Genomic DNA, 222,949 nt, shown 5'->3' with positions numbered 1-222,949 from the left:
CCTATTACGAAGAAGCAAATCAAACCCGTGGACCGATCGAACGACTATCGCAGGGAACCCGACGGGCCGCACAGTACATCGGTGATAAAATTCCGGAAGAGAGTCCCGTTTACGAGCAAGCGAAACGGGCATACGACGCCGTATTGGGGGAAGGGTTCGAGTTCAAGGGATACACTAGTGCCGAAGTTCTGACCGATACTGCAAACGACTGGCTACAGAAGCAAGGCGACGATGAGTTTTTTCTGTGGCTGCACTATATGGAAGGTCATCGGCCATACGGAGTCCACACCAACAGTCCCGCATATCACGACGGGGTATCGGAGACTCGAATCCGGGAGTTAATGAAGAAAGCCGGAACGGATCCGGAAGCCGTTTCAGCTGCGGAACGGGAGACGCTTATCGACTTGTACGATTCCGATCTCCGCTATTGTTCACAGCATCTCTCGAGGCTGTTCGACGAACTCTCGAAATTGGACCTCTGGGAGGAAACTGCGATACTATTCTCCAGTGATCACGGCGAAGAGTTTGGGGATCACGGGAAGTATTTCCATCGGAATTACCCATACAACGAACTGATCCACGTCCCGCTGATCACCAAAACACCGGAAGAGAATCCGGAAACAATAAGCGACCAACGAGAACTTATCGATCTCGCGCCGACGATCTGTGCACTTCACGATGTCGAAACGGAGACGCTTCCGTTTTTGGGGACGAATCTCTTCGAGGGAGCCGAACGTGACGTGTACTCGATCGGCGCACAGTGTTCGCGGGAATCAGTTACCGCTGCTCGAAGTGACGGGTGGAAATACCTCTCCGTTGGAGACGATAAATCGTTATTCGACCTCGAAAACGATCCCACGGAGTCGAAATCGGTCGCGGACGAGCACTCGAAGGTCGTCTCGAGGTTCGAGCGGCAGATCCCGGCTCGACTGTTCGAGTCGGATCCCGAGCAGTTAGAGGCACCCGAGGACGAAGTCGACGAGGGACATCTCGAGGCGTTGGGCTACCTGGAAATCAAAGACTAGGCCGAGTCGATCGTTCGAGCGTAGATCTCTTTGAGGCGATCCCCGATCCGGTCCCAGCTGACCTCCCGGACGGCTTCACGACCGTTCGAGGGCGTGTCCGCATCGAGTACCGAGACCAGTTGTGCGACCAGTTCGTCTTCCGTCTCACCGACACCGGACGGGGAGACGTTTCGGAGCCGTGACCGAACGTCACCGACGTCCGTCGAGACGACGGGGAGGTTACACGCCAGTGCTTCCTTCACGGTATTCGGTGATCCCTCGTGCTCCGAAGTGAGCAAGAGCACGTCGGCAGCGTTCATATACAGTGGCACTTCCTCGTGACTGATACCGGATATCGTCTGGAGTTCGATCTCACTATCGACCCGTTTTCGGGTTCGCTCGACGACGCGCTCTGCCAGTGGATAGTTTTTCCGTTCGTAGTCGGGTGAGTAGGGGAAGAGAACGTGCGTCCGGTCGGTACTCCAGCCGACCTCCTCACGCGCCACACGGCTGTCGATCGGTTTGAATCGCTCGAGATCGACCCCACTGGGGATGATGTGTGCGTCGTCACGCCCTAGCAGTTCGCGCATCTCTTGACTTCGAACTGTCACGGCATCACACTGCCACGCACACGCCTTCGTCACCAGTCCATCAAATCCGACAACGTCCGATCCCCACAGCGTCAACACGACGGGGAGTTGAAACTGTGTAACTGCATACGGTGCAGTGAGCCCGTAGTTCGCGTGTACGAGGTCGTAGTCCCCACGACGCAACTCCCGACGGACGCGAGGGAAGTATTGGAGATACTCTTTCATGCCGCGACGCCCACCCATGTCACCGTCGATCTGTTCGGCTCCTGGAACGACACACACCGTACAGTCGATGCCTTTTTTCTGGAGAACTTCGATCTGTTGGTCGAAAAAGATCTCCCTCGCAGTGACTAGATGGAGAACCCGAAGGCTGTCGTCGGCTGTCATTCGATTACAGCAGAGTTGCCGCGGCGATTGGTTATACTCTTTGCTTGGCGTCCAACAGCATCGGTTCTCCTGACGAGACGTCTCCGAGACCCGATCCGACGGTTCGGTACTCGCTCTCGGACGAGACCCCGGAGCCGTATATCACGACCGTCGAACCAGTGGATCGTACCAGTCCTCGTTCTCTCGGTACCACCCGATGAACTTCCTCGTGCCCTCCTCGATCGAGACGGTGGGCTCGTATCCGATCACTCGTCGTGCTTTCGACACGTCGGAGTGCGTATGCTGGGCATCGCCATCCCGTGGGTCGGCGTACTCGATCCCGATCGACGGGTCGATTTCGTCCCGAATGACGTGGGCGAGTTCATCGATCGTAATTCGATCCGTCGATCCGACGTTCATCACCTCGCCGTCGGCAGCGTCGGTCTCGAGCAATCGCTTGTTCGCATCGACGATGTCGTCAATGTAAGTAAAGTCCCGCGTCTGTGATCCGTCACCGAAGATGACAGGCGGTTCGTCGTGGAAACACCGCGAAACGAAGTTCGTGAAGGCCATATTTGGTCGCATTCGTGGGCCATACACCGTAAAGTACCGTAGTGAGACAGTCGGAAGTCCGTACACCTCATTATAGACGCGGACGTACTGTTCGGTAGCGACTTTGGAGGCCCCATAGGGGCTTACGGGCGTCGTCGGATGATCCTCGTCATAGGGTAGATACTCGGGCTTGCCGTACACTGAAGAGGAACTTGCGTTTACGAATCGATTCACACCGGCGGCTCGAGCCGCTTCAAGCACAGTAAACGTCCCTTCGACGTTTATCCGGGTCGTCTTTTCTGGGTTTTCGACACTCGCGTGTACTCCCGCTTGGGCGGCTTGATGGAAGACGAATTCGACATCAGAGATAGCGTCCGTTACGAGGTCTTCGTCCGTGATGCTCCCCTCGAGAAAGGTGTAGTGACCGTCTCCTGTCGCCGCGGCTTCTCTGGCGACTTCGACGTTGCGTTCCTTGATACCGATATCGTAGAACGGTTCCAGAGAGTCGAGAACGACGACATCGTGTCCATCGCGAACGAACTGCTCGGCAAGATGGCCCCCGATGAACCCTGCGCCTCCGGTAACCAGGATTTTCATTGATTGTGTAAGCGAGCGTCCGAGTGAAAAACACCTCGGAACGGAACCGACCGATCAGTTACCGACACCAGTGTCCCGACCGGCTATCAATCGCGAGCGATCGACATCAATCAGTCCATAGAGGTAGCCAAAGCCGACCGCCGCGGTAAAGACGAAGATCGTCACGAGCTGTTTCACCTGTGGCATCGACGGCTTTCCAACGAGAGACGAGAGCCGGTCCGGAACGAACTCGAGCATGAGCTGACCCAAGTACTCGTTCTTGTCCCCCGAGGCCTCCGGTAAGAGCAGATCCATGATCCGCTTGGAATACCCCTGCCAGAAGGACCGAAACACGAGCCACTGGAAGTCGCCACGGTAGTCGAACAGCTTGTGGTGGACCACCGCGTCGGTGTTGTAGATCACGCCCTTCCCGTACTCGTTTGCCATTCGAATACAGATGGGCGCTTCGTGGGCCTGGATATGTCGATCGCCCTTTCGGCCCGTATTCTCGTCGTAGCCGCCGACGTTCAGGAACACGTCCCGCCGGAACGAGATGTTCGAACCGTACGTGTTCCGTAACTCCTCCATGTGCTCGCCCATTCCGCGCTCGTCACACCCGACGAGCCAGTAGAACTCTTCGGGGAAGAAATCGGGTTTGTCGGTGACCCAGTCGGGCGCGACGTGGCCGCCGACCGCGATCGCGTCCGTCTCGTCGTAGACCCGAGCCAGTTCAGCGATCCAGTCGGGCTCGGCGACAGCGTCGTCGTCGATGAACGCGACCACGTCCCCCGTCGCGATCTTCGCCCCGCGAGTTCGACTGTAGGAAATCCCCTGATTCTCCTCGTTACAGTGGAGGACGACGTCGTCGAGGTCGCCGTAATCCTCCTGGACGCGCTCGAAGACCGGCTCGTTGCCGTCGACGACGAGAACGATCTCGAGTGGGTCGTACGTCTGGGCGAGGACGCTATCGACACACTCCGAGAAGACGTCGTAGCGTTCCATCGCGTAGGTACAAATGACGACGGAGACCTTCATTGGGAAACGGATTTCGGAGAGGCCAGAATAAGCTTTTTCGTTCACGTGGGCTCGTTATAACGAGGATCACGGTACTGGGCTGAGCGAGGGGAGAGGTCTATCGGGGAGCGAGTGTCAGCGACTCCACGAGTATATAACAAGACTTATTCTTGGGTTGGGTCTGGTGCAACCTAATGAGTACCGACACAGAACACGTCGAGGACGGGACCGAAACCTCCATCCTCGAGACGTGGCGGGAATGGTATCATCTCCCCGTTCTCGGGGTCGTGATGCTGTTTATGGTCTGGTTGCGAACCCAGGCGTACGGGCGGTTCATCACCGACGACGGCACGCCCGCGCTGGCCGGGATCGACTCGTGGTATCAGTGGCGAACGATCAGCTGGACGGCCGAGAACTATCCACGGACGATGCCCTACGAGGTCTGGACGGGATTCCCGTCCGGAAACTACGTGGGGCAGTTCGGGACGTTGTTCGACCAGCTCATCGTCACCGCGGCGATGATCGTCGGGCTCGGCGATCCGTCCACCGAGACGCTGTACGCCGTTTCTCTGCTCGCGATTCCGGTGATGGCCGCACTCGTGGCGATCCCGGTCTTTTATGCCGGTCGCCGGCTCGGCGGGACGATCGGCGGCATCGTCGCCGTACTCGTCCTCGCGCTCGCGAAGGGACAGTTCCTCGCACGTTCGACGGTCGGACAGCTCGACCACCACGTCGGTGAGGTCCTGTTCATGGCGATCGCCGTCCTCGCGATGATGGTCGCGCTCACCGTGGCGGAACGCGAAAAGCCGATCTACGAACTGGTCGTCGACGGGGACTGGGACGCGCTCCGGACACCCGCCCTCTACAGCGGGCTCGCCGGCCTCGCGCTCACGCTGTACATCTGGGTCTGGCCGTCCGCGGTCCTGCTGATCGGTATCTTCGGCGTCTTCTTCACCGTACAGCTCTGTCTCGATTACCTCCGCGGGATCTCGCCGGATCACGTCGCCTTCGTCGGCGCGGTGAGTCTCGGCGTGACCGCCGTCCTGACGGCACTGTTGATAGAGCGACCCGGTAGTACGAGTTCGACGAGCTTCGGCCTCCTCCAGCCGCTGACGGCCCTTCTCGTCGCCGCTGGCTGTGTCTTCATGGCATGGCTGGCCCGCCAGTGGAACGACCGCGACCTCGAGCGCGCGTACTATCCTGTCGCCGTCGGTGGACTCATCGGCGCAGCGTTGCTGGTGATGTGGCTCGTCCTTCCGGGACTGTTCGACACCATCATCGGAAACGCGACCCGCCGTATGCTCCCGTTCGGTGGAGCGACGACCGACCTCACGATCCAGGAAGCAACGCCACCCGAGGACTTCTTCGGGAGCGTCTTCCGGGAGTTCGGCAGCGCGTTCTATACGATGCTCGCCGGCCTCGCATTCCTCGCGATCCGGCCGCTGTTCGACCGGAAATTACGTGCCGAGCACACCCTGATCATCGTCTGGTCGCTGTTCTTGATCAGCATGGCGGCGACACAGGTTCGCTTCTCGTACTACCTCCTGCTCGCCGTCGCAATCGTCAACGCTGCGTTCGTCGCGGAACTCGTCAGGCTCTTCGATCTGGATCTCACCGGGAGCCTCGAGTCGCTCCGACAGGTCGAAACCTATCAGGTCATCGTCGTCGTCTTAGTCGTGCTCCTCCTGTTCGCACCGTTGTTGCCACCGCTGGCCACGGCGACTGCATGGAGCACTGCCGAGAACACCGAACCGCATGGAAGCGCCACGACCTGGGAGGAGTCGAATCACTGGCTCGCGGAGAACACCCCTGCTCCGGGCAACTACGGCGAGCCGAACAACGCCGATCAACTCGATTACCACGGCGCGTACAGCCCTGGAGACGGTGATTACGAGTATCCGGACGGGTCCTACGGCGTGATGTCGTGGTGGGACTACGGCCACCTGATAACCACGCAGAGCGAACGGATCCCCCACTCGAACCCGTTCCAGCAGAACGCACGATCGTCGTCGGCGTACTTGACTGCGGGCTCCGAGGAACGAGCGGAACTGATCCTCGATGGGATCGCCGCTGGCGGCTCCGTCGCCGACAAATCCGACGCGGAACTCGAGAGCCTCGTCGACGGCAACGAGACCGACGAGGAGATCCGCTACGTGATGATCGACGATCAGATGGCCGGCGGGAAGTTCAGTGCGATTACCCGATGGTCCGGCCCCGAGTACAGGTCGTACGTCGGGAATGAACAGTACCAGGTCGGCAACAACACGAGGGAGTTGCCGAGCATGAACAGCAACTACGACAATACGACGATGGCGTCGCTGTATCTCGATGACGCCACGGGAATGGAACAGTACCGACTCGTCCACGAGAGCGACGAGTACGCGATCGTCGGGAGTATGATGGTACGTGGGACCCCGTACCCGCGGAATTCGCTGCAGCTCACGAGCTCGGGATGGAACAATCAAACGCAGGGGATCCAGCGGCAACTCGCGGCGGCCCGCAGTAACGATGCAGTCACACAGCTGTCCGGTATCCAGCTGTGGGACGCTCACGTTACGTCGTCGGTGAAGACCTTCGAGCGCGTCGAGGGAGCGACGATTACCGGGAGCATCGACGACACGAGCGGGATCGACGCCGCCAACGCGACGGTCGGGACCTCGGTCGAACTCCAGGCCGATACCGGTCGAACGTTCACGTACACACAGCAGACGGAGCTCGCCGAGGACGGTAGCTTCGAGGTGACCGTTCCGTACGCGACCAACGACGCACTCGGCGTCGACGACGGCCACACCAACAGCAGCGTCGAAGCGCTCGGTAATTACAGCGTCGGCGCTGTGGTGCCTGGCGACGATGGCGCTGTCCAGTATCGTGGCGAGACGAGCGTGCCCGAGACCGCCGTCGTCAACGGTGACACAGTCGATGTCGAGCTTTCGGAACTCGAGACGCAGGAGCCAACGGAAGGCAACGAAACGACCGGCAACGAAACCACCGGGACCGACGAGACCACGGAATCGAGCGACTCCGAGTCGACGACCGACGGTGCGACTACCACCGAAACGGCTGAATCGATCACACCCGCCGCAGTCGAACCAGCACACTAACGACGTCGGGATCGGCCCGTCGTCCCTCGAGTCCCGGTTCGGTCGACGCGTGAAGTGAGAAGCCTTTTGCTGCGGAACGAATACCCTCGAGCAATGCGGAAGTTTCTCACGGTGTATTGCAAGGGGTTCGCGATGGGATCGGCCGACGTCGTCCCAGGGGTCTCGGGAGCGACGATCGCACTGATCGTCGGCATCTACGATCGGCTGATTCGGGCGATTACGGCGATCGACCCCCGTTCGTTCCGACCAGCGGTGCGCGTCCACGAGCCGACAGGGCGGGAGGCGCTGCGGACGGAACTCGAGCGGATCGACGCGACGTTTCTGGTGGCACTTGGACTGGGGATCGGGACCGCCATCGTCGCCTTTTCGGAGCTAATGCATACCGCAGTGACCGAGTACCCGGTTCCGACCTATGGCTTCTTTTCGGGATTGATCGGCGCGTCGGCGATCGTGTTGTACGGTGAGATCGAGCAGTGGACGCGCCGCCGTGTCGGCGTCTCGGCCGCGGGGATCGTCGTCGCCGCCGCCGTGACGGGGCTCACCCAGACCACCGTCTCACACGGGCCGGCAATGATCGTGTTGGCGGGAGGGGTTGCGATCTGTGCGATGCTCCTGCCGGGGGTTTCGGGCGCGTTCTTCCTGTTGATACTCGGTCAGTACGAGTACATGACGGGAGTGCCGAGTGCGTTCATCGATGCGCTGGTCGGGCTGTTCGACGGCAACGGGCTCGCGCCCGTCGTCGAGGCTGGAACGGTCATCGCGCTCTTCGGGCTCGGTGTGCTCGTCGGATTGTTCACGATGGCACACGCCGTTCGGCGCGCCCTCGAGGCGTACCGGGCCGCGACGCTCGCCTTCCTGGTGAGTTTGATGGTGGGTGCGTTGCGGCTCCCGGTCACGGAGGTCATGACGAACCTCGGGACGGGACCGCTGGAACGGCCTCTGGTCGCCGTTGCCACGGCCGTCGTCGGTGTCGGTGCCGTGTTGCTGGTCGATCACACCACCGCCGGCCTCGAGTACGAGACCGGCGACACGTAGCGGCAACCGATAACAGGTCGAATCCGTCACTCGGGTCCGAGTTCGGTTCTATTATAATAATTCCTCTCCGGAAGTATAAGATAAATTTATTTCCATCGGCGACAACCAATGGAATGTAATGTCCGCGAAAGACAGCATGAAGGATTACCTCGCACAGCACCCACGAATGATCGGCGCCCTGTTCACCCTGTTCGTCCTGCTTAGTCAGGCCGGCTCGGTGGCAGCAGGAAGCACGTCCCAGATCGGACCGTAACGCGGCGACGAAAATTCAATCAGTTTTGTTCGAAGTGGCGACGAGACGTACCACGATAGCACGACCGGCCAGCAGCGACTCTCGCTTACTCGAGTAATCGCGTTCCGATCCCGTCGTTCCACCGGAGCGTTCCATCGGACAACACCGGCAGTTCGGTCCACGTGAAGTACTCACGAAGCGGTCCCTCTTTCGTTCGCGAAACCGGCGTTTGGCCCGGTGTCAGATGACGGTCCGAGACGGAATCGAGGGTCGAAGCGGTCGCCGTCCCTAATTTGAACTCCTTGGTCGAGTACGACTGGACTGCGAAGTCGAACTGATCTTCGCCACGCGGCTCGAACTCCACGAGCATCGGCGCACCGCCGTCGGACTGGGCGATATCCGCCGATCCGTCCCCGACGATGAGATACTGATCGCCGAGGCCCGCGTTCGTCCGTGCGATCTCGAGTGCGCCCCGGAGCGGGAAGCCGCGGTTGAGCAGGCGAGCCATCGTTTCGCCGGCCTCGACGGCGTTTTCGTTGATGACGTCGGCATACGTGCTGACGCCACCGAACGCCCCCTGACGGGTGAGCGCGAGGCCCTGTTCGTAGGAGCGACAGGCGTTCAAGAAGAAGACGCCGAGGTCGACCGATTCGAGGGTGCGGACGTCGAGGTCGCCGTCGGAACAGCGGAGTCCGTCCTCGACCGCGTGGCCGATGTAGTGAAAGAAGTCGTAGCCGCCGTCGGCCAGCAGTTCGGCGAGCCGATCCGAAGCGATCCCGAACTCCGAGTGGATCTCGAAGGGGAGGTCCGACCGGTTGCCGTAGGTTCCGTCGAGGAGGTCGTGTTCGTCGATCATGCGGGCGTCGTTACAGACGAGCAGGATTTCGATCGATTCGCTCCGTTCGTCGTGATCGAGTTGATTACGGTAGGCCTCGATGGTCGCCTTCGACGCCTGCTGTGGGATGCCGTCGCCGAACCAGGCGTGTTCGACGGACTCGTCGGTCACCGACGGAACGACGAACCTTGCGTTCTCCGCGACCGGTGACGGAGACCGGTACGTCGTCGCGGAGCGAACGAGCCCCGAACTCGGGTCCGGCTGTGGAACCGACTCCGACGTTCGGCCGCGGGGTTCGCGAACGATCCCGAGTTCGTTGACGACGAACGGCAACAGCGTGGCGCTTTCGGGGTCGGATGGAACGTGTGCGGTCAGGGGCCACCGCGGGACGTGGGGTTCGATCAGGTCGAACGGAACGTCGAGATACCGCTCCAGCCGGTGTGGGAGCGACAGGTCGTACGTGTCCGCGAGGTCGAAGGGCAGGTCGTCTTCGAGCGCTGACCGCTCGAGGAGGTCGTACTGGAAGACGCCCTCGGTGCGAGTCAGACAGTCGAGGAAGAAAAACCGTTTCAGAAGGGTGGCGATCTCGTCCTCGAGCGGGCGTCCAGTCGCCAGCGAGTAGTCGAACCGCGGCGTCTCGAGCATCGGTTCCGTGCCCGGCTGAATCGTGGCACCCAAGAAAAACGCGAGCGGGGCGGCCTGATACAGCGACGCGTAATCGGGCGGAACAGTGAGCGTACTGTTGCCCGTCGGTTCGTCGACGGAGTCGGGGATGTCGAGGCGGTCGCCGAGTTCGATCAGCGGCGGATGGCCGCGCAGGGTCGGCCACGTCCGTTCCGGCGAGGTCGTCTGCAAGGCGGAGGGAAGCGCGGAGACGGCGTGCATCATCGATTCGATGTCGGGCGGCGTCGTGATCGTACCGACCGGCTGGTCGTGTGGAGATCGAGCGCCGAGCTCGATCGACGTCGGGCGGTCGGTCGTTATCGTAATCGAGGTGACGCCGATGTCGATCGTTCCGGGTGCGTCGATTCGACAGTAGAGTTTGATCGGGCCGCTCAGACCGACGAACTGGGTTCGATTTTCGAGTCGTGCCGTCTCGCTGGCGTCGAACCTCGCCTCCGTTCGGCCGGTCTCGTCGTGAACCGTGACGGAGTACAGCTGCGTGACGGTGATCGAGTCGGTCTCGAGCCGACAGGTCGAATCCACCGGAAACCCGAACTCGTCCGGCTCCTTGGCGTCGTCGGAGACGGTCCCCGCGGTCTCGATCTGCAAGCGACGGTGTTCGATCGAGTCGTATATTTCGAGCCCCACCGTCTCTGCCATCTCTGTAAACTCGATCGTCATACCCGGTTACACTACTGTTAGCCAGGACTGACAAAATAGATTGCCCATCCACGAACGGCAGTTTATCAGGGCGACTGCGTTCCGGTTTGACTCAACGACCGGAACGCGATCGTCGGGAACCGCGGCTCGACGGTACTGGGCTGTCGACCGCTGCCGGTGTCGCCCGTCGGTACCGGAACCCGCTCGACGATACCCCGATCCGCGAGTTCGTACAGGAACCGTTTGACCGTGCCGGCGGTCAGCGACGATCGATCGGCGATCGACGCTGCGATGTCACGGATCGGGAGATCCGATACCCCGAGCTCGATGAGCGCCAGGAGGACCCGCTGGCGGGTCACCGAGAGCGCGAGCGGACGGCCGACGTGGACACCGTCGTCGGGAACGTCGTTTCGTGCTCGCTCGAGGTGACGGTGTTCGATCCGCTCCGTGTCGTCCCCGCTGGCGAGGACGGCAGCGCCGAACAGGGCCGCGAGCGCGTCGTGTGCGTTCCCGTCCGCCCACGTGGCGAGCCCGCGAACGGCGTCGTGATCGAGCGCCCCCGCGGCGAGCCCCGTCGAGGCGCGTTCGGTGACGACATCGACGAGTTCGTGATCGCGGTAGGCGGGGACGGTGACGGTCGGTCCTCGATGGTCGTCGGGTTCGTGTTGGCCGACTGCGACGGTCGCGACGGAGTCCTCGACCGGGGCCAGCAACTCGCGGACCCGATCGGTGCCGAGGGTTTCGGGCTCGTCGTGGTGATCGATCGCGACGATCGCGTGGTGATCGACGCGGGCGAGCCGATCGGACAGGCGATCGAGCAGTTCGTCGGTCCCGACACCGCTCTCGGGGACGTGGTCGTTCGAGAGCGCCGCCAACACGGCTCGGTAGAACGCGAACGGGCTCTCGACCTGGCGACCGTCGACGGCGACGAACCACGTCGCGGGTCCGGTGTCGCCACCTCGCGTCGTCGTCGCGATCGCGCGATTCGAACCGCTGAACTGCACGTTCAACGCGTCGAACAGCGCAGTCACCACGGCCGAGGTCCCCGACCCCGGCGGGCCGACCACCGCGACCGGCGGCGGTAACTCGCCCTCGAAGATCGGCTCGAGCGCATCGAGCAATTGTTCCAGGACGGGACCGCGACCGACCGGTTCGGGGCGGTGGACGGCGGGACTGAGCTGGTCGCGGTCGACGACGACCTGCCGACCCTGCCGTGCCGATCGCCGGCGAGCGATTCGCTCCTGTAAGTCCATTACTGGGGAGCCGTCTCCGTCCCGACGAGGGCCGCCTCGAGCACCTCGAGGGTGTGGGTGATTTCGTAGCCCGTTCCGTGTTCCATCTGCATCGAGCAGGTTGGACACTCCGTGAGTCCGGTTTTCGCCTCTGACGCTTCCATGTGGTCGAACATTTCCGACCCGATTTCCATGGAGGTTTCGTAATTCTCCGCCTTCCAGCCGTAGGTGCCGGAAATGCCAGAACAGGAGTCACCGACGTCGTGGGCGTCGACGCCGTCGATGGCGGCCAGTAGCTCCGTCGTCTGGCCGTCGAGTCCCTGATTTCGGGCGTGACACGGCGCGTGGTAGGCGAAGTCGTCGAACTCGTCGCCGACCGACGTTCCCTCGAGTTCGCCTTCGAGGTCCTCGTGGACACGCAGGTACTCGACGGCGTCCCAGGTGTTTGCCGCGACGTCTTCGGTCCCGTCGAAGTCGAACAGTTCGGGATACTCCTGGCGAAGCGACATCGAACACGAACTACAGGAGGCGACGATGTCCGCGCCGTCCTCGATGGCCGCGGCGAGTTCCCGGACGTTCGTCTCCGCCGACCGGCGCGCGTCCTCGAGCATGCCGTTGGCGAACATCGGCGTCCCCGAACAGTGCTGATCGGGGACCATGATCTCGTAGCCGAGGTGTTCGTAGACGCGGACCAGCGCTTTCCCCACCTCGGGCGTGTTGTAGTTCGAGTAACAGCCGTGGAAGTAGGCGATCCGCTTGTCCTCGCTCTGGACCTGTGCGCCGCCGCGTGCCGTCCACCACTCGCGGAACGTCTCCGTCGCAAACTCGGGGAACTCCCGTTCGCCCGCGATCCCGAGTACTTTTTCGCCCAGCCACTGCGTCGCGGAGAGGCCCATCACGAAGTTCGTCGTCCGTGGGAACATCGATCCCAGCGGCGCGAGCCGGCGGTAGTTCGCGAGGATCCGGTTGCGGACGTACTCCCGCGAGAATTTGTTCATCTGTTCCTCGACGTACTCCCCTCGAGCGGTGTTGTGCATCTGTGAGAGGGGCACATCGGAGGGACAGGCACTGTCACAGCGCATGCAGTTCGAGCACTTCATCACCGAGTCGTCGATGTCCTGGTCGTCCTGGCGTTTGAGTCGCCACTGCTCGGGTCCCTGGAACTTCGGACCGGGGAACTCGTCGTCGACCTCGGCGACTGGACAGTTGGTGTCGCAGGTCGAGCACTTGTAGCAGTCGTCCGCACCCGGCCGGAGATCCATCTCTTCGGCCTCCGGAAAGACCTGAATCGGCTCGAACTCGTCGTCGCCCGGTGCACCATCGTCGGTCGGCTGTTCTGCATCACTCATCGAATCACCGTTGTGGGTCGGTCGCTGTCGATCGCGTCGTTGGATCGTCGCGGGTCGCTCGTGTGGGGTCGCTCGTGTGGGGTCGCTGCCGGTCGCTCGCGCGCGATGCCTCGAGTCCGAGACGCGAGTCGCGTCTGCGGTCCGCGTCCCGTCGCTCGGCCGTCATCGCCCGGCCTCCGTGCCGGCACGCTGGCCCGCGACGTAGCCCGTCGCGAGCGAGACGCCCGAGCCGGATTTCTCCGCGGCGAAGTCGTAGCCGCCAAGCACCGCACCAGCCGCACGCAGGTTCGAAAACTCGGGTTCGTCGTCGGCGTCGAGCGGTCTGAGTTCGCGGTCGACGGGAAGACCGAACTGTGCGTAGGGGTGCTCGCCGAAGACGTCGTCGACGAACCAGTCGTAGCGGTCCGTCGGGTGGGGGACGTGGCAGTCGAAGATCGGTTCGAACACCCGCTGGCGCTCCGATTCGACGCCCTTGCCGACGAGTCCGCCCGTCGCGAGCACGTACTGGTCGGCACGGTGGGGAACGTCGGCACCGTTGCGGTCGACGACGACGCGGTCGATCCGTTCGGAGCCGTCCGCGTCCGTCCCGTCGACCGCGCTCTCGTAGTCGACCACGGGGACACCCGTCGTCACGCGGACGCCCGCGTCCTCGAGCGCGTCGTAGAGCATGTCTTCGAGTCGCATTCCGGGGAGACTCGGCGGCCCCATCGGAACCTCGAAGACGTCGACGCCGAGTCGGTCCGCGAGGTCGGCCCTGACCTCGTCGGCGTGGTCGTCCCCGAGGATCGCGGGGAAGCCGACGCGGGTTTCGTCCTCGAGATGCCCGCGGACGGTCTCGGCGAGGGCCTCACGGGCCGTGGACTCGCCCGTCGCCGTCGCCACGGCCTCGTCGCGGTCGAGCAGGTGTGCGTAGCGCGTGATCTTCGCGTCGTCCCGGACGATTCCCGGGAAGCGAACGGTCACGCCGCGGGCCGCGAAGGGTGCGCCCGCGGCCTCGAGATGCGATGCCGCCAGCGGGGCCTCGAAGTCCGGCAGCGTCTCGAAGCCGACGAGTACGGTATCGCGGTCGTCGCTCGCGAGGCCGGCGGCAGTCGCGACCGGATATCTGGCGGTCGGTTTGACCGTCCCGCCGTGGGTCGGCACGAGCGCGTTCGCGTCCGTGTGCGACCCGGCGTAGGCCTCGCCCGCGACCCCGTCGAAGAAAGCGAGGGCCTCGCGGACCGCCTCGCCCCCCACGCGCTCGTAGGGGTGCCCATCGGGGAGCTCCTCGAGCGCCGCGAACGGGTCGACGAGCGGGCCGTCGCCGTCCGGCGTGTATCCCAGCACGTCGATCAACCCGCTGGCGTGACGGAGCGTGCTCTGCTTGGCGGAGACGAGTCGTACCTGAACGTCCCGCTGTGCCGCGGCGAGCGCGGCAGTCGTACCGGCGAGGCCACCGCCGATGACGAGGACATCGTCCTCGATGGCCATCTAGCGGCCCCCCCGGGCGGTCTCGGCCTCCTCTCCGCTGGACTGGCCGCCGTCGAACGCGGTGAAGTCGACGTCCCCCGCCGCGCTCGCTGGATCCCGATCGCGGTTCATCGTGGTCGCGTGGAGCGCGTAGTTGAGCATCGCCTGCGAGAGCTGTTCGCCCCACAGCGCGTGCCGTTCGCCCTTCCAGCGTTCCTGAAAGAGTTCGTCGAGCGACGCCCGGACCGTCTCCTCGTCGTACGTCGGGTGGAGCTCGTTGGCCATGTTTTGACAGCAGAACCCGCCCTGGCAGTTCCCCATCGACGCCCGCGTCCGGATTCGAACCGCGTTGAGGTCCGATCCGGACTGTGAGATGGCGTCCTGAATCTCCGCGCGCGTCACGCCCTCACACTGGCAGATTACCGGGTTCGCGTCGTCCGTCTCGAGCACCTCGCTCGCCCGGCTTCCAAGCCGCTGTTTGCTCCGGCGGGCCACCGGCGAGCGCAGCCCGAAGTCGTCCATGCCCGCCTCGAGGGTTTCGATGTTCTCGCTGCCGGGAAGGGGCTCGTCGGCGGTCGCACAGGCGGCGGTCACGCCCAGTTTCTCGCAGACGTGATCCGATATCTCCTCGGCCATCGCCCGGTAGGTGGTGAGCTTCCCGCCGACGATGCTCGCCATCCCGGAGACGCCGTCGCGGTCGGCGTGATCGAGCAAGAAGAAGTCCCGCGTGATGTCGGTCGGGTCCTGCGTGCCGGTCCCCGGGGGCTCGTAGAGCGGGCGGACGCCCCAGAACGAGCGGATGGTTCGGGCCTCCGAGAGGATCGGCACCAGTTCCGAGAGCGTATCGATCATCTGATCGACTTCCCAGCCCTCCTCGGGGTAGTCGTCGGGATCCGAGACCTCCTCGTCGGTCGTCCCGAGGATGGCCGTCGTCTCGTGAGGGACGACGATGTCCGCGTCGCCTTTCGGTCGACAGCGGTTGATCACGGTGTCGACCTGCCGGACGTTCATGATCGTCATCACGCCCTTCGAGGGGCGGACCTCGACCTCGAGATCGGCCATCGCGCCGATCTGGCCGGCCCACGCGCCGGTCGCGTTGACGACGTAGTCGGCGGTGATCTCCTCGGTCGTGCCGGGCGTCTCGTGCGTGCGCTTGCCCGGCCCCGAGTCGTGGCGAACCTCGACCCCGTAGATCTCGTCGCCGTCACGCAGGAGGTCGATCACTTCGGCGTGGGTTTCGACCCTCGCGCCGTGGTTCTCGGCGTCGATCGCGTTCGCGACGCAGAGCCGGAACGGGTCGACCGCGCCGTCGGGGACCTCGATCGCTCGCTTCACGTCGCCCGCGAGGTGGGGTTCGACCTCGCGGGCTTCCCGACCGGACAGCACGCGGGCGGGAATCCCACACTCCCGACACCCCTCGAGTTTCTCCTGAAAGTAGTCGTCCGAGTCCTCGGGACGCTGGACGAACAGGCCACCGGTGGGCTCGACGCAGTGGCCGGCGATCTCCCGGAGGATCTCGTTTTCCTCGATACACTCCGTCGCGCTGGCCTGATCGGAGACGGCGTATCGCCCCCCGCTGTGCAACAGGCCGTGCATGCGGCCGGTCGTTCCGTCTGTGAGAGTTCCTCGCTCGACGAGCGTGACGTCGAGGCCGCGCATCGCCAGATCACGGACGATGCCACACCCGGTCGAGCCGCCGCCGAGAACGAGGACCTCAGTGTCGCGTGCCATTCTGTCACTGGACCCTACGGACACCCGCATCTTTATTTTATCGGCGGTAGGATAACGGCCATAACAATCGGTCGGGAGCGAGAATCACGGCGGTAGTTCGGACCGTCGTCGGACGATATCGGGATCAGCCGCCCCCGAAAATCGTTCGTAATGCACGATACAGTCAGATATAGTTACCAATATGATCTGTAATTTATGGCTTTGGAAACATTTATAATGATCGTAGGGGTTGTTTACTAGTGACACGCCCCCGGCAGTAAAGACGGCGCGTGGAAGTATGGGTGACCACCAATGACAGAGAATACCTACGTCGGCGCAGTAGACCAGGGAACGACGGGGACCCGCTTTATCGTGTTCGATCACGAGGGGCAGGTCGTCGCGAACGCCTACGAGAAACACGAACAGATCTACCCGGAACCGGGCTGGGTCGAACACGACCCGATGGAGATCTGGGAGAACACCAAAGACGTCATTCAGCAGGCGCTCGGGCAGGCAGGCGTCAGCCCGGACCAGCTCGAGGCCATCGGCGTGACCAACCAGCGCGAGACGACGCTGCTGTGGGACGCCGACTCCGGTCGGCCGGTCCACAACGCCATCGTCTGGCAGGACCGCCGAACCACCGACCGCGTCGAACAACTCGAAGAAGACGGGCTCGTCGAGACCATCCGCGAGAAGACCGGGCTCGAGGCCGACGCCTACTTCTCGGCGACGAAAGCCGAGTGGCTGCTCGAGAACGCCGATCCGATCAAACTCGAGCGCTCCCGCCCCGAGGACATCCGCGACCGCGCGGAGAACGGCGAGGTCCTGTTCGGAACGATCGACACGTGGTTGATCTACAACCTCACGGGCGAGCACATCACCGAGGTCACGAACGCCTCGCGGACGATGCTGTACAACATTCACGACCTCGAGTGGGACGACGACCTGCTCGCGGAGTTCGACATCCCCGCGGAGATGCTGCCGGAGGTCCGCCCCTCGAGTGACGACGCCACCTACGGCGCGACCGATCCCGAGGGCTTCCTCGAGGCCGAGGTTCCGGTTGCGGGTGCGCTGGGCGACCAGCAGGCGGCGCTGTTCGGCCAGACCTGTTTCGATGCCGGCGACGCGAAGAACACCTACGGGACCGGCTCGTTCTTCCTGATGAACACCGGTAGCGAGGCCGTCGAGAGCGATCACGGCCTCCTGACGACGATCGGCTTCCAGCGCTCGGGCGAAGACGTCCAGTACGCCCTCGAGGGATCGATCTTCATCACGGGCGCGGCGATCGAGTGGCTCGAGGACATGTCGCTGATCGACAACCCCGCCCAGACGGCGGAACTCGCCCGCAGCGTCGACTCGACGGACGGCGTCTACGTCGTCCCCGCCTTCACCGGGCTGGGTGCACCCCACTGGGACCAGCGCGCACGCGGTACCATCGTCGGGATGACCCGCGGCACGCGGAAGGAACACGTCGTTCGTGCGACGCTCGAGTCGATCGCCTACCAGACCCGCGACGTCGCGGAGGCGATGGAGGCGGACTCGGGCATCGAGATGCGCTCGCTGAAGGTCGACGGCGGGGCGGTCAAGAACAACTTCCTCTGTCAGCTCCAGTCGGACATCATCGGCTCGGAGATCGTCCGTCCGGTCGTCGACGAGACGACGGCGCTTGGCTCGGCCTACGCGGCCGGCCTCGCCGTCGACTACTGGAGCGATCCCGACGAACTGCGGAGCAACTGGCAGGTCGACGCGGAGTTCGAGCCGAAGATGGACTCGAAGACGGCCGACCGGCGGTACGACCGCTGGAGCGACGCCGTCGAACGATCGCGCGACTGGGCACGCGACGCGGAGGAATAATTCCATGTACGGGACGCTCCTCCAGGTACCAGTCATCGGCATGGAATTCGAGCGGTTCGCCGTGCTGCTCATCGCTTCCCTCGCCGGCGGCGCGTTCGGTGCGGCGCTCGGTGCGTTGCCCTCGTTCGTCTTCACGGGCTTCGTCGTCTTCCTCGGCGAAGGGATCGCCATTCTGCAGCGAGAAATCGGTAGTAGCCTCGACGTCGCCGGAGCAGGAGATATCGCGACCGGTGTGACCGGAACGATCGGCTTCGGCGCGGTCACCGGCCCCCACATCGCCTTCGCCGGCGGCGTCGCCGCGACTGCCTACGCCGGTCGGAAGTATCCCGAGATGGAGCCCGACGACTGGGATTACCACTTCGGGAAGAACATCCTGTACGCGTTCGGAACCAAACCCGACATCCTCGCAGTCGGTGCGATCTTCGGCGTCGTCGGGATGCTCATCACCCGGGTTATGGGCGGTCTCGGGTTCCCGACGGACAACATCGCGCTCTCGGTCGTCGCGACAGCGTTCCTCGCCCGCATCGTGTTCGGCTACCCGATCGTCGGCAAGGTCGGCGGCTCGAGCCTTCTCGACATGTCTCCGTTCGAACGCGAGGAGAAACGCGTGGCGGCCGACGGCGGCACCGAGACGAGTCGGCTGGCGACCGAACCCTGGCTGCCCCACCAGTACAAGTGGTCCGGCGTGACCGCGATCGGTCTCGTCGGGGGGCTGCTCGGCGGCTTCATCTGGCTCAGGACGGGGAGTATCTTCATGGGCTACGCGATTTCCGCGATGAGCCTGTTGTTCCTCAACCTCGGCGTGGAGAAGATTCCGGTTACCCACCACATCACGCTCCTGGGTGCCGTGGGTGCGGTCATCGCGATGCCCGCCATCGGCAGCGAGCCGGCCGCACTGCTCGCCGCCGGCGCGTTCGGCGCGATCAGCGGCCTCGTCGGCGAACTGAGTCAGCGCGTGTTCTACTCCCACTCCGGGACGCACGTCGACCCGCCGGCGATGGCGATCGCGGCGTTCATGTTCGTGCTCGGGCTCCTCTATCTAGCCGGGCTGTTGCCTAACGCGGGCTATCTCGCCCTCTAGACGATCTCGACCGGCGTGGCCGCTCCCGAGGCGATGGGACGGCCACCCGTCGAGACTCGCCTCGACGCAACCGACTCTTTTAGGGCACTCAGCCCTCGAGTACCGGCCATGAGAGCCGACCCGCCGCTCGTCCTCGACATCGACGGCACGCTGACCCGCCTCGAGGGGTGGGGAATCGATCCCCGCGTTTTCGACCCCCTCCGGGAGTGGGACGCGCCCGTCGTGATCGCCACCGGAAAGGCCTTCCCCTATCCCGTCGCCCTCTGTCACTTCGTCGGGATCCCCGAACTCGTCGTCGCGGAAAACGGCGGCGTCGTCTACACCGGCGACGACGTCTTCTTCACCGCCGATCGGGAGGCCGCCAGAGCGGTCGTCGAGGAGTACCGGGCCGCCGGCTACGACCTCGGCTGGGGCACGGAAGATACGGTCAACCGCTGGCGCGAGACCGAAATCGCCGTCAATCTCGAGCAGCCGATCGAACCGCTGCGCGAGATCGCCGCCGAGTACGGCCTCGAGGTGATCGACACGGGTTATGCCTACCACGTCAAGGACGCCGACCCGAACAAAGGCGAGGGGATCGCGCGGATCGCCGATCACGTCGGGGTCGACCTCGCGGACTGCGTCGCCGTCGGTGACTCGATCAACGACGTCTCGACGTTCGAGACCGTCGGTCGCGGGTTCGCTGTCGGAAACGCCGACGAGGCGGCGAAAGCGGCCGCAGACGAGGTACTCGAGGAACGCCACGCCGACGGGACCCTCGCCGTCCTCGAGCGGGTTCGCGGAACGATGTGACGGGGTTTCGGGGCCGCGAACCGCTGATTCACGGCCGCGAAATGCGCTCCTACTTTTATGTCCCTCCTGGAGACAATCCGAACTACCGTGTCCGCCCTTCCGAACTGGATCGACGACCGGATCGACAGGAACCTCGACAACACGTTGACCCAACAGCACGTCGTCGAGACGATGTTCGAGTCCGAGCGGCCGTTCTTCTCGATTCGACAGCTGCAAGCGCGCGTCAAGCCGGACATCAGCAAGGCGACCGTTCGGAACCGCCTCAACGAATTACAGGAGATCGACGTCGTCGCCACCGAGACGTATCCGGAGTCGGTGACGCTGTACTACATCGATTATCCGGAGTCGGACTGGCCCCTGTCGCCGGAGGGGAAACGGGCGCTCGTGACCGACTCCCCGCTGGACCGGCTCTCCACGCGGGACTTTCTCACGATGCGGGATACGGCCGGCATCCGGACGCTCGTGCTCGCCGGGTTCCAGTTGACGCTCGTGGCGTTCGCGCTCGGCGGCGTACTGACCGTCGTCGGCGCGGATATCGGCACGCAGAGCGATATCGTCCTCTGGGATACGGCCGCCGACCTGCTCGGGATCAGCCTCCTGTTGTTGCTCACCGAACGGCTGGCACGCTGGGTGCGTTCCCGAGACGGCCCGCTCGACGCGCTCTCGGCCGACTGAACCGACGAGATGACCGACCGACGATTACGATAGAGACACGATACGCATGTCCTCGAACACACAGACGCCGAATCACGGACCGGAACTGCTCGCTGACCGTTCGATCGCCGGAATCGCCGTCCATCCGCTGGCCCTCTTCACTGGGATCATCGGTGCCGGCTTCGTCTACGTCGTCTCGACGAACGAGTTTACGAGGGCGAACGCGCGAAACGCGCTCAACTGGCACCTCTCGATCCTCGTCCTCAGCGTCGTCGCCGTCGTGACGTTCCTCCTCGGTGCCGACGAGCTGACGGTCGCCGGCGAGGCGATGGAGTTGTCGGTGCTTCCCACACCGCTCGAGACGGTCGCCGGCCTCGTCGGAACGGTACTGTTGCTGGCAGCAGGGTTCGCGTGGCTGCTCACGGGCCTCTTTACGGCGATCGCCACGGTCAAAGCGATCTTCGGGACGCCGTGGGAATACCCCCTCGCACGCGACATCGTCACGGCCGACACCTGACCGAGACGAGCGGACACCGATAGATCGCCCGCGAGAGGGCAGTCGTCGGGTGCAACGACGCCACCACGAGCAGTATTCGATTACCGTACTCCCATCTCACGCACCGTTCTCCCACAAGGTTTTCACTCCAGCTGAAATAAGACCGAACGCATGTCTTCTCGTCGGTCACTACTCCTCGAGGAGATGGTATGGCCGGAGGTCGAATCGGCACTCGAAAACGGGACGCGGACGGCGATCGTGGCTATCGGCTCGATCGAACAGCACGGGCCACATCTGCCGCTGAATATGGACACGCTGGACGGGGACGAACTCTCTCGTCGGATCGCGAGGGAACTCGGCGATGCTCTCGCTGCACCCACGATCCGCCCTGGCTGTTCCGGCCACCATATGGAGTTCCCTGGCACGATTACAGTCCCTCCCGAAACGCTGATGGACGTGATTCGCTCGTATTGCCGCTCGCTCGACGAACACGGCTTCGAGCACATCGTATTGGTGCCGACTCACGGCGGCAACTTCGGCCCAGTCAAGACCGTCACACCGGATATAGCACGTGAGATCGACGCCAGCGTGATTCCGCTTGCCGACCTCGACGAACACATGCAGCTACTGAACGAGGGGCTCAGTGAGGCAGGCATCGAATACGACCAAGACGTGATTCACGCCGGGGCGGCCGAGACGGCGATCGTGTTAGCACTCGAGGAGGGGCTGGTCAGAACGGAGAACCTCGAGCGCGGTCACGAAGGGTCGATTGCGACCGCTCGCCTACTCAGCGAGGGGTTCAAAACCATCACCGAGAACGGCGTGCTCGGAGATCCAAACGAGGCAACCGCCGAAGCCGGCGAACGGATCATCGAAACGGTCGTGAGTTCGTACGTCGATCACGTCGAGACGGAACGAAAGACGGTGGGTTGACGTGTCGTCTCCGTACCGTCCGACCGCGCCTCGAGCGCGATCGCTATCCGACCCGTTCCGTCCGGCAGGAGGGCCGTCCCCCCACCAGTCTCGCGGCTGTCCCGGCAGTCCACGATCCCATTTCGGTCCGGAGTGCCCTCCACAGCGGGGACCTGCCCCGTCGAGGAGGAGTTCGGCTCGAGTGCCGTGAGCTGCCGTTTCGCGGCCGTGAATCGGCGGTTCGCGGCCGCGAAATTCGGATCCGGGTTTACGTATCCGTGACTGCTCGGGGCAACTGCAATGTTCGGACTCCGAAATCGGTCCCCCCGACAGCGCGATAGCGAGTCATCGACGACGACCACCGCCGTGAGCCGGCGGCGCGTCCTCCAGGGCGGTGCGGTCACGACAGTACTGACCACCGCCGGATGCCTGGGCGACACGCTCACTGCCGACGACGACGCGGCCGGCGACGACGGCTCGACTGATGACGGCTCGAGTAGCGACGACGACTCGACGAACGCCGAAGGTGACGACGCGGACAGCGACGAACCGGCGGCTCTCGAGGACGAACTGCGGCCACTCATCGACGACTATCTCGATGCGGCCGCCGCCGAAGACACCGAGACGATCGCGACGCTCAGCCACGGCTCGAGTCCGCTTCATCCCGGTGACTGGGAAGAGGCCGGCTGGGAGTTCCAGGGCGACGCCTACGCGGACGTCGACGGTTACGAGATCGAACGCGTGGCCGAGGACGCCGCCGTCGAGGACGTCTCCGACCTGGAGTTCGTCGAGTTCTGGTTCGAAGACGACGGGCTCGCCGAGGCGATCGGCTCGGAAGAGATCGCGATCGTCGAGGTTGCGTCCGACGACCTCGAGGCCGAAGACCTCGACGTGTGGGTGTTCGTCACGGAGGACGAGGAGTGGAAGGTCTTCTTCGTCGGTACCGAAGACGAGACGCCGGCGGATCCGACGGAGGCGTTCGAAGAGCCAATCGAAGACGAGGAGAACGACGTCGTCGCGAAGATCGACTGGGAGTTCGACCAGGACAATCTCGGCGAGGAGACGGAGTGGGCACGGGTCCACCTCACCGACTCCCCGGGCGTCGACGCCGACACCGTTCGCATCGAGTCGACGATCGCCGGCACGGAGATGGAATTCTACAACGACGAAACCGGCGCGGCCTCGTCGACCTGGGCGGGCGCGACCGGAACCGTCGAACTGAATCCGGACGGCGACCAGATCGTCGTGACCGCGATCGACGGGGACGACGAACGGGTCGTTCACCGCCAACACTACGAGCCCTGAGATCGGTCGCTTCGATCGACGACGGAATCGCTCTCGTTAGCTACTCCCCGTGCTCGAGTCGTTCCCGCCCGTGCTGTCGGCGAACTCGTCGGTTTCGTCCTCGGCCGAGGACCGAACGTCGTCCATGTCGAACCCGGTGCCGACTTGCTCCTCGTCGATGGCCCGATCGAGGGTTTCTTTCTCGGTGACCGCGCTCAGTCCCGTCTCCTCGACCGCGGACTGAATCTCACCGCCATCGATCGCCGAATCGACGGGGCCGTCGCTCGTCGACGATTTCAGGGCGCGTCGAACGATCAGATATCCCGCCAGCGCCGCGCCGCCCGAGGCGACCGCGCCCGGAATCCCGTATCGTTTGTAGCCGAAAGTGACCGCTTTCTTGCCGACCGTGTAGGCACCGATCATACGAGACGGTCGGGCCGGCGCGCGGAAGAACACGCGGCTTTCGTACGGAAGCGGGCACGGAACGGCGACGAGAGCGCTCGAGCATGCCGGTCACCGTCCACCGCCCTCGAAGCCCGATCTCGCGTCCGGAATCGGGCTGCAGACGCCGGTCCCGTATTCCCGGAGACGGGGCACCGGACGTGACTGGGCACGTCGCAAACGCGGCGAGCGACCCGGCGAATCGTCACACTGACTTACAGCCGGCGGTACGACTCGACTATGGGCACGCTACAGGCGGCCGCCGTCGCCGTCGTGGGGTTCGCGATCGTCCTCGGCTGTGGAGTCGCCGTCTACCGGGACGCGACCCGGCTCGCGCTCTCGCGACCGGGACTGTGGGCCGCCCTCGTGGTCGTCACCTGCGGGAGCGGGCTCGCCGTGTACCTGGGCCCCCCGGACGTGCCGATTCCCGGCTTACTCGTGATCGTCATCGCGGGCCCGGCGCTGTACCTGTTCGAGCGGGACGACGCCAGACACGGCGACGAGCCCGCCGATCCACACGCGCTCCCGAACGGTCCCGACGACGAGTCCTCGAGGGAGCGCCGCGGCGAGGAGTAGGTCGCCGGGCGCGACCGCCGATCGGGAGCCACCGACCACACGCCTTTTGCCCTCGCCGATGCAACGACTGGCAACATGAGCGACTCCGCGAATCCCGGGCGCGAAGGGGCCAGCGCCGATACCACTACCGACGCTGCCGACGGCGACGGTAGCGGAGCGGCACAGGTCTCGAGTCCGGACTACCACAGCGAGAACCACACGGCCGCCCAGACCTGTGGCTGGACGGCCAACGCCATGCGCGGCGAGGGGAAGTGTTACAAGAACATCTTTTACGGGATCGAATCCCACCGCTGTATCCAGATGACCCCCGTCGTGCGGTGTAACGAGCGCTGTGTCTTCTGCTGGCGCGATCATCAGGGCCACTCCTACGAGATGGACGACGTCCAGTGGGACGACCCCGAAGCGGTGGTCGACGCCTCGATCGACCTCCAGAAGAAGTTGCTCTCGGGCTTTGGCGGCAACGAGGAGGTCCCTCGCGAGGTGTTCGAGCAGGCGATGGAGCCCCGTCACGTCGCCATCTCGCTGGACGGCGAGCCGACCCTCTATCCCTACCTGCCCGAACTCATCGAGGCCTTCCACGATCGGGACATCACCACCTTCCTCGTCTCGAACGGCACCCGCCCCGAGGTCCTCCGCGAGTGTGACCCGACCCAACTCTACGTCAGCGTCGACGCCCCCGAGCGCCACACCTTCGATCAGGTCGTCGGCGCGATGGAGGACGACGCCTGGGAGAACCTCCTCGAGACGATGCACGTGCTCGCCGAGAAAGACGACACCCGAACCGTGCTCCGGACGACGCTCGTCAAGGGCGAGAACATGCACAATCCGGACTGGTACGCCGGATTCTACCAGCAGGCCGATCCCGACTTCGTCGAGTTGAAGGCGTACATGCACGTCGGTCACTCGCGGGGCCGACTCGACCGATCCGCGATGCCCGACCACGACGAGGTCGTCGAATTCGCCGAGGACGTTCGGGAACACATGCCCGGCTTCGAAGAAGTGATGGGCGTGCCGGCCTCCCGCGTCGCCCTCCTCTCGAAGACCAAAGACACGTGGGTCCCGAAACTACAGAAGGGCAGCGAGTTCTGGGAGCGCGACCCGGTCACGGGCGACTGAGTCCGGTTCTCGAGTCCGATTACGACCGAGTCGCTCGAGAGAGGGATCTCGTCCCGACATAGTTCGAGGAGGGGTACTCCCTCCTGAGCGGAGGGACGACTCATCGTTCTATCACGTGTCGAATCACTCACCGAGAGTGATAGCTGTGAGATCGATTACACCAGCGGAACGGCGACGATCGTGAATTCCCGCCGCAGATCCGCTCGGAAGCCCCGCTCCAACATAGGGAGCCCGAAACCTTTTTATATAACTTTCCTTAGCAGTCGTTGGATCATACAGATGGCACAACCTGATTCGTCAAGTCTCGCTGAAGTACTCGATCGCGTCCTCGACAAGGGCGTCGTCGTCGACGCCTTCGCACGGATCTCGCTGGTCGGGATCGAAATCCTGACCGTCGAGGCACGCGTCGTCGTGGCATCGGTCGACACCTTCCTCCACTATGCGGAGGAAATCGCGAAGATAGAACAGGCGGAACTGGCCGCAACGGCACCCGAAGCGTAGCGCCGTTTCCCTCGGGGGAACACCCGTTTTTTACTCATGAGTGTCTCACAAAAACGACGAGAGTACAGGAACCGACGCGGCTACCTCGAGACGACCCTCGAGGAGTTCGACGCCTACACCGCGGCGTTCGCCGCGGACGTCGAAGCGAAGCAGTCGTCGATGGACGACGCCCGCGAAGCGGCGGACGAACTCGCCGCGGAGTTCGCGAGGGCCGGCGACGCGTTCGACGCGTCGGTAGCGGCGTTCGCCGAAGACGTCGCGACCCGCCGGGCCGAGATGGAGTCGGCCGGAAACGCGTTCGACGAGTACGCCCGCGCCCTCGAGGAGGACCTCGAGGCGAACCGATCCGAGACGGACGCGCTCGCCCAACGGATGGCTGCCGACGCCGAACGGATCCGCGAGGAGGCCGCGGCGACGGGCGATCCGACCGCGTTCCTGGCCGACGTCGACGCGCTCGTCGCGGCGTTCGAATCGACGCGAACGGCGTTTACCGACGCGACCGAGCGCCTCGCGGCCGATCGCGAGGCGTTTCGGGAGGGCGTCGCGGCGAACGTCGAGGGAATCGCGGACAAACGGGCGGCGTTCGAGTCGTTCACCCGCGAGTTCTACGGCGAAGACGCCCTCGAGACGACGGCGTCGGCCGGAACGACCGAGAGGGACGGCGAAGGGTCCTCGAAGCCAACTCCCGACGATGGTTCGGCGACGGCCGACGAGGTGTCCGAACCGACGGAGGAAGAATCGACCGACGAGCAGGACACCGCAACCGACCAATTGGACGATGTCGAGCCCAACGCGACGACCACCGCGGCGTCGAGCGACGACACGGGATCGGCCGAGCAGCCCGACGGCAGCGACGCCGTCGGCGACGAAGCGGCCTCGGCCGAGGCGTTCGAGCAACGGCTGCGGGAACTCCAGTACGGCAAGCTCAAGCAGGCCGCAAACCGGGTCGGATACGACGGGAACCTCAACGCCGCCAAAAAGGACGAACTGGTCGCCTTCCTGGTCCACCACCGTGCGGAACTCGAGGAGGCATTCACCGATGATGGGACCGAGGACTAACGGGGTGAATCGATGACCGGCAGCTCGGATCGGCGGGTTCGGGGCGGGCGAGTCAGAACGTCCCGCGAGGAGAAACGCGGCCGCGAGCGTCGGGACCGTACCCGACGAACCGACGAACCCGCGCGCGATGCGTCGGCGGGCGAGGTGTCGGCAGGATCGCTCCCGACGCCGGATCCCGGACCGTTCGTCGAGACGCCGGCGGTCACGGCGGTCCGCGACCGGATCGATCGCTGGCTTTCGGTCGATCGCCCCGTCCACCTGGTCGGACCGACCGGGTGTGGGAAGACCGCACTGGCGCTGTCGGTCGCCCAGGAGCGCGATCGGCCGGTTGCGTTCGTCAACGGCGACGCCGACCTCGGGACGAGCGACCTCGTCGGGGATCACTCCGGCACCGAACGACACTCGGTCCGGGACAAGTACGTCCACAACGTCCAGAAAAGCACCGATATCGTTCGCCAGCGCTGGGTTGACAACCCGCTGACCGTCGCGGTCCGAGAGGGTGCGACGCTCGTCTACAACGAGTTTTCACGGACCAAACCGATCGCGAACAACGTCCTCCTGTCGGTTTTCGAGGAGGGGGTCCTCGAGTTGCCCGGCAAGACGGGCAGCGACCGCTACGTCGACGTCCACCCGGAGTTCCGGGCGATCCTGACCTCGAACTCGACGGAGTACGCCGGGGTCCACGAGCCACAGGACGCGTTGCTCGATCGGCTCGTTGGCATCCACCTCGACTTCTACGACGCCGAGACCGAGCGGCGGATCGTCGCTGCCCACGTCGACGACGTCGACGCAGAGACGATCGCCGCCGTCGTCGACACGGTCCGACGGTTGCGCGAGGAGGTCTCCGTCCCGGTCGGGACGCGCGCGGCGATCATGGCGACGGAGGGGTTCACCGCCGGCACCGATCGGAGCGCATCGACCCTCGCGGCGGTCTGCGTCGACGTGCTCGCGTCGAAAGTGCCCACCAGCGACGGCCTCGAGTCGCTTCGCACGGACGTCGAGCGGGTCGTCTCGAACGTGGAGGTGCCGACATGAGCGACGGGGGGACCGCCGACCCTGACGCTGCAGGCGAGATCGACCCGGATCGATCGATCGAGGACGACGCGCCGGACTCGAGCACCGAGGCGGACGCGTCGGGGGCCACGGAGTCCGCTGCCAGCTCGGAGCCGTCGATGGGTATCATCGAGGCTCGCCGACACGCGATGGCAGTCGCGAGCGAGTTGCTCGAGAACGACCCCGAGAGCGTCATCCGAGCGGAACGGACCGACCGCGGCTGGCGCGTGCTCGTTGAAGTCCTCGAGCGATCCGCCGTGCCGGACACCCAGGACATCCTCGGCCGGTACGAACTCGTCATCGACGGGGACGCCGTCGTCGAGTACGGGCTGACGGAACGGTACAAGCGCGGCGACTCGCGCGACGAGCTGTAATCGCCGCGAACGGCTGGCAGCGACGCTGCCCGACTACGACAGTTCTCTCGTCCCGTGGTCGACGGTCCGAACGGTCACGTCCCCGGTTGCCGTCTCGAACGTGACCGTCCGTCCGTAGTCACCGCCGGTGTCGGTCGCGACGACCGGCACGTCGAACGCATCGAGGCGCTCTCGAGCGGCCGCGACGTTCGCGTCGCCGATGCCGGTCTCGAGCTCCTCGAAGTCGATCATCTCGCTGCCACCGGCGAGGCGTGCCTCAACCCGGCCGACGCTCGCGCCGCGTTCGGCCATCTCGCGCAACAGGGCGTCGGTCGCCGCGTCGACGAACTTTCCGGTCGCCTCGCCCTCGCCGTGATCCCGATCGGGTAACACGGCCTGTGCGAGGCCGCCGACGTTCGCCTCCGGATCGAAGAGCACGATCGCGAGACACGAGCCGATGCCGTAGGCGATCAGCGTCTCGCCGTCGGCCGCGACGACGTACTCGGAAACGCCGACGGAGACGGTGTCGCCTCGTTCGGAGGCGGGCTCTGGATCGTCGTCGAACGTCTTCATCGGTCGGTCACCTCCTCGGGCGTCGCCAGTTCCGCGGGCCCTTCCCCGTCCGCGTCGGCGCGTGCGAGGTCGAACGTCGCCGTGACCGGCGCGTCGTCGATTCGGTCGACGTCGAGTTCGGCCAGTGCCCGCTCCAGGGAGTCCTCGTCGGGGATCGCGAACACGCTGACGTCGATCCGGCGTTCGGCGTCGGACAACAGCGTATCGAAGACGAACGCGAACTCCTGGTCGGTGCTCAGGCCGATGATCAGCGGATCGACGACGGACGCACCCAGGTCGTGCGTGTAGCGGGGCGTCGTGTGCTCGATCGTCGTCTCGAGGACGTTCGCCCAGCCGTCGAGGAAGCCACTGGCCATCACGTTGCCGAACTCGGAGATGGCGTCGCGCTCCATCGCGCCGAAGCGACCCTCGCTCGTGCTGCCGGGCAGCGCCGCCTCCATGAGCGTCCGCGCCGAGGGCTCGTCGAAGACGAACAGCAGGTAGCCGCTGGGCGTGCCACGGAACCGGAAGGCAACGCTCACCAGCCGCTCGTTGGGGATCTCGTCGGCGATCGTATCCAGCGAGAGGAAGTTGATCCGCCGGATCTCGGCGTCCATCGACAGCCCGGTCATCGTCTCCAGGCTGTTCGCCATCTCCGTCGATCCCCGCTCTGCCATCCGGTTGAATCCCGCGAGCTTGTCGAACTCGATGCCGGTCCCGCCCTCGCTGCTGCGCTCGAGCAGCGCCTCGACGGTCTCCCTGGTGGGGACGACGTACTGGTCGACGTCGACGTCGGCACCGACGGTCTCGATCCGGCTGCGAAACAGCAAGGCGAGATCACCGTCGACCGCGCCGAGGGCGCCAATAAACGGCGTCGGATCGGTCCCGGCCAGGTACGTCGGCGTCGAGGCGTCGATGCTGGTTCCGAGGATGTCGGCCCAGCCGTCGACGAAGCCGCTGGTCGTCACCTGGCCGACCTCGAGGAGGGCGCTCCGGGCGATGTTGTCGACGCCGTCGGCGGGAACGTCGGCGACGAGTTCGCGGGCGATCGTCCGGGCGCTGTCCTCGTCGAAAACCAGCAGCGAGTCGCCCTCGAACCCGCCGGAGAGTTCGATCGCGGTCCCGATGCTCGAGGTGCCGTCGTCGAGTTCGGCGCGCAGCTCCGACAGCTGCATGAAGTTCATGCGGGTAACACCCACACGGGTCGGAACGCCGGTCATCTTCGTCAGGCGACCGGCGGCGATGCCGGCACCCTCCCGTGCCATCTCGTAGAACGTGCCAAGCGTCGGAACGTCGATTTTCATCGTGAGCCTCCGTCAGTGATCGCCGTCACGTCGAGGACGTTCGCGAGTTCGCCGTCCCCGAGCAGCGTTGCACCGTCGATACCGGGCGTCTCGGCGAGGATGTCGTCGTAGGGCCGGACCACGACTCGTCGCCAGTCGCCGACGTCGTCACAGGCGATCGACCGACCGCCGCGATCATCGCGGACGTGGACGACGACCGTCGGATCGGTGTCGCCGTCGGCTCCCAGCCACTCCGACAGCCGGACGAGCGAGCGTCGCTCCGTCTCGGGCTCGTCCTCACCGGTGACGGTCATCGCGTATGCGTCGCCGTCGGCCCGTGCCGGGTCGAACTCCTCGAGGCGTGCGATATCGGCGGCCGGAATCGCGTACGGGCGGCCGTCGGCCTCGACGAACAGGACTTCCGTCGCGGCGACGGAGACGGGGACCCGAAGCCGGAACGTCGTGCCATCGCCGGGGGAGCTCTCGACCTCGATGTCGCCGTCCAATCCAGTGATCGTCTCGGCGACGACATCCATCCCGACTCCACGGCCGCTGACGTCGGTCACCTCGGCCTCGGTCGACAGTCCCGGATGGAACACGAGTTCGTGTGCCGCCTCGTCGCTCATCGCCGCCGCCCGCTCCCGACCGACGATGCCCTCCTCGATGGCCACACGGCAGAGTTCGTCGGCGTCGAGGCCGCGCCCGTCGTCGGTCACCGCGAGGACGACTTCGTCGGCGTCCTTCCGCGCCCGGATCGCGACCGTTCCGGTGCGCGACTTGCCCGCTCGCTCTCGCTCGTCGGCCGGTTCGATCCCGTGATCGACCGCGTTGCGGACGAGGTGGACCAGCAGATCCCCGAGGGCGGCGACCACGTCCCGATCCAGCTCGATCGACCCCCCGCTCGTCTCGAGGTCGACGCGAGTCTCGGCCTCCCGTGCCACCCGTCGTGCGGTCCGCTCGAGGCCCGAAAAGGCACGCTCGAGGGGCTGGAGCCGGACCGCAGTGACCGTCTCCTCGAGATCGGTCGCGATCTCGCGTAACTCGCGCATCCGGGTGGGCTCGTCGGCGCTATCGGAGGGGGAGCCGCCGTCGTCACGCTCGAGAGCCATCGTCGCCGTCGTCAGCCGCTCGGTCAACTGAAGCAGGCGATCAGCGGTCGTCCCCTCGACGGTGATCGTGCCGCCACGCTCCTCGCGGGCAGTCCCGTCGTCGTCGGACGACGGTATCGGGAGGACCGAGGACGGGATCGTCGTCACGGCGTCCGAAACCGCCCTGGTTCGGTCGTCCGTGATCGACCCGTCGAAGGAGTCCCCGAAGGCCGCGACGAACTCGCGAACGTTCGCGTCCCGGTCGAACGACGCGAGGGCGTCGTCGGGAACGGCCCGGTCGCTGGTCTCCGCCAGCGTTGCGTCCGATCCTTCCTGGACGTCGCCCCCGTCGACAGCAGCCGCCAGAAAGTCGCGTTCGTCGCCGTCGGTCACGGAGCGCTCCGTCGCCAAACCGGGATCGTCGTCGAGCTCACCGTCGCCGAGATCGGCCGCTCCGCCCGTGTCACCGTCCTCCTGGCTCGTCGCCACGTCGGTATCGAACACGAACGAGCCGGGATCCTCGGCCGGCTCGGCCGGCTCGAGTTGCTGGATGTTCTCGAGGAGTTGCTGGTCGTCGATGCCGGCAGCGTCCATCGCCCGTTCGGCCCGGTCAGCGGTCGACGCCTCGGCGTGTTGGGCCGTCTGTGACTCGGTGTATTCGGCCTGCTGTGGCTCGGCGCGTTCGCCACTCGTGGATTCCTCGTCCTCACCGGTCTGTGCTTTGGCACCGTCGGCAGTCGGTGACTCGCGGCGATCCCCGGTTGAGGAGGCAGGGCGCTCGGAGCTCGAGGGGCCGTCGCTGTCGTCGGTCTCCGCCAACTCGAGGAGTTCGGTCACGGTCACGTCGTCGTCGGCCCCGCCGTCGCCGAACTGGACCCCCTCGAGTGCGTCGTCCATCGTCCCCGCGTCGAGCGTCTCGACGTCGTCGCGGACGCGATCGAAGTCGACCGTCTCCTCGCGGCCGGCCCCCTCGGTCCCCGCGATCTCGACGTCGGATGGCTCAGTCGCCGTCGCAGCCTCGTCGGGAGTCGTCTCGTCCGCTGCCGGTTCGGGCTCGTCCGTGGCCGTCTCGCTCGTCGGTGTGGACCCCGCAGCGGGGCCGTCCGCAGCCACCCCTGCAGGCTCGTCACCCGGCTCGTCGTCGAACAGTTCGTCGAGGGATCCCGACCCCTCGAGAGTGCCGTCGTCGACGTCCGCGGACAGCGACTCGAGGTCGTCGAAGCCACTCGCCCGCTCGAGTGCCTCCTCCGCGGTCAATCCGTCGCCCGATCCGGGTTCCGGAATCGCCTCCTCGGCGAGCGTCGACGGCTGGTCCGTGTCGTCGTCGGCCGCCGGTTCCACTGGCGGGTCGTCCGTCGCCCGCGTCTCGAGCAGGGTCCGGATCGTCTCGACGGTCCCGTCGGGATCGATCCGTACGCGCCCGTCTTCAGCGATTTCGTCGACCATCGCGTCCAGAACGTCGGCGGCCACGAGCGTGGCGTCGACCACGTCCGGGTCGGGCTCGAGCCGATCGGCTCGGATCGCATCGAGGACGTCCTCGAGCGCGTGAGCGACGCGCGCCGGGGCATCGAACCCAGCCGCGCTGCAGTTCCCCTTGAGAGTGTGTGCGGTTCGGAACAGTTCGGAGAGTCGGTCCTCGTTTCCCCCGTCCTCGAGGGAGAGGAGTCCGTCGGCGAGCCGATCGATGCCGGATCGCGTCTCGCGAACGAACTGCTCCCGGCTCATGCGGAGACGCTCTCGATGGCCTCGAGCAGTTCCGCCCGGTCGAACGGTTTCGTCACGTAGCCGTCGGCACCGGCTTTCGCCGCGAGTTTCATCTTCTCGTACTGGCCGACGCTCGTACACATGATGACGCTGACCTCCGGGTCGAGCTGTTTGATCGCCGACGTGGCTTTCACGCCGTTTGCCTTCTCCATGATGATGTCCATCAGGACGAGATCGATCTCGTCACCGCGTTTTTCGTACGTTTTGACCGCTTCGACCCCGTCGCTGGCTTCCGCGACAACCGTGACGTCGTCCCCCAGAATCATCTTGATCCGGTTTCGCATGTATCCCGAATCGTCGACGGCGAGAATCCCCACTGACATTGGTTACTCACCACGGACGAACTGTACCCGGATAATGGACATTCCTACGCAGTTAGGGATCTCGACGGCAGTTCGGGGCGACGTGCGGTCGGCCAGTCGGCATCCGATAGCGGCAGCGATCCACTGCTCAGTCGGCGTCGACAGGGGCGACGGTCACCCGGGTATCAGCTCTCGACGGCGGCAGCGATACCGGCCGCGTCCAGGACGAGCCGTGGCGGCTCCGCAGGTTCCGCCGGCGTCACGGCGGCCCGGAGCAAGGCGTCGTCGAGCCCGCCGCCGTCCGACGGGACGGGACTCGAGGCGGCGGGATCGGCTGCGGACGGCTGCTCGAACCGCGAGGCCGGGACCGTCTCGACGCCGACGCCGCGCGGGGTTCGGAGCCCGATCGACCGCTGCTCGTCGCGATCGAGCACGATGAGTTCGTCCGTCTCGGTCGGCTCCCGTCCCTGCCCACCGAGCAACCGCGCGGCGTCGACGACCACCGTTACCCGTCCGTCGATCTCGGTAACGCCGTCGACCGCAGTCGCGCTTCCCGGCACGGGGGTCACGCCCTCGAACGACGTGACCCGGACGACGCGGCCGGACTCGAGGCCGTAGGTGAGATCCGGCAGCGACGCGGTGATCAACTCGACTGGCGGCTCCCCCTCCCCGCCGACGTCGTCGGCGGACTCGCGGTGTCCCTCCATGCATTCCTCGTTGGATTGCTCCGGCAAAAACCCGCCGTCCGTTCGCTCCCTGGGGGATCCGGCTTCGGGAGCGATCGCCACAGCCGTCGACCCGTCTCGCCGCCGAACCTATTGGCGTTCGTTTCGGTCACGATCCCTAACTATGGAGCCATTACGTAGTGAACGATGGCTTCGCACGTACTCGTACATGGAGCAAACACGGACCGTTAGTGGGGGAACACGAACGATCGCGACCAGGCTGACAGGGGTGCTGGCCGCTGCCGGGGTCGTAATCGTCGTGTTTGCGGGGTACATCTACGTACAGATCGTCGCGCCGATCGACGACCCGGCCGTTCGGTCGTCGGTCACGTCCGGATTCGCCGGGCTCGTCCTCGCGTCGGTCATCAGCCTCGTGCTGGTCGGCGTCACCTTCGGGAGCAACACCGCGATCACGCTTCGGCTCCTCTCGTCGAAGGCGAACGAGCTAGAGGAGGGCAACATGGACGTCTCCTTTCGCTCGAGCCGACGTGACGAGATCGGTCAGCTCGCGACCGGTCTCGCTGCCATGCGTGACTCGCTGCAAGAGCGCATCGAAACCGCCGAACGCAGACAACGGGAGACGGAACTCCGCAACGAGAACCTCCAGTCGACCGCGGAACACTACAACGAAGTGTTACAGGACGTCATGGACGGTGACCTCTCTCGACGGGTCGACGCGGAAAGCGAGAGCGAGGCGCTCACCGAGATCGGCGAATCGATCAACACGACGATCGCCGAACTCCAGCGGACGACGACGAGTATCTCCCGGGAGATGGACAACCTCTCGGCGACCGCCGAGGAGGTCGCCGCCTCCGCCGACGAGGTAGCGACGACGTCGGCGCGGGCCGCCGAGGCCGGGACGGTCGGTCGCGACGCGGCGGCGTCGGCGATCACGGAGATGGACACCGTCGAGTCGGAGATCGAAACGGCCGCCGCGGAGATCGAAACCCTCGAGGGGGAGGTCGAGGAGATCGGCGAGATCGTTCGGTTGATCGGCGAGATCGCCCGGAAGACGAACATTCTCGCGGTGAACGCACGCATCGAGTCCTCGCGGACCGACGAGAGCGGCCAGGGGTACAGCGTCGTCGCCGACGAGGTCCGCGAACTCGCCGAGGAGACCAAAGCGGCCGCCGACGAGATCGAGACGCGGATCGATCGGATCCAGTCCCAGACCGACGAGACGGTCGCCGGGATCCAGGCCGTCAACGAACGAACCGCCGACGCGTCGGTCACGGTCCGGCGGGCCCTCGACTCCCTCGAGGAGATCGCCGAACTCGTCGACGATCTCGATATGACGATCGAGAACATCAGCGACGCGACGGACGGACAGGCCGAAGCGATCCAGTCGGTCGCCGAACGGGTCGACGCGCTCTCGTCGATCGGCTCCGGCGAGGAGCCGGATTCCGGCGACAGCGACGGGTTCGACTTCGAGGCCCCGCAGGGCGTCACCGAGGGAACGGGGGAGAGCTGAGATGGTCGCCGTCAACGTCCACTACACCGTCGGGCTCGCGGTCATGCTCCTCGGAACCGCCGTCTTCGTTCGAGCGTTCGTCACGGACGCACGCAACCGGACCTACCACGCGATTCTCGTCGGTATCGCCGGGATCGCGGCGGGGGCGTACGTGTTCATGCTGCTCGGGATCGGGTTCCTGACCGTCGAGGGAAACGTCGTCAATCTCGCGAAGTACGGCCAGTGGCTCCTCGCGACGCCGCTGTTGATCCTCTATCTCGGATTGCTCGCCGGCCTCGACCGCGGCCGAATCGGCCTGCTGATCGTCCTCGACGTCGTCGTCATGGGCTCGGGGCTCGTCGGCGAGTTGCTCGCCGGCCCCGCGCTGACGTACGGCAGTTTCGCGGTGGGCTCGGTCGCCTACATCGCCCTGATCTACATGCTCACCGCCGGCATCCGCGAGGCGGTCACCGACCGACCGGGTGCGATCGTCGCCCTGTTCGGCAAGCTCCGGAACCTGACGCTGATCATCTGGACGATCTATCCCGTGATCTGGATACTCAGCCCGGCGGGGCTGGGGGTCCTCGAGCCGACGATGCAGGCGCTCCTGTACACCTACGCCGACCTGATCGCGAAGATCCTGTTCGGCGCGATCGCCCTGAACAGCCAGACGAGCCTCGAACAACTGCCCGAACTCGACGCCCTCTCCGGGTTCGGAGTCGGACCGAACTGAGAGCCAGATCTATGACCGATATCGACGAACCACGAATTCGCGCGATGGTCGACGCGGCCGACCACGACTCGGTTACGGTCGAGTTGCTCGCGGGCGGCGACCGGTACAGCCAGCTCTACCTTTACGACGAGCCGGTCGTCTCCTACCTCGAGTCGAACGAACAACCCCACTACACCTTCTTCAACGAGATGAAGGGGATCGGAATCGGCGGCAAGCGGGACACGATCACGCCGGACAGCGGCGGGCTGGCCGCGATCACGATCACCGACAGGCGAACGTTCATGATCGTCGGCAAGGAGGACGGCGACGAGTTCTTCGAAGTGCCCCACGGCGACGTGACCGGCGTCGAGTACAGTCGCGGCCTGATGAAACACCGGCTGGTGATCCGCACCGACGACACGACCTACCACTGCTGGATCGACTCCTCCTACGAGGAGTCGGCACTCGCCGCCGCCACCGACGCGTTGCGGCGGTATCGCGATCGGGCACGGTCGCCGGGCGACTCGATCGACGCTCGAGCCGAATCGCCGGCATCGCGCTCCCCGATGTCCTCGGACGGCGGCGAAAACGGTGACTCGGGCGGCGACGCCGCGCCGTCGGCGGCCGGCGGCACCGACTCGGCCGACGACCCCCTCGAGACGATCGAACGGCTCGCCGAACTCAACGAGCAGGGCGTGATCAGCGACGAGGAGTTCGAAGAGAAGAAGCGGGACCTCCTCGACCAGCTCTAATACTCGATCGTCGTCGTCCGTCAGCTGTCGTACGACTCCGCCCGGCGACCAGCGTCCCTGATGGCATCGTCGGCGTCCGCGAGTATGTCGTGGTCCCGCATCGTCGTCATGCCCGCGAGGAGCAACCGGAGCCGGAGTCCGATCAAGGGGATATCCGCGACGCTGATCACCACGTCCGCAGCGAGTACTGCGCCGTCCTCGAGCAACACGTCGACGAGGTCGACGACGGCGTCGTCGTTCTTCTCGGGTTCCATCACCGACCGCCCTCCAGATCGATATCCGGCACGAACGAGTACGGTGCCCACGGCCCGGTAAACCGAACGGCGACGCCCGATCGGTCCGCGATCGGATCGAGCCGGGCACCCAGGTCGTCCTCGCGGTCGTGATCGGCCAATACGGCGATCTGCGTGACCGTTTCCCGATCGTCGTCGCCCAGTCCCAGTCGATCGCCGTCGACCGACGCCGTGGCGACGGCGACCTCGTCGATGGCCGCCTCGAGGTCGGCCGCGAGGGCGGCTGCTCGCTCCCGTCGCAGTTCCGTTCGCTTTCGCTCGAGTTTCTTCTCGAGCAGGAAGGCCGTCCCCTCGCCGGCTGCCTCGGTTTGCTCGCGAAGCGCGGCGAGGTCGCCCTCGGGATCGGGTACCGTCGCGTCGGGTTCGAACAATAGTTCGATGCGATACTCCCGTCGGCCCGCGACGTCGGTGACGGCCGCCTCGATCTCGTCCGCGGCCGACTCGAGGACCGACCGCACCGTCTCGTCGCCGCCCTGGACGACGACGTCGAACTGGAACGGGATCGGCGTCCCGAACCGGTCCGTCGCGGCCTCGACGACCCGGTGGTGGGCGAGCAGCCAGCGGCGGATCGTCGCCGGATCGTCGCTGTCGTAGAGCGTGTCGGTCTCGTGGACGACCGCGGCGACGCCCCCGGCCGCGAGGACTCGCGGCGACTCGCCGTCGATTCCCTCGACGGGGAGCCTCGCGGGCGGCTCGCCCTCTGGCTCCACGAGACAGTACACGTAGCGGCCGTCAGCGAGGTCGTCCGCCCCGTCCGTCCGCTCCGGGACCGTCATCGGTCAGTCATCCCCGGTTTTCCGCCGTCGGTGCCGACGCCCGGAACGGCGTCGTCGTCGAACAGGTCCCAGATCGCGTCGTCGATCAGCGAATCCAGGTCCGATCGGAGGCCGGCGACGTCCTCCTCGATCCCCTCCTCGCGCTCGAGGCGCTCGATTTCGGCCTCGAGTCGGGCGAGTTGCTGGCCGAGTCGCTCGATCTCGTCGTCGTCGAGCTGGCCCGACTCCATCCGCCGGAGCGCCTCGCGCTCGAGGGAGTCCTCGAGGATCTCGACGATCGCGAGGACGAGCGAGAGCAACCCGGCCCGCATGTTCTCCCCGTCGCCGTCGAGGTCGATCGTCGACGTCATCGGTCGTCGTTCTCCCTGCCACTGGTGTCGGCCCCCTCCCGATCGTCGGGAGCGACCGCCTCACCGGCATCGACGGCGTCGATCGCCGGACTCGAATCGGTCTTCTCGAGGGTCGCATCCTCGGCTGCCTCGTCGGTCGTTGCCACCCGCGGTGTGTCGACGCCGGCGGCCTCGCGGACGCGTGCCATGTCCGTCCCGCCGGGGAACTCGAGGCCGTACTCGGCGGCCGTCTCGAAGGACGCGATCGCCGCCCGGATCTGGACGCCGAGCAACTCGGTGTCACCGACGGTCACCGCGATGTCGGCGTTGATCACGACGCCCTTGTCGAGCAGCGTGTCGAGCATCTGCGCGAGGTCGCCCTGATTCCGGGTGGGTTTGGGACCGCTCATTCGTCGTCCTCCGTTCCGTTCGCCCGTCGGCGCAGTCGGTGGCCGTACAGCCGCGGGCGATGGGGTGCCGTCGGCGTCTCGTCTCGCGTCGGCGGCCGTTCGGGCACCGACGACCACGATCCGGGCACGTCGTCCCGCGACGACTGCGGTCGACCCGCCCGATCGGTACCTTCGTCGCCGTCGGTTCGATCGCCACGCTCCTGCTGTGCCTGCCGTTCGGCCCGCTGCTGGTTTCGTTCCCGAACCCGCGCGAGTTTTCGGTGTTGCGTGAGCAGCCGAGCGCGAGCGGCGTCGCGCGTTTGCGAGATCCGTCGAACGATGCGTTCGCGGTCAGTCACCCTGCTCACCTCCGTCGACGACGACGGTCAGCAGGCCGTTGTGGAATCGCCGACGGCTCGGTCGTCCCGCGTGGTCGACCCGCTCGATCACCTCGCCGTCGACGACCACCTCGAGCCCGTCGCCTCGCCGGACCGCGACGTCCTCGGCGTCGACCCCCGGGAGATCCGCGACGAGCAGCGTCTCGTCGTCGTACTCGACGAGCCCGACGTGATACGCGTCGTCCGCGACGGTGCTCGAGCGAGGCGCTGCCCTGCCCGTCGTCTCGCTGTCGGCAGCGTTCGTTCGCCGCTCGAATCGGTCCCCGAAACCGATCGACAGCTCGTACTCGCCGTCGACCGACACGCCGTGGCCGTCGATCCGTCTCGAGCCGTCACGGCGTTCACCGGCCTCGAGGTCGTCGAGCGTTTCCAGGAGTCGACGGAGCCCCTCGAGGGGAGCGGACGCCTGCTCGTCTCCGTCGTGATCGTTCTCGCGGTCGGTGTGTCGGTCCGTTTCGCGGTCGGTACCCCGGTCGTCGTCAGTCATGGTGGTCCCCGTTCGTGATCATCCTTTCACCTCTACCTTGTCGCTGAGTTCGGCCCGAAGCTCCCGGGCCCGTTCCAGTTCCGCCTCGAGTTCCGCCTTGCGCTCGCGATACGCCGGTTCGGGCCGTTCGCCGATCTCGTAGAGCAAGCGGTTCTCCTTGAGATCGTCCCTGAGCGCCTCGACGTCGTAGAGCTCGGTCAGTGCGAGGGTGTGCAAAACGTCGAGCAAGGAGACGAACGGCCGCACCAGCAGGTCGTCGAACAGGAACATCAACTCCCCCTGTCGGCACCGATGTGGACGTCGACGAAGTTGTAGGGTGCCCACGGGCCGGTATACTGGACGGTGAGGGCGTCGCCGTACGCCTCACGGACGTCGTCGATCGCGTCGTCGAAGCGATCGCGCTCGTCCCGATCAACCAGATACGAGCGGTTGAGCACGAGCCGATCGCTGAACAGGTCGTCGTCCGTGTCGTTGATCGACACCTCGTCGAGCCGATCGCCGATCTCGGCCTGGACCTCGTCGGGATCGGCCTCGAGCCCGGTGTCGACGAGCTTGACGCCGAGCTCGACCGTGCCGTCGATCTCGGCGAGCGTTTTTCGGAGCGCCCGGTTCGCCCCCCGAAGCACTCCTTTGAGCGTGCGTGCGTTCTTGAACGCCATCCCGAAACTCATCGGGACGACGGTGTACCCCTCCTCGAGGACGGTCCCCAACACGTCGTTGTGCCGTTCGACGTCCTCGTCGGTCCGATCGGGATCCGTCGTATCGATCTCCGAGACGATCGCCGACAGCGATCGGTACTCGACCGTCCGGATCTCGGTTGCCCCGCCGACCCCCTCGGCCTCGAACGACAGGTCGGCGTCCTCGACGATGCCGTACACGTAGACGTGGTCGGCCATGTAATCCTGCCTCCACGTCGGGGTGGAACTGTAATAAGTAACGAGGCTACCAGTGATGGGACACTCAGTCGCTCCGACGTGATCGTGCCGGCTCCGTTCGAGAGACGGCACGATCGCCCGTCGGCCGGCTGACCGGTGAACGGAGCGACCACGGCGGAGCGAAACGCTAGAACTGCGTTACTAACCACACCGTTGAAAATAGCTTCACAAGAGCGGCCATTGACGCCCCCATCATGGCGGACATCATCGCGAAGGCGACGCAAGCGCTCACCGATCCGACCGTGGTCCAGCCGTGGTTCGAGTCCAATCGTCGCAAGGTCAATCGCTGGGTCCGGCGTCGGGAGATCGGTCCGCTACTCGGCGGCCTCACGGCCGGGACCCTCGACTGGAACGCGTACACGAACTATCTCGCCTGGCGAAGCGACGACGGGACCGTGGTTCGGGAAATCAACGGCAGCGAGATGGTCCTCGACCCGTCGATGGCCGGGATCTCGCGGGAGTTGCTCATGTACGGCGGCCGCGAAGAACTGTCGGCCAGCGTCTTTCGAGCGGAAATCGAACGGCTCGCGGGGCAGGTCGACTCGCCCGTGACGGTACTGGAAATCGGCGCGAACATCGGCTACTACGCGCTGCTCGAGGCCCAGGTTCTCGGTCCCGACGCTCGGATACTGGCGTTCGAACCCGACCCGAGGAACGTCGACCTCCTCTCGAGGTCGATCGAGCGCAACGGATACGGCGATCGGATCGACGTCGACCGCGTGGCGATCGGGAACAGCGACGACACGATCACGTTCAATCTATTGCCATTGAGTAACAAATCACACGTCAACGAGGACTCCTTTAACCGGGCCCATCGGATCGAACAGCAGATAGACGTTCCACAGAAGGCGGTTTCGACCGTCCTCGAGGAGCGGGAGCTCCCGCCGGATGCGATCAACGTCGTCCGGATGGACGTCGAGGGGTACGAGGCCCAGGTATTCGAGGGAATGGAAAGCGTCCTCGAGTCCGAGCAGCCGCTGGTCGTCTTTTTCGAACTCCACCGCTCCCGGTTGGACGACGAGACGATCGATCGGATGCTTCGAACGCTTGCAGCCGCCGACCTCGAAATCGTCGCCGTGACGGATCTGGTGGGTCCGATGTGGTACGAAGTCAAGCTTCCGTGGGACTCGTTCGACGATCTCCGCGGGATCGACGAGGATCGCTCGCTGCACCTGATTCTCAGACGACCGTCGTGACCGCGCCACACCGGTCACGACCCGGCGACGTCGGAGGGCGGAGACACCGCTACAGCTCGAGGCGCGAACTCCGAACGACGCCCTCGATCGTCACGCGGAGTTTCTGACTGATCGCGAGCAGGGCCGCCGAGTAGACGATCGCGCCGACGGAGACGATGGCGAGCAGCTGGTACCACTGGTCGATGGGGACGGTTCGCACGAGCGGGACGACCACGGCGAACATCAACAGCGCCGCGCCGACCTGCTCGAGGAGCGTCCGGGGGAACAGGACGACGTTCGGGAGCGCTCGTTTGACCACGAACGCGGAGAGGACGTACCGGAGCGTCTCGGCGACGACCGTCGCGACGACGACGCCGATCGCCCCGTAGGCGAGCGTCAGCGCGACGCCGAGGACGACGTTCACTGCGAGCGTCGCGACCGAGATGCGCGTGTTGCTCTCGGGCCGATCGATCCCGCCGATCGCGCTCGTGAGGGGACCACTCTGCGTGCTCACGATCTGGAACAGCGCGAGGCCGACCAGCAACGCGGCGGCATCGGCGTACTCGGGTCCAAACGCCGTCACGACGAGTTGCTCGGGCATGGAGACCGCACCGAAAAACATCGGAACCGCGACGACGCTCGAGAACGCGAGCGTGTTCGACACGTCGTCGCTGACGTCTTTGCCCTGGCTGTGGAGTCGGCTCACGCGGGCCATCAGCACGCTCTGGGCGGCCATCATCACGAACGTCGCCGGGACGGTGAGTTTCAGCGCGACTTCGTACTGTCCGGCCGCCGCGGGCGCGAGGAGGTAGCCGAGAAGGAGGATATCGAATCGGTCGTAGGTCTGCCCGAGAAACGAGTTCGGGATGCTGTACTTGGCGTAGGCCCAGAGACTCGCGAGCGTTTCGCGGGTCGGGGCCGTCGGTGTCGTCCGCACGAAGTACCAGAGCGCGGGCAAGGAGAGGAACGTCGCCGCGGCGAGCCCGTATGCCATGCCGGCAGCGCCGAGCCCGAGGAGGACGAGCGCGAGCTGGATGGGGAACGTCAGCAGCGACCGGAACGTGTCGATCCACATCGAGGCACCGACGAGTCCCCGCGCCTGGACGACCCGATCGGTCGGCTCGTAGAGCGTGACGGCACCCATCAGAACGACGAACAGCACCGGCGCTTCCGAGAGTCCCGTGTAGGAAACGAGCCACCGCGACGCGACCGCGGCGACCGCGCTCATGAGCACCAGCCATGCCGCCGTGAACACCAGTTGACCGCCGATCAGTTCCCGCTCCGGGGCCTCGATCTCCGAGAACCGCTTCATGATCGCCGTTCCCCACCCGTTGACCGCACGGTCGCCGAGTTTCACGAGCGAGAAGAGCAAGTAGTAGCCGCCGAAGCCGGTCGGACCGAGCACCCGCGCGAAGACGACGGTGCCAGCGAACCCGATTACGGCCATCACGAACTTCGCGGCCGTCGCCTTCACCGTCTCGCCGCCGAGACTGACCGACGTCGCGTCAGTCATTCGTCTCGAGCGAGGCGTGGCGTCTGGATGGCCCTGCCGGTCGACGTCGAGCGGTCGTCGCCGATCGACGCGAATCGGACGGTCGGAGAATCGTCACCATCAGCGAACGAGTTCCGTAGGGAGACACTGCATCAGCCGGGCATATCAGTGTACTGCCTGCCCCGGCCATCGAATCGTGCCCGTCCCGCCCACCGAACCGTGCCTGTCTCGGCCCACCGAACCGCCGCCCGTCCCGGCCGCCGGTTCTCGGTTCGTCCGCGACGGCGGGCGCGACGACCGTGCCGTGAAACACAGCCCCGGCGTTGAATACCCCGTTCGTGGTGAGGGTGGATATGACGACGCTGGGGATCGTCGCCCTCGACGCCGCCGACTACGCCCTCGCGCGTGACTGGGCGTGTGAGAACCTCCTGCTCGAGCGCCACTGCAACCTCGAGACGTTCGCTCACTCCGGGCGGTACCCGAACACGCTCGAGGTCTGGACGTCGGTCGCGACGGGCGTCGGGCCGACGGAACACGGCCTCGCATCGACCGGCGAACAACAGCAGTGGGAGAATCCGATCCTCGAGTACGCGAGCACGATCGCTCCCTACGTCCTCCCCAAGGAAGCGCGCATCACGCTCGGGACGTGGCTCCGCGGCGATGCCGGCGGCGACGGCAGCGACGGGGACGGCGGCGTCGACATGACGCTGCGACAGACGGCACACTCCCACCTCTTCCGGCCCGAGGCCCGCGCCGTGCGGTGGTGGCCCGGCGTCACGCCCGGCGAACACCTGAGCGAGACCTGGCACTGGCTCAACCTCGCCTCGAACGGCGAGATCACCGACGACGAGCTCTGGCGGCGACTGTACGGGAACGCGGGCCTCGAGGTCGGCTGGCTACAGGGGATGGGAGGGGCCGACGTGGCCGTCGCCGGGGTACACATGCACGTCCTCGACGCCGCCGGCCACGCGTTCGCGACGCACCCCGACCGCCTCCGGGCGGTGTACGAACGGGTCGACCGCCTGCTGGGATCGGTTCGCGAGCACGTCGACGACCTGTTGCTCCTGTCGGACCACGGCATGCAAGTCGCCTGGCTCGAGGACGATACCGAGCCCGGCTTCCACAGCTGGCGGGCGCTCGCGTCGACGACGCTCGACGACGACCCACCCGAGCACGTGTTCGACGTTCGCGAGTGGGTCGACGCACACGCCGACGACAGCGGCGGCACGCGAGACGACTCCGGGCCGGCGGTGATGGACACGACGGCGGAACAGCTTCGGGACCTGGGATATCTCGAGTGACGACGGTCGAATCGGCGGTCGCGCCGCGGTCGTCGCACGTCCGCCGGGATAGCAGCGATCAGTCGAGGTAGCCGAGTTCGCGGAGGTGATCGGTCGGGAGGTCGATGGCCTCGTCACCGGCCGCCGGCCCGGAATCGCCGACTCGAGTCCGACGTGTGCGGGACTCAACCCACTCGCGAACGTCGAACACCGACGCCGGCACCGAGTCCGTCGTCGAACTCGCGTACGCCCGCCAGGAGTGGGTCGCCGGGTTCTCGCCGGCGTCAGGTGGGTAAAACGCCGTGCGCATCCCGTGATCGCTGCAGACGAGGAGGTCGTCGCCCTCCTCGAGCGCGTCGGCGAGCCCCCGGACGAACTCGCCGACGCGGGCGTAGGCCCGCCGGAGCGCGTCCTCGTCGTCGGCGTAGGCGTGGCCGGCCGCGTCGAGCGCGTGGACGTGGACGCCGGCGAGCGAGACGGGGTGGCGAAGCATCTCGCGGGCCCAGGCGAACTGCTGGGCGCACTGCCCGAACAGTTCGCGCTCGAACTCGCTGCGGGGCATCCCCTGGGCGACGGCGTTCATCAGGTCCCACGCGCGCTGGAGCGGCCGGCCGTCGTCGACGCCCGGCCAGTTGTGGACGACCGCCCGATCGGCGTCGAACATCGATTCGGCGTCGGTGCGTCCGATCCGCTCGCGTTCGCCCGTCCGGGAGCGAACGACCTTCCCGAGCGTCCCGCGGGTCGACTCGTCCAGCCGCCCCGAGACGCGCGAGAGTCCCTCGAGGACCGGGTTGTCCCACTCGCTCGTGCCACCGCCCGTCACGCCGTGGTCCGCCGGCGGAAGGCCGGTCGCGACCGTCGCCCACACCTCCGGCGTGTACGGGAGGTCCTGCGTCCGCGCGACGGTCTCCAGCTCGCCGCTGGACTCGAGTCGGACGTCCTCGAGGTCGAAGTACTCGACGAGCCCCGCATCGAGCGCGTCCAGTGCCAGGACGATCACCGTCATCCGTCGATCCCTCCGTCCGGCGTCATCCGTCGATCCCTCCGTTCGGCGTCATCCGTCGGTCGGCTGTGAGCGTCGATCATGCGTATCCGAGGTCCTCCAGGTCTTCCCGCAGCGCGTCCTCTGTGACCACGTAGTCGGGGTCGAACCGCTCGAGTCGCCCCTCGAGCACGGGGTCGGTCGCCGGTTCGCCGTCCGAGAGCCGGACGGTGTGGTCGTCCGTCGCGATGTGCTCGGCGTTCATCGCCGCCGTCCGCTCGCCGTAGGCCGCGAAGGCGACCTCGCGCTCGAGGGTTCCGACGCCGTGCTCGCGTCCGGTGAGGATCGTCGGCACGTCGATCAGCGAGACGACCGCGCCGAGATCGGGCGCGTTTCGCGTTCCGAACGGCACGGTGAGCAGTTCCGGCCGCATCTCGCCGGGATGGCCCCACAGGCCGTCTTCGCCGAGTAGCTCGCCGTGGTCCGCACAGAAGACGACCCGCGTCTCGTCGGGGATGGCGTTCCAGAGTCGCGCCAGTTTCCGATCGAGTTCGACGATCTCCTGGCGGTAGAGGTCGCGAACGAGGGTTTCGTCGGCCACCGAGCCACGGCCCGCGAGCACGCGCCGGCTCACCCGCTGGGCTTCCGCCCGGCTCACGCTCGCGCCCTCCGGATCGTACGGATGGTGCGGTTCCATGAAGTGCAGCCAGCCGAACCACTCCTCGCGTCCCTCGCGTTCGGCGAGGAACTGCTCGATCACGTCCTCGGCCGGGCGAAACGACTTCTCGAGGTCGGTAACGCGGCTCCGAAGCGCCTGATACCGGTTCCAGCCCCAGCTGGCGATCGCGTAGGCGAGCGTGCCGCGCTCGAGCAAGACCGCCCCTTTCTCCTTGAGCGTCTCCCCGCCGCCTTTCGGCGAGGTAAACGAGTCGAACGCGTCGGCGTAGCCGTACGCCGCCGAGAGGAGGTGATTCGTCGTGATCCCGATCCGCCGACAGTCGAACGCGGTGGCCACGCTCGTCGCCTCCCCGAGGCCGTCGCCGGTCGCGTACTCGCCGCCGACGATCGCGGGGAAGCTTCCAAGAGTCGCCGTCGACGTCGCGAACGCCCGCGGATGCTGCGTTTCCAGATAGGCCTTCGTCCGCTCCATCTCGTCGAAGTGATCGGCGCGAAGCGAATCGACCGTGACTAACAGCGTCGTCCGTGCCGGTTCGATCGAGTCACCAGCGTCCGTGTTCGTCGTCATCGCCGACTCGCTCATCGCGGGCTCACCACCGGGAGTCGGTCGCTCACGCCCGCAGTCGCGGCCTCGAATCGCAGCCGTGCGTCGCGAACGTCCATCAGTTTCGCACCGAGCCACGTGGGGATCGGAACCGAGCCGTCGAGGACGGCGAGGGGTTTGTCGACGGACTGGTTCCCGAGCCAGAACTCGCGGGCGACGACCTGGTCGTAGCCCCACTTCTCGCGGAAGTAGGACTTGCTCGCGAGGAGTTTGGCGGGATCGAGTCGATTCGAGTCGTACTCGCCGCCGCCGCCGGGACGGTGGGGAAAGAGCACCGCTGGGCAGGTGCCAAAGCGCCAGTCGGTCGCCCGGTGGGCGACGAAGAAGTCGAGGTGCTCGCGGCCGATCACGTACCGTTCGTCCCAGCCTTGCTCCTCGAGACACGCCCGGCGGAACGTCGCGACGTTCGGGACGAAGTCGAACGCGACGAGGGGGTAGCCCGCCACGATCGCCGCCGTTTTCGAGCCGGTCTCCCGGACGAGCACGTCACCGTCATCGGACAGATCGTGACACAGCCCCTGTATCGTCCCGTGTTCGAGCAACAGCCCGCTGATGCCGCCGAACTCGGGACGAGCCTCGAGCTGTCGAACGAGCACGTCGGCGTTCGGCGGCACCTCGTGGTCGCTGTCGACGATCGTCAGGTACTCCTCGGTGAGCGCGTCGACGATCGCGTTGCGGCCGACGCCGAGCCCCGCGTCGTAGGGCAGGTCGATCAGCTCGAGGGCGAACGGCCACGCCCGTTCGTAGAGGTGACTGCGCTCCTCGGTCCGCCCGTCGTCGGCGACGTAGACGGTCTCGTAGTGGTCCCCGGGAACGGATTCCAGGAGGGTCTCGAGCTTTTCGGTCCGACTGAAGACCTTCACGCCGAGGGCGACTGCGGGGTCGCTCACGACGACCGCACCTCCGCCCGATTCGTTCCGCCGATCGTCTTCGGTTCTGGTGTCGTATGCATCGTGGTTACTCCGTGTATCCGAGCGACGCCAGGCGATCCTGAACGTCCGCATCGACCGTGCGTTCGTCGGCTGCCGATTCGGGGTCGAGCGTCGGGACCGTCGTGCCCTCGTCGCGGGCCTCGAGTTCGACCCAGGGGACCCGACGGATACTCGAGACGGGAGTGTCGGGGTGGCCCCAGATGCCGAGTTCGCCCATCGCGTTGCCGTGATCAGCGCTCAGCGCCAGCGTCCCGTCGACGTTCCGGCGGAGCGTCGCCACCGAGTGCAGCCCCGTTCGAAGGTTGTCGGCGTAGGCCCCCCAGACCACGTCTCGATCCAGTTCCCCGCGTCGAACGCGACCCCACACGTCCAGTCCGGTCTCGGCAGGATCGACGACCGAGTCGGGGGAGCCCCAGTAGTCCGGTCGATAGCCCGCGTGGAGATCCGGCCGGTCGAGAAACGGAACGTGGGGTTGCATGTAGTGGACGACGACGCGGTCGTACTCATCCGCCCGACAGACGTCGATCGCCCGGTCGGTGATCGGGTCCGGCCGGATCGAGCCGAGGTCGTCGTCCCAGGCGTAGCGCCACACTTCGTCGAGCAGTCCGAGCGGGTGATCGTCGCCGAGGACCGCCGCCGAGAACGGGTTCCCGGTCACGTAGGCCGTGTTCTCGAGTAGCTCCCTGTCTGCCGGTGTGAACGTCCGGCGCATCCACTCCTTGGACGACCCCGCGACCGAGTCGATCGCGGCCGCGTCGACGGCCTCGGACGAGGGAAGCCAATCGTACTCGGGTGCGACCTCGGCCAGCAGGTCGACCCGGCAGGCGTCCAGCAGGACGAGGACGTCCCACTCGCGCTCGAAGACGGTCTCGTCGGCGAACTCGCCCATCCACACCCGTCGGCCCACCCACTCGAAGACGACCTCGAGCGACCGGCGAACGCCGCGTTCGGGCATCTTTCGCACGAACCGGCCGACGCCCATCAGTCGACCACCTCCCGAAGCGTCGCCGAACCCGCCACCGCGAGTCGCCACGATGGCGTCCGCGAACGCGAGCGATCCGCCGCGAGTGAGGTCGGTGCGATCATGCGTATCCCAGGTCCTCGAGCTGTTGGAGTACCGAGTCGTCGAGTTCGATGTCCTCCTCGACGTCGGTGCGACGGTCGATCGCGTCGACGAGTTCCCCGAGACGAGCGCGGGGGTCCTCGTAGGGCGATTCGCCCCACTCCTCGAACCCGTCGAACGTCTCGTAGCCGAAGTACTCGCCCAGCGCGACCCCATCGAGCCACCGGGTGCGGTACTCGAGGTCCGCGAACCCCTTGCGCCGGAGGGCGTCGAGGTGCCGTTCGGGGAGGCCGTGGTACTCGACGAGCGTCTCGCCCTCGCGGAACGCGCCGTCGGGGCCACCCTCGTCTCCGTCTGGTCGTCCCGCCGAGTCGCGGTCCGAGATGGCGGTGAGGTCTCGTCCCCTCGCCGCGGGATCGGACTCGAGACCGGCGGCTGCGAGGACCGTCTCGTGGACGTCGAGGAGCGTCACCGGCGTCTCGTCGTACGTGACGTCCTCGACGGCCCCCTCGCGCGCGTCGAAGACCGACAGCGGCACGCGAGCGAGTTCGGGATAGAGACCCGAGAGGTGTTCCCAGCCGCCGTGTTCGCCCAGGAGTTCGCCGTGGTCGCTGACCGTCACGATCAGATCGAACGACGCGCGCAGGTGGGCGAACAGTCGCTCGTAGACGTCGGAGAGGTATCGGACGCAGTCGTCGTACGCCCGTTCGAGATCCGCCGGGTCGTCCGTCGGCTCGCCCAGCGAGGCGGCCAGGCCGTCGATGTCGACGTCGACGGTCTTCCACTCCGGGGGCGGATCGTACGGCGAGTGGGCTTCCATCAGATTCACGAAGAGGAACTCGTCGTCGCCGAACGTCGTCTCGCGGACCAACTCGAGGGCGGCCCTCGCACCGTCGTCGACGGCGTCGAGGTGGTGGCCGAATCGGGTGTCGCGCAGCTTCAGCTTCGCACCGTGTTTCAGGGACGGGAGCGTCCGGTCCTCACCGAACAGGACCTTGCCGAGCGCGAGCGCGTATCGCTCGGGACCGCGGTCGCGCGTCTGCGCGATGAAGTCGTCCCAGTCGAACAGTTCGTCGCCGTGGTGCTGGAGGCGATGGCTCTTCTCGAACTGGTCGAAGCCGCGGTCGGCGTCGAACACCGGGGAGATGTTGGGGTTCGCGCTGAACGCCCGCGTCGTGTATCCGGCCGATCGCAGTCGCTCGGCGAGGAGGGGGTCGGCGATATCGAACGTCTGTGCGCCGGCGTAGATGCCGACCTCGCTCGCGTACCGTCCCGTAAACAGCGACGCGTGGGCCGGCACCGTCCAGTGGCTCGTGCTCCAGGCGTGCTCGAAGCGCCGTCCGGGCACCCAGTCGAAGTGGTCCTCGAACGCGTCGTAGCGGAGCGTGTCGAGAACGATCAGTGCGATATTCGTCATGGATTCGATCGGTTCGTCCGTCTCATCTGTCGAGGCCAACGGCGTTTGGCAGGTCGTACCGGACCCTGTCGACGAGGTTCCAGACCCCCTTTCGCCACAGCCAGTCGTTGACCCGTCCCCGAAGCGTGTCGGGAACGAGTACCGCCTCGTAGCGGTCGGGATACTCCCGGCGCAGGCGCGCCTCGAGTGCCTCGTCGAGCGTCGCCCGTGGCGGCTCCGGGTGGTGCATCCGGACGTCGTCGCGATACGCGCAGCGACCGTCCGCGTCGCGTTCCATCCGCCAGCCGAACTCGGTGTCGTCGCGCCACCCGGCGAACGCCGGCCGGAAGCCGCCGACGGCGATCGCGGCCTCGCGGTCGAACGCGAGGTTGCAGCCGACGTATCGCCGCTCCCCGTCGTAGGTCCGGCCGCCGTGGACGGCCCCCTCCAGACAGACGAGGTCCGGGTCGCGATCGAACGCCGCTGCGACGTGTGCGAGCCAATTCCGGGGTGGCCGGCAGTCGTCGTCGGTCAGCGCGACGACGTCGCCTCGAGCGCCGAGGATCCCCGTGTTGCGCGCCTCACAGATGTCCAGCGCCGCGTCGTCGACGACGAGCACCTCGTATGCGGTCGCGGTCTGCTCGCGGAGGCAGTCGACGACCGCGTCGTGATCGTTCTCGGGGATGGTCGGCACGACGACCGAGACGGTCGGCTCCGGATGCTCGATCGGTCGCAACGGGGACCGATCCGACGCCGCCCTCACCGATCGGTCACCCCCTCGAGGTCGGGTTCGTCGGCGTCGGCGGCGCGCCGCGTCGGTTCGCCGACGGCCGCCGTCTGTTCGACGACCGCACGGAGCCCCTCCGCGAAGCGGTCGTACTCGTAGCGTCTCGCTTCGGCCCTGATCGCGTTCGAATCGAAATCGGCGGGATCGAACCGCCGAACCGTCTCGCGGATCGATTCGACGGTCGGCTCGAAGCACAGGCCCGTCCGTCCCTCCTGTACCTGATACCGCGTGAACCCCTCGTCGACACCGAGGAGGGGTTTGCCGGCCATCATCGTTTCCGCACCGACCAGGCCGAAATCCTCCTGCTTGGGCGCGTAGACGACCGCAGTGGCCCGCGCGACGAGGGATTCGATGTCCGCGACGTAGCCCCGCACCTCGATGTTGTCGTGGGTCGCCGCGATCGCCTCGAGTCGCTCGCGTTGCTCGCCGTCGCCGGCGATCACGAGCCGTTCGTCGAGTCCCGCGAAGGCTTTCGCGATCAGGTCGATCCGCTTCTCGGGAGCGAGCCGAGACCAGGTGAGGAAGTAGCCGTCGTCGCCGTCGGTTCGCCAGTCGCCGGTCACCGGCGGATAGACGACGGTGGCGTCGCGCCCGTAGAACCGCCGAATCCGATCGCGAACCAGTTCGCTGTTCGCCACGAAGCGGTCGACGTAGTCGTTTGCCTCCTTGTCCAGCGCCCGCCACGCCTTCGCGTACGCCTTGAGTCCGGTCTCGAGGAACGGGTACGCGAACGACGAGAGCCGATCCCGATAGAGGTCGTACAGCCACCGCGGCGGGCTGTGTGGATAGTGGACGATCCGCTGGTCGACTGCGGGGACGTAGGACTTCGACAGCGGCGCGCTCTCGAGGACCACGTCGTACTCGGTGAGCGCCTCGTGGGCGTCGGTCATATCGAGTGCCACGTGCAGCGTCTCGAGGGGGTTCATCCCCTCGTTCTTCCACTCGAGGACCGGCCGCCACGGCAGCGACGTGTATTTCGACTGCTGGAACGGGATCACCTCGACGTCGTCGGGGATGGCCGTCCCCTCGGCGACGTAGGCGGTGTAGATCGGCGCGTCGAGTACCCGCGCGGCCTCGAGTGCGAACTCTTCGCCGCCGCCGATGCCGGGGAACCGGTCGTGGAGGATCGCCACGTCGGTCACTGTAACACCTCCCTGAGTTCCCGGTCGGGCGACCAGGTGCCGTCGTGGGCGTCGTCGTCCCCGTTTGCTCGAGCGCGGAGCAGCGAGATGCTCGCCCGAAACAGCGAGATCTGGCTGTCGAACAGCGAGTACAGCGGCTGGAGCGGGCCGAGTGCGTCCCGGGAACCGAGTGCCGTAAACGCGAGGAGGGCGGCCGGAGTCGCCAGCCCGAACGGCCCCAGGGCGGCCAGCGAGCCCACCGTCGCGACGCCGATTCCGGTGGCGACGAGCCACGGCGAAATCACCATGAACCACCAGTTGAACGGCAAGACGACGCGCCCGTAGGCACCGTGACGGCCGAGCGCGTCGCGCTGTCGCCACAGGAGTCGCAGGAGCCCCATCGCACGCCGATCCTTCTGGGCCCGACGCTTGCCGAACGCGGAGTGAGCCGCTTCCCGGTAGTGGATCGCCGGATCGAAGACGACCCGCCCCCCGTTGCGCCGAATCTTGAGGGCGAGTTCGGTGTCGTCGGCGATCGAATCCTCGTCGATCGGGACGATCGCGTCGCGCTCGAACGCCGAGAACGGCCCGTGAAAGATCAGCGTCGAGTCGATGTGTGACTCGAGGATCTGAATGATCGTCTGGACGTCGCGGTACCCCCGCTCGACCTCGCTGTCGCCGAGAACCTCGGCGTTGCGTCCGGTGACGGCCGCGACGTCGGGATCGGCGAGGTTCGCGGCCGCTCTCCGCACGGCGTCGGATGCGATCCGGGAATCACAGTCGGTCTTGACGACGATGTCGTTTCCGGCGGCCGCGTAGGCCTCGTTCAGCGCGGGCGCGAGCCCCTCGCGTTCGGCCGTCCGGATGAGGGTCAGCTCCGGCTCCGGCCGGCCGGCGAAGAACGTCTCGACCAGGTCGGCCGTCCCGTCGTCGCTCGAGTCGACGACGACGATTTCGATCCGATCCATCGGATAGTCGAGTCCGACCAGTTCCTCGAGTTTCGACTCGACGATCGCCGCCTCGTTGTACGTCGGCAGGACGATACTCACCGACGGCTCCTGGGGCCACGTCCGGGCGGGGGTGCCCGAGGGCCGTCGCAGGACGTACACGCCGAGGTAGAGCAGATACGGAAGGCCCGTGAGTGCAACCAGTCCGAACAGAGCCTCGAGGAGGCGCTTCATGCAGGTACGCCTCAACGCTCAACGGTCCGCTGCAAAGCCGACCGGCTTGCATTGTGCAAGGACTGTTCTCCCGCTCCTTGCATACGCCTCGAGACGACGAACCGAGCACGCCTCGAGCGAGTCCCGCTAACCGGTGGCTTTTTCCACCCGCCTCGAGAGGTTGGAGTACGCGATAAACGTTCGTGAACACCATCACAGTTCCGTGATGCGTGCCACATTCGGTATGCTTTTGTCGGCGTAGGGGATACGTAGGTGTATGTCAGTGTCAGCCGAGTCCGCCGTCGGGCACGACGAACTCGCCGTGCTCAAACTCCTCGCACTCGAGGGCGGCCTCGAGGGGGACGTGAAGATTTCCTGTTCTCACCTCGCAGAACGCCTCGACGCATCGAACCAGACCGCCTCGCGACGGCTCCAGCGCCTCGAGAGCGCCGACCTGCTCGAGCGCGATACGGTCAGCGACGGCCAGTGGGTCGCGATCACCGACGACGGAGAGCACACGCTCCACGCCGAGTACGAGGACTACCGCCGCATCTTCGAGACGGACTCGCAGGTCGAACTCGAGGGGACCGTCACCAGCGGGATGGGCGAAGGTCGCCACTACATCTCGCTGTCGGGCTACAAACGCCAGTTCGAGGACCGACTGGGCTACGAACCGTTCCCCGGCACGCTCAACGTCGACCTCCGCGACGATAGCGTCCGCCGGCGCAGCGCCATGGCCTCGCTCGAGCCGGTCCCCATCGACGGCTGGGAATCGGACGAGCGGACCTACGGCCCCGCCGTCTGTTACCCCGCGACGATCGAGACGGCCGATGGCGAGGTCTACGACGGCGCATACACCATCGCCCCCGAACGCACCCACCACGACGACGACCAACTCGAGGTCATCGCCCCCGTAAAGCTCCGCGAGGAACTCGCCCTCGAGGACGGCGATCACGTCACCGTCTCCGTGGGTGATCGCGAATGACTGGCCACCACGCCGGTCCACAGTCGAACGCGGACGGCACCGGGGCGGGGTCGCCCTCGAGAACCACGGGTTCGACGAGCGCGTTCGAGCGCGCCCTCGAGTCGCTCCGGGCCGGCGAACCGATCCTCGTCCACGACGCGGCCGACCGCGAGGGCGAGACGGACCTGATCTACCACGCCGACGCCGTCACCCCCGAGGCCGTCGCCCGACTGCGCAACGACGCCGGCGGACTGGTCTGTGTCGCGCTCGGCCACGAGGTCGCGGAGGCGTTCGATCTCCCCTTCTACTCGGAGGCCGTCGACCACCCCGCGACGGACGACCACGAACTGGGCTACGACGAACGGTCGTCGTTCTCGCTGACGGTCAACCATCGAGACACCTACACCGGGATCACCGACGACGACCGCTCGACGACCATTCGGGCGCTCGGTGCCGCCGCCGCGACGCCCGACGAAACCGACTTCGCCACCGAGTTCCGGGTCCCCGGCCACGTCCACCTGCTCAAGGGCGCGCCCGACCTGCTCGCCCAGCGCGAGGGCCACACCGAACTCGGACTCGCACTGGCCGACGCCGCGGGCCGCTCGCCCGCCGTCGTCGTCTGCGAGATGCTCGACGACGAAACCCGCGAGGCGCTTACCCCCGCCGACGCTCGCGCCTACGCCGACCGACACGGCTTCGCCTACCTCGAGGGCAGCGAGGTCCTCGAGCGCTGCCGGTAACCGCTTCGGCCCGACTCGACGCAGACTCCCCTTGTTCCAGTCCCGAGCCAGCGACTCGAAGTCGCCCGCTGATAGCCGCTCCTCGAGGAGAACCGCGAACACTTAGTACAGTGGCTTGCAACACTGTCGATCATGGGATTCGACGAGATGGACGTCGACACGATCTGGATGGACGGCGAATTCGTCGACTGGGACGACGCGGAGATCCACGTGCTCACGCACGGGCTTCACTACGGGTCGGGCATCTTCGAGGGCGCGCGCTGTTATGACACCGAAAACGGGCCGGCGCTGTTCCGCTGGGAGGAACACCTCGATCGACTCTACCAGTCCGCAAAGCCCTACGAAATGGAGATCGACCACACGCCTGCGGAGCTCACCGAGGCGACGAAAGAGCTCATCCAGCGCCAGGAGCTTCCCTCCTGTTACGTCCGACCGATCGCCTACTACGGCTACAACTCGCTGGGCGTCAGCCCGAAAGACTGTCCGACGAACACCGCCATCGCAGTCTGGCCGTGGGGTGCCTACCTGGGCGAGGACGCGCTTGAAAACGGCATCGACGTGATGATCTCCTCGTGGCGGAAACACGCCTCGAGCCAGATCCCGACCAACGCCAAGACGACCGGCCTCTACGTCAACAGCATGCTCGCGGGCGAGGAGGCGCGGCGAAACGGCTACGCGGAGGCGATCGTCCTCAACAAGGAGGGCAACGTCGCCGAAGGCCCCGGCGAGAACGTCTTCCTCGTGCGCGACGACGAGATCTATACGCCCGGCCTCTCGGAGTCGATCCTCGACGGGATCACTCGAGACTCCGTCATTCAGATCGCCGAGGAACTGGGCTACACCGTCCACGACAACGTCTCGATCTCGCGAGGCGAACTCAACACCGCCGACGAACTGTTCTTCACCGGCTCCGCAGCCGAAGTCACCCCGATCAGAAAAGTCGACAACGTCGTCATCGGCGACGGCTCCCGCGGCCCGGTCACCGAGGACATCCAGCAGCGGTTCTTCGACATCGTCGAAGGGGCCCCCGAGGAGTACGACGACTGGTTCGAGTACGTCGAGATCTGAGACGGTCTCCTGTCCGTCAGTGCCGGTGGGACCGGGACCGCCCTGCGGTCCCACCGGGACATCGGGACGGCAAACCGTATGAGGGGGGCTTCCCGAAGCCGAAGCAACCGACCCTGATCGCACACAAAACGGGCGCATAGACGGGGAATCGACCGTCCTTCTGGACGCTTCTCTCACGATTGATTGCCGTGGCCGGGAGCGCGCCGCGAGTACTGCGAGGGGCGCGCGACTCGGGGGAGGGCAGGCGGTTCACCGACACTGCCGCGAGTGAGCCCGGAGGGCGAGCGAGCGGGCCGACGGCCGATGTGGAGAGCGTGAAGCGCTCGAAACGGAGAAGAGTGCTTGTGATCGAACTGTTACGCTACGGGCTCGCCCTCGGTAATATTTCGTTGGTTAGTCGTCGTCGGAGGGGAGCTGGTCAGTTCCCTCGCCGCCGTCGGTTCTGGCCCCGTCGACGACGTCGATCGAGACGCCCGCGTCCATACCGCGACGGTTGGCGTCACCGAAACCGGCGCTCAACACGCGGGTCAGCGCGTCCTCGACGTCCTCGTCGAGTTCGGTGATCCGATCGGACTCGACTTCGATGACGTAGCCGGTCGTGATATTCGGGGAGGTCGGCAAGAAGAGCACCTCGCGGCCGTCGTCGGTCACCTTGCCCGTCTTGAACGCCGTCATTCGAAGCCCCTGCCAGGTCTCGAGTTTGACCGGTTTCTGCAGCGATTCCTGTTCGCCGAAGGCCGTCTCGGCGGCCATCTTCGAAGCGTTGTAGACGACGCGGACCACCGGAACGCGGTTGGCAACGTTGTCGACGAGCCGTTCGACGAGCCCGCCGACGGTCGTCCGCATGAGGTAGCCGACCGAGAAGGTCAGAATGACGAAGACGGTCAGCGCGACGAGCACGCGGAGGAACTGCGCGACCTGCTCGCGGGTTTGGACGGCCTGGTCGCTCGTTCCCGAAATGAGCGAGCTGAGCGCGTCCGGATCGAGGATCAACCCGGGTGTGATCCCGGCGACGATCCCGTAGAGCCAGTAGACCGCATAGAGCGTAATGAGGATCGGGACCAAAACGATGAGCCCGCTGGCGAAATCCCGCTTCCACGAAGCCATGTCCTGAAACTCACACTACTGGCTAATGAGCCCTTCCCTTTGTCGTATCCCGCGACGGCCGGCCGCTCGGATCACGGTCCGGCACTCGACCCCGTGGCGAACGAAATTTCAAGGGCGTTCGATGAGCACTGAGACGTATGAGTCTCGAGCGGGAGCCAGCCGAGGAGGCCGATCTGCTGGATCCGTTTCGACAGTTCTTCGCGCTCGAGCGCGACGTGCTCGTCCTCTCGGCGGCGATGTTCGCGTTCAGCCTCGGCTTCCAGATGACCAGTCGGTACATGGCCGAGTACATGTACGCGCTCGGGGCGACGGGGGCCGTCGTCGGCCTGTTCGGGTCGTTCGGGAACGTCATCAGCGCCGTCTACCCCTATCCCGGCGGGGCGATTTCCGATCGGATCGGCTCGCGGTACGCACTGACGGCGTTCGGCCTGTGCTCGACGATCGGGTTCGGCATCTGGCTGGCCGCCCCCGCGCTCGAGGACGTGACGATCGGGCCGACGTCGCTTGCGATCGTCGCGGTCTTCCTCGGCTTGCTCCTCGCACAGGCCTGGAAGTCCTTCGGGCTGGGCGCGACGTTCGCGATCGTCAAGCAGGCGGTCCCGCCCTCGCAACTGGCCGCCGGCTTCGCGAGCACCGAGACGTTCCGCCGGACTGCCTTTCTCGTCGGCCCGTTGTTCGCCGCCGCGCTCTTCTATCCGTTCGGCTCGAGCGACGGGGAGATCGTCACCGCCTTCCAGCTCATCCTGCTCGTCGCCGTCGCGTTCGGCGCTCTCGGAACGGTCGTCCAGCACGTCCGCTACCGGCCCGACGAAGACGACATCGGCAAGGAGTTCGAGGGCGTCTCCCAGCTACTCGCCGACCTCCGTGCGATGCCGAGCGAACTCCGGCCCCTGCTGATCGGCGATACGCTCGTTCGCTTCGCCAACGGCATGGTCTACGTCTTTTTCGTGCTCGTCGTCACGCGCGTCCTCGAGGTCGGGCTCTCGGTTCCCGTTCCCGCGGTCGGAACCGTGTCCCTCTCGCCGCAGTCGTACTTCGGGGTGTTGCTGGGGATCGAGATGGTCGTCGCCCTGCTGACGATGATCCCGGTCGCCAAGGCCGCCGAACGGATCGGACTCAAGCCGGTCGTGGCCCTCGGCTTCGTCGTCTACGCGGTGTTCCCGATCCTGCTGATCAACGCACCCGCCGACGCGGCCGTTCTCGCGGGTCTCTTTGCCTTCTCCGGGCTGCGCTTTGCTGGCCTGCCCGCGCACAAGGCGCTGATCGTCGGCCCCGCCGAGCAGGGGGCCGGCGGCCGGGTGACGGGTGCGTACTACCTCCTGCGGAACCTGATCGTGATCCCGAGTGCCGCGCTGGGCGGATTGCTCTGGGACGGCGTTTCGAACCCGCTGACCGGCGGCGAACTGTTCGCCGGCGATCCGATCGTCGCGTTCAGTATCGCGACCGCCGTCGGGCTCGTCGGGACCGCCTACTTCCTGGTGTTCGGCGAGGAATTCGAGGCGTATCGCTAGCCGTACTGAGGGATAGACTGGGGCGGGAAAACGTCCCGCACGAGGGGAGAGGCACCCGACTCGAGGGATGTCGATGCTGAGACGGGGCAGAGAGCCTACCGATAACACGCGTGTTCGACGCGCTCGTCGTACAGTCGGGACAGCCGGGCCGTGATCGGGCCGCCGCCGATCTCGTGGCCGTCGATCGTCGCGATCGGTCGCAGTTCCCACGTACGGTTGGTGAGAAACGCCTCGTCGGCCGCGAGAACGTCGGCCGGCTCGTATCGACCCTCCCGAACCGGAACGCCGGCCTCGAGAGCGAGCTCGAGGACGATCCGCCGCGTGATCCCCGGCAGCACCGGCCCGTCGGTCGTCGGCGTGTGCACCTCGCCGTCGCGGACGAACCACAGGTTGCTCGTCGCGCCCTCCGCGAGTCGGCCCTCGCGGTCGCACATGAGTGCCTCGTCGGCGTCACCCTCGAGTTCCGCACGTGCGAGGGTGCCGTTCAGGTAGTTGTGGGTCTTCGCCGCGGCCGGAAGCGCTTCGTCGGGGACGCGTCGGGTTTCGACCGTCTCGACCGTCGCCGGGCCGTCCCAGACGGACTCGCCCTCGAGGCCGCCCCGCGGGAGCGGGTTCGCGTAGACGACGACCGTCGGGTCGACCTCGGGCTGGGGCGTCAATTTGCCCGGCTGGACGCCGCGCGTGATCGAGAGGCGGATGGAGGCGTCCGCGAGGTCGTTCGCCGCCAGCGTCTCGTCGATCCGCGTCCGGAGGTCGCTCGCGTCGAGCCCGTGTGCGAGTGAGAGAGCCTCGCAGGTCCGCTCGAGGCGCTCGAGGTGGTCGCCCCAGGCGAAGATCGTGCCACCGTAGGCGCGCATCGTTTCGAAGGCCGCGTCGCCGTACCGGAAGCCGCGATCGTCGACGCTGACGGTCGCCTCACTGGCAGGGACGAGATCGCCGTCGACGTGGTAGATGGAGTCGTCGGTCATGGCAGTGCGCTCGAGTCGGAGATATCTCGTCGTGGCACTCGAAGGAGTATGAACCCACTGCTCGTCGAAAGTGTCACCCTCGAGTTACATCGATTGCGTTCAGTTACATGGGTCGGATATGCCTATCGGCCTCGAGACGACGCTCACCGCGTTGCCGACCGCTCGTACGGCGACCAATCGACTCGACCTGGAAGATCCTGACGAGTGGGGTCCCGGTGTCGAGACGGACGGTGAAGAACGGTAGAGGTAGATTTCGCGTAGCGTGTCTCGGTAGGTGGCGCTCGTCTTTCCCGTACCCTCTGGCGAGAACTGCTATCGAACAAGCGTCTGAGGAGGGATTCTAGAATTCCGAGACTCCCTCGAGTTGCCCGTCGTTCGGACTCGTGTATTCGTACACACGACTCTCCGAGTCGTCATTTTTGACTTTCTCGAGTAGCCTATAAGCCCGTGAACGGGGGAAAGTATGTCGTCCGATTAAGCGATCGGCTGGTTCGTCGAGGCAATCGTCAATTGACATGCATACGCGGTTCGCATCTCGTGTGCGTATTCGTGGAATGGTATTCTTCGACGTTTAACTGTAATAGCCTCTGAAAGTCAATGCGCACTTGACCACATGATGGCGTCGCGGTCAGTGTGTAAATCGTTTCAGTGGCTACTATAAGGGGACAGTTGAGTCGAGAGGGTACTTTATTATCTTCTATCCACTCGGAGGTTGGCTGAACACTGCGATACCTATGTGTGCGTATTGATGACTCAAAGCCCACAAAACACATACCCTAATCAGATTACTCTTGCTCAATGAAATTTAAGAGGTTTTTGAGCGCTTCATTCATCATCGCCGTTCTCCTTGTAGGTGCTATCTTATTTCCGGGCACACTCATGAAACCGTATAACGGAGACAGCACACATTATGCCATCGCACATGAATCTTCAGAACATTATGAAGAGTACATCGAGCACGCCTCTCACAGAAGTGAGGGTGGTATTCCCGTTGAGAGCCTTTCTGAAAGCCAACGAAGAGGCGAAGCAACAGGACCCACTCAGTTCTGGGTTACGGTCATTAGGGAGACCCCCTGTGTGCAGCCCCGGACTACTCCTGTGCGATGAATATGAGAAGTTTCCACATCCTGTTAATGAAGGAAGTACTGAATATGGACATTTTGCTGTAGAAAATTCGACTGGGGATCGATTCTTGATCAAAATCGGTCAAGCAGGCGCAACCTGGAGGCTATACCCGTTTTTCATTTACCTCACAAAATGTGTAGTTTTTGGTCCTTATGCCCTCTTTCTGTTATATCGTAGGTTGTCCGCCCGTTCAGCTGAACCGACATTCTTTTCTGTAGGGTATGGTGCTACCCTCCTAACGGTTGCAGTTGCGTATCCGTATATTCTGATGGTCACAGATATCTCTCCCCCGTCATGGCACCTCCCGTTCTTAGCTATAGTGACATGGAGTGTGATACTTGCTGAGGTCTGGCGGGGTCGAAACAAAGACCAATCAGAACCAAGTCACATCTCCAAGTGGGGGAATTGAAGAGATTCCTTCCTCCGAGGAGAACATTTCTTTTACACTTCGATGTCGGTCGAGTTGCTAAGTACTCCACCTGTACTTACCGCTCGGTCATAGCCTATTCGCTCCCTCCTAAGCGGACTCGACAACATTCGGGATGGAGTCCCATTCTCTCCTACTGGTGGAGCAGTACGGTTGTACCGTCCCGAATCGGCCAACCTGACTTTTCGCTAGCGCGGCGCGCAGTTGCTCCCGTAGGGGCGTCCCGGTTTTGCAGAGAGGAAGGACGAACCGTGGCCGTAGTCCCGTCTCTCGAGCCCCCATCGACGCACCTAACCAGTCAATATCCTAACGTTCTTTAGGGTAGATTGCGTAACGCACAGACGCGCACGAAAGTGCGCTGAGCCGGAGTCCAGCCACCAAGCTTACACTCCGGCTCACACGCTGCCCCCGCGTCGCGGGAGCAATCCACCATTGACGTTGGCGAAATAAAGAAGTGCCGACGTCCCGCCGACCAGTCGCTCCTGTCGCCGACTCGCTCGCTGGGTTGTGTACCGCCGCGTCGGGGCCACACGGAACGACTCATGGTCTCGAGAATCACCATCCACTGCGACTGTGGTACCGACATTCGTATCGCACCGACCGAGGACCCGGCCACCTGTCCGAACTGCGAGACGACGTTCGCGGTAACGGTCTTCGAACTCCCCGACGATCACCATGCACCCAGCACTCGCCACGGCACTCACGTGTATCGCGGCCCGTGAGGACCGTGCCGTGACGGGCCTGCCACCCCTGTCCGAGACGGTCGACGCCGAGGCACTCACCGCGGTCCTCGAGTCGAGCGCACCCGTCACTGTCCGCTTCGAGTACGAGGGCTACCGTGTCGTGCTCGGTCCCGGACCCGACGAGGTAGCGGTGATCGATCGGGAGCGGTGACGGGCCGCCGATCGGCCCGCTCGAGCGACGATTCGGGCGGCCCGATCACGCGTCGACTCGAGCGGCGAACCGACAGAAGTTCGCGATCATTCGCTTACCGACCGACAGCGAGATGCCGTCGCCGTCCGCGGCGTCCACGTGCCCGCGCGTGAGGATGCTTTCGGGATGGAACTGCACCCCGAGATGCGGTTTCTCGCGGTGGCGGACCGCCATCAGGACGCCGCGCTCGTCTGCCGTCCGGGCGGTCTCCGCGAGCGTCGCGGGCAGGCCAGCGCGCTCGACCGACAACGAGTGGTAGCGGCCGACCTGAAGCGTCTCCGGCAGTCCGTCGAAGATCCCCGTCCCGTCGTGGGTGATCGTCGACGGCTTCCCGTGGACGACCTCGGGGGCGTGGATCACCGGCGCGCCGGTGGCCGCACACAGGGCCTGGTGGCCGAGGCAGACGCCAAGAATCGGGAACTCCGTCTCCGCGAACAGGGGAATCGAGATGCCCGCTTCCTGTGGGGTTCCGGGTCCCGGCGAGACGACGATGCCGGTCGGCTCGAGGTCGCGAACGCCCGCGAGATCGATCTCGTCGTTTCGCCGGACGACCACCTCGTCTGCGACCTCGCCGACGTACTGGACGAGGTTGTACGCGAACGAATCGTAGTTGTCGATCACGAGCAGCCGTTCGCTGCGGTCGCTCGCCGACGCCCGGTCGCCGTGCTCGTTACTCACGCCGTTCACCTCCGCGTTCCGCCTCGAGTCCCAGGTCGGCCCGCTCGCCGAGCGCGTCGTCGACCGCCGTGATGAGCGCGCGGGCCTTGTCGAGAGTCTCGTCGTACTCGCGGTCCGGTTCGGAGTCGTGGACGATCCCCGCACCGACCCGCAGGTGGTACTCGTCGGCGTGGCGGACCAGCGTCCGGATGACGATATTGAGGGTGGCCCGGCCGTCGAAGCCGAAGATGCCGACGCTGCCCGTGTAGGGACCGCGCCGGGTCGCCTCGAGTTCGTCGATGATCGCCATCGTCCGCGGTTTCGGCGCGCCGGTGATCGTCCCGCCGGGGAAAGTGGCTGCGATCGCGTCAGCGAGCGACGCCGACGGGCGGAGTCGACCCGTCACGTTCGAGACGAGGTGCATCACCTCGGAGTAGCGGTCGATCCGCCGGTACTCGTCGACGGCGACGGAGCCGAATTCGCAGACCTTCCCGAGGTCGTTGCGCTCGAGGTCGACCAGCATCGCGTGCTCCGCCCGCTCTTTCTCGTCGGTGAGCAGGGCCTCCTCGAGGGCGGCGTCCGCCTCGGCCGTCTCACCGCGGGGTCGCGTCCCGGCGATGGGCTCGGTCCGGACGAAGTCGTCGTCGCGTTCGAGGAGGAGTTCCGGGCTCGCGCTCACCAGGTCGGCCGCGCGGAACTCGAGGAGACAGGAGTAGGGGGCTGGATTGACCCGCCGCAGGGCGTCGTAGGCGGCGACGGGGTGGACCACGGCGGGCGCGACCAACCGCTGTGAGACGTTCGCCTGAAAGGTGTCCCCCTCGCGGACGGACTCCTTGACCCGACGGACGCGGTCGGCGAAGGCCGCGCGGCCACAGTCGCTCTCGAAGGTCGCTTCCGTCCCCGAGACGGGCGGCTCGCCGATCTCGGGATCGCCGTCGCGAACGGCGCGGGCGAGTTCGAGCGCCCGCTCGCGGCCCCGTTCGTAGGCCGCCTCGAGGTCGCTTTCCGTCCGCGCCGTGGGGTCGACGCCGACCCGCGGACAGGCCGTGAGCCGCAGCGTCACCGCGCCGTCGGTCGGTTCCTCCCAGGCGGCGAGTCGATCGTAGACCGCGAGTTCGAGGCGGGGCAGTCCGCGGTCGTCGACGGCCGAGTCGGGCAGCGTCTCGAGTTCGCGGGCGACGTCGTAGGCTACCCAGCCGATAGCTCCGCAGGGATAGGGAACGTCGCAGTCGCCACGGCGGAGCCGGTCGCTCGCGAGTAGCCCTTCGAGTGCGGCGAGCGTCGGCGACCGACCGTCGTCGGGTCGGGCGACCGCATCGGGGCCGACGGTGAGCCGATCGACGGGATCGACGCCGAAGTAGCCCCAGCCGGGCTGGCCGCCGGTCGTCTCGAGGAAGGCACCCCCCTCGCCGTCGCGTGCCCGACGATAGGCGCGAAACGGATCGTCGACGGTCACGCGAATCTCGACGGGGATGCGACAGTGGGTGCGCGCCGACTGGCCACGCTCCGCGCCCGCGACACTGTCGCGAGCGGCGGCGCGAAACGAATCCAGCGTCGTGACGACGCGCGGATCGCTCATACCCCTCGAGAGGGGGGCGGTAACTAATCCTCTTGCGATTTCGGGTCTCGACGGGAACGCCGAGACGGGGCGTCTCGAGGAAACAGATGGAGAGTCGGGAGGTGGACGATGGGTCGTCGCGGCTCCGTTATCGGAGTTCGGCGCGATCGATCCAGCCCTGGATGCGCTTTTCGGAGAGGTCCGTCTGGGCTGCCAGTTCGGCGGCGTCCGCGGCGGCGAGTTCGCCGACGGTGTCGACGTCGGCGTCGGCGAGGCGGTCGGCGTAGGCCGGGCCGATCCCCTTGATCGAGTCGACGGGGTCGTCGTTGATTTCGGCGTCGGCGGTCCGGTCGGGTTCGGCGGGCTCGTCGTCGGTCTCGACTGCGTCGGTTGGTTCGTCGGCGGTTCGGTCGGGTTCGGCTTCGTCGACCGGTTCCGCGGGACGGTCTGCCTCAGTCGGCTCGTCGGCGGCCTGCCCGGCCGTTTCCGCAGTCGGAGCCACGTCGTCGGTCTCCGACTCGGTCGATTCCGCCGGTTCGGCGGCCTCCTCCGGTGTGTCGGTCGGTTCCGCTGGCGACGCCGTCGATCCCCCACCGCTCGAGTCGGCCGTGGTCGACCGTGGCGGTTCGGTGGGGTCGCTGCCGTCGTCGACCGACCCTTCCCGCTCGACCGTTACGCCGACCTCTCGAGTGCCCCCGCGCTCCGAGTCCGACTCGTCGAACCCCAACAGGGACTTCAGTTTTTGGAGGAGTGCCATTATCGGCGTGTAGTCGGTTCCAACACTTAAATTCGTCTGATACTATCGGACTACTGCGGGTTGCCGATCGCTTCGGACGTCGGACGGCCCTCAGAGCCGGGCCCGAAGCGCCTCGTTCATGACGTCGACCGGCGCGTCCCGACCGGTCCAGATCTCGAACGCCTCGACGCCCTGATAGAGGAGCATCCACGCGCCGTCGACGGTCGTCGCTCCCGCGTCGGCGGCGTCGGCCAACAGCCGCGTCTCGAGGGGCCGATAGACCGCGTCCAGGACGGCCAACTCCTCGTGGAGCGCGTCGGCGGGAACCGGCGTCGCGTCTTCCTCCATGCCCACGCTCGTCGCGTTGACCAGCACGTCGGCGTTGGCGACCAGGCCCTCGAGTTCCGCGAGGCCGTGGCCGCTCGCGCGGGGGACCTCCTCGGCCAGCGCGTGTGCCCTCGCCTCGGTTCGGTTGGCGATCGCGACCCTCGCGCCGGCATCCGCGAGGCCGAAGGCGATCGCCCGGCCGGCACCGCCGGCACCGACGACGACGGCTCGCGCGCCATCGATCCCGACGTCGTGATCGCGTAACGCACGCAACGCGCCGACGGCGTCGGTGTTGTAGCCCGTCGGCGGCCCCGACCCCGAGAAGTCGATCGTGTTGACAGCGCCGATTCTGGTCGCCAGATCCTCGGGGGCGACGATCTCGAGGGCCGCCTGCTTGAACGGAATCGTCACGTTCAATCCCGCGATACCGAGCGCGTCAGCGCCGTGGATCGCGTCTTCGATATCGCCTTCGTCGGGTTCGAAGGTCACGTAGCGGGCCTCGAGGCCGCAGTCGTCGTAGGCGGCCTCGTGCATCGGTGGCGACAGCGAGTGGCCGACCGGATTGCCGAGCAGTCCGTAGACGTCCATAGCCATTTGTCTTGCTGCCATTCGGTCGGGGGAGCCTATAATGGGTCTGGCTTCGGCGACGGACACCGCCATACCGGCGTCGTGTGCCGCTGGGTGCCGGGCCGACCCGACGCGCCTGCCGACAGCGTCCGTTTCGCGTCGCTTTTAGGGCTCTCCTGAGTAGCCGCCGCCATGCTCTCGGGAACCCCGCTCGATCTCCTCCTGGTGGCGGGTGGGATCGTCGCGCTGTATGCCGGTGCGGAGTTACTGGTCGCCGGTGCGGGGCGGTTGGCGCTCGGAATCGGGCTCCGGGCGACGACCGTCGGCGTGACAGTAATCGCGTTCGCGACGACAGCGCCGGAACTGTTCGTCTCGACGATCGGTGCGCTGAACGTCTCGAGCGATATCGGGCTCGGGACGATCGTCGGCTCGAACATCGCGAACATCGGCCTGGTACTCGGAACCGCCGCGTTGATCAAGCCCCTGCCGATCGCGGAGCGAGTGCTCCGGCGACACGTCCCCGTGATGACACTCGCGGCCGTCCTGCTGGTCGTCCTGGGTGCGAACGGGCGGATCGGCCGCCTCGAGGGCGTGGTCTTCCTGCTGGTGCTTGCCGGATTCACTGCGTTCTTGCTGTACTACGCCAGCGCGGACCCGCCGTCGGTCGCCGAGGATCACGACGCGGGAGCGGGCGTCTCGGTTCGAGACGTTGCGCTCGTCGTCGGTGGGTTGATCGTTCTCGTCGTCGGCTCTCGGTGGCTCGTCGACGGTGGGACGGGACTGCTGTCGGCACTGGGCGTCTCGGATCTCGTGATCGGCCTGACAGTCCTCGCACTCGGCACGTCGCTGCCGGAACTGGCGGCCTCGGTCGTGGGTGCGATCCGCGGGCAGGCGGAGTTCGCCGTCGGAAACGTCGTCGGCTCGAACATCTACAACATCGTCGCCGTCCTGGGGATCGTGGCACTGATCACGCCGATCGAGATCCAGCCGGCCACGCTCCGGTTCGAACTCCCCATCATGGTCGCCTTTACCCTCCTGCTGGTCGGGATGATGGGATACGGCCGGCGGCTGACGCGGATCGACGGTGCGATCCTCGTCGTCGGCTACGCGGGATTTCTCTTCCTCCTGGTTCCCTGATCGAACCCCATCGACCGGTTCGTCGCCGCCGAATCAGATCGAGAGCGGCGTCCCGTCTTTGGCGTCACCCTCGGTCGTGAGCCGATCCAGCCGCGGACACATGTGTTCGCACACGAGCGAGACCAGCGCGTTGCGCCGTCCGTGACCGGTGATCGCACCGATTCGCGGCTCCGTCTCCGAACGAGCGTCGTCCACCGTCACGATCATCGCCGTCGTTCGGTCCGCGAAGACGATACGGCCGTGGTTCCCCCGTTCGATCGGAAAGTTGAGCCAGTCGAGTCGTGGCTCACACACGGTCGCCTCTGGAACCGCAGATCGGATGGTATCGCGAACCCGCGGGGAATGGGAGCCGACGTACACGTCGACCCCGCGCTCGGTGGCCTTCCGCCAGTGCTCGAGACACGTCTGTTGAATCAGGTCGGGATCGGGAACCGTCACGAACAGTTCCTCGTCGGCGTTGTCGGCGATCTGGAGTCCCGCCGTGACGACGGATTCTCGGCCCCTGATCGTCCGACAGCTGTTGACGCACGCGTCTTCGCTTCCGGTACTCCCCTCCGTGGCCGGGTCCGTCGTCGCTGGCCCCGCGCTGGCAGGACCGCCGGTGCGGTCTCGAACCGTTCGGATGGGGTCGGCAGCGTCCGCGAGCGGCCCCGTGAGCAGCCAGTCGGCCCCCCACTGTGGTGCGTCGGTCGCGAGTCCGACGCGTCTCTCGGCGTCGTCGTACGCGACGAGCCCTGCGTCCGAAAGCGCGGGCAGCGCCTCGTGGACGAGCATCGTTGCGGCAGCCGTACACGCCGCCTCGGTGACGTCGACCAGCCGCGTCCCGTCACCGTCCTCCTGTGCCACGACCAGTGCCGCGAGATCGGCGACGGAAACGGTCCCGCGCTGCCTCGCGAGGACGGTACAGACGGTTCGGTAACGCGGGCGACGCAGGGCCTCGAGCGTTCGGTTCAGCGTCGCCTCGGGGGCGGGGAACTCCTCGCCGGTCGGATCCGCGAGAAGCGCCCGTACCCACTCGGTCTCGAGAAGCGGGTGATCGGCGAGCGCGACCGCGGTCGTCTCCCCGTCTCCACGTCGAGTCAGGATACCGTGGTCGATCAACCGTGGAATGTGGGTGTGAACCAGCGTGGTCAGGGTTCGCTCGCGCTGGTCGTCGGTGACGATCGGACAGTCGCGTTCCGTGGCCGCAACCTCGGTTGCGAGCGTGGCGACCGACATCGACTCCGACGTCGCGTCGGGTGTGGACGTGTCCTCGCGCCCGAGTAGCGTGGCGAGCAGGTATCGCCGCCGTGGCTTCGCGAGGGCCGTCAACGCAGTCGTTGTCGGCGCAGTGTCGAGGGCCTGACTCATTGGTGGAGCAAGACGACGAGCGGGGGAAAGGGGTGTACCAGCATGCTCTGGTATCGTCGATCGTCGTCAGTCGCTCGCGCCGAAATACGCCGAGAGCAGTTTTGCCTGCGCGACGCGGAGATGCTGGTGGAACGTCTGGCGAGCGATGCCGAGCCGGTCGGCGATTTCGCTGGCGTCGCTGTTTCGCGTCGGCCACTCGAAGTAGCCGCCGTGGTAGGCTGCCTCGAGGGCCAGACGTTGTTTTTCGGTGAGGTTCGATTCGACGGTCTGCCGGAAGTCGCCGCGTGTCTCGACCGGCCGATCGACGGTCCGTTTCGAGACGAGTCTGGTGTTGGGGTAAGCCGACGTGATCGCGTCGACGAACTCCCGGAGGTCTACGTCGGGACTCACCTGAACCGTCAGCGATGCGACGCCGTCGCGAACGACTTTCGACTGCAGCCGCGCACCGTATCCCACGAGCAGTTCGCTGATCGTCGACCCGCGGACGACGACTTCCCAGTAGCTTTCGTCCTCGCTGACGTCGATGCAACGCAGTTCCGTGATCGCGGGTAAATCGGCCGCAGCGTCGCGAACCGCACCGGGATCGCTGTCGGGTACGGTAAGGTAGTAGACGAACACGTCGTCCAGGGGCAACACGTGGTCGACCGCGATAGTCGTGGCAGTCTCGGCTGAGAGGGCGATACAGGCGTCCCCACGATCGGTGGACTCGAACTCGAGTTCGATGACCGAGTCCGTATAGAGGAGCCGTCGGATCGCCGTCGCGTTGATCGCGTGGCCGATGGTAACCCCGAACTCCTGTAACACCTCACACTCTCGATCGGCGAACGCCGACGGGTCGTCGGCGGCGATCACGAGCACACCGAAGACCCGATCGGTTGCGACGATCGGAACGACCGCGACGGAACCGTAGCCGCGCTCGCGAGCGTCGGCTTGCCATTCGTCGATGGCACTCTCCTGGAGATGTTGGTACCGCTGGACGCGCCGCGTTTCGAACGGCGACGCGCCGGCCGTGTCGGTTGGCGGGTCGATGAACGACGCGAGGACGTCTCCGACCGACGTCGAGTCGATTCCCGCCCAGACCGCGGGCCGCCACGAGTGGCCATCGCTCGTCAGGACAGATCGTTCCCGCCCGATACCCGCGAAGCAGTACCCGTCGGCGGCCGCGAACTCCTCGACGACCGCGGTCTCGATTCGGTCCCGGGACTCCGCCGCGACCATCGTCTCGTCGATCCGCCGGACGATCGCGTTGAGCCGCTCGAGCCGCTCGAGTTCCCGTTCGCGGGTCTTCCGCTCGCTGATGTTGCGACCGACTCCGGTAAATCCCAGCACGGTCCCGTCGTCGTCGGTGATCCGAGCGCTGTTGAACTCGTGTGGGATCCGAGCGCCGTCCTTCGTGAGGATCCGTCCCTCGGCGGTCACGCGCTCGCCCTCCTCGAGGATTCGTTCGATCGCGTCGCCGATGTGGTCTCGGTCGGTCGGTGCGATGAACCGAAGGGGATGCATGCCGGCGAGTTCGTCCGGCCGGTAGCCGACCACCCGTTCGAACTGCTCGTTCCACTCGATCAGATTCCCCGCCGCATCGAACGCATAGAGGATGTCCGGTTGCACCTCGACGACTGTCTCGGCGACGGCTTTCTCCTCGCGGAGTGCCCGCTCGCGCTCGTGTTCGTCGGTACGGTCGGAGACGTACCAGATGTATCCCGCCGGTTCGGCGTCGCCCGCGTTTGCTCCGAGCTCGCCGTCGTCGCCGAGCGCGGCGAGTACCTCGCGGACCCAGAGCTGGCGTCCGCCGCTCCCGACCCGCACTCCCTCGTTCTCTACGGCACCGTCCGATCGCGCCCGCTCGAGCAACCGCTCCGGGCGTTCGGCTTCCCGCGCGTCCGCCGGGAAGAACGTCCGGTAGTGCGATCCGAGGATCCGTTCCTCGTCGTATCCCACGAGTCGCTTTGCCCCCTCGTTCCACGAGGTGACGTTCCCTGTCGAATCGAACAGCGCGACGGCGTGATCGCTAACGAGTGCGCTGAACTCGTCGACAGCGAGGTGATGGTCCATGAACTGGTCGGTTCCCGTTGCGCCGCGTTCCGTCTCGGTGGACGACGCCGTCACGTTCGACCGATGATCGCTCGTCGCGGTCGTCAGGTTACTACGAGATATGTTATCTCCCCACAATGGAAAAGCTATGGGACGCTCTCGCAACGAGTATTTACCAGTGGGAACGCTCCGTTTCGGCTGCTTTCGAGAATCGGTGACGGCGGCGTCGACGAGACGTCCGACCTCGATCCCACGAAAGCAGTCGATCCGGAGACTGCCGCGGGTCCGACCTAGATCGAAAGCGCAGGGTATTCGTCTCACCGCCACCGACGCCCGCTCGTGATCGCCATCGTCGAGAGCCGCGCCGACCGCGCCTCCGAGCACATCTGTGACAGGCTCCGCGAGCGGACCGACTGGGACCGACGGACCGACGACGACCGCCCGACAGCCGACGGCGGCGGCACCTACTATCGGACCGATGGTGCCGAACTGCGCTCCTTCGACGACCTCCACATCGAACTCGAACGCCCCGCCGACGCCTTCGACTGCGATCCCGATCTGCTGGTCTTCGCGTCGCGACACTCCGGCGACACCGGACCGTTACTGACGGGTCATTTCACGGGCAACTTCGGCCCGGCCGAGTTCGGCGGCGAGCCCGATTCGCTGGCCGAAGCTGCCCCCAACGCGCTGGCCCGCCTGCTCGCGGCCTTCGGCGAGTACGCGCCCGACGAGTACGACGTGGGGATGGAAGGAACCCACCACGGCCCCTCTGTCGTCGGCTGTCCCTCCCTCTTCGCCGAACTCGGTAGCGGCGACGAGCAGTGGGACGACCGTGCCGCTGCCGACGCCGTCGCTCGCGCCATCCTCGAGCTTCGCGACGTCGACCCACACCGCCCCCGACAGGTCGTCGGCTTCGGAGGCAACCACTACGCCCCGCGATTCGAGCGCATCGTTCGCAACACCTCGTGGGCGGTCGGCCACGTCGCACCCGACTGGGCGCTCGAGGCGATGGACCATCCCACGGCTCACCGGGACGTTCTCGAGCGTGCGTTCGACGCCAGCGACGCCGAGATCGCGCTGCTCGACGGCGAGTGGCCGGTTCTCGAGGAGACGCTCGCGACCATCGATTGCCGGATCAAAAGCGAGACGTGGCTGCGCGAGGTCGACGACCGCCCCCTCGAGGTCGTCGACGCGGTCGAGTCCGATCTCGGTGCCGTCGACGACGGGATCCGATTCGGCGATCGGCTCACGGCGTCGTTTAGCGTCGTGGAACTGCCGGCCGACCTCCTGGGTACCGCACAGGGGCTCGACCCCGACCGCGTCCGGACGATCGTCGAAGCGAACACCGTGGCCTTCGCGACCGACAACGGTGGGAGTAGAGTCGGCTTGCGGGTCGCAGCTCCCGACGCCGACGTCGGGGCCGACTCCGATACCGGGAGTGAGCCGCGTGCGAAGATCGTCGAGGGGCTGGCCGCCGTCCTCGAGTCGAAGTACGACACGGTGACGGTCGAGGACGACGCCGTCGTCGCCGAAGAGACGGCTTTCGACCCGGATCTGGCACGGAAAGCCGGCGTGCCGGCCGGACCGAAGTTCGGGACGCTCGCCGAGGGCGAATCGGTCGTCGTCGACGGCGAAACTATCAGCCCTGAGATGGTTCGGACCGAGCGGACGCGTCGATTTCCGATCTGATCGGTTCGTAAATCGACAATAATCCCATCTTACTCGCTTCAGTCCGCCAGATTCGAATTGTAGACACACATATAAGTAATATCATAATAATATGTCAGACACGTGGCTGACGTGTAGGGGAAAGGTAATTATGCTCCATTGTTTAGACAGGAGCAAGAATGGACTCCATAATCGACGACGCAATCGACGAGGCCGAAGACGGGGAGGGAACGATCCCCGACGACGCCGCGTCGGACGACGGGAACTCCCCCGACGGTGACGTATCGGACGGTCGGCAGACAGGGACGATGACCGACGACGAGCTGGAAGACGTCCTACAGGACCTCCAGACCGACATCACGGTCGTCGGCTGTGGCGGTGCCGGCGGGAACACGGTCAACCGCATGCACGAGGAAGGCATCCACGGCGCGAAACTCGTCGCCGCCAACACCGACGTGCAACACCTGGTCGAGATCGACGCCGACACCAAGATCCTGATGGGCGAGGAGAAAACCGGCGGTCGCGGTGCCGGCTCGCTCCCGCAGGTCGGCGAAGAGGCTGCCCTCGAGAGCCAGCAGGACATCTACGACGCCATCGACGGCTCCGATATGGTCTTCGTCACGGCGGGCCTGGGCGGCGGCACCGGGACCGGCTCCGCACCGGTCGTCGCCAAGGCCGCCCGCGAGGCCGGCGCGCTCACGATTTCGATCGTCACGACGCCCTTTACCGCCGAGGGTGAGGTCCGCCGGACCAACGCCGAAGCCGGCCTCGAGCGCCTGCGCGACGTCTCCGACACCGTGATCGTCGTCCCCAACGACCGACTGCTCGACTCGGTGGGCAAACTGCCCGTTCGGCAGGCGTTCAAGGTCAGCGACGAAGTACTGATGCGCAGCGTCAAGGGCATCACCGAACTCATCACGAAACCCGGCCTCGTCAACCTGGACTTCGCCGACGTCCGCACCGTCATGGAACGGGGCGGCGTCGCCATGATCGGTCTCGGCGAATCCGACTCCGAAGCCAAAGCCGAGGATTCGGTCAAGACCGCGCTACGCTCCCCACTGCTCGACGTCGATATTTCGGGTGCGAGCTCCGCGCTCGTCAACGTCACCGGTGGCAACGACATGGCCATCGAGGAGGCCGAAGGCGTCGTCGAGGAGATCTACGACCGGATCGACCCCGACGCCCGCATCATCTGGGGGACCTCCATCGACGAGAGCCTCGAGGGCAGCATGCGGACGATGATCGTCGTCACCGGCGTCGAGTCCCCCCAGATCTACGGCCGGCCCGACGGGGAAGAGCCCGTCCAGCCCGAAGCGCCCGCGGAGGGCGAGGACATCGATTTCGTCGAGTAACACCGATCGCAGCAGCCACGCGTCGGCGATTCGAGTCCAGTTTGCGGTCGCACCCGATTCGTTCTCTCTCCGGTCGAGACCGTTCCGTGGCCCCGGCTCCGGTTCGGGGCCGACGATCCGAGCCGAGCCACGCCGCTCAACAGATCGGCTTCGGATCGAGCCCGAGTTCGTCCAGCGAGTCCGCGTACGCGTCGTACGCGACGTCGATCACGTCCTCGGCGACCGTCCGTGCACGATCCCAGTCCTCGTTGCCCGCACAGACGTCCGCGAGCAACTCGGCCGCCCGGTCGCCCTGTGTGGCCGTTTCGGTCCGTAACTCCCGGAAGCAGTCGGCCCGTTGCTCGTCGCCCTCGTTGACGAAGAACCCCACGAGCTGGAGGTGCGTTCGATCACTGACCAGCGCCCGACCGACGAGCCCGCCGAGGCGAGCCGTCGGTGTCTCGAGCGATCGAAGCCGTTCGTGCATCGGATCGACGCTGCCAGCGTCGACTTCGCCGTCCTCGAGCATGGCCGTGATCCGGTCGTAGTGTTCGCGTTCCTGGTCGCGAGACGCCACGAAGAACTCGCGTGCGTCGTCGTGGTCCTCGTCGTCGATCCACGTCTCGAGGGTCTCCATCGCAGCCCGTTCGCTCCCCGCAGCGGTCCGGAGGACCGTCTCCTCGGTGAGGGTCGCGTCGGTGAGCGCGACGAGAAGCTTCGACGAACCGAGTCGCTCGAGTTCGACGGCGTTCGATTCCTCGACCGTCTCCTGAAATTGGGCAGCGTCCATACCGGGACGACACCGCGAGGCGTGTTGAACGTTGGTGGCCGTTCGAGCCAGCCGCGGCTTTAACCGGCACGAACGCGTACCGATCGCCATGAGCGACCGGAGCGATGCCGGCGACCGAGCGGCCGACGATCCCGCCTCGATGGCTCCCGAGACACTGGCCGACCGGCTGCGATCCGGCGATCCGATGACCGTCCTCGACGTCCGCGACCGCGACGAGTTCGAGCGCTGGCACCTCGAGGGCGAGGGGATCGAGGCCGTCCAGATTCCACATATGAAGTTCATCCAGGCGGAGGCGACCGGTGGCGTGACCGACCTCGTGGCCGACCTGACCGAGCCGATCCTCGCGGTCTGTGGCCACGGCGAAGCGAGCGGCCACGCGGTCGACCTCCTGCGGGACGCGGGCATCGACGCTCGAAACCTCGCCGGCGGGATGGACGCCTGGGCGGACCACTATACGGCTCGCGAACTCGAGGTCGACGCCCCCGCGACGGTCCTGCAGTACGATCGTCCCTCGAGCGGGTGTCTCGCCTACGTGATCTACAGCGGCGGCGAGGCAGCGGTGATCGATCCCCTTCGAGCGTTCGCCGACCGGTACGCCGAGGACGCCGCGGAACTGAAATACGCCATCGACACGCACGTCCACGCCGACCACGTCAGCGGCGTCCGAACGCTCGCGGACCGAACCGACGCGACGGCGGTCGTCCCCGCGGGCGCGACGGAACGCGGCCTCGCGTTCGACGCCGCGACCGTCGAGGGCGCGGCAGAACGAAGTTCCGCGAGCCCTGCTTCGCAAGCTCAGCAGGACGGGGACGAACTGCGCGTCGGCGAGGCGACGCTGACCGTGCTGGCGACGCCGGGCCACACGACCGAATCGGTCTCCATTCGTCTGGCGGGCGGCGACTCGGATACCCTGTTCACCGGCGACACGCTGTTCCTCGAGGGCGTCGGCCGGCCGGATCTGGAGCGCGGCGACGAGGGGGCAGCCGACGCCGCGCGACAGTTGTACGAGAGCCTTCAGGATCGTGTCCTCGAGTATCCCGACGAGACGACGATCGCCCCGGGTCACTACAGTGATGCCGCCGAACCGCGGGCGGATGGAACGTATACGAGCCGACTCGAGCACCTCCGAAACCGGCTCGCTGCGCTCTCGATGGACGACGCCGAGTTCGTCGACCACGCGACGGAGGACCTGCCACCGCGGCCATCGAACTACGAGCGTATCGTGGCGACGAATCTCGGACTCGAGACCGTCGACGAGGAGACGGCGTTCGAACTCGAACTCGGGCCGAACAACTGTGCAGTCGCCGACTGACGGCGCTCGGACGATCCGCTGTCAGTCAGTGATGGTGTCTCCGCGAACGGTCTTGGCGGACCACCAGTAAATCGGGTCAGGAGACCGTCTCAGTCGTCTGCGACCGCGCCGTCGGTCGCGCCGCCGGCGAGATCGCCCTCGATGCTCGGTGGGTACTTCCCGCGCTCGAGTTTCAGATCCGACTGCGGTCGCGCCATGCAGGTCAACGCGTAGTTCTCGGCCTCTTCGTCCGTCAGTCCGCGAGCGGCGGGCTGGGTAACCTCGCCCTCGAGAATTTCCGCGGTACACGCCAGACACATCCCGACCCGGCAGGAGTACTCCTGTGCGATGCCCGCCTCGAGACACCGGCTCAGGATCGTCTCTTTGTCGGAGCAGGTGATCGTCTCACCCGTCCCGACGAACTCGATGGTGTACTCTGTCATACGGAGGCGTACGACCGACCTCACTAAAACTCTTTATTTGTGACGGCTACGCCGATCGAAACAGCGCACTGACTGCGGCGGCTGGCCGTTTCCGCTGTTACTCACGCTCCCGATTGGTCGGTAAATATTGTTATTAATCATCGTAGTTTTTATTTTCAAGGAGTGGAGAGGGTCGTAGCGATGCCATCGAGACGCAAACAGGTAGGATTGCTCGTGCTCTCGCTGCTGCTCGTCTTCAGCGGGAGTGCACTCGCCCACTGGGGGCAGACGGCAGGGGGAGAGATCGACGTTCGACAGGTCGAAATAGAGACGGACGGCGGCGGGACGATCGACGGCTACCTCTACGTTCCCGACGGGGTCAGTTCGGACGACCCCGCACCCGGCGTCCTCGCGATCCACGGCTACATCAACTCCAAGGAAACCCAATCGAGTTTCGCGATCGAGTACGCACGACGGGGTCACGTCGTCCTCGCGATCGACCAACCCGGCCACGGCTACTCGGATCCGCCGGCGTTTGCAAACGGCTGGGGCGGCCCGCCGGCACTCGAGTACCTCGCCGATCACGAACTCGTCGACGAGAACAACGTCGGGCTCGAGGGTCACTCGATGGGGGGCTGGGCGGCTGTCTCGGCCGCCGCGGAACATCCGAACAGCTACGAATCGATCGTGCTCGTGGGCTCGTCGACGGGCTCGGCCGGTGCGCCGGAGGGCAACGAGACGTTCCCGCGGAACCTCGGCGTGGTCTTCGCTGACTACGACGAGTTCCACTGGCTGATGTGGGGGTCGGCGACCGGGCCGGCGACGCCCGAGAGCGAGAAACTGCAGTCCGTCTTCGGCACCGAAGACGGGATCGACGAGGGGGAGGTCTACGGCTCGATCGATGACGGCACGGCGAGGGCGCTGTACACGCCGCAGACGACACACCCCGGCGCACACCACACGCCGAGCGCCGTCTCCGACACCGTCGGCTGGACGCAACAGACACTCGAGGGAGCCGACGAAGAGCCGGGCGATCACGTCTGGTACTGGAAGGAGATCGGAACTGCGATCGCCCTGCTCGGCGGGTTCCTCTTCCTGGTTCCCGCCGGCTCCGTGCTGACCGGCCGGGAGCCGTTCGCCGACGCGACGCGGACGGTGCCCGACGCGGTCACCGAGCGCGACCGCGGCTGGTACGTCGCGGCCCTGCTCGCGGCCGTGATCCCGGTCGTTCTCTACTACCCGACGATGCTGATCGGCAGCGGATCGGTGCCGGTGACTCCGGTCACGCCCCAGGGCGAGACGAACGGCATCGTCCTCTGGGCGCTCGCGAACGTCGTCGTCATCGCCGGTCTGTTCGGGCTGTGGCACCGCGATGCCGGTCGGTCGCTCTTCGACGAGCGATACGGGCTCGATATCGGCGACGGTGCGCGGACGATCGCGACATCGCTCGCGGTCGCGGTCGGCGCGGTCGGCGGCCTCTACGTCCTGCTGTGGATCGTCGACACGCTGTTCATGACCGACTTCCGGGCCTGGGTCCTCGGGCTGAAGCTCATGTCGGCCGTCCACGCCCGGATCTTCGTGACCTATCTCCCGGCATTCCTCGCCTTCTTCGTCGCGCTCGGGGTCCTGTTGCACGGCCGGCTCCGAACGCCGGAGACGACGCGGTCGCTCCCGCGGGCGATGGCGACGAACGCGGTGATCCTCACCGGTGGGTTCGCGCTCCTGCTCGTGATCCAGTACGGCACGCTGTTCGCCACCGGCGCGCTCGCGATCCCGATCACGGCGCTCCAGACGATCATCGCCTTCCAGTTCCTCGCCCTGCTGCCGGTCATCGCGGTGGTGTCGACGTACTTCTTCCACCGCACCGGCCGGATCTGGACCGGCGCGTTCGTCAACGCCCTCCTGATCACGTGGCTGATCGTCGCCTCGCAAGCGACCCACTACGCGTTCTAGGAACCGCCGGGTCCCGAGTCGGGATTCGACCCGTCTCGCGACCGGATCGACCATAAAACGTTTTCTTACCGCGGTGTCCAGAGTGTTGGTATGAGTACGCAGGAGCAGTCGGCCGCCGGCGCGACGACGCGGTCGCCGGACGCCGTCGTCGTCGGTGCCGGAACGTCAGGGTGCTACGCCGCAGCGACCATCGCCCGGGAGGGGTACGACGTCGTCGTCCTCGAGCGAAAGGACGAGGAGGAGGCGGGCCACATCGCCTGCGGTGACGCCCTGAAGGGTGCCGACGCCTTCCCCGAGGCGATCCCGAAGTCGAAACTCGAGCCGGCCTTTACGAACACCGGCGTCGACCACGGCCGTTTCGAGATCCCACAGGAGGATACCGTCCTCGAGATCCCGGTCCCCGGCGAGCTCGCCGTCATCGATCGCTGGGAGTACGGCCGACGGATCATCGACGGTGCCGAGGACGTCGGCGTCGACTTTCATTACGATACGGTCGTCAAAAACGTCGTCCAGGCCGACGACGGCCGCGTTACGGGCGTCGAGGCGATCCGCACGGGCGACCCCCTCACCTACGAGGCCGACATCGTCATCGACGCCGCGGGCTCGCTGTCCGTCCTGCAGGACAACGTCGACTTTTCGGACTCGACGTTCGACACGAACGTCAACTACAGCCACTTCTGTTCGGCCTACCGGGAAATCGTCCACGTCGAGGAACCCGTCGAGTGGGACGACGCGCTCGTCTTCAAGCCGACCGAGCGCGCCGCGGGCTACCTCTGGTACTTCCCGCGGACCGACACCGAGATCAACGCCGGCCTGGGCTTCCAGATGACCGAGGAACCGATGCAGCTCGTCGACGATCTCAAACGCGACCTCGAGAACCGCCCCGAGTTCGACGGCGCGGAAGTCGAGGACAAACTCGGCGCGGCGCTCCCGACGCGGCGACCCTACGACTCGGCCGTTCATCCGGGCTACATGGCCATCGGCGACGCCGCGGGCCACGTCAACCCCACCACCGGCGGCGGCATCGCCGGGGCCGCATACGGCGGCAAGTACGCCGCCGAGCGGGCCATCGAAGCGCTCGAGACCGGCGACTACAGCGAAGACGTCCTCTGGGAGTACAACCAGAAGGTGATGGACCACTTCGGCGCGCGCTACGCCGCCCTGGACGTCTACAACATCCTCTCGACGGCCGTCGACGTCGACGACCTGATGAGCTTGCTCGCCGCCATGCCCGGCGACAAGCTCGCCGAGGCGCTGTACTCGGGCAGTACCGACATCGGGCTCAAACTCAAACTCGAGGCGCTGGTCAAGAGCCGCGGTCACTGGGGGACCATCTGGAACCTCTACCAGACCAAGCGCCGGGCCGACGAACTGCTCGCCCACTACGAGAACTACCCGACCAGTCCCGAGGGGCTGGCGGGCTGGCAGGCTCGGCGCGACGAGTTGATGGAGACGGTCTACGAGACGACCGGAGCCGAGCCCAAGTACTAGAGACGAAGTTTTACTCTGCGAACGCGGCGAAGCCGCGCTCTCGGTAAAATTTCGATCAAAAGCACTCCTCCTTCCCCTCCATTCACTTCGTTCATTACGGGTCAGTCGTCGGCCCGCTCGTTCGCTTCGCTCACTCGCGGTCGGTTACTGGGCAACGGCCTGCCCTTCCCCGTTGAGCGGAACCTTCGTTTCCGCGATGTTCGGAAGAGTTTGCTCTTCCGTAGAGTCGCGGACTCCTCGCGTTGCTCGGAGCCCGCTCCCGGCCACTCCCGCTCGAGATCGGTCGAGAACGTCTCGATCAGGTGTGTCGACGGCTAATTCGCTCGATTGCTCCCGCGAGTACGTCGATCCCGTGGCCGATGCTGGCCTCGTCAACGTCGAACGTCGCGGTGTGGTGGCCGCCGGGGTGGTCGGTCCCGACCCCGACGTAGCAGGCCGTCCCGCCGTTTTCCTGTACTTCTTTCATCAGGAACGTCGCGTCCTCGCTCCCGCCGAGTTCGTCGCGCTCGAGCACCCGCTCGATCCCTGCGGTGTCGCCTGCCACGTCGGCCACGATCGAGACGAGTTCCGCGTCGCTGGTTGCGCTGGGAGCCTCGGCCCCGGTCTCGATCTCGACCTCGCAGTCGTGCATCTCGGCGGCGCTCCGGAGGACCCGTCGGGTCCGTCGCTTCATGTACTCCATCAGTTCGGTCGTCTCGCCACGGACTTCGGCGACGATTCTGGCCTCGTCGGGGATGACGTTGGCGGCGCTCCCGCCCTCGACGACGCCCGCGTTGACCCGCGTCGTGCCGTCGTTGTGCCGAGGGATGGCATAGAGGTTCTGGACGGCCGTCGCCATCGCCTGCACCGCGTTTCGTCCCTGTTCGGGGTGGCCGCCGGCGTGGGCCGACTCGCCCGTGAACTCGGCCTCGAGATGAGAGACTGCCAGAAAGCCGTCGATGCCGGCCACGACCTCACCGGTCGGGTGATCGAGGCCGATGTGGACCGCGAGCAGGGCGTCGATATCCCGGATGTGCTCGCTTTCCGCCATCGACTTGCCGCCGCCGACGACCTCCTCGGCGGGTTGGAAGAACACCTTCAGCGTGCCCCGGAAGTCACTGTCCGCGACGGCCTCGAGGACGCCGATCCCGATGGTCGCGTGGGCGTCGTGGCCACAGGCGTGCATCGCACCCTCGTGTTCGGACCGAAAACCCTCGGCGACGGGCCAGTGGGCGGGGTCGTCCGACTCCGGCCGCGGCAGGGCGTCGATGTCGACCCGGAGGCCGACGGTCGGTCCCTCGCCGCGCTCGAGGACGGCGACCGCACCCGTGTACCCTCCTTCGAGTCGCTCGAGGACGGCCTCGTCGACGCCCGTCTCCCGGGCCCGTTCGTACCAGTGGGTGAGTTCCGCGTCGTCGGGGACGGCCATCCGCTGGTCACCCGCGATGGCGTCGGGACCGACGTGGAGGGCGGCGAGGTCGTCGCCGAGTCGGGACTCGAGTTCCGCGACGATCCGTGCGGTGGTATAGAACTCCCGCCAGGCGGGTTCGGGTTTCCGGTGAAGGTCTCGGCGCAGCGAAACGAGGTCGTCTGCGGTCATATCCTGTCCTCGACGGGAACGATAAAAAGCCCTGTCGCCGTCTCTCCTCGAGACGATCGGCTTGCGGGGCCGTCTCCGGCAGTTCAGTTCCCGCGACCCGCGCCGTGGATCTGTTCGACTTCGGCCTCGATGTGGACCGAGTCGGGGAAACTCTGTGCGGCGATGTTGCGTGCGAGGCTGTCGTGGCCGTGGATCTCGAGTTCGCGGGTGAAGACGGTGTACTCCCACGAGGAAAACTGTCGGTCGTCGTCGGCATGGAGCCGACAGCGCTGTGGAACCGAGAACGTCTCCGGTGGGTGGGAGTGGGGACCTTTCAGCGCTGCCCCCTTTCGTTCCGCGTTGGTTTTGATGTCCTCGACGATGCCATCGAGCGCGGCTCGATCGCCGCTTTGGAGGGTGAGACGGGTGACGAAGGTCATAGCTGGTGTTGTCGCATACGTCCACGGTGGGAGCGTAAAAACCTGCTGAGACGGGACGATCGCGTCCACAGTCGGTCATCGACGGCGCTCGATCGCCCGGTGACCGGCGGGGATCCGGCCAGGAATCAGTATACGCTGGACGAACAGTCCGATATTCTCTTAACGTCGCACCTGTTAGCCCACGTAATGGCAGTCGAAGCTACGAGCGCAGGCGCGATCCTCTTCCGCGATACGCGGGGCCGGCGCGAGTATCTTCTACTCAAGAGCCGCCCAGGTGACTGGGAGTTTCCCAAGGGCGGTGTCGAAGGAGATGAAGAACTACAGCAGACGGCGATCCGCGAAGTAACGGAAGAGGCAGGTATCGAACAGTTCCGGCTCCTCGATGGCTTTCGCAGGGACTACGACTACGTCTTCGAAGCGAACGGGAAAACAATCCACAAAACCGTTCACCTCTTCGTCGCGAAGTCCTTCGAGGCGAGCGCGGAACTGTCAAACGAACATCGCGACCTCCAGTGGCGCGATTACGAACAGGCGATCAACACCGTCACGCAGGACGGCCCCAGAGAGATCCTCGAGGAAGCCCACGAGTTCCTCGACGAACGTGAGGAGGACGAAGAGTAGGCACGCCATCGGAGCGATCAACGATCGTCAATTCGGTCCCGCTGGTCCCCGCCGTCGGCGGAGTACTCCTGTCGTTCGTCGGATTCGACGCGAACGTTGCGATCTTCCGCGTGTTCGGCAAGGCCCCCGCGGCGGTCAGCGCGACCGAGACTCGCAGTCAGCCACAGCGCCGACATCTGTCTGAAATCGGAGCGAAAACCACCGAAATCGGTCACTGTCGTTCTAGCCCGATTCTGCGTTCCGCCGTGGCCGGGTCGGAAACGGACGAACGCACCGGAGCACACATAGTGGCCCTGACCCTACGAAGAACAGTGACTCGAGACCCCGAGAGCGAATTCGCGTTCGAGTTGCGGACCTGCCGGTGGGCCGAACTCGAGTGGCCGCCCGGGAACGACTCCGTCGGCGACGACACCGTGGTCATCGTCGCTCGCCAACTCGGGACGAAACGCCGTCGCTGGGACACGATCGTCCTCGAATGCAACCGCGACGGCCTCCGCCAGCGAGCGAACTTCGGCCTCGAACGACTCGACAGCGATCTCCGCCACGTCGTCGGCAACGCTCCCGGGGAGTGGACCTACTACCGCGATGCCCTGCCACAGCCAGGCTACCCCTGGCGATACGTCCGCGAGGCGATCCACCGCGCCGACGACCGGGGGATCCTCGAGACCAGAAAGCGGGGCAATCGGATCGAGATCCGGCGGGAGTGGACCTATCCCGACTGGCTCGAGCGGGTCGTCGCCATCGAGAACAAGCCGGACTTGGACGCCAGCGCCGCCCGCGCGCTCGGCTCGCAACTCGAGTACGACGTCGCCGTCGGGCTGGCCGACGAAGTCTGGGTTGCAACCCGACAAACGGACGAGCGCGTCGAACCCGCGCTCTTCGAGGACCTGCCGGTCGAGGCAGGGATCCTCACACTCGAGCCCGACGACCTGACCGCCGAGGTCGAGTGGCACCCCCGATCGCTCGCGATCGACGAGCCGGGGAGTCGAATCCTCGACCGTCCCGACGGCGGGGAGCGGGACGACTCTGCCGCCCGGTTCGAGTACGTCGATCCCGATTGGAAAGCCGCGAAACGGCTCGCGATCGCCGAACGGGCCTACGAACGCGGCTGGCGGTCGTTCGTCGACACGATGCGTCCCGACTGCCGATACTTCGAGTTGTGCGCTCGAGACGGTGTGCAGGCGCGCCCCCACTGCGCCGCCAAGGGCTGCTCCCAGACGGCCGCCGAGTGTTCCGGCACCTGTGACGAGTTCGAACCCGAGCCGCCGGTCTGGCGTACCCGCGGCTGGCCGATCGAGGGCGGGCCCGGAAAACGGGTCCAGCAACTCCTCGCGGAACGCCGGCGGCGACGGCGACCGGGGGTATAACGCGTCCCGACCGAGGCGTCAATCGGAGACGGCGACCTCGAGGTCGTCGCGCTCGACCACCAGCCGAAACGTGGGGACGGTGCGGTACTCGACCTCGACGACGCCCTTCCGGCGCAGGCTCTGGAGGCCCGAACGGACGGCCTCGGCCTCGGGATCGACGTCGTACTCGTCTCGGAGCTTGTGGAGCACCGAGACGACGCTCTCGGATCGCTCCTCGGGACCCGCCAGTACCGCGACGATCCGGGCCTGTAGTTCGGGCACGCGGATCTTGGAGGGGACGCCGTCGGACTCGGGATCGCTCTCGATGCCCGGTTCGACGTCGACCAGATCGGCCGCCTCCGCGGTCGCGCGGATCAGGCTGTTGTCGTCCCGGAAGTAGTAGTCGCCGAGTTCGTTCTCTAAGTACTGGTGGACCTCGCTGCCGCTGTCCATTCCCCAGCGCTCCTGGAGTTCGGAATTCTTCGTCGGCTGTAGCTCCACCACGTCCGCCAACCGGTCCTGGGCCTCCTCCGAGAGCGTCATCGTCGAACCGTATGCGGATCCGCTACTTTTGCGTTGCGTCCCGGCGCGGGCTCGAGGGCGCTCGCCTCGCCTCTCTCAGTCGAACTCGCCGAGAAACGACCGCAGGTCGTCGACGAAGAGATCGGGAACTTCCATCGCCGCGAAGTGGCCACCCTCGGGCATCTCGCACCAGTGACGGATATCGTAGACCGCCTCCGCCCAGGCGCGGGGCGTCTTGTACACTTCCGCCGGATAGCGGGCGTGGCCAGTCGGCACGTCGACGGCGTCCGGCGTCGCCGCTCCCACGTCCGTCTCGTAGTAGATCCGCATCGAGGAGTTGATCGTCCCCGTGAGCCAGTAGACGCTGAGGTTGTCGAGCAGCCGGTCGCGATCGAAGTGAGCGTCGAGGTCGCCGTCGCAGTCGCTCCAGGTCCGGAACTTCTCGACGATCCAGCCAGCGAGTCCGGCCGGCGAGTCGGTGAGTCCGTACGCAAGACTCTGTGGTTTGGTCGCCTGAATCTCGTGATACGCGGTCTCTCCGTCGCGGAACTCCGCGGTCGCCTCGTAGTCGGCCCACCCTTGCTCGTCAAGGAGTTCCGTCGGGTCCTCTGCCTCGAGCGACGACGGATTCACGAAGAGCATGTTCGTGTGAATCGCCTCGACGCGGTCGGGATAGTTCGCACCCAGCAAGGCGGTGACCAGCCCACCCCAGTCGCCACCCTGTGCGACGTATCGGTCGTAGCCGAGCCGATCCATCAGTTCGGCGACGGTGTCCGCTACCCGCGGGACGTCGTACCCCTGCTCGCTGGTGGGGCCGGAAAAGCCAAATCCCGGGAGCGACGGCGCGACGACGTGGAACGCGTCCGCCCGGTTGCCGCCGTGGGCCGCCGGATCCGCGAGCGGCCCGAGCACGTCGAGGAACTCCGCGACCGAACCCGGCCAGCCGTGGCTCAGGACGAGCGGCGTCGCGTCCGGCTCGGGCGAGCGAACGTGATAGAAGTGGACCCGCTGGCCGTCGATCGTCGTCTCGTACTGCTCGAATTCGTTGCACCGATCCTCGAACGCCGCCCAGTCGAACTCCTCGTGCCAGTACTCGCAGAGTTCCCGGAGCGACTCGCGTTCGGTCCCGTATTCCCACCCCGAGTCGGGGAGTTGGTCGGGCCAGCGCGTCCGTTCCAGCCGCCGCCGGAGGTCGTCGATCTCGTCTCGATCGACCGACACCTCGAACGGGCGGATCGAGTCGTCGTCGGGGGGTGTCGTCATGGCGATCCCCCGACTCCGAGAGTATTGGTCTGTACAGTGGTGATCGACCACATACACTCCCCAACTCGGGCCGTCCTCAAAGTAGTATGGCGACGCGCCCCCTCAATCGCTTCCCACGACCGGAACGGAGGCCGTCGTCTCGAGCGTCTCTTCGACCTGCGTATACACGAGAACCACCCCGAGCACTGCGAGTGACGTCCCGAAGACGAATGGAACTTCGAAGCCGTACCCGACCAGCGCGCCCGAGGAAAGCGGCCCGAGGGCGATCCCGTAGCCAAACGCCATCGTCAGCACCGACAGCTTCGACCCGGACTCGCCCGGACCGGCGAGGTCGCCCACCAACGCCAGCGACGGGGCAAAGACCATCGCGGCGGCGATGCCCTGGAACAGCCGGGCGAGGAACATCAAAACGGACGAGAAGAGAAATCCCTGTACGAGCGTCGTCGGCACCAGCAACAGCATTCCGACGACGATGAACGGCCGTCGGCCGTACCGATCGCAGGCCCGCCCGATCGGCGTCTGGAGGGCGACCTGCGCGATGATGAACGCCGCGAACTGCAGCCCGAACCAGGTCGATCCCTGCTCGAGGCGGGCGTTGACCTGGGGCTGGATCGTCGCGAACAGCGCGATCGCGGTCGCCATGAACAGCGACGCGACGCCGAGCGTGAAGACGGGATCGAGCAGGTTCGTGCCCGACCGGTCGAGGATCGGGATCGAGAGGTCCGCGCCGGCGTTGGCGGCCGTCGATTCGGGGTCGGAGACGAGGACCGTCACCATGACGTAGCTGATCGTGGCCGTGATCGTCGCGATATAAAAGGCTGCGTCGAAGCCGTCGATCACCGCCCCGCCGGGAAGCGCGTACGGGCCGCGACTGACGACGGCACCGGCGACCGCCGGGCCGGCACCGAAACCGACCAGCCGAAAGGTGTTGTAGACCCCCATGTTCCCGCCGCGATCGCCCGTCGTCGCGAGTTCGTTGACCAGGGCCACCGACGACGGGATGATGAAGGCGACGCTGACGCCCTGTAACCCGCGGATGACCAGCAGCGAGACGTACGTCTCCGCGAAAACGTAGGCCACGTTCGTCATCGCGAGCCCGGCGAGGCCGACCAGAATGAACGGCTTTCGCCGCCCGATGCGATCCGACAGGCGGCCGGTAGCGGGCTGAAAACTGCTGTTGAGGAAGCCAAACAGCGAGAGAACAAGCCCGATGATCATCGACTCCCCGAGACCGAACGCCGTCCCGCCGACGACGCCGCTGGTCACGTACAGCGGAATGACGATGATCAGAAACGAGTTCCCGATCCCGTCGGCCATCCGGGCACCCGCCAGCGCGAGCACCCGTCGATCCACGGCAAACGGCGCGACGAGCCGCTCCACGAGTCTCCGCATGGACAATACCTGTGTTATCTCGCCCGATTATAGTTTCGAATCGAAATGTCACGTGAGCGGATGCTCCGTTCCAGCAGGGCGACACTACAAGCCACTCCGGCGCGTCAACCTACCCATGTCCGACGTCAAACTCAGTCGAATCGACGCTGTCTTCGCGGACCTCGAGTACCCGATCTCGCAGGACGACGCCGCCACCGAACTCGAGGACGTCACGCTCTTGCTCGCCGACGGCGAGCGGAATCTGGGGGCGCTCGTCGAAAAAAGCGAGCGCGACCGCTTCGAATCGATGGACGACCTCCGGGCGGAACTCCACAACGTCCTTCCGCGGGAGGCCGTCGGCGAGCCCTACCAGTCGGAGGGAGAGGGCTAGCTCGCGGGGGCGACCCCGCGGCCGGTCGGCGAGCCTAAACAGGTCTCTTAAGTCACTCGACCCCCGTAGCCCGGACAACGATGGAATTTTGCGACGAATGCGGTTCGATGATGAAAGCCGAGGACGGCCTCTGGGAGTGTGGTAGCTGTGGGTTTACGAAACCGAAAGGCGACGCGGACCAGTATATCGTCACCGACGATCAGGAGGCCAGCGAGGTCATCGAGTCCTCCGGCGAGACCTCGCTGCCCGAAACCGACGCGATCTGTCCCGAGTGTGGCAACGGCCGCGCCCACTGGTACATGCAACAGATCCGGTCGGCCGACGAGTCCGAGACGCGCTTTTTCATCTGCACCGAGTGCGAGCACAAGTGGCGCGAGGACGACAACTAACGAAATTTTGCGCTGCGGTCTATCGCGAGCGAGGCACTGAGCGCCTCGCTCGCGATGTCCCTCGGCAAATTTTTTGAATAAAAGTCCTCGTCCTCTCTTGCCAGTTTTGCAGTGTCGTTTTCGTTAGTAGCGTTGCTTCTCGATTGATAGCGCACTCTTCTTTGGGTACCAGAATACAATAGATATAATTTAAATATTAAAATAATATAAGATAAAATTGATATATTAGAGATAACAGTAATGATTACTTTGTTTCTATACATTAATATTATTTAAGTTTAAAAATTCTAATTATCTTAAATAAAAAAATATATGTATGTGTTAATTGAATATAATTATATGAGGAGAAGAAAGGTGCTGACGAGCGGGATTGCTCTAACAAGTATGGGGATTATCCCTTCCAGTAGTGCTGCACGGTTGAGCGAGGATCAGAACCATGAATACCAGGGTATGGAATATCTTGGTCAAGATAAAAATAAGTGGTATTATCAATTTGAGCAGAATGATGAAAGGAAGCTGAACATAATTGAAAAAGACACGAGAAAAGTATACGTGAAAGAATATTCGAACGAAATTCTGGACGGGGTTATAAAAAAACCTCACGGAAAAAGACGTTCGAATGATATCCCGAAGAGAAGGGGAAAAAAGGCCTACAGAAAAACCAGTCAAATGATAATGATGATGAACGAGGATTGGTTTATGATCCCAATGCTCAAGACCAAGAAGCTGACCTAATTACGAATGATGTAGCCATACAAGCATCAGACACCCCTAACGTGATAGAAAGGGTTGGGGATAAGCGGGTGTATCTCGATTCCTGCACATTTGATTGTCTTAAGCATAGCTACCATGTGGCGTGTGTTGAACTGAATAAACATGCTGCTACAGTATCAAAGGCAGTACTTGTTGGGCAGGTTATAAAATCAATGGCTAAAAAAGTCCCTAAGGCATTTGCTAAGATCCTGAAGCGAGATTCTGTTGCTGATGCACTTGGAGCAGTGATTAGTGCTGCCGCCGGTAACGTTGTCTCGATGGGTAGTTTAGAATGGGATCAAAGCCTCCCCCATGTTCGGGATCAAAAAATGTGGACATTTAAAGGTGGGATGACCTCTTGGAAACCTTCTCGAGATGCAGCCGGTCTGACGACATTCTTTGCCCTACCCGAGCATAGCTATTGCCCTGACTTCTAATATAAATACTCCAGCCGTTAAATAACCGGATATTATATGCGTATAGGGCACAGAATCAAAAATAACTGAGTCACATTTGGAAAATGGAATTAACAATGGATATGATAAAGTCTTTATTAGGGGCACCGATTATTGCGCTTATTCTCGTCTACGTAGATAGTAATCTAGTAAACCTATCGATATATTGGATCGTAGTTTCTGGAATTGCTATATCTATATTGATGCACGAACTAGTTCCAAAGGGGATACAGAGAATTCGCGAACAAAAAGATATGTGAATTTATGTGGCTCTATTCGTTCCGCGCGATCGTCAGATACCCGGTGTGACCGACGGGCGCGGTCGAGGGCCGCGAGCCCCGTTCGTCGAACTGCATCTCGCGTTGAATCGTCTCGCGGGTCGTGATGTTCGCGAGGCCGACCTCGCGGGCGGTCTCGGCGACCTCGCGAGTCGACTCGATGAACGGACTGTAGACCGCGACGAACCCGCCGTCGACCAGGAGGTCGGGCGCGTGTTCGACCATCGCGGGTGCGTCGGCCGTATCGAGGGTCAGGACGTCGAAGGACGACGGCTCGAGGGCGTCGACGTCCTCGAGGACGTCACCGGTTCGAACGTCGACGGCGTCCTCGACGCCGCCAAGCGCCATGTTCTCGCGGGCGACGTCGGCGAATTCCGGGTCTTGCTCGTAGGTCACGACCTCGGCACCGGCACGCGCCATCAGGGCCGCGAGCACGCCGGTTCCGGTCCCGGCGTCGAGCACGCGGTCGCCGCCGGCGATTCCCGTTTCGCCCAGTACCAGTCCGATGTCACGGGGGACCATCGGCGCGCCAGTCCGCTCGAAGTGATGAAAGAGGTCCGGGCCGCGCAGTCGACGGACCTGAAACTCGTCGCCCAGATGCGTCTCGAGGGTATCGCCCGAGTGGACGTCCTCGGGGACCTCGAGCACGCCGAGGTCGGTCCCCATCTCGTCGCCGGGTTCGACGAGGTACTCGCGGTCGCCGCGGACGAGCAAGACCGGAACGCGGTCCCGGTCGGCGTCGCTCTCGGTCCCGGCGTCGGCGTCGTCGTCCGCGCGCTCGTGGTCGCTCACCCGAGTCACTCGAGGGAGCCGACTGCCGCGGCGAGATCGCCGTCGTTCGCTTCGAGGGCCTCGCGGGCCTCGTCCTCGCTCACGCCGGCGCGCGTAGCGACGAGTTCGACGTCCTCGTCGGGGATCGACGAGCCGGCATCGGAACCGGACTCGTCACCGGCACTGCCACCGGCCGAGCCGGCTTCGACCTCCTCGGGCGAGCCGATGACCTGGTAGGTCTCCTGCCCGCGGGCATCCATCTTGGTGACCTCGGCGTCGTCGAAGACGAGGTCGTACTCGTCGGTACGGATGATGACCTCCTCGGCGTCGATATCCTCGACGTCGATACCCATCTGCTCCATCATCTGTTCCATCTTGCGCGGATTGAGTCCGCCGCCGCCTCCTCCAAACATACTCGACACGTCGCCACGGGCGACCTTTTACTTTGTCGTTCCTCGAGGAGCGACGAGCCGACTGCTACGAGAGGGGTTCGGCGCTCGGGGATCGCCGGCGGCAAAGACTCGAGAACGGCGATCCTTCACCGGGCTCGGACGCGACTCGTCACCGCGAGTACTCCGGATCGAAGATCTGTGCGGACATCGGTGCCGGATCTCCCTCGGTGAGGTTGTACCCCGAAAAGTCCTCGACGCCGGCCTCGCGGAGGAACTCCTCGTCGTAGATGTGGTTGCCGGTGAACTCGGCCGGGTCGCGTGTCAGCATCTCGAGGACGGTATCCGAGACGATCTCCGGGGTGCGCCAGTCGTCCTCGGTCCCCATCTCGAAGTAGCGAGTCGCGCGCGTATCGATAGCAGTCACCGGCCAGAAGGAGTTACAGCCGATGTCGTCGCTCGCCAGTTCCTGGGCCAGCGACAGCGTGATAAACGACATTCCCATCTTCGACCACGAATAGGCCGCCTTCCCCGGCGCGCGGTCGATCTCGACCGGCGGCGCGTTCGTCAGGATCCAGGCGTCTTCCTCGACGTCCTTCAGGTGGTCGATGAAACCCCGCGAGATCAGATAGGTGCCGCGCACGTTGACCTCGTTCAAGAGGTCGTACCGGTTGGCCGGAATGTCCTCGACGTCGCCCATCTGGATGGCAGAGGCGTTGTTGATGACGATGTTGATCTCGCCCATCTCGTCGATCGCTTCCTCGATGGCCGCGTCGACGTCGTCCTCGTTGCGAACGTTCAACTGGAGCGCGTGCGTCTCGACGTCTTTCGCCGCACACTCCTCGGCCGTCTTGTGAATCGTTCCCTCGAGGTCCGAGTCCGAGTCGTCGACGGTCTTGCCTGTCGAGACGATGTTACAGCCCTGTTCGGCGAGTGCCAGTGCGAGTTGCTTCCCGATTCCGCGCGTCGTCCCCGTGATGAACGCGGTCTGGCCGCTCAAATCCGGTTTCTGTAGCATTCGTGTTTGGGAGACGTTCCCGACACGCAAAAAGGCAATTCAAACTCCCGAACCGTCGATCGACGTTTTCAATTTGCACCGACACGTGACGCGGTACAATGGCCGAGGAATTCGACGCGTTGCTCGAGGCGGTCGAACTGAAAGACGAGCGGCGAACGGGATGGGTCCTCCGCGGGATCGAGTCACCGGAATCGGTCGCGGCCCATACCTGGGGGATGGCGACGTTGTGCCTGCTGTACGCCGACCGAGGGGGCGACGATGTCGACCGCGAACGGGCGATCTCGATGGCGCTCGTCCACGATCTCGGGGAAGCGCGGACGGGAGACGTCGCGACGCGGGCCGAAGACGGCACGCAGCGGGTGTCCGGCGAGGAAAAGACGGCTCGCGAGCGGGCGGCGATCACCGACCTGCTCGAGCCGTTCGACGATTCCGACGGCGACTTCCTCTCGCTCTGGGAGGAGTACGAGGCGCGCGAAACGCCGACTGCACGGTTCGTCAAGGACATGGATCTGATCGACAACTGCCTGCAGGCACTCGCATACGAACGCGAGGATCGCTACGATGAAACCGAGCGAAACGACGCGTTCTCCGAGTACGAGAACCTCGACGAGTTCTTCGCCACGGCTAGCCCGCGGATCCGGACTGGGGTCGGCGAGTCACTGTTCGAGGAGATCAAAGCCCGATACGAACGGGAGATCGGGCGAGCGTGTCGACTCTAGTGGGTCGTCAAGCCTGCTCTCGCGAGTGGAACCAATCGATCGGTGTCCGGTTCCGCTCGCGAGCGACGGGTGAGGGAGTACTCTAGGGACACGGCTCGACGGGTGTCTACGTTCCCGCGGGCGCGCCCTCGCGGACGTTCACTGCCATCCCCGTCTCGAAGTCCCGAATCGCGCCGGCGTCGAGCTGTGCCGTCCCGACGGCGAGCAACTCGCCGCGCTCGTGGACGACCAGTACCTCGTCGCCCGGTCGAATCTCGTCGCCGACTTCGAGGACGAACTTCGCGAAGACGTTCTTTTCCTCGCGGACGAAGGGTTCGCTCTCGTCGTCGACGACGACGCGATAGGCAGGGTGAGAGAGCGCGGCCGCGAGCCGGCGACCGCCCTCGAGGCCGAGCGTGAACCGGCCGTCAGTGCCAAAGGAGACGATCCGGCCCGCATCCGCGTGGACCTGTTGTGGTCGTCCCGAGGTCGTTCGTTTGACCGTCAGCGGTTCGTCGGGCGGGAACAGCGCCACGCCCGCACCCGCGCCGAACTGGTAGTCCGCGATGGTCCGAAGCTGGGGCAGGCCCGCACTCCCGTCTGCTGGGTCGCTCATTGGCCGAGGTTCGTCGTGACGGGTCGAAAGCCCTTCGACCTGGTCCGCCCCACTGCGGATATCCGGCCAGCTGTGGCCCCGCTTCGGGACAGTCGGACGCGAGACTGTCGGGACGCGTATCGCCCGGCGCGTTCGTCAGATAGCTATACTTTTCTACCGAACAACCGATTCACCGATCGATGGCTCCCGAGAGCACCGAACCTCACGCCGACATCGCAACCCGATTAGCCGGTCAACTCGTGGTCATCGTCGCAGTCGCAAGGTTCTGTACGTGGATGCTATTGCCGTGGCCGTCGGTTCTCTCGGTGCCGCTGGTACTGGCCGTCTACCTGATTGCGCTCTGGTTCGGGGTTCACTACCTGTTCGCGGCACTAAACGACCTGCTCGAGGTCAAACTCGAGGCGAGCGACCGGTCCCTGGGAACGGACGAGTGAGGGAGACGAGCCCGCGGATCGGACGCGACTCGAGACGCGGCAGACGGCTACCGAGGTCGCCAGAACAGTGAGCGTGGTTACAGTTCTTCGATGCTTCCGTCGGCCTCCCGCTCGCGGAAGACCTGTCCTTCGAACAGGGTGACGACGACATCGTCGTTCTGCCAGGCTCCCGGTGCGAGTTTCGCTTTTCGGCACGTCCGATCGAGGTACTCGCGGGCGCTCCAGTCGTTCTCGACCGGCACCGTCGGGTAGAGCCAGCCGCCCTCACCGCCGTCGATGGCGACGCCGTGGGTACCGAGTTCGAGGTCGGCGAGCGGATCGTCGGTCAGCAGGACGTTCTTGACGGTACAGACCGACACCGTCAGGTTCGGCAGCTCAGAGGGGCTGACCTCGGAGCCACAGGAGTCCTCGCTTGCGGCCTCGATCGCCGCGTCGACGATGACGTGGCCGAGTTGGTCGCCCGAGCGATAGCCCCCCGCACAGCCCCGCAGGCTCCCCCGGCCGCGGGTCGACTCGAGGCGGACGAACGCGCCGGTCCGCTCGTAGAAGGCTTCGCGCATGCTGCCCGGTTGTTCTCGTTGCCCGTGTTGTACGTACGCTTCGACGGACTCGCGCGCGAGTTCGACCGCGCGAGCACCGTCTTCGTAGGAGAGGTCGACGCCCTGTCGCTGGGACATACAGGTGGACAAGGGGATAGTCGTCCTAAAACGCTTCCATTCGTCACAGGGCGGTTTCGAGCCCCCGACCGAGGGACTTATTCGCCCCACGAGCCTATATCGAGTGGGAGAGAGAGCCTGGCCGCCGCGATGGTCACGCCGGCGACGGCGCGACCACTCAACGCGGGCCACCCCTCCGGGGTGCCCCGCGCCCGCGAGGAAAGTCCCCCCACCCGTTCGGGCAGGTGACCGGACACAAGTCCGGAGCGGGAGACCGCTGGCTCTGGAACAGAAACGACACGTCTCGGCCCGACCGATGATGCGTGCGAACCCGACCGAGAGGAAGGGGAGTCAACCCGCAGAGGGAGTGTCGTCGACCGATCATGGTTCGAACCCATGGGTCACGCGTGGCGTGATCGACCACACAGAGACGGCCGAGGATCGATGGAACGGCGAACCCTCACCGGTGCAAGTCCGCGCCGTGGTAGCCCGAACGCCCCGCGGTCTCGCCGCGGACGGCGCGGACGCTCAGCCGAATGCCGGGTCGAACAGAAGGGGGCTTACTCCTCTCACCCATTTTTCGTCCTCGAGTGGCGACGCCATCGTCGCTCCTGGTCGCCGAGCGGACAGGTAGTCTTCTCGAGTTACGACAGCAGATAGGCGAAGATGACGCGAGCGTGACGTTCTAATTTGGCGTCGATCTGTACTGGATGTTTCATGACTGCTATAAATCAAAAGCGTCCTGACGGAGTCCGCCGCGAACGAAGTGAGCGGCGGGCATGTCAGGACCGAACGACGCAGCGAGTGCTGAACGACGTGAAGCACTCGGAAGGAGTGAGCGTCCTGACGGAGATTTGAACGCGGGAAGACGGTCGGCCTCGCTTCGCTCGGCCACTGCGACTTCCCTGCTCAAATCACCGGGTCCGTTTTCCAAACACGGACGACTCGCTTCGCTCGTCGTCGTAGTGTTTGGAAAAGCGTCCTGACGGAGATTTGAACTCCGGTCCCTGGCTCCGCAAGCCAAGAGGATAGTCCACTACCCTATCAGGACTCATCTCTTCATACCCCGGTGAACATTAAAGCCCTTTCGAAAGGCTCCCGTCGCCGCCCCGGAGTTTCGCCGTCGATCGGCACGGCGATCGCTCGCGTTCGACTCACGGATGACTCCTGCGGTCCGGATCCAAACGGCGAGTCCGACCTCGTCACTACGAGGCGACGAACGGAAGAAAACTGATCGATCCGCGGCGTCGATTATGCGGCGCGGGGCTCTTTGGCTTTGGGACGGAGCTTCGTGTACCCGCACTTGCGACAGCGGGTCGCTCGCTTGGAGTTGCGAGCGTTACAGCGCATGCAGATCATCTTCTCGAGCATCCGTTTCTCAGCGGCGTCGAAACTGGCCATACCCGCCCTTTGCTCGTGGGGCATTTAGTCGCTGTGATTCGGCCGACCACCACGGCGGACGGCCGACTCGGTCACTCCTCGTCGGCCAAGTAGTCGTCTTGGACCGCGACGACCTCGCTCGAGTCAGCACACTCGCTGTACCGGGTCAGTGGCTCCTCGTTGAGCGTCAGGAACGTCTCGCCCCAGCGGAACGGCTCGAGCAGGTCCGCCGCCAGTTCCCACTCGTCGAAGAGACAGGCCGCGGCGGCGAGCGCTTCGACGGTGGTCAGCCGGAACGGACGGCCGTAATTGATCGGGTTGGCGGCGACGAGGAAGGGAAGTGCCCGATGGACGCCACGCATCTCGAACGACGCCGCTTCGGCGGACTCCCACGAGCAATCGAGGGCGACCAGCGTTCCGAGTCCCTCGGCGAGATCGGCCGGCGAGAGCGCCTGCTCGGCGTGGGGGTTCAACACGACCCCGTAGGGTACCTGTCCCATCGACCGATGGAGGATGGCTTTGTCGAACTTCTCGAGGCGACGCGCGGTACACTTCTCGGGGTCGTCGTCGCCCTCGTAGTAGACGTGACACTCCACGGCGTATCGGTACGCGGAGGCGGAAGAAAAGGAACGTGGAACGCGATTCCACGCCCGTCGCGAGAGCCAGTCCGAGAGGGCGGCTCCAACGAGACCCCCTCCTGGGAGCGCGGACGGATGTGCATCCCAATGGATCGACATGCATACGGGTATCGCGCGGGAGCCGCTAGTATGCTCGAGACGGGAGCGACTGCACCGACGTTCGACGGGCCCGCAGCGATCGACGGCGAGGTTCGTCAGGTCACGTTCGAGGAACTGATCGGGGGCAGCGGGGTCACCGTGCTCCTCTTTTATCCGGCCGATTTCAGCCCGAGTTGTACCGAGGAACTCTGTTCGCTTCGCGACTTCGACCTGGTCGGGTTGCAAAACGACGTCTCCATCGTCGGCGTCTCGACGGATACCGCGTTCACTCACCGGGAGTTCGCGGACCGACACGACCTCGGCTTTCCGCTCGTTTCGGACGGCGACGGCTCGATCGCGGCGTCCTACGGCGTCCTCGAGGACGAACTGTTCGGCGGGCATCGACAGCTCGCCAGGCGAACGGTGTTCGTCCTCGACGAGCAACGAACGGTCCACTACGTCTGGTCGAACGAGGACCCGTTACGGCAGCCGGACCTCGAGGCGATCCGCGCGGCGATCGAGGGGATCTCGGACGACGATGCAGCCGTCGAGCGCTACCGAGTCGCAACCACCCACTACCGCGAGGGTAGCGAGGAGTACGAACGGGCCCGGGACGCGTTCGCCGGCGAGGACTGGGTGACCGCCGCCGACGCGTTCGACGCCGCAGTCGAACCGCTTACCGCTGCCCTCGAGGCCTTCGACGCCGCCAGACGATACGCCGACGACGACGCGGTAGCCCGAGCGGCGGAACGCGCGAACGAGCGTGCAACGGACCGACGGAACGCGGCGAAGTGGTACGCGATGGCGGCCGACCACTACGCGCGGGGCGACGAGACCGCGGCCGAAGAACCCCGCGCGGACGCAGATCGCGCCCACGCGAGAGCCACCGACGGCGAGGACCTGCCCGCTCCGGACGACCTCACCGACGGCCGGGACGTGCCGGAACAGTAACGCGGGGCCAGAGCCGCGACACCAGCCCGGCCAGTCAGGAGAGTCACATCCTTTTGAGGGTCGGGACGAAACGTCGAGCATGGACGCCGTCGCCCTCGTCCGGCGATACTACGACGCGCTCGACGACCACGACTACGACGCACTCGAGGAGCTCCTCAAGCCCGAGTTCGTCCAGCATCGCCCCGATCGGACGTTCGCGGACCGCGAGGCGTTCGTCGCGTTCATGCGCGACGAGCGGCCGAACCCGGCGACGAGCCACGAACTCGAGTCGGTAATCGCCGGGGACGGTCGCGTCGCGGTTCGCGGCCGAGTGATCGAGGACGAAACGGTGCTGTTCGAATTCGCCGATTTCTTCGACATCGGCGACGGACGACTTCGTCGCCTCGAGACGTACTCGCGGTGACGGTGGGCGCACGTCCCGATATCGATGGCTCGTCAGGCCGACAGCGAGACCCGACTCACCGGCAACTTGTCCGTGCCATCCCAGAACTCGAGTTCGCTCACCGTCCACCGGATCGGTTCGATCTCGCGCTCGGCCAGCCGTGTTGCGGCCTCGAAATCGCCGCCCCGAGCCAGCGTGACGTGGGGGACGTAATCGTCACCCTCGAGTCCCGCGACGGTCTCGAAGGATTCGGTGAGGTCGGCGTGGATCGCCTCGAGTCCGGGACTCTCGACGGCGAGATAGACGACCGGCGTGGAGCCAAGCGGGGGGTCGTCGAAGTAGTCGATTCCCGTGATCTCGGCGTCGACGGCGGAAACGCCCTCGAGCGCGCGGTGGGTGCGGTGTTGCAGTTGTGAGACGTGGTCGACGTCCCCGAGTCGCTTGAGCAGACACGAGTGGTCCTCGCGGACGGTCTCGAACCCGATCAGGTCGGGGTGGAGCCGGTTCGCGAGCTGGCGAACGCGACCGGGGACCGGAACGTTGACGCTGTACACTTCCGCCGATATACCGTCGGTGTGGGTATCAGTCTGGTGGTCTCGGACGGACGGCGGCCGTTCGATGGACGGATTAGAGGCGATCGAGCAACCAGAGGACGATCAGCACGGCGATCGCGAGCTGGACGAGAACGAAGAACGGACCGAGCAAGACAGCGATACTACCGATCACGGCCTCGAGGATTTCGAGGACGATCAGAACGGCGACCAATCCGAGGACGATCTTCAGCAGCGTTTCGACCTCGAGTGTGGCGCGCGTGTCGATCATACGTTCACGGGAGCGTGACTGTGTGAAAAACACACCGTCTCGTCGTCGGAAAGACCTATTTAGACGGCCCCGGCATGTCATAGTAATGGACGTATGGGGGCTGCGAGCACTGGTTTGCGTGCTCGTAGTGGTGGGCTGTTCGGTCGCGTTCGTCACGGCACCCGGCGTGGCCGGGGCGGACGCCGGTACTCAGTCGGCAGCCTTCCAGGAGGAGGGGGACCGATCGCTGGAACTCGAGGACGCCGATCGAATTCACATCGACGTCTTCATCGCCGAGAACGGCACTGCGAACGTGGTCGTCGATTATCAGTTCCATCTCGACGACGGAAACAGTTCCCCGGCGGAGTGGGAGCGGCTCCGGGAGGACATCGAATCGAATCCGGAGACGTACACTGCTGCCGAGCGGGCGAAGTGGAACGAAACCCTCGCCGAGGGCGAAAATCGGACGGATCGGGAGATGAATCTCTCGAACGTCTCGATCAGCACGGAAACGAATTCCGCGCCACGGGAGGTCGGCCACGCAGTCGTCACGTTCCAGTGGTCTAACTTCGCGCTCGTCGTGTGGAAACAGATAGAGGCGGGAGCCGCGCTCGCCGGGCTGACGCTCGACGACGGGACGGAGTTACAGTTCCACTGGCCGGAGGGGTATACCGTCTATCAGAACGGGGGCGAACGGCAGATCGACCCACCGCCGAGCGAGCCACTCGACGGCTCGGCCATCTGGCGGGGTGAGTCGACGTCGTTTACCGAGAATCAGCCACGGATCACCTTAGTCGAGAGCGGAAACACGACTTCGGAGTCGGAGCCGACCGACCAGGGTCCGGCGATGCCGTGGACGATCGTCGTGCTGGCGCTTGCGCTGCTCGCGACCGTCGGCACGGTCGGCTGGCTGGTCGGCCGCAATCGTACAGACACCGCAAGCGACGACGGCTCCGGACCCCCACAACGGACCGACGGCGCAACTGCCACCCAGTCGGATTCGCCCGGCGGTCCACCCCCGGAACTACTGAGCAACGAGGAGCGGGTGCTGCGTCTGCTCGAGGAACACGGCGGCCGGATCAAACAACAGGCAGTCGTCTCGGAACTCGAGTGGACCGAGGCCAAGACCAGTCAGGTCGTCGGTGAACTGCGTGAAAACGACGAGATCGAAGTGTTCCGGATCGGGCGGGAGAACGTCCTGGCGTTGCCCGACGAGGAGTAGCGGCGAACGCGAGCCGGTTCGTCGCCGGGGCGGCTCTCGATCGGTTCCGATCGAGATCGACAGTGTGCCGTGCTGACGGCCCCGACAGAACGATGTAGCAGCTTTTAATACCGTGGATCCGCACCGTTTCAGCAATGAGCGACTCCGTCGGTACCGCATTCGCTGTGGCCGATACCGGCGGGGCCGTTGCTCGGCGGCGACCGCGGCGATTCCGACCGGGCCTTTGAGCCCGTACTCTACCTCCTCCCCTGACCCCGGTTCGTTCCAACGTTTCCGAAATCGCATTATTTTCGGGTAGCAGCGCCTCTATCCACAAATTACGTAATCTAAACCAATGAGCTTAAGTCTCTCCTGGGATTTCACTCGAGTACCATATGACCCGCGTGGCACTTGCGTTTTCGGGGGGCCTGGACACGACCGTCTGTGTCCCGCTGCTCGAGGAGGAATACGGATACGACGACGTGATCGGCGTTACCGTCGACGTCGGCCAGCCGGCCGAAGAGTTCGACGAAGCCGAGGAAACCGCCGAGGCGCTCGGCCTCGAACACTACGTCGTCGACGCGCGAGCGGAATTCGCGCAACTCTGTCTCGAGAGCGTTCGCGCGAACGCGACCTATCAGGGCTACCCGCTGGGAACGGCGCTCGCCCGTCCCGTGATCGCGGAAGCGATCCTGAAGGTCGCCGAGGAACAGGACTGTACAGGTATCGCCCACGGCTGTACGGGCAAGGGCAACGACCAGCTCCGTTTCGAGGCCGTCTGGCGAAGCTCGGATCTGGAAGTCATCGCCCCCGTGCGCGAACTCGGTCTCACCCGCGAGTGGGAACAGGAGTACGCCGCCGAGCGAGATCTGCCCGTCGAGGGCGGCAGCGGCGGCGACTGGTCGATCGACACCAACATCTGGAGCCGCTCGGTCGAGGGCGACGACCTCGAGGACCCCAACTACGTCCCGCCGACGGATATCTACGCGTGGACCGAGGATCCCACCGACGAGACCGAGGAGATCGAAATCTCCTTCGAGAACGGCTACCCCGTCGCCGTCGACGGCGAGGAGTACGAGCCGGTCGCACTCATCGAACACCTCAACGACCTCGCCGGGAGCTACGGCGTCGGCCGCACCGACATGATGGAAGACCGCATGCTCGGACTGAAGGTCCGCGAGAACTACGAACACCCCGGCGCGACGACGCTGCTCAACGCCCACGAGGCCCTCGAGGGGCTCGTCCTCACCCAGGAGGAGCGTCAGTTCAAGAACCAGATCGACCAGCAGTGGTCCCAGAAGGCCTACGAGGGCCTGATCGACGCGCCGCTCGTGAGCGCGCTCGAGGGCTTCATCGACGAGACCCAGAAGCGCGTGACCGGCACGGTCACGATCCGCTTCGAGGGCGGGCAGGCGCGTCCGGTCGCTCGCGACAGCAAGTTCGCGGCCTACTCCGCGGAACACGCCTCCTTCGACACCGAGACCGTCGGGGAGATCAAACAGGAGGACGCGACCGGCGTCGCGAAGTACCACGGCTTCCAGCGCCGCCTCGCGAACGAGGCGATCGCTGCGAACACCGCGGAAGACGACGAGTAATCATGACCGAGGAGAGCACTCAGGATGGCGGCGAGCGGTCCGCCGGATCGGAATCCGCGTCGGATCAGAGGTCCGACGGCGTCGTCCGCCGAGACCGTTTCAGCGGCGGCCCCGCCCGGAGTTTCCTCTCCTCGCTCGCGGCGGACGAACGGATTTTCGTGGCGGATCTCGAGGTCGACCGCGCACACACGGTCATGCTCGCCGAGCAGGACATCGTCGACGACGACGTGGCCGGTGAGATCCTCACGGCGCTGGACGCGATCGAGGTCGACGGCCACGGCTCGTTGCCGGACGGCGAGGACGTCCACGAGGCCATCGAGACGGCCGTCATCGACCGCATCGGCGCGGACGGCGGCAAGATGCACACCGCGCGCTCGCGCAACGACGAGGTCGCGGCCTGTATCCGCTATCGCCTGCGCGAGGACGTCCTCGAGGCCATCGAGACGACGCTCGCGCTTCGCGAGTCGCTGGTGGCCGTCGCCGAGGAACAGACGGAGACGATCATGCCCGGCTATACTCACCTCCAGCCCGCCCAGCCGACCACCGTGGCTCACTGGGCGCTGGCCTACGAGGGGGCCGTCCGCCGCGACACCGAACGACTGCTCGCGGCCTACGACCGGATCAACGAGTCGCCGCTGGGCGGGGCCGCGTTCGCGGGAACGACGTTCGATATCGACCGCGAGCGTACGGCCGAGCTGTTGGGCTTCGACGGTGTCGTGGAGAACTCGATGGACGCCGCCTCGAGTCGGGACTTCCTGCTCGAGACGACGCAGGCGCTGTCGACACACGCGACGACGCTGTCGGGACTGGCCGAGGACGTGATCGTCTTCGCGAACCGCGGCTTCGTCGATCTGGCGGACGACTACTCCTCGACGTCGTCGATCATGCCCCAGAAGAAGAACCCGGATACGCTGGAACTCGTCCGTGCGGTCGCGGGCGACGCGGCCGGCGGCGTCCAGGGGCTGACGACGACACTGAAGGGACTGCCACGCGCGTACAACCGCGATCTGCAGCGGGCGACGACCCACGCCTGGGAGACCGTCGACGCCGTGACTGAAGCGAGCGAGGTCGCGGCGGGCGCGGTGGCGACGGCCGACTGGAACGAGGAGACGCTGGCCGCGGAAGCCGGCGAGGGGTTCTCGACGGCGACCGGCGTCGCGGACCTGCTGGCAGCCAACGGGCTGCCGTTCCGGACCGCACACGAACTGGTCGCGATCGCCGCCGAGAATAGCGCGGAACGCAGTTCCGCGGAGAACGCGAGCGGTGACGAACCGCGAGCGACCGGTGCGGACTACGACGCCCTCGAGGCCGCGGCACAGGACGTCCTCGGCGAGTCGCTCGAGGCCGTCGTCGATCGCGCAGCCGTCGAAGACGCGCTCGACCCGGTCCAGAGCGTTGCGAGCCGGAACTCCCAGGGCGGGCCAGCCCCCGAGGCGGTCGAGACCCAACTCGAGTCGGCCCGCGAGGCACTCGCGACCGACGCGGACGCGCTCGAGGAGCTGAGCGGCCCGCTCGAGTCGGCTCGCGAGGCGCTCCGGTCGGAGGTGAACGGGTATGTCTGAGTGGGAGACTCGAGCACGGGGGATCGGGCGGCCACCGCTGTCGTGGGCCGTCGAACGGCCGCTTCGGCGACGATCCCCGCGAGGGGATTAATTACCGACTTCATGATATGTCAAAGTAGACCTGCGGTAACGTAGCCTCCACGGACCGTTAGAGTGGCGTGCAGTTAGTATAATTTTGCTGTTAAGTTCGAAGGCTTTAAGGGAGCCGGGCTCCCACGTGCGAGTACAATGACCGAATGCGTCGAGTGTGGGGCCGAACTGTCCCTGCACGACGATCTGGAAGCGGGAGAGATCGTTGACTGTACGACCTGTGGAGCAGAGCTTGAAGTCGTCGACACCGAGCCGCCAGTCCTCGAACGAGCGCCCGAGCTCGAAGAGGACTGGGGTGAGTGACCTTGCAGACGGGCACGACACAGGCCCGCGTTGCGTCCACGACTCGAGGGACTCGTAGCGCGCCGCTCGTCACAGCCAGGAGGTGGCTCGCGTGAACGTCGGCGTACTCTATTCACGGATCCGCAAAGACGAGAAGCTCCTGCTGAGCGAGCTTCGCGAGCGCGATCACGAGGTCACGAAGATCGACGTTCGCAAGCAAACCTTCGACATCTCGGACGCACCCGCGGCGTTCGACGGCCTCGACATCGTCGTCGACCGCTGTCTCGCGACGAGCCGGAGCCTGTATGCCACGCAGTTCTTCGAATCGTACGGGATCCCCGTCGTCAACAGCCACGAGACCGCGGACATCTGCGCCGATAAGGTAAAGAACAGTCTCGCGCTCGAGAAGGCCGGCGTTCCCACGCCCGCCACGAAGGTCGCCTTCACGAAGGAGACGGCCATGGAGGCCATCGAGGAGTTTGGCTATCCCTGCGTCCTCAAACCCGTCGTCGGCTCGTGGGGTCGCCTGATGGCCAAGATCGACTCCGAGTCGGCCGCAGAGGCCATCTTGGAGCACAAGGCGACGCTGGGCCACTACGAGCACAAGGTCTTCTACGTCCAGGAGTTCGTCGAGAAACCCGGCCGCGACGTTCGCGTGCTCGCGATCGACGGCGAACCCATCGCGGGGATGGTCCGGTCGTCCGATCACTGGATCACCAACGCCGCCAAGGGAGCGGAGACGGACGTCTTCGAGATCGACGACGAGGCGAGAACGCTGGTTCGGAAGGCGAGCGACGCCGTCGGCGGCGGGCTCCTCGGTGTGGACCTCATGGAAACCGGCGATTCGTACACGGTCCACGAGGTCAACCACACGGTGGAGTTCAAAGCACTCGACGGCGCAGTCGAGACCGACGTCGCGGGGACCGTCGTCGACTGGCTCGAGACGAAAGCGCAGGCGGCGGATCCGGAACTCGAGGTGAGCGCCTGATGGCAGTCGACGCCGAACCCGGGTCGGCCGAGAGCGCCGAGACGGTCACCGCGAGCGTCATCGGCGGCTCCGGCTTTACCGGTGGCGAGCTCCTGCGACTGCTCGCCGGCCATCCGAACTTCGATATCGCGGAGGTCACGAGCCGTTCGAAGGCCGGCAAGAGCGTCGGCTCCGTCCACCCGCCGTTGCGGGGGACGGACCTGCGCTTTACCGAACCCGAGGACCTCGCGTCCGTCGACGTCCTGTTCGCGGCGACGCCACACGGCGTTTCGATGGGTCAGATCGACGAGTTCTTCGAAGTCGCGGATACCGTGGTCGACCTCTCGGCGGACTTCCGCCTCGAGAACGAGGCCCAGTACGACGAGTGGTACGACGGCCACGAGGCTCCCGAGTACCTCGAGAAGGCCGAATACGCCCTTCCCGAGATCAATCGCGACAACCTCGAGGGTGCCGAACTCATCGCCGGCGGCGGCTGTAACGCCACCGCGACGATCCTCGGGCTCTACCCGCTGTTCGAACACGGGATCTTGGAGGGCGGCGAGCAGATCGTCGTCGACGTGAAGGTCGGCTCCTCCGAAGGGGGTGCCGGCGGCGGCGAGGCCTCGAGCCACCCCGAGCGCTCGGGCGTCGTCCGCCCCTACGCGCCGACGGGCCACCGCCACGAGGCCGAGATCGAGCAGTTCCTCGACACCTCGGTTTCCTTCACCTGCCACGCCGTAGACATGATCCGCGGTGCCAGCGCGACGAATCACGTCTTCCCCTCGGGCCCCGTCTCGAAGGGCGACCTCTGGAAGGCCTATCGGGGCTGCTACGAGGACGAACCGTTCGTCCGCATGGCCGCCGGCGGCTCCGGCGTGTATCGGTATCCGGAGCCCAAGGCGGTCGCCGGAACGAACCTCGCCGAGGTCGGCTTCGAACTCGACCCCTCGAACAAGCGCATCGTCGTCTTCTCGGCGATCGACAACATGATGAAAGGCTCCGCGGGACAGGCGGTCCACGCCGCCAACGTCGCGCTGGGCTTCGAGGAGACGGCCGGACTCGAGTTTACGGGACTGCACCCCGTGGGGGCACCATGACTGTAGTGGTCAAGATCGGCGGCGCACGCGCCGTCGATCCCGAAGGCGCACTCGCGGACGTGGCCGCACTCGTCGAGGACGGCGAAGACGTGGTTCTCACCCACGGCGGCTCGACGGCCGTCGACGAAACCCTCGAAGAGCTGGGCGAGGAACCCACCTACGTCGAGACGCCCGGCGGCGTCGTCGGGCGCTTTACCGACGAGGATACGATGGACGTGTTCAAGATGGTGATGCCTGGCAAGCTCAACACCGATCTGGTCGAGAGCCTGCACAACGAGGGCGTCGACGCCGTCGGCCTCTCGGGCACGGACGGGAAACTGCTGGAAGGCAAGCGCAAGTCCGCCGTCCGCGTCGAAGAGGACGGCAAGAAGAAGATCAAGCGCGGCGACCACTCGGGCACGATCGAGTCGGTCAACGCCGACCTGCTCGAGACGATGCTGGCGGGGGGCTACACGCCCGTCGTCTCCGTCCCGGTGCTCGGACGGGAGAAGGAAGGCGGCTACACCGCGGTCAACGCCGACGCCGACCGCGCCGCCGCCGCAGTCGCGGGCGCGCTCGAGGCCGATCTGGTCGTCCTCACGGACGTGTCGGGTATCTACGAGGATCCCGACGACGAGTCCACCAAGATCGAGTCGGCGTCGACGCCCACCGAGTTCGACGCCGTGAAAGACGCCGCCGAGGGGTTCATGACGAAGAAGGTCATGGCCGCCGAGGAGGCCCTCGAGGGCGGCGCGGCGTCGGTGATCGTCGCGACCGCAAACGCCGACGAGCCGATCACAGCCGCGTTAGCGGGCGAGGGGACGACCCTCGAGCCCGGCGTGCTCGCGGACGCAACTGACGTGGAAACGGAGGCCACACGATGAGCGACCTGGATTTCGTCTCCGGTAGCAAGCCGATCGGTCTCGAGAAAGGCGAGGGCCCGTACCTCTACACCGCCGACGGCACGGAGTACTTGGATGCCGGTGCGAGCTACGCCTGCACGCCGCTGGGCCACTGTCACCCCGCGGTCGTCGACGCGGTTCAAGAGCAGGTCGGCGAGCTGACCTTCGTCGACTCCTCGTATCCCGTTCAGGCGCGCGAGGACGCCTACGCCGCGCTCGTCGCGGCCGCGCCCGACGGACTCGAGGGGGCCTGGTTCTGTAACTCCGGGACCGAGGCCAACGAGGCCGCACTGAAGTTCGCCCGGTCGGCGACCGGCGAGTCGAAGATCGTCGCCGCGACCCGATCGTTCCACGGGCGGACGATGGGATCGCTCGCCGCGACCTGGAAGGACAAGTACAAAGAGCCCTACGAGCCCCTGGCCGGCGACATGGAGTTCGTCCCCTACGGCGACGACGAGGAACTCGCGGCTGCCGTCGACGACGAGACGGCCGCGGTCATCCTCGAGCCGATTCAGGGTGAAGGCGGGATCAACGTCCCGCCCGTGGGGTATCTGGAGACCGCCCGCGAGGTCACCGACGAGGCCGGCGCGGCGCTCGTCCTGGACGAGGTCCAGACCGGCATGGGCCGCACCGGCGAGATGTGGGCCTGTCAGAACGCGGGCGTCACGCCCGACGTACTCACGACGGCGAAGGGGCTGGGCAACGGCCTGCCCGTCGGCGCGCTCGCGGTGCAAGACTGGATCGCCGACGGCGCGGCCTCGCACAACGCCACGTTCAGCGGCGGCCCCGTCGTCGCCGCTGCGGTCCACGCGACCGTCTCGACGCTGGTCGAAGAGGACTGGCCCACCCACGCCGCCGAGATCGGCGACTATCTCGTCACCGAACTCGAGGCGGCGCTGGGCGAGGCGGTCCGTGAGGTCCGCGGCGAGGGCCTCCTCGTCGGCATCGAGTTGAAACGCGGCGCGAACCGCGTCGCCCGCGATCTGGCGATGAACCACCAGATCCTGGCGCTTCCCGCCGGCCGGACCGTACTGCGCCTGCTGCCCCCGCTCGTGATCGGTGAGGACGAAGCGGACCAGCTCGTGGACGCACTGACGGCGGTCATCGCACCTGCAGCCGACTCCGAATCATGAGCGCGACCATGGAGGACACCGCCGACGTCTCGCTCGAGGCGGCCCGCGACCTCCTGATCGATCTCGTTTCGACGCCCTCTCCCTCCGGCGAGGAGGATGGGGCAGCACGGCGGCTCGTCGAGTTCTTCGATGCCTACGGCCGCGAGGCCTGGATCGACGACGTCGGCAACGTTCGCGCGCCGGCCGACGACGCCGTCCTCCTGACCTCGCACGTCGACACCGTCCCCGGTGAGATCCCGGTCCGCGTCGAGACTGCGGACGCCGCGGACGAGGACGCCGAGGTCGCCCACGAAGGCGAGGAGATCCTCTGGGGGAGAGGCAGCGTCGACGCGACCGGTCCCCTGACCGCGATGGCCGTCGCGGCCGTCCGGACCGGCGTCTCCTTCGTCGGCGTCGTCAAAGAAGAGACGAGTTCGCTGGGGGCCCGCCATCTCGTCGCGGAACGTGAGGCCGAACCCGATGCCGTCGTCAACGGCGAGCCAAGCGGTGCGACGGGCATCACGCTGGGCTACCGTGGGTTCCTCGACGGGACCTACGTCGCGACCAGCGAATCGGGCCATACCTCTCGACCCGAGCCAAACGCCATCCAGCACGCGACGAACTGGTGGAGGAGCGTCGAGGACGCGTTCGAACAGGACGAGTACACGCCGGTCTTCGAGCGCGTAACCGCCAAACCCGTCGCCATCGACGGCGGGATCAGCGACGACGGCCTCTCCGTCGAGGCCACCCTCGAGGCCCAGTTGCGGGTCCCCCCGTCGCTGGACGTCGAGACGGTCCGCGAGACGGCCGAAGCGGAACTCGAGATCGGGACCGTCTCCTGGGACGAGCCGATCCCGCCGGTGATGGAGAGCCCCCGTACCGAAGTCGCCCGCGCGTTCCGGGCGGCCATCCGAGCGGAGGGCGGCGACCCGCGTCTCCTCCGCAAGACCGGAACCAGCGACATGAACCTCTATGCCGACGCCTGGGACTGTCCGATGGTTACCTACGGTCCCGGCAACTCGGCGCTCGATCACGCACCCGACGAACGGCTCTCGCTGCCGGAGTTCGATCAGTCGGTCGCGGTGCTCGAGCGGGTCGCGACGACGCTGCGCGGAGGGGACGACGAATGACGGCGACGGCAACGCGCCCGCTGCCAGCAACACGAACACGCGGTGATCAGTAATGACGACCGAGCCGACACACTTCCTCGACATCGACGACGTTTCGCGCGACGAACTGCTGACGATCCTCGAGCGAGCCGAGGCGTACAAACGCGCCCAGCGAACGGGTGCGGACCACGCCGATCTCGACGGGCAGACGCTGGGAATGATCTTCCAGAAGCCGAGCACGCGAACCCGCGTCTCCTTCGAGACGGGGATGACCCAACTGGGCGGCCACGCGGTCTTCCTGGGGGAAGACGACATCCAGCTCGGGCGGGGAGAGCCGCTGAAAGACACCTCGCGGACGCTCTCGCGGTACGTCGACGCGGTGATGGCCCGCGTGTTCAAACACGAGAACATCGAGGTGCTCGCGGAGTACTCCTCCGTGCCGATCGTCAACGGACTCACCGACGACGCCCATCCCTGCCAGACGCTCGCGGACCTGCTGACGATCCGCGAACACGAGGGCGGGTTCGAGGACGTCTCCGCGGTCTGGATCGGTGACGGCAACAACGTCGCCCAGTCGTTCGCGCTCGGCGCTGCGCTGACCGACATCGATCTGACGGTCGCGACGCCGGCGGGCTACGAGATCGACGACGACGTCCTCGATCGCGCCCGCGAACTCGGTGGCGATCCGACGGTCACAACCGATCCCGTCGAGGCAGTCACCGACGCCGACGTCATCTACACGGACGTCTGGATCAGCATGGGACAGGAGGACGAACGCGACGTCCGAATGAACGACTTCGAGGGGTTCCAGGTCGGTTCGGACCTGCTCGAGCACGCCCCCGAGGCGTCGGTTATGCACTGCCTTCCGGCGCATCGCGGCGAGGAAATCACCGACGAGATCATCGAGAGCGATCGGTCGATCGTGTTCGATCAGGCGGAAAACCGGCTGCACGCCCAGAAAGCGCTGTTGAGTTGGCTCCTCGAGTAAGCAACCGAACGCGAACATCGTGAGCGTTCGGCTTTTTGGTCCAGATTTTTTCGAGCGGTTCGACCGATGCGCGGTTCGGAGCGAAGCGAGAACCGCGAGAAGCGAACGGCGTCGCCGTGAGCGAGCGGAGCGAGGGAGGACCCGAAGAAAAAAGGTGGCTGTAGAACCGGCTACACGCCCAGAAAGCGCTGTTGAGTTGGCTGCTCGAGTAGCTGGTTCGAACACCGGCCAACCGGGAGCCAGGGTGCCGTCCCGCTCGAATTCCCGCCGACGCGGCGAGGAAATCGGTTGTTTCGTCGATCAAGACGGTGTTTAGACGTGGTAATGACTGTATAGAAAATTGAACAGTATTCGAGTATTATATCTCACTCGATCGGATCGTCGATCGAACCATGTCATTCCGACTGCTACTCGCGACGATCCTGCTGTTGTCGGGGCCAGCGGCCCTGTTCGCGATGCTGCTACTATAGGGACGGAGTATCGGCTACCGATCACGGATACGATCGTCCGGGTTGCGGTTCGAAGACCGGACTCACTCGAGGGCTGCGTACACTGTGCCAAGGACGAGTCCGTACGCCGCGTGGCCGAGGAGGCTTTCGATGGCGATGTTCGGAACGCCGGGTGCCATTCCGAACCCGACCGCGGAGAGCCAGACTGGCATGACGAGGACGGCCAAGACCGCCCAGATACCGATCCCGTAGGCGAGTCCGACGCCGATGGTCGGAACGAAGCCGAGATCGGCTCTGCCTGCCGCGACGAGCAACGCCGCGAAGACCACGCCGAGAACGGCCCCGTGAGAGACGTGAATGACCATCCCCACGGTACCGCCGTCGAGTCCGTACAGCGCCGGGATCGCGGCCTCGATCACGCCGGGCGTCTGCATCGTCATCATCGCACCGAACACGATCGCGCCGACGATACCGCCAACGGTCCCCGCCTGCCAGGGCGCGAGTGTGGTTGCAGTTCGTTCCGATCGCCGGGTCATCGTTTCTGATGCCATATGGTACCGCACGCCATACATCAGTGTAGTGGTATCGCGGTCTGGCGATAGCCGTACACAGTCGGTTTTCCGGACGGATCGGTTCGGTCGGCCGGCACCCGACTGTTCGACGGGGCGAGGACGCCGTGGGTGCAGGGGAGACGCGAAGGTTCTTTGAACCAGCCCGCCCAATTCGACCCGATGTCGAATCCGCTCCGTGCTTCGGCCGGGGAACTCGAGCTAGAAGCAATCATGTCCGCGATTCAAGACGGCCGACGGGTCGTGATTACGACGACGACCGGGCAGACGGAGTCCGAAGTGACACTGCGGTACGACGGCTCGGTATACTACTGTGATACGCCGACGCGGCTCCACCGCCACGAGAGCGAAGGGGACATGCGACGGTGTATCCGGAAGATGGGGTACGGCGCGGGAGCCGAAGACACGTGACGATCGTGCACATCGTCCCGATCGACTGCGGCGGGTATTTTTACGCTCACGTCCGTACGAACGGGTATGGCCGAGACCCCCCAGCACCGCCTCGGGGAGCTGATGGAGCAATCGAATCCGGCGTTCGAGGAGGTACTGAGCTGCGTGTTCGGTATCGAAGGGCACGAGACCCGCACCTATCTCGTATTGTGTGACCAGCCCGGCAGTACGATCGAGGAGCTAGCGAGTACCCTCGAGCGCGACCGAAGTACAGTCAACCGTTCGCTGTCGACGCTCCACGACCGGGGCCTCGTTCGTCGAAACCGACGGTTGCTCGACGGTGGTGGCTACGTCTATCAGTACACCGCCATCGCGTTACCGGAGGCAAAGGAGATGCTCCACGAGGCACTGGACGCGTGGACGGCGACGGTTCACGACGTGATCGACGAGTTCGACGGCGGGGACGACTGAGACGTCCCACCGCCGAATCCACTCACTTTTTCCCCTTTGCGGCCTTCCCGACGGACAATGAGTCTCAGTCTCTCGGCCGACCAGCCGGAACAACCCGCCGACGCCGACGACGGCGTCTGGCTCGAGTGCATCGAGTGTGGCGAGACGTTCGCTCCCTTCGACGACGTCCGATACACCTGCGACGACTGTGACGGACTGCTCGAGGTCCGCTACGCCGACCTCCCGACCTTCGACGATTTCGAGGGACAGGGCGTCTGGCGCTACGCCGACGCCTTGCCGTTCGAGGCCGGCGTGTCGATCCAGGAAGGGGCGACGCCGCTGTACGAGGTCCCTCGACTCGAAGACGACATCGGCATCGAAGCCCTGCGGATCAAACACGAGGGGATGAATCCGACCGGCTCGTTCAAGGACCGCGGGATGACCGTCGGCGTGAGAGTCGCGAAAGAACTCGGCGTCGGCCGACTCGCGTGTGCATCCACGGGCAACACCAGTGCCGCGCTCGCAGCCTACGGCTCTCGTGGCGGCATGCAGACGCTCGTGCTTCTTCCCGCAGGGAAGGTCGCCGCCGGCAAGATCGCCCAGGCGAGCCTCCACGGTGCGCGCATCCTCGAAGTCGACGGCAACTTCGACGCCTGTCTCGACATCGTCCAGGAACTCGCGGGCCAAGGCGAGGCCTACCTGCTGAACTCGCTGAACCCGTTCCGGCTCGAGGGTCAGAAGACGATCGGTCTCGAGATCCTCGAGGGGTTCCTCGCGGACTACGACGCTCCGCCGGATCGGATCGTCCTCCCCGTCGGAAACGCGGGTAACACGTCGGCGCTGTACAAGGCCTTCCGCGAACTCGTCCAGGCGGGCGCACTCGACGAGGACGACGTCCCGAAGCTGACCGGCGTCCAGGCGGACGGGGCCGCACCGATGGTCGAAGCGATCGAGAACGGAGCCGACGAGATCCGCCGCTGGGAGGACGTCGAGACCCGTGCGACCGCGATCCGGATCGGGAACCCGGTCAACGCGCCGAAAGCCCTGCCCGGTATCCGCGAGACGGGTGGGACCGCCGTCGCAGTCTCCGACGAGGAGATCACCGAGGCCCAGCGCGACATCGCCGGCGAGGGCATCGGGGTCGAACCCGCGTCCGCCGCCTCCGTCGCCGGCCTCCGAAAACTCCGCGCTGAGGGCATCGTCGACGACGACGAACGCGTCGCCTGTCTCACCACCGGCCACCTGCTCAAGGACCCCGACGCCGCGGCCGCCGCCGGCAGCGAACCCGAACCCGTGCCGGCCGACACGCAGGGCGTGCTCGAGCACCTCTCGGAGTGACGTCGGTCGAACGTGCGACCCGCGTCAGACGCGTCTGACACCCGACTGACTGAGCTTTTTGCCGGTCCGTGGAGAACTCCGAAACGAGCCATGTCCGCCGAACAACGAGGTCCCGATTCTTCCGTCGTCAGTGACGAGCCGACTCGCATCACTCCACAGAATCCGACTGCTGGCTCGAGTATCCGGAGCCGACAGCCGCCCCACCGACCTACCGGTTCGGAACTGCGGGAACCGCCGCTTTCGTACCGCATCGAACGAACCCGACTCCGAACGCGGATCGCCGCCCTCGAGGACGCGTTAGCGGCGAGCAGAACCCGTCGACAGGCCGTCGTCGATCAGTACGAACGCGTGCTGTCCGATCGGGACGACTCGAACGATCCGTCGCTTGCGTCGTCCGACTCTCGATCGCGGTCCCTGCTGGCGCGGTTACTCGACCGGTAGCCGGCCCATTTCGTCTCCCGTTTTCGGCCCTTGGTTCATATCCCCAACAATTTAAATACCAGGGGTAGACAACTGAACGTAAGGAATAACCAATGGCAGATACCGATTCATGTGCAATCTGCCCGGAGTGCAACGGCAGATTACGGCGGAACGGTTCTGAAATCATCTGTGAGGAATGCGGACTGATCTCCGCCGAAGATCGGATCGATCACGGCCCAGAATGGCGGTCGTTCGAGGACGACGACACCGATCGGCGACGGACCGGCGCACCGCTGACTCGATCGAGACACGACCGGGGACTCTCGACGGAGATCGGCTACGGCTCCGGTTCGGAGTCGGGATATAGTTCCCGACTGACCGGCCGCAAACGCCGACAGATCGCCCGCTTACGCCGGGAACACAATCGCGCGCGTATCTCCTCGAAGGCCGAGCGGAATCAGGTGTACGGATTCGCCGAAATCAGACGGATCACTGCTTTGCTCTCGCTGCCGGACTCGACCAGAGAGCAAGCCTGTGCCCTCTTCGAGTCCGCTCAATCCGAAGACCTGCTTCAGGGACGGTCACTCGAGGGGTTTGCTGCTGCCGCGATCTATGCGACCTGTCGAACCCGTTCGGTCCCCCGGACGACCGACGAGATCGCCGACGTCGCACGAGCCGACGGCGACGAGCTTTCGGTCGCCTACGACGCGTTGAACCGGGAACTCGGTCTCCCGACGGGGCCGATCGACCCCACGCAGTACCTGCCCCGGTACGCCTCGAAACTCGAGGTCGGATCGGCCGTCGAGCGTCGCGCCCGCGAACACGTCACCGCCTTGCTCGAGGCCGGGCTGATCGGCGGCCGCAATCCCAGCGGCGTCGCTGCCGGCTGTCTCTACAAAGCCGCGGGCGAACGTGAGGAGTGGCCGTCACTGACGCAGGCCGCGGCGGCCGAGGTCGCCGACGTCGCGCCAGTGACGATTCGATCGACCGTCACCGCACTGCGGAAACTCTGAGATGCGGTCCCGAGAACGGTCTCAGTCGGGCGTAGTTGGGGATCATTAATAGTCCGCTCAGAGGCACTCCGAGTCTTTCGATTAGACTACATAACAGTCATAAGTTCGTATAGTATCGTCTACGGGGACCTCCGTACTATTAATCGACTTGTCGGTATTTGCATATGTGATCGTAGACGGCCAAGCAGCGGACTGGGTCTGATCTGTCCGTAATCGGATTCGAACCATTTCTTTAAATTATAAAATTTAAATTATATAATAGTCGTATTGATGCTGTGGACATGGATAGAAACCGACTTGCCGCCCTCTCCATCACGGTGCTCGTACTCGTCTCCATCGGTGGACTCAGTGGTGTTACCGCCGCAGAGAGCGACTTCCATCGCCTCCAAGACGACCCCGGCACCGAGTCCATTGCGAGTCAGGAGACGAACGAAACGACTAACGGAACGCTCACCGGGACAGTCGCTGACGAAGACGGAGACCCGATACCGGACGCCACACTCCACTTATCCGGCGCGTCTCTCACGAACACGGATGACGACGGCGAGTTCGAGGTCGACCTCGAGCCTGGAGAGTACACCGTCATTGTCACGATGAGCAGTCCAAATCGCTACACCGATCAGACAGTAACGATCGAGGCAAACGAGACGACGAGGCAGAACTTCACGTTGAACACCTCGGCGATCAACGAAACGCCGACAGGAACGCTCACCGGCACGATCACCGACGAAGACGGTGATCCGATACCGAACAGTAGAGTTCGTTCAATCGGAACGTTCACCGCCACTGCGAACGACGACGGCGAGTTCGAGATCGACCTCGAGCCCGGCGAGTACGACGTGACTGCGATAGCACACGACAAAGACCGCCGTACCAATGGGACAGTAACGATCGAGGTAAACGAGACCACGACGCGAAACTTCACCCTCGATACCTCAGCGACCAACGAAACGCCGGACAACGAAACTGTCGAGAGTAGCGTCGATACCGACGACGAAACGACTGCTGAAAACGAAACTGATACCGATTCCGGCGACGAGAACGACAGCGGCGAGGATACCGTCCCCGGATTCGGTGTGACGGCTAGCCTCGTTGCCCTTCTCGGTGCGTGCTTGGTCTTGCAGCGATCCTGACGACCGCCCCCCTTGCGCTTCGGCACTGCCATCGACAGCCATCTCAGCTATGGCTTCGTCGATCTCGAGCAAAACGACGGCCCGATCGCGCGGCCCGCGATAGGTGCATGGCAGCTACGTCGTCCGAAGCGTGTCCGTACTCGGCTCGTAGACCTCGCCTTTCTGTTTGAGTTTGTCGATCTCGTGTTCGGCCTTGGAGTGGTCCATCCCGACTTCCTCGGCTCGCTCGAGGACGATATCGACCGGCGCGCCGTCGTCGTACTCCTCCTCGATATCGCTGATCAGCCCCTTCAGGTTCTTGATCCGATCGCGCTGGGACTTCGAGGTCCCGGCCTCGACGATGTCCGCGTCGAACTCGCCGGTCTCGGGATCGACCCCGACGTCCTGGAGACACGAACGTACGATCTCGATGACGCGCTCGGCGTCGTCTTGCTCGACCGTATCCGACAGCCGAACGCGGGCGCTCGCCTCCGAGAGCCGAACCAGCGCCTCGAGCTTGCGGGCCGTGACGGGGACCGCTGCGTCCTCGTCGGTCCCCTTCGAACGCAGATCGACGTAGAAATCCCGGATCGCGTTGCGGGCCGCCTCGGTCATTCGCGGGTGGCAGTTCTGTTTGGCGTAGGCGATGTACTTGCGCAGGAGCTCCGCGTCGATCTCCGGGTCGACCTGCTCGGTCATCTCGTCGATCTCGTCGGTACTGACCTCGAGGCTCGACATCTCCTCGCGCTGGGTCGTCAACTCGCCGGCGTAGTTGGTCGTGATGATGTGTTCCGCGAGGTTGCGGTCTTTCTCCTCGTCGGGCGTGTCCGTCACCGTAAAGATCAGATCGAACCGCGAGATCAGCGCCGGCTCGAGGTCGATCTGCTCGCTGATCGGCTCGTACTGGTCGAAGCGACCGTACTTGGGGTTTGCCGCGCCCAGCAGCGAACAGCGGGACTTGAGCGTGGCGTTGATCCCCGCCTTCGAGACCGAAATCTTCTGTTGCTCGAGGGCCTCGTGCATGGCGGACCGGTCCTCGGAGTTGTGGACGACCATTCCGTTCGCGATGAAATTGTGCGTGCCTTCGACGGTGAGATCGTATACCCGCGGCTCCGCCCGCCGCTCGATTTTTCCGAGCAGTTCTGCGATTCGCTTCCGTTTTATCTCGAGCAACTCGCCACAGACGGAGCGGACGGTATCGAAGTTTCCGATATCGACGGTCCCGGTGAACCATCGTGAAACCGTGGACCCGTCGACGTCCATCTCCGCTGCGACTCGCCGGAACGAAATTCCGTATTCCGCCAGCTGTTTCCGCAGTCCGTCCCACGTTTCGGCTACTTCGTCCGTCTCGGTCAACGACCGTGCCCGTTCCTGAACCGAGTCGACGGTCGTCGCTCCGATTTCGTCGGCGAGTCGCTGTTCGAGCACCTGTACTCTAGTGTCGGTGTGATCTCGCGATGCTATCGATCGAACGTTCGCTACGCGGCGCCACTTCACGTCGGCTTTGATGAGGTTTCGGAGCGGTTCGAGATCGACCGACGCCGGCGTGGCGAGCAGCTCCCGTAGCCGTCGTCGAACTCGTTCTCGGAGTTCAGTATCGCTCCCCCAGTGGGTCGAGAGATGCGACTGAGAGAACGATAGCTCTGCCGTTAGCTCCTGCTGTGACACGTGGTATCGCTCACGGAGTACCTCTAGCCGCGCCCAGGACGTCTTGGACGCGAGTTCGTCGTAGTGATCGCCTGCAGTCGCTTTTCTGTCTTCGAACGCCTCGAGAATTCTCTCCGAGAGCCGCAGCGATGCGTTCGCATCCTCGTTCTCGAAGTTGCAGTAAGTCGAATCGTTGTCGAGGCCGCACTCGGATTGGTAGAGACGAAGTGCACCGCGTGCCTGTTCGAACAGCTCTCCACACTCCGGAAGTACGTCCAAAATCGTTCGAGTTCCGGTCGTTCGTTCGCTTGCTCGTTTCAGCGCGCGCTGCTTTCGCTCGAGCGTAAATCCGATATGACGATCGAAGGCCTCCAACGATCGGTGGGACGTGATTGCGAGGACGAACAGATCACGCTGGTCTTCGTACGTTCGTGTTTGGATCTGACTCGAGATACCGAACTCGAGCAGGAGCATTTTCGTCCCGAGCAGTAGCTCGTAGCTCGATGAATGGATCTTGACGGCGCGTTCGTCGACCGTCCCCTCCGAATCTGCGAGGGCGCAGGCGAACGCGGCTTTCGTTTCTCTGGACGCCTGGGTAACTGCCTCCGGAAGTCGTTTCCCGTCGTACGTCTCGAGGTTTGCACCCGCGTCGAGAAGTTCGTCGACGTACTGTTTTCCGTGGATGCGGACCGTTTCGACACCGTCGTCGCGTTGTTCACTCGGGTGGCGGACGGGTTGTGTATCGAACGCTTTCGTACAGGCCTTTTCGAAGTCGTTCAGAAGCTCTGCTTCTTTGTTCGTAAAGCGGAAGCCGTAGCTTCCATCGTCTCGATTGTAGATGACGTTTCCATCACCGGCGATATATCCCAAAATTGCACCGTGGGCGGCGGTGAGATGCTCGATATCTGCATCGCTCTCGGAAGCCGGCAACACGCTCACGCCACCGTCTGTGACTGCCGCCGGAACCGTTCGAGGAACGTATACCCAATCGCCCTCGCTGAGGTGCTGGGCGTGGCGTTCTTTTCGCTTTCCATCCTCCAGAACGAAGAACGGGTGGTCGGCTGTCGTCGCTAGCCGTTCCCCGCTCTCCAGTTCGATTTCACGGAGTTCATCCGGTGCGTCGTATTCGTGGATCGCACGGACGTCGCGTTTGGTTACGGCCCCGTCCGCAGTCATCGTCCAGACCTCTGTATCGACATCTCGGATCGTCCGGCCGTTCTCGAGTGATTCGATCGAGCCGTCAGTAACCGATTCGTGCGCGAGTTCACGGATCGGTTTGATGCCGTTACCAGTGTAGACAAGTGTATCACCTGTCACACACCGCATCTTGTCGAGTTCGTCGATGGCGGCGATCCCCCGATCTGCGAGGACGAGCGCGCCGGCCTCGAGCGTCCACTGCTGTCCGTCCCCGAAGTCGTCGCGAACGGCCGCAGCCGTGAGACCGGCCGAGGACGACCCTTTCCCGGAGGTGTAGACGGCCCGCGGCGCGATGTTCTCGATGTATGCGAGCATCTGGCTCTTCCCGGTACCCGGATCACCGATGAGAAGCATATGCAGATCCCCGCGAATCCGCGAGCCGTCGGGCAGTTGTTTCGTCACCCCCGAGAACAGCTGCAGGATCATCGAGAGCTTCTCCTGATCGTAGCCGTAGATCGAGGGTGCGATGGAGGCGACCATCTTCTCGTAGACGTCGTCCTGATTGGAGATATCGTAGATCGCCTTCTTGTCTTCCTCGGTGATGTCCATGTCCTCGAACTGCTCTTCGTCGATCTCGACGGCCATCCCCTCCATGTAGAAGTCGAAGACCGGCGACTTCTCTTGCTGGTCGCCCTGTTGCTCGAGTCGAAGGACGCCGGTCGCGGAGACGTGATCGCCGGGCGTGACTTCGCCGGTGATGTCGTCTTCGATGTTGATGTCGAGTGCCTGTGGCGTTTCGCCGCCGCGGAGTCCCTCGGGGCTCTCCTGGACGCGGATCTTCTGGGAATCGACGAACTCGGATTGATCGAAGTTGACGCGGAAGGGGCCCTGTCGTTCACAGCCCTGACACTCGTGGGGCTCCTGAAAGTCGCCACTGGACTGGGGGACCCGGGAGAGGGTCCCACAGAGCTGGCACTCGAAGGCCGCTTCCTCGATCTTCGGGCGGACGTCCGTCGCCTTGCGGACGATGCCGTGAACCTGGACGAGGGAGTTCATGTCTCGAGCGCGGATCTCCCGGATCTCGGGGGACTCGGTTTCGGGGAGGTTTCGGATCCGAACGTGGGCCTGCCCGAGGCTCACGTCGATCGGGAGGTCGTACAGTCGGAGCGCCTCTTCGGCGTAGCGCTGGAGTTGCTCGGGCTGTGCGATGAAGTCGTCCGCGAGATCGGGATCGAATCGGTAGAGGTCCTGCCAGTCGACGTGGATCGACCGCTGTTCGTTCGGATAGCGCTGGGCAAGCTGCTTGATCTCGTTGTCGTAGTAGTTGCGGAAGAACTGCTCGAAAGCGTCGACGAGTTCGGAATTTCCCGCTTGCGCCATTGCACCCTCCTAGGGCTGCCATCCGGTATAAATGGTCGTATACCGGGGTGGAACTGATCCGGTCACCCGTCGCCGCCGAGACTATCGGCAGCGACCCCGAGCGTCGCGATCGATCGGAACGCCTCCTCGACAGTGAGATCGACTTCGTGGACGTTCTCGGCTGGCATGTGCATGACGTACCCGTTCGTCGCCGGGTTCGGGGCGAGCGGTACCATGATCGTCACCATCCCGGCTTCGCCCGCACTGTCTTCGACCACGGCCGGCGTCTCCGCGGTGAGAAAGCCGAGCATGTACGCTCCCTCGTGGGGAAATTCGACCAGCTTGACCTCCTGAAACTGATCCGTTTCGTCGTCGGCGAGAAGCCTGCTCGCCCGTCGAACGCTCTCGTAGACGGTACTGACGCCGGGAATCGTCTCCATCGTCGCGTGGACCCGCTCCGAGAGATACGTTCCGGGAGTGTACTCCGCAACGAGACCGACTACCAGAAAAAAGCCGATCACGGACAGCAGCGTCGCGAACTGGATCACTGCCACCGGCGGTTCGTCGGGCCAGGCGTACGTCACACCGGAAACGATCGGCGAGAGCACGCCGAGGATGAAATCGAACACGACGAGGACGACGAGTAGCGTCGCGACCAGTGGAATCGTGATCACGACTCCATTGATGAGCAATCGCTGGAACCTCGAGACGAGCGCAGCCATGTGGGTCGGCAATCGACCGACTTGTGAAACCGTTTGGCTTGCAGGCAGGCGATCGATCTATGCCGACCGATCCCGTTACGCTGCCCCTCGAATACGATTCGAACACAAATCATTGTCATGGCAGATAAAGAAATTAAAATATTGTATTTTGATCCATTTGATACCACATACGACCCCTAATATTGGTCGTTGTATAGCTATTGCCCTATCGAAAAGCTTTATTATTGGACAGCGTGTGGTGAGTGGTGTGGAGGTGATGACACACATTAACACAAAACGACGATCCACGAACACCCACTGTGGCTATTGTGACCCATACCTGTGCGTTCCCTGCCATGGCGCACGCCGGCCGATCGTGTTCCGGCACCGACATGCCCGATCCTCGACTCCCGTTTTCACCAGTGCCAAAGCGGTGGACGCTGTGACTCTCTCACGATACTGTCGGATCCCCCATTGATGTCGGTCGTTTGATGTATAGGGCAAGAATCCGACTTTCGAGTTCGGACAGTCGACTCACCAGAATAGCTCCCTCACGCGACTACCGCCAGAAAGCGGCCGCTAACCGGTCTGAGAACGTCTGAAGTAAAGCGGCAAAAGCGCCCGCTTTACTTTTATACCGTATGGGATCGCCCGGATTTGAACCGGGGTCACGGGCACCCAAGGCCCGAAGTATACCAAGCTAACCCACGATCCCGTACACACCCCTTCCGTCCGCACGTCATAAAGGGTTTCGTTACGATCCGAACGGTTTTGCCCACCAACGTGGTAGCCTCGAGTATGACGACCCTCGAGATCCTGCTGTTAGTCGCCGTTCTCGTGGGTGTTCTCGTCGTGGGATGGCTCCTGCAGGTGATTCGGCCCCTCATCGTCAACGCGGTGGTCGGGCTGGTCGTATTGGCTATCGCACAGTTCGGCTTCGGACTGCCGGTGGCCGTGACGCCGATCGTGCTGGTGATCGTCGCGATCGGTGGCGTCCCGGGATCGTTGCTCGTCCTCGCGCTGTCGCTGTTCGGTGTCGCGTTCGTGCCGTGACCTGCGAACGGCTGTGGACGACGAATCGAGGAGGGCGAGGGAGGGCTACTCGAGTCGGTTCGGACCGCTCACGTCGGGCGCTCCCGAGACCGAGTCGTTACTGGATGAGTGGACGGTCAACTCGTCTCCGTCTCGGAGTCGTCGCCACCCCAGTCACGCGAGACGGGCGTTTCGCTCGCGTTGATCGTGTCTACCAGCCAGTCGCGCGCTCCGTCCAACTGCGCGTCGTCCGTCGCGGTGATCTTCAGCCGGTTGTGTTCGGCCTCCCGGTCGGGATAACAGCCGACCGTGACCTCGAAGCGGTCCATCACGTCCTCGAGCGCCCAGACGATGTTCGCCTCCGGTTCGATCGTGTAGAGGAACGTCGAGCGTCGGTCGCCCGTAAACTCGTCGGCGACCGTCGCGAACATGGACTTCAGTTCGTCCGGAATCCCCGGCAGGACGTAGACGTTCTCGAGAACACAGCCCGGTGCGAGACCCGCGTCGTTCAACAGCGGTCGGCTTCGCTCCGGGATCGCGGCCTCGGCTGCGACGTCGACCGAGAGCTCTCGGTCCGGGAGTCGTTCCTCGAGGGCGTCCAGGTGACGTTCGACGGCCGATCGGGTCACGTCCGGCACGCGCAGTTCGCGGTCGAAGGCGGCTGCGACCGCCTCCATGGTCACGTCGTCGGGCGTCCCACCGATCCCGCCAGTGACGATGACGCCGTCGAACGCCTCGCTGTACCGCCTGACGTGGTCGACGATGACGTCGTGGTCGTCCGGGACGGAGACGATGCGCGTAACCGTGACGCCGCGGTCGGTCAGTTGCGTTGCGACCCAGTTCGCGTTCGTGTTGACCGTGTCGCCGGATAGCAGTTCGTCGCCGACTGTTAGCAGGGCAACCTCCATCGTCTACGGATATGCCGGACGAGGGTTAGCTGTTACTCCGATAGCGCTCGCTCCGTGTGGGGTACGCGCCGATCAGAACTCCTCGGTCGGCGGCGCGATTCCCTCGTCGCTGCCCTCGAGTTCGAACTCCTGGCGAACCTCGCGAATCCGATCGCGGATGTCGGCGGCCAGCTCGAACTCGAGATTGCTCGCGGCCTCTTGCATCTGGGCTTCGAGTTCGTCGATGTAGCGGGCGGCGTCGTCCTCGCCCTCGAGGTCCCGGCCCGAGACCTCGCTGGTGTCGGTCTTGCTGCCCGGCAGGTTCGTCTCGCCGATCTCCTTCTCGATCGTGGTGGGCTCGAGGCCGTGTTCCTCGTTGAACGTCTGTTGAATCCGACGGCGGCGCTTCGTTTCCTCGATCGCGGACTCCATGGCGTTCGAAGGCTCGTCGGCGTAGAGGACGACCTCGCCGTTGACGTTCCGGGCGGCCCGGCCCATCGTCTGGACCAGCGTCGTCTCCGAGCGGAGGAAGCCCTCCTGATCGGCGTCGAGGATCGCGACCAGCGAGACCTCGGGGATGTCCAGCCCCTCCCGCAGGAGGTTGATCCCGACGAGGACGTCGATCTCGCCCAATCGGAGCGAGCGAATGATCTCGTGGCGCTCTAAGGTGTCGGTCTCGTCGTGCATGTAGGCGACGTCGACGCCGGCTTCCTCGAGATACTCGGTCAGGTCCTCGGCCATGCGTTTCGTGAGCGTGGTGACGAGGGTGCGCTCTTCGCGCTCGATGCGGTCGTCGATGCGGTCCATGAGGTCGTCGACCTGACCCGTGGCGTCGGATACCTCGATCGCCGGGTCGACGAGGTGGGTGGGTCGAACGATCTGCTCGACGATCCGATCGCTCTCCTCGCGCTCGTAATCACCAGGCGTCGCGCTCACGTAGAGGGTCTGGTCCGTCTTTTCCTCGAACTCCTCGAACGTCAGCGGCCGGTTGTCGTAGGCCGTCGGCAGCCGGAACCCGTTCTCGACGAGCGAGTCCTTGCGGGACTTGTCGCCGGCGTACTGGCCCCGGATCTGGGGCAACGTGACGTGGGACTCGTCGACCACCGTCAGGAAGTCGTCGGGGAAGTAGTCGAGCAGCGTGTAGGGGGCCTCGCCCGATTCGCGGTCCGCGAGGTAGACCGAGTAGTTCTCGATCCCCGAGCAGTAGCCCGTCTCCTGCATCATCTCGAGGTCGAACGTCGTCCGCTCCTCGATGCGCTGGGCGGCGATCATGTCGCCCTGGCGCTCGAAGTACGAGATTCGGGAGTCCAGATCGTCCCGGATCTCGTCCATCGCCTCCTCGAGCGTGTTTTCCGGGATCGAGTAGTGCTCTGCAGGGTGGACGAGCACCGCCTGCTGGTCGCCCTGCGTTTTCCCCTCGAGGGGGTCGACCTTGACCATGCGGTCGATCTCGTCGCCCCAGAGTTCGACGCGGACGGCGTAGCGGCCGTACATCGGGTAGATCTCGATCGTGTCGCCCCGCACCCGGAAGGTACCCTGCGTGAAATCGACGTCGTTGCGCTCGTAGTTCAGGTCGACCAGTTGCGCGAGCAACTCGTCGCGGCCGATCTCCTCGCCGACCTCGAGGCGCAGCGACATGTCGATGTAGTTGCGCGGATCCCCGAGGCCGTAGATGGCGGAGACCGAGGCGACGACGATGACGTCCTCGCGGGTCAGCAGCGACCGCGTGGCGGAGTGGCGTAAGCGATCGATCTCGTCGTTGACCGAGGCGTCCTTGTCGATGTAGGTGTCGCTTTGCTCGACGTAGGCCTCGGGCTGGTAGTAGTCGTAGTAGGAGACGAAGTACTCGACTGCGTTCTCCGGGAAGAGATTGCGGAACTCCTCGTAGAGCTGGGCCGCCAGCGTCTTGTTGTGGGCGATCACCAGCGTCGGTTTCTGGATCTCCTCGACGACCCACGAGACGGTGTTGGTCTTGCCCGATCCGGTCACGCCCAGCAGGGTCTGTTTGTCCATCCCCGATCGGAACCCGTCGACCAACTGGTCGATCGCTTCCGGCTGGTCGCCCGCGGGCTCGAAGGGGGCATCGACTGCGAACGGCCGGTCGACGTCCGGACGGTCCGGCTCGAGGGGGCCTTGCGCGTCACTCATTATCGGAGTCAGGGGTTCGAGCCACTTGACCCGCTCGCATATCCTATCGGCGCTCCTCGAGGGAGTGCGTCGTCGCGATCGGTTGGACGGGCCCCACGCTGTGATGGAACGCGTACACGGCACGCGACCCGCCGCCTGGCGGGGGGTGCCCTCCGGACGCCTCGATACCGCTCGTCGGAAAACAGTGCGAAACCGGCTGTACCGACTCCGCTAGTGGTGGTCCAGCCTCACTGCCGCGTCGAATCCGGCGGTCTGATCCCCGCCGACCCTGCAGTCGACGGGTGGACGGTACTAGTCGTGATTGCCGTCGTCGGCCCCGGCGGCGTCGGCCATCGGCCCGTCGACCGTCGTCTCGACGGTGAACGCTCGATCGGTCGCGTCCGCCGGCGGCTCGAGGTACCCGATCGCGTAGGCCGTGTAGGCCGTCCCCTGCTCGAGCGTCACGTCGAAGGACGCGACGGCGGACGCCGAATCACCGCCGGCCGGTCGGACCGAGACGGTGCGTGCGCCGGCGGGGACTGCGACGTAATCCGTCGAATCGGTGAACGAAACGTCTTCGAAGACCGGCTCGCCGTCGGCGTACACGTCGACGGCGGGTGCGTCGGGTGTGGCGTGAACGAGGCGGACGAGTGCCGACCCGGCGTCCACGAGCACTGCCGGCTGGAACGTCTCGGCACCGAGCTCGCCGATCGCGGCGACGGTGTAGAACGCGGCTCCGAACGTGACGTCGCCCTCGAACGCGACCGTCTCCGGATCGCCGGCGGCCGTAATCGTCACCGTGTACGTTCCCGGCTCGATCTCGAGGTGCGGCGAGACGTCACCGTAGGCGACGTCCGCGAGCACGCGATCGTCGTCGACGTAGACGTCGACGTTCGGTGCGTCCGGAGAGAAGTGCGCGACCCGGATGGCCGCACCCGGAACGGCCGCCGGATCCGTGTCGTCGGTCGATTTCTCGTCGTTGGTCGGCCGCTCGTCGTGTTCGTATTCACCGGCGGCCAGAACGGTGCCACTCGCTGCAGTCAGTCCACCTGCGATCCCCATCGTCTTCAGGGCAGTTCGTCGTGTTACTGGCATGATGCACCCGAGTCGGAGGACCACGGTCGAAAAAAGCCGATAGTTCGTCTCACGAGTAGTGCTTCCGTTTCCGATCCGCGGCGGTCGTGTATGCGTTCCCTGTCGCCGGAAGGACGCGCATATCGCGACGCGGCGGCGGTTTGAGGGACCCTACAGCCGCCGATCGGATCCCCGCTCCCCGTCGTCGCAGGACCGACCGGACGTGGCCATTGCTCGCCCAATCGTTATGCATCGGGTCGGCGAGGTATCGCCCATGACGGAGCACCTTCAGCAGGCCCGCGACGACCTCGAGAAGGCGGCGGAGTCGGCCGACAGCGACGACGTTCGCGGGGATATTCGCGAAACGACGGACGCGTTCGCCGACTACGTGATGGGCGATACTGCACCGGATCACGCCATCCTCGACGCGCGACTCAATACGCTCCGACAGGTCCGCGAACGGGCGGACGGCACCACCGCGGACAAGGTCGAATCGGCGATCGAAACGGTCGAAGACTATCGCGAAACCGTCGAGCAAGCGTAACGCCGACGCTCACGGCACAGTGCCCGCCTGGCAACCGCCCCACGCCGTCGGCATCGGCGGCCGCCTCCGCGAGCAACTCGTCGAAGCCGTCCCGCTCGAACCGATCGACGACCGGCCCGCGTTCGCTCTCGGCGACTCGTTCTCGAAACATAGATTTAGCAATAGCTCACAGACACGAGGGTATGACTGGTGACGGGCTACCGGACGGCACACGATGATCGGCGCGGCGCTATCGGGGGGCGTGCTGGTGGTGTTCGGTCTCATCGCCGTCGCCCTCGTCCTGTTCGTTTCCGAACTCATCCCCAACGACGTGACGGCGATCGGGATCATCGTCTCGCTGGCGGCACTCGAGCCGCTGACCGGCGTGGGCCACCGGGCGGCGATTTCGGGCTTTGCCAACACCGCGACGGTGACGATCGTCGCGATGTACATGCTCAGCGCGGGGATCCAGCAAACGGGTGTTGTCCAGCGACTCGGCCTCTCGCTCGCTGCGTTCACGGACGGCGACGAAACCCGAGCGCTGGCGGCGACGATCGCCACGACGGGGCCGATCGCGGGCTTTATCAACAACACGCCGGTCGTCGCGATCTTCATTCCGATGATCTCCGATCTCTCCGACGAGACCGGAATCTCGCCGTCGAAACTGCTCTTGCCGCTCTCGTACGCGGCGATCCTCGGCGGCACACTGACGCTCGTCGGGACCTCGACGAACCTGCTAGCGAGCGAGTTCGCCGCCACCCTGCTCGATCGGGGGCCGATCAGCATGTTCGAGTTCTCGGCCCTCGGGCTCGTGATTCTGGTCGTCGGCCTCGCCTACCTCATGACCGTCGGCCGGTGGCTGACGCCCGCGCGGATCCCGGCCGACGCGGATCTCGTCGAGGAGTTCGATCTCGAGGACCACCTCACGCAGGTCCGCGTCGACGCCGATTCGACGCCGATCGGACTCACGGTCGAGGAATTCGAGGAGCAGATCGGCGCGGACGTGCGCGTGCTCCAGCACCGTCGGGACGGCAGCCACGAAGACAGACCTGCCGCGAACGAGCGCGTACTCGAGTACGATGGCGACGACGATTCGGAGGCCGGCGTCGACGGGGCGGAGCGTGAGACGCAGACCAACCCCGAGAGAGCCGTCGGATCACGAAGCGACGTGAAAGCAAAGAGCCAGCAGCGTGTCCGGGCGGGCGACCCGACCGCAGTGCTCGAGTCGGGCCGGCGGATCCGGGAGGGCGACGTACTCACGGTACACGGCACCCTGCAGGCGGTCAATCGGTTCGTCGAGCGCCAGACCCTGCGGCAACTCCATCGCGAATCGGTCACCGAGGAGACGTTCGACGAGTCCGGGGGCGAGGAGCAACTCGCAAAGACGATCGTCCCGCTCGAGTCGCCGTTCGTCGGGAAGACGCTCTCGGAGACGCATCTCCGGGAGTTCTACCAGCTGACCGTGCTCGCGATCCGTCGCGACGGCGAACTGCTCCGAACCAACCTCGAGGAGCGGACGCTCGAGGCCGGCGACCTCCTGCTGGTCCAGACGGTCCCCGAGACGATCCAGCATGTGACCGAGACCGGCGATCTCGTCGTCGTCGACGACGCCTCCGACCGACTGCTCGAGGAGCGGGTCGAGGAAATCGCGCCGCTGTCGCCGAAGACGCCGGTCGCGCTCGCCATCATGGCCGGCGTGGTCGGGACCGCCGCGCTCGGTCTCGTCTCTATCGTCATCGCGGCGTTCGCCGGGGTCTTCCTCATGATCGTGACCGGCTGTCTGTCGACGAGCGAGGCCTACGATGCCGTCTCCTGGAACATCGTGTTCCTGCTGGCCGGCGTGATTCCCCTCGGCGTCGCCCTCGAGGCGACCGGCGGCTCGCAGGTCATCGCCGGTGGGCTGGTCGCCACTGCCGAGTTCCTCCCGCTTGTCGCGGTCCTGTTGCTGTTTACCATCGTGACCGGACTGCTCGCGAACGTCATCACGCCGGTCGCGACGGTGGTCCTGATGATCCCTATCGCGGTCGACGCTGCGGGGAGCCTGGGCGCAACACGGTTTTCCTTCCTCCTCGCGGTGATGTTCGCCTCCGCGACCTCGTTTATGACGCCGGTGGGGTACCAGACGAACCTGATGGTCTACGGCCCCGGCGGGTACAAATTCACCGACTTCCTGAAAGTCGGCGGACCGCTACAGCTGCTGCTCGCGATCGTGACGACAGTCGGGATCACCGTCGTCTGGGGCGTCTGAAGGGGATTCGCCACGGAATCGGCTTCGGCCGGGGATCACTCGAGTCGGTCCAACACCGCCTCTTTCTCGTAGGACAAGGAGAGCGACCGCGAGCGCCCCCGGCCGTCGACGTCCGCGTAGTCGGCGTCGATGAGCCCGAGTTGATCGAGTTTGTTGACGATCTCGGAGTAGCGTGTATAGCCAAGTTCGGTCCGGTCGTGGAACGCTTCGTAGACGTCGCCTGCCTGTTCGCCGTCGTACTCGGCGATCACCTCGAGCAGTGTCCGTTCGGTGTCGGTCAATCCGGAGAGGCTTCGCGAGAGGTTGATGTACTTGGACTTCTCGTAGGCGTCCTCGACGTCCCGGCGCTCGACGGTACGACTGGCTCGCATCTCGGCGTTGAGTCCCGCGCGGCGCAACAGGTCGATGCCGACCCGCAGATCGCCGCTCTCGGCGGTGAGTTCGGCGACGTACTCGAGGGTGTCCCGGCCGATGACGCCCTCGTGGAAGCCGCGCGTGATGCGTTCCTCGAGGATGTCGACGATCTCGGGCTGGTCGTAGACCGGGAAGTAGACGTCCTCCGGTCTGAAGACGCTCTGGACCCGCGAGTCGAGTTCGTCGATCACGTCTAGTGCGGGGTCCGAGGAGACCACGATAACGCCGATCTTCGCGCCGGGATACTCCTCGTGGGCGCGCAACAGCGAGTAGAGCGTATCCGACGCTTCGTTCTCGTAGAAGAGGTAGTTGATGTCGTCGAGCGCGACGACGAGGACCCTGTCCTCCTCGACGAGTTTCTCGGCGATCTGGCCGAACAGTTTCTTGAACGAGATCCCTGACGAGGGCGGTTCGTAGTCGAACGTCCCCTCGAAGAGCCGCGAGAACACCGAGTACCGGGTGGCGTTGACCTGACAGTTGACCCGGATCGTCCGAACGTCGCTCGTCTGGGCCCCCACCTCGTCGAAGAGCTTCTGGATCGCCGTCGTCTTTCCGGTGCCCGGCGGTCCCCGAACCACGACGTTCAGCGGTCGCGACCCCCGCACCGCCGGACGCAAGGCGTAGGTCAGGCTCTGGGTCTGGCCCTCGCGGTGCTTGAACGTCTCGGGGACGTAGTCGATTTCGAAGACGTGCTCGTTGCGGAACACGGATTCGTCCCACGACAACATCCCCTCCTCGGGGTCGTCTCCCATCACTTTCACCCTGCTTCCGCAGCGTCTTAATGGTTCGGTGGCCCGTTCTGCGCTCGGACGATCATGGTATAGGTTACAATACGACACGCCCACAAGACTCAATATACATTATATTAATTTAGGGAATACCGATGACATCACCGACCCCACCGGACGTGATTCCCGACTTCTTGAGCGAGCAGTTCGACGACCTCCCGCCGGAGACCCTGCGAGGAATCGGCGACTACGCCCGGAAAGAAACGTACGTGGCACCCGACGGGATGCCCGATACGACCAAAGAGGCGTTCGCGCTGCAAGACGCGGAGACGCTCGAGGCCGTCGCGGCGTACGTCGACGAACTCGCCGCGTTCCTCGAGGACCAGGATGCCGACTCGCTCACTGAGGTCACCGGGCAGTCGAGCGACGAGGACGAACAGTGGGGGAAACAGCGGATTCTGGACTGGCACGAATGACAGCGACGACGACCGATCGGTGGGACCGTCGGGAAGTCACGTAGCACCGGGACGCGAAGGTTACTCGAACTTCTCGAGCGCGCCTTCTCGACGACGGCTTCGACCCTGTTCGTACGCGCGCCCGTCGAGCCTTCGCCGTCGACGACGAGTCGGAGGGCGACATCGATGGAACTGACAAAAGTACATGCCAATAGAACGATATAATTACTCAGCAGAACTATGAATGGCACCAGTAATACCCCCTCGTTCCAAAACCGCTACATGAGGGTGGATGTACTCCTCGGCATTGCCTCGATACCGTTCACGTTGATTCTGACAGCAGACCCGGCGATAATCAACTTGAGTCCGGTTGTCGTAGCCGGGTTCGCGTCTGGGCTATATTATGGAACGCACTCTGGCTCTGTGAAACGTGCCGGCCTTCGGACTGGGGCCGTCGGTGGCTTACCGGTAGTCTGGTCCTCTGGGGATCTCGTCGCATCAGAGCTTTCAGCATCGCTTGACATTCTGGCTCTCGCGGTCGTGGTGGGAGTGCTGTGGTCTCTCTTCGCGATCACAGCCAGTGCGTTACTGGCGGCGCTCTGTGCACTCGCCGGGGGCAGGGTATCACGAACGGTCATGGGCGTTGCACAGCGAGGGGACTGACGGCCGTTTCCCAGTGTGGACAACCGAGGAAAAAGCACGGTGGCCGCGTTTTTGCACAGACCACCGTTTCGGACCACTACGTCGGTGGCGTCAAACCGACCTCGACACCAGCGCGTCTTTCGTCGCTCCGTCGCAGGGCGTTACTCGAACTTCTCGAGGAGTCGATCGTAGAAGACGGGTTCCGGATCGCCCCCGTCGTCGTCCGGCACGCCGCCGTTGGCTGCGAGGTCCGCGTCTCGCGCTTCGTCTGCCAGTTTCTCGACGATCAACTCCGGCGTCGACCGCGCGAGGTGATCCTTGACCGGCGAGCGGTTCACCTCGAGTTCGCCGTCGACGAGTCCGACGGCTTCGATCCCGTCGATCGTCACGTCGAACCCGGCCATCTCGCGGATCTCGCCCGCGAGATGCGAGACGAACACCGCCGTCGCGCCGTTCTCGGCGAGCGCCTCGAGGATGCCGGCGATGATCTTCGCCGACGCACCGGGCTCGGTGATGCTCTCGAGTTCGTCGACCAGTACCAGCGAGCCCTCGCCACCCTGTGCGAGGTCAGCGAACTCCCGGACGGTGGACTCGAACGCGCCCGCATCGAGCGTTCCCTGGGTCTTGGCGTGATAGTGCAGGTCGTCGAACCGGCGCAGGCGAACGCCCTCGGCGGGGACGGGCAGTCCCATGTGTGCCAGAATCACCACACTCGCGACCAGATCCAGCGTGGAGGTCTTCCCGCCGCTGTTGACCCCCGAGAGCAAGGCGACGCCCGAGACGTCGTAATCGACCGGATCGATGGCCTCGAGCGGTTCCTCGAGCAGGGGCGAGCGACCGCCCTCGATCGCGAACCCCACGTCGGCCACGGTATCGTCAGCGACGAATTCCGGCATCACACACTCGAACTCGCGGGCAAAGCGGGCGATGGCGAGTTCGACATCCAGCTCGAGGGCGTCCCGAACGAGCTGGCGGGCCCCCTCGCGCTGGTCGGCGAGATCGGCTGCGAGTTCGCGTTTGAGCCGGCCCGCACGGCGATCCTTTGCCGCGGTGAGTTCCTCGCGCAGCCGCCCGACCACGTCCTCGTCACGTTCGACCGGAAACGTCGGCTCGTCGCCGAACGTCCGGCGGGCGATCTCGGCCTCGCCTTGCTCGAGATCGAGCGCGTCGACCAGGTGATCGCGGGCGGCCTCGATCGCCGCGGCGTACTCGTCGGCGAGCTCCCGCGAGAGCAGGGAGTCGACGCCGGCTCCGCGCTCGACCAGCGAGAGCAGATCCGAGCCCTCGATCGTCACGTCCTGTTCGCGGATCGCCGCCCGGAGGTGATCGTTGGCGACGCTTTCGGCCGCACCCGCCGCTGCGTCGAGGTCGTCGACGGCCGTCGTCAGCCGGTCGAGTTCGTCGTCGCCCGCGACCGTCCCGTCCTCGTCGAGCCGCGAGAGGCCGGCCTCGAGCGCATCGAGGTCGCAGGGCGTCTCGAGCCCGGCGGCCCGATGGACCGCGGCGGCCGCCTGCAGCCGGGTTCGATTGCGCGCGAAGAAGGCGAGGGGCCGCTCGGGAACGATCTCCGCCGGGGTGTCGAGCGCGTCGGGTCGGACCTGTACGTCGCCCTCGAGGGTGACGCCGGCGAAGGACTCGTCGAGGGCGATGACGGTCGCGTACCCTCGTGCGAGTTCGGCCAGTCCCTGTGCGTCCTCGACGATCTCGACGGAGAGTTCCGGGACCGCCTCCCGGGCCGCCGAGTACCGCTCGGCGTCGGTCGTCGCCAGACACCGCTCCCGAACCCGCACGTCGCCGGGCTCCCGGAGCGGTTCGACCCCCTCGAGGGCCTCGAGCACGTCGGGATCGGGGTCGCGCTCGAGCGCCTCGCGGACGAACGCCTGTACTTCGTCGATGCGCGAGCGCCGCGAGCTCGGATAGATCGTCTCGAGTCGCTGGGCCGCGTAGTCGGTTACGGTGCGCTCCTCGAGCAGTTCGAGGAGGTCACGGTAGACCTCGCGCGCCCGATCGGTCGCGAGAAAGCCGCCGGGATCGTCGTGCTCGAGTCGGATCGCACCGCGTGCGATCCGGGCCGCTCGGCCCTGCGAGATCCCCGGCGCGGTCGCGATCGCTTCCACGTCACCCGTCCGCAGCGCGCGCTCGGGATCGTCGAGTTCGGCCAGCGCTCGGGCCGTCTTCTCGCCGACGCCCGGAATCGACTCGAGGTCCATGTTCTCGAGGTGCGTATCAAACCGGAGCGAGAAAAAGTTCCCGCCCGGGCGTTTCGTGGCGGACGTGGGAGAGTAACAACTGCAACTGTTTACACACTGATCGCACAGCTGTGGTGCGATCAGGTGTGTATTGACTTGCGGTGGCTACTATAGCCCGACGCATGCCAGTCGGCGCGCTCGGGGTACACGCGCTGACGAGGTTGTCACACTTTTATACGGCCGCACGTCGCCCCATCGAGCATGCAGCCGAAACGGCAGTCCGGCCGCTCGGACTCGAGACGACAGTCGCCGACAGCCTCGAGGTGTCCAGGGAGCCGAACACGGTCGATCGGCCCCGCAAACCGGATCAGGATCCGTCAGGAGCGGACGCATGGAGTATGAGCGATCCGACGTCGTCGTCGACCGCCTCGAGTTGCTCCGGGCCTACGGCTACGGGCTCTGTATGGGGACGGCCGACGCCCTCCCCGGCGTCTCCGGCGGGACCGTCGCACTCCTGCTTGGCTTCTACGGTCGGTTGATCGCCGCCGTCACCGCGTTCACGCCCCGTCGAGCGCTCGCCATCCTCCGGGGCTACCACCCCGAGCGCCGAACCCGGGCCCGGGAAGCGATACTCGAGTTGGATCTGGGGTTTCTGGTTCCGCTGGGCGTCGGCATGGTCACTGCTGTCGTGCTCATCGCGGACGTCGTCTCGTCGCTCGCGGGGACCCACCCGATCGCGATCTTCGGCTTCTTTACGGGGCTGATCGCCGCCTCGGCGATCACCCTCGGTCGGAGCCTCGAGTTCGCCTCGCCGACACACGTCGGTGCTGGAGCCGTGGGCACGACGCTCGCGTTGCTCGTCGCCGCCGACGTCGTCGGGCTACCGGGCGGCGGGCCGGTCGTGATCTTCCTCGCCGGCGCGGTCGCGATCAGCGCGATGATCCTGCCGGGGATCTCGGGCTCGCTCATCCTGATCCTACTGGGCCAGTACGTCTTCCTCTCGGGGGAGCTGAGCGCGTTCGTTCGCGCCGGCGCGGACCTGCTCGGGGGTGGCTCGCTCGGGGCCGTCGTCGATCCGGGAACGACCGTCGCTCTCTTCGTCGCGGGCGGGATCGTCGGCCTCGTGACGATCGCCCGCGTCGTCCGCGCCGCGCTGGCCCGCAACCGCGGGGTGACGCTCGTCTTCCTGGTGAGCCTCATCGCCGGCTCCGTTCCGGCACCGTTGCACAACATCGCCGAGGCCCACGCCTGGACGACGGAGACGATCGCGCTGACGGCCGCGTGGGCCGCGGTCGGGGTGATCGCGCTGTTCGCACTCGAGTACCTCGTCGGCGGCTTCGATCCAGAGTGAACGAGGCAAATCGACGTCCCGTTCGGCACGAACGGGCTTGCGGCCGCCGGGAAACTGGGGCCGCGGACTCCTGTTGCTCGGCCTTCTCGTTCTCGTCCGATCGGCAGTCGTGAAAGCCTCGAGTCGGGCACTCGGCAACGGCCGTCTCGAGAGACCGGGCGATCTCAGTTCCCGTCGTCGTACTCGTACTCCCGTTCGGGGTCTTCGACGCCCTCGGTTCGGGAGCCGACCCAGGCTCCCAGCGAGAGTCCGTAGACGAGATGGCCGGCGTGAAAGAGCGCGAGTTCGTCGGCCTCGAGGCGGATATCGAGCAGTTTCTGGAGCATGACCTGGACGCCGAAGGCCGACAGGACCATGCCGTAGACCGAGCCCCAGACGAGCCCGCGCTGTTCGGGTTCGATGGATCGACCGGCGGTGTACAGGGAGAACAGTCCGCCGAAGAGCGCGCCCGAACTGACGCCGTAGAACAGGTGCAACGCGAGCCCCGCGATCGGATGGCCGTCGGGATCGTCGCCGGTGACGTACTGGGACCAGAAGTTCGCCGACGGCGGCAGCGATCGCAGGAGCGGGAGGCGAAAGGCGGTCATGAGCAGCGTCGCGACGAACCCGCCCTGGATCCCGCGGGCCACCGCGTCGGCGACGTGTTCCTCGCGGGAGTGGGCGTCGACGCCGCTGGTGTGCCCCTCCGTCTCGGTGATCGATCGCAGGCGTCGTAATCGATCGGAGACAGCCATAGTACTCTCGATGACAGCGGTACCACGGACGGTCTCTTAATCGCTTGGCACGCTGTTTACTGCAGGCGGTCGTCTCCGAACTCGGCGGCCGCTCGCAGCGCCACGGCTGAGGCAACTACGTCAACGGGACGTGGATCGCTGCGTCGACGACAACGTCCTTTTGCCCGCTCGGTTCGAACGACGGTCCATGACAACAGTCGAGGCGAAACTCGAGGCCGCCCGCGAGGATCTCGCGGCCCGTGACGGGGTCGTGATCGCCTTCTCCGGCGGGGTCGACTCGAGCGTGGTGGCCGCGCTCGCCCACGACGCCCTCGGCGAGGACGCGATCGCCTGTACCGCAAAGAGCGAGACGCTCCCTGCCGCCGAACTCGAGGACGCCGAACGGGTCGCAAACGAGATCGGTATCCGCCACGAGATCGTCTCCTTCTCGGAACTCGAGAGCGACGCGTTCGTCGAAAACGACGACGACCGCTGCTATCACTGCCGGACGATGCGACTCGGCGAGATGCTCGAGACCGCCCGCGAACTCGGGGTCGGCACAGTCTGTGACGGGACCAACGCCGACGATCCGGGCGCGGGTCACCGGCCCGGTCTCCGGGCGGTCGACGAGTTGGCCGTCCACTCGCCGCTGCTGGCCCACGACATCACGAAAGCGGAGGTCCGAGAGATCGCCACCCGCTACGACCTGTCGGTCGCCGACAAACCGTCTATGGCCTGTCTCTCCTCCCGAATCCCCACCGGCCTCGAGGTCACGGAGGATCGACTGACGCGGATCGAGCGGGCCGAGGCGCTGCTCCGACAGTGGGGGTTCGACCAGTTCCGCGTCCGCGACCACGACGGCCTCGCCCGCATCGAGGTCGCACCCGACGAACTCGAGCGCGCCCTGGAACGGGAGTTCGTCGAGACGGTCCGCGCGGAGCTCTCGACGCTCGGTTTCGATCACGTCACGCTCGACCTCCACGGCTACCGGACCGGCAGCGTCAGTCCCGAAGCCGACGAGGAGTCGGTCCCCGGAGCGGAGTCCTCGAGCGACGATTGACGACGCGCCGTCTCCAATCGGCGATGAAGATCGCCAGCCGATCGCGGGACACGAACGAGGAACCGCTCGCGAGAGAGCATCCGATTCGTCGTTCATCCGAATAACCCGATCGATAGCAGACGTTTGTCCAGAATATAATCCTCTTACAGGCATCGAACCCACCAATATTCGAGTAACTGGACCATCGTTCGATAATATTGCTCGTTGCGATACGAACGTAGCGCTCCGGAGGGTACGAGTGATCGATGGAAGCCGACGTGCCGCTCGAGTGGAACACCGAAGAGTGTCGGACCTATACGTCTGCCGACACTGACCGGGAACTGCAGTATCGGACGTATCTCCACGAATCAGGTGATCTGCGGTTGAAAGTCGCGCCCGCCTCGCTCGACGGTGCGGATCACCCCGGCTACACGTTGACGGCGACGAGCTATCCGGGGCTCGATCTCTCCGAGACGATACAGGTCCGGACCGTCCTGACGTTCGAGCGGTGCGACCGGATCGCCGCCGAATTCATGGACCTCTTTTCGGCCAGCTACGACGGCCCCGGTTCGCTCGAGGATGCGCTCGATTACGCCTACGAACGAACGCGTGAACACCGATAACCGAACGCTCCCGTGAGCTCGCTGGCGCGTTCGTCGACCCACCTCAAGCGTCCGCAGACGGACCGCTGTCAGACAGTGCCGGCGACCCGCGGACTCGTCCGTGGGGTCGCCGGTAAATCGTTACGGCAACCCGTCTCAGCGGATGACGGTGACCGGGACCGGGGCCCGTCGGACGATCGTTTCCGCGACGCTGCCGAGCAGGACGCGGGAGAGACCGGCTCGGCCGTGGCTTCCGATGACGATGTGCTCGATGTCGTCGTTCTCCTCGGCGAACGAGACGACCTCCCGTGCGGGTTTCCCGACGGCGGTTTCGGTCCGAAACTCCCTGTCGGGATCGCTGATCAGGTCCGAAATCTCCGTTGGCAGTTCCGTGGAGACTTTCTCCTCTCGCTCCCGAAACACCTCCTGTGCGAGTTTGATTCCGGCTCCCGTCGATCCCTCCGCCGCTTCGATCACACGCAACAGGACGATCTCTTGGTCCGGATAGGTCGTAAACGCGTGTTCGACCGCTTCCTGTGCGGGCGCGGAGCCGTCGTATGCGACGAGTATTGCCATACCTGTGATCGACCGTTCAGGAGTATAAACCCGCCCGATACTTCCCGCTCGAGTCGTGGCGACAGTCGGTTACCCGTCATCGGACGACACATCGGACCCACCGCCGACGGCGAGCGGCCGGGCTGAACGAGACGAGACTCGAGCGGTCGCCGCCGCCGGCTGCTCGAGGCGGTCGCGCCGATCAAACGTCATCCGAGAACCCGTCCTCGAATCGGAACGTTCCGTTCCGCTGGACCACTTCGCCGTCGACTTCGATGAACGAATCGCTCCGAACTTTTTCCGCTCGGGTCGCTTCGCGACCGCTCGCGCAAAAACTTCGATGAAAAATGCCGCGACTCACGACCGTTCGTCGCGGCCGCTCCTCCTCGCGGCTCACGACGCTCGCGTTCGATAGCTCGAGGCGGTCGCGCCGATCAAACGTCGTCCGCGAACCCGTCCTCGAATCGGAACGTTCCGTTCCGCTGTACCACTTCACCGTCGACTTCGATGAACGAATCTTCGCTCATGTCGACGATCATATCGACGTGGACGGCGGAGTCGTTGGCCTCGTTGCCCTCGCCGACGGTGTCGTCGTAGGCCCGGCCGACGGCCATGTGGACGGTGTCGCCCATCTTCTCGTCGAAGAGCATGTTGTAGGTAAACCGGTCGATGTCGCGGTTCATCCCGATGCCGAGTTCGCCGAGTCGACGCGCGCCGTCGTCGGTGTTGAGCACTTCCGTCAGCACGTCCTCGTTCTTCGCCGCCGAGTGGGAGACGACCTCGCCACCCTCGAACTCGAGGAAGACGTCGGTGATCTCCCGGCCCTGGTGGTACAGCGGCATGTCGAAGAGGACCTCGCCCTCGACGCTGTCGGGCTGGGGTGCGGTGAAGACCTCGCCCCCGGGGAGGTTGTGTTCGCCGTGGTCGTTGATCGTCGGATTGCCGTCGATCGACATCGTCACGTCGGTCGTGTCGCCGCTCTTGATCCGGATCTCTTCGGCGGGATCCATGAGTTCGACCATGTGTTCCTGGTGTTCGCGCTGTGCCTCCCAGTCCTTGTTGACGGCGTCCCAGACGAAATTCTCGTACCCCTCAGTGCTCATCTCGGCGAGTTGGGCGTTTGCGGGTGCGGGGTACTGAGTGAGACACCAACGTTTGGAGAGGCGTTCCTCGAGGATGGGACGGTGGGCCTGCTGGTGGGCCGCTTGCGTCTCGGGATCGACATCGCTGGTCTGGGTGACGTTGTCCGTGGCGCGGATGGCGATGTAGACGTCGGTGTTCCGAATGAGAGCGAGTTCGTGTTCCGGCGTGTCGAACTCGTCGTCAGCAGCCCGGAGATACGCACGCTGCTGTCGTTTCCCGGTTCGCTGGCTCGTCGTGATCGGGTTCGCGCCTCGGTCGCCGATCACTTCGTGGAGAGCAACGACCAGGTCCTCTGCGACTGGATGGGCGTCGACGACGACGTTGTCGCCTTCCTCCAGGTCGACCGAGTGATCGGCGATGATCTCAGCGTGTTCGCGGATTCGCGGGTCCATGCCCCGGTATTTGCAGGGGGAGGAAAAAACGGTTCGTGATTGGGAATCCGTCGTCGGCGTTCGATCGGGTCGGTCGTGGTCGCTCAGTCGCTCGCCCAGCCGTATTCGTCGGTCTCGTCCGTTCCCGGGCGGCCGTTTCTGGGACGACCCGTCGATTCGGGACGGTCGCTCTCGAGGAACTCCCAGAGGAACGAAATCGTCGCAGCCGTCAACACGAGTCCGAGCGGTGCCGAACCGATCAGTGCGAGCAGGAAGCCTGCGCCGCCGGCGCTCACGAACAGTGACAGCACAAGCGAGGAGACGATCCCGACGGCGAGGTGCCAAAGCGCGAAGCTCAGCACCGGCCCGCCCGCGGTCGTGAGCCGGACGGACTGCCGAAACGCCGCACGGAACGGTGCGTCGTCGACGACGAACAGGAAGGGAACGGGATAGAAGACGTAGCCGAGGAGCACGATGACCGGAACGGCGAGCAAGAACAGCAGGGGGACGAGGAACACGATCGAGACGCCCAGCAAAAACGCGCCGGAGACGACGAGATTGTACAGGACGAGTCGTGGCGCGTAGGCGACGAGACACGAGCCGATGGCGATCGGCTCCCCGCGGAGTCGCCGGTCGATCCCGCCGAGATAGCCTGCCAGCAGTATCCCCGAAAGCACTGCGTACACGGCGAGCACGAGCCCGATCCACGCGATCGTCTCGGGTCCGATCGCCTCGAAGGGGATCTCGAGGGGTCCGACGGGCGTCTCGATCGTCAGGTCGGTAGCGCCGGATCCAATCGATCCGGTGGGTGTCGACGAGCCGCCACTCGGTGTCGACTCGCCGAACGAGGAGGAGCCAAACGGCTCGTCGCGCGGCGATCGCGTGGTCACGCGCGGCGGATCCGGCGGCTTGGCGAACCGCCACAGGGTCACGAGCGGACTCGGGAACAGCAACTCGAGGTTGATCGAGAACCCGCTCCCCGCGGGGCCGAGCGCTCGTCCCACCTTCTCGAACTCGAGCAGCGAGACGATCAGGGGCACGACGGCGAACGGCCAGAGATCGTCGAGTCGATCGATGACGCGGGACACGTGCCGCTGGAAGGGGCTCGAGCCGTCCGTGGTCGTCGGTGGACCGTCGTCGGGGGGCGACCCGGCACCGGGGGCGGGGACCATACGAACCTGTTGGTGAACGTGAAGTTAAACCCGCCCGTTCCGTGCGCACACGTCGAACCGATCGACCAGCGGCTATTTCCGCCCTCCGGAGCTACGGCGACGTATGATCGACCTGCGTTCGGATACCGTCACCACGCCCGACGAGGCGATGCGCGAGGCAGCGGCCACCGCCGAAGTCGGCGACGACGTCTACGGCGAGGACCCGACCGTGAACGAACTCGAGGCCCGCGTCGCCGACCGACTCGGGACCGAAGCGGCGCTGTACGTCCCCACGGGGACGATGGCGAACCAGATCGCGGCCCGTGTCCACACCGAGCAGGGACAGGAGGTGGTCGCCGACCGGCAGAGCCACGTCGTCAAGTACGAACTCGGCGGGTTGGCGCAGCACTCGGGACTACAGGTGCGAATGCTCGATACCGACCGCGGGGTTCCCGCCCCCGAGCAGGTCGCTACGGCAATAGTCGACGAGGACCTGCACCGGCCCGGCACCGGACTGCTCTGTCTCGAGAACACGCACAACGCCCGCGGCGGACTCGCGATCGACCCCGGTAAAATCGACGCGGCGGCGACGGCGGCTCACGAACGCGACGTCCCGGTCCATCTCGACGGCGCTCGGCTGTTCAACGCCGCGACGGCGCTCGACGTGCCGGTCACCGAACTCACGGCCCCCGTCGACTCGGTCATGTGTTCGCTCTCGAAGGGGCTGGGCGCGCCCGTCGGCTCGATGCTCGCGGGCAGCGAGTCGTTTATCGATCACGCTCGTCGCACGCGAAAGTTGTTCGGCGGCGGCATGCGACAGGCGGGGATCATCGCAGGCCCTGCTCTCGAGGCCCTCGAGAACGTCCCCGTCCTCGAAACGGATCACGAGAACGCGCGCCTCCTGGCCGAGGGACTCGACGACGTCGACGGGTTCGAGGTCCAGGAGCCGGAGACGAATATCGTCCTCGTGGACGTTTCGGGAACGGGACTCGAACCGCCGGCGGTCCTCGAGTCCCTCCGCGACCGAGACGTGCTGGCGACGCCGTTCGGACCGACGACGATCCGCTTCTGTACGCACCGCGATATCGCTCGCGAGGACGTCGAGCGGGCGCTCGAGCGGATCGAAGCGGCCGTCGCCTGAGGAGGGACGGTCGGCTACCGATCCCCACGCATCCCGTCGCGGAACTCGAGGACGGTCCGCCGGAGGAGGAGATAGGCGAAGAAGACCAACCCGAGCAAGATCAGGACGACCGCAATGATGACCGGATCGTCGGGGAGGAGACCGGTGATGAGGTCCAGCATACGCGGCGAGTACACTGTTAGCGTGGTTAACAGTTTCGACCTCGAGCGGTGGAATCCTGCCCCCGCTTCGGTAACTAAAACCGTGATTTCAGCTTGCGCTGACTATAACGTCGGCCGGCTCGTCCGTCGATATGTGCCTCGATCGTCGGCCCACCTCCCCTCCCTACCCGTTTCGAGGGCCGGCCTCGAGATCGGGGCCAGCTGCCCGAATCGTCCCACCGCCGATCACGCTGTCCGTGGATCCGTTCGCCTCTGACACCCGAACTCCCACGGTCGCTCTCCGTTCGCCAGTCTCCCGCCCGACGTCCCCGCTGGCGCTGTCCTCGAGTCGGGATGGCTTCGCTACCCGTCGAGCACGAGCCACGCGCCGACTGAGCGAGCCACTGGAAACTCCTACTCGCCGTCGTTCAGCCCGCCGAGCGTTCGCTGACTCGTCTCTAGGTCTCACTCCGTCCCAGTCCGAACGTCGAACGTCTCGATGACGGTCCCGTTCGGCTCGCGAATCGTTCCCTCGAGTCCGCCCGTCCCGTCGGCCGACGGCTCGAGGGTAGCGAACCCCGGTCGATTCCCGCGCGGATCGGCGTGGCTGCCGGGGTTGAGCAGGACGACGTCCTCGGTCTCGACGACCGTCGGCCGGTGGCTGTGCCCGAAGACGACGACGTCGGCACCTCGCGAGCGACCGAACATCGCGAGTCCGGTCTCGCCGCCGTCCCGGCGGTGCGTGACGGCGATCCGGACGCCACCCGCCTCGACGACGCGCGCCGTCGGCAGACGGTCGCGTACCGCCGCACTATCGGCGTTTCCGTGGACCGCGAACAGGCGGTCACACTCCCGTTGGAAGGCCTCCAGTGCCGCCTCGCTGGTAAAGTCTCCCGCGTGAACGACGGTGTCGGCTTCGCGGGCCGCGGTCACGGCCGCTCCCTCGAGTTCGTGGCCCCGGCTGCTGTGCGTGTCCGAAAAGATCGCGATCATGGTCGACGTTCGCTCGGCACTGACAGGTTCCTTTCGGATGCGATCGCCACTGCGGGCCGGGTCGGGTGTTAAAGTCAGCGATGGCACCGAACTGCGGAGCGGCCGGCTCTAGAACCGCTTACACTTTTAGGGAGCCCCTTCGTAGTCGCCGTCGATGGCCAGTAGTACTTCCGTCGTTCTCGCGGCATTGTTTGCGAACGGCGCAATCGCGGTTCTCAAATTCGGCGGTTTCACACTCACCGGGAGCCCCGCCATGCTGTCGGAGACGTACCATTCGATTTCGGATACGGGCAATCAAGTCCTTCTGCTGGTCGGGATCAAGTACGGCGCACAGGAAGCGACTCGAGAGCACCCCTTCGGCCACGGGAAGGCGCAGTTCTTCTATAGTCTGCTCGTCAGCGTCATGCTCTTCGGTATCGCCGGCTGGGAGAGCGCCCGTCACGGTCTCAGCGCGCTGAGAGAAGGCGGCGTCCACCGGGCCAGCGAAGACATCACGTTGCTCGGAGCGACGTTCGATCCGGTCTACGTCAACTACGCCGTGTTGCTCGGGGCGATTCTCTTCGAATCCTACGCGCTCTGGAAGGCGTACCAGGGAATCAGTCGGCAGATGGACGTACACGGCTGGACGAGCCTCCGCGAGGCGTTCGCGAAGACCAGCGACGTGACGACGCTGACCGCGCTCACCGAGGACACGATCGCCCTCGCCGGTGCCGGGTTCGCGCTCTTCGGCGTCTACCTCACACGAACCACCGGAAACCCCGTCTACGACGCCGGCTCGGCTCTCCTTATCGGCATCATGCTGATGGGCTTTGCCCTCGCGCTCGCCTGGCAGAACAAGCGGCTCATCCTCGGCGAGAGTCTCCCGAAAGCCGACGAGGACGAACTCCGCCGGATCGTCGCCGACTGGGACGGCGTCACCGAACTCGTCGACCTCCGAACCGTCTACTTCGGTGCCGAGGAACTCCTCGTCACCGCCGACGTCGCGTTCGAGTCCGATCTCGACACCGGGACGATCAACGAGCGGATTACCCAACTCGAACGCGCACTGAGGGATCACGACGATCAGGTTCAGAAGGTCTACATCGAACCCGAGACCTAACCGCTCGCAGCCGTCTCCCGTCGCACTGTTCCGTCTGCTCGTTCTCTCGTTCGATCAGTCCGTCGATTCGTCGCTCTCCGCGCCCCGATCGTCGTACCCCGCGACCACCGTCGAACCCGGCGGGCGGTCGTTCAGTACCGCCGTCACCGTCGTCTCCTCGAGATCGACCGTCGACTCGAGTGGGACCCAGCCGTCGTCGACGGCGTCGCTTTCTGCTCGTTGCGTCTCCGACCCACCGCCGGTTTCGACGGCGACCGCGACGTCGGTCGGGCTCGCACCGGGCGGCAGTTCGGCGGGATCGTAGACGAGCGCGATCCGGATGGCTTCGACCGCCTTCAGCTCCTCGAGTGCCACGAGATCGACGGGATCCGCGAGCGCATCGATCGGCGGCTGGCGACTGCTCTTTGCGAGGTCGAACGAGTCGGGGACGACGCCCGCGACGACGGCGACGCGGGCACCCACCTGTTCGAGGGTATATTCGGCGACGCGACTCGGATCGTAGCCGGGAATAGCCATACCGGGGCGAGGGGCTCGAGACACATGGCCCTGTACCGCGCGTTCGCCGGCCGGCGGTCGTCCTCGTCGGGTCGCGTTCGACGCGAGCCGAGTCCGTCGGCGTTCGAGGTCATCCCTCCGGTCGGCTCCGCCATCGACGATTCTCGACAGCCGGACACGGGAGTAGCGACTCCGAGTTTCCGCCGAGTACCTACGCGTCCGCGTCGGGTTCGTACTCCTCGTAGATTCGGTCCATCCGGGCGGCCATCACGAAGTCGGTCTTGTGAAGCCCGTCGATCTTGTGGGTCCACATCTCGATCGTTACCTCGCCCCACTCGAGGCCGATATCCGGGTGGTGCCACTCTTCCTCCGCCAACTCGCCCACCTCGTAGGTGAACTCGAGGGCGTCACGGAAGTCCTCGAACGCGTAGGTTCCCTCGAGGTGGTGATCGTCGACGACCGTCCAGACGTCGTCGCGAATCTCCGCGCGGTAGTCGGCGTATTCCTCGGGCTCGAGGGGGTCGTCTTCGCTGGTACAGGCCTCACACTCCTGGTCGGCGAGCGCTGACTCGGACATAACTGCTATTACGCCCTCAAGCGACGTGAAGGTTTACTCGAGGGAGACTCACTGACGCTACCGGCGGACGAGGATCGCCGTCCACACGCGAGATTCCTCGCCGCACATCGAGAACGCCACGGGTTCGAATCGATGTAGATCTCGTTCACGTTCTCGATTGGGTCATCCGAGACTGTACCACCGCGGGGTTATTCTGTATCGCTCTCATCGCTAGTCGCCCCACGCTGGCGCTCGAGTTCGGACTCGAGGGACTCCGCGTCCGGCCCGAGATAGGCGGTCGTGAACGAGCGCGAGCGATCGGTCGGCGACGAATCGCGGTCGGGATCGTCACCCGGCCGGTAGGGGATCATCGCCTCGGGACCAACCAGTAACTGCCCAACCTGGCTGGCCTCCGTCCTGATCGATCGGGGCCTTCAAGGGCTCGCGAATTGTAGTCGGACATGGCTTCTGTAGCACTGATACGGGAGGTAGCGCAGTCCGGTGCCTATACACTGGACTGCATTTTGCCACGGATCAATCGAATGGACCCGTATATCGTTCCCGTGACAAACAGTATTGTTTTCATCCGAATCAAAACTAACGACAGTTCTATTGTTCATCGAACTCTATTGTCTCTAGCAACTACGCAATGAAAATAGTCAAACGGGGAGAGAACGTCGTGGCTCCAGATACGCCCGAGGTTAGCCGACTGGATGACGCCGGTCGATAGAGATATTATCGAGTAACTCCACAACGACGGGGGAGTGCACGAACTCGTTCCCCCCAGCTCATCGCAGAGAATATCCTGTACGACGCGCAATAACGGCCATTACAGGAGTAACGCATATAACACGCGCTACAGTAGTCTCGATCATGTCCATCGATCGGGAGACGTTTGACCACTCGAGCGAGGACGAACTCGAGGAACTCTCCAGCACGGAGCAGGTGCTCGGCTTTCTGGCTGCGAACGACGATCGCGCGTTCAAGGCGACGGAGATCGCGGCCCGAACGGAACTCGACGGCGGGACGGTCAGCACGGCACTGACACGGCTGAAAAACCGCGAACTGGTCGAACACAAGGGGACGTACTGGGCGATCACGAGCGATGCACAGCGACTCGAGCGATACGACGGCTACAGCCGTGCGACGCGCCTGTTCAACGAGCAGTTCGGAGCCGAGGAGAAAGCGGCGTGGAAAGAACACGCGCCGTCGGAGCCCCATCCGAGTCTCGAGGAGGACTCACAGTGAGTGGCAGTGAGCCGATTTACCAGCGTGGAGACGTCGTTTACGGTGCTGATCCGTACAAGGGGGACGATGCAGCGCGACCGTGGCTCGTCCTTTCGAACCACGACGGACGGCCGTTCCACGGCGAGCAGTACATCACGCTCTCACTCACGACCAAAACCTGGATGGATGGACTGATCGAAATTCCTGCGAATGCATGGATTCGTGGCGGCACTCCCGACGATAGTCGCATCGTTCCGTGGGGCGTCCAGTCGATTGCACGAGACGATATCGATACTGGCAAGGGCGAATCGAACGCAGGCTCGTGACCGAGGCAACCGACTCTCTCGTCAGTTACGTTCGCTGACAGTCTCGTCTCCTCGAACTCTGACAACGTCTGACCACCGCTGCACCGACATCATTTATCACCACTGTCACACCCACTCTCCCCCCGCTGGCGCTCGAGGGCCTCCGCGTCCGGCCCGAGATAGGCGGTCGTGAACGAGCGCGAGCGATCGGTCGGCGACGAACCGCGGTCGGGATCGTCGCCCGGCTGGTAGGGGATCACCGCTTCGGGGCCGACCAACAACAGTCCGACCCGACTGGCCTCCACCCTGATCCCGCGGACGTGTCGCGCGGCCTCGAGACGGCTCTCGTGGGTGGTCGTCCCGAGGTCCGTCTCGTCATCCGGATGGACGCGAGCAAGGTGCGCGTGAGGTAGTCGATCGACGCGAGGCAATCGCGGACGGACTCGTTTTGTGTCCCGCCATCGGCGCGGACTCGAGCGTTCGACATCGATGCACCTGATCGGTCGGGGCCTTCAAGGGCCCGCGAATTGTGGTCGGACATGGCTTCCGGAGCTGGAATACGGGAGCTGTCGCGGCTCGGTGCCTACACACCGGACCGCTTGTTTCTGGCAGGCCTACCGATTAGTCTGCCAGTTTCACTTTCCCGTAATTCAACGGCTCTGTTGCCATCCTCATAAATCTAATCACTAATACATGATCTATGGGTAGGATATTGATGACTCGAATGTGATGGACCGATAGGCGTAAGAATCTATTCAGGAACACCCATACGATGCGAAAACCCGGCGAATGGATGCAATTGCCAACTGACGAGCGCATTCTCGAAGTCCTCGACTCGTCGGGTCTCACCCTCTCACCGGCCGTTATCGGGAAGAATATCGACAAAAGTCGAGAACAGGTCAATCGTCGTCTCTCCGTCCTCGTCGACTACGAACTGGTCACCCGCGTCGAACGAGGCTACTACGAGATCGACGACCTCGGAGTCGCGTATCTCGAGGGACAACTCGATGCCGACGATCTCGAACCGGCCGACGAGTAACGGCCACGCTTGTCCATCTACTCGCTCGCAGTGACACTCGAGTACGCGATAGCAGGTGCGCCAAACCACCGCTGGGTGGCTAGCGATACGCGCTTTCGCACGGTGACGTCTCGAGTACTCGGAACCAAACCAGCTCAGACCGGCTCCCGAAGCGCCCAGACGTCCTCGAGTGGCTCGAGCCGACTCGGTTCCGCCCCACGGTGAGTGAGAATTCCGCTGTGGTACAGCATCGCCTTCAGTTGGAACACCGTCGGCGAGTGGTAGACGGAGCCGTCCTCGAGCGCCGCAGGCCGGAGCTCGCCGTCCTCGGTCAGCACGCGACGCCGGACGCCGTCGGCCCCGCGGAGGAACAGTTCGACGGTGAACGACGGGTGCAACTCGTGTAAGTACTCCACGACGTCCACGAGCGACGGCTCCGTGATCCCGTCGTCGTGCATGCACTGGAGTTCGCGGACGAGCAGCGCCGTCGCCTCGTAGTCGAACAGCACGCGGCGGGCTAACTGCCCCCACGCCGGCGCGAGATCGACGAACCGTTTTCCCGACCGATACCAGGTCTCGAACTCCTCGAGGGCCGCCTCGACGGATCCGTAACGGCCCGTCGCGAACCGGACGACTTCCTCGCCCAGCGAGGTCAGTTCGACACTCGCGCTGCCCTCGACACCGACCCCCTCCTCGATCAGTCCGAGGAAGGCGGCTCCCTGCCGGGCGCTATCGACGGCGCTTACGACCTTGTACTCCGACAGCAACGCCCCGGTATCGCCGGCCGCGTAGTGGGCCAGCGGATACCCCAGATAGTTCTTCGGATGGTTCAGGCCGAACGACGCGTCGGCGACGCCCTGCGCGCTCGCCTGAAACCGCAGCGCCGTCGCCTCGGTCGTCGTCCGATTCCCGACGACGCGGGGCACCTCGAGTGCATCCACCTCCCCCGCGGAATCGACCCCGAGTACGCCGACGTTCAGTTCCCGCGCGAGCGTCCGGTCGGTCTCGGAGATCGCAGTCGCGGGCGCGGCGAGATAGGCCGCGTTCGCCTCGTGGAGCCGATCGTAGGCCTGGAGGATTCCGCGCTGCGTATCGACGCCGCCGCTGGTCTCCCCTTTCGCCTCCACGGCGATCAGCGGCGGTTCCTCGCCCAGCCGCTCGACGGCGAGGAGGTCGGACTCGAGGGTGCGAACCCCCACGAGGTCGGGATAGCCGCCGCCGATCCGAACGTGGTTGAACGGTGCCAGACAGTCCCGAACGGCGGGATCGACTGGCCGGCCGGGGAGCCACTCCGCCATCGAGAACTGGGTGTCGGCCACCGCGTAGGCGGTCGACTCGTCGGCCGCGGGAAAGAGCCGCCGCTTCGTGTGAGCCAGCACCTGCGGTTCCGAGAGCGATCGGGCCGCACTACTCATGCCTGCTCATCGGACAGCGGTCCCAAGAATGTTCTGGCGACCGTAAAACGGGTGGGCTTTATTTTCGGCGGGCCGTCTGGGGGAGTATGAACGCAGATGCCGTCGTCCTGGACATCGACGGCGTGCTCGTCGACGTCGCCGACTCCTATCGGCGCGCGATCGTCGAGTCCGTCGAAGCGGTCTACGACCGGACGATCCGCAAAGCCGACATTCAGGAGTTCAAAGACGCGGGCGGGTTCAACAACGACTGGGAGCTGACCGACGCTGCCGCCCTCTACGTCCTCGCGGCCGCGGAGGGCTACGACCGGTCGCTCGAGGCGTTCACCGACGAGATCGCCGCCGCGGGTGGCGGGTTCGAGGCCGCCGAAACCGTCGTACGCGACGCGATCGGCGCGCGGGCCACCCAGCGCGTGACCGGGCGGTTAGACCGGACGCGGCTTCGGGACGTCTTCCAGCAGCTGTACCTCGGGGACGAACTCTATCGCGGTCTCGAGGGCGGCGAGCCGGACCTCGACCGCGAGACCACCGGGTTCATTCACGACGAGCCGGTCTTGCTCGAGGCCGACGCCCGCGACCGGCTGCTCGAGGGGTACGACGTGGGCGTCCTGACCGGCCGGCCGGCGGCCGAAGCCGAGATCGCCCTCGAGCGGGTGGGACTCGACGACGCGATTCCCGTCGCGCACCGCTTTACGATGGACGACTGGGAGGAAGGGAAACCGCATCCGCGCGCGCTGACGACGCTCGCGGAACGATTCGAGGCGACAAGCGCCGTCTTCGTCGGTGATACCTTGGACGACGTCAGGACGGCAGTCAATGCCAACGAGGCCGATTCGGATCGGGAGTACCACGGCATCGGCGTCCTGACCGGGGGGCTGACCGGCGAGGAGGGCCGGCGGAAGTACGAGCGCGAGGGCGCGGCGGCGGTCCTCGAGTCGATCAACGACGTTCCCGACTGGCTCGAATCGTAGGCTCGGCGGATTCGTTATAGTGGTCACCGAAAGTCACTGCACACCCGACCGAATGACGGCGTTGCGATCAATGTATCAATCGTTTCAGTAGCTACTACAGGTCCGGTCGGCGGGAAAGCGGACGAACGTCAGCCAGAAGTCCTCGAACGATCGGCCGAGCTCGACGAACTCGTCGGGCTCGATCGGTTTCCGGACGTACGCGTTCGCGTGGAGGTCGTACGAGCGGGCGATGTCCGCTTCGGATGCGGAACTCGTCATCACGATCACGGGGATCGATCGCAGCGCCGGTTCCGCCTTGAGCTCCGAAAGGATATCGGCACCGTCGACGTCGGGGAGCCGGAAGTCGAGCAAGATCATGTCCGGCCGCGGGCTGTCTGCGTGCTCGTTGCGCTGGTAGACGAAATCGAGCGCCGTCTCGCCGTCGGCGGCAGCGTGGATCTCGCTCGCGACGTTCGCATCGGCGAAGGACTCGGAGAACAGCCGTGCGTCGCCGGGGTTGGGCTCGATTAGCAAGATCGTAATGGCATCGTTGATAGGTGGAGACATACCCTAGGTTGGAGTGAGTAGTAAAAGAAGGGCGCGGTAATTTATACTTGAACACCCATACAAGTGGGTAGAAAGCTGGACGAACGGCCACTATATCCAGGTGGCGTCACGCGGCGGGATCGTCCAGTCGATTGCACGACTCGAATCGATCGTCGGTCAGGTAGACCGTTCCGTCGCGAACCGCGACGGCGATCGACTCGAGCGCGTCGCCACGACACGGCCCGGCCGTACAGACGCCGTCGCCGCACTCGAAGCGCGCGCCGTGTTCGTGACACACGAGCTGGTCGTCCGTGACGATCGCACCGGAACCAGGATCGAGCCGGACGTCCGGTTTGTGGGGACAGGAATTCCGCCACGCGACGGCGTCCTCACCCTGCCGCTGGAGGATCAGTTCCGTCCCGCGAGCCCCGGATCGGGCCTCACACCGCAACGTGCCGTTCGCGGGCACGTCGGCGAGCGGGGCGATCCGACGCGGCTCGTCGGTGGCGGTCGCGTCGCCGTCGAGGGCGTCGTGATCGATCTCGTCGCCCTCGCTTCTACCCGTCACGCTGAATCGAAACGTCGCGTTCTCGATCGAGACGTCCCCTTCGTCGTCGTAGACGCGAGCGGATGTCGATTCGTCGTCTCCCTCGAGCGTTACCCGGACGGGATCGGTCATACCCACTGTTTTCGGCCAGCCTAAAAGTATGTTCCGGGAGAGCGCCGGTCGGTCCCGACTCGATGCGCGCCGTCGATCCTCGAAATCCCGCGATATTCCTTTAGGGGAGCCCGGCGAAGGACCGATATGGACGAAGAAGTCACCGTCGACGTCGAGGTCGAAGTCGAAGTGGACTCCACCGAACTCGAGATCGAGGTCGGCGACGAACGCGAGTTCGAGGGCGAACTCGAGGCCGGTGGGCTGACGATCGAAGTCGAAGCCGAAGTCTCAGTCGAGGGCGAAGCGACCGACGACGAAACGGCCGAAACGACTGACGACGGGACCGGCGACGGCGAAACGGGCGAAGCGACCGACGACGAGGCGACCGACGACTGACGTCGCCGCCGACGGCTCCGAGACGGCAAGAGTGAGAGTCGGTTTTATAATCACACCATGCCAATGCCTGTCCATGTATCGCGTGTTGATGCCGGTCGATACCAGCGAGGACCGTGCGCTGGCACAGGCCGAGTACGTCGCATCGCTTCCGAACGCCGCGGACACAGTCGAAGCGTACATTCTGTTCGTCTTCACCGGGGACAGCGAGGAGCTCCCCAAGGAGTTCGAGAACTTCAAATCCGCCTCGCGGATCGGCTCGGTCCGCCGCGCCCAGGAAGCCCTCGAGGAAGCCGGCGTCGACGTGACGATCCTCGAGGACAGCGGCGACACTGAGGAAGACATCCTCGAGGAAGCCGAGGCTTCCGACGTCGATTCGATCGTCCTCGGCGGTCGGAAACGCTCACCCGTGGGGAAGGCGATCTTCGGCAGTACCACGCAGGGCATTATTCTCAATTCCGACCGCCCGGTCGTCGTTACCGGGAGCGGCAACTAACGCTCGTTGTACTCGAGGGGGACCCTCCCGTCCGACGACCGCTGTGGCTCGCGACTGCTGTCGAATCCGACGGCCGGCGAACACCAGTCTCTCCGACCCGGGTCGCTGCACGTCTCCGATCCTGGCGGTACTCGAGGCGAATCGCTCACCCAGCAGGCTCGAGACACACGACGGGGACTCGACGGTGGCCGACGTACTGACTCTCGCTTCGAGTCAGCCCAGACCTCCGCATGTACCCGCCGGCAGCCATCTTATCCGGATCGATACCCACTCACCGGTATGGAGATTCGGGAGCCGGAGTCGGCGGAAGCCGAGCGAATTCGAGCCGTCGTGGACAGTTCGATGACGACCTCGTTCAGGCTCAGCCCGGGCCGGATCGACGGTATTACCGACGGCCAGTTCGACGACGACGCCGTCACGGAGAAGATCGACGACGAGGACACCGTCCTCTACGTCGCCGAGAGCGGCGAGAACATCGAGGGCGAGACCATCACCGGCTTCGTCGAAGGACGCCTCGAGGACGAGTGGGGCGAGGTAAACTGGCTGTTCGTCGATCCGGAGCATCGAGGACAGGGCATCGGGACGGCGCTATACGACGCCGCGACCGAAACCCTCCGCGATCGCGGTGTCGATCACGTCTGTGTCACCGTCCTCGAGGCCAACACCGAAGGCCACGACTTCGTCGAACGGTTCGGCCTCGAGCACGACGGCGATCTGCGTATCGAAGTCGCCGGCGAGTCCCTCGTGAAGTACGTGTACACCGATTCGGACGTCGACGTGGATCTCCCGACGGAGTCGAGGGAGACTGATTCGGCGGCCGGGGAGAACGCGGAGCCAGCGACGTTCCCCGAAACGGAGCGGACGGACGGGCACCTGACGGCAACTGCGGGCGACGAAACGGTGTACGTCGACCGGGGGGAAGAAGAGTCGGGGACTGCAGCACCGTTTTTCGGCACCTACGAAGACGAAGCCCACACCGAACAGTACGGATACTACTGTGCGAACTGTGGCTCGCTCGACGTCTCGATGGACAACATGGAACGACTCGAGTGTAGCGAGTGTGGCAACTCACACGCGGAGCGCTCCGAGGAGTCGTACGACAGGTCGCATCTCTGATACGCGACCACTGTACGGCCAGCCCGTCGCTCCGGCCGTTCCGAGTCGGCCGATCGAACCCGAACCGCGTCGCGGTCACTTCGCGAAGATGCTGTCGGCCGTCGCCGCACCGACGACGCTGAACACCGATCCGACGGTCACCGCTTTGAACGAGGTCAAGACGAGTTCACAGGAGGTTGCGGCGTTCTCGAGGACCGGGTCGGGCGCACGAAACAGGCCTACGGGGTTGCAGGCGGTCGTGGCACCCTCGAGGAACGTCTCGGGGGCACCGAACAGGAGGGCGAGTGCAGTGACCGAGCCGAACGTGACGACCATCAGCGAGATAAAGCGGACCGGAACGCCGGCGACCTCCTGTTCGTCGTCGAGGTCGCGGGTCGTATCCGCCTTGTACAGCGCCGCGTAGCCGATCGCGAAGACGATAGCGACGATCGTCAGCGCCTGCAGAACGTGCATGTTTCCGGCGAGGACCCAGACTTCTTCCGTAACCACGAACGGACCCGCGAGCAGGAACCCGCCGACGATCTGCTGGGCCGAGTCCGCGAGCCGAAAGTCGCGCGGACGGCGCGGGCGTCGAAGTTTCATAGCAGGTGATTATACCGGAACGGCAAAACGGTCCCGTTCGAGGAATTCTCGACACCGCCGATATCGATCGCATCGAGACCGCCCGTCACTGCTCGAGACGACGCGACCCTCGCACTGTGAGGCCGGCTCCTATAATCGGGAGTCGCTCACACGAACAGCAACAACGCTGCGTAGCCCGCTGCCCCGACCGCGAACGACCAGAACCGGCTCTCGCGGTCGGCGGGCAACTCCTCTTTGATCACGTTGAGAATGATTCCACCCGCGAGGAACGGAACGAACACCGCGATGAGGAGGCCGATATCCTCGAGGGCGTAGCCGCTCGCGAAGCCGGCGATCACCGCCGCCGAGAGGAGCCAGCGGCCCCGACGGTGGTACGTGACGCCGTGGTGCGTTCGGAGCGCGTCGTCGATACCGACGAAGTGCAGTGCCATCGCGACGACGTAGAAGAACAGGTTGCCGAGCTGGCGATCCCAGAGGAGATAACCGACGATCGCGTTGTAGGCGGCGAACGAGCCGACGTGAATCCAGAACACGCCGGTCCCGGACGACTCCTCGTCCCCGTTCGAACCGGTGTTCGCTCGTCGGGCGAGTTGCTCGAGACCGTAGAAGACGACGAACCCGAGCAGGGCGATCAGATAACCGTGGTGTTCGGCGAAGGCGGTCGACGTCCCGTAGGCCTCGAGTGTGGCCGCGGCCGCCCCGACGTCGGGGAGGAGGTGGACGAACACGTAGGCGACGGAGACGCCACCGGCGGCCGACAGCCAGCGGCTCCGGGGAATGCGGCCGCCAAACCCCAGCCGGCCGGCGAAGAGGTGAACGAGTCCGAGGGCGATCGCGAACACCAGCCTGAGCATCGTCTCGGGACCCAGTGATCCGATCGGGACCATCGTTCGATGTGAGCCACCATCGGCTCCCCCATAGGTCTGTGGCCAGCCCGTTCAGACGGACCGCTGTCAGGCAGCGCCGGGACCCCATAGCCGTCTCAGTCGTCGGCGCTGTGGGGGTGCTCGCCGCCGGTCGACATCGCATCGCCGACCGTCCCCGCGGTTCGCCGGACGAGACGGCCGAACGCTCGCCGCCGACTGACGAACAGCGCCGTCCCGAGCACGACGTAGATCCCACTGTAGATGAGCAACAGGTCGGTACTCGAGACCGGCAACGTGGCCAACTCGCGGATGATGACGAACTCGAGGAAGACCTGCGAGAGGAACAAGGAAAGTAAGACGACCGCTTCCCCGACCGAGATCTCGAAGCGGAGCAACAGGGAGACGGCGAAGAACGACTGGGCGGCGGTCAGCCAGATTTCCGCCGACTGCTTGAAGTCGAACGCGAGGACGCCGTACTGACCCAGCGCGATCGAGTGGACGACGACGAGGGTGCCGATGAGCAGCGTCCACTGGTTGAGCTTCGAGGAAATGAGCGCGTTGAAGCCCGCGGTCGAGCGGGCCTTGTTCACCAGGTAGACGACGACGATGAGTTCCGGCGCTTCGGAAGCCAGCGGCGCGATCCACTGGATCATGAAGAAGGAAGGAATGCCGACGCTCTCGCCGAGTGACTCGAGGCCGTGAGCGAAGGGTTCGACGGCCGTGAAGATCATCACGCCCGAATAGGCAAAGAGCACGAAGACGGTCGCGATCCGGGCCGGTTTCGACAACCGCTGTAGGTACGCCGGGACGCCGACGTGGTCCATGTCCGGTTCGACTTCGCCACGGAGGATGACCGCGATGTAGCAGACGTAGAGCCCGACCAGAAACAGCATGTCGAAGATATCGATCCCGCCGTTGAGCGGGACGAGGAACGCCCAGAGCGTCGCGATCAGCAGGAACACGACCTCGAGGCCGATCTCCCGATCGAGGACGACGACATCCGAGAGGCGGCCGTCGCGTTTCTCGACCGAGGGATCGGTCGACGAACCCCGCCGATAGATCGTAAAGAGGGCGACGCCGGCCCAGCCGATGCCGATGAGGATTCGGTTCGCGCCGGTCATGTTGGCGACGGCCAAGTTGCCGGCCTCGATCCCGCGTTCGGTCCCGGCGAACACGCCCGCGTTCCAGGCGTAGAGCGCGTCGACGGCGTACTCCGGGGCGACTGCGAGGACCGCCAGAACGGCGATCGCGAACGCCTGGGGCACGTCCTTCTCGGCGGTTTCAGCCGCCCACGCGAGCAGAAACGCCGACCCCAGCACGGCGAGGCCAGTCACGAACACCGTCCACAGCGTCGACAGCGATCGGAGCAGGGCCGGGGCCCGATACTCGAACCCTGTGGCTGTCGCGAGCCAAGGGAGGATATCGGTGGCCCCGATCACGGCGACCCACGGCAGTGTCAGTGCGACCGCGGCCGAAATCGCGCCCAACGCCTGTCGTCTCATGGAAATCGTCTCCGACCGCGTACTGGTCGGCGACTCCTACGTGGGACGGTGCGATGTGGCTCCTGCCTGCTACTGCTGTGGTGTTTGCTCCTCGTAGGGCTGGACGACGACGAATCCGTCCGAGCCCGTAAACTCGAGCTGGTAGGTTTCGTCGGAGGATTGGCCGATCATGTTCGAGAGGGCATTGTCGACGTGACTACCGGGAGTCGTCCCGCTCCAGGCGACGGTCGCGCTGGGATCGGTCCTGACGGGTGGTTCCAGGACGAGTGGCTCGCCGTGGGTCGTGATCGCGACGCTACCGGGTCCGACGAGCGAGACGTTCGTCAGTCCGCCAGCGGAGAAGCCAGCGATACTATTGATCGTCCGGATTTCGTAGTCGACCGACGACTCGAACGCGAGGACGTCGTTGCCGTTGACCGAAATCTCCTGTCCGGGATCGAGATCGAGCACCTGGATCTTCTTTTCTTGATCCGCGAGGTAGAGATGGCCAGTTCCGGTCGCCTCCATAACGGGCGTCCCCTCACTGGTCGCTTTCTCCTTGAGGAATCCCGTAATCCCGCCTTCGGCCGAGGACTTCCCCTCGAAGGAGATGTCCCCGTCGTAGGCGATCATCGATCCGGCTTTGGCGATGATGGTCCCGTCGAGGGTGATGTCGAGCAGTTTGCCGTTCTCGAGTTGAAACGTTTCGCCCCCATCCTTCGGTTCGTTCGCGGTAACGAATTCGTCGACGTTCATGGTATACCGAGCCGTGAGTCGGCTCTACCGGTCCTATTGGGGAAGTCAGGTGAAATAGTTGTTCATCTGCTAATTTCAGCTCGACGGGTACTGATCGACCGCGGTCACGTCCCGCTTCGAACGAAATCGGCCGCCTTCTCGGCGATCATCGTCGTCGGCGCATCCGTGTTGCCGCTCGGAATCGTCGGCATCACCGAGGCGTCGACGACGCGCAGTCCTTCGAGGCCGTGGACCCGAAGCCGGTCGTCGACGACGGCCATGTCGTCGTCGCCCATCTTGCAGGTGCCGACCGGGTGATACAGCGTTTCGGCGGTCTCGCGGATGTGTTCGATCAGTTCCTCGTCGGTCCGGACGTCCGATCCCGGCAGTAGCTCGGCCCCGCGATACTCGTCGAACGGCTCGGCCCGCAGGATCTCCCGAACCAGTTTGACACCCTCGAGCAACACCTCGAGGTCCGCCCCCTCGGTCAGGTACTGTGGATCGATGACCGGGTCGTCGAAGGGGTCGGCCGACGCGAGCGCGATCCGACCGCGGCTCTCCGGTCGCAGTCGAAGCACGTTCAGCGAGAACCCGTGGCCATCGGGGTTATCGAGCCCGTGTTCGACGAAGTGCGACGGGGCGAAGTGGAACTGAACGTCCGGGGTGTCGGCCGTCTCGGAGACGGTCGCGAACCCGCCGGCCTCCCCCACGTTCGAGGTCAGCGGCCCCCGCTTCAACAGCAAGAATGTGAGGAGGTTCCAGATCGAGTCCGCGTCCGCGAGGCTGATCGGTCGTTCGCACTCGTAGCCGACGCCGGCCTGCAGGTGATCCTGCAGGTTTCGACCGACGCCCGGGTGGTCCGCGACGACGGGGATGTCGTGTTCCGCGAGGTGGTCGGCCGGACCGATACCGGAGAGCAACAGTAACTGGGGCGAGTTGACGGCCCCGGCCGAGAGGATGACCTCCTGGGCTGCGTCGACCGTCGCCGGACCCCCGTCGGCATCGGTGCGAGCGTACTCGACGCCGACTGCCACCTGGCCGTCGAATCGGATTCGGGTCGCCTGTGCCCCCGTCTCCGCAGTCAGGTTCGGGCGGTCCAGTACGGGCTTCAGGTAGGCGTCGGCACCGCTGTGGCGACGACCATCCTCCTGTGTCACCTGATAGAGCCCGACGCCCGCCTGGTCGCCCGCGTTGAAGTCCGCGTTGTGTGGCAGTCCCGCCGCTTGCCCGGCCGCGACGAACGCCTCGCTGAGTTCGTTCGGCGACTGGGGATCCGCCACGTTCCGCGGCCCGCTGATCGCGTGATAGTCCGAGGGGCCGCGCTCGTTGTGTTCGGCCCGCATGAAGTACGGCAGCACGTCTTCGTACCCCCACCCCTCGTTGCCCAGCTCCGCCCAGTGGTCGTAGTCCGCGGGCTGGCCGCGGATGTAGATCATCGCGTTGATCGAACTCGAGCCCCCGAGGGTCTTCCCGCGGGGCCAGTAGAGGTCCCTGTCGTGAAGTTCCGACTGCGCCTCGGTGTGATAGTTCCAGTCGACGGTCGACTGGAACAGCTCCGAGAACGCCGCCGGAATCCCGATTTTGCGCTCCGTATCGGGTTCCCCGGCCTCGAGCAACAGCACGTCCGTCTCGGCGTCGGCCGACAACCGGTTCGCGAGGACACAGCCTGCCGGCCCCGCACCGACGATGACGTAATCGTACGTCTGCCCTGATACTGTCATGGTATCTCACACCATATCACGGAACGTTCATAAACGTTCCAAAAGGATTCGGACCAGTAGTCTCGAGACGGCGTCCCCGTCGAACGCTCGAGACCGGGTTCCCTCGGGGATCACCTCGCGGCGAAAGAGCAATCGAAAAGCGCGCCACAGGGGGTGATCGCTCCGGACGGGCGTCGGCAGTCGAGCGGGTACCGGGCGTGACTCGTCGGTTTCGACGACTGTCCCCGACCACCGATCCATGGTCGTTGACAAACATTTACCTCCGGCGGGAGTATACCTCTAGTATGGTCGAATCCCTCGTGGGGAACGTGCCGCTCCTGCTGTTGGTGGCGGGGCTCGTGTTGATGGTACTGGAGGCGATTTCGCCCGGAGCCCACCTCATCGTCATCGGCATCGCGCTGGTTGGGGCCGGCCTCATCGGCGTCCTCTTTCCGCCCGCAGCGAACGTCCTCGTACTGGCGGCGCTGACGCTCGGTATCGGGATGGTCGCGGCCTACATCTACCGGGAGTTCGACTTCTACGGCGGGAAGGGGACCGCTCAGACGACGGATTCGGATTCGCTGTCCGGCAAGACGGGGTACGTCACCGAACCCGTCACGACCCGCAGCGGCGAGGTCAAACTCGACGAGGGCGGGTTCGCTCCCTACTACAGCGCGCGGACGACCAGCGGCACGATCGAGGAAGGCGAGGAGGTCATCGTCCTCGATCCGGGCGGCGGAAACGTGCTCACGGTCGAATCCCTCGACGCGCTCGGCGAAGACGAGATCGATCGCGCGCTCGCACGCGATGCGGCAGCACGGAGCGAGCGAGACGAATCGGATCGCGACGACGACGGATCGATACCCGGGATCGACACCGAGCGGGAAACCGAGAAATCGAGCTAAGGACACCCAGCCGTGCCGACGAGTCCACTCCGGCCGCGCCCGTCGGCTTGAGCCCCACAGCGGGGACGGGCTCGAGTGCGCGGTCGACACGGTGACACGGGGGCCTGCTGTGCTACCGGACGACATATGTCGCCGAAACAAGGGAACGTTTTTCTCCCCACCGCCGTAAGTCCGAAATATGGTGGTACAACTGTTCCCGATGCAAACCGTCGGCGGTGCCGTGCTGCTCGTCGGTGCCCTCGCCCTCGTCGTCGTCGTCGCCGCGCTGTTGAGCGCGATCGAGATCGTCGACGCCTACGAAAAACGAACCCTGACCGTCTTCGGCGAGTACCGCAAACTGCTCGATCCGGGGATCAACTTCGTCCCGCCGTTCGTCTCGAACACCTATCGGTTCGACATGCGAACGCAGACGCTGGACGTGCCACGACAGGAAGCGATTACCCGCGACAACTCGCCGGTGACGGCCGACGCCGTCGTCTACATCAAGGTGATGGACGCCAAGAAGGCGTTCCTCCAGGTCGACGACTACAAGCGTGCCGTCTCGAACCTCGCCCAGACGACGCTGCGTGCCGTGCTGGGTGACATGGAACTCGACGACACGCTGAACAAGCGCCAGGAGATCAACGCCCGCATCCGCGAGGAACTCGACGAACCCACCGACGAGTGGGGGATTCGCGTCGAATCGGTCGAAGTCCGCGAGGTCAACCCCTCCAAGGACGTCCAGCGTGCGATGGAGCAACAGACCTCCGCCGAGCGGAAACGCCGTGCCATGATCCTCGAGGCACAGGGTGAACGCCGCAGCGCCGTCGAGAAGGCCGAAGGTGACAAACAAAGCGAGATCATCCGTGCCCAGGGTGAAAAACAGAGCCAGATCCTGGAAGCACAGGGTGACGCGATCTCGACGGTCCTGCGTGCCCGCTCGGCCGAATCGATGGGCGAACGCGCCGTCATCGACAAGGGGATGGAGACGCTCGCCGACATCGGCCAGGGCGAGTCGACGACGTTCGTCATGCCCCAGGAACTCACCTCGCTGGTCGGGCGCTACGGCAAGCACCTCTCGGGCAGCGACGTCGAGGCGGACGGCCAGGAACTCGAGAGTCGCGAGTTCGACGACGAGACGCGCGAACTGATCGGCCTGGACGACATCGCCGAGATCATCGGCGAGATCGACCAGGAAGCCGATATGGACGTCGAAGCGATGGAGCAAGAAGCCCAGGCGATCAAGGAGGGCAAGGACCCCGCGGAGATCTCCGATCCCGACGAGGTCATCGAGGAGATGGATCAGGACTTCCAGAGCCAGGCCGACGGCGGGACCGACATCCCGGTCGACGAGACGGACGCCGACAACCCCTCGACCGGCGAGTAACGAGTCTTCGCCCTCCCGACCGACTCGTCCCGCTCCCCTTCGCTCGCCGGACTTCACGTAGGCCGACCCGAGATGTGGCCGCAAGAACGCGAGGGTTCCGGCTCGGGACACTGACCGGGGACGACTCGCTGTATCACGGGGCTCGTATTGAATTCGTAACCAGTCGTATTCGGTGAACAAAGCGGAGCGAAACCTGTTTTACGGGTCGTGCCCTTGTAGACGGTAGGTAGAAATGACGAAGCCCGATGGGGTCGACGACGAGAAACGCGCGACCCTGCGCCGATTCGCCGCCCTCGGTGCCGCCTCCCCGCTGGTCGGCCGCGCCGACGCAGCGGCGGCTGACACGGGCGAGAGCGACGCGCGCGATGCGATCGCGGGCTATCTCTCCACGACGCCCGGCGCGCACTTCTCGAAGATCCGTGACGACCTGCAACTCGGGACCGGCGAAACCCAACACCACCTCCGCCGCCTCGAGGAACTCGACGCCATCGAGCGGTACCGCGACGGCGACTACAAGCGGTTCGTCACGGCCGATCGGTTCGACGAGTTCGAAAAGCGAGCGCTTGGCTATCTCCGCCGGGAAACGCCCCGCGGCATGCTGATCGAACTGCTCTTGCAGTCGGACGCGACTGCCGGCGACCTCGCCGAGGCGCTGGACGTCTCGGCACCGACGGTGAGCAAGTACGCCGGTCAACTCGAGGACGCCGGCTTGCTCTCCCGGGAAGACGGCTACGCGGTCGAGCGACCGGAGACCGTGTTGGTCCTGGTCGTCCGCCACGCGGACTCGTTTGGCGACCGCGCGCAGACGCTCGCCAAAGACGCGGACCAGTTCCTCGAGTACCAGGGGTAAGTGACCGTTACTCGAGGGAAAGCGGTTTCCGTCCGGCCGACGCCGATTCTGGCGATTCGATCAGCGGCGGCAGTTCGGCCAACGACTCGAGTTCGTAGGTCGCGTCCGCCGGCAGTTCGTGGTCGCGATTGTGCGACCGCCGGAGGAAAGCGGTCTCGAGGCCGGCCGCTCGGCCGGCCGTGACGTCTTTCGGGGAATCGCCGACGTAGAGTCCGTCGGTGACGCCGAGGGCCGCGAGCGCGTCCTCGATGTAGTAGGGATCCGGCTTGCGCCGGTCGTACCCCTCGAACGTCGGCGCTCGCCCCCGAACGACGTCGAAATCGATTCCGACGAACCCCGCGACGAATGCCGCGGTTTCGTGACGATTGTTGGTGACGAGCCCGATCCGCGTCCGTTCGGCGAGATCGCGAATCGCGTCGATGTCGTTGTAGGTGGCACGCTCGCCCGATCGAAGGCGATCGTGGGTCCCACTCGAGGCGTAGCTCTCTTTCAGTTCCCAGAACCGGGCGGGATCGATCCCGAGTTCCGCACACCGCGTCCGGATCAGTTCGTGGTCGTGCGTTCTGCAGTCGCGACGCTGGGCCGGCGTCGGATCGGCCTCGAGCGCGGCGAGCGCGGCGTCCGCGGCGTCGGCGTACACCTGCGGGTCCGTTCGCGGGCCCTCGAGGACGACGCCGTCCATATCGAATAGTATCACCGTCATTCAGCGACGATGTAGGGAGCGCCGAACCAAAGGGTGTTCGGCGCGCGATAGTAGTCACGTCGTTACGATCAGTAAAAGACGACGTCGCCGGACTCGTGTCGCGCCAGTCCCATCAACAGTTTACTTTCCAGGTGGTACTCGAGGAATACCCCCATTTTTCGATCTCGACATCGTAGTCGCCCTCCTGAAGCGCGGTGATGTTCGAGCCGACCTCTTTGGCCGTCATACCGAGCTCTTGGCCGATGAGGCGGGATTTGAAGTACGTCTTCGTCGCCGCGTTGTTCCGGAAGTACTCCAGAATCCGCTGTTGTTTGCTCGTGAGGTCGGGGGCCATTGCAGTGCTCATATTCGTCCAGATGACAGGAACACCCTTAGGGGGTTTGGTACGTGCGGTTAACCCGTCGCCTTCTTGCGGTTTTGCTGGCAAGTAATTCGGTACTAACTGGACGGAAAGGTTTCGTTGGTACGGCTGGTTAATATATGTATTCCGGCGAGTGTCTTTTGTTCGTGAACGTTTCCGGTCGACGGGGGCAGCGACTCGACTCGAACGGAGACGCGCGAGGAAAACCGCTCGCCATCGCGGACTGTTAGGGTTCCGTCTCGTAAGCCGTCGTTACCAAGGGGCCAAACGAACACGCAACTGCCTCGCCGAGCGCTCGCGTCCGATCGGTCAAGCCGTCGGTGAACACGCCGGCGGCTCCCGCCCCCGTAGCGACCCCCGTCGTTCCGAGTACGTCGTCCATCACCGGCCCCAACTCCGCACCGTCCGCGAGCCGCTCGGCGACGTGATCCGGAAGCCGAAGCGTCGGGCCGCCGCCTCGTTCCGTCCGCTCACCATCCGTGGCCACACCCCACATGATCAGTGACAGTCCCGGCGTCGCTCCGAGTCGGGCGACGCCGCCCTCGAGGCCGATCCCGTAGTCCGCGTCGGTCGCCGCGAGCGCTCGTCGCGCGCGGTTCTCGGCACCGGTGACGGTTTCCGCGATCGACCGTGGCTGTTCGTCGACACCGGAATCGACGTCGACCGCGGTTACGGTCGGCTCGTATCGCTCGAGGGTTCGCTCGACCGCATCGATCTTGACCGGATTCGTGCTGCCGACTGCGAGGTTCATACCGGCCGTTCGAACGGAACCGAGTTGGGACCTCCGTTTCGAAGCGAGATCGTCGGCCGGCTCGAATCCCGATCGGCCCGACTGTGCGGGCCGACCGTCGTCGTGAGCGATCGGTGACGGTTTCGTTCTATTCTTGAATGTTTCTATTTGTCATACTCGTTCGTCCGAATTATCCGTTTTCGGAGCATATTGGATCCGGATTCCGAAACCGTTAAACCTTGAGTCTCTGAACGTGGGAGGTAACGAATCCGTCCGGGCTTTTACGATCGGTTCGGCCGGGAGCACTTGCCATCGTATGACTAACGCACCATCGAATACGAGAGTACGACGTAGCGAACCCGAAACGAACGAACAGGAGACCGAAAGCGAGCAGGAGGATCTTGCCTGCCCCGAGTGTGCGGGTAACCTCGTCGTCGACGACGAACACGGTGAGACCGTCTGTGAGGACTGTGGCTTGGTCGTCGAGGAGGACTCGGTCGACCGCGGTCCCGAATGGCGCGCGTTCGACGCCGCCGAGAAAAACGAGAAGTCCCGCGTGGGCGCGCCGACGACGAACACGATGCACGACAAGGGCCTCTCGACCAACATCGACTGGCGCAACAAGGACGCCTACGGGAACTCCCTTGGCTCGCGTCAGCGCGAGAAGATGCAGCGCCTGCGCAAGTGGAACGAGCGCTTCCGCACCCGCGACTCCAAGGAGCGCAACCTCAAGCAGGCACTCGGCGAGATCGACCGGATGGCCTCCGCGCTGGGGCTGCCCACGAACGTCCGCGAGACGGCAAGCGTCATCTATCGACGCGCGCTCGACGAGGACCTCCTCCCCGGTCGCTCCATCGAGGGCGTCTCGACGGCGTGTGTCTACGCCGCCGCCCGGCAGGCTGGCGTCCCCCGGAGCCTCGACGAGATCGCCGACGTCTCCCGCGTCGAGAAAAACGAGATCGCCCGCACCTACCGCTACGTCGTCCGCGAACTCGGCCTCGAGGTCCAGCCGGCCGATCCCGAGAGCTACGTCCCCCGGTTCGCCTCGGGACTCGAACTCTCCGACGAGGCCGAGCACCGCGCGCGAAGCCTGCTCCAGAACGCCAAGGAGAAGGGCGTCCACTCGGGCAAGTCGCCGGTCGGCCTCGCAGCCGCCGCGGTCTACGCCGCCGCACTGCTGACCAACGAGAAGACCACGCAGGCCGCCGTCTCCGACGTCGCCGACATCTCCGAAGTCACCATCCGAAACCGCTACCACGAGCTCCTCGAGGCCGAGGAGACCATCGGGATGGCCTAACTCGGAACAACGACGACTGAAACTCGCCGGAACGATACCGTTTTTGCCACGCTCGTCCGCAGTGGGTAGCAATGGAACTTGACTTCGACTCGTTCGTACTCGCGGCGTCGACGGCGGACCTCTCCGAGGAACCCACGGCCCGCGAGCACGCGGACGCGATCGAGTTTCGAATGGACCTGACCGACGAGCCACTGGCCGCACTCGAGGCCTACGACGGCGAGCTCCCGCTCCTCGCGACGAATCGAGCCGACTGGGAGGGCGGTGACGCCGACGAGGACGGCCGACTCGAGGCGCTGACCGAAGCGACCGGGTTCGATGCCGTCGCCGCGATCGACGTCGAACTCGAGTCGATCGTGGACGGCGACGCCGAGGAGACCCTCGAGACGGCTCGCAACCGGGATGTCTCGATCGTCGCGTCGGCCCACGACTTCGAGGGGACGCCGCCTCGAACGGGGCTGGTCCGGACGCTGACGGAGGCGGGCAAGTACGCCGACGTCGCGAAACTGGCGGTGACTGCGGACTCGAAGGCCGATACGCTCGCGGTGTTGTCCGCGACCGAACAGCTGACGGCCCACGGCGACACGGTCGCGACGATGGCGATGGGCGACGTGGGGAGTCACACGCGTGCGGTCGCACCGGTGTACGGGTCGAAAATCGGCTACGCGCCCGTCGATCCCGCGGCGGCGACTGCACCGGGACAGTACGACCTCGAGACGCTCTCGGAACTGGTGACACGACTCGAGTGAGTCGAAAACGAGGAGAATCGGAATGTTAAGGGCAGGGGGCCCCTACCATCCCAGTACAATGACATGGCTCCGTGCGCTTCTCGCCGCCGGCCTGTCGGTGATCATGCCCGGTGCGGGCCACGTCCTCGTTCGTGACTGGCTCCGCGCTGCCCTTTTTGCCGGGCTCTTCCTCTCGGTGAGTGCCTTCTTTCTCCCGATCGATCAACTCACGGCGGCCGGTCCGATAACGAGTTACGACGAGGCCTTCGAGCAAGCGACGATCATGGCCGAAGAAACCGACGTGATGGCACAGTTCTTCCTCTCGTTTATCGCCCTGTTCGCCGCGGTCGATTCGGCCTTTCGCGCGCTGGGCTACCTGCCCGGCGGTAATACGGAGACGGACGAATCGACCTGCCCCGAGTGCGGGAAAGAAATCGACGAGGACCTCGCGTTCTGTCACTGGTGTACGACGCGACTCGAACCGGCAGAGCCCGAGGCAGAGACGAACGATATCTGAGGACGGTCTGCTGGAAGTCATCGACGGTACACCCCCAAGACAGGTCGCGGTTGCATCGGTACGGGAGACCGTACGAGCCGAGCGGGCGAGGAGCCGACGGGGACCGCTACTTCTCGATGATACTTTCTTCGACGGCTTCGCCGAAGTGGCGAGCCGTATCCTCGTAGTACAGCAACATCTCGTCGCCGGCCTCGAGGTCAGTCACCGCTTTGCGTCCGTCGGCGGTGGCGACCTTGATCGTCTCGGCGTTCTGGAGCAGGGTTTCGACGCGGTCGCCGTTCGCGGCCTCGAGGGCGATCCGGAACATCGGTCGCTGTTCGATCTTGACCCGACCGACGATGGCCTCGCGGGTGTTGCCCTGAAGATCGACGACCTGGACCTCGTCGCCGCTTTGCAGTTCCGAGAGGTACTTCGTCCCGCCGTCGGGCGTGCGGACGTAGGCGTGGACCGCGCCCGCGTTCACCCGGAAGGGACGGGAGGCGACGTACGGTGATTCCGCGGTTTCGCCGTGGACGAACACCAGCCCGCGGCTCATCGACCCCACGAGCATCCCCTCGTCGTGCTCGAGCAGGCTGCCGGTATCGACACAGACCCGGTCGGCACTGCCGGCCCGTTCGACGTCGAGTACCTCGGCGTACTCGAGATCGAGGCTCTCGCGGGCTGCCTCGTCCCGGACCTCGACCGTCTTTCGGATCTCGTCGGGATCGTCGGAGTCGAGCAAGACGGCATCGGAGCCGATCTCGAGGGTTTCGAACGCCGTCTTGGCCTCCTCGGCGCTGGTCACGCCCGCGACGAGGTCCGTCTCCTCGCCGATACGCGCGATCAGGTTTTCGAGGGGGATGATCGTCCAGTCCTCGCCGACGACGATCGTGTGGTCGGCTTCCTCGGCGGCGGTTTCCGCGAAGCGTTCGTACTCCGTGCCGAGAATGCGGACGTACGCGCCCCGGTCGAAGTCGCCGTCCCGTCGCAGCGTCGAGAGATCCGCCGAGCCCGAGAAGTCCTCGGGCAGGTCGATCGTCGCGTCGCCCTCGCCGTTTTTGCCGACGATAATCGCGTCGGCCTGCGAAGCAGGGTCGTCTTCGCTCTCGGCGTCGTCGACCAGGGTCACGTCGCCATCGGTTCGAAACGCCGCGACGTTGATGTCGCCCAGTTCGCGGACGCGTCCCACGTCGTCTTCGTCGACCAGTACCCAGTCTGCACCCGCTTCGAGCGCGGTGGTGATCCGCGCCCGGCGGTCGTTCCAGTCGCCGACGGTATCGTCGGCTTTCACCCAGACAGCTCGCGTCATGAATCGATCCTCGAAGGGGACCGGCTTGAACGTGGCGGATCGGGCAGGGCCGGCGGATCGATCGGTCCAACGGATCGACGGCAGCCGTTTCCGGGTCGTCGGGCCCGATACCGCCGGTCGAAAGCCGTAATAGAACAGATAGTACCAACACCCGCGATAGTAAGGATAGTACGGACACTTTCTCAGAAGTTGATAAGATATCTCCGGGCGATCGATCGAACATGGGTCAGCGTCACCTCGAGATGGATGCAGAACCGTCGATCGACCGCGCCGCCCGCCGTCTCGAGGCGGAGTCCACGGCCACGATCGCGCGAGCGGTCTACGATCACGCCGGCGAGCTGGCGGTCCTCGAGTACGGGCAGCCGGCTGCCATGCTGGGCGCGATCCGGCTCGCCGCTCGCCGGACCGGCGTCGGCGAACCGGACCGTGAACGGCTCGCGGCGGAGTTCGACGTCGATCCGGACCGCGTCGTCGCGGCCGACGAGTTGCAGTCGCGGTACCTGACGCCGCCCGCGGACGACGACGAGATCCGCCGGCTCCGGCGGCGGCTCATCGTGGCCAGAGAAGTGCTGGCCGCGGTCGAGCGCGGCCGTGGCGCTGGCCCCGAGCTGCCGGGCTCGCACCTCGCTGACGCCGCGCCCTTCCTGCTCGCACGCGCGAGCAGCCACCTCGATTCCCGCACCGACCGCGAGTTCCCGGGACTCGACGCGGCGGCGCTTCGAGACCACGTCGAGCGACTCGAGGCCGACCTCGAGTTCGCCCGGCTGGGGACGAAACTGTACAGGCTGGTTCACGAGGAGTGAACTGGCGACGCGTGTGCTGGCCGACCGCCGTTCGGACGGTCCGGTGTCACTGGGTCCCGACCCACCCACACAGCGGGTCCCGGTCTCACCGGCAAATCGGGACAGCAAACCGTCTCAGGATTCGGTATCGTCACCGATGAGTTTGTGCCGGAACGCCCGGTAGGCGTTTTCGCCTCGCTCGGTCAACTCGACCACGCGCCGGCGGCCGACCGACTCGATCGTGACGTAGCCGTCCTCGGCGAGAGGCTCGAGGACGTGGGTATCCAGCACGCGGAACGCGCCCTTGTCCTCGCCGGAGCGCTCGTCGGGCGAGCGGCGGTCGGCGATAAAAGAGAGGTCGTGGTCGCGCGCGTACTCGATGAGGTCTTTCTTCTTCGGCGGGGCCGTCCGATCGTCGTGAAATCCGTCCCACGCGGGCGGATCGGAGAGGAACTCCATGATCGCGACCTGGTCACGCGACGGCGACTCGATCGGATAGGTCGGGACCTCCTCGATCTCGTCGAGCCCGAACGAGACCGGTTCGTCGGTCCCGTCGTGGGCGTACTCCGCGGGCTCGACGTAATAGGCGTGTGCGTCAGTCGAGACGTCCATACACGCGATCGTCGCACCGATCGCCGGGATCGTCCCGGCCCCGGAGACGTTGACGTACACCTGATCGTCTGCGTGCTCGTCGGCGATCGTCGTCACGTCTCCGAGCACGGCGTAGACGTCCGTCAGATCGCACTCCCTGGTCCGAACCTCGGGGACGATCGACTCGAGTTCCGCGCGCAACTCCTCGTGGTACTCGGCGGCTGCCGTGGCGTTTCGCTCGGTCGTTCCGTTCCGCTCCCCTCCGTTGCCGTTCCTCCCCCTGCCGCCCACGCCGTCACCCTCGAGCAGATAGACGAGATCCGCCCGCTGGTCCCGGATCGGCTCGAAGATCCGATCGAACTCGTAGCCCAGCGGCACGACGTGGACTCGCTTGACGACCTCCATACGCCGAGAGGCGTGTCAATAAGAATAACTGCTACGGAATCGGTAGGCGACTCTATACAGAGGCTCGAGTCGGCCCCGATCGGCCGGCGAGGTCGGCTCCCCGGTCGAACAACCAGTCTGGCGGGATTGAACGGGACTTTCAGGCAGTTCTCGTCGGTGACGATACCCTCGTCTCGAGTGGGTAGGACCTCGGCGAAACGTTGAGAACGCCCCCGCCCCTACACGGAAACAGATGGCCGCCTACGACGCGATCTGTTTCGATCTGGATTCGACGCTCTGCGAATCGACCCAGGATGCCGCGAGCCTGCTCGAGTCGACCTTCGAGCGGGCCGGCTGTGACCCGTTCTGTACGCCGGCGGATCTGCGAGCCGCGGTGCCCGACCTGCCGACCGCCGAAACGGATCGGGAGTTCTACGAGCACCTCTTTACGGAAGTCACACGGCGGGCCGGCGTGGCTCCCGATCTCGCGCCGACGCTCGCGGCGAACTACCTCGACGTCCAGGAGCCGACCGCCGTCCGGTTCCGGCCCGGCGCGCAACCCGCACTCGAATACGCCCGCGAGCGTGCATCCGTCGCGCTCATCACGAACGGTGGCCGGAAGACACAAACCCGGAAACTCCGATCGCTGGGTATCGAGGACGCGTTCGACACCCACGTCTTCACGGAGCCAAGCGCGGGGATCCTCCCGAAACCGAACGCGGCCCCTTTCGAACGCGCACTCACCGACCTCGACGTGACGCCGGACGCGGCGATCCACGTCGGCGACTCGTTACACGCCGACATCGCAGGGGCCAACGCGATGGGCCTGGACTCGGCCTGGCTCGACACCGGCCGCGACGACGGCCCCAGCGAACACGAGCCGACCTACGAGCTCGCGTCGCTCGAGACCTTCGAAACGATCGTCTAGTGGCGGTTCGAACCCCTACTCGTCAGGCAGCAGATCCGTGTGAACGACGGCCCGATACTGGGTGTCCGTCCCTTCCTCGAGTCGCTTGAGCAGCGCCGCCGCGTTCGGGAAGCTCTCGGGGAGTTCGAACGAGTCCGACTCGTCCTCGTCGCGGTCTTTACAGCGCTTGACGAACTCGACCAGGACTTCGAGGGTCCCGCGACGGGCGTAGACGACGCCGATGTCTCGCTCGAGGGTCTCGCTCCAGGTCCCGATCACCGACGCGGCCGCGTTCTGGGGCCGTTGCAGCCGCTCGACGAGCGCGTCGGTATCGATATCGGGACCCTCCTCGCCCCCCACGTCGTCGATGACCGCCTGGAGTTCCTCGGGATCCGTCTCGGCGGGCGACCCGTCGCCGGCCGCCTCGAGCAACTCCCCGAAGGCCTCGACCTCCTCGCGGCGAACCGCGATCGGATAGACGAAGTCGTGGGTCTCCTTCGGGAGCGTGTACGATTTCCCCTCGATGCCCTGTTCGCCGGGGCCGGACGAACCCAGCATCAACTCGAGTATTCCCATACCTGACACAGGCATGGTGAGGCGAATAAGTGTTCCGCGCTCGACCCGTCGCTCGCCCGATTCGCGCACCGATCGCACTACCACTCGTCGCCGAGGGCCGCTTTCGCGCCGCCGTAGCCGCCGGCGGTCGTCCACGTCCGGCCGCTTTCCGCGTGCTCGACCTCGTAGGGGCCGCCACAGGCACCACAGCGGTACTGATCGGGCGATTTCACGGGCGTGGACGCACGGTGGCGCGTTGCCCGCCAGTCACAGCCGTCGGTGAGACACCGGAGGACGTATCGGGGCTCCGCGAACGCCTCGCAGTAGCGCGGGGCCTCGAGCGCGCCAGCCCGGTCGCGAAATCGCTCCCCGTGTCCGGACTCGCCGAAGTGCTGGAACTCCCAGGCGTGGACGAGTTCGTGGCGGACGATCCCCGCGAACTCGGGCCAGTCGTAGTGGTCGTACGCCCGGCGGGCGAGCACGATCGTCGCGACGCCGCTGTCCGCGTTCCACCTGCAAAGGCCCGCCCGGCGGCGCGCTCGCGGGGAGACCGTCCACTCGAGGGCCCCGAGGTCGACGGCCAGTTCGTACTCCTCGCGGACCTCACGGGCGTGAATCCGCGCGCGGGCGACGATCTCGTCTGCGAGCGTCAGCTCCTCGCCGTCGGTCACGGGCTCGTACTAGGTGGCTCCCGTCGAAATCGTTCCGATTCGGTCCCGTTCCGGGTGAGAAGCGGCGATGCACCAGACACGTTTTAATAACTTAGCCAGGTATTTTTGCTGCGATTAGTATAGAAAACGGCGTCTAATAGCAACTATATTAATAAGATCGAGGGACCGAGTTCGACGTACGATGCGTCAACACGAGTCGGCGCACGCTCACGACGACTCGCACGCAGGCGACGACCACAGCCACGGACGGGGGCACAGCCACGGCGGGGATTCGACGAGCAGTCGCAAACTCGCCGCCGTCTCGCTGATCAACGTCGTCGGCTTCCTCGTCGAACTCGCGGGCGGGCTGGCCTTTGGCTCCGTCGCGTTGATCAGCGACGCCGTCCACATGCTGTTCGACGCGCTGGCGTACGTGATGGCCTTCGCCGCCGCTCACGTCGCCGAACAGTACGGCGACGGCGAGCGCTGGTCGTACGGCCTCCACCGTCTCGAGCCGTTCGCCGCGTTCCTCAACGGGCTCCTCCTCTTGCCGATGGTCGGGTTCATCCTCTGGGAGGCCTATCAACGCTTCCTCGAGCCCGTCGCCATCGGTACCGGCCCGACGATCGCCATCGCGACGGGGGGCCTCCTCGTCAACGTCGGCTCGGTGTACGTCCTCCACGGCGACGCGATGAGCCTCAACGAGAAGGGTGCGTTCTACCACTTGCTCGGCGACGCCGGCGGCTCCGTCGCCGTCATCGTCTCCGTGCTCGCCATCGAGGTGACCGGCATCCGCGTCGTCGACCCGATCACCGCGGCGCTCATCGCCGCCGTGGTGACCTGGTCGGCGGTCACCGTCTTGCGCGGCAGCGGCGAGATTTTCTTCCTCAAGACGCCCCTCGAGAGCGCCGACGTTCGCTCCCACATTACCGGGATCGACGGCGTGGATCGAGTCGACGACTTCCACGCGTGGCAGATCTGCAGTCAGATCACGGTCGCGACGGTCCACCTCGAGACCGGCGTCGAGACGATGGCCGAGGCCGAATCGGTCGTCGCTCGCGTCCACGACGAACTCGCCCGCCACGGCGTCGATCACGCGACCGTCGAACTGAGTCCCCACTATGCGGACCGTGACGTGTATCTCGATACGCACTGCCACTGACCGCGAGGGGTATCGCGGACGCTACTGCGGTCGACAGCGAGAAGAGAAACGAAGGGCCTCAGGCCTCGAGTGCCAGCCCCGACTCGGCGAGTGCCTCGTCGGTCGAGAGGTCCTCGTGGACGACGCCGGCGACCGCCCGCGCGATGGCTTCCGGGTCCTCGTGCTGGAAGATCGATCGGCCCATCGAGACGCCGGCACCGCCGGCGTCCATCACGCCCCGGACCATCTCGATCGTCTCGCGGTCGGTGCCCTTCGAACCGCCGGCGATGACGACCGGCAGTCGGGTCGACTCGACGACGTGCTGGAAGCTCTCCGCGTCACCGCTGTAGCCCGTCTTGACGATGTCCGCGCCGAGTTCCTCGGCGAGTCGGACCGCGTGGCCCAGCGCTTCTGGGTCCGCCGAGTCGACGCCGGGACCGCGAGCGTAGGCCATCGCGAGCACCGGGATGCCGAACCGCTGTGCCTGCTCGGTGACCTCCGAGAGCTGGCTGATCTGGTCGGGTTCGTGGTCGGAGCCGACGTTGATGTGGAAGGAAACGGCGTCGGCACCCACTCGGATCGCCTCCTCGACGGTCCCGGTCATCCGTTTGTCCTGTTCGTCGGGTCCGATCGTCGTCGAGCCGTTGAGGTGGACGATGTACCCCTTCCCGTTCTTGTTGTCGTGGACGCGAGGTGCGACGCCCTTCTGCGTGAGGACGGCGTCCGCCCCGCCGCTGGTCACGCCGTCGATCGTCGATTCGATGTCTTTCAGTCCCTGGACCGCACCCATCGTGATGCCGTGGTCCATCGGGATGATCACGTACGATCCGTCTGTGCCGATTCGCTCGAGTCGTGCGTCAGTTCCTGTGGTCATTGCGGGAGTCTAACAAGCTTGCCGTTATGGCTGTTCTGGTTCCGGTCGTTCTTCCGGATCGACCGTGAGGGAATCCGCGCCGCGACGTGCGCCCCGTTTGAGCTCCGCCGCTTTGGCCTCGAGTGCGTCGACCGCGTCGCCGGGCGTCTCGCTCGAGGAAATGATGTCGATGAGAGCACTACCGACGATGACGCCGTCGGCCCCTGCCTCGACGATCTCGGTCGCGTGTTCGCCCTTGCTAACGCCGAAGCCGACGGCTTTGGGGACGTCGTACTCCGAGAGCCGCGCGAGGCTGTCGTGGGTCGCACCCGAGACGTTCGCTCGCGCGCCGGTCGTCCCGAGGCGGGCCTGGACGTAGGCAAAGCCCGAAACCTGGGACATGATACTGTCCAGTCGCTCGCCCTCGGTCGTCGGCGCGATGATGAAGACGAGGTCGAGCCCGTTGTCGTCGCAGGCCTCCCGAAGCGGATCGGATTCCTCGGCAGGCAAGTCGGGAACGATGATTCCCGAAAGGCCGGCTTCGGCGGCCCGCTCCACGAACGGCCGCACGTCGGCTTCGCTTCCATACTGCAGTATCATATTATAGTACGTCATCACCAGCAGCGGTGCCTCGGTCTCGAGGTCTTCGACCAGCTCGAAGAACCCGTCGGGGGTCGTCCCGGCCGCGAGCGCGCGGTTGATCGCGGCCTGGATCGTCTGCCCCTCCGCGATCGGTTCCGAGAACGGGAGCCCGAGCTCGATCAGATCCGAGCCCCCGCGATCCAGGGCCTCGACGTACGCCTTCGTGTCCTCGAGCGAGGGGTCACCCGCGGTGATGTAGGTGACGAGCGCGGGGTGGTTCTCACGGATGGCCGCTTCGACGTCGCTGTCGTACGCCGCGTCGTTCTCGGATCGTGCTTCGTCGGTCACTGGTCGAACACCTCGACGTCCGGTGCGGCCTCGAGCTCACGCTTCTCGGTCTCCTCGAGCACCGTCTCGAGGTCCTTGTCGCCGCGACCGGAGACGTTGACGACGACGAGGTCGCCGAGTTCGTCGTGTTCCTCCTCGAGATACCCGAGCGCGTGACTCGACTCGAGCGCGGGGATGATCCCCTCGAGTCGCGAGAGCCGGTGGAAGCCGTTGAGCGCGGCGTCGTCGTCGACGTTCGTGGGCGTGACCCGTCCGGTCTCGACGAGGTGGGACAGCTCGGGACCGACGCCGGCGTAGTCGAGCCCCGCGCTGACGCTGTGGGACTCGACGATCTGGCCGTCACCGCCCTGGAGGAGCTTCGTCATCGCGCCGTGGAGGACGCCGTCGGTGCCCGTCGAGAGCGTCGCGGAGTTCGGCGCGAGTCCGGCGTCTTCGTCGATCTCGAGGCTCGAGCCGCCGGCCTCGACGGCGTAGAGGTCGACGGCTTCGTCGGGAACGAACGCGTGGAACGTGCCCATCGTGTTCGAGCCACCGCCCGCGCAGGCGACGACGCTGTCCGGGAGTCGGCCCGCCTGCTCCTGTATCTGATCGCGGATCTCCTCGCCGATGACCGCCTGAAAGTCACGGACCATCTGCGGGAACGGGTGTGGCCCCACGACCGAGCCGATCACGTAGTGGGTCCGCTCGACGGTCGTCGCCCAGTCGCGCATCGTCTCGTTGATCGCCTCCTTCAGCGTGGCGCTGCCGGCCTCGACCGGGTTCACCTCGGCCCCGTTCATTCGCATTCGATAGACGTTGGGTCGCTGGCGGTTGACGTCCGTCCGGCCCATGTAGATCTCGCAGGGCATGTCCAGATGGGCCGCGGCCATCGCCGTCGCGGTGCCGTGTTGTCCGGCACCGGTTTCGGCGATGATCCGCTCTTTACCCATGTACTTGGCCAGGAGAACCTGTCCGAGCGCGTTGTTGAGCTTGTGGGCCCCGCCGTGGAGGAGGTCCTCGCGCTTGAGGTAGATCTCGCGGTCGTAGCGCTCGCTCAGCCGATCCGCGCGCTGCAGCGGCGTCGGCCGCCCGCCGAAGTCCCGCATGCGCTCGCGGAACTCGTCGAGAAATCCGTCCTCGTTTTCGAGAACGTAGCGCTCGTAGGCGTCCTCGAGTTCCTGCAGCGCCGGCATCAGCGCCTCGGGGACGTACTGACCGCCGTAGTCGCCGAAGCTGCCCGTCCGTCCGGATTCGTACTCGCCGTCCCGTTCGCGTTCCGTGCTCATGTCTGTGTCTCTCCGTCGTGCGCTCGTGTCGTCTCAGTCGTCGTGCTCGATTCCGCTCGCGTGAGTCGCCGCGTGTTCGCGGTCACGTCGCTGTCGCCCGCGCCGTGGTCCATGATGGCGCTGCCAACCAGGAGAGCGTCGGCACCCGCCTCGCGCATCCGCCGGACATCGGCCGGCGACGAGACCCCGCTCTCGGCGATCAGGGTTACGTCGTCCGGAGCCTCGGGTGCGACTGACTCGAAGGTTTCGAGGTCGACCTCGAGTCGCGCCAGATCCCGGTTGTTCACGCCGATGATTTCCGCGCCCGCCTCGAGGGCGGTCTCGAGTTCCGCTCGATCGTGGACCTCCACGAGGGGTTGAAAGCCCCGCTCGCGGGCGGCGGTGACGAGCGCCTCGAGATCGTCCACGAACCTGACGATCAACAAGAGCAGGTCCGCCTCGACGACGTCCATCCCGGCCTCCTCGAGGACGAAGTCCTTGCGAAGGACGGGGACGTCGACGGCCGCCCGGATGCGGGAAAGCGCCTCGGGCGAGCCGCCGAAGTGGGTCGGCTCCGTGAGTACCGAAATCGCCGCCGCGCCGCCGTCGACCATCGCCCGTGCCAGTTCGACCGGGTCGTCGGCTCGAGTGCCAGCCGCCGTCGGACTCGTCGGTTTCACCTCCGCGATCACTGGGACTCGCCCCTCGGCCTCGGCGTCGGCAAGCGCGTCCGACAGCGAGCGCGCGTCGACGTCGACGACGCCCTCACCACCCGACCGCTCCCGTGCCGCCTCGAGGATCGACTCCACCGCGGGAGCGAGCTCCGTATCGGAGTTCATTATTGTACATCGACGTACTCATATGTACATAAGGCTTGCGTCATGGCGGCACGTGGGAGCGGAGAAAAGAAGGGAGAACGCGATCTGCCCACGTGCAGTGGCGCGCGCTGTGCCGCGGTGAGGACTGCGAAGCCTCCGAAATACGAACGTCGACTGTCGGAGCCGTGAGTAGAAGTCGGCTGGGGAAGGCGTGGTGTTCCTCGTCAGTGGAGGCGAGACTCCCGGCGAGTCCGGACGAGAAGAAACCGAGGACCGGCGACTATTCAAGCCCCGATGGTCTAGGCCTAGCTATGGAGGACGTTACGGATGCCGGAATCTACGCACGGGAATCGCCGTACCTCGACCGGTACGTCCAACTCGGTGCCGCGAGCGGGCGGGTCCTGAGCGTCTCGTTCCCCGAGATCCCCGACGACGACGCCGAGGACGACCATCCCGTCCTCGATCGAATCTTCGAGTACCTCGACGGCCTCGAGGAGATCACCTTCGACGACGTGCAGGTCGCGATGACCATGCCGACCGACCAGCGGGCGGTCCTCGAGGGCGTCCAGGGGATCCCCTACGGGGAGCAGGTCAGCGTCGAGACGCTCGCCCGGATGACCTCCGGGCTCGATCACGAGGACGACGACGACATCATCCTCGTCCGGACCGCACTCGACGAGAACCCGGCCCCGCTGTTGGTCCCCGACCACCGCGTGCGCGACGGCCCCAGCGCCGCGCCGCCCGACGTCGAGCAGAAATTGCGGTCGCTCGAGGGGCTGTGACCCACGATCGATTCGGACGGTCCCCTGTCGCGAGTGACCGCGACCCCACGGGTCCGTTGGTCGCCGCCACTGCCTGACAGCGGTCCGTATCACTCCGTTCTCGACCTCTCCGAGAGGTAACTCGATTTCGGGACAGCCACGGGTGACGAGGGACGGTCGAGGCAGTTCGGGAGGCAGTGCTCACGGAGGGAAACCACGGCACTGCGGTACTCGACGGAATATTCAGCGGAAACTCCAGCAATTCGGCGAGTAACCGACTAAAAATCCGACCGATCGACCTTCTCTGGTGCTTCGAAGTCGGTCGCCAGCTCGAGCAGTTGCACCAGGATCCGGCCGGTCGCGCCCCAGACGGTGGCACCGTTTACGTGGAAGTAGTGGATGACGATCTCGCCGTAGTAGGGGTGAGATCGGCGCTCGTACTCGTAGTTGTCCGGATCGAGCAGCCCCGACAGCGGCAGGACGACGATCTCGGCGACCTCGCTCTCCTCGCGGACGTACTCCCGATCGGGCACGCGGGCGACGAACGGCGTAACGGCGTACTCGGTGACCGTTCGAATGTCGTCGAGTTGGCCGACGATTTCGGCCTCGCTGGATTCGAGGCCGATCTCCTCGTTTGCTTCACGGAGCGCGGTCTCGAGGATGGTGTCGTCCTGTGGCTCGGCTCCGCCGCCGGGGAAGCTCATCTGTCCGGGGTGTTCGCCGAGGTGGTCGGCCCGCCGGGTAAAGAGGAGGTGGTCCTCGCCGTCCCGATCGAGTATCGGCGCGAGAACCGCGGCGTCGTACTCCTGGTCGCCGATCTCGGTGGGGTCGTACGCTGCGACGGGATCGAGCGTCAGTCTCCTCGCCATCATTCGTCGAGAGCGTCCTCCAGTCGCGTCCGTTCGTCCGTGAGATCGACCGGTGCCCACGACTCGACGTCGTAGCTGACGTCGATCAGGACCCTGATCCGTTCGCTCTCCTCGGCTTCGATGGCCTCGTCGGCAGCCTCGCGGACACGCTCGCGGGTCCGCTCACCCAACAGGTCCCGATCGAGCCGTCGTCGCTCGACGTCGAGAATGTGGGGGACGTCTTCCGCGTCCGCCGGCACGGTCGGAAAGGCCGTCGGGCCGGCGACCAGCAACGCCTCGCCGTCGGCCATCGACGCAACGTCCTCGTCCGCGGGATCGTACCGAACGAGCGTGAACGACTCGAGCGCCTCGTCGATCGCCGCCTCGAGGGCCCCGTCGTCGACCGATTGCCCGTCGGCACGGTAGGCGGCTTCGGCGAGCGCCCGCTCGAGTTCGGCACGGGTCAACCCGCCAAAGAGATCGACCACGCCGGCAAGTTCGTCGGCGGTCGCGTCCATACGCGGCCCAACGGCCGATAGGGGGATTAGTCTTGCGAGCGCGAGCCGACGCGTCGCTCCCGCCAGGGCTGGGTTACCTCGAGCACGTCGCCCGGCGCGAACGGCGCGTCGATCCATCGCGGCAGGCGCGTGTCGTCGGGCCCCGGTGGGACGATCGACTCGGCGTAGCGAGCCAGCTGCTCCCGTTCGTCCGCCGGATCGTACGCGAGCCCGTTGATCGCCGCGTCGGCGCGGTACTGCTCGATCAGTTCGTCGCCGACGGTCCGATACCGCTCGGGCAGCGTCCCGTAGTCGGGGTCGACCCCGTGCTCCTCGAGGAGGGACAGGAGCGTGGCGGCCACCTCGCGGCTCATCCCCTCGAGGCCGGTCTCGCCGGCGACGGCGCGGTGGTCGTGTTCGTGCCGGCCGAGGTCGACCTGTGCACTGCCGTCGAAGCCGGCGATCTCGTAGGCGTCGCCGAGGGTTCCGACCTCGAGCCCCCACGTACGGGGGGCGCGGAGCCGCCGGGCGAGGTCGGCGGTCGCGGCGAACTCGCCGGCCAGCGCATACCGGAACGCACCGAGGTAGTCGACGATCGGCGCATCGTGAGCGTCCGCGAGGGTACGAACGAGCGGTTCGTAGAACAGTCGGCAAAGCCGCCCGTAGAGTCGACCGCGCTCGACGCGGGCGTAGTATCCCTTCGAAAACTCGAACTCCATCGTCAGCGGTGCGAGCAGGCGGCGAACGTGGCCCGCCTCGTAACTCCGAGCGTCGGCGTCGTGGACGACGACAGCGTCGGCGACGTCGGCGGCAGGACCGAGCGCGAGCCAGACGTCTCGGCCCTTTCCGAACTCGCCGCCCAGTCCGGCGTCGGCGAGGAGCGTCTCGACGCCGGGCGCGTTACACCAGAGGACGCGAATCGGCAGCTCGAACCCCTCGAGCCAGTTCCGAAACGGACCGATCCGATCGGGCTCGGCGCGAACGGGAACGAACACCGCGGCCGGTTCCGGCTCGAGGGTCTCGAGTTCGCCGAGGACGCGTTCGGCGGCGGGGCTCTCGTACTCGCGGCCGGTCATCGGGACGACGACGGCCGTCTCGGCGACTGCCGCGGTGGCCTCGCGGGCGAGGTCGGTCCGCCGCCCGTCCCCGTCGCCGAACTCGTGGAGCGTGGCGATCCGCTCCTGGACGTACTCCATCGGTGGGGTGTTCGAGCGGACCGGTAAAACGGCCACGGATGCGGCCAGATAGACACCACGGACCGCTCTCAGCAGTGGCGGCGACCCACGGACCCGGCCGCGGGGTCGCCGGTCACTCGAGGCAGGGAACCGTCCTGCCACCGGCTCCCGTAACGACGGCGACGACACGGCGGCAGCGACTCGAGGCCGGGAAGCATTGGTCTTTTTCTTCCCCACCTGCCTACAGGGTGAACATGAGATCAGTCCGGAAGGCACTCCGTGCCGGCGAACTCGAGAAAGACACCTACGATCGGCTCGTCTGCGGTGAGTGCGAGAAGCCACTGAAGACCGAAAACGACCCGGATGAGATCAAGACGGTCCGTATCTGTCCGGACTGCAAGTCCGAGTGGAAAGAGATCCGATGACGGCGGGTGACGACGGGCACTGAGACGCCACCGACCGACTCCGAGCAGGGTCGTCGTCACCGTTCGCCCGCCATCGCCGAGAAGAGCCGTTCCTCGAACTCCGCGCGGCCGATCCCGTCGGAGGGACCGATCCCCTCCATGTGATCGACCGAGAGTTGGCCACCGCCCATTCGTGCGTGACCGCCCGCGCTGGCCATCGGTATATCGCTGATCGCGTGGCGGAGCGTCTCGCCCATGTGGACTCGGTCGTCCCGGGACCGCCCCGAGAGGTGAAGCGTCCCGTCGTGTTCACCGTAGACGACGACCGCCGTGACGCCCTCGAGGTGCATGAGTTCGTCCGCGGCCTGTGGAATCGCGTCGACGTTGCCGATCTCGCCGACGCCGCAGACGGCGAATGGGCCTTCGATCCGTTTCTCGGTGATCGCCTTCGCCTTGATCTGTAACACGTCGTCGCTGACCTGCGGGTTGGCGATCCGGTCGAGCAGGTCCTCGTCGATCCCGGGAAACAACGTCGCACAGGCGTCGAACTCCGCCCGGGAGCAGCCGTTCGTCAGATGGTTCGTGTCCGACTGGATGCCATAGAGAAGGCCCGTCGCCAGCTCCGGCGACACCTCGAGCCCGCCGGAGCCGTCCTCGGCGGCCATCGTCGCGCCGATATCGTTCAGGTACTCGACGATGATCGTCGAGGCCGCACCGTAGTCGGTCCGGACGTCGGTAAACTTCTTCCCGGCCCCGTTGCCAGGATGGTGATCCACGACCGCGATCGGCTCGACGGTCTGTGCACCCGTGAACCCGCGGGGGGTGTTGTGATCGACGAGGACCACCGGGTTCGACGCGAGCTGTGAACTCGCCTCGATGGACTCCATGTCGAGATCGAGGACGGTTCGGAACGCGCGGTTCTCCTGGTGGCGGATCTCGCCCGAGAACTGCAGCGTCGCGTCGGTGTCGACCGACGCTGCGATCGCCGCGACGCCCATCGCACACGACATGGCGTCGGGATCCGGGTTCGGATGCATCAATACCGTCACCTCGTCCTCGCCGGCGAGGACGCGCTGGAGCCGGACGCCCGGCGGTCGTCGAACCCATCGAACCGCCCACCACCCACCGAGGACGAGCGCGACGGCGACGAGAACCAGCAACGAGAGGACGAGCGGCTCGAGGGATCGGACCGAGTCACCGAGCGACTCGGTTACCAACGGATTCGCCCCGAGGAAGGCACCGCCCCTCGAGGCGCGCCGATAGCTCATACCGAGGAATCAAATCGAACCACCAAGAGTTTTCCGACGGTTTGTCCGCTCGAGAAGGGCCGTCGATCGTCACGAACCGTCAGTCGACGGCCTCACGACGGTATCGCAGTCGTTGAAACGAGTGACACACCGCGTACGGCCCACGGTCAGGACCGGAGTCGTGGTTCCCGGTTCACGAACGAGTGAGTACTGATTATCCCCGACGGCGATAGCTCTCGATCGCCTCTCGATACCCCTCACGAAAAGTGGGATAGGCGAACTCGTAGCCCAGTTCCCGAAGCCGGTCGTTCGAACAGCGTTTACTCGTCAGGATCCGGCGTCGGCCCGCCTCGGAGAGATCGTCGTCCGCGAGCCGTTCGGCTTTCGTCTGCGTCGGCGGCCCCTCCCGACCACACTCCGCGGCCAGCCAGTCCGCGAACGCCCACTTGGAGGCGGGTTCGTCGTCGACTACCTGGACGACCTCCCCGCGTGCGAGGTCTTCCTCGAGCAAGTATCGGACCGCACCGGCGGCGTCGTCCCGATGGACCATGTTGAGATACCCCGCGGTCACGGGCCCCTCGAGATACCGCTCGAGACGGTATCGGTCGGGGCCGTACAGCCCGGCATACCGTGCGACGGTCCCCCGAAAGCCGTACGCTTCGGGGCCCTCGAGCGCGATCCGTTCGGCCTCGGCGAGTACCGCCGTCTTCTCGGTCGTGGGATCGAGCGGCGTCTCCTCGTCGACCCAGTCACCGTCGTGATCGCCGTGAACACCGGTCGAGGAGGTGTAGACCAGTCGTTCGGGCGGGTGCTCGCGTTCGCCGAACGCCTCGATCGCCGTTTGCAGCCCCTCAACGTACACGTCGCGGGCGGCCTCGGCACCCCGCCCGCCGCTGCTCGCGGCGAAGACGATCGCATCGACGTCCGGGACCGCCGCGAGGGCCTCGCGATCGGTGACGTCCGCTCGGACCGCCTCGAAGCCCGCGTCTTCGATCCGCTCGATTCCTGCCGCCGACCGCCGAACGCCGATCGGCTCGTGCTCTCGTGTCGCGAGCTGTCGGCCCAGCTCGATGCCGACGTACCCACAGCCGAGAATTGCAACGTCCATACCGGGACTCGTGGTCGAATACGCATAATTTCACCGCTCGAGGCGGCGTTCACTGTCTTTTGGACAGTATTATCGAACGGTGTGTACGGCGATCCGTCCCGGCGGGGGAGATCGACGCCCGAAGTACGCGGTGCCGAGAGCGACGCCACTACACGACCGTTCGCGAAACCCGAAAATTCGGGGAGAAAAGCCGCGGTAGACGGAATCGAATTAGAGCAGTCCCGTCTTCTGGAGTTTCATCAGGTCCTCGGTTTCGAGGGTTTCGCCTTCCTTGAACTTCTGATAGATCTCTTCGGCCTCCTCTTTGGCCTCCTCTTTCTTCTTGTCGCGCTCGGACTTGCGCTCTTCCTCTTCTTTCTTGTCCAGTTCGCGCAGGCGCTTCTGGACGCGGACGAAGTCCTCGTGGTGGCGGTCGGCGGCCTCCTGGGCTTCGACGAACTTCTCGTGCATCTCGTCGGCCTCGTCACGGACATCGTCGGCCTCGCGATAGGCCTCGATCATCTGGTTGTGATGTTCCTGGGCCTTGTCCGCCAGCTCCGTGACCTTCTGGTGGTGCTGGGAGGCTTCCGATCGCACTTCTTCGGCTTCCTCGACGAGCTCCTCTAAGTCCTCGTTCTGATCGAGTTTCTGTTTGCGCTCCTCGTACTCCTCGCGCTTGCTCTCGATCTTCTCGATGAGTTCCTTCTCTTCCTCGCTCGAGAGGACCTCGGTCTGCTGTTTGAACTCGAGTTGCTCGATCTCCTCTTTGAGCTCCTCGAGGTCCGTGCCCTCGTCGAGCTCCATGTCGGACTTGAGCTGTTCGACCTTGTCGAACAGCTCGTTGGCCTCGGCGTTGAGCTCGTTGCGGCTTTCCTTGTGTTCCTGGACTTGTTCGTTGAGCTCGTCGCGTTTCTCGCGGTGCTCTTGGGCTTCGTCGACCTTCTCGCGGGTCTTCGCGTTGAGATCGTCACGCTTTGACGCCCGCTCGGAAGCCATCTGGTTCAGGTCGTTTCGCCGGTCTCGGAGTTGACCGGCCATCTTGATGAGCTGTCCTTTCGATTTGTTTTCTAAGTCGTCCTCTGTCAGTTCGATGTTCTTCGATTCGTCTACCATGTTAGTTAAACCTCTGTGCCATACCCGCACCGGGGAACGGTCGGTCGCCCACTCGAGTCGGTCGCCGACGGCTGGGCGAGCGACTCACGGGCAGCAAGCCGACCGTTCGAAGCGACTGCTCACGATCTGCGAAACCTCGGTGAATAAGATTTCCTGTCATCGTTCGTCGAGCGATACGCGCCCCGGTGGCGTTCTGGTGACGACAACTACTGTCGCCTATAGTTTAAATCTACCGGTCCCAGATACCCTGAAAACGGTTCACAGGAGCCTCTACCCCCGTGTTAGCTGATGACAAGCGGGTGGCCGGCGAACATAAATAGAGCCGGCTTTGACCCGGCGGATTGGACGCCCAGTTCGAAGCCGGGCCGCCGACGCGGAGCGTGCTCTCGGTGTCGTGGCGACACCGAGAGCAGGTCGATACCGACCGCAGCACTCGTTGCGAGCCGTCGGCTTCGTTCGTGGTCCACGGCGAGGACGGGCCGTCGATGTCGCCCTGTCGGATAGCCGTCCGTGAACACCGACTCGCGTCTCGAGGACGGGCAGCACCGACGGTTTGCGTCTCGAGGCGACTCGATCCGCAAATCGTCCCGTCCGATCGTCTCAAAAGAGGTTCTCGAGGCGATCGTCGGCGAACTCCTCGGCGTGGTCCGTGGCCTCGGCCTCCTGGGCGTCTTTCGCCTCGCGGGCGCGTTCCATGAACGCCTCGATCCGGTCGGAACGCTCCGCGCCGCCGAGCAAGACGAGCGCGCCGAGTCGGTCGCTGTCCATGGGGAAGTCACCGCCGCGGACCTGCATGCTCCCGGTTTCGTCCTCGAGCCAGCGGCGGGCGCGCTCGACGCCCTTGCGCGGGATCGCGTCGGGCTGGCCGGCAATGACGAGCAGCGCCGAGTCGGCCGTCGTCGCGTCCGGCAGGCTCGTTCCCGTCAACAGCGCCTGTCGAGCGACGCTCATCGTGTTCGTGATGTTCTCGCTGCTGTCCTCGCTGGCGACCGCGGAGGCGTACCCCAGCGCCGCGACGCCGCCCGCCCGAAGGGTGTTGATCACTTCGCTCGCGTCGACGACGCTAGCGGCGGCTGCGTCGTCGACTCCCTCGCCGGCGGCAAAGAGCAGGCCGACCCGCTTGGCGATCCGCTCGTTGATCGTCTCGAAGGCGCTCTCGATGCTCTCGCCCTGTTCGTGCCAGGCGTCGTTGTCGATCAGCAGCGTCGAATCGGCCTCCCGGAGGAGCGTCTTCAGGGAGCGACCGGCGTTGGCCTGATAGATCGCCCCTTCGTTCCGTCCCGGAAGGATGCCCAGCGCGTAGATCGGGATGTCGTGGATTTGCTGGAGGTGGTGGACGAGGACCGGCGCGCCGCCGCTGCCGGTGCCGCCGCCGAGGCCGGCGACGACGACGATGGCTTCGGCTCGTGACGTGACGCGGCCGTCGAGGTCGTCAAGTACTTGCTGGACGTCCGACTGCATCACGTCCGTACCGAGTTCGTTGTCGGCACCGACGCCGTGCCCGTTCACGCGGTCGGCACCGATCAACTGGGTGTCGACGAACTGGAGGGACTGGAGGTCGGCTTCCGCGGTGTTGACAGCCAGCGCGCCCTGGACGGCTTCGAAGCCCATGTTCGCGTCGAACCGGGCGAGCCGTTCGGTGACGTTGCCGCCTGCCTGACCGACTCCGATCAGGGCTACTTTCATGCGTATTACATTTCGACAGAACTAGTTGAACGTTTCGGTAAGTTGACCGATGGTCCCGCAGCTCGAGCCGGTATCCGACGGACGCCCATCGTCCGATGGCCGGCATCCGGTCACCGGTCGGTGACGGTCACAATACCTTTCAGCCGTATCCCCTTCCATTCGGGTATGTTCTACGAACAACGGATGACCGTCCCCGACTCGCCCGCCGAACTCCGGTCCGAGTACGAGGACGAATTCGAAACGATCGTCGACCGCCACAGCCCCGAGACTGTCGCAGCCGAAACCGATCTCGAGGGGGACACGCTCGAGGCACTACTCGCCGGTGACTCGCCCGACCTGACCGTGACCGAGGCGGCCCAGCTCCAGGCGCTGGGCGAGGGCGAACCCGATTCGGAAACGATCGTCACGATGGCGCTCGAGCACCTGCTGTTGGGGATGTCGACCGCCGTTCTCGACGTGGATGCGGTCGAGAGCTACCTCGAGATCGACCTGGACGCCAAGGAGATCCAACAGAAGATCGAAGGGCGAGCACCCATGTCCTTCGAGGAGTTCGTCCACGTCCAGTACGTGATCGCGGACGGGGCTCCCTGACTCGCCAGCGCGGCGTCGGCCGTCCGGGTGCCGTCGACCGGAGAGCGACGATCTGAACAGCCCGGAGCCATCCTCCGCGAGCCAGTAATCGCCACCTACTGCGGTGTACGCGATGCGAACCCCGATTGCGGGGGGCGTGGACGGGCGACGATTCCCGGTGGTGGACCGCGAGCGGATATAACGAGCCGTGTACGAAACGTCCGGCCGGCGATGGGGACGGCCGGCGAACGCCGAGGGATCGCATCGCGTAGCCGATCCATAACAATGCGAGACGATACCCAGTTGTCGTTCATGCAACGTCACAGGGGCGAGGCTGGCGTGGTCGTACCTGGAATCGACGCGCCGAGTACCGTCGCCTGTCTCCGCTCGCTTCGACCGCGTGGCGTCCGAACCATCGTCGGCTCCGAGTCACGGTCGACTCCGGCAGCCGCCTCGACCTACCGTGACGAGTTCGTCAGTCTCCCCGACCCCGAAACGGATCTCGTCGCGTACGGCGACGCGTTGCTCTCGCTGGCAGAGCGACCCGACGTTCGGACGATCATCCCAGTCCGGGAGGAAGACGTCTACGTTCTCGCGAACCGAAAGGAGGCCTTCGACGCCGAGATCGCGACCCCCTGGCCGGAGTTCGAGACGCTCCGACGGGTCCAGGATCGAGTCGAACTCTTCGAGGCCGCCAGCGCGGCCGGCGTCGGCGCTCCCGAGACCGCCCTCCTCGACCAGTGGGACGACTGGGACCGGGAAACGATCGTGAAACCACGCTACACCGTGGCTGCTCCCGCCTATCTCGGTTCGCAGTTCGACGACGCCGAAATCGGCTCGACGGAGTACCAGCAGCCGGGGACGCGACCGGACCCACAGGCAATGCGGGACCGGCGGGGACACACCCCGCTCGTCCAGGAACGGATCCCCGACGTACGGGAGTTCGGATTCTTCGCCCTCTACGACCACGGCGAACCGGTCGCGACCTTTCAGCACTGCCAGCGCCGGGGCTGGAAGTACTGTGGCGGGCCAAGCGCCTACCGGGAGTCGATCCACGTTCCCGCCCTCGAGACCGCCGGGCGGGCGCTCCTAGGCGAACTCGAGTGGCACGGCCTCGCGATGGTCGAGTTCCTGCGCGATCCCGCGGACGGCGAGTTCAAGCTGATGGAGATCAACCCACGATTCTGGTCGTCGCTGCCGTTTTCCGTCCGGGCGGGCGCGGATTTCCCCCACTACTACTGGCAGCTCGCGACGGGCGAACGGATCGAAACGGGCCCGACGTACGCGGTCGGCATGGGCGGCCACCTCCTCCGGGGGGAACTCAGCTATCTCCACAGCGTGGCGACCGAGGAGTACCCGCTCGTCGACCGGCCCTCGCTGGGCACCGCCGCCCGCGAGGTCGCCACGTCGCTCCTTCGACACCCACGATTCGATTACGCGTCCGCCGCCGACCCGGTGCCGTTTTTCCAGGACGGCGTGAACCTCGTGCGAGCGTGGCTCGAGACCCAATCCGATTCGGACTCCCCGACCGAAACCGAGATCGAGATCGAGGACGGGACCGTCGTCGAGAGCGACGACCGGGCGGAACCGACGGATACGAACCCGGTTGCGGAGGGGGATCCGACGCGGTCGGCCCAGACAGACGGTGGGTCCCGATCCGAGTCACGGTGACCGTCTCCGGGACACAGTGATCAGAGAGCCGTCTCCGAGCGAAAAGAGCGGACACCTCGACTCGGATCGCAGCGACCGTCCGTGACTCCTCTCGGAACGTCAACCCTTAACCGGAACCGCCCCCAGGTTCCGATATGACTCGAGGTGCTGTCCGTGGTCAGTAGCGGCGGGATAGATCGACTCCTGACGGTCGGCCTCGGTGGGCTCGCCTCCGCGGTGGTCGCAATCGCCCTTTTCGTCGTCTACCCGGAGACGCTGACGGACCTGTTCGGCGTACTGGTCGCGATCGCCGTCGCCCTCGTTGGCGTGCGGTTCGCGAGCAACATCGCGGACTCGCTGTTTCCGACCTACGACGTCGCGGAGGTCGCCGTCGAGGGGCCGATCAGCCGAGACGGCGGCGGCGGCCGACTGCCCACGAGTCCGGGGTCGACGCCGGCCGACGACGTCGTCGAACAGATCGATCGCGCGAACGACGACGACAACGTGCGAGCGCTGTTGGTGAAGCTGAACACGCCCGGCGGCGAGGTCGTTCCCAGCGACGACATTCGTCTGGCCGCCGAGCGCTTCGACGGGCCGACCGTCGCCTACGCGACCGACGTCTGTGCCAGCGGTGGCTACTGGATCGCCAGCGGCTGCGACGAGCTCTGGGCCCGCGAGGGATCGATCGTCGGCTCGATCGGCGTCATCGGCTCCCGGGTCAACGCCAGCGACCTCGCCGAGAAGGTCGGCCTCTCCTACGAGCGCTTCGCCGCCGGCGAGTTCAAGGACGCCGGCACCCCGTTGAAGGAACTCGAGGAGGAGGAACGCGAGTACCTGCAGGGAGTGATCGACGACTATTACGAGACGTTCGTCGAACGGGTCAGCGACGGTCGCGATCTGGAGCCGGAGTTCGTCCGCGACACCGAGGCCCGGATCTACCTCGGCGAGGAGGCCGCCGACATGGGACTGGTCGATCAGCTCGGTACCCGCCGGGAGATCGAGGCCGAACTCGCCGATCGACTCGACACGGACGAGGTTACCGTCGAAGCGTTCGAGCCCGAACGGCCGCTGATGGCTCGCGTCGGAACCGGTGCCCAACGGGTCGCGTACGCCTTCGGAGCCGGAATCGCTGGCGTCGCCGGCGACCGGGAGTTTCGGCTTCGAACGTAGCGGATCGGTGCCACCGCCCGGCGGTCGGACTGGATCGAGGCGACGCCCGAACGGAGTGGCTCCGCCTCCCGAGTACGTGGTTTTATCGTTGCAGAGGGTCCAATCCCTATCCGTGACAACGCTGGTCGTCTGCCTCGACCGGACCGACGACGTGGGCCGCAAGACCGGTCTCCGTTCGCCGGTCGTCGGCTGGGAGGCAGTCCGCGCGCTCGTAACCGACGTCGGCCTCGCGGATCCGGAAGACTCCGGGGTCAACACGTTACTCGAGTCGCTGCGGGTCGCCCAGAACCTCCGCGACGAAAACGAGGAGGTCGTCGTCGCGGTCGTCTCGGGCGACCACGAGTCGATGGTGTCGGCCGATCGGGCCGTCGCCGAGCAACTCGACGACCTCATCGCCGACCACGAGCCGGACTCGGCGGTCGTCGTGACCGACAGCGCCGAGGACGAGCGGCTGATTCCGATCGTCGAGAGCCGCGTTCGCGTCGACTCCGTCGATCGGGTCGTGGTCCGCCAGGCTCGCGATATCGAGTCGACGTACTACCTCCTCAAGCAGTTCCTCGCGGACGAGGAGCTCCGCCAGACGGTGTTGATTCCGATCGGACTGACGTTGCTGGTCTTCCCCCTACTCGCGACGACCGTCGGACCCGCCGAAGGGGCCGCCGCGATCACGACGGTCATCGGCCTGTTCCTTCTTTACAAGGGGTTCAACGTCGACGAACTCCTGACCAGGCTCGCCCGCCAGACGCGAGAATCGCTGTACTCCGGACAGGTATCGGTCGTGACCTACGTAGTCGCGGCCGGACTCACGTTCGTCGGCCTGTTCGTGGGCGCGCTGGGCGTCTCGACTCTCGGCGAGACCCCCGGCGTCGTGATTCCGGCGATGCAGTTCGCGTACGACAGCATCCCATGGTTGGCGATGGCCGCACTGACCGCCAGCGCCGGCCGCCTGCTCGACGAGGCGATCCGCGACGACCCGATCCGAAGCTCGTTCCTCAACCTCCCGTTCATCGTCGTCGCCGTCAGTCTGGTCGTCCGTGGGTTCTCCGCGTACTTCCTCGAGCAACAGGACGTCATCGGTCAGTTCGTCGTCCCGGCCAACGAGTTCCTCATCTTCTCGAACGAGCGGTTCGTGATGGGAACCGGCGAACGACTCGCGCTGTTCGTCGTCAGCGCGATCGTCATCAGCCTCGTCGGGGCACGGGTCGCCGCCGCCGTCAGCGGCTCGAGCGACGCTGCCGATCGGACCGACGGCGGATCGGACCCGGAGCTCACCGACGGCGGGGCCGACACGAACCCCGACGCCTCCGAAGAGCGGACCCGGTAAGCTCGCCCGACTCGGTACCCATTTACCCCTCCTCCGCGACCTCCGACCATGAGCGATGCAGACGGCGCGTGGGTGAGCCTCTTTTCGGGCGGCAAGGACTCGTCGTGGGCGCTGTATCAGGCCCTCGAGCAGGGGCTGCCAGTCGAGCGACTGGTCACTGTCCATCCCGCAGGCGACTCGTACATGTATCACGTCCCCGCGACCGAGCTGGCCGCGCTGGCGGCCGAAAGCATCGGCATCGAACTGGTCGACGTCGAACCCGACGACTTCGCGGCCGACACGGCCACCGACTCGAGCGTGCAGGGCGACGACGAACTCGAGCCCCTCGAGGTCGCCCTCGAGGCCCTCGATCGCGACCTCCTGGGGGGCATCGCGGGCGTCACCGCGGGAGCCGTCGAGAGCGAGTACCAGACGAGCCGCATCCAGGGGATGTGTGACCGGCTGGGCTGTGATCTCTTCGCTCCGCTCTGGCAGGAAGACCCCGCGGAACTGGCCGACGCGATGCTCGAGGCCGGCTTCGAGATCGAGATCATACAGGTCGCCGCTCACGGCCTGGACGAATCCTGGCTCGGTCGAACCCTCGATCGAGAAGCGATCGCGGAACTCGAGACGCTCCACGAGAAGTACGGCGTCCACATCCTGGGAGAGGGTGGCGAGTTCGAGACGTTCGTGGTGGATGGTCCACACATGGATCGGCGGATCGCCCTCGAGTCCGAACCCGAATGGGAGGGGACGCGGGGACGAGTGCGGATCACGGACGCGCACCTCGAAGCGTAGGTGGCGTACCGCGAGTGAGCGAGGGCGCGGCGAACGAGCGGGATTTTTTGGTCCAGATTTTTGCGCGATGGGTGAGGGAACGAAGTGACCGAACCCGAGCGGAAAAAGGTGGTTCCGAGACGTTCGTGGTGGACGGTCCACACATGGATCGGCGGATCGCCCTCGAGTCCGAACTCGAGTGAGAGGGGATCCGTAGTCGGGTGCGGATCTCCGACGCGCGACTCGGCTGAGAGAGGTGACAGCACAGCAGGTCCGCGCCGTCTTTGGAGGTGCTCAAACCGTCGCGTCTCACCTCTGAACGCCGTGTTGAAGCCTCAAGACCAATAGAGTGCAGATGATACGGCTGATCCACGATTGCTCGTCGCACGAGAAAGACGAATCGTTTTCACACTTGTTCACGTACTCCAAATATGGCAAGTGGCACCATACCATACCAAGCACCAGGGTCACCAATCGACGACATCGCGTATCTCGCCCGGTCCCACCATCGCGTTCCGGCGCTCGTCGCACTGACGGAGCGCCCTCGAAGTCGCTCCGAACTCTGCGAGTTGACCGGTGTGTCGTCCTCCACGATACGGCGGACGTTAGACGAGTTCGAAGACCGCATCTGGATCCGCAAAGACAGCTACCAGTATACGGCAACACCGCTGGGTGAAGTGATCGCGTCGGGGATGGTGGACCTGATCGAACGGGTGGAAACGGAGCGGAAATTGCGTGACGTCTGGCACTGGCTCCCCGACGTGGTCAGCGAGTACCCCCTCGAGACGTGGGCGGCCATGACCGTCACAGTCGCCGACCCCGATGCGCCCTACCGCCCGGTGAACCGATTCGAGTCACTGCTCGAGGGGACGGACGAACTTCGATTCGTTCGTCCCGAAATTGCCCTGATGGAGCCCTGCTTCGACGTGCTTTGGCACCAGGTCGATGCGGGAGTGGACGTCGTTCTGGTGGGCAGACCACACAGCCACACGTATTTCCTTTCGACGTACCCGGAGCGCAGTGGAGAGATGATGCAACGGGACAATTTCACGGTGTTAGAACACGACGACCTTCCATCACACGGGATCAGCGTCCTCGACGAGCGCGTCGCCATCAGCTGTTACGAACGGGACAGCGGGACGGTTCAGGCATTGATCGACACCGACGCGGCGGCTGTCCGCGAGTGGGCGCAGTCGGTGTTCGAAACGTACACAGCAGAGGCACAGCCGGTCGACCCTCAGTAGAATAGAGACGACAAGGTTCGTTGCTAGACGTGACTGATGCGGAGGCCGCTGTGTCCTCGGCTCGTTCGAGGGGGTCGTACCGGGGTCGGCGGGGAGACGGTCGGTCCCGACCGTCCTCGAGTCGCGGGGAATGCGACGGTTGCAGTGACTGCCACGACAGCAGCTCCCGGCGGTCTGCCACGAAGTAACTACAGTATCTTCGCCAGCGTAGCGTCGCTGGCAGGGAGGCACCTCACATGACAGATACCCAGCAGACCGCACACGGCACCGACCTCGAAACGCTCGAGGGGTTCGCCGAACACGCCGCCGAGAATCCCGAAGCGGTCCAGCTCGGGCTCCGTGCGTCCGCGACCTACGAGGGGACGGCCGCACACAGCCTGGCGAAGATCGACAGCTACGACCTCGGTGGCGAGACGATCACTCGCGAAACGCGCGAATACACGATTCCCTACGGGGGCTGGAAGGAAGTGTTGGACGCCGGTGGGTGGATCGGCGCGACCGACCGGATGGAACCGATAGAAGTGGCGCTGTCGGCGCTCGCCGCCTGTATCAACGTCGGCATCAGCATCAACGCCGCCGCCAGCGGCGTGGACATCGACCACCTCGAGACGCGCGTCGGGACCGATTTCGATCCAGCGGTTCTCTTCAGTCTCGAGGAACTCAAGGCGGCTGACTCGGTTTTCGAGAACCTCACCGCCGAGGTCGAGATCGACGGCGAGGGTCTCGATCGGGATCTGATCGACGAATGGGCGCGGCGGGCACCCGTCTACGCGCTCGTCTCCCTCGCCCAGGACGTCGATCTGACCATCAACACGCCCGCCGAGGTGGCGGGCGACGACTACCCGGTGACCACCGACGAGTGAATCCCTCGATACGGATCGACTCGAACGTGAGGGCGAGTCGATGGACGGGGATGTCGCAGGGCCCGTCGAGACGGCGTTCCACTCCGAGACGGGCCGGGCGAGTTGGAGACGGTAGAATCGACCGGTTTGCCGTCCCGATTTACCGGCGACTCCACGACCCGTCTGTGGGGTCGCCAGCACTGCCTGCCAGCGGTCCGTATCGGACGACCGATAGTAACCGCTGAAAGTCACTCCATACTCGAGCGCCCGACAGCTATGCGATCGGTGTGCGAATCGGTTTGGCTGGTACGAGACCCAAATGCGTCGCTCACTCGAGCCGGTCGGCGGTTCGCTCGCCGTCAGGAACGCCGGTCATCTGTTCGCCGTCCTCGTCGAATAGCGACCCGAATCCCACTGAAGAGGCGAATCGCGCCGTCGTGACGTTATCAGCAATCACCATAACATATGTGCTAAAGACATCAAATATTTTAAATCCCTTGCTGCGGATACCGCAGAACGAAATGGGGGAGCTAAGTGCTGAAAGCAGAGCACACTTAGAGGAAGCGTTACAGAACGATGATCCATCGGAGAAGGATTTCCACGTTCGACAAGTACTACAACTGTGTCGTGTAGAGGATCGGCCGAACGAAGCGAAATAGAGCGACTACGTTCTCATCCGTTCACTGGCCCATTCGTATCGAGTGCTCCGGTGGCCCGCGCAGTACGGAACCGAGACTCGAGGAGCCGGTCGGGGCGTTTCGTGTGACGGGCCAATCGCTATGGGTCCGTCCAGTGAGGAGCCCCGCACGATCGAGACCGACCGAGACCCGTTCGTCCGGGAGCTACCCGCCTGAGTTCGACGACCGGGCGGCTACTGCGTCGATCGACCGCGCGTGGATGTCGGCGACGGCCTCGCGCTCGTCGTCGTCGGTCTCCGTCCACCACGCGAGCCGGTCGATCTCGAGTGGCGAGTACGACGACGTCATCGCCAGCCACTCGCCGGACGCGATCGTCCACAGAGCCGTCGTCGTTTCGAGGGGCGAGGACTCGAGTTCGGCGTCGATGCGGTCGATCAGTGCGACGACCGGTGGGGCGGGTCTGATCGTCTCGACGCCCGCGAGCTGGCGCAGGTACTGGAACGTCGAGGGGCCGACACCGGCGATCGAGCCGATGGGGTCTGCCTCGTACCGGTAGTGATCGGCCCTGCTCGCCCACTCGAGCAGTGCGTCGAGATCGTCGGCCTCCGGTCGCTCTGCGAGGACGCACGCGGCCTCACAGAGGACGTGTCGTTTGCGCTGGGCACCGAAGGCGGCCACGAGTTCGTCGTCCTCGGGATCGAGCGCGGCGAGGTCCCCGAAGGAGTCGACGCGGTCGCTCGCGACGAACGACTCGTGAAACCGGGCGACGGTGGGTGCGATGCCGTCGACGAACCCCTGGCCGGTCGTCGAGGCGGCGGCCTCCGCGAGGAGCAACGGGGGATCGTCGCCGGTCCAGCGCCGGTACTCGCGGAACTCCGCCGCGAGTTCCTCGTATGGCGTGCCGTCCGCATACGGCTCGAGGAGCGACTCCGCTGCCGTGTCGGGACTCATACGCGTTGTCCACACCTATCATACTGGGGATTGATAGCTGTACCGACCGGTTCGGGGCGTCGGCCGCCGGCCGCGTGCCCGCGGGGTTCCAGCAAACGGATCGGCAATAGGGTCGGAATCGCCGAAGAGGAGAGCGCTACTCCGTCCCGTTCGTGATGGTCGTGTGCGCGCCGATGAGCGCCCCCGCGAGATCGAGTTCCTCGAGATAGGTCCCCTCGTCGATGATCGAGCGGCGGATGTCGCCGTCTCGAACCGTCGCATTCGGGAAGATGATCGTCTGCTCGAGCGTCGTTCCCTCGAGGGTCACGTCGTCCATGACGTGGACGTTCTCGCCGATAGTGGTGTCTTCCAGCGTCGCGGAGTCGGCGACGAGCGAGTCGCCGTCGAGGTGCCAGGCGACGGCATCGAGGTAGCTCTTGGGGGTTCCGATGTCGAACCACGCCCCCTCGAAGGTGTAGGCGTAGGTGGGTTCGCGGTTCTGGAGCCACTGGACGAACCAGCCGGGCTCGTCGGGGTTGTTCCCGTCCTCGAGGTAGGTCTCCAGGAGATCGAGCGAGGTCCGTGGGAACGCATAGCAGGCGATCGAGACGAGCGTGCTCTTGGGGTCGGCGGGCTTCTCCTGGAAGTCGACGACGCGGTCGCCCTCGAGGTCGACGAGCCCGTAGGATTTGGCCTTCTCGCGGGAGCCGACGTCGTAGGCGGCGAGCGTGGGTGCGTCTCGTTCCCGAAACTCGTCGAGGAAGTCGGCGACGTCGAAGCTGATCAGGTTGTCGCCGGCGATGATCAGGAGATCGTCGTCGACGTTCTCTCGGTCGATCAGTTGTGCGAGCGCGCCGACGACGCCGAACTTGTCGTCTTCCTCGGTCGTCTCCTCGACCGAGAGTTGGGGTTTCTCGAACTCGCTGTCGGCGAGGTGGGCCTCGAAATCGGGAGCGAACCGCTCGTTGGTGCTGACGTAGACCTCCTCGATCCGATCGTCAGCCTCGAGTTCCGCGAAGATGCGATCGACGACGGTCGACTCGCCGATCGGGAGGAACATCTTGGGCCGATGTTTGGTAATCGGCCACATTCGGGTCGCGTACCCGCCTGCGAGGACGACGGCCTTCATGGGCCGGACTTCACTTGGGGAAGGTAAGTTACTTGCCCTTTCACTGGATCCGAACCCGTCGCCCGATCGACCGGCCAACGGCCCAGGCGGAGCGAAAAACGGACGCTCGCTGCGTTCCTGGTCGCGTGATCGCCACACTCGGTCCGGCATCCATCGACTGACCGATAGCCGGCAGTATAAATACGGCGCACCCATGAACCAACGTATGCGAGAGGCCGACGAAACGACGCGACAGAAACTCGCCGACGCCTTGCGTGCCGAGCCGGCAACCCCGAGCGAACTCGCGACGCAGCTCGATCTCACGCCCCACTCGATAGTCCGCCACGCCGAGCACGTCTCCCGTTCGGTCGAGGGGACGGACGAGCAACTTCTCGTCGCGCCGCCGACCTGTCGGGACTGTGGGTTCGACGACTACGACGACCTGCTGAATCTCCCCTCGCGGTGTCCCGACTGCAAAAGCGAGTCGATCGACGAGCCGACCCTCACGATCGAGTGACGGAACCTGACAATCGAGCCGGGATGATTGTCGTTGCTAACTACCGATGACGGATCGGATTCGACACTCATATTTATGGCGCAAGTGAGAACCCGATACGAACCCTCGAGCGAACGGCAGCCGCGTCCGATCGACGGTAGCTGTCGGCTCCGTTCTCCGTCCTGTCCGTTCGACTCGAGAACGACGGAACATATGACTTCCAAATCCCACTCGGAGCGTGACTGCGTCGAGTCCGTGCGGACGACCCTCGACTGGCTCGACGACCACGACTGGGCCGGCCCGTCGGACGAGTCGTTCGACGCTGCGTTCGCGCTTCTCGCCGATCAGCGCCGCAGGTTGTTGCTCACTGTGATGCGAACCTACGGCGAGGAACTGACGCTGCCGGACGCAGCGGAGGAAGTCGCCGTTCGCGAAACCGGCCACAACGTGACGAACATTTCGGCAGAACGGGTCCAGGAGGTCTATCTCTCCCTGTATCACGACCACCTCCCGCGACTGGTCGATGCCGGTCTACTCGAGTACGATCAGGAGCGGGATCTGGTGGCACCCGACGGGATCTAGTACCGTTCTACCCGTCGACTGCAGGGTCGGTGATGTGATCGACCCCCAGTGCCGGCGTGGACCGCCACTAGCGGCGTCGGCGGAGGCTAGAACTCGACGTTCGAGGTCGACGTCCGATCGACATCGTCGCTCTCGAGCGGGCCAGTACCGCGGAACTCGTACTCCTCGTCGGTCAAGTAGACGTCGCCGTCGACGACGGTGGTCTCGAGATCGGTGAGGTAGGCACCCTCGCAGGGGCCGAACGTACAGTGGCCGGAATCGGCCTCGAAGTACGCACCGTGGTTCGCACAGACGAGTTCGCCGTCTCGCATCGGTGCACCGGAGCCTTTGTCGAGTTTGATGTGTGTGAGATGCTGGCAGTAGTTCAGCCAGCAGGCGACGGCATCGCCGTCCGTCTCCGCGCGATTCGGTTCGCCGCCGTCCGTCGTCGCCGGTTCGGGTGCGACGAGAATCGCTTCCCGTTCCTCGCCGGACTCGTCGGCGACACGGAAGAGAAACGTCGAATCCTCGGGGATGGCCGAAAGCGCCGCGATCCGTCCTGTTTCCATTGGCTTCGGCTTGCGAGTCGGTCGTCCTGAACGTTACGGAACGGGACAAACGAAGACGGTCCGTTGCGGGGGAGATGGCCGTCGAGACACCGAACGGGTACCCGTCCGACGGAGTTTTAACTCCATCTCCACCCAACACTGCCTATGGACTCCCTTCTCATCTACGGTGCCTACGGCTATACGGGCCGACTGATCGCACGCGAGGCCGTCGCGCGCGGTGGCTCGCCCGCCATCGCCGGACGTGACGGTCGCGCGGTCGCCCGTCAGGCCGACGAACTCGGCGTCGAAGGGCGGACGTTCGACCTCGCGGCTCCCGGTCTCGACGATCAGCTCCGCCCCTTCGACGCCGTGTTGAACTGTGCCGGGCCGTTCGTCGACACGGCCGGGCCGCTGGTCGAGGCCTGTCTCGAGGCGAACACGGGGTATCTGGACATCACGGGCGAGTTCTCCGTCTTCGAGTCCCTTCGCCAGCGCGACGGCGCGGCCCGCGAGTCGGGGGTCCCGCTCCTGCCCGGCGTCGGCTTCGACGTCGTTCCGTCGGACTGTCTGGCGGGGTTTCTCCACGAGCAACTTCCCGACGCGGATCGACTGGCACTCGGAATCAAGGGCAGCAGCGACCTCTCTCGGGGGACGGCCCGCACGCTCGTCGAACAACTCGGCACCGGCGGGGTCGTCCGGCGGAACGGCCGGCTTGTCCAGGTTCCGACCGCGTTCCGAACCCGCGAAGTCGACTTCGGCGACGGTCCCGAACACGCCGTCACGATCCCGTGGGGCGACGTCGTCACCGCGTCCCACACGACCGGTATCGAGTCGATCGAAGTCTACGTTGCCACACCCTCGTGGGCGACCAGTGCCCTTTCGGCCGTCGATTCGCTCGAGTGGCTCCTCGAACGCCGGCCCGTCAAAGGGCTGTTGAAACGAGTGGTCGACGCACGCCTCGACGGACCGGACGGACGGCAGTTGGCGACCGGGAGCGCCGTCGTCTGGGGCGAAGTCGTCGACGAAGACACCGGCAGGCGGGCCTGTGCCCGACTCAGAACGCCGAACCCCTACGCGCTCACGGCCGAGTCAGCGGTGACGGCCGCCGAGCGGGTTCTCGAGGCCGGAGATCGAGGCCTGGCCGGGTTCCAGACGCCGGCGTCGGCCTTCGGACCCGAGTTCGCCCTCGAGTTGCGGGGGACGGAGCGGGAACTCGTGACCACTCCGGATGCCGCCGATCGACCGCCCGTCGAACCCGAGCACTGAGCGAGGTCGCCGCGCTCGGAAGAACCCGACCGCGAGCGTAAACGCCCACGGTTGGTCCGTCTCAGAGAAGCAGGCGGTAGTAGTACGGACTCACGAATCCTTCGATGACGGCTGCGATCGCCAACAGGATGCCGACGCCGACGAGCACCCAGAACGCCCGCTCGAGTGCGTCCGCGAGCCCCGCCCGGGTCTCGCGACCCCGCCACGTTCGCCAGGCGGTGACGCCCACGGAGATGCCGAGCGCGCTGGCGACGAGGATCGCCGGAATCTCGAGGACGCCGTGTGGGAGCACGAAGGCGGCGAGTTCCGCGGGATCGACCTCGAGCCGGGCGATGAGTCCGAGGAAGACGCCGTTGAACAGCAACGAAACGATCGCCGGAATCGCGAGTGCGATGCCGCCGTAGGCGGTCGTGAGCGCGACCAGCCAGTTATTACCGAACAGTTCGATGGCGGCCGTGGGTGGAACGTGCCCCTCGAGTCGGGCCGCGATCGACGTCTCGACCGTGCCGACGAACGGTTCGGCCGCGAGCCAGCCGATCCCGAACCCGAGGACGGCGAGCCCGATCACCAGCGCGTGTGTTCCCGGCGTCGCCCGCACGAACGACGTCAGTTCGCCCCAGCCGCGTCGGAGCCCGGCCCGAAACTGGGTCCGAAGCGGCCGCGTCGGTGACTCCGGCGGCGTCAATCGATCCCGGTAGTCACAGTAGACGGCCGTCTTCAGCAGATCGAGCACCGGGAACAGGACCAGCGGGGCGAGCAGCGAGCCGACGGTGGCGACGTTGACCAGCGAGAGGAGTCCAGTAACGGCGACGAAGCCGCCACCCATCACGAGAGCAATGATGTAGTAAAAGATCGCCTCGACCGGCTGTGTGCGGACGAATGCCCCCGCGCTGCGCACCGACTCGAAGACGCCGGCGTCGTCGACGACGATCGCGACCGGTGCGAACGCGAACAGCGCTCGAACGAGAACGAGGGGGACGATCGCGACGACGATCGCCAGCCCGACCACGAGAACGGCGACGCCCATCGATTCGGCCGCCAGCGAGGCCACGCCGGCGATCAGCGCCGCCACGATTCCGACGGTGGCGAGTATCACCATCCAGCACAGCACCTCGAGCACGAAGAGCCCGAGGAACCGCGGCCAGTAGCGGCGGGCACCCGCGAGCCCGGCCACGAGCCCGCGGTCGTCTCGCAACCGGCCGTAACAGGCTGCGAGCTGCCCCGCCGCGACGGCGGCGGTAAGCAGGACGAACAGCAACAGGCTCACGACGATCGTCACGACGGCGAGGGCGGCAAGCGGCGGCGTCAGGAGCTGCTCGACGATCGGCTCGAGATCGGTTGCCCACGCCTCGACCGCCTCGGGATCGGCGTTGGGGTCTGTCGGTGGCGGCTCGAGATCGGCAAGTTGGGTTCGAATCGCTTCCAGACGACCGGTCGTCGCGAGGAAGAGTACGCCGGCGGCGATCGCGACGAACGGAACGACCCGCACGATCGCGGCGACCGCGACGCCGAGGACGTACATCGGCAGGATGTCTCCCGGTCGACGACGGAGGACGGCGACGACGGCGGCGAGGAAATCCGAAAGCGCCATACTGGCCGTTGGGCCGCGTGTAAGTTAAATGAACGCTCTCCCGGTCACACCCGTTCTCGGTTCCATCGGGGCGATCGAAGCGGGGGCGACTATGGACTCGGCGGCTCGCCGTCGTATTCGTCGTGCCCGCCGTAGAAGTTGAGCATCGCGAACTTGAGTTTGTCCGGGGCGATGTCGATCAACTCCTCGCGTTCCTCGTGTGGGAAGGTGCCGTTGACGCTGTACCTGCCGAGATCCGGTTTGGCCTGCCTCGAGTAGCGGCGATCGAGCAGCGCGCGGACGCCGACCTCCTCCGGGGAGCGGATGACCCGCCCCAGCGCCTGTCTGGTCTTTCGAACCGTCGGGATCTCGACGGCGTAGCGCCAGCCAGTATCGGTGCCGTCGAAGGCCACGTCGTAGGCGTCCTGAACGGCTTCGGCCCGGTCGTCCAGATGCGGGTAGGGAACGCCGACGACCAACACCGTGTGGGCATCGTCGCCGTCGAAGCTCACCCCCTCCGCGAGGGTTCCCCACAGCGAGGTACAGAGCACCGCGCCGTCGTCCGCGACGAACTGTTGGCGAAGCTCCTCGACGGACTGGCCCGGTTCGTCCAGATAGAGCGGCCGATCGCTTCGGCTCGCGAGCCGGTCGGCGTACCGACTCGCCTCGCCGTAGTTGGGGAAGAACGCGAGCGTGTTGCCGGGCGTCATCCGGACGGCATCGTGGATCGTCTCCGCCACCGTCTCCTGAACCGCGGGATCGTCGCGATCCGAGGAGAACAGCGGCGGCGTCTCGACGGCGTACGTTCGGCGGTTCTCCTCGGGGAACTCCAGCCCGTAGGCCATCGTCACCGCGTCCTCGAGGCCGAGCACGTTCTCCGTGACCTCGAAGGGGTGGATGGTCGCGCTCATCAGGACGGTCGCGTGGACCTCCTCGAACAGCTGACCGGTCACCTGCCGGGGGAGACAGGAGTACAGCTCCGCGCGGCCGTAGACCTCGTCGGTCCCGGCGTCTCGGGTGACGGAAACCACCGGATAGAGCCCCTCCGCCGAGCTCTCGGTCATCCACGCGCTGACGAAGCCGGCGGCCTGCAGGGTCTGACACTCCGTGCGCGTGGCCGTCTCACCCTCCCGATACGCCTCCTCGTATTGCTCGTCGAGTTCCTGACCGAGTTTCATCGCGGCCTCGAGGTCGTCGTCGATCCCCCGGCCGGAGTAGCGCTGCAGGAACTCGAGCGTGAGGTCGTCCTTGCGGTCCTCGTTGGCGATGGGGACGTCGGACCAGTTGCCGCCGATGCCCTCGCGATCGCCGAATCCGAAGGCGTCCTCGTAGGTCTCGACGAGCGCGCGGTGGAAGGCCGAGAGGACGTTCGCGGCGTCTTCCGAGCGCGGATCGTCCGTCTCGGCCAATTCGTCCAGCGCGGAATCGAAGGTGCGCTCGGAGCAGGTCCGGGTCGCGTGCTCGCGGGCGGCGTCCTCGACGTTGTGGGCCTCGTCGAAGACGGCGATCACGTCGTCGGGATCCCGTCCCAGCCACCGGAAGAACTGCTCGCGAATCGCCGAATCGAGCAGGTGGTGGTAGTTACAGACGACCAGATCGACGCCCTCGAGCCCCTCCTTCAGGAGCTCGTAGCCACAGAACTGCTGTTGTTCGGCGTGCTCGTAAATATCGTCGGGCGTGCGGACGTCCTCGAAGAGCCAGCCGAAGAAGTCGTCCGTCTCCCCTGTGAGGTTGTTCCGGTAGTAGTCACAGACGTTCTGCTCCTCCAAATCCTCGAGTCGGTCCTCGATGTCATCGAGTTCGTCCATCACCGCCGAGCGGGCGTCGGCTGCCGAGCCGTCGCCGTCCTGACTCTCCGCGAGCAGTTCGCGCTGGCGGCGCTCGAGTTGCTCGCGGTCGCGTTCGGCGTCGACGACGGCGCGGGTGTTGTCCCGCAGGACCTGACACTCCTCGTAGCCGACGTCGATGTGACACATCGAGGATTTGCCCTTGAAGACGACCGCACGGATCGACTCCTCGCGGGTGATCGCGCGGGCTTCGGCGACGAACTGCCGCATCTGCTGGTGGACGTTCGTCGTGATGACGACCGTCTTGTCCTGCTCGCGGGCGACCTCGAGGGCCGGAACCAGCGACGAGAGGGACTTGCCGGTCCCGCAGGCTCCCTCGAAGAGCACGTCCTGGCCCCGATGGAGGGAGTTGTGGATGCGGTCCATCGCCTCCCGCTGGTTCGCGTAGGGCTGGTCGTACGGGAAAAAGCGCATGTACCCGGCTGTCTCGGACACACCGTACGATAGGTTCGCGATGCGATAAAAGGATTCGTCTCGGATCGGGGATCGATCTGTAAGCCGCCTCCACGATCCTGCCGAGCGGGAAAGAAAACCCGTCCCCGCCGATTCGAGTTGGAACGGACCCCTTCGGCGGGACCGGCGGGCGTCGCCGATTCGAGATCAGAGCACGCCGAACCCGAACTCGGCCATGCCGAAGACGGGGCTCCACAGGAAGTGGAGCGCGACGCCGACGACGACGGCTGGCAGGAAGTTGTAGATCGTGGCGACGATGGCGGCCCTGGCGTCGACGGCCAGCAGCGGGAACAGGGCGTCGCCGTCCTGGGCGATCGCGTTGGCGGAAAGCGCGGAGAAGGGGAGCCCGCCCTCGGCGTAGACGCTCGCCAGCAGTATCTGGGGGCCACAGCCGGGAATCAACCCGACGGCCGCGCCGCCGATCGGGGCCAACACGCCCGCCGCCGCGGCGACGGTGGCGACGTTCACGCCGGTAAAAAGGACGGCGTACTCGTAGACGAGGAAGGCCACGAGCACCCAGACGGTGACGAAGCTGGTCTCCATCGCCGCGTGGGTGAGCGTGTCGTAGATCGACCCGAAGGAGTCTCGAGCGCGGGCGATCTCTCCCTCGCCGACGTAGTGGCGGCCGATCACGTAGAGGTACAGCGACAGGACCGCACCGACGATACCGGCGACGGTAAACAGGCCGTCGAAGCCGAAGTCCGCGACCAGCGCGACCTCGGGACCGCCACGGAACAGGTAGAGCGTCCCGAGGACGAGTCCAGCGACCGCGGCGACCCACCACAGGACGTGTGCGAGGTGAGAGAGCGGGGTGAGGACTCGAGAGCGGCGATCCGGCCCCGTTTCGTGTGCATGGGTGGGGGCCGCACAACCATAGTCGTGGGCGGGGTTGGGACCGACGCCGCTGTTGACCACGGTGCCGCCGTCGGCCATCGCCGGCGAGAGTTTCGCGACGGCGTTGTCGACGCGACCGACGCCCAGTCCGAACTCGTCGACGAGGTAGCCGGTGGCGACGGAGGCCGCGAACGCGATGGCGTAGGCGTAGATCGCGGCCTCGGGTGCGAGCGCGAGGATGACGAACGCCGAGTCGCCGGCGGTCGCGCCCAGCGTCGCGACCACGGTGCCGAAACTGACCGTCCCGCGGACGTACAGCGGCATGACGACGATCGCACCACCACAGCCCGGTGTCAGCCCCAGCAGACCGCCGAACAGTACTTGCAGCCGCTCGTTGCCCTCGATCGCACCGATCACGGCTCCGTCGGTCCAGTACTGGATCAGGCCGAACGCTAACACCGTCACCGCGACGAACGCGCTCACCTGAACGTAGCCGTCTCGCAGCGAGGCGAGAAAGACCTCCAGTACCTCGTTCATTGCGCCTCACCCGTAGATTGGCTTCGGGTGGGCCAAAGATTAGACATCTCTAAAAACGAGTTTAGCGTCGGGATGTATATAGCTGCTGGTGGCTGCAATCCTTATGGGTGACTCGTCGAATCCGACACGGGAGCCCGCTCTCGAGGCTGGTGCCGTCGATCGCTCGAGAAACCGGGAGGCCGCCGGTCGCTACTCGTGATCGTCACGCAGGTGTTCGATGGCGTGGAGTTCGACGACGGGGAAGATCTTGGCGACGGTGAGGAAGAACAGCGCGACCATGCCGATCGTTCCCGTGATCGACGCGATCTCGATCAGGCTCGGCACGTAGACTCCCGGCACGGCCTCGTAGATGTCGAACGTCGGGTGCAGGAACCCCTCGACGACGAACAGCACCTTCTCGAGGATCGTCGCGGTGAGTACCGCGAGTCCGGAGACGACGGCCCGGCGCTTGGTAAACAGCGTCGGACGGAGCGTCTGGGCGAAGATGTACGTCAGCGTCAGGAAGACCAGCGACATAGAGGTGAGATAGATGGGGTTGGTGGCCCTGGCCCGGGCGGCGACGGTCAGGTCGACGGGGGCCTGGAACAGGCCGGTGATGTTTTGCTGGAGTTGGAGCCACAGGAAGAGCAGACAGAAGAACCCGAGCCACAGGAGGAGTCCGCGGAAGATGTCGTCCGTAATGATGTGATCCCAGTCGTAGGCACGGCGGAACGAGAACGCGAGAATGATGACGCCGCTGATGGCCGACGTCAGTGCGATGGTGAGGAACTGCGGGCCCTGGACGGCACCGAACCAGGTCGGCATCGTCGGGATCACCGCGAACAGCCACGGAATGACCCCCCCGTGGAGCAAGAGCGGTGCCATGATGATGATCGCGAGCGCGAGCCACCAGACCATGCGCTCGACGACCGCGTCTTCGCGCTCGGTGTAGCCGATCGTGATGAATCCATAAATCGGGTCGAGCCGGTCTGGTAGCTGATCGCGCAGTCGGCTCACGTCGTAGCGCAGCGTCAGCCCGAGATAGGTCGCCGTCAACACGAAGTAGGCCGTGATGACGGTCACGTCCCACACGAGTGGCGATCCGTGGATCGTGATGTGGTAGTGGCCGACGACGCTGGTAACCATCCGGTCGGGTCGGCCGAGGTGGACGATAATGTAAAACCCCGCCGCCGAGAGGCCGCTGATGGTCAGCAACTCGGCGAGTCGCGCCACCGGCATGTACCGGTCCATCCCGAGCAGCCGGACGGCGGCAGAGAGGATGATCCCGCCGTGTGCGATCCCGACCCACCAGATGAACGCGCCGATGTAGATTCCCCACGTCGCGCCACCGCCGCTCCCCCAGTCGCCCAGCGCGGTGACGATCAATCCCTCGTTCAATTGGTAAGCCCAGCCGATCAGGAAGGCGACGAACGCCAGTCCTGCGACGGCGACCAGCGCGAAGTACGTTAGCGAGACCGTTCCGATCGGCCGCAAAATGTCGGCCTCGCTCGGCCGTTTCGTCGACATCGTACTACAGTTGACCTCATCGGCTGTCCACTTGCGTCCGTGCTATGAATGTGCAAGGACGGGTCGGGCGAGCGTCGACAGGGACTCACAACTCGAGCGTGTAGACCACTTCCCGTCGCTGCTCGCCGCCGATCTCGACGTCGTCCTCGTCGGTCGGTTCGAACCCGTGATCCTCGTAGAACTTCCGGCCACCCTCGTTCGAGGCGAGGTCGATCGCGCGCATCCGCTCCATGTTGAAGTCCCGCAGGTCCTCGCGGAGCCGTTCGTACAGCGCCGTGCCGATCCCCTCGCCCTGGTGGTCGGGGTGGACGGACATGCGGAGGACGTCGCCTTCGTCCTCGGTGACGACGCCGTGGGTGAAGCCGACGATCTCTCCCCCTCGTTCCGCGACGAGGAAGGCAGTCCCCGGCTTCGACATCGCCGTCTCGAGGGCCTCGTCGCCGTACCACTCGTCGATGGTCTCGTCGATCGTGTCGGCCTCGAGTTCGTCGTAGGTCGCGTGCCAGGTTTCGCGGGCGACGGCCCTGATTCGGTCGCGGTCCTCGCGGGTCGCTGGTCTGATCTCCATACCCGACGGTACGACAGCGAGTGACAAAGTGATTGCACCGTCTCAGTTAGGCTCGTCGGTCTGCCGTACCGACGTCCCGACCCGTCGGCCGGACTCGAACGCGGTGCTACAACTCGAGCGTGTAGACCGCTTCGTCGTAGTACTCCCCGTCGATCTCGACCTCGCCGGTGTCGGTCTGTTCGAAGCCCAACCCCTCGTAGAACGCGCGACTGGTGTCGTTGAACGCGAAGTCGATCGACCGGACCCGCTCGACGTCGTGGGACTCGATCTCCTCGATCAGCCGCTCGTGGAGTTGCGACCCGATCCCCTCGCCCTGACGGTCCGGGTGGACGTACATCCGGAGGATGTCGGCCCTGTCACCCTGTGCGACCGCGTGCGTAAAGCCGACGAGTTCCCCGTCTTCCTCGGCGACGAGGACGACCGTGCCGGGGGCCTCGAGGGGCATCGAGTCGTCGGTGTACCACTCGTCGACGGTCCGGTCGATCATGTCGGCCTCGAGTTCGTCGTACGTGTCGTGCCAGGTAGCGCGAGCGACGGCGGTGATCGCCTCGAAGTCGTCGGGTGTCGCGGATCGAACGTTCATACCTCATCATTGAACGTGGGACATAAATAACACGCTGACACGAGACGCTCACTCCGAGCGGAGACGACGCGGTCGACACGGAGCGTGTGGGAACACCGAACCGTCCCCACCGGTGGGATCACTCCTGCACGTCGAACCCCCGGTCCCGGAGCAGGTCCGGAACGCGGTCCCGGTGGTCGCCCTGGAGTTCGATGCGACCGTCGTCGACCGTCCCGCCCGTCCCGAGCGACTGCTTGAGGTCCGACGCGGTCGATTCGATCTCCGATTTGGTGAGGTCGAACCCCTCGATGATCGTCACCGGCTTGTCGTACCGTCTGCTCTCCGTCCGAAGCGACAGCACCTGCTGGGAGGTCTCGAGGTCCCCCTGGCTGTCGAGTTCGTCGAGCAGGTCGTCGAGATCGTCGTCGTTGTCTGCCATATCGTCACATGGGCTGGGAACGGGGATAGCCCTGTCCCTGCCTTCGCAACGGAGCCGAATCGGCAAGCGCCGACCCAGCGCCGCTACAGTCGCGACTTGATCGTCTCGGCGGTCTTCTCGCCGACACCCTCGACGCTCCGGAGGTCCTCGAGGGTCGCCTCGCGGACGTTCTCGACGCTGCCGAAGCGACCGAGCAGGCGTTTCCGGGTCTCGGGACCGACCCCCTGGACGTCGTCGAGCACCGTTTTCACCTCGTCGCGGACGGTCTGGTGGTACTGTACGGCAAAGCGGTGGGCCTCGTCGCGCACGCGCTGGAGGAGATGTAGATGCGGCGCGTCGCTCGGCCACGAAAACGTCCGGTCGGGCGTGACCACGCGCTCCTCGGCTTTCGCCAGCGCGATCGCCGGTACGTCCCAGCCGACCGCGGACAGCGCGTCGCGGGCGGCCTCGAGTTGGCCCTCCCCGCCGTCGATCAGCAAGAGATCGGGGTCTGGCCGGTCGTCCCGCCCCTCGACGGCGCGGGTGGCACGCCACTCGAGCAAGGCGCGCATGTTGTCGTAGTCGTCGTTCTGGTCGGTCAGCTTCTTCCGCCGGTAATCCGCTTTTTCGGCGCTGCCGTCGACGAACGTGACGTTGCTCCCGACCGCCGCTTTCCCCTGCGCGTGGCTCACGTCGAAGCCCTCGATCCGCCGAGCCGAGTCGATCTCGAGGGCGTCCGCGAGCATGCCACACTCGTCGCGTCGGCCCACGTTGCGCCGGGCGTTCTTGAGCGCGAGTTCGACGAGTTTGGCTTCCCGGCCCGCACCCGGGACGCGGACCGAGACGCCCGCGGCCTCGAGCCAGGCGGCGACCTCCTCGTCGCCGTGACGTTCGGGCAGGAGCAGGGCGTCGGGCAGCTCGCGCTCGGCGTAGTACTGGACGATAAACGCGGCGAGGACGGCGGGGACGCCCTCGGTCTCGCCGGCGACGCCGTCCCCGGTAGCGCCGGGTGCCTCGAGCGTGTGCCGGTCCCGGTCGATCAACTTGCCGCTCTCGGCGCGTAACCGTGCGACGGTCGCGTCCTCGCCCTCGATGGCGACGCCGAGGATGTCGACGCCCCGTTCATCGCCGACCGACTGGACCGCCTCGCCGCCCTCGCCGTGGAAGGCTGCGACGGTCTCGAGGCGATCCCGCAGGTTCGCCGCGCGCTCGAAGTGTTTTTGCTGCGCCGCGGCTTCCATCTCCTGCCGTAACGGATCCGCGAGGATCCCCGTCTCGCCCTCGAGGAATCGTTCGACCGCGGTGACGTCCTCGCCGTAGCTCTCGAGGTCGATCTCGCGGGTGCAGGGCGCGGTACACAGCCCCATCTCGTAGTCCAGACACGGCCGGTCGCGGCCCGCGTACTTGTGGTCCGAACAGCCCCGGACGCCGTACGTTTCCCGGAGCGCCTTGACGACGGTCTCGACGTGTCCCTTGCTGGTGTAGGGGCCGAAGACGGTCGCCGACTCGTCGGGATCGCGGGTGATCTCGATCCGCGGGGCGTCGTGGGCCGTCAGCTGGACCATCGGATACGATTTGTCGTCCTTGAGCCGGACGTTGTAGCGGGGCTGGTGGCGTTTGATCAGGTTCGCCTCGAGCAGCAGGGCCTGCGTCTCGGTGTCGGTGACGGCGATCTCGACGTCGTGGGCGCGGTCGACCATCCGGCGGATCCGAGCGCTGCGGGGATCGGCGTAGGACCGCACCCGATCCCGCAGGTCGACGGCCTTTCCGACGTAGAGGGTCGTCTCTCCCTCGCGGAACTGGTAGACCCCCGGCTCGCGGGGCAACGATCCGGCGCGCTCGCGAACCCCATCGGCGTTCATCGGCGGCCCTACGGAGGCAGGAGGTTTCAGCCTGACTCCTCGGCGTCGACCGCCGCACCGGTCGCCCCTCCCGTCTCGCCGTCTCCGTTGGCCTCGAGCGCCGTCGATCCCGGTCGGATCGCGCGCTCGAGGTCCTCGACCGCTCCGGCGTCGATGGCGGCGTCGCCGATGGGGACCTCGATGTCGGTCCCCCCGCTGACGCGAACGACGAGTCGTTTCGAGCGCGATCGGAGGACGGAGGCGACGAAGACGGAGGCTGCGACGAGGGCGACGATACCGAGGAGGAGAAGGCCCCCCTCGAGCACCACGAGGGCCGTTTCGAGGGCTCCGAGCGCCGCCTCGACGACGCGTGTGAGCTGCGTCACTCCCGGCATCGTCCGGCTCCCCTCGAGATCGACGGTCGGAACCGCCGTCGCGAAACTGCTGGTCCTCGTGAGCTCGAGCAGCCCGACGCCGACGACCGCGGCGACGGCCCCAAGAGAGAGTCGTCGCAGGGGGGTGTCCGTCTCGACGGAGACGGTCCCGATATCGGGCCGATCGACGTGGCGGAACTTCGGCTCCGCCGCGTCGGGCGTAAACGCCAGCACGCGCTGGTTCGTGACGACGAGCGTCGCGTCCTCGAGGTCGGCGCGGTGGACGACGAACTCACCCTCGTGGCACAGCTCCGCGGCGTGGTCGGACCACTGATCGATGCGCTCGCTTCGGGTCTCGACCATCGTCACCGCTCCGACGCCATCGACCAAGTACGTCCGGGCTCGTTCAGACCGGTAGGGGCTGCCTTCCAGTCGATGGGACTCGGTACATTCTCGGTGATCGACACTGAATCCCCCGCCATGAGTGACTCGACGGTACAGTGCTGGCTCGTCGAACGGGAGATCGGGGATCGGGACTTCGTCACGCTCGTCTACGCGACGCCCGATGGCTCGCGCTACCACCAACGCCAGCGGTCGTCGACGGCCCTGCGGACCGGGCCGACGGTGACCGCAGCCACCGAGATCCCCGCCGACGAACTCGAGCCGGTTCCGGACGAGGAAACCCGCGAACGGTACGCCGAGGAGGTCGACCGGACCGCGGGCCGATACGATCCGGACGACCCGATCTAGCCGCGACGGGGACGACCGTCGACCCCCGAAACGAGGATCGTCGACCATCGACGCCTCTCCGCGGGGAAACCGATGCTTTCAGCCGAGTAGTGATGTCAAAAACCTTATCGGGCAACGCCGCGACCACACAGCCATGCCCGCTATCACAGTCGATAATCTGACCAAGTCGTTCGGTCAGACCCTCGCGCTCGATGACCTCTCGTTCCAGGTCGAAGAGGGCGAAGTATTCGGCTTCCTCGGCCCCAACGGTGCCGGCAAATCGACGACGATCAACATCGTGCTGGATTTCGCCCGCCCGACGGCCGGCGAGGTGAGCGTCCTCGGGATGGACGCCCAACGCCACAGCCGGACGATCCGGCAGCGAACCGGCGTTCTCCCGGAAGGGGTCCAGCTGTACGGCCGCCTGACCGCCCGACAACACCTCGAGTTCGCCATCGACTCGAAGGGCGCAGACGACGACCCCGAAGCCTTGCTCGAGCGCGTCGGGCTGGTCGACGCGATCGACAAGAAAGCCGGCGGCTACTCGAAAGGGATGGCCCAGCGGCTCATGCTCGCGATGGCGCTGGTCGGCGAGCCCGATCTGCTCATCCTCGACGAGCCCTCCACTGGACTCGACCCCAACGGTGCCCGCGAGATGCGCAAGATCGTCCAGGAAGAGAACGAACGGGGTGCGACCGTCTTCTTCTCGAGTCACATCATGGAGCAAGTCGAGGCGGTCTGTGACCGCGTCGGCATTCTGCGCGACGGGCAGATGGTCGCCGTCGACTCCGTCGCGGGACTCCGTGACTCCGTCGGGGGCGGGACGACCCTGCGTGTCACCGTCGATCGGATCGACGACGACGCCCTGCAGGCGGTCCGATCGCTGCCCGACGTCGGCGGCGCGACCGTCGAGGACCAGCAGCCACCGACGCTCGTCGTCGACGTCGACGGCTCGAAGACGACCGTCCTCTCCACGCTCGAGGATCGGGGGATCGAAGTCCGGGACTTCTCGACGACCGAAGCCTCCCTCGAGGACGTCTTCCAGTCGTACACGACGGATACGGAGGTGTACGCACGATGAGTTCCGAAACCGGCACCCAGCCGGCGGCCCCAACTGGCTCGGCCTCGAGTTCGATCGATCTCGAGAGCGTCCGCACGATCGCGAAGAAGGACTTCCAGGACGCGGTTCGGTCGTGGCTGTTCTGGGGACTGAGCGTGTTCTTCTTCGCGCTGATGGCAGGCCTGGCGGGGATTCTCGCGTGGATCAGTCCGGACGGATTCACGACGATCGATTTCATTAGCACGGTCAGTTCGGTTGCGAAACTCGTCATCCCGCTGATCGCGCTCATTCTGGGCTGGAAAGCGATCGCCGGCGAACGCGAGACCGGGAGCATCAAGGTCTTGCTGTCGCTGCCCCACTCGCGGCGGGACGTCATCCTCGGCAAGCTGCTCGGGCGGACAGCTGTGCTCTCGTTGTCACTGATCATCGGCCTCCTCATCGCCATGGTCGCGGTCGCCTTCGCCGTCACGGAGTTTTCCTTCCCCGCGTACATGGCCTTCCTCGTGTTGACGATCCTCTATGGGCTCGCGTACATGAGCATCGCCATCTCGCTTTCCTCGCTGACTCGCTCGACGACGATCGCTGGCGCGGCGATGTTCGGCGTCTTCGTCGTCTTCTATATCGTCTGGAACTCGATTCAGACCGCACTGCGACTCCTGATGAATCGTGGATACATCGAGGGCGTCGCCTACACCATGTCCGGTCCGGGCGGTGGACAACTCGAGTTCACTCGGCTGCCGAGCTGGGCCCAGTTTATCAACATGCTCGACCCGGGGAACGCCTACCAGAACACGATCACGATCTTCAGCGAGATTTCGGGCGATCAGATCGGGACGACAGTGCGGGAAGTCGCCTACCCCAACGGAATCCCGTTCTTCCTGCAGGACTGGTTTTCGTTCATTATTCTGCTGTTCTGGATCGTCGTCCCGATCACGATCGCGCTGTTCTGGTTCGATCGCGTCGACATCTGATACCGTCTCCTGTCCGTCAGTCCCGGTGGGACCGGGACATCGGGACGGCAAACCGTATGAGAGGGGCCGTCGGTCCGTGGGACCGGCGACCCCATAACGGGTCCGTTGGTCGCCGACACTGCTTGCAGAATCCGGACGGGAGCCCTCATCGCGGTGGCTTTGCCTCCACAGCGGACGTTCGGCTCCGTGCGGGGATCAGTTTACAGGGATCGCCGTCGTAGCCGCCGGTGTGACCGACTGCATCTTCTACGGCGGCAAAGGCGGCGTCGGGAAGACGACCTGCGCGGCGGCGACCGGACTCTCGCTGGCCGCCGCCGGCCGGACGACCCTCGTCGTCTCGACCGACCCGGCCCACTCGCTTTCCGATTCGTTCGAGGCCGAGATCGGCTCCGAACCGACCGAACTCGAGTCGCCCGCGGCGCTCGAGGGGGCCGGATCGATGGCGGACGAGTCGGAACGAGCGGGGAGCCTGTGGGCCGTCGAGATCGACCCGGACGTCCAAAAAGAGCGCTACGAAAAACTGGCACGCGCACTCGCGAAAGACCTCCGGCGTGCCGGCATCAGTCTCTCCGACGAGGAGGTCGAACGGCTCTTCGCGACGGGTGCGCCGGCGGGCAGCGACGAGATCGCGGCGCTCGATCTCCTGGTCGAGTACGTCGACTCGGGCGAGTGGGACACCGTCGTCTTCGACACCGCACCGACGGGTCACACCCTGCGGCTGTTCGACATGCCCGACGTGATGGGGCTGGCACTCGAGACGGCCCGGTCGCTTCGCGGGCAGGCAAAGCGGATCGGCAACGCCGCCCGGACGGCCGTCCTGGGGCCGATGTCGATGATGACCGGCGACAGCGACGACGAAGACGAGAGTCTGGAGGCGTTTCAGGCCCGACTCGAGCGCGCCCGGGAGCTGCTCGTCGATCCCGATCGGACCGAGTTTCGCGTGGTGCTCCTCCCGGAATCGATGGCGGTTTCGGAGACGGAACGGCTCGTCGACCGGCTTCGCGAGGGGGGCGTGCCCGTCGAGCGGCTGCTCGTGAATCGCGTGCTCGAGGATCCCCACGAGGGGTGTCCGCGCTGTCGATCGCGACAGGAACGCCACGAGGAACAGCTCGCGACGATTCGAGCGACGTTTCCGGACCTCGAGGTCGTGACGCTGCCCGCCCTCGAGGGCGAGGTCCAGGGGCGGGGCTCGCTCGCGGTTGTCGCGAAGCGATTGCCGACCTGAACGGCCGATATCGCTCCGCTACGCCACCTGATCGCCGAATCCCACGAGCGCGGCGTCCTCGAGACACCGCTCGGTCGCGGTCTCGAGGTCGAACTCCCGGACGATCTCCCCATCGCGGACCAGCGGCTCGAGCAGGGACTCGCCGTCGGCGGGGCCATCGCCGTCGGCGAGCGTGACGTGGTGTCCGCCCGCGGGGGTCCGATAGACGTCCTTGACGCCGGAGAGTTTGCCCCGTTTGGAGATGGGCTCACCCTCGATCTCGACGATATCGAGGCTGAAGTCCACGGCGTCGGCACCCGTGATGTGACTGCCGACGCCGAACCCGTCGGCGACGTCGGTCAGGGATCGCATCGATTCGGGCTCGAGCCCGCCGCTACAGAAGATGTCGACGTCCTCGTAGCCGCGGGCGTCGAGCTCCCAGCGGACTTCGCGGACGATGTGGCGGAAATCGCCCCGTCGCGAGCCGGTCGTGTCCAGTCGAACGCCGTCGAGGGCGTCGCCGAGCGTCTCGGCGGCCAACAGGCTCTCGCTTTTCTCGTCCCAGAAGGTGTCCGTCAGCGCGATCCGCGGGACGTCCTCGCCGACGGCCTCGTCGAACGCCGTCCAGGCGTCGGCCTGATTGCCCTCGCCGAAACAGAACATGAGCGCGTGGGGCATCGTCCCGCCCGCCTGCCGGCCCAGCACCTCGCCGGCTGCGACGTGGGAGAACCCGTCGAGACCGGCGAGCAACGCGGCTCGCTCGACCGTCGTCGCGATCGAGGGATGGACGTGTCGCGCACCGAACGACAGGACGAGCGAGTCCGGGGCCGCCGATCTGGCCTCGAGTGCGGCCGTCGCGAACCCGCTTGGCTGTGAGCAAAAGCCAAGCAGCGAGGTCTCGAGTTCGGCGAACTCGAGGTAGGGACCCTCGATCCGGCAGACGGGACCGCCGTCGAACAGTTGGCCGTCGGGAAGGCAATCGACATCGACGTTCCGGCCCTCGAACAACGTCGCGACGTCTTTCACGCCCGTGAAGACCTCGAAGCTCCCCGTCGGGAACTGGTCTGCCGTCACTTCGGCGACGACGTGGGGGTTCTTCGCCGCGTGCTCGAGCGTGGTCCGTGTGCGCTCGAAGTACGCGTCCGTTGCATCCCCCTCGAGAATCGCTGCAGGGGGAACAGTTCCGAACGGATTTGACATATCGTCGGTTTCCCGTGGGAGGCAAAAAAGCTACCCGTCTGCCGACGAACGCGACGCAGCCGGGCTGTCGGTCGGTAGCGTCGACACTGTCGCCGCCGGCTCGCGGGCTGGGCCGGACTCGAGCGACGGGCTCGATCCCGATGCCGTCGCGTGAACGGCAGCGAGTTCGTCGACGGTCGGCGCGCTGACGATTTCGACCGTGTCGTCGGCGACCGTGACGCGGTACGCGCCGGTGAAGGGCTCGCCGTCGGGGATCCGATAGACGCCGTCGCCGGCGGATTCGACCCGCTCGGCCCCGTTGTTCGAGAGGAGTTGCCGGTAGGCATCGGCGAACGCCGTCGCATCCGCCGGGCGCTCCCAGGCGAGCCGCCAGACGTGTGCCGTCCGATTCCGCTCGTCTCCGTTTCGGTAGACCCGGAGGCTGTCGCCGGCCCAGCCCTCCGTCGCGGGGTAGGAGTAGTTGTATCGTGAGCCGTCGGTAGCCCCCTCGGTGAGTGGCCGCTCGACCACGCCGTTGGCCCAGAGCGTCGCGAACAGGGTCGCTTCGCCGATCGTCTCCGTTCGGGGTTCGCCGTCGCCGTCACCGGCGCTCTCGGTGATCGGTCTCCAGTCGTCGCTCGAGCGATCCGGGACGTCGACGTCGACGGGGTCGGTATCCGGATAGAGATCGGGGTGGAGGAGCTGGGCAGTACTCCGTGGTGGCTCGGCGTGTGCGCGATCGACGGCGGCCCAGCCGCCGCGTTCGAAGCGGTCGGCGACGAACCCCGGTCCTTCGGCGTAGGGGGCGTAGATCGAGAGGAAGAGCCCGTCGTTGAACGGGCGCTGTGTGATCGCCTCGCCCGACGCCGTCGCCCCCTGGGTCGCCGGCAGACACTGCCACTCGGACCCACAGCGGCGATCGTACTGCCGTGGAACGGAGGCTGCTTCCCCCTCGAGCAGGCCGTTTTCGGCGCGCAGCCCGTCGATCGTCTCGCTCTCGCGAGCGATGCCGAAGTGTTGGTCCTGCAGGGCGTGTGTCAGCTCGTGGACCAGGGTCCGGCGATCGATGCTGATCGCGTCGGTCTCGTCGACGACGATGACGATCCGATCGTTTACGTAGTATCCCTGTACGGAATCGCCGTAGAGGTCGTCGAACGCCCGATTGACGTCGGTGTCGCCGTCGACGAGGAACGCGGCCCGCCAGACCTCGTTGCTGAACGCCGACGCGTTCTCGGTCCCGCTGGTCCGCCGGTCGCGGTACTCGCTCCGGGTCGTGACCTCGAGTTCGACGTCGCGTTCGTACTTCAGGCCGCGGACGACCTCGATCCGAGCCATCGATCGATACATCACTGCCTCGAGTTGCTTCTCGGAGAGGTCGCCGCTCGTGTCGAACGCGAAAACGTCGTCGTGGGCGTACTCGCCGACGTGACCGAGTTCGCGGTCGGTGTCGAAGCCGTCCGGATTGCCGGGGAGGGCACAGCCCGAACAGACGACGAGGGCGACGACGACGAACAGCCTCACTCGGCCCATTGGATCACTGTTCGGCGAGACGGCCAAATGTGCATCGGTCGGAGCCGTCGGCGCTCAGTCCCGATCGCTACCGATCCGACCCCAGGCGAGACGCGTCCCCGCGCCGAGTACCACGACCGCGATCGCGCCCACAGCCGCCGTGAGGCCGAAGCCGGGGACGCTATCGCTCCCCTCGACGATCTCGAGGGTGTCCTCACCGTCGGGTGCCGCACCCGCTTCCACGTTCGGGAGCTCCGCGACCGACGGCGCACGGACGATCGTCAGGATCCGGTTGGTTCGATCGAGATAGTACGCGCCGGCGTAGCCGCCGTCGTCGATCACGTAGGTGTCCTGCCGGCCCTCGACGGGCTCGGCACCGTGGCCCTCGAGGTGGCGGAGATAGCCGTTGACGAACTGCTGGGTGTCCGTCCCCGACTGCCACTGGGTTCGCCAGACGTAGCCGGCGTGGCCGGCCGCCTCGGCCGGGTCGCTCGCGGCCTCGGCCTCGTCGTTCGTGTAGACGACCAGCCGATCGCCGCTCCACCCGTTGGTGTAGGAGTGGTTGTAGTTGTACCCCTCGTCGTCGAGGAGTTCGTCGGTTCCGATCACCGACGACCCGCCGTCGAGCGCGCCGGCGGCGAACATCGCGACCATGCCCGCCTCGCCGACGGTATCGTTGGCGACCACGCCGTCGACGCGGAGCTGTCGCCAGTCCTCGCTCGAGCGATCCGGAACCGAGATGTTGACCGGGTCGCGCTCGGAGCCGGGATGGATCACGGCCGAGGTGGTCGTCGGCGGATCGTCGTAGGCCGCGTTGACCGCCGACCAGCCCTCGCCTTGCTGGCGCAGGTAGTTGACGTAGTGAGGGCCGTCGCTGTAGGGCTGATAGACGGTGAAGTAGATCCCCCAGTTGATGTCGAGGGATCGATCGGTGTCCCCCTCCGTGGGGCTGAGACAGTGCCACTCGTACCCACAGCGGGTCTCGTACTCGCGTTCGACCCGGCTGGCATCGCCCTCGACCAGTCCGTTTTTCGCGAGTTCGCGGTCCTGTGTCCGTCCTCCGAGGGCGGACAGATCGAACCGCTGGTCCTGGAGGGCGTGGACGAGCTCGTGGCCGAGCGTGAGTTCGTCGAGCTCCGGCGTCTCGGGGCTCTCCGAGACGATGACGATCTCGTCGGTCTCAGGGTCGTAGTAGCCGGCGACGGCACCGCCGTAGACCGTCTGGGTCGCGTCGACGGCCTCCGTCTCCCGATCGACCATGAACAGCGCCTCGTAGGCGACGTTCTGCTCGAGGCGGTTGGCCGACGAGACGTTCACGAAGCGGCCGTCGTTGGTCTCCCGGTACTCCGCTCGGGAGACGACTTCGACGTCGACCTCCTCCTCGAACGTCATGTTTCGAATCCGTTCGACGCGGGCCATGGCTCGGTAGACGACGGGATCGAGCGCGTCCTCCTCGACGACGGCGTCGGACTGCTCGTCGACGGGGAGTTCGTCGTCGTACCAGTAGCCCTCGACGTAGCCGATCGTGTCCTCGGTCGTCGGATCCGCGGGGCGGCCGTCCTGGGCCACCGTACTCCGAGCGGCAGTCGACTCGAGGGCGGCGTCTGGGGCCGAATCGGAGGTCTGAACGGCGGTCGAATCGGGGGTCGCGTTCGTGGCTGGGCTCGCTGCCAGCACCGGGCCGGCGAGCCCACCGGTCACCAGCACCGCAGTGAGTGCGACCACGAGGAGGGAAACGGACGGGCGGGTACGCGTCGATCTCATGTGGATTGACTAGCTATCCGTTGGAACGGCCGTGCAAAAAGGGCGGCGGTTACACTGTTCGAGACCGACCGCCGTCGGCTGCGACCGCGTGTGGATCGGCGGTGTGATCGAGGGCGACGGCCAGCCTCGTCTCCGGGTGAGTAGGGTCGATGCCGTGGCCGTCCCGTGGTCCACTCGAGTCGCCTGTTCGTCCGAGGCGTCGGGAACCCATCGCCAACGTCGCGTCCCCCGTTCGCCCGCGGGCCTCGGCGGCCCGCCACCTGCCGCCGATCGGGTTGCCGCTCCGGTCTCGGCGTTCGAGGACGCCCCGCACGCGGCGCGAACGTTTTTACCGTCCCGTCCGTACGACCGCTTAGCCATGCGCCTCGAGCCAGCGAACACGGCAGTGGTGGTCGTCGACATGCAAAACGGGTTCTGTCATCCCGACGGCTCGCTGTACGCGCCGGGCAGCGAGGCGGTCGTCGAACCGATCGCAGAACTGGTCGACCGCGCCCGCGACGCCGGCGCACGCCTGCTTTTCACCCGCGACGTCCACCCACCGGAACAGTTCGACGACGCCCACTACTACGACGAGTTCGAACAGTGGGGCGAGCACGTCCTCGAGGGGTCCTGGGAGGCCGAAATCGTCGACGAACTCCCCGTCGAGGCCGCCGACGACATCGTCGAGAAACACACCTACGACGCCTTTCATAACACGGAACTCGAAGGGTGGCTGAACGCCCGCGGGATCGACGATCTGGTGATCTGTGGCACCCTCGCGAACGTCTGCGTGCTCCACACCGGCGGGAGCGCGGGGCTGCGTGACTTCCGACCGATCATGGTCGAGGACTGTATCGGCGCGATCGAGGACGAGCACCACGAGTACGCCCTCGAACACGCCGCGTGGCTGTTCGGCGAGGTCGAGCCGAGCGACGCGATCGAGTTCGCGTAACCGACCGGCGACGCGGCCACACCGGCGATTTTTCACGGCCTCGGTCCAACACTGGGTATGACCGCGATCCGACCGTACCTCGCGACGGCACACTGCTCGCGTCTCGAGCGGACGAGCAACGGTGAGAGCGAATGAACCGACAGCGGTTGCGCCCGATCTATCTGGTGGGTATCGCACTGAACGCGGTGGCGTTCGCGTACGCGGTCACGAACGGGACGTGGCTGTACGCCGGTGCGTTCGCGTTCGTGGCGGTGTATCTCGTGGTGCGGCTGCGGATGCTGTCGACCGATCGCTGAGAGACGAGCGCGCGACGCCACAGTCGGCCTCGAGTGAGGGGCTTTTCCGATCGTCGGTCGAACGAGCGGATATGAACGGAGCACAACCGGGGAACGGCGAGCCGATCGGTCAGGCGCGACTCGGGTCGAGAACGGAGCGGGATGTCGAATGAACGAGCAACGGCTGCGACCGGTGTACCTGATCGGCGTCGCAGGCTGTGCGTACGCGCTCTGGTACTACCTCTCGGTCGGTGCGACGGTGTACGCCGCCGCGTTCGGACTCGTGACGGTGGCACTCGTGCTCCGCCTCCGGACCGTGACCGCCGACGACTGATACGGATTCGTGTCCGTAGTTACCGCCGATCGGCGACCCGCGAGGCTGATCGGCGGTAATTGATGACACGAATCCGTACGACGACGGAACGGCGACTCGAGGAGTCCGCTATCGGTCGGCGAGGTGCTCCCACTGACGCACCGTCCCGTCGTGTTCGTCGGCGAACGTCATGGCCTCCTCGTACTCGGAGAAGGGGACGTAGTCCTCCCCCATCGCACCACGGATGTCGCTGTCGACGACGTAGAAGCAGTTCGTCGCGTCCGCGAACGCCGCGGCGGCCACGTGCGTCGAGATGTACGTCGACCTGCTCCGGTCGACCAGGTCGTAGTCGACGCTCGAGTAGTCGGTGACGAACGTCCCACGCGTCGTCCAGCCGCGTGCATCACGTTTCGCGGCGTAGCTGAGGAGTTCGACGACGCTGTCGAACCAGGCCGGTCCGTCCCGTCCGTCAGGTTTGTCGTCCGCGTAGAAGATCTGTCCCGCGGGACCGAAGTGGTCCGCGATCGTCATCCCGCAGACGTCACACGTCTGCCCGTCGGTGAGAGCGATCGGTTCGGCGGGCTCGGCGTCGACACCAGACCCGAGACAGCCCGCGAGGCCGGCGCTCGCGAGCGCGCCCGCGCTGGCCAGTACCCGACGACGAGAGGGCGAGACCGCCGTCGGTGGTCGTCGCCCCGTCATAGTCGTCGTCGGTTGACGGCAACTGCCGCGAGCGCGATCGGAACGACGATCCAGGCGACGAGCGTGGCAGCCAGCAGCCCCGTCGAGAGCCCCGCCTCGGCGAGCACGGCGGCGAACCCGGCGTCGCCGCCCGCGCCGAGCGCCCCGAGGACGAGCGCTCGAAAGACGCCGGTCGGGTTGGCAAGCACCATCGCCGAGACGGCCACGTCGGGCAGCGAAAAGGCCCCGACGACGCCGAGTGCGAGCAGGTCGTGAACGAGGACGAACCAGGCCCACGCGAGGAGCGCGACGCCCAGCGCGTGGGTCTTTTCGCGGGCCAGCGTCGACAGCAAGACGCCGATGGCGAGGAAAGCCAGGCCGAGACCGACCGCGGCGAGCAGGAAGCCGACGTAGGACTCGAAGCCACCGAAGCCGTACTCGAGCAGGAGCAGGATGCCGGCCGCCCCGAAGCCGATGACGGTCGCGCTCGCGAGGACGGTCGCACGGCCGACGGCGGTCCCGAGGACGACCCACGACCGCGAGACGGGCAGCGAGAACAGCGTCTGCAGCCAGCCACTCTCCTCGCGGCCGACGATGGCGTCGTAGCTGAACGCGAGCGCGACCAGCGGGACGAGGTAGACGACGAGCGCGGCCAGGCTCGCGACGATCCGCTCGAAGCCGGCCGGGCTGGCGTCCGAACCGCTGAACGTCGCCATCCCGAGGGCGAAGACGGCGAAGATCGCGGTGAGTGCGACCGCCCAGCGACTCCGCACCGCCAGCCGGTACTCCGTCTCCGCGACGACGAACAGTTGGCCGGCGATCGTTCCGGAGTCGCCGCTGTGAGCCACGGCCGGGGCCGTCTCGTACCCGCCGTCGGGTTTCGGGTCGGCGGAGTCCGATCCGGTGGCCGTCCGGTCGGCGTCGGCGCTCGTTCCCGCAGCCGATGTCCCATCGCGGTCGTCCCGCCGACGATCGGTCGTCATGCTGGCACCTCCTCGTCGTCGGTCTCCGCAGCGAGCGCGTCGTGGAACGCCGCCTCGAGACCCGGTTCGTGCACTTCGAAACTATCGACGAGCGCCTGCGTTTCGCCGAGCGCGGCGACGAGGTCGAACGCGTCCGCACGATCGCAGGCGATTTCGATTTCCTCGCCGGCATCGGTCGCGTCGCCGTAACCCTGAACGGCCTCGAGCAGGGCGGCGCGGTCGTCGGCGGGTCGGCAGACGACGGTCACGCGGTCGCCGGCCGCCCGGCGCAGATCGTCGATGGGGCCGTTTGCGCGCAACCGGCCGTCCTGGAGGATCGCGACCTCGTCACAGAGGCGTTCGATCTCGCTCAGGACGTGCGAGGAGATGACGACCGTGGCGTCGGTCTCGCGGTCGATCCGCTCGACGATCCGATGAAACGCCGCGACGCCGCGAGGGTCGAGCCCCGCGGTGGGCTCGTCGAGGACGAGCACGGGCGGGCGCGAAAGCAGGACGGACGCGAGACCGAGCCGCCGGGCCATGCCGTTCGAGTAGCCCGAGACGGCCCGGTCGGCGGCCTCGGAGAGGCCGACGAGGGCGAGACACTCGTCGATCCGTTCGCGGCGGTCGGCGAGCCCACGGATGCGGGCGTGGACGTCGAGTACTTCCCGGCCGGTCATCGACGGCGGGAAGCCGCTGTGCTCGGGGAGGTAGCCGACGCGCTCGCGGACGCGATGGCCCGCCGCCTCGACGTCGAGACCGCCGACCTCGATGCGCCCCGCGTCGGGCCGATCGTGGCCGACGAGGAGTTTGAACAGCGTCGTCTTTCCCGCACCGTTCGTGCCGAGGACGCCGAACGTCGACCCCGAGGGAACCTCGAAGGAGGGCCCGTCGAGGGCGACGACGTCGCCGTACCGTTTCCGAACGTCAGTGATCGTGATTTTCATAGTAGGACCTCCAGTGGTCGTGGGGTGAGTCGGCGAGGGGTCGGTTGTCGACGATGCCCGGCGTCTCGAGGACGGGGAACGAACTCTCCGCCAGTTTGACCGCGTCGAAGGCAGGGCTCTGAGCGAAGACGGCCGCCTGTGGCCGCTCGTGAACCAACCCCTCGACGGCACCGGCGGGCCGGTGGCGGTTCTCGCTGATCCCGTCGTCGTCGAGGTCGGCGACGCGTGCGTCCGACCAGTAGTTGCCCCGGTCGGTGTCGTTCCAGTGTGTCTGCGAGTTCGTCTCGGCGAAGGCCGCTTCGCCGTTCCGGATGAAACTGTTGCCCGAGACGGTCTCGCCGCTGCTGCCGCCGGTGATGTGGACGCCCACGTCGTTTGCGAGGACGAGGTTCGACTCGAGGCGGTTGTCCTGGGAGTTGTGGACGTAGAGGCCGTTCCCGTTACCGACGAGGTCGTTGCCGACGATCTCGCTGTCCTCGACGTCTTTGACGAGGATGCCGTGGCCGCTCGTCCCGTCGTTGTTCACGGCGGTGTTGTTCAGCAGCGTCAGCCGCTTCGAGACCATCAGCGCGAAGCCGACGTCGTTGTCGAAGGCGACGTTGTCCTCGAGGTGGTTGTCGTCGGAGTACATGTAGTGGACGCCGTAGCGCATGTCCCACATCGTGTTGCCCTCGGCGACGACGCCCTCCGCCCACTGGTAGTAGATGCCGTCGCGGACGGTCGTCACGGAGTTGTTTCGCACCTCGGTGTCGGTCGCCTCCCAGAGGTGAATCCCGTTGCCGCGTTCGGCCAGCGGGACGTCCTCGCGCCCGGCGACGATCGAATCCTCGACGGTCACGTCGTCGACGCTGCCGATCCAGATTCCGAACTGGATCTCGGTCAGTCGGAGCGTCGACAGCGTCGCGTTCGAGCCGTTGACCACGACGCCGCTGTCGGTGTCCTGCCGGTCGAAACCGGAGTTGCGGATCCAGACGTTCTCGAGAGTGACGTTCTCGGCCGCGATCGCGACGACCTGGCCCTCGCCGCCGCCGTCGATCACCGCACCGTCGCGTTCGGCGGCCGCGATCGTCACGTCCGGCGTGTCGACGACGATCCGTTCGTCGAATCGGCCCTCGAGGCGAACCGACTCACCCGGCTCGGCGGCGTCGACCGCCGCCTGGACCGAGTCGAACTCGCGGTCGTCGACCGTCGCGACGCCGTCGGAACGGGGTTCCTCGACGTCGTGAACGGCCGGAACGTCCGCCTCCCAGCCGTCGACGCTTTCGGTCTCGGCCGATCCGCTCGTCGCGGCGACGGCCCCACCGGCTACCGAACAGACGAGGACCACCGCAGCAGCGACGGCGAAGTATTCCTCCCTCATGGCGGGTCACCGTCCGGTGGGGTTCGTGGGCGTCGGTCCGGAGCCACATCGTCGCCGGACGCGTCGGCCGAACGCGAGCGGTCGGCTCGAGCCGCCTGCTGACGGTCGCCGTCGCTGTCCGCGTCCGGACGGACGCCGCCGTCGGTTTCGAGCCGGTGTCCCTCCTCGGAGTCGGGGTTCCGTTTCCGATCGGTCCCCGTGGGGGCCGGTTCGTCGTCGTTCCCGCGACGTCGAATCCGATTTCGGATTCGGTGCCAGCCACCGCGGAGGATCGCGGGTGTCTCGGTGATCGTGGTATCCGACCCTCGGTAGCGGAAGGCGATGGCCAGCAGAACGACCCCGGCGGCCATCATGTAGCCGCCGGGACCGAACCAGGCGGTGCCGCTGATGTTCGCGACCTCGTAGGTGCCGGCAAGCGGCGGCGTAAAGCCCTCGACGCCGTTGAGCGGGGCCTCCGGATCCAGCGAGTGACCGGCCTGGTAGAGCCGGTACTGGATGAGGGCACCCATCGCGCTGAAGAGCGCGATCGAGCCGGCGAACAGGGCAGTCAGCCCCGTCGAAATTCTGCGAGTCGGGAGGGCTGCAACGGCCGCCGAAACGACGGCCATCCCGATGAAGACGACCGGACCGAGGACCCACTCGGGGACGGCGATCGCCTTCTCGTGGGGCTCGTAGTTGGGCTCGACGTACACCGGATCGGGGTAGTAGAACCCGACGTACTTGTTGAGCCCCCGGACCTCCTGCCAGTCCCCGCCGATCCGGGGATGGGCATAGAGCTCCACGACGAGCGGATCGACGTACTGCGGTGCCGTCAGCGTGATCCGCCACACCGGAACGCGCAGGGCGAGCACGAACAGCACGGCTGCGACGAGCGGGAGGAGGCGTCTGAGTTCGAACAGCCGCGTGAGGCGGGATCGGGTCATCGTGAGATCACTCCGCGGGTTCGACGATCAGTCGCGAGCGCATCTCGAGGTGCAGTGCGCTACAGAAGAACGCACAATACATCCAGTAGACGCCCGGTTCGTCGGCGGTGAAGGTCACTTCGCGCGTCTCCTGTGGCGCGAGTTTCATGTTGATGTCGTGTTCGGGGATCGCGATCGAGTGCAGGATGTCGGGGGTCTGCTCGATGTTGGTGACGGTCATCGTCACCTCGTCGCCCTCCGTGACGGTGACCTCCTCGAAGCCGAACTCGTTGCGCGTCGAGTACATCTTCACGTGGACGCGACCGTCCTCGCGGGAGATGTCGATGTCCTCGTGCCCGACGAACTCCTCGTCGTAGTCCTCGGGGTCGTAGACCTTCGCGGGGTCGAGTTTCTCCGCGCTGACGATCGAGGCGTCGTGAGGCTCGGCGTAGGAGGGCGTGTCCTTGACGAGGGACATCCCCTCCTCGTCGTCGCCGATGTAGATCAGCTGGTCGTTTTCGGGGTGCATCGGCCCGACCGGGAGGAACCGGTCCTTCGAGAGCTTGTTCAGCGAGATCAGCCAGTCGCCCTGCGGATCGGTCGTGTAGGACTCCGCGGCGATCAGGTGGCCGGGGTTGTAGTGGACGTCGATCTTCTCGATCACCGGATCGGTCGACTCCTCGCTGGCCTCGACCGCTGCCTCGATGTCCCACTTGACGACCTGAGAGTCGATGAACAACGTCGTGTAGGCGTGGCCGCGGCCGTCGTAGGCGGTGTGGAGCGGCCCCATGCCGAGTCGCGGACGGCCCACGATCGACTCGTTTGGATCGTCGGCCTCGGCGAGCGTCTCGATGTCGATAACCGTCGCCGTCGGGTCGAGTTTCCCGCTGGCGATCGCGTACTGTCCGTCAGGCGTGACGCTGACGCCGTGGGGGCTCTTCGAGACGTCGATGTAGCGAACGATGGGGCGGTCGCCCTCGTTCAGTGCGCTGTCGCGGGTCCCGTCGACGACCGGAACGCCGTTCATTTCGTCGTACTCGCCGGCCTCGACGGCCTCCTCGATGGCGGGTACGTCGAAGGCCTTCACCCAGTCGGTGTCGCTCGAGGACATCTCGCTCTCGGTGGTGGCGTGCTCGCTGTTGTAGCCGGTCGTAAAGAACCACCGGCCCTCCTTGCCGCCGTCGCCGTTGTCCATGTTGCCGTCGACGAGCACCTCCCACTCGACGTTCATCGTCTCGGGATTGATCGCGGCGATGACCGACGTGTAGTTCTCCGGGTCGGTGAGGTCCTGCCCGTCGTTTGGCATCGGCACACGGAACTCGCCGACGCCGAAGACGTACTTCGTGTCCGGCAGCAGACAGCAGGCCCCGTGGGTCCCCTGCTGGTTCGGGATGTCGACGATGGCGTCGGTCTCGAAGTACTTCAGGTTGATCCGGGCCATCCGGCCGTTGGCCTTGTCGTTGACGAACGCCCAGCGGCCGTCGTAGTCGTTGTCGGTCTGGCTCACGCGCGGGTGGTGGGTGTCGCCCCACGAGTAGCCGCCCGCGTCTTCCAGCATCTCGCTGGTGCGGTCGTCGTAGCCGTAGCCACGGGCGCTCTCGCGGCCGAACACCGGGATCCGCATCAGCTGGCGCATCGACGGCAGCCCGTACACACGGATCTCACCAGTGTGACCACCCGAGAGGAACGCGTAGTAGTCGTCGTGTTCACCGGGTT

227 protein-coding genes, 2 tRNA genes, 1 other RNA gene and 2 pseudogenes (2 of these 232 only partly in view) are annotated in these 222,949 nt (G+C 65.5%); 108 read left to right on the top strand and 124 right to left on the bottom strand.

What is annotated here, in order from left to right; all coding sequences use genetic code 11:
* Positions 1-1,025, top strand: the 3' portion of a protein-coding gene (locus J0X27_RS11655; RefSeq protein WP_207269354.1) for a sulfatase. It extends 334 nt beyond the left edge of the window; 1,025 of the gene's 1,359 nt are visible here — the last part of the coding sequence; its start codon lies beyond the left edge, outside the window; the stop codon is at positions 1,023-1,025.
* Here the strand turns inward: J0X27_RS11655 and J0X27_RS11650 are convergent.
* The 3 genes from J0X27_RS11650 to aglG form a co-directional block, all read right to left on the bottom strand.
* Entirely contained in the window at positions 1,022-1,981 is a 960-nt protein-coding gene (locus tag J0X27_RS11650) for a glycosyltransferase (RefSeq protein ID WP_207269353.1), read from the bottom strand. The two genes, J0X27_RS11655 and J0X27_RS11650, sit on opposite strands and share 4 nt — an antisense overlap.
* A 141-nt stretch (positions 1,982-2,122) precedes the next feature.
* A complete protein-coding gene (locus tag J0X27_RS11645; protein ID WP_207269352.1) occupies positions 2,123-3,109 on the bottom strand; it encodes an SDR family oxidoreductase in 987 nt (328 codons plus the stop codon).
* 54 nt (positions 3,110-3,163) lie between these two features.
* Complete coding sequence (aglG, locus tag J0X27_RS11640; RefSeq protein ID WP_207269351.1) at positions 3,164-4,123, bottom strand: glucosyl-dolichyl phosphate glucuronosyltransferase; 960 nt, start codon at positions 4,121-4,123, stop codon at positions 3,164-3,166.
* 173 nt (positions 4,124-4,296) lie between these two features.
* Between aglG and J0X27_RS11635 the strand changes: the two genes are divergently transcribed.
* From J0X27_RS11635 to J0X27_RS18105, 3 genes are all read left to right on the top strand, one after another.
* On the top strand, positions 4,297-7,203 hold the full coding sequence (locus tag J0X27_RS11635; protein ID WP_207269350.1) for an oligosaccharyl transferase, archaeosortase A system-associated: 2,907 nt from the start codon (positions 4,297-4,299) through the stop codon (positions 7,201-7,203).
* A gap of 93 nt (positions 7,204-7,296) precedes the next feature.
* On the top strand, positions 7,297-8,238 hold the full coding sequence (locus tag J0X27_RS11630) for a DUF368 domain-containing protein (protein WP_207269349.1): 942 nt from the start codon (positions 7,297-7,299) through the stop codon (positions 8,236-8,238).
* A gap of 118 nt (positions 8,239-8,356) precedes the next feature.
* Positions 8,357-8,491 (top strand): DUF7503 family protein, encoded by a 135-nt coding sequence (locus J0X27_RS18105; protein ID WP_277612558.1) that lies wholly within the window; start codon positions 8,357-8,359, stop codon positions 8,489-8,491.
* A gap of 85 nt (positions 8,492-8,576) precedes the next feature.
* Here J0X27_RS18105 and J0X27_RS11625 read toward each other — a convergent pair whose 3' ends face one another.
* The 6 genes from J0X27_RS11625 to glpA form a co-directional block, all read right to left on the bottom strand.
* Positions 8,577-10,649: a hypothetical protein gene (locus tag J0X27_RS11625; protein ID WP_207269348.1), complete on the bottom strand. Its 2,073-nt coding sequence runs from the start codon at positions 10,647-10,649 to the stop codon at positions 8,577-8,579.
* A gap of 65 nt (positions 10,650-10,714) precedes the next feature.
* Complete coding sequence (locus tag J0X27_RS11620; protein ID WP_207269347.1) at positions 10,715-11,881, bottom strand: Cdc6/Cdc18 family protein; 1,167 nt, start codon at positions 11,879-11,881, stop codon at positions 10,715-10,717.
* Entirely contained in the window at positions 11,881-13,209 is a 1,329-nt protein-coding gene (locus J0X27_RS11615; RefSeq protein ID WP_207269346.1) for an anaerobic glycerol-3-phosphate dehydrogenase subunit C, read from the bottom strand. The genes J0X27_RS11620 and J0X27_RS11615 overlap by 1 nt, the downstream gene beginning before the upstream one ends.
* A 4-nt stretch (positions 13,210-13,213) precedes the next feature.
* Positions 13,214-13,375: a hypothetical protein gene (locus J0X27_RS11610; RefSeq protein WP_207269345.1), complete on the bottom strand. Its 162-nt coding sequence runs from the start codon at positions 13,373-13,375 to the stop codon at positions 13,214-13,216.
* Positions 13,372-14,679 (bottom strand): glycerol-3-phosphate dehydrogenase subunit GlpB, encoded by a 1,308-nt coding sequence (gene glpB / locus J0X27_RS11605; RefSeq protein WP_207269344.1) that lies wholly within the window; start codon positions 14,677-14,679, stop codon positions 13,372-13,374. The genes J0X27_RS11610 and glpB overlap by 4 nt, the downstream gene beginning before the upstream one ends.
* Positions 14,680-16,389, bottom strand: a complete 1,710-nt coding sequence (glpA, locus tag J0X27_RS11600) for an anaerobic glycerol-3-phosphate dehydrogenase subunit GlpA (RefSeq protein ID WP_207269343.1) — start codon at positions 16,387-16,389, stop codon at positions 14,680-14,682.
* A gap of 291 nt (positions 16,390-16,680) precedes the next feature.
* Here glpA and glpK point away from each other — a divergent pair, with 291 nt between their 5' ends.
* The 7 genes from glpK (at position 16,681) to J0X27_RS11565 (ending at position 23,462) form a co-directional block, all read left to right on the top strand.
* Positions 16,681-18,222, top strand: a complete 1,542-nt coding sequence (gene glpK, locus J0X27_RS11595) for a glycerol kinase GlpK (RefSeq protein ID WP_207269342.1) — start codon at positions 16,681-16,683, stop codon at positions 18,220-18,222.
* Between the two features lie 4 nt (positions 18,223-18,226).
* Positions 18,227-19,303, top strand: a complete 1,077-nt coding sequence (locus J0X27_RS11590) for a DUF7973 family transport facilitator (RefSeq protein ID WP_207269341.1) — start codon at positions 18,227-18,229, stop codon at positions 19,301-19,303.
* A 108-nt stretch (positions 19,304-19,411) separates the two neighbouring features.
* On the top strand, positions 19,412-20,095 hold the full coding sequence (locus tag J0X27_RS11585; RefSeq protein ID WP_207269340.1) for an HAD-IIB family hydrolase: 684 nt from the start codon (positions 19,412-19,414) through the stop codon (positions 20,093-20,095).
* A gap of 87 nt (positions 20,096-20,182) precedes the next feature.
* The gene (locus tag J0X27_RS11580) at positions 20,183-20,770 is read left to right on the top strand and encodes a helix-turn-helix domain-containing protein (protein WP_207269339.1); all 588 of its coding nucleotides are present in this window, start codon (positions 20,183-20,185) and stop codon (positions 20,768-20,770) included.
* A 46-nt stretch (positions 20,771-20,816) separates the two neighbouring features.
* Positions 20,817-21,266: a DUF4870 domain-containing protein gene (locus tag J0X27_RS11575; RefSeq protein ID WP_207269338.1), complete on the top strand. Its 450-nt coding sequence runs from the start codon at positions 20,817-20,819 to the stop codon at positions 21,264-21,266.
* A 150-nt stretch (positions 21,267-21,416) separates the two neighbouring features.
* Positions 21,417-22,178: a creatininase family protein gene (locus tag J0X27_RS11570; protein WP_207269337.1), complete on the top strand. Its 762-nt coding sequence runs from the start codon at positions 21,417-21,419 to the stop codon at positions 22,176-22,178.
* A gap of 345 nt (positions 22,179-22,523) precedes the next feature.
* Entirely contained in the window at positions 22,524-23,462 is a 939-nt protein-coding gene (locus J0X27_RS11565; RefSeq protein ID WP_224214586.1) for a hypothetical protein, read from the top strand.
* A 36-nt stretch (positions 23,463-23,498) separates the two neighbouring features.
* On the opposite strand, the gene J0X27_RS11560 is transcribed toward J0X27_RS11565, so the two are convergent.
* The gene (locus tag J0X27_RS11560; protein WP_207269335.1) at positions 23,499-23,864 is read right to left on the bottom strand and encodes a hypothetical protein; all 366 of its coding nucleotides are present in this window, start codon (positions 23,862-23,864) and stop codon (positions 23,499-23,501) included.
* A gap of 258 nt (positions 23,865-24,122) precedes the next feature.
* Between J0X27_RS11560 and J0X27_RS11555 the strand changes: the two genes are divergently transcribed.
* From J0X27_RS11555 to J0X27_RS11530, 6 genes are all read left to right on the top strand, one after another.
* The gene (locus J0X27_RS11555) at positions 24,123-24,458 is read left to right on the top strand and encodes a hypothetical protein (protein WP_207269334.1); all 336 of its coding nucleotides are present in this window, start codon (positions 24,123-24,125) and stop codon (positions 24,456-24,458) included.
* Between the two features lie 75 nt (positions 24,459-24,533).
* Positions 24,534-25,574 (top strand): 4-demethylwyosine synthase TYW1, encoded by a 1,041-nt coding sequence (gene twy1 / locus J0X27_RS11550; RefSeq protein ID WP_207269333.1) that lies wholly within the window; start codon positions 24,534-24,536, stop codon positions 25,572-25,574.
* 279 nt (positions 25,575-25,853) lie between these two features.
* Complete coding sequence (gene gvpA / locus J0X27_RS11545) at positions 25,854-26,075, top strand: gas vesicle protein GvpA (protein WP_207269332.1); 222 nt, start codon at positions 25,854-25,856, stop codon at positions 26,073-26,075.
* Between the two features lie 36 nt (positions 26,076-26,111).
* On the top strand, positions 26,112-27,134 hold the full coding sequence (locus J0X27_RS11540; protein ID WP_207269331.1) for a coiled-coil domain-containing protein: 1,023 nt from the start codon (positions 26,112-26,114) through the stop codon (positions 27,132-27,134).
* Between the two features lie 12 nt (positions 27,135-27,146).
* Positions 27,147-28,169: a gas vesicle protein GvpN gene (gene gvpN / locus J0X27_RS11535; RefSeq protein WP_207269330.1), complete on the top strand. Its 1,023-nt coding sequence runs from the start codon at positions 27,147-27,149 to the stop codon at positions 28,167-28,169.
* Positions 28,166-28,561, top strand: coding sequence for a gas vesicle protein GvpO (locus tag J0X27_RS11530; RefSeq protein ID WP_207269329.1), 396 nt, complete (start codon positions 28,166-28,168; stop codon positions 28,559-28,561). Before gvpN ends, J0X27_RS11530 begins: the two co-directional genes overlap by 4 nt.
* 33 nt (positions 28,562-28,594) lie before the next feature.
* Here the strand turns inward: J0X27_RS11530 and J0X27_RS11525 are convergent, their stop codons facing one another.
* The 5 genes from J0X27_RS11525 to J0X27_RS11505 all read right to left on the bottom strand — a co-directional run bounded on the left by J0X27_RS11525 (position 28,595) and on the right by J0X27_RS11505 (position 34,236).
* Positions 28,595-29,113, bottom strand: coding sequence for a chemotaxis protein CheD (locus tag J0X27_RS11525; protein ID WP_207269328.1), 519 nt, complete (start codon positions 29,111-29,113; stop codon positions 28,595-28,597).
* Positions 29,110-30,396 (bottom strand): chemotaxis protein CheC, encoded by a 1,287-nt coding sequence (locus J0X27_RS11520; RefSeq protein WP_207269327.1) that lies wholly within the window; start codon positions 30,394-30,396, stop codon positions 29,110-29,112. Before J0X27_RS11520 ends, J0X27_RS11525 begins: the two co-directional genes overlap by 4 nt.
* Complete coding sequence (locus tag J0X27_RS11515; RefSeq protein ID WP_207269326.1) at positions 30,393-33,188, bottom strand: ATP-binding protein; 2,796 nt, start codon at positions 33,186-33,188, stop codon at positions 30,393-30,395. The genes J0X27_RS11520 and J0X27_RS11515 overlap by 4 nt, the downstream gene beginning before the upstream one ends.
* Entirely contained in the window at positions 33,185-33,550 is a 366-nt protein-coding gene (locus J0X27_RS11510; RefSeq protein ID WP_207269325.1) for a response regulator, read from the bottom strand. Before J0X27_RS11510 ends, J0X27_RS11515 begins: the two co-directional genes overlap by 4 nt.
* A gap of 164 nt (positions 33,551-33,714) precedes the next feature.
* Positions 33,715-34,236 (bottom strand): chemotaxis protein CheW, encoded by a 522-nt coding sequence (locus tag J0X27_RS11505; protein ID WP_207269324.1) that lies wholly within the window; start codon positions 34,234-34,236, stop codon positions 33,715-33,717.
* A 187-nt stretch (positions 34,237-34,423) separates the two neighbouring features.
* Between J0X27_RS11505 and J0X27_RS11500 the strand changes: the two genes are divergently transcribed.
* The 3 genes from J0X27_RS11500 to J0X27_RS17920 are packed head-to-tail and all read left to right on the top strand — an operon-like array spanning position 34,424 to position 37,168.
* Complete coding sequence (locus tag J0X27_RS11500; protein ID WP_207269323.1) at positions 34,424-35,725, top strand: HAMP domain-containing methyl-accepting chemotaxis protein; 1,302 nt, start codon at positions 34,424-34,426, stop codon at positions 35,723-35,725.
* A 1-nt stretch (position 35,726) separates the two neighbouring features.
* Positions 35,727-36,437 carry a bacteriorhodopsin gene (locus tag J0X27_RS11495; RefSeq protein WP_207269322.1) on the top strand — a complete coding sequence of 237 codons (711 nt, stop codon included), beginning with the start codon at positions 35,727-35,729 and terminating at the stop codon, positions 36,435-36,437.
* Between the two features lie 11 nt (positions 36,438-36,448).
* Entirely contained in the window at positions 36,449-37,168 is a 720-nt protein-coding gene (locus J0X27_RS17920) for an SHOCT domain-containing protein (RefSeq protein WP_224214587.1), read from the top strand.
* 20 nt (positions 37,169-37,188) lie between these two features.
* Here the strand turns inward: J0X27_RS17920 and gvpJ (J0X27_RS11485) are convergent, their stop codons facing one another.
* Genes gvpJ (J0X27_RS11485) through J0X27_RS11450 form a run of 8 tightly spaced genes read right to left on the bottom strand, consistent with a single transcriptional unit; the run spans position 37,189 to position 40,736 of the window.
* Positions 37,189-37,422 (bottom strand): gas vesicle protein GvpJ, encoded by a 234-nt coding sequence (gene gvpJ, locus J0X27_RS11485; RefSeq protein WP_207269321.1) that lies wholly within the window; start codon positions 37,420-37,422, stop codon positions 37,189-37,191.
* Positions 37,422-38,237 (bottom strand): gas vesicle protein GvpL, encoded by an 816-nt coding sequence (gene gvpL / locus J0X27_RS11480; protein WP_207269320.1) that lies wholly within the window; start codon positions 38,235-38,237, stop codon positions 37,422-37,424. Before gvpL ends, gvpJ (J0X27_RS11485) begins: the two co-directional genes overlap by 1 nt.
* Positions 38,234-38,587 (bottom strand): gas vesicle protein K, encoded by a 354-nt coding sequence (locus tag J0X27_RS11475; protein ID WP_207269319.1) that lies wholly within the window; start codon positions 38,585-38,587, stop codon positions 38,234-38,236. The genes gvpL and J0X27_RS11475 overlap by 4 nt, the downstream gene beginning before the upstream one ends.
* On the bottom strand, positions 38,584-38,976 hold the full coding sequence (gene gvpJ / locus J0X27_RS11470; RefSeq protein ID WP_207269318.1) for a gas vesicle protein GvpJ: 393 nt from the start codon (positions 38,974-38,976) through the stop codon (positions 38,584-38,586). Before gvpJ (J0X27_RS11470) ends, J0X27_RS11475 begins: the two co-directional genes overlap by 4 nt.
* A complete protein-coding gene (locus J0X27_RS11465) occupies positions 38,973-39,314 on the bottom strand; it encodes a hypothetical protein (protein WP_207269317.1) in 342 nt (113 codons plus the stop codon). Before J0X27_RS11465 ends, gvpJ (J0X27_RS11470) begins: the two co-directional genes overlap by 4 nt.
* Positions 39,307-39,840, bottom strand: a complete 534-nt coding sequence (gene gvpH / locus J0X27_RS11460; protein WP_207269316.1) for a gas vesicle protein GvpH — start codon at positions 39,838-39,840, stop codon at positions 39,307-39,309. The genes J0X27_RS11465 and gvpH overlap by 8 nt, the downstream gene beginning before the upstream one ends.
* Positions 39,841-39,858: 18 nt before the next feature.
* Positions 39,859-40,110: a gas vesicle protein GvpG gene (gvpG, locus tag J0X27_RS11455; protein ID WP_207269315.1), complete on the bottom strand. Its 252-nt coding sequence runs from the start codon at positions 40,108-40,110 to the stop codon at positions 39,859-39,861.
* On the bottom strand, positions 40,110-40,736 hold the full coding sequence (locus tag J0X27_RS11450) for a GvpL/GvpF family gas vesicle protein (RefSeq protein WP_207269314.1): 627 nt from the start codon (positions 40,734-40,736) through the stop codon (positions 40,110-40,112). Before J0X27_RS11450 ends, gvpG begins: the two co-directional genes overlap by 1 nt.
* Before the next feature lie 233 nt (positions 40,737-40,969).
* Here J0X27_RS11450 and J0X27_RS11445 point away from each other — a divergent pair, with 233 nt between their 5' ends.
* Positions 40,970-41,971 carry an FkbM family methyltransferase gene (locus tag J0X27_RS11445; RefSeq protein WP_207269313.1) on the top strand — a complete coding sequence of 334 codons (1,002 nt, stop codon included), beginning with the start codon at positions 40,970-40,972 and terminating at the stop codon, positions 41,969-41,971.
* A 49-nt stretch (positions 41,972-42,020) separates the two neighbouring features.
* Here J0X27_RS11445 and J0X27_RS11440 read toward each other — a convergent pair whose 3' ends face one another.
* Entirely contained in the window at positions 42,021-43,463 is a 1,443-nt protein-coding gene (locus J0X27_RS11440; RefSeq protein ID WP_207269312.1) for an oligosaccharide flippase family protein, read from the bottom strand.
* A 332-nt stretch (positions 43,464-43,795) separates the two neighbouring features.
* Here J0X27_RS11440 and J0X27_RS11435 point away from each other — a divergent pair, with 332 nt between their 5' ends.
* Positions 43,796-44,743, top strand: a complete 948-nt coding sequence (locus J0X27_RS11435; RefSeq protein ID WP_207269311.1) for an alkaline phosphatase family protein — start codon at positions 43,796-43,798, stop codon at positions 44,741-44,743.
* Between the two features lie 58 nt (positions 44,744-44,801).
* Here the strand turns inward: J0X27_RS11435 and J0X27_RS11430 are convergent, their stop codons facing one another.
* From J0X27_RS11430 to J0X27_RS11395, 8 genes are all read right to left on the bottom strand, one after another.
* Positions 44,802-45,728: an alkaline phosphatase family protein gene (locus J0X27_RS11430; RefSeq protein ID WP_207269310.1), complete on the bottom strand. Its 927-nt coding sequence runs from the start codon at positions 45,726-45,728 to the stop codon at positions 44,802-44,804.
* A gap of 76 nt (positions 45,729-45,804) precedes the next feature.
* Positions 45,805-46,965: a sulfatase-like hydrolase/transferase gene (locus J0X27_RS11425; protein WP_224214588.1), complete on the bottom strand. Its 1,161-nt coding sequence runs from the start codon at positions 46,963-46,965 to the stop codon at positions 45,805-45,807.
* Positions 46,962-47,876 carry a glycosyltransferase family 2 protein gene (locus J0X27_RS11420; RefSeq protein WP_207269309.1) on the bottom strand — a complete coding sequence of 305 codons (915 nt, stop codon included), beginning with the start codon at positions 47,874-47,876 and terminating at the stop codon, positions 46,962-46,964. Before J0X27_RS11420 ends, J0X27_RS11425 begins: the two co-directional genes overlap by 4 nt.
* Before the next feature lie 67 nt (positions 47,877-47,943).
* Positions 47,944-48,900, bottom strand: coding sequence for a hypothetical protein (locus J0X27_RS11415; protein WP_207269308.1), 957 nt, complete (start codon positions 48,898-48,900; stop codon positions 47,944-47,946).
* A 100-nt stretch (positions 48,901-49,000) separates the two neighbouring features.
* Positions 49,001-50,398, bottom strand: a complete 1,398-nt coding sequence (locus J0X27_RS11410) for a sulfatase-like hydrolase/transferase (protein WP_207269307.1) — start codon at positions 50,396-50,398, stop codon at positions 49,001-49,003.
* A gap of 22 nt (positions 50,399-50,420) precedes the next feature.
* Positions 50,421-51,140, bottom strand: a complete 720-nt coding sequence (locus J0X27_RS11405; RefSeq protein ID WP_207269306.1) for a glycosyltransferase family 2 protein — start codon at positions 51,138-51,140, stop codon at positions 50,421-50,423.
* The gene (locus J0X27_RS11400) at positions 51,137-52,306 is read right to left on the bottom strand and encodes a glycosyltransferase (protein WP_207269305.1); all 1,170 of its coding nucleotides are present in this window, start codon (positions 52,304-52,306) and stop codon (positions 51,137-51,139) included. Before J0X27_RS11400 ends, J0X27_RS11405 begins: the two co-directional genes overlap by 4 nt.
* The gene (locus J0X27_RS11395) at positions 52,303-53,466 is read right to left on the bottom strand and encodes a glycosyltransferase (RefSeq protein ID WP_207269304.1); all 1,164 of its coding nucleotides are present in this window, start codon (positions 53,464-53,466) and stop codon (positions 52,303-52,305) included. Before J0X27_RS11395 ends, J0X27_RS11400 begins: the two co-directional genes overlap by 4 nt.
* Before the next feature lie 256 nt (positions 53,467-53,722).
* Between J0X27_RS11395 and J0X27_RS11390 the strand changes: the two genes are divergently transcribed.
* The 3 genes from J0X27_RS11390 to J0X27_RS11380 all read left to right on the top strand — a co-directional run bounded on the left by J0X27_RS11390 (position 53,723) and on the right by J0X27_RS11380 (position 56,217).
* Positions 53,723-54,430 (top strand): DUF120 domain-containing protein, encoded by a 708-nt coding sequence (locus tag J0X27_RS11390; protein WP_207269303.1) that lies wholly within the window; start codon positions 53,723-53,725, stop codon positions 54,428-54,430.
* Positions 54,427-55,149 carry a 3,4-dihydroxy-2-butanone-4-phosphate synthase gene (ribB, locus tag J0X27_RS11385; protein ID WP_097380515.1) on the top strand — a complete coding sequence of 241 codons (723 nt, stop codon included), beginning with the start codon at positions 54,427-54,429 and terminating at the stop codon, positions 55,147-55,149. Before J0X27_RS11390 ends, ribB begins: the two co-directional genes overlap by 4 nt.
* A 132-nt stretch (positions 55,150-55,281) precedes the next feature.
* Complete coding sequence (locus tag J0X27_RS11380) at positions 55,282-56,217, top strand: branched-chain amino acid transaminase (protein ID WP_207269302.1); 936 nt, start codon at positions 55,282-55,284, stop codon at positions 56,215-56,217.
* Positions 56,218-56,610: 393 nt separating this feature from the next.
* Here J0X27_RS11380 and J0X27_RS11375 read toward each other — a convergent pair whose 3' ends face one another.
* Positions 56,611-57,324 (bottom strand): DUF502 domain-containing protein, encoded by a 714-nt coding sequence (locus J0X27_RS11375; RefSeq protein ID WP_207269301.1) that lies wholly within the window; start codon positions 57,322-57,324, stop codon positions 56,611-56,613.
* Between the two features lie 137 nt (positions 57,325-57,461).
* Here J0X27_RS11375 and J0X27_RS11370 point away from each other — a divergent pair, with 137 nt between their 5' ends.
* The gene (locus J0X27_RS11370; protein WP_207269300.1) at positions 57,462-58,835 is read left to right on the top strand and encodes an MFS transporter; all 1,374 of its coding nucleotides are present in this window, start codon (positions 57,462-57,464) and stop codon (positions 58,833-58,835) included.
* 95 nt (positions 58,836-58,930) lie between these two features.
* Here the strand turns inward: J0X27_RS11370 and J0X27_RS11365 are convergent, their stop codons facing one another.
* Positions 58,931-59,803: an aminotransferase class IV gene (locus tag J0X27_RS11365; protein ID WP_207269299.1), complete on the bottom strand. Its 873-nt coding sequence runs from the start codon at positions 59,801-59,803 to the stop codon at positions 58,931-58,933.
* Between the two features lie 118 nt (positions 59,804-59,921).
* On the opposite strand from J0X27_RS11365, the gene J0X27_RS18100 reads away from it, so the two are divergent.
* The 3 genes from J0X27_RS18100 (at position 59,922) to J0X27_RS11355 (ending at position 62,249) form a co-directional block, all read left to right on the top strand.
* The gene (locus J0X27_RS18100) at positions 59,922-60,047 is read left to right on the top strand and encodes a hypothetical protein (RefSeq protein WP_277410055.1); all 126 of its coding nucleotides are present in this window, start codon (positions 59,922-59,924) and stop codon (positions 60,045-60,047) included.
* Positions 60,048-61,897: 1,850 nt separating this feature from the next.
* On the top strand, positions 61,898-62,077 hold the full coding sequence (locus tag J0X27_RS17915; protein WP_224214589.1) for a hypothetical protein: 180 nt from the start codon (positions 61,898-61,900) through the stop codon (positions 62,075-62,077).
* Complete coding sequence (locus J0X27_RS11355) at positions 62,031-62,249, top strand: HalOD1 output domain-containing protein (protein ID WP_207269298.1); 219 nt, start codon at positions 62,031-62,033, stop codon at positions 62,247-62,249. Before J0X27_RS17915 ends, J0X27_RS11355 begins: the two co-directional genes overlap by 47 nt.
* Positions 62,250-62,294: 45 nt before the next feature.
* On the opposite strand, the gene J0X27_RS11350 is transcribed toward J0X27_RS11355, so the two are convergent.
* The 4 genes from J0X27_RS11350 to J0X27_RS11335 form a co-directional block, all read right to left on the bottom strand.
* On the bottom strand, positions 62,295-62,975 hold the full coding sequence (locus J0X27_RS11350) for an anthranilate synthase component II (protein WP_207269297.1): 681 nt from the start codon (positions 62,973-62,975) through the stop codon (positions 62,295-62,297).
* Positions 62,959-64,524, bottom strand: a complete 1,566-nt coding sequence (gene pabB / locus J0X27_RS11345; RefSeq protein WP_207269296.1) for an aminodeoxychorismate synthase, component I — start codon at positions 64,522-64,524, stop codon at positions 62,959-62,961. Before pabB ends, J0X27_RS11350 begins: the two co-directional genes overlap by 17 nt.
* Before the next feature lie 127 nt (positions 64,525-64,651).
* A complete protein-coding gene (locus J0X27_RS11340; RefSeq protein WP_207269295.1) occupies positions 64,652-65,260 on the bottom strand; it encodes a helix-hairpin-helix domain-containing protein in 609 nt (202 codons plus the stop codon).
* Positions 65,261-65,350: 90 nt separating this feature from the next.
* Positions 65,351-66,154, bottom strand: a complete 804-nt coding sequence (locus J0X27_RS11335) for a shikimate dehydrogenase (RefSeq protein ID WP_207272079.1) — start codon at positions 66,152-66,154, stop codon at positions 65,351-65,353.
* Between the two features lie 171 nt (positions 66,155-66,325).
* Between J0X27_RS11335 and J0X27_RS11330 the strand changes: the two genes are divergently transcribed.
* A complete protein-coding gene (locus J0X27_RS11330; RefSeq protein ID WP_207269294.1) occupies positions 66,326-67,270 on the top strand; it encodes a calcium/sodium antiporter in 945 nt (314 codons plus the stop codon).
* A 33-nt stretch (positions 67,271-67,303) separates the two neighbouring features.
* On the opposite strand, the gene J0X27_RS11325 is transcribed toward J0X27_RS11330, so the two are convergent.
* Together J0X27_RS11325 and J0X27_RS11320 are read right to left on the bottom strand one after the other, a co-directional pair.
* Complete coding sequence (locus J0X27_RS11325; RefSeq protein WP_207269293.1) at positions 67,304-68,620, bottom strand: DUF7344 domain-containing protein; 1,317 nt, start codon at positions 68,618-68,620, stop codon at positions 67,304-67,306.
* A 66-nt stretch (positions 68,621-68,686) separates the two neighbouring features.
* On the bottom strand, positions 68,687-70,672 hold the full coding sequence (locus J0X27_RS11320; RefSeq protein WP_207272078.1) for a bacterio-opsin activator domain-containing protein: 1,986 nt from the start codon (positions 70,670-70,672) through the stop codon (positions 68,687-68,689).
* Positions 70,673-70,990: 318 nt separating this feature from the next.
* On the opposite strand from J0X27_RS11320, the gene J0X27_RS11315 reads away from it, so the two are divergent.
* Positions 70,991-72,340: a D-aminoacyl-tRNA deacylase gene (locus tag J0X27_RS11315; protein WP_207269292.1), complete on the top strand. Its 1,350-nt coding sequence runs from the start codon at positions 70,991-70,993 to the stop codon at positions 72,338-72,340.
* A 158-nt stretch (positions 72,341-72,498) separates the two neighbouring features.
* Entirely contained in the window at positions 72,499-73,671 is a 1,173-nt protein-coding gene (ftsZ, locus tag J0X27_RS11310; RefSeq protein ID WP_207269291.1) for a cell division protein FtsZ, read from the top strand.
* A gap of 136 nt (positions 73,672-73,807) precedes the next feature.
* On the opposite strand, the gene J0X27_RS11305 is transcribed toward ftsZ, so the two are convergent.
* Positions 73,808-74,440: a rubrerythrin family protein gene (locus J0X27_RS11305; protein ID WP_207269290.1), complete on the bottom strand. Its 633-nt coding sequence runs from the start codon at positions 74,438-74,440 to the stop codon at positions 73,808-73,810.
* Positions 74,441-74,528: 88 nt separating this feature from the next.
* Between J0X27_RS11305 and J0X27_RS11300 the strand changes: the two genes are divergently transcribed.
* Positions 74,529-75,752 carry an MBL fold metallo-hydrolase gene (locus J0X27_RS11300; RefSeq protein WP_207269289.1) on the top strand — a complete coding sequence of 408 codons (1,224 nt, stop codon included), beginning with the start codon at positions 74,529-74,531 and terminating at the stop codon, positions 75,750-75,752.
* A gap of 89 nt (positions 75,753-75,841) precedes the next feature.
* Here the strand turns inward: J0X27_RS11300 and J0X27_RS11295 are convergent, their stop codons facing one another.
* The gene (locus tag J0X27_RS11295) at positions 75,842-76,174 is read right to left on the bottom strand and encodes a 2Fe-2S iron-sulfur cluster-binding protein (RefSeq protein ID WP_207269288.1); all 333 of its coding nucleotides are present in this window, start codon (positions 76,172-76,174) and stop codon (positions 75,842-75,844) included.
* 180 nt (positions 76,175-76,354) lie between these two features.
* Between J0X27_RS11295 and J0X27_RS11290 the strand changes: the two genes are divergently transcribed.
* Positions 76,355-78,106 carry an alpha/beta hydrolase gene (locus J0X27_RS11290; RefSeq protein ID WP_207269287.1) on the top strand — a complete coding sequence of 584 codons (1,752 nt, stop codon included), beginning with the start codon at positions 76,355-76,357 and terminating at the stop codon, positions 78,104-78,106.
* 90 nt (positions 78,107-78,196) lie between these two features.
* Positions 78,197-79,597: a geranylgeranyl reductase family protein gene (locus J0X27_RS11285; protein ID WP_207269286.1), complete on the top strand. Its 1,401-nt coding sequence runs from the start codon at positions 78,197-78,199 to the stop codon at positions 79,595-79,597.
* Positions 79,598-79,895: 298 nt separating this feature from the next.
* On the opposite strand, the gene J0X27_RS11280 is transcribed toward J0X27_RS11285, so the two are convergent.
* Entirely contained in the window at positions 79,896-81,176 is a 1,281-nt protein-coding gene (locus J0X27_RS11280; RefSeq protein WP_207269285.1) for an amidohydrolase, read from the bottom strand.
* 83 nt (positions 81,177-81,259) lie between these two features.
* Positions 81,260-81,595: an uS10/mL48 family ribosomal protein gene (locus tag J0X27_RS11275; protein WP_097380538.1), complete on the bottom strand. Its 336-nt coding sequence runs from the start codon at positions 81,593-81,595 to the stop codon at positions 81,260-81,262.
* A 186-nt stretch (positions 81,596-81,781) separates the two neighbouring features.
* Between J0X27_RS11275 and J0X27_RS11270 the strand changes: the two genes are divergently transcribed.
* On the top strand, positions 81,782-82,216 hold the full coding sequence (locus J0X27_RS11270; protein WP_097380539.1) for a bis(5'-nucleosyl)-tetraphosphatase: 435 nt from the start codon (positions 81,782-81,784) through the stop codon (positions 82,214-82,216).
* Positions 82,217-82,527: 311 nt separating this feature from the next.
* A complete protein-coding gene (locus J0X27_RS11265) occupies positions 82,528-83,583 on the top strand; it encodes a DUF5787 family protein (RefSeq protein ID WP_224214591.1) in 1,056 nt (351 codons plus the stop codon).
* Between the two features lie 18 nt (positions 83,584-83,601).
* Here the strand turns inward: J0X27_RS11265 and J0X27_RS11260 are convergent, their stop codons facing one another.
* The 3 genes from J0X27_RS11260 to J0X27_RS11250 all read right to left on the bottom strand — a co-directional run bounded on the left by J0X27_RS11260 (position 83,602) and on the right by J0X27_RS11250 (position 86,739).
* Positions 83,602-84,105 carry a DUF5797 family protein gene (locus tag J0X27_RS11260; protein ID WP_207269284.1) on the bottom strand — a complete coding sequence of 168 codons (504 nt, stop codon included), beginning with the start codon at positions 84,103-84,105 and terminating at the stop codon, positions 83,602-83,604.
* Between the two features lie 75 nt (positions 84,106-84,180).
* Complete coding sequence (locus tag J0X27_RS11255; protein ID WP_207269283.1) at positions 84,181-85,347, bottom strand: epoxide hydrolase family protein; 1,167 nt, start codon at positions 85,345-85,347, stop codon at positions 84,181-84,183.
* Positions 85,348-85,449: 102 nt separating this feature from the next.
* Positions 85,450-86,739, bottom strand: coding sequence for an MFS transporter (locus tag J0X27_RS11250; RefSeq protein WP_207269282.1), 1,290 nt, complete (start codon positions 86,737-86,739; stop codon positions 85,450-85,452).
* A 115-nt stretch (positions 86,740-86,854) separates the two neighbouring features.
* Between J0X27_RS11250 and J0X27_RS11245 the strand changes: the two genes are divergently transcribed.
* The 4 genes from J0X27_RS11245 (at position 86,855) to J0X27_RS11230 (ending at position 88,688) form a co-directional block, all read left to right on the top strand.
* The gene (locus J0X27_RS11245) at positions 86,855-87,109 is read left to right on the top strand and encodes a DUF5789 family protein (protein ID WP_207269281.1); all 255 of its coding nucleotides are present in this window, start codon (positions 86,855-86,857) and stop codon (positions 87,107-87,109) included.
* An 80-nt stretch (positions 87,110-87,189) separates the two neighbouring features.
* The gene (locus tag J0X27_RS11240; protein WP_207269280.1) at positions 87,190-87,498 is read left to right on the top strand and encodes a transcription factor S; all 309 of its coding nucleotides are present in this window, start codon (positions 87,190-87,192) and stop codon (positions 87,496-87,498) included.
* A gap of 339 nt (positions 87,499-87,837) precedes the next feature.
* The gene (locus tag J0X27_RS11235; RefSeq protein WP_207269279.1) at positions 87,838-88,233 is read left to right on the top strand and encodes a hypothetical protein; all 396 of its coding nucleotides are present in this window, start codon (positions 87,838-87,840) and stop codon (positions 88,231-88,233) included.
* A gap of 68 nt (positions 88,234-88,301) precedes the next feature.
* Positions 88,302-88,688, top strand: coding sequence for a hypothetical protein (locus J0X27_RS11230; protein ID WP_207269278.1), 387 nt, complete (start codon positions 88,302-88,304; stop codon positions 88,686-88,688).
* 290 nt (positions 88,689-88,978) lie between these two features.
* On the opposite strand, the gene J0X27_RS11225 is transcribed toward J0X27_RS11230, so the two are convergent.
* The 3 genes from J0X27_RS11225 to J0X27_RS11215 all read right to left on the bottom strand — a co-directional run bounded on the left by J0X27_RS11225 (position 88,979) and on the right by J0X27_RS11215 (position 91,162).
* A complete protein-coding gene (locus J0X27_RS11225) occupies positions 88,979-89,776 on the bottom strand; it encodes a methyltransferase domain-containing protein (protein WP_425491904.1) in 798 nt (265 codons plus the stop codon).
* A gap of 5 nt (positions 89,777-89,781) precedes the next feature.
* Positions 89,782-90,168 (bottom strand): nascent polypeptide-associated complex protein, encoded by a 387-nt coding sequence (locus J0X27_RS11220; protein WP_207269276.1) that lies wholly within the window; start codon positions 90,166-90,168, stop codon positions 89,782-89,784.
* 148 nt (positions 90,169-90,316) lie between these two features.
* Positions 90,317-91,162: an SDR family oxidoreductase gene (locus J0X27_RS11215; protein WP_207269275.1), complete on the bottom strand. Its 846-nt coding sequence runs from the start codon at positions 91,160-91,162 to the stop codon at positions 90,317-90,319.
* 98 nt (positions 91,163-91,260) lie between these two features.
* Here J0X27_RS11215 and J0X27_RS11210 point away from each other — a divergent pair, with 98 nt between their 5' ends.
* Entirely contained in the window at positions 91,261-91,881 is a 621-nt protein-coding gene (locus tag J0X27_RS11210) for an HD domain-containing protein (RefSeq protein WP_207269274.1), read from the top strand.
* 106 nt (positions 91,882-91,987) lie between these two features.
* Here the strand turns inward: J0X27_RS11210 and J0X27_RS11205 are convergent, their stop codons facing one another.
* A complete protein-coding gene (locus J0X27_RS11205; RefSeq protein WP_207269273.1) occupies positions 91,988-92,476 on the bottom strand; it encodes a PUA domain-containing protein in 489 nt (162 codons plus the stop codon).
* Between the two features lie 179 nt (positions 92,477-92,655).
* Between J0X27_RS11205 and J0X27_RS11200 the strand changes: the two genes are divergently transcribed.
* Positions 92,656-92,910 (top strand): hypothetical protein, encoded by a 255-nt coding sequence (locus J0X27_RS11200; RefSeq protein ID WP_207269272.1) that lies wholly within the window; start codon positions 92,656-92,658, stop codon positions 92,908-92,910.
* A gap of 77 nt (positions 92,911-92,987) precedes the next feature.
* On the opposite strand, the gene J0X27_RS11195 is transcribed toward J0X27_RS11200, so the two are convergent.
* Positions 92,988-93,587, bottom strand: a complete 600-nt coding sequence (locus J0X27_RS11195) for a TIGR00296 family protein (protein WP_097380550.1) — start codon at positions 93,585-93,587, stop codon at positions 92,988-92,990.
* Positions 93,588-93,692: 105 nt separating this feature from the next.
* On the opposite strand from J0X27_RS11195, the gene rnpB reads away from it, so the two are divergent.
* An RNA gene (rnpB, locus tag J0X27_RS11190) (RNase P RNA component) lies at positions 93,693-94,141 on the top strand.
* Between the two features lie 403 nt (positions 94,142-94,544).
* Here the strand turns inward: rnpB and J0X27_RS11185 are convergent.
* From J0X27_RS11185 to J0X27_RS11175, 3 genes are all read right to left on the bottom strand, one after another.
* Positions 94,545-94,617: transfer RNA gene (locus J0X27_RS11185), tRNA-Arg, on the bottom strand.
* Positions 94,618-94,817: 200 nt separating this feature from the next.
* The gene (locus J0X27_RS11180) at positions 94,818-94,967 is read right to left on the bottom strand and encodes a 50S ribosomal protein L40e (protein ID WP_207269271.1); all 150 of its coding nucleotides are present in this window, start codon (positions 94,965-94,967) and stop codon (positions 94,818-94,820) included.
* 71 nt (positions 94,968-95,038) lie between these two features.
* Positions 95,039-95,542, bottom strand: a complete 504-nt coding sequence (locus J0X27_RS11175) for a DUF367 family protein (RefSeq protein ID WP_207269270.1) — start codon at positions 95,540-95,542, stop codon at positions 95,039-95,041.
* A 171-nt stretch (positions 95,543-95,713) separates the two neighbouring features.
* Here J0X27_RS11175 and J0X27_RS11170 point away from each other — a divergent pair, with 171 nt between their 5' ends.
* On the top strand, positions 95,714-96,613 hold the full coding sequence (locus tag J0X27_RS11170; RefSeq protein WP_207269269.1) for a redoxin domain-containing protein: 900 nt from the start codon (positions 95,714-95,716) through the stop codon (positions 96,611-96,613).
* A gap of 79 nt (positions 96,614-96,692) precedes the next feature.
* Complete coding sequence (locus tag J0X27_RS11165) at positions 96,693-97,016, top strand: nuclear transport factor 2 family protein (protein ID WP_207269268.1); 324 nt, start codon at positions 96,693-96,695, stop codon at positions 97,014-97,016.
* A 32-nt stretch (positions 97,017-97,048) separates the two neighbouring features.
* On the opposite strand, the gene J0X27_RS11160 is transcribed toward J0X27_RS11165, so the two are convergent.
* On the bottom strand, positions 97,049-97,549 hold the full coding sequence (locus J0X27_RS11160) for a 2'-5' RNA ligase family protein (RefSeq protein ID WP_207269267.1): 501 nt from the start codon (positions 97,547-97,549) through the stop codon (positions 97,049-97,051).
* A gap of 73 nt (positions 97,550-97,622) precedes the next feature.
* The gene (locus tag J0X27_RS11155; protein ID WP_207269266.1) at positions 97,623-97,817 is read right to left on the bottom strand and encodes a DUF7554 family protein; all 195 of its coding nucleotides are present in this window, start codon (positions 97,815-97,817) and stop codon (positions 97,623-97,625) included.
* A gap of 85 nt (positions 97,818-97,902) precedes the next feature.
* Here J0X27_RS11155 and J0X27_RS11150 point away from each other — a divergent pair, with 85 nt between their 5' ends.
* The 10 genes from J0X27_RS11150 (at position 97,903) to argF (ending at position 108,680) form a co-directional block, all read left to right on the top strand.
* Positions 97,903-99,018 (top strand): helix-turn-helix transcriptional regulator, encoded by a 1,116-nt coding sequence (locus J0X27_RS11150; RefSeq protein ID WP_207269265.1) that lies wholly within the window; start codon positions 97,903-97,905, stop codon positions 99,016-99,018.
* Positions 99,019-99,392: 374 nt separating this feature from the next.
* Positions 99,393-100,592: an argininosuccinate synthase gene (locus J0X27_RS11145; protein ID WP_207269264.1), complete on the top strand. Its 1,200-nt coding sequence runs from the start codon at positions 99,393-99,395 to the stop codon at positions 100,590-100,592.
* Positions 100,593-100,594: 2 nt separating this feature from the next.
* Complete coding sequence (gene argH, locus J0X27_RS11140) at positions 100,595-102,154, top strand: argininosuccinate lyase (protein ID WP_207269263.1); 1,560 nt, start codon at positions 100,595-100,597, stop codon at positions 102,152-102,154.
* A gap of 228 nt (positions 102,155-102,382) precedes the next feature.
* Positions 102,383-102,547 (top strand): lysine biosynthesis protein LysW, encoded by a 165-nt coding sequence (lysW, locus tag J0X27_RS11135; RefSeq protein WP_097380558.1) that lies wholly within the window; start codon positions 102,383-102,385, stop codon positions 102,545-102,547.
* 91 nt (positions 102,548-102,638) lie between these two features.
* Entirely contained in the window at positions 102,639-103,514 is an 876-nt protein-coding gene (gene lysX, locus J0X27_RS11130; RefSeq protein WP_207269262.1) for a lysine biosynthesis protein LysX, read from the top strand.
* On the top strand, positions 103,514-104,590 hold the full coding sequence (gene argC, locus J0X27_RS11125) for an N-acetyl-gamma-glutamyl-phosphate reductase (protein ID WP_207269261.1): 1,077 nt from the start codon (positions 103,514-103,516) through the stop codon (positions 104,588-104,590). Before lysX ends, argC begins: the two co-directional genes overlap by 1 nt.
* Positions 104,587-105,453, top strand: a complete 867-nt coding sequence (locus J0X27_RS11120; protein WP_207269260.1) for an acetylglutamate/acetylaminoadipate kinase — start codon at positions 104,587-104,589, stop codon at positions 105,451-105,453. The genes argC and J0X27_RS11120 overlap by 4 nt, the downstream gene beginning before the upstream one ends.
* Positions 105,450-106,604 carry an aspartate aminotransferase family protein gene (locus J0X27_RS11115; protein ID WP_207269259.1) on the top strand — a complete coding sequence of 385 codons (1,155 nt, stop codon included), beginning with the start codon at positions 105,450-105,452 and terminating at the stop codon, positions 106,602-106,604. The genes J0X27_RS11120 and J0X27_RS11115 overlap by 4 nt, the downstream gene beginning before the upstream one ends.
* Positions 106,601-107,713 (top strand): [LysW]-lysine hydrolase, encoded by a 1,113-nt coding sequence (locus tag J0X27_RS11110; RefSeq protein ID WP_207269258.1) that lies wholly within the window; start codon positions 106,601-106,603, stop codon positions 107,711-107,713. The genes J0X27_RS11115 and J0X27_RS11110 overlap by 4 nt, the downstream gene beginning before the upstream one ends.
* 52 nt (positions 107,714-107,765) lie before the next feature.
* Positions 107,766-108,680 (top strand): ornithine carbamoyltransferase, encoded by a 915-nt coding sequence (argF, locus tag J0X27_RS11105; protein ID WP_207269257.1) that lies wholly within the window; start codon positions 107,766-107,768, stop codon positions 108,678-108,680.
* A gap of 532 nt (positions 108,681-109,212) precedes the next feature.
* On the opposite strand, the gene J0X27_RS11100 is transcribed toward argF, so the two are convergent.
* Positions 109,213-109,680 (bottom strand): histidine kinase, encoded by a 468-nt coding sequence (locus J0X27_RS11100; RefSeq protein ID WP_207269256.1) that lies wholly within the window; start codon positions 109,678-109,680, stop codon positions 109,213-109,215.
* 180 nt (positions 109,681-109,860) lie between these two features.
* Here J0X27_RS11100 and J0X27_RS11095 point away from each other — a divergent pair, with 180 nt between their 5' ends.
* The 6 genes from J0X27_RS11095 to J0X27_RS11070 all read left to right on the top strand — a co-directional run bounded on the left by J0X27_RS11095 (position 109,861) and on the right by J0X27_RS11070 (position 114,442).
* A complete protein-coding gene (locus J0X27_RS11095; protein WP_207269255.1) occupies positions 109,861-110,109 on the top strand; it encodes a DUF8001 family protein in 249 nt (82 codons plus the stop codon).
* 66 nt (positions 110,110-110,175) lie between these two features.
* Positions 110,176-110,559, top strand: coding sequence for a helix-turn-helix domain-containing protein (locus tag J0X27_RS11090; protein WP_207269254.1), 384 nt, complete (start codon positions 110,176-110,178; stop codon positions 110,557-110,559).
* Positions 110,560-110,616: 57 nt separating this feature from the next.
* The gene (gene thrC, locus J0X27_RS11085; protein WP_207269253.1) at positions 110,617-111,876 is read left to right on the top strand and encodes a threonine synthase; all 1,260 of its coding nucleotides are present in this window, start codon (positions 110,617-110,619) and stop codon (positions 111,874-111,876) included.
* Between the two features lie 90 nt (positions 111,877-111,966).
* Complete coding sequence (locus J0X27_RS11080; RefSeq protein ID WP_207269252.1) at positions 111,967-112,317, top strand: hypothetical protein; 351 nt, start codon at positions 111,967-111,969, stop codon at positions 112,315-112,317.
* Between the two features lie 92 nt (positions 112,318-112,409).
* Positions 112,410-113,309 carry a transcription initiation factor IIB gene (locus J0X27_RS11075; protein ID WP_207269251.1) on the top strand — a complete coding sequence of 300 codons (900 nt, stop codon included), beginning with the start codon at positions 112,410-112,412 and terminating at the stop codon, positions 113,307-113,309.
* A 281-nt stretch (positions 113,310-113,590) separates the two neighbouring features.
* Entirely contained in the window at positions 113,591-114,442 is an 852-nt protein-coding gene (locus J0X27_RS11070; protein WP_207269250.1) for a carboxypeptidase regulatory-like domain-containing protein, read from the top strand.
* A gap of 114 nt (positions 114,443-114,556) precedes the next feature.
* On the opposite strand, the gene J0X27_RS11065 is transcribed toward J0X27_RS11070, so the two are convergent.
* The 3 genes from J0X27_RS11065 to J0X27_RS11055 form a co-directional block, all read right to left on the bottom strand.
* Positions 114,557-118,585: an LAGLIDADG family homing endonuclease gene (locus J0X27_RS11065; RefSeq protein ID WP_207269249.1), complete on the bottom strand. Its 4,029-nt coding sequence runs from the start codon at positions 118,583-118,585 to the stop codon at positions 114,557-114,559.
* Between the two features lie 62 nt (positions 118,586-118,647).
* Positions 118,648-119,286 carry a DUF502 domain-containing protein gene (locus J0X27_RS11060; protein WP_207269248.1) on the bottom strand — a complete coding sequence of 213 codons (639 nt, stop codon included), beginning with the start codon at positions 119,284-119,286 and terminating at the stop codon, positions 118,648-118,650.
* A gap of 621 nt (positions 119,287-119,907) precedes the next feature.
* Positions 119,908-119,980: transfer RNA gene (locus tag J0X27_RS11055), tRNA-Pro, on the bottom strand.
* 83 nt (positions 119,981-120,063) lie between these two features.
* Here J0X27_RS11055 and J0X27_RS11050 point away from each other — a divergent pair.
* Positions 120,064-120,318 carry a pro-sigmaK processing inhibitor BofA family protein gene (locus J0X27_RS11050; protein WP_207269247.1) on the top strand — a complete coding sequence of 85 codons (255 nt, stop codon included), beginning with the start codon at positions 120,064-120,066 and terminating at the stop codon, positions 120,316-120,318.
* A 116-nt stretch (positions 120,319-120,434) separates the two neighbouring features.
* Here the strand turns inward: J0X27_RS11050 and J0X27_RS11045 are convergent, their stop codons facing one another.
* The 3 genes from J0X27_RS11045 to J0X27_RS11035 all read right to left on the bottom strand — a co-directional run bounded on the left by J0X27_RS11045 (position 120,435) and on the right by J0X27_RS11035 (position 124,373).
* Entirely contained in the window at positions 120,435-121,205 is a 771-nt protein-coding gene (locus J0X27_RS11045; RefSeq protein WP_207269246.1) for a competence/damage-inducible protein A, read from the bottom strand.
* A 72-nt stretch (positions 121,206-121,277) separates the two neighbouring features.
* Entirely contained in the window at positions 121,278-123,332 is a 2,055-nt protein-coding gene (gene uvrB, locus J0X27_RS11040) for an excinuclease ABC subunit UvrB (RefSeq protein ID WP_207269245.1), read from the bottom strand.
* Between the two features lie 291 nt (positions 123,333-123,623).
* Entirely contained in the window at positions 123,624-124,373 is a 750-nt protein-coding gene (locus J0X27_RS11035; RefSeq protein ID WP_207272076.1) for a DUF4397 domain-containing protein, read from the bottom strand.
* 286 nt (positions 124,374-124,659) lie between these two features.
* Between J0X27_RS11035 and J0X27_RS11030 the strand changes: the two genes are divergently transcribed.
* Both J0X27_RS11030 and J0X27_RS11025 read left to right on the top strand, forming a co-directional pair.
* Entirely contained in the window at positions 124,660-124,929 is a 270-nt protein-coding gene (locus tag J0X27_RS11030) for a DUF7553 family protein (RefSeq protein ID WP_207269244.1), read from the top strand.
* Positions 124,930-125,143: 214 nt separating this feature from the next.
* Positions 125,144-127,156 (top strand): SLC13 family permease, encoded by a 2,013-nt coding sequence (locus J0X27_RS11025; protein ID WP_207269243.1) that lies wholly within the window; start codon positions 125,144-125,146, stop codon positions 127,154-127,156.
* Positions 127,157-127,191: 35 nt separating this feature from the next.
* Here J0X27_RS11025 and J0X27_RS11020 read toward each other — a convergent pair whose 3' ends face one another.
* Positions 127,192-128,322 carry an ORC1-type DNA replication protein gene (locus tag J0X27_RS11020; protein ID WP_207269242.1) on the bottom strand — a complete coding sequence of 377 codons (1,131 nt, stop codon included), beginning with the start codon at positions 128,320-128,322 and terminating at the stop codon, positions 127,192-127,194.
* A 131-nt stretch (positions 128,323-128,453) separates the two neighbouring features.
* On the opposite strand from J0X27_RS11020, the gene J0X27_RS11015 reads away from it, so the two are divergent.
* Positions 128,454-128,774: a hypothetical protein gene (locus J0X27_RS11015; protein ID WP_207269241.1), complete on the top strand. Its 321-nt coding sequence runs from the start codon at positions 128,454-128,456 to the stop codon at positions 128,772-128,774.
* 219 nt (positions 128,775-128,993) lie between these two features.
* Positions 128,994-129,416: a DUF5518 domain-containing protein gene (locus tag J0X27_RS11010; protein WP_207269240.1), complete on the top strand. Its 423-nt coding sequence runs from the start codon at positions 128,994-128,996 to the stop codon at positions 129,414-129,416.
* 140 nt (positions 129,417-129,556) lie between these two features.
* Here the strand turns inward: J0X27_RS11010 and J0X27_RS11005 are convergent, their stop codons facing one another.
* Complete coding sequence (locus tag J0X27_RS11005; protein WP_207269239.1) at positions 129,557-131,605, bottom strand: MutS-related protein; 2,049 nt, start codon at positions 131,603-131,605, stop codon at positions 129,557-129,559.
* A gap of 370 nt (positions 131,606-131,975) precedes the next feature.
* Between J0X27_RS11005 and J0X27_RS11000 the strand changes: the two genes are divergently transcribed.
* The gene (locus tag J0X27_RS11000) at positions 131,976-132,935 is read left to right on the top strand and encodes a DUF368 domain-containing protein (protein WP_207269238.1); all 960 of its coding nucleotides are present in this window, start codon (positions 131,976-131,978) and stop codon (positions 132,933-132,935) included.
* A gap of 164 nt (positions 132,936-133,099) precedes the next feature.
* On the opposite strand, the gene J0X27_RS10995 is transcribed toward J0X27_RS11000, so the two are convergent.
* Positions 133,100-133,669 (bottom strand): DUF6789 family protein, encoded by a 570-nt coding sequence (locus J0X27_RS10995; protein WP_207269237.1) that lies wholly within the window; start codon positions 133,667-133,669, stop codon positions 133,100-133,102.
* A gap of 187 nt (positions 133,670-133,856) precedes the next feature.
* On the opposite strand from J0X27_RS10995, the gene larE reads away from it, so the two are divergent.
* The gene (gene larE, locus J0X27_RS10990) at positions 133,857-134,708 is read left to right on the top strand and encodes an ATP-dependent sacrificial sulfur transferase LarE (protein ID WP_207269236.1); all 852 of its coding nucleotides are present in this window, start codon (positions 133,857-133,859) and stop codon (positions 134,706-134,708) included.
* A gap of 245 nt (positions 134,709-134,953) precedes the next feature.
* A complete protein-coding gene (locus J0X27_RS10985; RefSeq protein ID WP_207269235.1) occupies positions 134,954-135,310 on the top strand; it encodes a hypothetical protein in 357 nt (118 codons plus the stop codon).
* A gap of 135 nt (positions 135,311-135,445) precedes the next feature.
* Here J0X27_RS10985 and J0X27_RS10980 read toward each other — a convergent pair whose 3' ends face one another.
* The 3 genes from J0X27_RS10980 to J0X27_RS10970 all read right to left on the bottom strand — a co-directional run bounded on the left by J0X27_RS10980 (position 135,446) and on the right by J0X27_RS10970 (position 138,530).
* Complete coding sequence (locus tag J0X27_RS10980; protein WP_207269234.1) at positions 135,446-135,865, bottom strand: universal stress protein; 420 nt, start codon at positions 135,863-135,865, stop codon at positions 135,446-135,448.
* Positions 135,866-136,278: 413 nt separating this feature from the next.
* Positions 136,279-137,379, bottom strand: a complete 1,101-nt coding sequence (locus tag J0X27_RS10975; protein WP_207269233.1) for an aminopeptidase — start codon at positions 137,377-137,379, stop codon at positions 136,279-136,281.
* An 83-nt stretch (positions 137,380-137,462) separates the two neighbouring features.
* Complete coding sequence (locus tag J0X27_RS10970; protein ID WP_207269232.1) at positions 137,463-138,530, bottom strand: hypothetical protein; 1,068 nt, start codon at positions 138,528-138,530, stop codon at positions 137,463-137,465.
* A gap of 103 nt (positions 138,531-138,633) precedes the next feature.
* Here J0X27_RS10970 and J0X27_RS10965 point away from each other — a divergent pair, with 103 nt between their 5' ends.
* The gene (locus tag J0X27_RS10965; RefSeq protein WP_207269231.1) at positions 138,634-139,650 is read left to right on the top strand and encodes a threonine aldolase family protein; all 1,017 of its coding nucleotides are present in this window, start codon (positions 138,634-138,636) and stop codon (positions 139,648-139,650) included.
* Between the two features lie 14 nt (positions 139,651-139,664).
* Here J0X27_RS10965 and J0X27_RS10960 read toward each other — a convergent pair whose 3' ends face one another.
* Together J0X27_RS10960 and J0X27_RS10955 are read right to left on the bottom strand one after the other, a co-directional pair.
* On the bottom strand, positions 139,665-139,811 hold the full coding sequence (locus J0X27_RS10960; RefSeq protein WP_169924391.1) for a DUF7859 family protein: 147 nt from the start codon (positions 139,809-139,811) through the stop codon (positions 139,665-139,667).
* A gap of 444 nt (positions 139,812-140,255) precedes the next feature.
* Entirely contained in the window at positions 140,256-140,783 is a 528-nt protein-coding gene (locus J0X27_RS10955) for a metallophosphoesterase (RefSeq protein ID WP_207269230.1), read from the bottom strand.
* A gap of 154 nt (positions 140,784-140,937) precedes the next feature.
* Between J0X27_RS10955 and J0X27_RS10950 the strand changes: the two genes are divergently transcribed.
* The gene (locus J0X27_RS10950) at positions 140,938-141,882 is read left to right on the top strand and encodes a cation diffusion facilitator family transporter (protein WP_207269229.1); all 945 of its coding nucleotides are present in this window, start codon (positions 140,938-140,940) and stop codon (positions 141,880-141,882) included.
* A 54-nt stretch (positions 141,883-141,936) separates the two neighbouring features.
* On the opposite strand, the gene J0X27_RS10945 is transcribed toward J0X27_RS10950, so the two are convergent.
* Complete coding sequence (locus tag J0X27_RS10945) at positions 141,937-142,398, bottom strand: hypothetical protein (RefSeq protein ID WP_207269228.1); 462 nt, start codon at positions 142,396-142,398, stop codon at positions 141,937-141,939.
* Between the two features lie 190 nt (positions 142,399-142,588).
* The gene (locus tag J0X27_RS10940) at positions 142,589-142,954 is read right to left on the bottom strand and encodes a 4a-hydroxytetrahydrobiopterin dehydratase (protein WP_207269227.1); all 366 of its coding nucleotides are present in this window, start codon (positions 142,952-142,954) and stop codon (positions 142,589-142,591) included.
* Between the two features lie 36 nt (positions 142,955-142,990).
* Here J0X27_RS10940 and J0X27_RS18235 point away from each other — a divergent pair.
* Positions 142,991-143,092, top strand: a pseudogene (locus J0X27_RS18235) (HNH endonuclease); the annotation flags it as partial.
* A gap of 50 nt (positions 143,093-143,142) precedes the next feature.
* Here J0X27_RS18235 and J0X27_RS10935 read toward each other — a convergent pair.
* Positions 143,143-143,304, bottom strand: coding sequence for a hypothetical protein (locus tag J0X27_RS10935; protein WP_224214594.1), 162 nt, complete (start codon positions 143,302-143,304; stop codon positions 143,143-143,145).
* Between the two features lie 502 nt (positions 143,305-143,806).
* On the opposite strand from J0X27_RS10935, the gene J0X27_RS10930 reads away from it, so the two are divergent.
* Complete coding sequence (locus J0X27_RS10930; RefSeq protein WP_207269226.1) at positions 143,807-144,181, top strand: MarR family transcriptional regulator; 375 nt, start codon at positions 143,807-143,809, stop codon at positions 144,179-144,181.
* Positions 144,178-144,524, top strand: a pseudogene (locus J0X27_RS10925) (type II toxin-antitoxin system PemK/MazF family toxin). The gene J0X27_RS10930 and the pseudogene J0X27_RS10925 overlap by 4 nt, the downstream one beginning before the upstream one ends.
* 51 nt (positions 144,525-144,575) lie before the next feature.
* On the opposite strand, the gene J0X27_RS10920 reads toward J0X27_RS10925, so the two are convergent.
* A complete protein-coding gene (locus J0X27_RS10920; protein ID WP_224214595.1) occupies positions 144,576-144,896 on the bottom strand; it encodes a hypothetical protein in 321 nt (106 codons plus the stop codon).
* 341 nt (positions 144,897-145,237) lie between these two features.
* On the opposite strand from J0X27_RS10920, the gene J0X27_RS10915 reads away from it, so the two are divergent.
* A complete protein-coding gene (locus J0X27_RS10915) occupies positions 145,238-145,504 on the top strand; it encodes a transcriptional regulator (protein WP_207269225.1) in 267 nt (88 codons plus the stop codon).
* A 134-nt stretch (positions 145,505-145,638) separates the two neighbouring features.
* Here the strand turns inward: J0X27_RS10915 and J0X27_RS10910 are convergent, their stop codons facing one another.
* A complete protein-coding gene (locus tag J0X27_RS10910) occupies positions 145,639-146,898 on the bottom strand; it encodes a hypothetical protein (RefSeq protein ID WP_207269224.1) in 1,260 nt (419 codons plus the stop codon).
* An 86-nt stretch (positions 146,899-146,984) separates the two neighbouring features.
* On the opposite strand from J0X27_RS10910, the gene J0X27_RS10905 reads away from it, so the two are divergent.
* Positions 146,985-147,866 carry a TIGR01548 family HAD-type hydrolase gene (locus tag J0X27_RS10905; RefSeq protein ID WP_207269223.1) on the top strand — a complete coding sequence of 294 codons (882 nt, stop codon included), beginning with the start codon at positions 146,985-146,987 and terminating at the stop codon, positions 147,864-147,866.
* An 84-nt stretch (positions 147,867-147,950) separates the two neighbouring features.
* Here the strand turns inward: J0X27_RS10905 and J0X27_RS10900 are convergent, their stop codons facing one another.
* Entirely contained in the window at positions 147,951-148,412 is a 462-nt protein-coding gene (locus J0X27_RS10900; RefSeq protein WP_207269222.1) for a response regulator, read from the bottom strand.
* A gap of 106 nt (positions 148,413-148,518) precedes the next feature.
* On the bottom strand, positions 148,519-149,070 hold the full coding sequence (locus J0X27_RS10895; RefSeq protein ID WP_207269221.1) for a Rieske (2Fe-2S) protein: 552 nt from the start codon (positions 149,068-149,070) through the stop codon (positions 148,519-148,521).
* Between the two features lie 126 nt (positions 149,071-149,196).
* Between J0X27_RS10895 and J0X27_RS10890 the strand changes: the two genes are divergently transcribed.
* The 3 genes from J0X27_RS10890 (at position 149,197) to J0X27_RS10880 (ending at position 151,054) form a co-directional block, all read left to right on the top strand.
* Complete coding sequence (locus J0X27_RS10890) at positions 149,197-149,445, top strand: hypothetical protein (RefSeq protein ID WP_207272111.1); 249 nt, start codon at positions 149,197-149,199, stop codon at positions 149,443-149,445.
* 73 nt (positions 149,446-149,518) lie between these two features.
* A complete protein-coding gene (locus J0X27_RS10885) occupies positions 149,519-149,938 on the top strand; it encodes a universal stress protein (protein WP_207269220.1) in 420 nt (139 codons plus the stop codon).
* Positions 149,939-150,217: 279 nt separating this feature from the next.
* A complete protein-coding gene (locus J0X27_RS10880) occupies positions 150,218-151,054 on the top strand; it encodes a GNAT family N-acetyltransferase (RefSeq protein WP_207269219.1) in 837 nt (278 codons plus the stop codon).
* 75 nt (positions 151,055-151,129) lie between these two features.
* Here the strand turns inward: J0X27_RS10880 and J0X27_RS10875 are convergent, their stop codons facing one another.
* The 5 genes from J0X27_RS10875 to J0X27_RS10855 form a co-directional block, all read right to left on the bottom strand.
* Positions 151,130-151,636, bottom strand: coding sequence for a DUF2391 family protein (locus tag J0X27_RS10875; RefSeq protein WP_207269218.1), 507 nt, complete (start codon positions 151,634-151,636; stop codon positions 151,130-151,132).
* Between the two features lie 146 nt (positions 151,637-151,782).
* Entirely contained in the window at positions 151,783-152,523 is a 741-nt protein-coding gene (locus J0X27_RS10870) for a hypothetical protein (RefSeq protein ID WP_207269217.1), read from the bottom strand.
* A 95-nt stretch (positions 152,524-152,618) separates the two neighbouring features.
* Positions 152,619-154,004, bottom strand: a complete 1,386-nt coding sequence (locus J0X27_RS10865) for a sodium:calcium antiporter (RefSeq protein ID WP_207269216.1) — start codon at positions 154,002-154,004, stop codon at positions 152,619-152,621.
* Positions 154,005-154,073: 69 nt separating this feature from the next.
* Complete coding sequence (locus J0X27_RS10860; protein ID WP_207269215.1) at positions 154,074-154,739, bottom strand: AIM24 family protein; 666 nt, start codon at positions 154,737-154,739, stop codon at positions 154,074-154,076.
* Between the two features lie 104 nt (positions 154,740-154,843).
* The gene (locus tag J0X27_RS10855; RefSeq protein WP_207269214.1) at positions 154,844-156,439 is read right to left on the bottom strand and encodes a GMC family oxidoreductase; all 1,596 of its coding nucleotides are present in this window, start codon (positions 156,437-156,439) and stop codon (positions 154,844-154,846) included.
* A 284-nt stretch (positions 156,440-156,723) separates the two neighbouring features.
* Here J0X27_RS10855 and J0X27_RS10850 point away from each other — a divergent pair, with 284 nt between their 5' ends.
* The 3 genes from J0X27_RS10850 to J0X27_RS10840 all read left to right on the top strand — a co-directional run bounded on the left by J0X27_RS10850 (position 156,724) and on the right by J0X27_RS10840 (position 159,539).
* Positions 156,724-157,323 (top strand): NfeD family protein, encoded by a 600-nt coding sequence (locus tag J0X27_RS10850; protein ID WP_207269213.1) that lies wholly within the window; start codon positions 156,724-156,726, stop codon positions 157,321-157,323.
* Between the two features lie 178 nt (positions 157,324-157,501).
* Positions 157,502-158,689 carry an SPFH domain-containing protein gene (locus J0X27_RS10845; protein WP_207269212.1) on the top strand — a complete coding sequence of 396 codons (1,188 nt, stop codon included), beginning with the start codon at positions 157,502-157,504 and terminating at the stop codon, positions 158,687-158,689.
* A 232-nt stretch (positions 158,690-158,921) separates the two neighbouring features.
* Entirely contained in the window at positions 158,922-159,539 is a 618-nt protein-coding gene (locus tag J0X27_RS10840) for a winged helix-turn-helix transcriptional regulator (RefSeq protein WP_097380617.1), read from the top strand.
* A 7-nt stretch (positions 159,540-159,546) separates the two neighbouring features.
* Here J0X27_RS10840 and J0X27_RS10835 read toward each other — a convergent pair whose 3' ends face one another.
* The 3 genes from J0X27_RS10835 to J0X27_RS10825 form a co-directional block, all read right to left on the bottom strand.
* On the bottom strand, positions 159,547-160,242 hold the full coding sequence (locus tag J0X27_RS10835; protein ID WP_207269211.1) for an HAD family hydrolase: 696 nt from the start codon (positions 160,240-160,242) through the stop codon (positions 159,547-159,549).
* A 112-nt stretch (positions 160,243-160,354) separates the two neighbouring features.
* On the bottom strand, positions 160,355-160,576 hold the full coding sequence (locus tag J0X27_RS10830; protein ID WP_097380619.1) for a DUF7123 family protein: 222 nt from the start codon (positions 160,574-160,576) through the stop codon (positions 160,355-160,357).
* Between the two features lie 253 nt (positions 160,577-160,829).
* The gene (locus J0X27_RS10825; protein WP_207269210.1) at positions 160,830-161,354 is read right to left on the bottom strand and encodes a DUF84 family protein; all 525 of its coding nucleotides are present in this window, start codon (positions 161,352-161,354) and stop codon (positions 160,830-160,832) included.
* A 295-nt stretch (positions 161,355-161,649) separates the two neighbouring features.
* Between J0X27_RS10825 and J0X27_RS10820 the strand changes: the two genes are divergently transcribed.
* The 3 genes from J0X27_RS10820 (at position 161,650) to J0X27_RS10810 (ending at position 163,872) form a co-directional block, all read left to right on the top strand.
* Positions 161,650-162,630: a transcription initiation factor IIB gene (locus J0X27_RS10820; RefSeq protein ID WP_097380621.1), complete on the top strand. Its 981-nt coding sequence runs from the start codon at positions 161,650-161,652 to the stop codon at positions 162,628-162,630.
* 71 nt (positions 162,631-162,701) lie between these two features.
* Positions 162,702-163,376, top strand: coding sequence for a type I 3-dehydroquinate dehydratase (locus J0X27_RS10815; RefSeq protein WP_207269209.1), 675 nt, complete (start codon positions 162,702-162,704; stop codon positions 163,374-163,376).
* A 58-nt stretch (positions 163,377-163,434) separates the two neighbouring features.
* A complete protein-coding gene (locus J0X27_RS10810) occupies positions 163,435-163,872 on the top strand; it encodes a zinc ribbon domain-containing protein (protein WP_207269208.1) in 438 nt (145 codons plus the stop codon).
* A gap of 106 nt (positions 163,873-163,978) precedes the next feature.
* On the opposite strand, the gene J0X27_RS10805 is transcribed toward J0X27_RS10810, so the two are convergent.
* Positions 163,979-165,160, bottom strand: a complete 1,182-nt coding sequence (locus tag J0X27_RS10805; RefSeq protein WP_207269207.1) for a 3-dehydroquinate synthase II — start codon at positions 165,158-165,160, stop codon at positions 163,979-163,981.
* A gap of 221 nt (positions 165,161-165,381) precedes the next feature.
* Here J0X27_RS10805 and J0X27_RS10800 point away from each other — a divergent pair, with 221 nt between their 5' ends.
* Entirely contained in the window at positions 165,382-165,963 is a 582-nt protein-coding gene (locus J0X27_RS10800) for a hypothetical protein (protein WP_207269206.1), read from the top strand.
* Between the two features lie 114 nt (positions 165,964-166,077).
* Here the strand turns inward: J0X27_RS10800 and J0X27_RS10795 are convergent, their stop codons facing one another.
* Entirely contained in the window at positions 166,078-166,938 is an 861-nt protein-coding gene (locus tag J0X27_RS10795) for an HFX_2341 family transcriptional regulator domain-containing protein (RefSeq protein WP_207269205.1), read from the bottom strand.
* A gap of 232 nt (positions 166,939-167,170) precedes the next feature.
* Between J0X27_RS10795 and J0X27_RS10790 the strand changes: the two genes are divergently transcribed.
* On the top strand, positions 167,171-167,845 hold the full coding sequence (locus J0X27_RS10790; RefSeq protein WP_207269204.1) for an HAD family hydrolase: 675 nt from the start codon (positions 167,171-167,173) through the stop codon (positions 167,843-167,845).
* A 15-nt stretch (positions 167,846-167,860) separates the two neighbouring features.
* On the opposite strand, the gene J0X27_RS10785 is transcribed toward J0X27_RS10790, so the two are convergent.
* The gene (locus J0X27_RS10785) at positions 167,861-168,400 is read right to left on the bottom strand and encodes a hypothetical protein (RefSeq protein ID WP_207269203.1); all 540 of its coding nucleotides are present in this window, start codon (positions 168,398-168,400) and stop codon (positions 167,861-167,863) included.
* Between the two features lie 77 nt (positions 168,401-168,477).
* On the bottom strand, positions 168,478-169,050 hold the full coding sequence (locus J0X27_RS10780) for a SprT family zinc-dependent metalloprotease (protein ID WP_207269202.1): 573 nt from the start codon (positions 169,048-169,050) through the stop codon (positions 168,478-168,480).
* Between the two features lie 181 nt (positions 169,051-169,231).
* Here J0X27_RS10780 and J0X27_RS10775 point away from each other — a divergent pair, with 181 nt between their 5' ends.
* Complete coding sequence (locus J0X27_RS10775; RefSeq protein ID WP_207269201.1) at positions 169,232-170,191, top strand: cation diffusion facilitator family transporter; 960 nt, start codon at positions 169,232-169,234, stop codon at positions 170,189-170,191.
* Between the two features lie 58 nt (positions 170,192-170,249).
* Here the strand turns inward: J0X27_RS10775 and J0X27_RS10770 are convergent, their stop codons facing one another.
* From J0X27_RS10770 to trpC, 4 genes are read right to left on the bottom strand one after another with little or no spacing between them, the layout of a single operon-like run.
* Positions 170,250-171,044 carry a 2-amino-3,7-dideoxy-D-threo-hept-6-ulosonate synthase gene (locus tag J0X27_RS10770; RefSeq protein ID WP_207269200.1) on the bottom strand — a complete coding sequence of 265 codons (795 nt, stop codon included), beginning with the start codon at positions 171,042-171,044 and terminating at the stop codon, positions 170,250-170,252.
* A 24-nt stretch (positions 171,045-171,068) separates the two neighbouring features.
* Positions 171,069-171,953 carry a tryptophan synthase subunit alpha gene (gene trpA / locus J0X27_RS10765; protein ID WP_207269199.1) on the bottom strand — a complete coding sequence of 295 codons (885 nt, stop codon included), beginning with the start codon at positions 171,951-171,953 and terminating at the stop codon, positions 171,069-171,071.
* A complete protein-coding gene (gene trpB, locus J0X27_RS10760) occupies positions 171,950-173,218 on the bottom strand; it encodes a tryptophan synthase subunit beta (RefSeq protein ID WP_207269198.1) in 1,269 nt (422 codons plus the stop codon). Before trpB ends, trpA begins: the two co-directional genes overlap by 4 nt.
* Entirely contained in the window at positions 173,215-174,036 is an 822-nt protein-coding gene (trpC, locus tag J0X27_RS10755; protein ID WP_207269197.1) for an indole-3-glycerol phosphate synthase, read from the bottom strand. The genes trpB and trpC overlap by 4 nt, the downstream gene beginning before the upstream one ends.
* Before the next feature lie 290 nt (positions 174,037-174,326).
* On the opposite strand from trpC, the gene J0X27_RS10750 reads away from it, so the two are divergent.
* The gene (locus tag J0X27_RS10750) at positions 174,327-174,797 is read left to right on the top strand and encodes an MGMT family protein (RefSeq protein ID WP_207269196.1); all 471 of its coding nucleotides are present in this window, start codon (positions 174,327-174,329) and stop codon (positions 174,795-174,797) included.
* Between the two features lie 257 nt (positions 174,798-175,054).
* Here the strand turns inward: J0X27_RS10750 and J0X27_RS10745 are convergent, their stop codons facing one another.
* The 3 genes from J0X27_RS10745 to J0X27_RS10735 are packed head-to-tail and all read right to left on the bottom strand — an operon-like array spanning position 175,055 to position 177,317.
* Positions 175,055-175,645 (bottom strand): NUDIX hydrolase, encoded by a 591-nt coding sequence (locus J0X27_RS10745; RefSeq protein ID WP_207272075.1) that lies wholly within the window; start codon positions 175,643-175,645, stop codon positions 175,055-175,057.
* On the bottom strand, positions 175,645-176,142 hold the full coding sequence (locus J0X27_RS10740; protein WP_207269195.1) for a DUF7109 family protein: 498 nt from the start codon (positions 176,140-176,142) through the stop codon (positions 175,645-175,647). Before J0X27_RS10740 ends, J0X27_RS10745 begins: the two co-directional genes overlap by 1 nt.
* Positions 176,143-176,168: 26 nt before the next feature.
* Entirely contained in the window at positions 176,169-177,317 is a 1,149-nt protein-coding gene (locus J0X27_RS10735; protein WP_207269194.1) for a glycosyltransferase family protein, read from the bottom strand.
* A 233-nt stretch (positions 177,318-177,550) separates the two neighbouring features.
* Here J0X27_RS10735 and J0X27_RS10730 point away from each other — a divergent pair, with 233 nt between their 5' ends.
* The gene (locus J0X27_RS10730) at positions 177,551-177,721 is read left to right on the top strand and encodes an HVO_0758 family zinc finger protein (RefSeq protein WP_169924392.1); all 171 of its coding nucleotides are present in this window, start codon (positions 177,551-177,553) and stop codon (positions 177,719-177,721) included.
* A 56-nt stretch (positions 177,722-177,777) separates the two neighbouring features.
* On the opposite strand, the gene J0X27_RS10725 is transcribed toward J0X27_RS10730, so the two are convergent.
* From J0X27_RS10725 to J0X27_RS10710, 4 genes are all read right to left on the bottom strand, one after another.
* Entirely contained in the window at positions 177,778-178,968 is a 1,191-nt protein-coding gene (locus tag J0X27_RS10725; protein ID WP_207269193.1) for a DHH family phosphoesterase, read from the bottom strand.
* A gap of 193 nt (positions 178,969-179,161) precedes the next feature.
* A complete protein-coding gene (locus J0X27_RS10720; RefSeq protein ID WP_207269192.1) occupies positions 179,162-180,055 on the bottom strand; it encodes an NAD-dependent epimerase/dehydratase family protein in 894 nt (297 codons plus the stop codon).
* Positions 180,056-180,265: 210 nt separating this feature from the next.
* Entirely contained in the window at positions 180,266-181,147 is an 882-nt protein-coding gene (locus J0X27_RS10715) for a coiled-coil protein (RefSeq protein WP_207269191.1), read from the bottom strand.
* A 600-nt stretch (positions 181,148-181,747) separates the two neighbouring features.
* Positions 181,748-182,833, bottom strand: a complete 1,086-nt coding sequence (locus J0X27_RS10710; protein ID WP_207269190.1) for a tubulin/FtsZ family protein — start codon at positions 182,831-182,833, stop codon at positions 181,748-181,750.
* 165 nt (positions 182,834-182,998) lie between these two features.
* Between J0X27_RS10710 and J0X27_RS10705 the strand changes: the two genes are divergently transcribed.
* From J0X27_RS10705 to J0X27_RS10675, 7 genes are all read left to right on the top strand, one after another.
* On the top strand, positions 182,999-183,424 hold the full coding sequence (locus J0X27_RS10705) for a DUF5791 family protein (RefSeq protein ID WP_207269189.1): 426 nt from the start codon (positions 182,999-183,001) through the stop codon (positions 183,422-183,424).
* Between the two features lie 291 nt (positions 183,425-183,715).
* On the top strand, positions 183,716-185,074 hold the full coding sequence (locus J0X27_RS10700; RefSeq protein ID WP_207269188.1) for a carboxylate--amine ligase: 1,359 nt from the start codon (positions 183,716-183,718) through the stop codon (positions 185,072-185,074).
* 153 nt (positions 185,075-185,227) lie between these two features.
* Entirely contained in the window at positions 185,228-186,223 is a 996-nt protein-coding gene (gene sppA, locus J0X27_RS10695; protein ID WP_207269187.1) for a signal peptide peptidase SppA, read from the top strand.
* 112 nt (positions 186,224-186,335) lie between these two features.
* A complete protein-coding gene (locus J0X27_RS10690) occupies positions 186,336-187,547 on the top strand; it encodes a DUF373 family protein (RefSeq protein WP_224214596.1) in 1,212 nt (403 codons plus the stop codon).
* 48 nt (positions 187,548-187,595) lie between these two features.
* On the top strand, positions 187,596-188,324 hold the full coding sequence (locus tag J0X27_RS10685) for a diphthine--ammonia ligase (RefSeq protein ID WP_207269186.1): 729 nt from the start codon (positions 187,596-187,598) through the stop codon (positions 188,322-188,324).
* A 410-nt stretch (positions 188,325-188,734) separates the two neighbouring features.
* The gene (locus J0X27_RS10680; RefSeq protein WP_207269185.1) at positions 188,735-189,547 is read left to right on the top strand and encodes a helix-turn-helix transcriptional regulator; all 813 of its coding nucleotides are present in this window, start codon (positions 188,735-188,737) and stop codon (positions 189,545-189,547) included.
* A gap of 236 nt (positions 189,548-189,783) precedes the next feature.
* Positions 189,784-190,410 carry an OsmC family protein gene (locus J0X27_RS10675; RefSeq protein ID WP_207269184.1) on the top strand — a complete coding sequence of 209 codons (627 nt, stop codon included), beginning with the start codon at positions 189,784-189,786 and terminating at the stop codon, positions 190,408-190,410.
* A gap of 307 nt (positions 190,411-190,717) precedes the next feature.
* On the opposite strand, the gene J0X27_RS18095 is transcribed toward J0X27_RS10675, so the two are convergent.
* The 3 genes from J0X27_RS18095 to J0X27_RS10665 all read right to left on the bottom strand — a co-directional run bounded on the left by J0X27_RS18095 (position 190,718) and on the right by J0X27_RS10665 (position 193,086).
* Positions 190,718-190,849, bottom strand: a complete 132-nt coding sequence (locus J0X27_RS18095) for a hypothetical protein (RefSeq protein WP_277410056.1) — start codon at positions 190,847-190,849, stop codon at positions 190,718-190,720.
* 382 nt (positions 190,850-191,231) lie between these two features.
* Entirely contained in the window at positions 191,232-191,978 is a 747-nt protein-coding gene (locus J0X27_RS10670) for a hypothetical protein (RefSeq protein WP_207269183.1), read from the bottom strand.
* Between the two features lie 136 nt (positions 191,979-192,114).
* Positions 192,115-193,086 carry a nucleotidyltransferase family protein gene (locus tag J0X27_RS10665; RefSeq protein WP_207269182.1) on the bottom strand — a complete coding sequence of 324 codons (972 nt, stop codon included), beginning with the start codon at positions 193,084-193,086 and terminating at the stop codon, positions 192,115-192,117.
* Between the two features lie 205 nt (positions 193,087-193,291).
* Between J0X27_RS10665 and J0X27_RS10660 the strand changes: the two genes are divergently transcribed.
* Positions 193,292-193,582 carry a transcriptional regulator gene (locus J0X27_RS10660; RefSeq protein ID WP_207269181.1) on the top strand — a complete coding sequence of 97 codons (291 nt, stop codon included), beginning with the start codon at positions 193,292-193,294 and terminating at the stop codon, positions 193,580-193,582.
* Positions 193,583-193,774: 192 nt separating this feature from the next.
* Positions 193,775-194,143 (top strand): DUF7344 domain-containing protein, encoded by a 369-nt coding sequence (locus tag J0X27_RS10655; RefSeq protein WP_207269180.1) that lies wholly within the window; start codon positions 193,775-193,777, stop codon positions 194,141-194,143.
* An 86-nt stretch (positions 194,144-194,229) separates the two neighbouring features.
* Here the strand turns inward: J0X27_RS10655 and J0X27_RS10650 are convergent, their stop codons facing one another.
* Entirely contained in the window at positions 194,230-194,691 is a 462-nt protein-coding gene (locus tag J0X27_RS10650; RefSeq protein ID WP_207269179.1) for a Rieske (2Fe-2S) protein, read from the bottom strand.
* 144 nt (positions 194,692-194,835) lie between these two features.
* On the opposite strand from J0X27_RS10650, the gene J0X27_RS10645 reads away from it, so the two are divergent.
* Positions 194,836-195,936 carry a saccharopine dehydrogenase family protein gene (locus J0X27_RS10645; protein ID WP_207269178.1) on the top strand — a complete coding sequence of 367 codons (1,101 nt, stop codon included), beginning with the start codon at positions 194,836-194,838 and terminating at the stop codon, positions 195,934-195,936.
* A gap of 61 nt (positions 195,937-195,997) precedes the next feature.
* Here the strand turns inward: J0X27_RS10645 and J0X27_RS10640 are convergent, their stop codons facing one another.
* The 9 genes from J0X27_RS10640 to J0X27_RS10600 form a co-directional block, all read right to left on the bottom strand.
* Complete coding sequence (locus tag J0X27_RS10640; protein WP_207269177.1) at positions 195,998-197,527, bottom strand: stage II sporulation protein M; 1,530 nt, start codon at positions 197,525-197,527, stop codon at positions 195,998-196,000.
* Between the two features lie 89 nt (positions 197,528-197,616).
* Positions 197,617-199,767: an ATP-dependent DNA helicase gene (locus tag J0X27_RS10635; protein ID WP_207272074.1), complete on the bottom strand. Its 2,151-nt coding sequence runs from the start codon at positions 199,765-199,767 to the stop codon at positions 197,617-197,619.
* A 186-nt stretch (positions 199,768-199,953) separates the two neighbouring features.
* Entirely contained in the window at positions 199,954-201,177 is a 1,224-nt protein-coding gene (locus tag J0X27_RS10630) for a putative manganese transporter (protein WP_207269176.1), read from the bottom strand.
* Between the two features lie 189 nt (positions 201,178-201,366).
* Positions 201,367-202,683 carry an NrfD/PsrC family molybdoenzyme membrane anchor subunit gene (gene nrfD, locus J0X27_RS10625; protein WP_207269175.1) on the bottom strand — a complete coding sequence of 439 codons (1,317 nt, stop codon included), beginning with the start codon at positions 202,681-202,683 and terminating at the stop codon, positions 201,367-201,369.
* An 85-nt stretch (positions 202,684-202,768) separates the two neighbouring features.
* Positions 202,769-203,251, bottom strand: a complete 483-nt coding sequence (locus J0X27_RS10620) for a GNAT family N-acetyltransferase (protein ID WP_207269174.1) — start codon at positions 203,249-203,251, stop codon at positions 202,769-202,771.
* A gap of 106 nt (positions 203,252-203,357) precedes the next feature.
* On the bottom strand, positions 203,358-203,834 hold the full coding sequence (locus J0X27_RS10615; RefSeq protein WP_207269173.1) for a GNAT family N-acetyltransferase: 477 nt from the start codon (positions 203,832-203,834) through the stop codon (positions 203,358-203,360).
* 118 nt (positions 203,835-203,952) lie between these two features.
* Positions 203,953-204,252 (bottom strand): SUI1 family translation initiation factor, encoded by a 300-nt coding sequence (locus tag J0X27_RS10610; RefSeq protein ID WP_207269172.1) that lies wholly within the window; start codon positions 204,250-204,252, stop codon positions 203,953-203,955.
* An 83-nt stretch (positions 204,253-204,335) separates the two neighbouring features.
* Positions 204,336-206,093 (bottom strand): excinuclease ABC subunit C, encoded by a 1,758-nt coding sequence (locus tag J0X27_RS10605; RefSeq protein ID WP_207269171.1) that lies wholly within the window; start codon positions 206,091-206,093, stop codon positions 204,336-204,338.
* A gap of 26 nt (positions 206,094-206,119) precedes the next feature.
* Positions 206,120-206,809 (bottom strand): hypothetical protein, encoded by a 690-nt coding sequence (locus tag J0X27_RS10600; protein ID WP_207269170.1) that lies wholly within the window; start codon positions 206,807-206,809, stop codon positions 206,120-206,122.
* A gap of 117 nt (positions 206,810-206,926) precedes the next feature.
* On the opposite strand from J0X27_RS10600, the gene J0X27_RS10595 reads away from it, so the two are divergent.
* The 4 genes from J0X27_RS10595 (at position 206,927) to J0X27_RS10580 (ending at position 210,431) form a co-directional block, all read left to right on the top strand.
* Complete coding sequence (locus J0X27_RS10595; protein ID WP_207269169.1) at positions 206,927-207,196, top strand: DUF7967 family protein; 270 nt, start codon at positions 206,927-206,929, stop codon at positions 207,194-207,196.
* 133 nt (positions 207,197-207,329) lie between these two features.
* Entirely contained in the window at positions 207,330-208,256 is a 927-nt protein-coding gene (locus J0X27_RS10590) for an ABC transporter ATP-binding protein (RefSeq protein WP_207269168.1), read from the top strand.
* Complete coding sequence (locus tag J0X27_RS10585) at positions 208,253-209,206, top strand: ABC transporter permease (protein ID WP_207269167.1); 954 nt, start codon at positions 208,253-208,255, stop codon at positions 209,204-209,206. The genes J0X27_RS10590 and J0X27_RS10585 overlap by 4 nt, the downstream gene beginning before the upstream one ends.
* 229 nt (positions 209,207-209,435) lie before the next feature.
* Positions 209,436-210,431 carry an ArsA family ATPase gene (locus J0X27_RS10580; RefSeq protein WP_207269166.1) on the top strand — a complete coding sequence of 332 codons (996 nt, stop codon included), beginning with the start codon at positions 209,436-209,438 and terminating at the stop codon, positions 210,429-210,431.
* 18 nt (positions 210,432-210,449) lie between these two features.
* On the opposite strand, the gene J0X27_RS10575 is transcribed toward J0X27_RS10580, so the two are convergent.
* The 3 genes from J0X27_RS10575 to J0X27_RS10565 are packed head-to-tail and all read right to left on the bottom strand — an operon-like array spanning position 210,450 to position 214,862.
* Complete coding sequence (locus J0X27_RS10575) at positions 210,450-211,610, bottom strand: nicotinate phosphoribosyltransferase (protein ID WP_207269165.1); 1,161 nt, start codon at positions 211,608-211,610, stop codon at positions 210,450-210,452.
* Between the two features lie 30 nt (positions 211,611-211,640).
* Positions 211,641-213,119 carry an Hvo_1808 family surface protein gene (locus J0X27_RS10570; RefSeq protein WP_207269164.1) on the bottom strand — a complete coding sequence of 493 codons (1,479 nt, stop codon included), beginning with the start codon at positions 213,117-213,119 and terminating at the stop codon, positions 211,641-211,643.
* 54 nt (positions 213,120-213,173) lie between these two features.
* Complete coding sequence (locus J0X27_RS10565) at positions 213,174-214,862, bottom strand: Hvo_1808 family surface protein (RefSeq protein ID WP_207269163.1); 1,689 nt, start codon at positions 214,860-214,862, stop codon at positions 213,174-213,176.
* A gap of 358 nt (positions 214,863-215,220) precedes the next feature.
* Here J0X27_RS10565 and J0X27_RS10560 point away from each other — a divergent pair, with 358 nt between their 5' ends.
* From J0X27_RS10560 to J0X27_RS10550, 3 genes are all read left to right on the top strand, one after another.
* Positions 215,221-215,793, top strand: coding sequence for a cysteine hydrolase family protein (locus J0X27_RS10560; RefSeq protein WP_207269162.1), 573 nt, complete (start codon positions 215,221-215,223; stop codon positions 215,791-215,793).
* Positions 215,794-215,924: 131 nt separating this feature from the next.
* Positions 215,925-216,089, top strand: a complete 165-nt coding sequence (locus J0X27_RS10555) for a hypothetical protein (RefSeq protein WP_207269161.1) — start codon at positions 215,925-215,927, stop codon at positions 216,087-216,089.
* Positions 216,090-216,237: 148 nt separating this feature from the next.
* Positions 216,238-216,402, top strand: a complete 165-nt coding sequence (locus tag J0X27_RS10550; RefSeq protein WP_207269160.1) for a hypothetical protein — start codon at positions 216,238-216,240, stop codon at positions 216,400-216,402.
* Between the two features lie 108 nt (positions 216,403-216,510).
* On the opposite strand, the gene J0X27_RS10545 is transcribed toward J0X27_RS10550, so the two are convergent.
* The 6 genes in view from J0X27_RS10545 to nosZ are tightly spaced (at most 7 nt apart) and all read right to left on the bottom strand, a layout consistent with a single transcriptional unit that may run on beyond the window.
* A complete protein-coding gene (locus tag J0X27_RS10545) occupies positions 216,511-217,083 on the bottom strand; it encodes a nitrous oxide reductase accessory protein NosL (RefSeq protein ID WP_207269158.1) in 573 nt (190 codons plus the stop codon).
* Positions 217,080-218,045 carry an ABC transporter permease gene (locus tag J0X27_RS10540; protein ID WP_207269156.1) on the bottom strand — a complete coding sequence of 322 codons (966 nt, stop codon included), beginning with the start codon at positions 218,043-218,045 and terminating at the stop codon, positions 217,080-217,082. The genes J0X27_RS10545 and J0X27_RS10540 overlap by 4 nt, the downstream gene beginning before the upstream one ends.
* Positions 218,042-218,971: an ABC transporter ATP-binding protein gene (locus tag J0X27_RS10535; protein WP_207269154.1), complete on the bottom strand. Its 930-nt coding sequence runs from the start codon at positions 218,969-218,971 to the stop codon at positions 218,042-218,044. The genes J0X27_RS10540 and J0X27_RS10535 overlap by 4 nt, the downstream gene beginning before the upstream one ends.
* The gene (gene nosD, locus J0X27_RS10530) at positions 218,952-220,331 is read right to left on the bottom strand and encodes a nitrous oxide reductase family maturation protein NosD (RefSeq protein ID WP_207269152.1); all 1,380 of its coding nucleotides are present in this window, start codon (positions 220,329-220,331) and stop codon (positions 218,952-218,954) included. The genes J0X27_RS10535 and nosD overlap by 20 nt, the downstream gene beginning before the upstream one ends.
* Positions 220,328-221,254 (bottom strand): hypothetical protein, encoded by a 927-nt coding sequence (locus J0X27_RS10525; protein WP_224214597.1) that lies wholly within the window; start codon positions 221,252-221,254, stop codon positions 220,328-220,330. The genes nosD and J0X27_RS10525 overlap by 4 nt, the downstream gene beginning before the upstream one ends.
* A 7-nt stretch (positions 221,255-221,261) precedes the next feature.
* Positions 221,262-222,949 carry the 3' portion of a TAT-dependent nitrous-oxide reductase gene (gene nosZ, locus J0X27_RS10520; protein ID WP_207269150.1) on the bottom strand. Its footprint extends 226 nt past the window's final position, so the window shows 1,688 of its 1,914 coding nt (coding positions 227-1,914); its start codon lies beyond the right edge, outside the window; the stop codon is at positions 221,262-221,264.

Source organism: Natrinema longum, assembly GCF_017352095.1.
GTDB lineage: Archaea > Halobacteriota > Halobacteria > Halobacteriales > Natrialbaceae > Natrinema > Natrinema longum.
This window is presented reverse-complemented; position numbering and strand designations above follow the sequence as displayed.

Excerpts from the sequence above, each read along its gene's own strand:
- J0X27_RS11650 (WP_207269353.1), bottom strand. The coding sequence starts at position 1,981 with ATGACAGCCGACGACAGCCTTCGGGTTCTCCATCTAGTCACTGCGAGG.
- J0X27_RS11645 (WP_207269352.1), bottom strand. The coding sequence starts at position 3,109 with ATGAAAATCCTGGTTACCGGAGGCGCAGGGTTCATCGGGGGCCATCTT.
- aglG (WP_207269351.1), bottom strand. The coding sequence starts at position 4,123 with ATGAAGGTCTCCGTCGTCATTTGTACCTACGCGATGGAACGCTACGAC.
- J0X27_RS11635 (WP_207269350.1), top strand. The coding sequence starts at position 4,297 with ATGAGTACCGACACAGAACACGTCGAGGACGGGACCGAAACCTCCATC.
- J0X27_RS11630 (WP_207269349.1), top strand. The coding sequence starts at position 7,297 with ATGCGGAAGTTTCTCACGGTGTATTGCAAGGGGTTCGCGATGGGATCG.
- J0X27_RS18105 (WP_277612558.1), top strand. The coding sequence starts at position 8,357 with ATGTCCGCGAAAGACAGCATGAAGGATTACCTCGCACAGCACCCACGA.
- J0X27_RS11625 (WP_207269348.1), bottom strand. The coding sequence starts at position 10,649 with ATGACGATCGAGTTTACAGAGATGGCAGAGACGGTGGGGCTCGAAATA.
- J0X27_RS11620 (WP_207269347.1), bottom strand. The coding sequence starts at position 11,881 with ATGGACTTACAGGAGCGAATCGCTCGCCGGCGATCGGCACGGCAGGGT.
- J0X27_RS11615 (WP_207269346.1), bottom strand. The coding sequence starts at position 13,209 with ATGAGTGATGCAGAACAGCCGACCGACGATGGTGCACCGGGCGACGAC.
- J0X27_RS11610 (WP_207269345.1), bottom strand. The coding sequence starts at position 13,375 with ATGACGGCCGAGCGACGGGACGCGGACCGCAGACGCGACTCGCGTCTC.
- glpB (WP_207269344.1), bottom strand. The coding sequence starts at position 14,679 with ATGGCCATCGAGGACGATGTCCTCGTCATCGGCGGTGGCCTCGCCGGT.
- glpA (WP_207269343.1), bottom strand. The coding sequence starts at position 16,389 with ATGGCACGCGACACTGAGGTCCTCGTTCTCGGCGGCGGCTCGACCGGG.
- glpK (WP_207269342.1), top strand. The coding sequence starts at position 16,681 with ATGACAGAGAATACCTACGTCGGCGCAGTAGACCAGGGAACGACGGGG.
- J0X27_RS11590 (WP_207269341.1), top strand. The coding sequence starts at position 18,227 with ATGTACGGGACGCTCCTCCAGGTACCAGTCATCGGCATGGAATTCGAG.
- J0X27_RS11585 (WP_207269340.1), top strand. The coding sequence starts at position 19,412 with ATGAGAGCCGACCCGCCGCTCGTCCTCGACATCGACGGCACGCTGACC.
- J0X27_RS11575 (WP_207269338.1), top strand. The coding sequence starts at position 20,817 with ATGTCCTCGAACACACAGACGCCGAATCACGGACCGGAACTGCTCGCT.
- J0X27_RS11570 (WP_207269337.1), top strand. The coding sequence starts at position 21,417 with ATGTCTTCTCGTCGGTCACTACTCCTCGAGGAGATGGTATGGCCGGAG.
- J0X27_RS11560 (WP_207269335.1), bottom strand. The coding sequence starts at position 23,864 with ATGATCGGTGCCTACACGGTCGGCAAGAAAGCGGTCACTTTCGGCTAC.
- J0X27_RS11555 (WP_207269334.1), top strand. The coding sequence starts at position 24,123 with ATGGGCACGCTACAGGCGGCCGCCGTCGCCGTCGTGGGGTTCGCGATC.
- twy1 (WP_207269333.1), top strand. The coding sequence starts at position 24,534 with ATGAGCGACTCCGCGAATCCCGGGCGCGAAGGGGCCAGCGCCGATACC.
- gvpA (WP_207269332.1), top strand. The coding sequence starts at position 25,854 with ATGGCACAACCTGATTCGTCAAGTCTCGCTGAAGTACTCGATCGCGTC.
- J0X27_RS11540 (WP_207269331.1), top strand. The coding sequence starts at position 26,112 with ATGAGTGTCTCACAAAAACGACGAGAGTACAGGAACCGACGCGGCTAC.
- gvpN (WP_207269330.1), top strand. The coding sequence starts at position 27,147 with ATGACCGGCAGCTCGGATCGGCGGGTTCGGGGCGGGCGAGTCAGAACG.
- J0X27_RS11530 (WP_207269329.1), top strand. The coding sequence starts at position 28,166 with ATGAGCGACGGGGGGACCGCCGACCCTGACGCTGCAGGCGAGATCGAC.
- J0X27_RS11525 (WP_207269328.1), bottom strand. The coding sequence starts at position 29,113 with ATGAAGACGTTCGACGACGATCCAGAGCCCGCCTCCGAACGAGGCGAC.
- J0X27_RS11520 (WP_207269327.1), bottom strand. The coding sequence starts at position 30,396 with ATGAAAATCGACGTTCCGACGCTTGGCACGTTCTACGAGATGGCACGG.
- J0X27_RS11515 (WP_207269326.1), bottom strand. The coding sequence starts at position 33,188 with ATGAGCCGGGAGCAGTTCGTTCGCGAGACGCGATCCGGCATCGATCGG.
- J0X27_RS11510 (WP_207269325.1), bottom strand. The coding sequence starts at position 33,550 with ATGTCAGTGGGGATTCTCGCCGTCGACGATTCGGGATACATGCGAAAC.
- J0X27_RS11505 (WP_207269324.1), bottom strand. The coding sequence starts at position 34,236 with ATGGAGGGACACCGCGAGTCCGCCGACGACGTCGGCGGGGAGGGGGAG.
- J0X27_RS11500 (WP_207269323.1), top strand. The coding sequence starts at position 34,424 with ATGGAGCAAACACGGACCGTTAGTGGGGGAACACGAACGATCGCGACC.
- J0X27_RS11495 (WP_207269322.1), top strand. The coding sequence starts at position 35,727 with ATGGTCGCCGTCAACGTCCACTACACCGTCGGGCTCGCGGTCATGCTC.
- J0X27_RS17920 (WP_224214587.1), top strand. The coding sequence starts at position 36,449 with ATGACCGATATCGACGAACCACGAATTCGCGCGATGGTCGACGCGGCC.
- gvpJ (WP_207269321.1), bottom strand. The coding sequence starts at position 37,422 with ATGGAACCCGAGAAGAACGACGACGCCGTCGTCGACCTCGTCGACGTG.
- gvpL (WP_207269320.1), bottom strand. The coding sequence starts at position 38,237 with ATGACGGTCCCGGAGCGGACGGACGGGGCGGACGACCTCGCTGACGGC.
- J0X27_RS11475 (WP_207269319.1), bottom strand. The coding sequence starts at position 38,587 with ATGACGTCGACGATCGACCTCGACGGCGACGGGGAGAACATGCGGGCC.
- gvpJ (WP_207269318.1), bottom strand. The coding sequence starts at position 38,976 with ATGAGCGGTCCCAAACCCACCCGGAATCAGGGCGACCTCGCGCAGATG.
- gvpH (WP_207269316.1), bottom strand. The coding sequence starts at position 39,840 with ATGACTGACGACGACCGGGGTACCGACCGCGAAACGGACCGACACACC.
- gvpG (WP_207269315.1), bottom strand. The coding sequence starts at position 40,110 with ATGTTCCTGTTCGACGACCTGCTGGTGCGGCCGTTCGTCTCCTTGCTC.
- J0X27_RS11450 (WP_207269314.1), bottom strand. The coding sequence starts at position 40,736 with ATGGCCGACCACGTCTACGTGTACGGCATCGTCGAGGACGCCGACCTG.
- J0X27_RS11445 (WP_207269313.1), top strand. The coding sequence starts at position 40,970 with ATGGCGGACATCATCGCGAAGGCGACGCAAGCGCTCACCGATCCGACC.
- J0X27_RS11440 (WP_207269312.1), bottom strand. The coding sequence starts at position 43,463 with ATGACTGACGCGACGTCGGTCAGTCTCGGCGGCGAGACGGTGAAGGCG.
- J0X27_RS11435 (WP_207269311.1), top strand. The coding sequence starts at position 43,796 with ATGACGACGCTGGGGATCGTCGCCCTCGACGCCGCCGACTACGCCCTC.
- J0X27_RS11430 (WP_207269310.1), bottom strand. The coding sequence starts at position 45,728 with ATGACGGTGATCGTCCTGGCACTGGACGCGCTCGATGCGGGGCTCGTC.
- J0X27_RS11425 (WP_224214588.1), bottom strand. The coding sequence starts at position 46,965 with ATGAGCGAGTCGGCGATGACGACGAACACGGACGCTGGTGACTCGATC.
- J0X27_RS11415 (WP_207269308.1), bottom strand. The coding sequence starts at position 48,900 with ATGGGCGTCGGCCGGTTCGTGCGAAAGATGCCCGAACGCGGCGTTCGC.
- J0X27_RS11410 (WP_207269307.1), bottom strand. The coding sequence starts at position 50,398 with ATGACGAATATCGCACTGATCGTTCTCGACACGCTCCGCTACGACGCG.
- J0X27_RS11395 (WP_207269304.1), bottom strand. The coding sequence starts at position 53,466 with ATGAAGCGCCTCCTCGAGGCTCTGTTCGGACTGGTTGCACTCACGGGC.
- J0X27_RS11390 (WP_207269303.1), top strand. The coding sequence starts at position 53,723 with ATGTCAGTGTCAGCCGAGTCCGCCGTCGGGCACGACGAACTCGCCGTG.
- ribB (WP_097380515.1), top strand. The coding sequence starts at position 54,427 with ATGACTGGCCACCACGCCGGTCCACAGTCGAACGCGGACGGCACCGGG.
- J0X27_RS11380 (WP_207269302.1), top strand. The coding sequence starts at position 55,282 with ATGGGATTCGACGAGATGGACGTCGACACGATCTGGATGGACGGCGAA.
- J0X27_RS11375 (WP_207269301.1), bottom strand. The coding sequence starts at position 57,324 with ATGGCTTCGTGGAAGCGGGATTTCGCCAGCGGGCTCATCGTTTTGGTC.
- J0X27_RS11370 (WP_207269300.1), top strand. The coding sequence starts at position 57,462 with ATGAGTCTCGAGCGGGAGCCAGCCGAGGAGGCCGATCTGCTGGATCCG.
- J0X27_RS11365 (WP_207269299.1), bottom strand. The coding sequence starts at position 59,803 with ATGACCGACGACTCCATCTACCACGTCGACGGCGATCTCGTCCCTGCC.
- J0X27_RS18100 (WP_277410055.1), top strand. The coding sequence starts at position 59,922 with ATGCCTATCGGCCTCGAGACGACGCTCACCGCGTTGCCGACCGCTCGT.
- J0X27_RS17915 (WP_224214589.1), top strand. The coding sequence starts at position 61,898 with ATGGTCTCGAGAATCACCATCCACTGCGACTGTGGTACCGACATTCGT.
- J0X27_RS11355 (WP_207269298.1), top strand. The coding sequence starts at position 62,031 with ATGCACCCAGCACTCGCCACGGCACTCACGTGTATCGCGGCCCGTGAG.
- pabB (WP_207269296.1), bottom strand. The coding sequence starts at position 64,524 with ATGAGCGATCCGCGCGTCGTCACGACGCTGGATTCGTTTCGCGCCGCC.
- J0X27_RS11340 (WP_207269295.1), bottom strand. The coding sequence starts at position 65,260 with ATGGCACTCCTCCAAAAACTGAAGTCCCTGTTGGGGTTCGACGAGTCG.
- J0X27_RS11335 (WP_207272079.1), bottom strand. The coding sequence starts at position 66,154 with ATGGACGTCTACGGACTGCTCGGCAATCCGGTCGGCCACTCGCTGTCG.
- J0X27_RS11330 (WP_207269294.1), top strand. The coding sequence starts at position 66,326 with ATGCTCTCGGGAACCCCGCTCGATCTCCTCCTGGTGGCGGGTGGGATC.
- J0X27_RS11325 (WP_207269293.1), bottom strand. The coding sequence starts at position 68,620 with ATGAGTCAGGCCCTCGACACTGCGCCGACAACGACTGCGTTGACGGCC.
- J0X27_RS11320 (WP_207272078.1), bottom strand. The coding sequence starts at position 70,672 with ATGGACCATCACCTCGCTGTCGACGAGTTCAGCGCACTCGTTAGCGAT.
- ftsZ (WP_207269291.1), top strand. The coding sequence starts at position 72,499 with ATGGACTCCATAATCGACGACGCAATCGACGAGGCCGAAGACGGGGAG.
- J0X27_RS11305 (WP_207269290.1), bottom strand. The coding sequence starts at position 74,440 with ATGGACGCTGCCCAATTTCAGGAGACGGTCGAGGAATCGAACGCCGTC.
- J0X27_RS11300 (WP_207269289.1), top strand. The coding sequence starts at position 74,529 with ATGAGCGACCGGAGCGATGCCGGCGACCGAGCGGCCGACGATCCCGCC.
- J0X27_RS11295 (WP_207269288.1), bottom strand. The coding sequence starts at position 76,174 with ATGACAGAGTACACCATCGAGTTCGTCGGGACGGGTGAGACGATCACC.
- J0X27_RS11290 (WP_207269287.1), top strand. The coding sequence starts at position 76,355 with ATGCCATCGAGACGCAAACAGGTAGGATTGCTCGTGCTCTCGCTGCTG.
- J0X27_RS11285 (WP_207269286.1), top strand. The coding sequence starts at position 78,197 with ATGAGTACGCAGGAGCAGTCGGCCGCCGGCGCGACGACGCGGTCGCCG.
- J0X27_RS11280 (WP_207269285.1), bottom strand. The coding sequence starts at position 81,176 with ATGACCGCAGACGACCTCGTTTCGCTGCGCCGAGACCTTCACCGGAAA.
- J0X27_RS11275 (WP_097380538.1), bottom strand. The coding sequence starts at position 81,595 with ATGACCTTCGTCACCCGTCTCACCCTCCAAAGCGGCGATCGAGCCGCG.
- J0X27_RS11270 (WP_097380539.1), top strand. The coding sequence starts at position 81,782 with ATGGCAGTCGAAGCTACGAGCGCAGGCGCGATCCTCTTCCGCGATACG.
- J0X27_RS11260 (WP_207269284.1), bottom strand. The coding sequence starts at position 84,105 with ATGACGCTCTCGGAGGAGGCCCAGGACCGGTTGGCGGACGTGGTGGAG.
- J0X27_RS11255 (WP_207269283.1), bottom strand. The coding sequence starts at position 85,347 with ATGACGACACCCCCCGACGACGACTCGATCCGCCCGTTCGAGGTGTCG.
- J0X27_RS11250 (WP_207269282.1), bottom strand. The coding sequence starts at position 86,739 with ATGCGGAGACTCGTGGAGCGGCTCGTCGCGCCGTTTGCCGTGGATCGA.
- J0X27_RS11245 (WP_207269281.1), top strand. The coding sequence starts at position 86,855 with ATGTCCGACGTCAAACTCAGTCGAATCGACGCTGTCTTCGCGGACCTC.
- J0X27_RS11240 (WP_207269280.1), top strand. The coding sequence starts at position 87,190 with ATGGAATTTTGCGACGAATGCGGTTCGATGATGAAAGCCGAGGACGGC.
- J0X27_RS11235 (WP_207269279.1), top strand. The coding sequence starts at position 87,838 with ATGAGGAGAAGAAAGGTGCTGACGAGCGGGATTGCTCTAACAAGTATG.
- J0X27_RS11220 (WP_207269276.1), bottom strand. The coding sequence starts at position 90,168 with ATGTTTGGAGGAGGCGGCGGCGGACTCAATCCGCGCAAGATGGAACAG.
- J0X27_RS11215 (WP_207269275.1), bottom strand. The coding sequence starts at position 91,162 with ATGCTACAGAAACCGGATTTGAGCGGCCAGACCGCGTTCATCACGGGG.
- J0X27_RS11210 (WP_207269274.1), top strand. The coding sequence starts at position 91,261 with ATGGCCGAGGAATTCGACGCGTTGCTCGAGGCGGTCGAACTGAAAGAC.
- J0X27_RS11205 (WP_207269273.1), bottom strand. The coding sequence starts at position 92,476 with ATGAGCGACCCAGCAGACGGGAGTGCGGGCCTGCCCCAGCTTCGGACC.
- J0X27_RS11200 (WP_207269272.1), top strand. The coding sequence starts at position 92,656 with ATGGCTCCCGAGAGCACCGAACCTCACGCCGACATCGCAACCCGATTA.
- J0X27_RS11195 (WP_097380550.1), bottom strand. The coding sequence starts at position 93,587 with ATGTCCCAGCGACAGGGCGTCGACCTCTCCTACGAAGACGGTGCTCGC.
- J0X27_RS11180 (WP_207269271.1), bottom strand. The coding sequence starts at position 94,967 with ATGGCCAGTTTCGACGCCGCTGAGAAACGGATGCTCGAGAAGATGATC.
- J0X27_RS11170 (WP_207269269.1), top strand. The coding sequence starts at position 95,714 with ATGCTCGAGACGGGAGCGACTGCACCGACGTTCGACGGGCCCGCAGCG.
- J0X27_RS11165 (WP_207269268.1), top strand. The coding sequence starts at position 96,693 with ATGGACGCCGTCGCCCTCGTCCGGCGATACTACGACGCGCTCGACGAC.
- J0X27_RS11155 (WP_207269266.1), bottom strand. The coding sequence starts at position 97,817 with ATGATCGACACGCGCGCCACACTCGAGGTCGAAACGCTGCTGAAGATC.
- J0X27_RS11150 (WP_207269265.1), top strand. The coding sequence starts at position 97,903 with ATGGACGTATGGGGGCTGCGAGCACTGGTTTGCGTGCTCGTAGTGGTG.
- J0X27_RS11145 (WP_207269264.1), top strand. The coding sequence starts at position 99,393 with ATGACCCGCGTGGCACTTGCGTTTTCGGGGGGCCTGGACACGACCGTC.
- argH (WP_207269263.1), top strand. The coding sequence starts at position 100,595 with ATGACCGAGGAGAGCACTCAGGATGGCGGCGAGCGGTCCGCCGGATCG.
- lysW (WP_097380558.1), top strand. The coding sequence starts at position 102,383 with ATGACCGAATGCGTCGAGTGTGGGGCCGAACTGTCCCTGCACGACGAT.
- argC (WP_207269261.1), top strand. The coding sequence starts at position 103,514 with ATGGCAGTCGACGCCGAACCCGGGTCGGCCGAGAGCGCCGAGACGGTC.
- J0X27_RS11120 (WP_207269260.1), top strand. The coding sequence starts at position 104,587 with ATGACTGTAGTGGTCAAGATCGGCGGCGCACGCGCCGTCGATCCCGAA.
- J0X27_RS11115 (WP_207269259.1), top strand. The coding sequence starts at position 105,450 with ATGAGCGACCTGGATTTCGTCTCCGGTAGCAAGCCGATCGGTCTCGAG.
- J0X27_RS11110 (WP_207269258.1), top strand. The coding sequence starts at position 106,601 with ATGAGCGCGACCATGGAGGACACCGCCGACGTCTCGCTCGAGGCGGCC.
- argF (WP_207269257.1), top strand. The coding sequence starts at position 107,766 with ATGACGACCGAGCCGACACACTTCCTCGACATCGACGACGTTTCGCGC.
- J0X27_RS11100 (WP_207269256.1), bottom strand. The coding sequence starts at position 109,680 with ATGGCATCAGAAACGATGACCCGGCGATCGGAACGAACTGCAACCACA.
- J0X27_RS11095 (WP_207269255.1), top strand. The coding sequence starts at position 109,861 with ATGTCGAATCCGCTCCGTGCTTCGGCCGGGGAACTCGAGCTAGAAGCA.
- J0X27_RS11090 (WP_207269254.1), top strand. The coding sequence starts at position 110,176 with ATGGCCGAGACCCCCCAGCACCGCCTCGGGGAGCTGATGGAGCAATCG.
- thrC (WP_207269253.1), top strand. The coding sequence starts at position 110,617 with ATGAGTCTCAGTCTCTCGGCCGACCAGCCGGAACAACCCGCCGACGCC.
- J0X27_RS11080 (WP_207269252.1), top strand. The coding sequence starts at position 111,967 with ATGTCCGCCGAACAACGAGGTCCCGATTCTTCCGTCGTCAGTGACGAG.
- J0X27_RS11075 (WP_207269251.1), top strand. The coding sequence starts at position 112,410 with ATGGCAGATACCGATTCATGTGCAATCTGCCCGGAGTGCAACGGCAGA.
- J0X27_RS11070 (WP_207269250.1), top strand. The coding sequence starts at position 113,591 with ATGGATAGAAACCGACTTGCCGCCCTCTCCATCACGGTGCTCGTACTC.
- J0X27_RS11065 (WP_207269249.1), bottom strand. The coding sequence starts at position 118,585 with ATGGCGCAAGCGGGAAATTCCGAACTCGTCGACGCTTTCGAGCAGTTC.
- J0X27_RS11060 (WP_207269248.1), bottom strand. The coding sequence starts at position 119,286 with ATGGCTGCGCTCGTCTCGAGGTTCCAGCGATTGCTCATCAATGGAGTC.
- J0X27_RS11050 (WP_207269247.1), top strand. The coding sequence starts at position 120,064 with ATGACGACCCTCGAGATCCTGCTGTTAGTCGCCGTTCTCGTGGGTGTT.
- J0X27_RS11045 (WP_207269246.1), bottom strand. The coding sequence starts at position 121,205 with ATGGAGGTTGCCCTGCTAACAGTCGGCGACGAACTGCTATCCGGCGAC.
- uvrB (WP_207269245.1), bottom strand. The coding sequence starts at position 123,332 with ATGAGTGACGCGCAAGGCCCCCTCGAGCCGGACCGTCCGGACGTCGAC.
- J0X27_RS11035 (WP_207272076.1), bottom strand. The coding sequence starts at position 124,373 with ATGGGGATCGCAGGTGGACTGACTGCAGCGAGTGGCACCGTTCTGGCC.
- J0X27_RS11030 (WP_207269244.1), top strand. The coding sequence starts at position 124,660 with ATGACGGAGCACCTTCAGCAGGCCCGCGACGACCTCGAGAAGGCGGCG.
- J0X27_RS11025 (WP_207269243.1), top strand. The coding sequence starts at position 125,144 with ATGATCGGCGCGGCGCTATCGGGGGGCGTGCTGGTGGTGTTCGGTCTC.
- J0X27_RS11020 (WP_207269242.1), bottom strand. The coding sequence starts at position 128,322 with ATGGGAGACGACCCCGAGGAGGGGATGTTGTCGTGGGACGAATCCGTG.
- J0X27_RS11015 (WP_207269241.1), top strand. The coding sequence starts at position 128,454 with ATGACATCACCGACCCCACCGGACGTGATTCCCGACTTCTTGAGCGAG.
- J0X27_RS11010 (WP_207269240.1), top strand. The coding sequence starts at position 128,994 with ATGAATGGCACCAGTAATACCCCCTCGTTCCAAAACCGCTACATGAGG.
- J0X27_RS11005 (WP_207269239.1), bottom strand. The coding sequence starts at position 131,605 with ATGGACCTCGAGTCGATTCCGGGCGTCGGCGAGAAGACGGCCCGAGCG.
- J0X27_RS11000 (WP_207269238.1), top strand. The coding sequence starts at position 131,976 with ATGGAGTATGAGCGATCCGACGTCGTCGTCGACCGCCTCGAGTTGCTC.
- J0X27_RS10995 (WP_207269237.1), bottom strand. The coding sequence starts at position 133,669 with ATGGCTGTCTCCGATCGATTACGACGCCTGCGATCGATCACCGAGACG.
- larE (WP_207269236.1), top strand. The coding sequence starts at position 133,857 with ATGACAACAGTCGAGGCGAAACTCGAGGCCGCCCGCGAGGATCTCGCG.
- J0X27_RS10985 (WP_207269235.1), top strand. The coding sequence starts at position 134,954 with ATGGAAGCCGACGTGCCGCTCGAGTGGAACACCGAAGAGTGTCGGACC.
- J0X27_RS10980 (WP_207269234.1), bottom strand. The coding sequence starts at position 135,865 with ATGGCAATACTCGTCGCATACGACGGCTCCGCGCCCGCACAGGAAGCG.
- J0X27_RS10975 (WP_207269233.1), bottom strand. The coding sequence starts at position 137,379 with ATGGACCCGCGAATCCGCGAACACGCTGAGATCATCGCCGATCACTCG.
- J0X27_RS10970 (WP_207269232.1), bottom strand. The coding sequence starts at position 138,530 with ATGGTCCCCGCCCCCGGTGCCGGGTCGCCCCCCGACGACGGTCCACCG.
- J0X27_RS10965 (WP_207269231.1), top strand. The coding sequence starts at position 138,634 with ATGATCGACCTGCGTTCGGATACCGTCACCACGCCCGACGAGGCGATG.
- J0X27_RS10960 (WP_169924391.1), bottom strand. The coding sequence starts at position 139,811 with ATGCTGGACCTCATCACCGGTCTCCTCCCCGACGATCCGGTCATCATT.
- J0X27_RS10955 (WP_207269230.1), bottom strand. The coding sequence starts at position 140,783 with ATGATCGCGATCTTTTCGGACACGCACAGCAGCCGGGGCCACGAACTC.
- J0X27_RS10950 (WP_207269229.1), top strand. The coding sequence starts at position 140,938 with ATGGCCAGTAGTACTTCCGTCGTTCTCGCGGCATTGTTTGCGAACGGC.
- J0X27_RS10945 (WP_207269228.1), bottom strand. The coding sequence starts at position 142,398 with ATGGCTATTCCCGGCTACGATCCGAGTCGCGTCGCCGAATATACCCTC.
- J0X27_RS10940 (WP_207269227.1), bottom strand. The coding sequence starts at position 142,954 with ATGTCCGAGTCAGCGCTCGCCGACCAGGAGTGTGAGGCCTGTACCAGC.
- J0X27_RS10935 (WP_224214594.1), bottom strand. The coding sequence starts at position 143,304 with ATGATCCCCTACCGGCCGGGTGACGATCCCGACCGCGATTCGTCGCCG.
- J0X27_RS10930 (WP_207269226.1), top strand. The coding sequence starts at position 143,807 with ATGTCCATCGATCGGGAGACGTTTGACCACTCGAGCGAGGACGAACTC.
- J0X27_RS10915 (WP_207269225.1), top strand. The coding sequence starts at position 145,238 with ATGCGAAAACCCGGCGAATGGATGCAATTGCCAACTGACGAGCGCATT.
- J0X27_RS10910 (WP_207269224.1), bottom strand. The coding sequence starts at position 146,898 with ATGAGTAGTGCGGCCCGATCGCTCTCGGAACCGCAGGTGCTGGCTCAC.
- J0X27_RS10905 (WP_207269223.1), top strand. The coding sequence starts at position 146,985 with ATGAACGCAGATGCCGTCGTCCTGGACATCGACGGCGTGCTCGTCGAC.
- J0X27_RS10900 (WP_207269222.1), bottom strand. The coding sequence starts at position 148,412 with ATGTCTCCACCTATCAACGATGCCATTACGATCTTGCTAATCGAGCCC.
- J0X27_RS10895 (WP_207269221.1), bottom strand. The coding sequence starts at position 149,070 with ATGACCGATCCCGTCCGGGTAACGCTCGAGGGAGACGACGAATCGACA.
- J0X27_RS10890 (WP_207272111.1), top strand. The coding sequence starts at position 149,197 with ATGGACGAAGAAGTCACCGTCGACGTCGAGGTCGAAGTCGAAGTGGAC.
- J0X27_RS10885 (WP_207269220.1), top strand. The coding sequence starts at position 149,519 with ATGTATCGCGTGTTGATGCCGGTCGATACCAGCGAGGACCGTGCGCTG.
- J0X27_RS10880 (WP_207269219.1), top strand. The coding sequence starts at position 150,218 with ATGGAGATTCGGGAGCCGGAGTCGGCGGAAGCCGAGCGAATTCGAGCC.
- J0X27_RS10875 (WP_207269218.1), bottom strand. The coding sequence starts at position 151,636 with ATGAAACTTCGACGCCCGCGCCGTCCGCGCGACTTTCGGCTCGCGGAC.
- J0X27_RS10870 (WP_207269217.1), bottom strand. The coding sequence starts at position 152,523 with ATGGTCCCGATCGGATCACTGGGTCCCGAGACGATGCTCAGGCTGGTG.
- J0X27_RS10865 (WP_207269216.1), bottom strand. The coding sequence starts at position 154,004 with ATGAGACGACAGGCGTTGGGCGCGATTTCGGCCGCGGTCGCACTGACA.
- J0X27_RS10860 (WP_207269215.1), bottom strand. The coding sequence starts at position 154,739 with ATGAACGTCGACGAATTCGTTACCGCGAACGAACCGAAGGATGGGGGC.
- J0X27_RS10855 (WP_207269214.1), bottom strand. The coding sequence starts at position 156,439 with ATGACAGTATCAGGGCAGACGTACGATTACGTCATCGTCGGTGCGGGG.
- J0X27_RS10850 (WP_207269213.1), top strand. The coding sequence starts at position 156,724 with ATGGTCGAATCCCTCGTGGGGAACGTGCCGCTCCTGCTGTTGGTGGCG.
- J0X27_RS10845 (WP_207269212.1), top strand. The coding sequence starts at position 157,502 with ATGGTGGTACAACTGTTCCCGATGCAAACCGTCGGCGGTGCCGTGCTG.
- J0X27_RS10840 (WP_097380617.1), top strand. The coding sequence starts at position 158,922 with ATGACGAAGCCCGATGGGGTCGACGACGAGAAACGCGCGACCCTGCGC.
- J0X27_RS10835 (WP_207269211.1), bottom strand. The coding sequence starts at position 160,242 with ATGACGGTGATACTATTCGATATGGACGGCGTCGTCCTCGAGGGCCCG.
- J0X27_RS10830 (WP_097380619.1), bottom strand. The coding sequence starts at position 160,576 with ATGGCCCCCGACCTCACGAGCAAACAACAGCGGATTCTGGAGTACTTC.
- J0X27_RS10825 (WP_207269210.1), bottom strand. The coding sequence starts at position 161,354 with ATGAACCTCGCAGTCGGCAGCACGAATCCGGTCAAGATCGATGCGGTC.
- J0X27_RS10820 (WP_097380621.1), top strand. The coding sequence starts at position 161,650 with ATGACTAACGCACCATCGAATACGAGAGTACGACGTAGCGAACCCGAA.
- J0X27_RS10815 (WP_207269209.1), top strand. The coding sequence starts at position 162,702 with ATGGAACTTGACTTCGACTCGTTCGTACTCGCGGCGTCGACGGCGGAC.
- J0X27_RS10810 (WP_207269208.1), top strand. The coding sequence starts at position 163,435 with ATGACATGGCTCCGTGCGCTTCTCGCCGCCGGCCTGTCGGTGATCATG.
- J0X27_RS10805 (WP_207269207.1), bottom strand. The coding sequence starts at position 165,160 with ATGACGCGAGCTGTCTGGGTGAAAGCCGACGATACCGTCGGCGACTGG.
- J0X27_RS10800 (WP_207269206.1), top strand. The coding sequence starts at position 165,382 with ATGGGTCAGCGTCACCTCGAGATGGATGCAGAACCGTCGATCGACCGC.
- J0X27_RS10795 (WP_207269205.1), bottom strand. The coding sequence starts at position 166,938 with ATGGAGGTCGTCAAGCGAGTCCACGTCGTGCCGCTGGGCTACGAGTTC.
- J0X27_RS10790 (WP_207269204.1), top strand. The coding sequence starts at position 167,171 with ATGGCCGCCTACGACGCGATCTGTTTCGATCTGGATTCGACGCTCTGC.
- J0X27_RS10785 (WP_207269203.1), bottom strand. The coding sequence starts at position 168,400 with ATGGGAATACTCGAGTTGATGCTGGGTTCGTCCGGCCCCGGCGAACAG.
- J0X27_RS10775 (WP_207269201.1), top strand. The coding sequence starts at position 169,232 with ATGCGTCAACACGAGTCGGCGCACGCTCACGACGACTCGCACGCAGGC.
- J0X27_RS10770 (WP_207269200.1), bottom strand. The coding sequence starts at position 171,044 with ATGACCACAGGAACTGACGCACGACTCGAGCGAATCGGCACAGACGGA.
- trpB (WP_207269198.1), bottom strand. The coding sequence starts at position 173,218 with ATGAGCACGGAACGCGAACGGGACGGCGAGTACGAATCCGGACGGACG.
- trpC (WP_207269197.1), bottom strand. The coding sequence starts at position 174,036 with ATGAACTCCGATACGGAGCTCGCTCCCGCGGTGGAGTCGATCCTCGAG.
- J0X27_RS10750 (WP_207269196.1), top strand. The coding sequence starts at position 174,327 with ATGGAGGACGTTACGGATGCCGGAATCTACGCACGGGAATCGCCGTAC.
- J0X27_RS10745 (WP_207272075.1), bottom strand. The coding sequence starts at position 175,645 with ATGGCGAGGAGACTGACGCTCGATCCCGTCGCAGCGTACGACCCCACC.
- J0X27_RS10740 (WP_207269195.1), bottom strand. The coding sequence starts at position 176,142 with ATGGACGCGACCGCCGACGAACTTGCCGGCGTGGTCGATCTCTTTGGC.
- J0X27_RS10735 (WP_207269194.1), bottom strand. The coding sequence starts at position 177,317 with ATGGAGTACGTCCAGGAGCGGATCGCCACGCTCCACGAGTTCGGCGAC.
- J0X27_RS10730 (WP_169924392.1), top strand. The coding sequence starts at position 177,551 with ATGAGATCAGTCCGGAAGGCACTCCGTGCCGGCGAACTCGAGAAAGAC.
- J0X27_RS10725 (WP_207269193.1), bottom strand. The coding sequence starts at position 178,968 with ATGAGCTATCGGCGCGCCTCGAGGGGCGGTGCCTTCCTCGGGGCGAAT.
- J0X27_RS10720 (WP_207269192.1), bottom strand. The coding sequence starts at position 180,055 with ATGGACGTTGCAATTCTCGGCTGTGGGTACGTCGGCATCGAGCTGGGC.
- J0X27_RS10715 (WP_207269191.1), bottom strand. The coding sequence starts at position 181,147 with ATGGTAGACGAATCGAAGAACATCGAACTGACAGAGGACGACTTAGAA.
- J0X27_RS10710 (WP_207269190.1), bottom strand. The coding sequence starts at position 182,833 with ATGAAAGTAGCCCTGATCGGAGTCGGTCAGGCAGGCGGCAACGTCACC.
- J0X27_RS10705 (WP_207269189.1), top strand. The coding sequence starts at position 182,999 with ATGTTCTACGAACAACGGATGACCGTCCCCGACTCGCCCGCCGAACTC.
- J0X27_RS10700 (WP_207269188.1), top strand. The coding sequence starts at position 183,716 with ATGCAACGTCACAGGGGCGAGGCTGGCGTGGTCGTACCTGGAATCGAC.
- J0X27_RS10685 (WP_207269186.1), top strand. The coding sequence starts at position 187,596 with ATGAGCGATGCAGACGGCGCGTGGGTGAGCCTCTTTTCGGGCGGCAAG.
- J0X27_RS10680 (WP_207269185.1), top strand. The coding sequence starts at position 188,735 with ATGGCAAGTGGCACCATACCATACCAAGCACCAGGGTCACCAATCGAC.
- J0X27_RS10675 (WP_207269184.1), top strand. The coding sequence starts at position 189,784 with ATGACAGATACCCAGCAGACCGCACACGGCACCGACCTCGAAACGCTC.
- J0X27_RS18095 (WP_277410056.1), bottom strand. The coding sequence starts at position 190,849 with ATGGTGATTGCTGATAACGTCACGACGGCGCGATTCGCCTCTTCAGTG.
- J0X27_RS10670 (WP_207269183.1), bottom strand. The coding sequence starts at position 191,978 with ATGAGTCCCGACACGGCAGCGGAGTCGCTCCTCGAGCCGTATGCGGAC.
- J0X27_RS10665 (WP_207269182.1), bottom strand. The coding sequence starts at position 193,086 with ATGAAGGCCGTCGTCCTCGCAGGCGGGTACGCGACCCGAATGTGGCCG.
- J0X27_RS10660 (WP_207269181.1), top strand. The coding sequence starts at position 193,292 with ATGCGAGAGGCCGACGAAACGACGCGACAGAAACTCGCCGACGCCTTG.
- J0X27_RS10655 (WP_207269180.1), top strand. The coding sequence starts at position 193,775 with ATGACTTCCAAATCCCACTCGGAGCGTGACTGCGTCGAGTCCGTGCGG.
- J0X27_RS10650 (WP_207269179.1), bottom strand. The coding sequence starts at position 194,691 with ATGGAAACAGGACGGATCGCGGCGCTTTCGGCCATCCCCGAGGATTCG.
- J0X27_RS10645 (WP_207269178.1), top strand. The coding sequence starts at position 194,836 with ATGGACTCCCTTCTCATCTACGGTGCCTACGGCTATACGGGCCGACTG.
- J0X27_RS10640 (WP_207269177.1), bottom strand. The coding sequence starts at position 197,527 with ATGGCGCTTTCGGATTTCCTCGCCGCCGTCGTCGCCGTCCTCCGTCGT.
- J0X27_RS10635 (WP_207272074.1), bottom strand. The coding sequence starts at position 199,767 with ATGCGCTTTTTCCCGTACGACCAGCCCTACGCGAACCAGCGGGAGGCG.
- J0X27_RS10630 (WP_207269176.1), bottom strand. The coding sequence starts at position 201,177 with ATGAACGAGGTACTGGAGGTCTTTCTCGCCTCGCTGCGAGACGGCTAC.
- nrfD (WP_207269175.1), bottom strand. The coding sequence starts at position 202,683 with ATGTCGACGAAACGGCCGAGCGAGGCCGACATTTTGCGGCCGATCGGA.
- J0X27_RS10620 (WP_207269174.1), bottom strand. The coding sequence starts at position 203,251 with ATGGAGATCAGACCAGCGACCCGCGAGGACCGCGACCGAATCAGGGCC.
- J0X27_RS10615 (WP_207269173.1), bottom strand. The coding sequence starts at position 203,834 with ATGAACGTTCGATCCGCGACACCCGACGACTTCGAGGCGATCACCGCC.
- J0X27_RS10610 (WP_207269172.1), bottom strand. The coding sequence starts at position 204,252 with ATGGCAGACAACGACGACGATCTCGACGACCTGCTCGACGAACTCGAC.
- J0X27_RS10605 (WP_207269171.1), bottom strand. The coding sequence starts at position 206,093 with ATGAACGCCGATGGGGTTCGCGAGCGCGCCGGATCGTTGCCCCGCGAG.
- J0X27_RS10600 (WP_207269170.1), bottom strand. The coding sequence starts at position 206,809 with ATGGTCGAGACCCGAAGCGAGCGCATCGATCAGTGGTCCGACCACGCC.
- J0X27_RS10595 (WP_207269169.1), top strand. The coding sequence starts at position 206,927 with ATGAGTGACTCGACGGTACAGTGCTGGCTCGTCGAACGGGAGATCGGG.
- J0X27_RS10590 (WP_207269168.1), top strand. The coding sequence starts at position 207,330 with ATGCCCGCTATCACAGTCGATAATCTGACCAAGTCGTTCGGTCAGACC.
- J0X27_RS10585 (WP_207269167.1), top strand. The coding sequence starts at position 208,253 with ATGAGTTCCGAAACCGGCACCCAGCCGGCGGCCCCAACTGGCTCGGCC.
- J0X27_RS10575 (WP_207269165.1), bottom strand. The coding sequence starts at position 211,610 with ATGTCAAATCCGTTCGGAACTGTTCCCCCTGCAGCGATTCTCGAGGGG.
- J0X27_RS10570 (WP_207269164.1), bottom strand. The coding sequence starts at position 213,119 with ATGGGCCGAGTGAGGCTGTTCGTCGTCGTCGCCCTCGTCGTCTGTTCG.
- J0X27_RS10565 (WP_207269163.1), bottom strand. The coding sequence starts at position 214,862 with ATGAGATCGACGCGTACCCGCCCGTCCGTTTCCCTCCTCGTGGTCGCA.
- J0X27_RS10560 (WP_207269162.1), top strand. The coding sequence starts at position 215,221 with ATGCGCCTCGAGCCAGCGAACACGGCAGTGGTGGTCGTCGACATGCAA.
- J0X27_RS10555 (WP_207269161.1), top strand. The coding sequence starts at position 215,925 with ATGAACCGACAGCGGTTGCGCCCGATCTATCTGGTGGGTATCGCACTG.
- J0X27_RS10550 (WP_207269160.1), top strand. The coding sequence starts at position 216,238 with ATGAACGAGCAACGGCTGCGACCGGTGTACCTGATCGGCGTCGCAGGC.
- J0X27_RS10545 (WP_207269158.1), bottom strand. The coding sequence starts at position 217,083 with ATGACGGGGCGACGACCACCGACGGCGGTCTCGCCCTCTCGTCGTCGG.
- J0X27_RS10540 (WP_207269156.1), bottom strand. The coding sequence starts at position 218,045 with ATGACGACCGATCGTCGGCGGGACGACCGCGATGGGACATCGGCTGCG.
- J0X27_RS10535 (WP_207269154.1), bottom strand. The coding sequence starts at position 218,971 with ATGAAAATCACGATCACTGACGTTCGGAAACGGTACGGCGACGTCGTC.
- nosD (WP_207269152.1), bottom strand. The coding sequence starts at position 220,331 with ATGAGGGAGGAATACTTCGCCGTCGCTGCTGCGGTGGTCCTCGTCTGT.
- J0X27_RS10525 (WP_224214597.1), bottom strand. The coding sequence starts at position 221,254 with ATGACCCGATCCCGCCTCACGCGGCTGTTCGAACTCAGACGCCTCCTC.